The 230686-nt window shown below is 67.4% G+C and carries 212 protein-coding genes, 1 tRNA gene and 1 pseudogene (1 of these 214 cut by a window edge); 118 read left to right on the top strand and 96 right to left on the bottom strand.

What is annotated here, in order from left to right:
- Positions 1 to 641: the beginning of an MFS transporter gene (locus tag GY812_13705; protein MCP4436536.1), read on the bottom strand. Its footprint begins 2398 nt before the window's first position; the window shows 641 of its 3039 coding nt (coding positions 1-641); its start codon is at positions 639 to 641; its stop codon lies beyond the left edge, outside the window.
- The gene (locus GY812_13700) at positions 638 to 2866 is read right to left on the bottom strand and encodes an ABC transporter permease (protein MCP4436535.1); all 2229 of its coding nucleotides are present in this window, start codon (positions 2864 to 2866) and stop codon (positions 638 to 640) included. The genes GY812_13705 and GY812_13700 overlap by 4 nt, the downstream gene beginning before the upstream one ends.
- A gap of 157 nt (positions 2867 to 3023) precedes the next feature.
- Between GY812_13700 and GY812_13695 the strand changes: the two genes are divergently transcribed.
- The 3 genes from GY812_13695 (at position 3024) to GY812_13685 (ending at position 5180) form a co-directional block, all read left to right on the top strand.
- Entirely contained in the window at positions 3024 to 3806 is a 783-nt protein-coding gene (locus tag GY812_13695; GenBank protein ID MCP4436534.1) for an SDR family oxidoreductase, read from the top strand.
- Positions 3807 to 3857: 51 nt separating this feature from the next.
- Positions 3858 to 4532: a DUF1211 domain-containing protein gene (locus GY812_13690; GenBank protein MCP4436533.1), complete on the top strand. Its 675-nt coding sequence runs from the start codon at positions 3858 to 3860 to the stop codon at positions 4530 to 4532.
- Between the two features lie 147 nt (positions 4533 to 4679).
- Complete coding sequence (locus tag GY812_13685) at positions 4680 to 5180, top strand: helix-turn-helix transcriptional regulator (GenBank protein ID MCP4436532.1); 501 nt, start codon at positions 4680 to 4682, stop codon at positions 5178 to 5180.
- Positions 5181 to 5184: 4 nt separating this feature from the next.
- Here GY812_13685 and GY812_13680 read toward each other — a convergent pair whose 3' ends face one another.
- From GY812_13680 to GY812_13665, 4 genes are all read right to left on the bottom strand, one after another.
- Positions 5185 to 5892 carry a class F sortase gene (locus GY812_13680; protein ID MCP4436531.1) on the bottom strand — a complete coding sequence of 236 codons (708 nt, stop codon included), beginning with the start codon at positions 5890 to 5892 and terminating at the stop codon, positions 5185 to 5187.
- A 24-nt stretch (positions 5893 to 5916) separates the two neighbouring features.
- Positions 5917 to 6561, bottom strand: coding sequence for a fasciclin domain-containing protein (locus GY812_13675; GenBank protein ID MCP4436530.1), 645 nt, complete (start codon positions 6559 to 6561; stop codon positions 5917 to 5919).
- Between the two features lie 287 nt (positions 6562 to 6848).
- Positions 6849 to 7703, bottom strand: coding sequence for an ABC transporter permease subunit (locus tag GY812_13670; protein MCP4436529.1), 855 nt, complete (start codon positions 7701 to 7703; stop codon positions 6849 to 6851).
- On the bottom strand, positions 7700 to 8593 hold the full coding sequence (locus GY812_13665; protein MCP4436528.1) for an ABC transporter ATP-binding protein: 894 nt from the start codon (positions 8591 to 8593) through the stop codon (positions 7700 to 7702). Before GY812_13665 ends, GY812_13670 begins: the two co-directional genes overlap by 4 nt.
- Positions 8594 to 9646: 1053 nt before the next feature.
- Here GY812_13665 and GY812_13660 point away from each other — a divergent pair.
- Positions 9647 to 10063, top strand: coding sequence for a Rieske 2Fe-2S domain-containing protein (locus GY812_13660; GenBank protein MCP4436527.1), 417 nt, complete (start codon positions 9647 to 9649; stop codon positions 10061 to 10063).
- A gap of 16 nt (positions 10064 to 10079) precedes the next feature.
- On the opposite strand, the gene GY812_13655 is transcribed toward GY812_13660, so the two are convergent.
- Positions 10080 to 11225 carry a 1,4-beta-xylanase gene (locus GY812_13655; protein MCP4436526.1) on the bottom strand — a complete coding sequence of 382 codons (1146 nt, stop codon included), beginning with the start codon at positions 11223 to 11225 and terminating at the stop codon, positions 10080 to 10082.
- Positions 11226 to 11384: 159 nt separating this feature from the next.
- On the opposite strand from GY812_13655, the gene GY812_13650 reads away from it, so the two are divergent.
- The gene (locus tag GY812_13650) at positions 11385 to 12089 is read left to right on the top strand and encodes a hypothetical protein (GenBank protein ID MCP4436525.1); all 705 of its coding nucleotides are present in this window, start codon (positions 11385 to 11387) and stop codon (positions 12087 to 12089) included.
- A gap of 13 nt (positions 12090 to 12102) precedes the next feature.
- On the opposite strand, the gene GY812_13645 is transcribed toward GY812_13650, so the two are convergent.
- The 3 genes from GY812_13645 to GY812_13635 all read right to left on the bottom strand — a co-directional run bounded on the left by GY812_13645 (position 12103) and on the right by GY812_13635 (position 17265).
- Entirely contained in the window at positions 12103 to 12522 is a 420-nt protein-coding gene (locus tag GY812_13645; GenBank protein MCP4436524.1) for a hypothetical protein, read from the bottom strand.
- Between the two features lie 560 nt (positions 12523 to 13082).
- Positions 13083 to 15263, bottom strand: a complete 2181-nt coding sequence (locus GY812_13640) for a hypothetical protein (protein MCP4436523.1) — start codon at positions 15261 to 15263, stop codon at positions 13083 to 13085.
- A 241-nt stretch (positions 15264 to 15504) separates the two neighbouring features.
- Positions 15505 to 17265 carry an acyl--CoA ligase gene (locus tag GY812_13635; GenBank protein MCP4436522.1) on the bottom strand — a complete coding sequence of 587 codons (1761 nt, stop codon included), beginning with the start codon at positions 17263 to 17265 and terminating at the stop codon, positions 15505 to 15507.
- Here GY812_13635 and GY812_13630 point away from each other — a divergent pair.
- Together GY812_13630 and GY812_13625 are read left to right on the top strand one after the other, a co-directional pair.
- Complete coding sequence (locus tag GY812_13630) at positions 17264 to 18379, top strand: glycosyltransferase (protein ID MCP4436521.1); 1116 nt, start codon at positions 17264 to 17266, stop codon at positions 18377 to 18379. The two genes, GY812_13635 and GY812_13630, sit on opposite strands and share 2 nt — an antisense overlap.
- On the top strand, positions 18376 to 18966 hold the full coding sequence (locus GY812_13625) for a hypothetical protein (protein ID MCP4436520.1): 591 nt from the start codon (positions 18376 to 18378) through the stop codon (positions 18964 to 18966). Before GY812_13630 ends, GY812_13625 begins: the two co-directional genes overlap by 4 nt.
- Before the next feature lie 90 nt (positions 18967 to 19056).
- Here the strand turns inward: GY812_13625 and GY812_13620 are convergent, their stop codons facing one another.
- Positions 19057 to 19737 carry a hypothetical protein gene (locus GY812_13620; GenBank protein MCP4436519.1) on the bottom strand — a complete coding sequence of 227 codons (681 nt, stop codon included), beginning with the start codon at positions 19735 to 19737 and terminating at the stop codon, positions 19057 to 19059.
- 105 nt (positions 19738 to 19842) lie between these two features.
- On the opposite strand from GY812_13620, the gene GY812_13615 reads away from it, so the two are divergent.
- Positions 19843 to 20649: a hypothetical protein gene (locus tag GY812_13615; GenBank protein ID MCP4436518.1), complete on the top strand. Its 807-nt coding sequence runs from the start codon at positions 19843 to 19845 to the stop codon at positions 20647 to 20649.
- A gap of 7 nt (positions 20650 to 20656) precedes the next feature.
- On the opposite strand, the gene GY812_13610 is transcribed toward GY812_13615, so the two are convergent.
- The gene (locus GY812_13610) at positions 20657 to 20899 is read right to left on the bottom strand and encodes a hypothetical protein (GenBank protein MCP4436517.1); all 243 of its coding nucleotides are present in this window, start codon (positions 20897 to 20899) and stop codon (positions 20657 to 20659) included.
- On the bottom strand, positions 20896 to 21702 hold the full coding sequence (locus GY812_13605) for a hypothetical protein (protein MCP4436516.1): 807 nt from the start codon (positions 21700 to 21702) through the stop codon (positions 20896 to 20898). The genes GY812_13610 and GY812_13605 overlap by 4 nt, the downstream gene beginning before the upstream one ends.
- A 309-nt stretch (positions 21703 to 22011) precedes the next feature.
- On the opposite strand from GY812_13605, the gene GY812_13600 reads away from it, so the two are divergent.
- From GY812_13600 to GY812_13590, 3 genes are all read left to right on the top strand, one after another.
- The gene (locus GY812_13600) at positions 22012 to 24612 is read left to right on the top strand and encodes a PKD domain-containing protein (protein MCP4436515.1); all 2601 of its coding nucleotides are present in this window, start codon (positions 22012 to 22014) and stop codon (positions 24610 to 24612) included.
- 114 nt (positions 24613 to 24726) lie between these two features.
- Complete coding sequence (locus GY812_13595) at positions 24727 to 25509, top strand: enoyl-CoA hydratase/isomerase family protein (GenBank protein MCP4436514.1); 783 nt, start codon at positions 24727 to 24729, stop codon at positions 25507 to 25509.
- Between the two features lie 25 nt (positions 25510 to 25534).
- Complete coding sequence (locus tag GY812_13590; GenBank protein MCP4436513.1) at positions 25535 to 26437, top strand: SDR family oxidoreductase; 903 nt, start codon at positions 25535 to 25537, stop codon at positions 26435 to 26437.
- 9 nt (positions 26438 to 26446) lie between these two features.
- On the opposite strand, the gene GY812_13585 is transcribed toward GY812_13590, so the two are convergent.
- Complete coding sequence (locus GY812_13585) at positions 26447 to 27844, bottom strand: PKD domain-containing protein (GenBank protein ID MCP4436512.1); 1398 nt, start codon at positions 27842 to 27844, stop codon at positions 26447 to 26449.
- An 89-nt stretch (positions 27845 to 27933) separates the two neighbouring features.
- Positions 27934 to 28755 carry an MBL fold metallo-hydrolase gene (locus GY812_13580; GenBank protein ID MCP4436511.1) on the bottom strand — a complete coding sequence of 274 codons (822 nt, stop codon included), beginning with the start codon at positions 28753 to 28755 and terminating at the stop codon, positions 27934 to 27936.
- A 297-nt stretch (positions 28756 to 29052) separates the two neighbouring features.
- Here GY812_13580 and GY812_13575 point away from each other — a divergent pair, with 297 nt between their 5' ends.
- From GY812_13575 to GY812_13560, 4 genes are all read left to right on the top strand, one after another.
- The gene (locus GY812_13575; GenBank protein MCP4436510.1) at positions 29053 to 29841 is read left to right on the top strand and encodes a DUF4396 domain-containing protein; all 789 of its coding nucleotides are present in this window, start codon (positions 29053 to 29055) and stop codon (positions 29839 to 29841) included.
- Positions 29842 to 30006: 165 nt separating this feature from the next.
- The gene (locus tag GY812_13570) at positions 30007 to 31200 is read left to right on the top strand and encodes an amidohydrolase (protein ID MCP4436509.1); all 1194 of its coding nucleotides are present in this window, start codon (positions 30007 to 30009) and stop codon (positions 31198 to 31200) included.
- Complete coding sequence (locus GY812_13565; protein MCP4436508.1) at positions 31197 to 32090, top strand: crotonase/enoyl-CoA hydratase family protein; 894 nt, start codon at positions 31197 to 31199, stop codon at positions 32088 to 32090. The genes GY812_13570 and GY812_13565 overlap by 4 nt, the downstream gene beginning before the upstream one ends.
- Before the next feature lie 36 nt (positions 32091 to 32126).
- Complete coding sequence (locus GY812_13560; protein ID MCP4436507.1) at positions 32127 to 32768, top strand: TetR/AcrR family transcriptional regulator; 642 nt, start codon at positions 32127 to 32129, stop codon at positions 32766 to 32768.
- 195 nt (positions 32769 to 32963) lie between these two features.
- Here GY812_13560 and GY812_13555 read toward each other — a convergent pair whose 3' ends face one another.
- Positions 32964 to 34508 (bottom strand): acyl-CoA synthetase, encoded by a 1545-nt coding sequence (locus GY812_13555; protein ID MCP4436506.1) that lies wholly within the window; start codon positions 34506 to 34508, stop codon positions 32964 to 32966.
- The gene (locus GY812_13550; GenBank protein ID MCP4436505.1) at positions 34505 to 35563 is read right to left on the bottom strand and encodes an LLM class F420-dependent oxidoreductase; all 1059 of its coding nucleotides are present in this window, start codon (positions 35561 to 35563) and stop codon (positions 34505 to 34507) included. The genes GY812_13555 and GY812_13550 overlap by 4 nt, the downstream gene beginning before the upstream one ends.
- A gap of 237 nt (positions 35564 to 35800) precedes the next feature.
- Between GY812_13550 and GY812_13545 the strand changes: the two genes are divergently transcribed.
- The 5 genes from GY812_13545 (at position 35801) to GY812_13525 (ending at position 40079) form a co-directional block, all read left to right on the top strand.
- On the top strand, positions 35801 to 36265 hold the full coding sequence (locus tag GY812_13545; protein MCP4436504.1) for a PaaI family thioesterase: 465 nt from the start codon (positions 35801 to 35803) through the stop codon (positions 36263 to 36265).
- 62 nt (positions 36266 to 36327) lie between these two features.
- Positions 36328 to 37584 (top strand): cytochrome P450, encoded by a 1257-nt coding sequence (locus GY812_13540; GenBank protein MCP4436503.1) that lies wholly within the window; start codon positions 36328 to 36330, stop codon positions 37582 to 37584.
- A gap of 10 nt (positions 37585 to 37594) precedes the next feature.
- Positions 37595 to 38434, top strand: a complete 840-nt coding sequence (locus GY812_13535; protein ID MCP4436502.1) for a hypothetical protein — start codon at positions 37595 to 37597, stop codon at positions 38432 to 38434.
- Between the two features lie 11 nt (positions 38435 to 38445).
- Positions 38446 to 38901 carry a pyridoxamine 5'-phosphate oxidase gene (locus GY812_13530; protein MCP4436501.1) on the top strand — a complete coding sequence of 152 codons (456 nt, stop codon included), beginning with the start codon at positions 38446 to 38448 and terminating at the stop codon, positions 38899 to 38901.
- 23 nt (positions 38902 to 38924) lie between these two features.
- Positions 38925 to 40079 (top strand): cytochrome P450, encoded by a 1155-nt coding sequence (locus GY812_13525; protein MCP4436500.1) that lies wholly within the window; start codon positions 38925 to 38927, stop codon positions 40077 to 40079.
- A gap of 40 nt (positions 40080 to 40119) precedes the next feature.
- Here GY812_13525 and GY812_13520 read toward each other — a convergent pair whose 3' ends face one another.
- The 3 genes from GY812_13520 to GY812_13510 are packed head-to-tail and all read right to left on the bottom strand — an operon-like array spanning position 40120 to position 41866.
- The gene (locus GY812_13520) at positions 40120 to 40899 is read right to left on the bottom strand and encodes an SDR family oxidoreductase (GenBank protein ID MCP4436499.1); all 780 of its coding nucleotides are present in this window, start codon (positions 40897 to 40899) and stop codon (positions 40120 to 40122) included.
- Entirely contained in the window at positions 40899 to 41663 is a 765-nt protein-coding gene (locus GY812_13515) for an SDR family oxidoreductase (GenBank protein ID MCP4436498.1), read from the bottom strand. Before GY812_13515 ends, GY812_13520 begins: the two co-directional genes overlap by 1 nt.
- A 26-nt stretch (positions 41664 to 41689) precedes the next feature.
- A complete protein-coding gene (locus tag GY812_13510) occupies positions 41690 to 41866 on the bottom strand; it encodes a hypothetical protein (GenBank protein ID MCP4436497.1) in 177 nt (58 codons plus the stop codon).
- 73 nt (positions 41867 to 41939) lie between these two features.
- On the opposite strand from GY812_13510, the gene GY812_13505 reads away from it, so the two are divergent.
- Positions 41940 to 43160 (top strand): acetyl-CoA C-acyltransferase, encoded by a 1221-nt coding sequence (locus tag GY812_13505; GenBank protein MCP4436496.1) that lies wholly within the window; start codon positions 41940 to 41942, stop codon positions 43158 to 43160.
- Positions 43161 to 43363: 203 nt separating this feature from the next.
- On the opposite strand, the gene GY812_13500 is transcribed toward GY812_13505, so the two are convergent.
- Positions 43364 to 44380, bottom strand: a complete 1017-nt coding sequence (locus GY812_13500) for a YihY/virulence factor BrkB family protein (GenBank protein MCP4436495.1) — start codon at positions 44378 to 44380, stop codon at positions 43364 to 43366.
- Positions 44381 to 44713: 333 nt separating this feature from the next.
- Here GY812_13500 and GY812_13495 point away from each other — a divergent pair, with 333 nt between their 5' ends.
- Positions 44714 to 45952 carry an amidohydrolase family protein gene (locus tag GY812_13495; protein MCP4436494.1) on the top strand — a complete coding sequence of 413 codons (1239 nt, stop codon included), beginning with the start codon at positions 44714 to 44716 and terminating at the stop codon, positions 45950 to 45952.
- Between the two features lie 38 nt (positions 45953 to 45990).
- Here GY812_13495 and GY812_13490 read toward each other — a convergent pair whose 3' ends face one another.
- On the bottom strand, positions 45991 to 46518 hold the full coding sequence (locus tag GY812_13490; GenBank protein MCP4436493.1) for a hypothetical protein: 528 nt from the start codon (positions 46516 to 46518) through the stop codon (positions 45991 to 45993).
- A 55-nt stretch (positions 46519 to 46573) separates the two neighbouring features.
- Here GY812_13490 and GY812_13485 point away from each other — a divergent pair, with 55 nt between their 5' ends.
- Entirely contained in the window at positions 46574 to 46777 is a 204-nt protein-coding gene (locus GY812_13485) for a DUF4242 domain-containing protein (protein MCP4436492.1), read from the top strand.
- A 60-nt stretch (positions 46778 to 46837) separates the two neighbouring features.
- On the opposite strand, the gene GY812_13480 is transcribed toward GY812_13485, so the two are convergent.
- The 4 genes from GY812_13480 to GY812_13465 form a co-directional block, all read right to left on the bottom strand.
- A complete protein-coding gene (locus GY812_13480; protein ID MCP4436491.1) occupies positions 46838 to 47374 on the bottom strand; it encodes a hypothetical protein in 537 nt (178 codons plus the stop codon).
- Positions 47375 to 47409: 35 nt separating this feature from the next.
- Positions 47410 to 47754, bottom strand: coding sequence for a hypothetical protein (locus GY812_13475; GenBank protein ID MCP4436490.1), 345 nt, complete (start codon positions 47752 to 47754; stop codon positions 47410 to 47412).
- A gap of 18 nt (positions 47755 to 47772) precedes the next feature.
- Entirely contained in the window at positions 47773 to 48861 is a 1089-nt protein-coding gene (locus tag GY812_13470) for a hypothetical protein (GenBank protein MCP4436489.1), read from the bottom strand.
- A gap of 88 nt (positions 48862 to 48949) precedes the next feature.
- The gene (locus GY812_13465; GenBank protein MCP4436488.1) at positions 48950 to 49339 is read right to left on the bottom strand and encodes a hypothetical protein; all 390 of its coding nucleotides are present in this window, start codon (positions 49337 to 49339) and stop codon (positions 48950 to 48952) included.
- 248 nt (positions 49340 to 49587) lie between these two features.
- Here GY812_13465 and GY812_13460 point away from each other — a divergent pair, with 248 nt between their 5' ends.
- Positions 49588 to 49959: a hypothetical protein gene (locus tag GY812_13460; protein MCP4436487.1), complete on the top strand. Its 372-nt coding sequence runs from the start codon at positions 49588 to 49590 to the stop codon at positions 49957 to 49959.
- A 69-nt stretch (positions 49960 to 50028) separates the two neighbouring features.
- On the opposite strand, the gene GY812_13455 is transcribed toward GY812_13460, so the two are convergent.
- The 3 genes from GY812_13455 to GY812_13445 all read right to left on the bottom strand — a co-directional run bounded on the left by GY812_13455 (position 50029) and on the right by GY812_13445 (position 52234).
- A complete protein-coding gene (locus tag GY812_13455) occupies positions 50029 to 50577 on the bottom strand; it encodes a nuclear transport factor 2 family protein (protein MCP4436486.1) in 549 nt (182 codons plus the stop codon).
- An 80-nt stretch (positions 50578 to 50657) separates the two neighbouring features.
- Positions 50658 to 50864 (bottom strand): ferredoxin, encoded by a 207-nt coding sequence (locus GY812_13450; GenBank protein ID MCP4436485.1) that lies wholly within the window; start codon positions 50862 to 50864, stop codon positions 50658 to 50660.
- A gap of 5 nt (positions 50865 to 50869) precedes the next feature.
- Positions 50870 to 52234 carry a cytochrome P450 gene (locus GY812_13445; protein MCP4436484.1) on the bottom strand — a complete coding sequence of 455 codons (1365 nt, stop codon included), beginning with the start codon at positions 52232 to 52234 and terminating at the stop codon, positions 50870 to 50872.
- Positions 52235 to 52418: 184 nt separating this feature from the next.
- On the opposite strand from GY812_13445, the gene GY812_13440 reads away from it, so the two are divergent.
- From GY812_13440 to GY812_13430, 3 genes are all read left to right on the top strand, one after another.
- On the top strand, positions 52419 to 52994 hold the full coding sequence (locus GY812_13440; protein ID MCP4436483.1) for a TetR/AcrR family transcriptional regulator: 576 nt from the start codon (positions 52419 to 52421) through the stop codon (positions 52992 to 52994).
- Positions 52991 to 54178, top strand: coding sequence for a family 43 glycosylhydrolase (locus GY812_13435; protein MCP4436482.1), 1188 nt, complete (start codon positions 52991 to 52993; stop codon positions 54176 to 54178). The genes GY812_13440 and GY812_13435 overlap by 4 nt, the downstream gene beginning before the upstream one ends.
- Before the next feature lie 162 nt (positions 54179 to 54340).
- A complete protein-coding gene (locus GY812_13430; GenBank protein MCP4436481.1) occupies positions 54341 to 54886 on the top strand; it encodes a cupin domain-containing protein in 546 nt (181 codons plus the stop codon).
- A gap of 54 nt (positions 54887 to 54940) precedes the next feature.
- Here GY812_13430 and GY812_13425 read toward each other — a convergent pair whose 3' ends face one another.
- Complete coding sequence (locus GY812_13425) at positions 54941 to 55384, bottom strand: transcriptional repressor (protein MCP4436480.1); 444 nt, start codon at positions 55382 to 55384, stop codon at positions 54941 to 54943.
- 47 nt (positions 55385 to 55431) lie between these two features.
- Complete coding sequence (locus GY812_13420) at positions 55432 to 56193, bottom strand: metal ABC transporter ATP-binding protein (protein ID MCP4436479.1); 762 nt, start codon at positions 56191 to 56193, stop codon at positions 55432 to 55434.
- A gap of 62 nt (positions 56194 to 56255) precedes the next feature.
- Here GY812_13420 and GY812_13415 point away from each other — a divergent pair, with 62 nt between their 5' ends.
- The 7 genes from GY812_13415 to GY812_13385 all read left to right on the top strand — a co-directional run bounded on the left by GY812_13415 (position 56256) and on the right by GY812_13385 (position 63077).
- A complete protein-coding gene (locus GY812_13415) occupies positions 56256 to 57389 on the top strand; it encodes a zinc ABC transporter substrate-binding protein (protein MCP4436478.1) in 1134 nt (377 codons plus the stop codon).
- Between the two features lie 39 nt (positions 57390 to 57428).
- The gene (locus GY812_13410; GenBank protein ID MCP4436477.1) at positions 57429 to 58295 is read left to right on the top strand and encodes a metal ABC transporter permease; all 867 of its coding nucleotides are present in this window, start codon (positions 57429 to 57431) and stop codon (positions 58293 to 58295) included.
- Positions 58296 to 58347: 52 nt separating this feature from the next.
- Positions 58348 to 59322 carry a permease gene (locus GY812_13405; GenBank protein ID MCP4436476.1) on the top strand — a complete coding sequence of 325 codons (975 nt, stop codon included), beginning with the start codon at positions 58348 to 58350 and terminating at the stop codon, positions 59320 to 59322.
- Complete coding sequence (locus GY812_13400) at positions 59319 to 60038, top strand: TIGR03943 family protein (protein MCP4436475.1); 720 nt, start codon at positions 59319 to 59321, stop codon at positions 60036 to 60038. The genes GY812_13405 and GY812_13400 overlap by 4 nt, the downstream gene beginning before the upstream one ends.
- A gap of 884 nt (positions 60039 to 60922) precedes the next feature.
- Positions 60923 to 61243, top strand: a complete 321-nt coding sequence (locus GY812_13395; protein MCP4436474.1) for a winged helix-turn-helix transcriptional regulator — start codon at positions 60923 to 60925, stop codon at positions 61241 to 61243.
- Positions 61244 to 61250: 7 nt separating this feature from the next.
- On the top strand, positions 61251 to 61907 hold the full coding sequence (locus GY812_13390) for a cation transporter (protein MCP4436473.1): 657 nt from the start codon (positions 61251 to 61253) through the stop codon (positions 61905 to 61907).
- Positions 61908 to 62222: 315 nt separating this feature from the next.
- The gene (locus tag GY812_13385) at positions 62223 to 63077 is read left to right on the top strand and encodes an alpha/beta hydrolase (protein ID MCP4436472.1); all 855 of its coding nucleotides are present in this window, start codon (positions 62223 to 62225) and stop codon (positions 63075 to 63077) included.
- A 160-nt stretch (positions 63078 to 63237) separates the two neighbouring features.
- On the opposite strand, the gene GY812_13380 is transcribed toward GY812_13385, so the two are convergent.
- Both GY812_13380 and GY812_13375 read right to left on the bottom strand, forming a co-directional pair.
- A complete protein-coding gene (locus GY812_13380) occupies positions 63238 to 64836 on the bottom strand; it encodes a glycoside hydrolase family 5 protein (GenBank protein ID MCP4436471.1) in 1599 nt (532 codons plus the stop codon).
- Positions 64837 to 64979: 143 nt separating this feature from the next.
- Positions 64980 to 67268 (bottom strand): arylsulfatase, encoded by a 2289-nt coding sequence (locus GY812_13375; protein MCP4436470.1) that lies wholly within the window; start codon positions 67266 to 67268, stop codon positions 64980 to 64982.
- 144 nt (positions 67269 to 67412) lie between these two features.
- Here GY812_13375 and GY812_13370 point away from each other — a divergent pair, with 144 nt between their 5' ends.
- On the top strand, positions 67413 to 69137 hold the full coding sequence (locus GY812_13370; GenBank protein MCP4436469.1) for an ABC transporter substrate-binding protein: 1725 nt from the start codon (positions 67413 to 67415) through the stop codon (positions 69135 to 69137).
- A 10-nt stretch (positions 69138 to 69147) separates the two neighbouring features.
- On the opposite strand, the gene GY812_13365 is transcribed toward GY812_13370, so the two are convergent.
- The 3 genes from GY812_13365 to GY812_13355 form a co-directional block, all read right to left on the bottom strand.
- Complete coding sequence (locus GY812_13365; GenBank protein MCP4436468.1) at positions 69148 to 69774, bottom strand: TetR/AcrR family transcriptional regulator; 627 nt, start codon at positions 69772 to 69774, stop codon at positions 69148 to 69150.
- Positions 69775 to 69821: 47 nt separating this feature from the next.
- Positions 69822 to 70763: an alpha/beta fold hydrolase gene (locus GY812_13360; GenBank protein ID MCP4436467.1), complete on the bottom strand. Its 942-nt coding sequence runs from the start codon at positions 70761 to 70763 to the stop codon at positions 69822 to 69824.
- Positions 70764 to 70826: 63 nt separating this feature from the next.
- Entirely contained in the window at positions 70827 to 71645 is an 819-nt protein-coding gene (locus GY812_13355; GenBank protein MCP4436466.1) for an SDR family NAD(P)-dependent oxidoreductase, read from the bottom strand.
- A gap of 343 nt (positions 71646 to 71988) precedes the next feature.
- Here GY812_13355 and GY812_13350 point away from each other — a divergent pair, with 343 nt between their 5' ends.
- Entirely contained in the window at positions 71989 to 72747 is a 759-nt protein-coding gene (locus GY812_13350) for an SDR family oxidoreductase (protein MCP4436465.1), read from the top strand.
- Between the two features lie 20 nt (positions 72748 to 72767).
- Here GY812_13350 and GY812_13345 read toward each other — a convergent pair whose 3' ends face one another.
- From GY812_13345 to GY812_13335, 3 genes are read right to left on the bottom strand one after another with little or no spacing between them, the layout of a single operon-like run.
- Positions 72768 to 73484, bottom strand: coding sequence for a hypothetical protein (locus GY812_13345; protein ID MCP4436464.1), 717 nt, complete (start codon positions 73482 to 73484; stop codon positions 72768 to 72770).
- A 50-nt stretch (positions 73485 to 73534) separates the two neighbouring features.
- Positions 73535 to 76117, bottom strand: coding sequence for a sulfatase-like hydrolase/transferase (locus tag GY812_13340; GenBank protein MCP4436463.1), 2583 nt, complete (start codon positions 76115 to 76117; stop codon positions 73535 to 73537).
- Positions 76114 to 76557, bottom strand: a complete 444-nt coding sequence (locus tag GY812_13335) for an SRPBCC family protein (protein MCP4436462.1) — start codon at positions 76555 to 76557, stop codon at positions 76114 to 76116. Before GY812_13335 ends, GY812_13340 begins: the two co-directional genes overlap by 4 nt.
- A 66-nt stretch (positions 76558 to 76623) precedes the next feature.
- On the opposite strand from GY812_13335, the gene GY812_13330 reads away from it, so the two are divergent.
- Positions 76624 to 77709 carry a DUF2855 family protein gene (locus GY812_13330; protein ID MCP4436461.1) on the top strand — a complete coding sequence of 362 codons (1086 nt, stop codon included), beginning with the start codon at positions 76624 to 76626 and terminating at the stop codon, positions 77707 to 77709.
- A gap of 35 nt (positions 77710 to 77744) precedes the next feature.
- Positions 77745 to 78524 (top strand): maleylpyruvate isomerase family mycothiol-dependent enzyme, encoded by a 780-nt coding sequence (locus GY812_13325; GenBank protein ID MCP4436460.1) that lies wholly within the window; start codon positions 77745 to 77747, stop codon positions 78522 to 78524.
- A gap of 71 nt (positions 78525 to 78595) precedes the next feature.
- On the opposite strand, the gene GY812_13320 is transcribed toward GY812_13325, so the two are convergent.
- Positions 78596 to 79087: a hypothetical protein gene (locus GY812_13320; protein MCP4436459.1), complete on the bottom strand. Its 492-nt coding sequence runs from the start codon at positions 79085 to 79087 to the stop codon at positions 78596 to 78598.
- Positions 79088 to 79215: 128 nt separating this feature from the next.
- On the opposite strand from GY812_13320, the gene GY812_13315 reads away from it, so the two are divergent.
- From GY812_13315 to GY812_13285, 7 genes are all read left to right on the top strand, one after another.
- Positions 79216 to 80271 carry an alpha/beta fold hydrolase gene (locus tag GY812_13315; protein MCP4436458.1) on the top strand — a complete coding sequence of 352 codons (1056 nt, stop codon included), beginning with the start codon at positions 79216 to 79218 and terminating at the stop codon, positions 80269 to 80271.
- A 120-nt stretch (positions 80272 to 80391) separates the two neighbouring features.
- On the top strand, positions 80392 to 80826 hold the full coding sequence (locus GY812_13310) for a nuclear transport factor 2 family protein (protein ID MCP4436457.1): 435 nt from the start codon (positions 80392 to 80394) through the stop codon (positions 80824 to 80826).
- Positions 80827 to 80830: 4 nt separating this feature from the next.
- Positions 80831 to 81622, top strand: coding sequence for an SDR family oxidoreductase (locus tag GY812_13305; protein ID MCP4436456.1), 792 nt, complete (start codon positions 80831 to 80833; stop codon positions 81620 to 81622).
- A gap of 518 nt (positions 81623 to 82140) precedes the next feature.
- Complete coding sequence (locus tag GY812_13300) at positions 82141 to 82668, top strand: hypothetical protein (GenBank protein ID MCP4436455.1); 528 nt, start codon at positions 82141 to 82143, stop codon at positions 82666 to 82668.
- 494 nt (positions 82669 to 83162) lie between these two features.
- Positions 83163 to 84386: an MBL fold metallo-hydrolase gene (locus GY812_13295; GenBank protein ID MCP4436454.1), complete on the top strand. Its 1224-nt coding sequence runs from the start codon at positions 83163 to 83165 to the stop codon at positions 84384 to 84386.
- 295 nt (positions 84387 to 84681) lie between these two features.
- The gene (locus tag GY812_13290) at positions 84682 to 85002 is read left to right on the top strand and encodes a hypothetical protein (protein MCP4436453.1); all 321 of its coding nucleotides are present in this window, start codon (positions 84682 to 84684) and stop codon (positions 85000 to 85002) included.
- A 377-nt stretch (positions 85003 to 85379) separates the two neighbouring features.
- A complete protein-coding gene (locus tag GY812_13285; protein ID MCP4436452.1) occupies positions 85380 to 85556 on the top strand; it encodes a hypothetical protein in 177 nt (58 codons plus the stop codon).
- Positions 85557 to 85631: 75 nt separating this feature from the next.
- Here GY812_13285 and GY812_13280 read toward each other — a convergent pair whose 3' ends face one another.
- Positions 85632 to 86372, bottom strand: coding sequence for a DUF429 domain-containing protein (locus GY812_13280; protein MCP4436451.1), 741 nt, complete (start codon positions 86370 to 86372; stop codon positions 85632 to 85634).
- 503 nt (positions 86373 to 86875) lie between these two features.
- On the opposite strand from GY812_13280, the gene GY812_13275 reads away from it, so the two are divergent.
- The 7 genes from GY812_13275 (at position 86876) to GY812_13245 (ending at position 95273) form a co-directional block, all read left to right on the top strand.
- A tRNA-Arg gene (locus GY812_13275) sits at positions 86876 to 86948 on the top strand.
- A 1-nt stretch (position 86949) separates the two neighbouring features.
- Positions 86950 to 87411, top strand: coding sequence for a nitroreductase family deazaflavin-dependent oxidoreductase (locus GY812_13270; GenBank protein ID MCP4436450.1), 462 nt, complete (start codon positions 86950 to 86952; stop codon positions 87409 to 87411).
- Positions 87412 to 87583: 172 nt separating this feature from the next.
- Positions 87584 to 88837 (top strand): cytochrome P450, encoded by a 1254-nt coding sequence (locus GY812_13265; GenBank protein MCP4436449.1) that lies wholly within the window; start codon positions 87584 to 87586, stop codon positions 88835 to 88837.
- 105 nt (positions 88838 to 88942) lie between these two features.
- Positions 88943 to 91306 carry an arylsulfatase gene (locus GY812_13260; GenBank protein ID MCP4436448.1) on the top strand — a complete coding sequence of 788 codons (2364 nt, stop codon included), beginning with the start codon at positions 88943 to 88945 and terminating at the stop codon, positions 91304 to 91306.
- Between the two features lie 99 nt (positions 91307 to 91405).
- The gene (locus tag GY812_13255) at positions 91406 to 92833 is read left to right on the top strand and encodes a carotenoid oxygenase family protein (GenBank protein ID MCP4436447.1); all 1428 of its coding nucleotides are present in this window, start codon (positions 91406 to 91408) and stop codon (positions 92831 to 92833) included.
- A 96-nt stretch (positions 92834 to 92929) separates the two neighbouring features.
- Positions 92930 to 94573: an NAD(P)H-binding protein gene (locus GY812_13250; protein ID MCP4436446.1), complete on the top strand. Its 1644-nt coding sequence runs from the start codon at positions 92930 to 92932 to the stop codon at positions 94571 to 94573.
- Between the two features lie 28 nt (positions 94574 to 94601).
- Positions 94602 to 95273: a protein-L-isoaspartate(D-aspartate) O-methyltransferase gene (locus tag GY812_13245; protein ID MCP4436445.1), complete on the top strand. Its 672-nt coding sequence runs from the start codon at positions 94602 to 94604 to the stop codon at positions 95271 to 95273.
- A gap of 20 nt (positions 95274 to 95293) precedes the next feature.
- On the opposite strand, the gene GY812_13240 is transcribed toward GY812_13245, so the two are convergent.
- The gene (locus tag GY812_13240; GenBank protein MCP4436444.1) at positions 95294 to 96010 is read right to left on the bottom strand and encodes a hypothetical protein; all 717 of its coding nucleotides are present in this window, start codon (positions 96008 to 96010) and stop codon (positions 95294 to 95296) included.
- A 57-nt stretch (positions 96011 to 96067) separates the two neighbouring features.
- The gene (locus GY812_13235) at positions 96068 to 97813 is read right to left on the bottom strand and encodes an amidohydrolase family protein (GenBank protein MCP4436443.1); all 1746 of its coding nucleotides are present in this window, start codon (positions 97811 to 97813) and stop codon (positions 96068 to 96070) included.
- A 112-nt stretch (positions 97814 to 97925) separates the two neighbouring features.
- Between GY812_13235 and GY812_13230 the strand changes: the two genes are divergently transcribed.
- A complete protein-coding gene (locus GY812_13230; protein MCP4436442.1) occupies positions 97926 to 98099 on the top strand; it encodes a hypothetical protein in 174 nt (57 codons plus the stop codon).
- A 57-nt stretch (positions 98100 to 98156) separates the two neighbouring features.
- Complete coding sequence (locus tag GY812_13225; protein ID MCP4436441.1) at positions 98157 to 98945, top strand: CPBP family intramembrane metalloprotease; 789 nt, start codon at positions 98157 to 98159, stop codon at positions 98943 to 98945.
- Between the two features lie 24 nt (positions 98946 to 98969).
- Here GY812_13225 and GY812_13220 read toward each other — a convergent pair whose 3' ends face one another.
- The 4 genes from GY812_13220 to GY812_13205 all read right to left on the bottom strand — a co-directional run bounded on the left by GY812_13220 (position 98970) and on the right by GY812_13205 (position 104272).
- Positions 98970 to 99998, bottom strand: a complete 1029-nt coding sequence (locus GY812_13220; protein ID MCP4436440.1) for a hypothetical protein — start codon at positions 99996 to 99998, stop codon at positions 98970 to 98972.
- A 202-nt stretch (positions 99999 to 100200) separates the two neighbouring features.
- Entirely contained in the window at positions 100201 to 101880 is a 1680-nt protein-coding gene (locus GY812_13215) for a hypothetical protein (protein MCP4436439.1), read from the bottom strand.
- Positions 101881 to 102043: 163 nt separating this feature from the next.
- Positions 102044 to 103672, bottom strand: a complete 1629-nt coding sequence (locus tag GY812_13210; protein MCP4436438.1) for a fumarate hydratase — start codon at positions 103670 to 103672, stop codon at positions 102044 to 102046.
- Between the two features lie 69 nt (positions 103673 to 103741).
- Positions 103742 to 104272, bottom strand: coding sequence for a DUF3499 family protein (locus GY812_13205; GenBank protein ID MCP4436437.1), 531 nt, complete (start codon positions 104270 to 104272; stop codon positions 103742 to 103744).
- A 130-nt stretch (positions 104273 to 104402) separates the two neighbouring features.
- Between GY812_13205 and GY812_13200 the strand changes: the two genes are divergently transcribed.
- Positions 104403 to 105869 carry a SpoIID/LytB domain-containing protein gene (locus tag GY812_13200; protein ID MCP4436436.1) on the top strand — a complete coding sequence of 489 codons (1467 nt, stop codon included), beginning with the start codon at positions 104403 to 104405 and terminating at the stop codon, positions 105867 to 105869.
- A gap of 30 nt (positions 105870 to 105899) precedes the next feature.
- Here GY812_13200 and GY812_13195 read toward each other — a convergent pair whose 3' ends face one another.
- The gene (locus tag GY812_13195) at positions 105900 to 107102 is read right to left on the bottom strand and encodes a hypothetical protein (GenBank protein MCP4436435.1); all 1203 of its coding nucleotides are present in this window, start codon (positions 107100 to 107102) and stop codon (positions 105900 to 105902) included.
- 109 nt (positions 107103 to 107211) lie between these two features.
- On the opposite strand from GY812_13195, the gene GY812_13190 reads away from it, so the two are divergent.
- The 10 genes from GY812_13190 (at position 107212) to GY812_13145 (ending at position 116787) form a co-directional block, all read left to right on the top strand.
- Positions 107212 to 107823 (top strand): TetR/AcrR family transcriptional regulator, encoded by a 612-nt coding sequence (locus tag GY812_13190; GenBank protein ID MCP4436434.1) that lies wholly within the window; start codon positions 107212 to 107214, stop codon positions 107821 to 107823.
- Between the two features lie 87 nt (positions 107824 to 107910).
- On the top strand, positions 107911 to 108879 hold the full coding sequence (locus GY812_13185) for a nitronate monooxygenase (GenBank protein ID MCP4436433.1): 969 nt from the start codon (positions 107911 to 107913) through the stop codon (positions 108877 to 108879).
- Positions 108879 to 109976: an alcohol dehydrogenase catalytic domain-containing protein gene (locus tag GY812_13180; protein ID MCP4436432.1), complete on the top strand. Its 1098-nt coding sequence runs from the start codon at positions 108879 to 108881 to the stop codon at positions 109974 to 109976. The genes GY812_13185 and GY812_13180 overlap by 1 nt, the downstream gene beginning before the upstream one ends.
- Positions 109973 to 110569 carry a carboxymuconolactone decarboxylase family protein gene (locus GY812_13175; GenBank protein ID MCP4436431.1) on the top strand — a complete coding sequence of 199 codons (597 nt, stop codon included), beginning with the start codon at positions 109973 to 109975 and terminating at the stop codon, positions 110567 to 110569. The genes GY812_13180 and GY812_13175 overlap by 4 nt, the downstream gene beginning before the upstream one ends.
- On the top strand, positions 110562 to 112019 hold the full coding sequence (locus GY812_13170) for an acetyl-CoA acetyltransferase (protein MCP4436430.1): 1458 nt from the start codon (positions 110562 to 110564) through the stop codon (positions 112017 to 112019). The genes GY812_13175 and GY812_13170 overlap by 8 nt, the downstream gene beginning before the upstream one ends.
- The gene (locus GY812_13165; protein MCP4436429.1) at positions 112016 to 112801 is read left to right on the top strand and encodes a phytanoyl-CoA dioxygenase family protein; all 786 of its coding nucleotides are present in this window, start codon (positions 112016 to 112018) and stop codon (positions 112799 to 112801) included. The genes GY812_13170 and GY812_13165 overlap by 4 nt, the downstream gene beginning before the upstream one ends.
- A gap of 13 nt (positions 112802 to 112814) precedes the next feature.
- The gene (locus GY812_13160) at positions 112815 to 113456 is read left to right on the top strand and encodes a hypothetical protein (GenBank protein ID MCP4436428.1); all 642 of its coding nucleotides are present in this window, start codon (positions 112815 to 112817) and stop codon (positions 113454 to 113456) included.
- Complete coding sequence (locus tag GY812_13155) at positions 113453 to 115003, top strand: GMC family oxidoreductase (protein MCP4436427.1); 1551 nt, start codon at positions 113453 to 113455, stop codon at positions 115001 to 115003. Before GY812_13160 ends, GY812_13155 begins: the two co-directional genes overlap by 4 nt.
- Before the next feature lie 145 nt (positions 115004 to 115148).
- Positions 115149 to 116492 (top strand): glycoside hydrolase family 5 protein, encoded by a 1344-nt coding sequence (locus GY812_13150; protein MCP4436426.1) that lies wholly within the window; start codon positions 115149 to 115151, stop codon positions 116490 to 116492.
- A 121-nt stretch (positions 116493 to 116613) separates the two neighbouring features.
- A complete protein-coding gene (locus tag GY812_13145; protein MCP4436425.1) occupies positions 116614 to 116787 on the top strand; it encodes an acyl-CoA/acyl-ACP dehydrogenase in 174 nt (57 codons plus the stop codon).
- A gap of 11 nt (positions 116788 to 116798) precedes the next feature.
- On the opposite strand, the gene GY812_13140 is transcribed toward GY812_13145, so the two are convergent.
- Both GY812_13140 and GY812_13135 read right to left on the bottom strand, forming a co-directional pair.
- Entirely contained in the window at positions 116799 to 118235 is a 1437-nt protein-coding gene (locus tag GY812_13140) for an NAD(P)/FAD-dependent oxidoreductase (GenBank protein ID MCP4436424.1), read from the bottom strand.
- 135 nt (positions 118236 to 118370) lie between these two features.
- On the bottom strand, positions 118371 to 119492 hold the full coding sequence (locus tag GY812_13135) for a nitronate monooxygenase (protein MCP4436423.1): 1122 nt from the start codon (positions 119490 to 119492) through the stop codon (positions 118371 to 118373).
- A 363-nt stretch (positions 119493 to 119855) separates the two neighbouring features.
- Here GY812_13135 and GY812_13130 point away from each other — a divergent pair, with 363 nt between their 5' ends.
- The gene (locus GY812_13130; GenBank protein MCP4436422.1) at positions 119856 to 120542 is read left to right on the top strand and encodes a hypothetical protein; all 687 of its coding nucleotides are present in this window, start codon (positions 119856 to 119858) and stop codon (positions 120540 to 120542) included.
- 12 nt (positions 120543 to 120554) lie between these two features.
- On the opposite strand, the gene GY812_13125 is transcribed toward GY812_13130, so the two are convergent.
- Positions 120555 to 121814 carry a cytochrome P450 gene (locus GY812_13125; protein MCP4436421.1) on the bottom strand — a complete coding sequence of 420 codons (1260 nt, stop codon included), beginning with the start codon at positions 121812 to 121814 and terminating at the stop codon, positions 120555 to 120557.
- A 192-nt stretch (positions 121815 to 122006) separates the two neighbouring features.
- Here GY812_13125 and GY812_13120 point away from each other — a divergent pair, with 192 nt between their 5' ends.
- Both GY812_13120 and GY812_13115 read left to right on the top strand, forming a co-directional pair.
- Positions 122007 to 123323, top strand: a complete 1317-nt coding sequence (locus GY812_13120; GenBank protein MCP4436420.1) for a cytochrome P450 — start codon at positions 122007 to 122009, stop codon at positions 123321 to 123323.
- A gap of 83 nt (positions 123324 to 123406) precedes the next feature.
- Entirely contained in the window at positions 123407 to 123994 is a 588-nt protein-coding gene (locus GY812_13115; protein MCP4436419.1) for a TetR/AcrR family transcriptional regulator, read from the top strand.
- Between the two features lie 25 nt (positions 123995 to 124019).
- Here GY812_13115 and GY812_13110 read toward each other — a convergent pair whose 3' ends face one another.
- Positions 124020 to 124721: a hypothetical protein gene (locus GY812_13110; protein ID MCP4436418.1), complete on the bottom strand. Its 702-nt coding sequence runs from the start codon at positions 124719 to 124721 to the stop codon at positions 124020 to 124022.
- A gap of 15 nt (positions 124722 to 124736) precedes the next feature.
- A complete protein-coding gene (locus GY812_13105) occupies positions 124737 to 125099 on the bottom strand; it encodes an arsenate reductase (protein MCP4436417.1) in 363 nt (120 codons plus the stop codon).
- A 67-nt stretch (positions 125100 to 125166) separates the two neighbouring features.
- Between GY812_13105 and GY812_13100 the strand changes: the two genes are divergently transcribed.
- The 3 genes from GY812_13100 to GY812_13090 all read left to right on the top strand — a co-directional run bounded on the left by GY812_13100 (position 125167) and on the right by GY812_13090 (position 129497).
- Positions 125167 to 126117: a DMT family transporter gene (locus GY812_13100; GenBank protein ID MCP4436416.1), complete on the top strand. Its 951-nt coding sequence runs from the start codon at positions 125167 to 125169 to the stop codon at positions 126115 to 126117.
- 56 nt (positions 126118 to 126173) lie between these two features.
- Entirely contained in the window at positions 126174 to 128558 is a 2385-nt protein-coding gene (locus tag GY812_13095) for a beta-glucosidase (protein ID MCP4436415.1), read from the top strand.
- A 261-nt stretch (positions 128559 to 128819) separates the two neighbouring features.
- Positions 128820 to 129497, top strand: coding sequence for a hypothetical protein (locus tag GY812_13090; protein MCP4436414.1), 678 nt, complete (start codon positions 128820 to 128822; stop codon positions 129495 to 129497).
- 18 nt (positions 129498 to 129515) lie between these two features.
- Here GY812_13090 and GY812_13085 read toward each other — a convergent pair whose 3' ends face one another.
- Positions 129516 to 130376, bottom strand: coding sequence for an amidohydrolase family protein (locus GY812_13085; GenBank protein ID MCP4436413.1), 861 nt, complete (start codon positions 130374 to 130376; stop codon positions 129516 to 129518).
- A gap of 87 nt (positions 130377 to 130463) precedes the next feature.
- Here GY812_13085 and GY812_13080 point away from each other — a divergent pair, with 87 nt between their 5' ends.
- From GY812_13080 to GY812_13070, 3 genes are all read left to right on the top strand, one after another.
- Positions 130464 to 131612, top strand: a complete 1149-nt coding sequence (locus tag GY812_13080; GenBank protein MCP4436412.1) for an FAD-dependent oxidoreductase — start codon at positions 130464 to 130466, stop codon at positions 131610 to 131612.
- A 47-nt stretch (positions 131613 to 131659) separates the two neighbouring features.
- On the top strand, positions 131660 to 132883 hold the full coding sequence (gene dinB / locus GY812_13075; GenBank protein ID MCP4436411.1) for a DNA polymerase IV: 1224 nt from the start codon (positions 131660 to 131662) through the stop codon (positions 132881 to 132883).
- A gap of 101 nt (positions 132884 to 132984) precedes the next feature.
- Complete coding sequence (locus tag GY812_13070) at positions 132985 to 134241, top strand: hypothetical protein (GenBank protein ID MCP4436410.1); 1257 nt, start codon at positions 132985 to 132987, stop codon at positions 134239 to 134241.
- 27 nt (positions 134242 to 134268) lie between these two features.
- On the opposite strand, the gene GY812_13065 is transcribed toward GY812_13070, so the two are convergent.
- Complete coding sequence (locus tag GY812_13065) at positions 134269 to 135639, bottom strand: PhoH family protein (protein ID MCP4436409.1); 1371 nt, start codon at positions 135637 to 135639, stop codon at positions 134269 to 134271.
- 498 nt (positions 135640 to 136137) lie between these two features.
- Between GY812_13065 and GY812_13060 the strand changes: the two genes are divergently transcribed.
- The 3 genes from GY812_13060 to GY812_13050 are packed head-to-tail and all read left to right on the top strand — an operon-like array spanning position 136138 to position 139042.
- Positions 136138 to 136773, top strand: a complete 636-nt coding sequence (locus GY812_13060; GenBank protein ID MCP4436408.1) for a hypothetical protein — start codon at positions 136138 to 136140, stop codon at positions 136771 to 136773.
- Between the two features lie 49 nt (positions 136774 to 136822).
- Positions 136823 to 138004, top strand: a complete 1182-nt coding sequence (locus GY812_13055; protein MCP4436407.1) for an acyl-CoA dehydrogenase — start codon at positions 136823 to 136825, stop codon at positions 138002 to 138004.
- Between the two features lie 9 nt (positions 138005 to 138013).
- Positions 138014 to 139042: an acyl-CoA/acyl-ACP dehydrogenase gene (locus GY812_13050; protein MCP4436406.1), complete on the top strand. Its 1029-nt coding sequence runs from the start codon at positions 138014 to 138016 to the stop codon at positions 139040 to 139042.
- 11 nt (positions 139043 to 139053) lie between these two features.
- Here the strand turns inward: GY812_13050 and GY812_13045 are convergent, their stop codons facing one another.
- Positions 139054 to 139926: a polysaccharide deacetylase family protein gene (locus tag GY812_13045; protein ID MCP4436405.1), complete on the bottom strand. Its 873-nt coding sequence runs from the start codon at positions 139924 to 139926 to the stop codon at positions 139054 to 139056.
- A 264-nt stretch (positions 139927 to 140190) separates the two neighbouring features.
- Between GY812_13045 and GY812_13040 the strand changes: the two genes are divergently transcribed.
- Genes GY812_13040 through GY812_13020 form a run of 5 tightly spaced genes read left to right on the top strand, consistent with a single transcriptional unit; the run spans position 140191 to position 143912 of the window.
- Entirely contained in the window at positions 140191 to 141384 is a 1194-nt protein-coding gene (locus GY812_13040) for an MBL fold metallo-hydrolase (GenBank protein ID MCP4436404.1), read from the top strand.
- Positions 141385 to 141427: 43 nt separating this feature from the next.
- On the top strand, positions 141428 to 142252 hold the full coding sequence (locus GY812_13035; protein ID MCP4436403.1) for an SDR family oxidoreductase: 825 nt from the start codon (positions 141428 to 141430) through the stop codon (positions 142250 to 142252).
- A gap of 41 nt (positions 142253 to 142293) precedes the next feature.
- Positions 142294 to 142728: a PaaI family thioesterase gene (locus tag GY812_13030; protein ID MCP4436402.1), complete on the top strand. Its 435-nt coding sequence runs from the start codon at positions 142294 to 142296 to the stop codon at positions 142726 to 142728.
- Positions 142725 to 143522: an SDR family oxidoreductase gene (locus GY812_13025; GenBank protein MCP4436401.1), complete on the top strand. Its 798-nt coding sequence runs from the start codon at positions 142725 to 142727 to the stop codon at positions 143520 to 143522. The genes GY812_13030 and GY812_13025 overlap by 4 nt, the downstream gene beginning before the upstream one ends.
- 60 nt (positions 143523 to 143582) lie before the next feature.
- Positions 143583 to 143912 carry an HPF/RaiA family ribosome-associated protein gene (locus GY812_13020; protein ID MCP4436400.1) on the top strand — a complete coding sequence of 110 codons (330 nt, stop codon included), beginning with the start codon at positions 143583 to 143585 and terminating at the stop codon, positions 143910 to 143912.
- Positions 143913 to 143925: 13 nt separating this feature from the next.
- Here the strand turns inward: GY812_13020 and GY812_13015 are convergent, their stop codons facing one another.
- Positions 143926 to 144645, bottom strand: coding sequence for an NIPSNAP family containing protein (locus GY812_13015; GenBank protein MCP4436399.1), 720 nt, complete (start codon positions 144643 to 144645; stop codon positions 143926 to 143928).
- Between the two features lie 84 nt (positions 144646 to 144729).
- On the opposite strand from GY812_13015, the gene GY812_13010 reads away from it, so the two are divergent.
- Complete coding sequence (locus tag GY812_13010; GenBank protein MCP4436398.1) at positions 144730 to 145539, top strand: crotonase/enoyl-CoA hydratase family protein; 810 nt, start codon at positions 144730 to 144732, stop codon at positions 145537 to 145539.
- 8 nt (positions 145540 to 145547) lie between these two features.
- Positions 145548 to 146567, top strand: coding sequence for an LLM class F420-dependent oxidoreductase (locus GY812_13005; GenBank protein ID MCP4436397.1), 1020 nt, complete (start codon positions 145548 to 145550; stop codon positions 146565 to 146567).
- Between the two features lie 3 nt (positions 146568 to 146570).
- Here GY812_13005 and GY812_13000 read toward each other — a convergent pair whose 3' ends face one another.
- A complete protein-coding gene (locus GY812_13000; GenBank protein MCP4436396.1) occupies positions 146571 to 148229 on the bottom strand; it encodes an MFS transporter in 1659 nt (552 codons plus the stop codon).
- Between the two features lie 71 nt (positions 148230 to 148300).
- On the bottom strand, positions 148301 to 148765 hold the full coding sequence (locus GY812_12995; protein MCP4436395.1) for a hypothetical protein: 465 nt from the start codon (positions 148763 to 148765) through the stop codon (positions 148301 to 148303).
- Between the two features lie 1242 nt (positions 148766 to 150007).
- Between GY812_12995 and GY812_12990 the strand changes: the two genes are divergently transcribed.
- Complete coding sequence (locus GY812_12990) at positions 150008 to 152020, top strand: hypothetical protein (protein ID MCP4436394.1); 2013 nt, start codon at positions 150008 to 150010, stop codon at positions 152018 to 152020.
- A gap of 210 nt (positions 152021 to 152230) precedes the next feature.
- The gene (locus tag GY812_12985) at positions 152231 to 154663 is read left to right on the top strand and encodes a DNA topoisomerase 4 subunit A (GenBank protein ID MCP4436393.1); all 2433 of its coding nucleotides are present in this window, start codon (positions 152231 to 152233) and stop codon (positions 154661 to 154663) included.
- A 16-nt stretch (positions 154664 to 154679) separates the two neighbouring features.
- Here GY812_12985 and GY812_12980 read toward each other — a convergent pair whose 3' ends face one another.
- A complete protein-coding gene (locus tag GY812_12980) occupies positions 154680 to 155642 on the bottom strand; it encodes a DMT family transporter (protein MCP4436392.1) in 963 nt (320 codons plus the stop codon).
- 107 nt (positions 155643 to 155749) lie between these two features.
- On the opposite strand from GY812_12980, the gene GY812_12975 reads away from it, so the two are divergent.
- The 3 genes from GY812_12975 (at position 155750) to GY812_12965 (ending at position 160551) form a co-directional block, all read left to right on the top strand.
- Entirely contained in the window at positions 155750 to 157915 is a 2166-nt protein-coding gene (locus GY812_12975; GenBank protein ID MCP4436391.1) for a DNA topoisomerase IV subunit B, read from the top strand.
- Positions 157916 to 158053: 138 nt separating this feature from the next.
- The gene (locus GY812_12970) at positions 158054 to 159388 is read left to right on the top strand and encodes an acyltransferase (protein MCP4436390.1); all 1335 of its coding nucleotides are present in this window, start codon (positions 158054 to 158056) and stop codon (positions 159386 to 159388) included.
- Positions 159385 to 160551, top strand: a complete 1167-nt coding sequence (locus tag GY812_12965; GenBank protein ID MCP4436389.1) for an acyltransferase — start codon at positions 159385 to 159387, stop codon at positions 160549 to 160551. The genes GY812_12970 and GY812_12965 overlap by 4 nt, the downstream gene beginning before the upstream one ends.
- Before the next feature lie 167 nt (positions 160552 to 160718).
- Here the strand turns inward: GY812_12965 and GY812_12960 are convergent, their stop codons facing one another.
- Both GY812_12960 and GY812_12955 read right to left on the bottom strand, forming a co-directional pair.
- Complete coding sequence (locus GY812_12960) at positions 160719 to 161054, bottom strand: hypothetical protein (protein MCP4436388.1); 336 nt, start codon at positions 161052 to 161054, stop codon at positions 160719 to 160721.
- Positions 161055 to 161245: 191 nt separating this feature from the next.
- Positions 161246 to 164689 (bottom strand): AAA family ATPase, encoded by a 3444-nt coding sequence (locus GY812_12955; protein ID MCP4436387.1) that lies wholly within the window; start codon positions 164687 to 164689, stop codon positions 161246 to 161248.
- Positions 164690 to 164767: 78 nt separating this feature from the next.
- On the opposite strand from GY812_12955, the gene GY812_12950 reads away from it, so the two are divergent.
- From GY812_12950 to GY812_12935, 4 genes are all read left to right on the top strand, one after another.
- Entirely contained in the window at positions 164768 to 166432 is a 1665-nt protein-coding gene (locus GY812_12950; GenBank protein MCP4436386.1) for a hypothetical protein, read from the top strand.
- Positions 166433 to 166496: 64 nt separating this feature from the next.
- A complete protein-coding gene (locus GY812_12945) occupies positions 166497 to 167378 on the top strand; it encodes a glycosyltransferase family 2 protein (protein ID MCP4436385.1) in 882 nt (293 codons plus the stop codon).
- Between the two features lie 117 nt (positions 167379 to 167495).
- Positions 167496 to 168242, top strand: a complete 747-nt coding sequence (locus GY812_12940; GenBank protein MCP4436384.1) for an ABC transporter ATP-binding protein — start codon at positions 167496 to 167498, stop codon at positions 168240 to 168242.
- 10 nt (positions 168243 to 168252) lie between these two features.
- Entirely contained in the window at positions 168253 to 170919 is a 2667-nt protein-coding gene (locus GY812_12935; GenBank protein ID MCP4436383.1) for an FtsX-like permease family protein, read from the top strand.
- Between the two features lie 372 nt (positions 170920 to 171291).
- Here the strand turns inward: GY812_12935 and GY812_12930 are convergent, their stop codons facing one another.
- From GY812_12930 to GY812_12920, 3 genes are all read right to left on the bottom strand, one after another.
- On the bottom strand, positions 171292 to 171879 hold the full coding sequence (locus GY812_12930) for a hypothetical protein (protein MCP4436382.1): 588 nt from the start codon (positions 171877 to 171879) through the stop codon (positions 171292 to 171294).
- A complete protein-coding gene (locus GY812_12925; GenBank protein ID MCP4436381.1) occupies positions 171864 to 172220 on the bottom strand; it encodes a hypothetical protein in 357 nt (118 codons plus the stop codon). The genes GY812_12930 and GY812_12925 overlap by 16 nt, the downstream gene beginning before the upstream one ends.
- 100 nt (positions 172221 to 172320) lie before the next feature.
- A complete protein-coding gene (locus GY812_12920; GenBank protein MCP4436380.1) occupies positions 172321 to 172704 on the bottom strand; it encodes a steroid delta-isomerase in 384 nt (127 codons plus the stop codon).
- 32 nt (positions 172705 to 172736) lie between these two features.
- On the opposite strand from GY812_12920, the gene GY812_12915 reads away from it, so the two are divergent.
- Positions 172737 to 173756: a hypothetical protein gene (locus GY812_12915; protein ID MCP4436379.1), complete on the top strand. Its 1020-nt coding sequence runs from the start codon at positions 172737 to 172739 to the stop codon at positions 173754 to 173756.
- A gap of 21 nt (positions 173757 to 173777) precedes the next feature.
- Here the strand turns inward: GY812_12915 and GY812_12910 are convergent, their stop codons facing one another.
- From GY812_12910 to GY812_12900, 3 genes are read right to left on the bottom strand one after another with little or no spacing between them, the layout of a single operon-like run.
- The gene (locus GY812_12910) at positions 173778 to 174404 is read right to left on the bottom strand and encodes a TlpA family protein disulfide reductase (GenBank protein MCP4436378.1); all 627 of its coding nucleotides are present in this window, start codon (positions 174402 to 174404) and stop codon (positions 173778 to 173780) included.
- A gap of 28 nt (positions 174405 to 174432) precedes the next feature.
- On the bottom strand, positions 174433 to 175296 hold the full coding sequence (locus GY812_12905) for a mycofactocin-coupled SDR family oxidoreductase (protein MCP4436377.1): 864 nt from the start codon (positions 175294 to 175296) through the stop codon (positions 174433 to 174435).
- A 56-nt stretch (positions 175297 to 175352) separates the two neighbouring features.
- The gene (locus GY812_12900) at positions 175353 to 179921 is read right to left on the bottom strand and encodes a DEAD/DEAH box helicase (protein ID MCP4436376.1); all 4569 of its coding nucleotides are present in this window, start codon (positions 179919 to 179921) and stop codon (positions 175353 to 175355) included.
- A 157-nt stretch (positions 179922 to 180078) separates the two neighbouring features.
- Here GY812_12900 and GY812_12895 point away from each other — a divergent pair, with 157 nt between their 5' ends.
- A complete protein-coding gene (locus GY812_12895; GenBank protein MCP4436375.1) occupies positions 180079 to 180759 on the top strand; it encodes a metal-dependent transcriptional regulator in 681 nt (226 codons plus the stop codon).
- A 12-nt stretch (positions 180760 to 180771) separates the two neighbouring features.
- Here the strand turns inward: GY812_12895 and GY812_12890 are convergent, their stop codons facing one another.
- Positions 180772 to 182862 (bottom strand): AAA family ATPase, encoded by a 2091-nt coding sequence (locus tag GY812_12890; GenBank protein MCP4436374.1) that lies wholly within the window; start codon positions 182860 to 182862, stop codon positions 180772 to 180774.
- 120 nt (positions 182863 to 182982) lie between these two features.
- Here GY812_12890 and GY812_12885 point away from each other — a divergent pair, with 120 nt between their 5' ends.
- Positions 182983 to 183915: a hydroxyacid dehydrogenase gene (locus GY812_12885; GenBank protein MCP4436373.1), complete on the top strand. Its 933-nt coding sequence runs from the start codon at positions 182983 to 182985 to the stop codon at positions 183913 to 183915.
- A gap of 357 nt (positions 183916 to 184272) precedes the next feature.
- Here the strand turns inward: GY812_12885 and GY812_12880 are convergent, their stop codons facing one another.
- Entirely contained in the window at positions 184273 to 184917 is a 645-nt protein-coding gene (locus GY812_12880; protein MCP4436372.1) for a hypothetical protein, read from the bottom strand.
- Positions 184918 to 185240: 323 nt separating this feature from the next.
- Between GY812_12880 and GY812_12875 the strand changes: the two genes are divergently transcribed.
- Positions 185241 to 185381, top strand: a complete 141-nt coding sequence (locus GY812_12875; GenBank protein MCP4436371.1) for a hypothetical protein — start codon at positions 185241 to 185243, stop codon at positions 185379 to 185381.
- Between the two features lie 51 nt (positions 185382 to 185432).
- Here GY812_12875 and GY812_12870 read toward each other — a convergent pair whose 3' ends face one another.
- Together GY812_12870 and GY812_12865 are read right to left on the bottom strand one after the other, a co-directional pair.
- Complete coding sequence (locus GY812_12870) at positions 185433 to 186212, bottom strand: SDR family NAD(P)-dependent oxidoreductase (protein MCP4436370.1); 780 nt, start codon at positions 186210 to 186212, stop codon at positions 185433 to 185435.
- Between the two features lie 23 nt (positions 186213 to 186235).
- The gene (locus GY812_12865; GenBank protein MCP4436369.1) at positions 186236 to 187132 is read right to left on the bottom strand and encodes a DUF1838 domain-containing protein; all 897 of its coding nucleotides are present in this window, start codon (positions 187130 to 187132) and stop codon (positions 186236 to 186238) included.
- 56 nt (positions 187133 to 187188) lie between these two features.
- Here GY812_12865 and GY812_12860 point away from each other — a divergent pair, with 56 nt between their 5' ends.
- A complete protein-coding gene (locus tag GY812_12860) occupies positions 187189 to 187965 on the top strand; it encodes a glucose 1-dehydrogenase (GenBank protein ID MCP4436368.1) in 777 nt (258 codons plus the stop codon).
- Between the two features lie 36 nt (positions 187966 to 188001).
- Positions 188002 to 188817 (top strand): enoyl-CoA hydratase/isomerase family protein, encoded by an 816-nt coding sequence (locus GY812_12855; protein ID MCP4436367.1) that lies wholly within the window; start codon positions 188002 to 188004, stop codon positions 188815 to 188817.
- Positions 188818 to 188860: 43 nt separating this feature from the next.
- Here the strand turns inward: GY812_12855 and GY812_12850 are convergent, their stop codons facing one another.
- Complete coding sequence (locus GY812_12850; GenBank protein MCP4436366.1) at positions 188861 to 189112, bottom strand: hypothetical protein; 252 nt, start codon at positions 189110 to 189112, stop codon at positions 188861 to 188863.
- A 111-nt stretch (positions 189113 to 189223) separates the two neighbouring features.
- On the opposite strand from GY812_12850, the gene hemE reads away from it, so the two are divergent.
- The 3 genes from hemE to hemG are packed head-to-tail and all read left to right on the top strand — an operon-like array spanning position 189224 to position 192503.
- The gene (gene hemE / locus GY812_12845) at positions 189224 to 190276 is read left to right on the top strand and encodes a uroporphyrinogen decarboxylase (GenBank protein ID MCP4436365.1); all 1053 of its coding nucleotides are present in this window, start codon (positions 189224 to 189226) and stop codon (positions 190274 to 190276) included.
- Entirely contained in the window at positions 190273 to 191181 is a 909-nt protein-coding gene (hemH, locus tag GY812_12840) for a ferrochelatase (protein MCP4436364.1), read from the top strand. Before hemE ends, hemH begins: the two co-directional genes overlap by 4 nt.
- Entirely contained in the window at positions 191178 to 192503 is a 1326-nt protein-coding gene (gene hemG, locus GY812_12835; protein ID MCP4436363.1) for a protoporphyrinogen oxidase, read from the top strand. Before hemH ends, hemG begins: the two co-directional genes overlap by 4 nt.
- Before the next feature lie 142 nt (positions 192504 to 192645).
- Here the strand turns inward: hemG and GY812_12830 are convergent, their stop codons facing one another.
- The 3 genes from GY812_12830 to GY812_12820 all read right to left on the bottom strand — a co-directional run bounded on the left by GY812_12830 (position 192646) and on the right by GY812_12820 (position 194371).
- Positions 192646 to 193056 carry a hypothetical protein gene (locus GY812_12830; protein ID MCP4436362.1) on the bottom strand — a complete coding sequence of 137 codons (411 nt, stop codon included), beginning with the start codon at positions 193054 to 193056 and terminating at the stop codon, positions 192646 to 192648.
- The gene (locus GY812_12825) at positions 193056 to 193484 is read right to left on the bottom strand and encodes a copper chaperone PCu(A)C (protein ID MCP4436361.1); all 429 of its coding nucleotides are present in this window, start codon (positions 193482 to 193484) and stop codon (positions 193056 to 193058) included. Before GY812_12825 ends, GY812_12830 begins: the two co-directional genes overlap by 1 nt.
- Before the next feature lie 215 nt (positions 193485 to 193699).
- Entirely contained in the window at positions 193700 to 194371 is a 672-nt protein-coding gene (locus GY812_12820; protein MCP4436360.1) for an SCO family protein, read from the bottom strand.
- 112 nt (positions 194372 to 194483) lie between these two features.
- Here GY812_12820 and lnt point away from each other — a divergent pair, with 112 nt between their 5' ends.
- Entirely contained in the window at positions 194484 to 195965 is a 1482-nt protein-coding gene (gene lnt / locus GY812_12815) for an apolipoprotein N-acyltransferase (protein MCP4436359.1), read from the top strand.
- Here lnt and GY812_12810 read toward each other — a convergent pair.
- Positions 195921 to 196379 carry a D-tyrosyl-tRNA(Tyr) deacylase gene (locus GY812_12810; GenBank protein ID MCP4436358.1) on the bottom strand — a complete coding sequence of 153 codons (459 nt, stop codon included), beginning with the start codon at positions 196377 to 196379 and terminating at the stop codon, positions 195921 to 195923. The two genes, lnt and GY812_12810, sit on opposite strands and share 45 nt — an antisense overlap.
- A 79-nt stretch (positions 196380 to 196458) precedes the next feature.
- On the opposite strand from GY812_12810, the gene GY812_12805 reads away from it, so the two are divergent.
- From GY812_12805 to GY812_12785, 5 genes are all read left to right on the top strand, one after another.
- Entirely contained in the window at positions 196459 to 197748 is a 1290-nt protein-coding gene (locus tag GY812_12805) for a glycosyltransferase family 4 protein (GenBank protein MCP4436357.1), read from the top strand.
- Between the two features lie 17 nt (positions 197749 to 197765).
- A complete protein-coding gene (locus GY812_12800; GenBank protein MCP4436356.1) occupies positions 197766 to 198533 on the top strand; it encodes a class I SAM-dependent methyltransferase in 768 nt (255 codons plus the stop codon).
- Positions 198526 to 199593 (top strand): prenyltransferase, encoded by a 1068-nt coding sequence (locus tag GY812_12795; protein MCP4436355.1) that lies wholly within the window; start codon positions 198526 to 198528, stop codon positions 199591 to 199593. The genes GY812_12800 and GY812_12795 overlap by 8 nt, the downstream gene beginning before the upstream one ends.
- A gap of 3 nt (positions 199594 to 199596) precedes the next feature.
- Positions 199597 to 199980, top strand: coding sequence for a hypothetical protein (locus GY812_12790; GenBank protein ID MCP4436354.1), 384 nt, complete (start codon positions 199597 to 199599; stop codon positions 199978 to 199980).
- A gap of 85 nt (positions 199981 to 200065) precedes the next feature.
- On the top strand, positions 200066 to 202597 hold the full coding sequence (locus GY812_12785) for an AMP-binding protein (protein ID MCP4436353.1): 2532 nt from the start codon (positions 200066 to 200068) through the stop codon (positions 202595 to 202597).
- Here GY812_12785 and GY812_12780 read toward each other — a convergent pair.
- Positions 202510 to 203103 (bottom strand): class I SAM-dependent methyltransferase, encoded by a 594-nt coding sequence (locus GY812_12780; protein MCP4436352.1) that lies wholly within the window; start codon positions 203101 to 203103, stop codon positions 202510 to 202512. The genes GY812_12785 and GY812_12780 overlap by 88 nt on opposite strands.
- Positions 203104 to 203161: 58 nt before the next feature.
- Positions 203162 to 203737, bottom strand: a complete 576-nt coding sequence (locus GY812_12775; protein MCP4436351.1) for a hypothetical protein — start codon at positions 203735 to 203737, stop codon at positions 203162 to 203164.
- On the opposite strand from GY812_12775, the gene GY812_12770 reads away from it, so the two are divergent.
- The 5 genes from GY812_12770 (at position 203736) to GY812_12750 (ending at position 208377) form a co-directional block, all read left to right on the top strand.
- Entirely contained in the window at positions 203736 to 204635 is a 900-nt protein-coding gene (locus GY812_12770) for an acyl-CoA thioesterase II (protein MCP4436350.1), read from the top strand. The genes GY812_12775 and GY812_12770 overlap by 2 nt on opposite strands.
- Positions 204632 to 205906: a PQQ-dependent sugar dehydrogenase gene (locus GY812_12765; protein MCP4436349.1), complete on the top strand. Its 1275-nt coding sequence runs from the start codon at positions 204632 to 204634 to the stop codon at positions 205904 to 205906. The genes GY812_12770 and GY812_12765 overlap by 4 nt, the downstream gene beginning before the upstream one ends.
- Complete coding sequence (locus tag GY812_12760) at positions 205906 to 207300, top strand: diacylglycerol kinase (protein MCP4436348.1); 1395 nt, start codon at positions 205906 to 205908, stop codon at positions 207298 to 207300. The genes GY812_12765 and GY812_12760 overlap by 1 nt, the downstream gene beginning before the upstream one ends.
- Before the next feature lie 76 nt (positions 207301 to 207376).
- Positions 207377 to 207952, top strand: coding sequence for a hypothetical protein (locus GY812_12755; protein ID MCP4436347.1), 576 nt, complete (start codon positions 207377 to 207379; stop codon positions 207950 to 207952).
- Positions 207952 to 208377, top strand: a complete 426-nt coding sequence (locus GY812_12750) for a hypothetical protein (GenBank protein MCP4436346.1) — start codon at positions 207952 to 207954, stop codon at positions 208375 to 208377. Before GY812_12755 ends, GY812_12750 begins: the two co-directional genes overlap by 1 nt.
- A gap of 4 nt (positions 208378 to 208381) precedes the next feature.
- Here the strand turns inward: GY812_12750 and GY812_12745 are convergent, their stop codons facing one another.
- Both GY812_12745 and GY812_12740 read right to left on the bottom strand, forming a co-directional pair.
- Positions 208382 to 209176 (bottom strand): 1-acyl-sn-glycerol-3-phosphate acyltransferase, encoded by a 795-nt coding sequence (locus GY812_12745; protein MCP4436345.1) that lies wholly within the window; start codon positions 209174 to 209176, stop codon positions 208382 to 208384.
- 82 nt (positions 209177 to 209258) lie between these two features.
- Positions 209259 to 209702 carry a GNAT family N-acetyltransferase gene (locus GY812_12740; GenBank protein MCP4436344.1) on the bottom strand — a complete coding sequence of 148 codons (444 nt, stop codon included), beginning with the start codon at positions 209700 to 209702 and terminating at the stop codon, positions 209259 to 209261.
- 58 nt (positions 209703 to 209760) lie between these two features.
- Between GY812_12740 and GY812_12735 the strand changes: the two genes are divergently transcribed.
- Entirely contained in the window at positions 209761 to 210618 is an 858-nt protein-coding gene (locus GY812_12735; protein MCP4436343.1) for a PAC2 family protein, read from the top strand.
- A 6-nt stretch (positions 210619 to 210624) separates the two neighbouring features.
- Here the strand turns inward: GY812_12735 and GY812_12730 are convergent, their stop codons facing one another.
- The 3 genes from GY812_12730 to GY812_12720 all read right to left on the bottom strand — a co-directional run bounded on the left by GY812_12730 (position 210625) and on the right by GY812_12720 (position 214720).
- A complete protein-coding gene (locus GY812_12730) occupies positions 210625 to 212934 on the bottom strand; it encodes a [protein-PII] uridylyltransferase (protein MCP4436342.1) in 2310 nt (769 codons plus the stop codon).
- Positions 212935 to 213077: 143 nt separating this feature from the next.
- Positions 213078 to 213416 carry a P-II family nitrogen regulator gene (locus GY812_12725; protein MCP4436341.1) on the bottom strand — a complete coding sequence of 113 codons (339 nt, stop codon included), beginning with the start codon at positions 213414 to 213416 and terminating at the stop codon, positions 213078 to 213080.
- A gap of 56 nt (positions 213417 to 213472) precedes the next feature.
- Entirely contained in the window at positions 213473 to 214720 is a 1248-nt protein-coding gene (locus GY812_12720) for an ammonium transporter (protein MCP4436340.1), read from the bottom strand.
- Between the two features lie 169 nt (positions 214721 to 214889).
- Between GY812_12720 and GY812_12715 the strand changes: the two genes are divergently transcribed.
- Positions 214890 to 215072, top strand: a complete 183-nt coding sequence (locus GY812_12715; GenBank protein MCP4436339.1) for a hypothetical protein — start codon at positions 214890 to 214892, stop codon at positions 215070 to 215072.
- Positions 215073 to 215083: 11 nt separating this feature from the next.
- Here GY812_12715 and GY812_12710 read toward each other — a convergent pair whose 3' ends face one another.
- Both GY812_12710 and GY812_12705 read right to left on the bottom strand, forming a co-directional pair.
- Complete coding sequence (locus tag GY812_12710) at positions 215084 to 216655, bottom strand: AMP-binding protein (GenBank protein MCP4436338.1); 1572 nt, start codon at positions 216653 to 216655, stop codon at positions 215084 to 215086.
- Positions 216656 to 216672: 17 nt separating this feature from the next.
- On the bottom strand, positions 216673 to 217371 hold the full coding sequence (locus tag GY812_12705) for a chlorite dismutase (GenBank protein ID MCP4436337.1): 699 nt from the start codon (positions 217369 to 217371) through the stop codon (positions 216673 to 216675).
- A 142-nt stretch (positions 217372 to 217513) separates the two neighbouring features.
- Here GY812_12705 and GY812_12700 point away from each other — a divergent pair, with 142 nt between their 5' ends.
- Entirely contained in the window at positions 217514 to 218173 is a 660-nt protein-coding gene (locus tag GY812_12700; GenBank protein MCP4436336.1) for a hypothetical protein, read from the top strand.
- Between the two features lie 71 nt (positions 218174 to 218244).
- Here the strand turns inward: GY812_12700 and arfB are convergent, their stop codons facing one another.
- From arfB to GY812_12675, 5 genes are read right to left on the bottom strand one after another with little or no spacing between them, the layout of a single operon-like run.
- Positions 218245 to 218652 carry an aminoacyl-tRNA hydrolase gene (gene arfB, locus GY812_12695; GenBank protein MCP4436335.1) on the bottom strand — a complete coding sequence of 136 codons (408 nt, stop codon included), beginning with the start codon at positions 218650 to 218652 and terminating at the stop codon, positions 218245 to 218247.
- Positions 218645 to 219295: a class I SAM-dependent methyltransferase gene (locus tag GY812_12690; GenBank protein MCP4436334.1), complete on the bottom strand. Its 651-nt coding sequence runs from the start codon at positions 219293 to 219295 to the stop codon at positions 218645 to 218647. The genes arfB and GY812_12690 overlap by 8 nt, the downstream gene beginning before the upstream one ends.
- Positions 219295 to 221583 (bottom strand): FdhF/YdeP family oxidoreductase, encoded by a 2289-nt coding sequence (locus GY812_12685; GenBank protein ID MCP4436333.1) that lies wholly within the window; start codon positions 221581 to 221583, stop codon positions 219295 to 219297. The genes GY812_12690 and GY812_12685 overlap by 1 nt, the downstream gene beginning before the upstream one ends.
- Positions 221584 to 221591: 8 nt before the next feature.
- Positions 221592 to 222440 carry a sulfurtransferase FdhD gene (locus tag GY812_12680; protein MCP4436332.1) on the bottom strand — a complete coding sequence of 283 codons (849 nt, stop codon included), beginning with the start codon at positions 222438 to 222440 and terminating at the stop codon, positions 221592 to 221594.
- A 34-nt stretch (positions 222441 to 222474) separates the two neighbouring features.
- A complete protein-coding gene (locus tag GY812_12675) occupies positions 222475 to 223305 on the bottom strand; it encodes a sulfite exporter TauE/SafE family protein (protein ID MCP4436331.1) in 831 nt (276 codons plus the stop codon).
- Between the two features lie 178 nt (positions 223306 to 223483).
- On the opposite strand from GY812_12675, the gene GY812_12670 reads away from it, so the two are divergent.
- The gene (locus tag GY812_12670; protein MCP4436330.1) at positions 223484 to 224767 is read left to right on the top strand and encodes an ABC transporter substrate-binding protein; all 1284 of its coding nucleotides are present in this window, start codon (positions 223484 to 223486) and stop codon (positions 224765 to 224767) included.
- Between the two features lie 61 nt (positions 224768 to 224828).
- On the opposite strand, the gene GY812_12665 is transcribed toward GY812_12670, so the two are convergent.
- The 5 genes and pseudogenes from GY812_12665 to GY812_12645 form a co-directional block, all read right to left on the bottom strand.
- Complete coding sequence (locus tag GY812_12665; GenBank protein MCP4436329.1) at positions 224829 to 225626, bottom strand: ABC transporter ATP-binding protein; 798 nt, start codon at positions 225624 to 225626, stop codon at positions 224829 to 224831.
- Complete coding sequence (locus tag GY812_12660) at positions 225619 to 226518, bottom strand: ATP-binding cassette domain-containing protein (protein ID MCP4436328.1); 900 nt, start codon at positions 226516 to 226518, stop codon at positions 225619 to 225621. The genes GY812_12665 and GY812_12660 overlap by 8 nt, the downstream gene beginning before the upstream one ends.
- A gap of 111 nt (positions 226519 to 226629) precedes the next feature.
- A pseudogene (locus GY812_12655) lies at positions 226630 to 226911 on the bottom strand (ATP-binding cassette domain-containing protein).
- Positions 226901 to 227917, bottom strand: a complete 1017-nt coding sequence (locus GY812_12650; GenBank protein ID MCP4436327.1) for a branched-chain amino acid ABC transporter permease — start codon at positions 227915 to 227917, stop codon at positions 226901 to 226903. The pseudogene GY812_12655 and the gene GY812_12650 overlap by 11 nt, the downstream one beginning before the upstream one ends.
- Before the next feature lie 13 nt (positions 227918 to 227930).
- Entirely contained in the window at positions 227931 to 229304 is a 1374-nt protein-coding gene (locus tag GY812_12645) for a branched-chain amino acid ABC transporter permease (protein ID MCP4436326.1), read from the bottom strand.
- 159 nt (positions 229305 to 229463) lie between these two features.
- Here GY812_12645 and GY812_12640 point away from each other — a divergent pair.
- The coding region (locus tag GY812_12640) for an FAD-dependent oxidoreductase (protein ID MCP4436325.1) at positions 229464 to 230686 on the top strand (1223 nt) is incomplete at its 3' end.

Here is a 230686-nt window from a genome sequence, read left to right as displayed (position 1 = left end):
GGCTCCTTGATGAACAGCGCCAGCAGCGCGACCAGCAGGATGATCGGGCCGAACAGGATGAAGGGGGCCCGCCACGAGAAGTAGTAGGCGATGAAGCCGGCCAGCAGCGGTCCGGCGAACTGGCCCACCGAGTTGGCGGCCCGGTGGAAGGCGAACACACGGGCGCGGACATCCGGCGAGAAGTGGTCCGCCAGCAGCGAGTTGTGGGTCGGGTCGATGAACGACTTGCCCAGCCCTGTGGCGCCCATCGTGATGCCGAGGATCCAGATGTTGGGCGAGAAGCCCACAAGGGTCGAGAAGACGGCCATCACCATTCCGCCGAACACGGCGAGGCGCACCCGGTTGTACCGGTCGGCAAGGGTGGCGACCGGTACCTGCAGGCCGAGTGCCACCGCAGCCACGAAGGCGAGCACCGTGAAGATCCCGGTCAGGCCGACGCCGAAGTCATCGGCGATGTCGGGTGCCAGGACACCGAAGGCGGTGCGTGTGAGCTCATCGACGCCGTTGAGGAGGAACAGGATGACGAGCACCATGACCGGGCCGTCGTCGAGCATTGCCCGCGCCGTGTCCACCGGATGGGCGAGTGCTTTGGCAGCCCGCCCCCACCGACCGGGTCCCTGCATCGGGAGTGGCGCGGTCATTGCGGCGCTCCCACTTCATCACCCGGATCGGTCGCCGGACCGGCCTCCGCAGAATCCGTCCCGGCAGGCGCATCGCTGCGCTGCTCGGCAGCCATGTGGGCGGCGGATTCCTCGAACGCCTCCTCGACCTCGGCCTCGGTCTCCGCGACGTCCGCCAGCAGGCTCGGCACGACCATGTCGCGCCTGCGCGCCACCGCACGCAGAAAGGAGTCGCGAAGCGAGAAGAGGGCCCCACCGATTCCGCCCGGCAGCAGCAGCAACACAATCAGTACACCTGCTCCCGACACCAGCAGGCGCCAGTTGCCGGGTAGCCACCAGTCGCCTCCCTTGAGGAACGCGGCCCCGATGACACCACCCACGAGGGAACCGACACCGCCGACGACGACTGCGGAGAAGATGACGAGGTTGTCGAACGGCCGGTAGAGGGTGGTGGTGTAGCCCCGCTGCAGAAGCACCAACAGCGCGCCACCCACAGCTGCCACCGCCCCGGACATGGCGAACGCGACCAGCTTGGTGCGTACCACCGACACGCCGTATGCCGCCACGCCGGCCTCGTTGTCGCGCAATGCCACCAGCACCCTGCCCGTGCGCGACCGACGAACGCCTTCGAGGGCGGCCAGCACGACCACCCCCACGATGATGCACAGGAAGTAGAACGACCGCGCCGAGTCGATTCCGAAGACACCAAACACATCCGGGCGCTGCGACATGCGGCCCTGGGGTACCCATTCGAAGAACGTGGGGTTGAGGAAGTAGCCCACCGCAGCCAGGGCGAAGGCCAGAGTCACAACCGCCAGGTAGAGGCCACGCACGCGCAACGCCGGCAGCCCGACGATCGTGGCCGTCACGGCGCCGGCCAGCGCAGCGATCCCGATTGCGATCGCAGGGTCGAGGCCCCAGTCGACTATCGCCTTGGCGCCGAGCGCTCCACCGACCGCGGCGAACGCAAGCTGGCCGAGTGAGACCTGTCCGGCCCAGCCGACCAGCACCACGAGCGACAGGCCGATGATCGAGAACGCGACCAGTGCTGCGGCCTTGGAGACGTTGGCGGTGCTGCCGAGCAGCCAGGGGGCGGCCACGACCAGGCCGAGCACGACCAGCAGCCCAGCCCAACGCACCAGTCGCACCTCGGGCAGGCGGGCCAGTTCCCGCGGCACCGGGCGTACCTGTTCGGCATTGCGCCACGTGGACGAGGTATCGGCGTCGAGCCGGGTGGACCCGCCGCGTCGCAGCAGCAGCGTGGCCACGATCACGGCGCCCAGCGCCGCAGGCACTGCGAGGCTGCTGAGTGGGATCTCGAACAGGCCGAGCACCGAGGTGGAGCTCTTCCACGACACCGCCTGGATGAGCATGCCGACTGCGATCGACGACACGAGGATCGTCGGCAGGTCGTTGAGCCGGCCCAGGGTCACCGCCGTGAGCGCACCGAGCAACACGGTGAGACCCAGCGCCCCCACGACCGGCAGGCCGAACAGGCCGGCCGAGAGGAACAACGAGATGAACGAAAGCGCCCCGGCCATGGCCCACACGTATGTGTGGATCCGTTTCACCGGGATGCCGAGAAGCAGTGCCCGGTCGGCCGACTCGGCCGAGGCCCGGATCGCTATGCCCACGTTGGTGTAGCGGAGCACTGCTCCCACTGCGATCATGGCGGCCGGGGCCAGCATCCAGGCCATGGTGTACGGCGTGCGGAACGGGAAGCCGTTGAGGGTGACCGTGAAGTCCCACGGGAACACCTCGCGGGGGAAGGGCTCAATGACCGGCTGGCGGTTCCACAGCTCGCTCGGCAGCCACACCGCCGTCACCGCGAGCAGCTGGGCGAGTCCGATGGTGGCGACCGTGGCAACCAGTCGCGGGGCCCGGAAGAACCTCCGCATCACTGCGAGCTCGACCACGGCGCCGACCACCAGCGACAGGAGAATCCCGCCGAACAGCACCAACAGGTAGCTGATGCCCGACAGCATCAGGAGATTCACCGCCAGCGCGGCGGGCACGATGCCCAGGTCTGCCTGTGCGAAGTTGATGATCCGGTTGGCGCGGTGGATCAGCGAGAGACCCATCGCCATCAATGCCACCAGCAGTCCCTGGGTGAGGCCGAGCACGTAGACCTGCGGCTCCTCAAACGGAGGGATCCAGAACACCACCAGCTGGAAGGCCATCACGGCGAGGGCCGGTCCGAGCACCCGCGCGGGAGTGCGCAGCGATGCCGGCATCTTCAGCGTCACGCCGGGTGGCTGCACCCCTGATTACCCCCGTCTGTCGCCACGTCGGGCCCCCGACCCGAGTGGTGGGCCAGAGGGTAGCCGAATGTGAATCGCCCAAATGAGGGATCCCCGGCGGCAACGTGTTGACACGCCCGCTGCAGGCGGATGGCATGTGCCGATGACCGACAGCACAGACAGAGGCACAGACGACGGCACCGATCACGGCGGGCGACGTGTTGCACTCGTCGCCAACACAAGCTTCTACCTGGGGCCTCCGCTGGCCCGCGAGCTGGCGCGGCGAGGGCACGATCTGGTGATCGGCGATCCGGCCGAAGGGTTGGTCGAGGAGTTGGAGGCGGCCGGTTCGCGCGTTGTCGTCGCCGAGCACGTGTGGAATCTCGCTGACCCGGACAAGGCAGGTGAACTCGTCAACGTCGGGCTGGACACCTTCGGTCGTGTGGACTCAGCCGTTGCATTCACCGGTCAGATCATCGGCGGCGCGTTCCTCGACTCGACGGCGGATCAGCTGGCAACGCTGGAACAGGGCCTGATCGACGCTCCCTACCAGTTCCTCAAGGCAGTGCTCCCCCCGATGGTGCAGGCGGGCAGCGGCCAGGTGCTGGTGGTCACCAGCTCATCGGGCGCCCGCGTGACCCCCGGGGCGTCCATCTACTCCGCGCTTCGGGCGGGCGCCACGCACCTGGTCAAGAACGTGGCCCGAGAGATGGCCCCCAACGGCGTGCAGGTCAACTCCCTCGGCACCAACTTCATGGACTTCGATGCTTTCCTGGCCGCCTCGGGCGCGGATGACCCCGAGGTTCGCAAGCGCGTGGAGAGCAAGGTCCCACTCGGCCGACTCGGCACCCTCGAGGAGTGCGCCGCCCTTTGTTGTGCCTATCTGGACGGTACTTGCGGGTTCGTGACCGGCCAGTTCGTGGCCCACGACGGTGGTTGGTCCTGACCGCCGGTCACCTCCAACGCGCACAGCAGCGGCCGTGGGAGACTGACGGCGATGGTCGATGACGGCGGCCCGCAGACACAGGTTCCCGACCGGCGCGCGCGGCACCGCGATCCATCGCGGGTCGCGGCGTTCACCGACGGGGTGTTCGCGATCATCATCACGATCCTCGTGCTCGAGATCTCGGTCCCGGCAGACCTCCCCTCGACCGGTTTGCGCGAGGCCCTCGACGAAGTCGGCCCGACGCTCATCGCATGGGTGATCAGCTTCGGGATCACCGGCACCTACTGGGTGTGGCATCGCGACCTGTTCGCCAAGATCCGTTACGCGGACCGCGGAATCGTGTGGCTCAACCTGTTGTTCCTGCTGCCCACCGCGTTGATCCCCTTCGCCTCCGCACTGCTCGGCGAATACCACGGCGAACCCGTCGCCCTGCACGTCTACGGAGTCGTGCTCATCGCTGCCAGCCTCGCCCGTACCGCGCTGTACGGATACGTGGTGCGCAATCCCGACCTGCTCTGGGAGCCGACTGTCGGCGAGGACCGGCGCGTCGGCTGGTACCTGGCGGCCGCGCCGATCGTGATCTACCTGTTGGCCATGGCGGTCGCCGACTGGTCACCGACACTCAGCCTGCTGCTGTACCTGTGCCTGCCGCTGCTCTACTTCCTGCTGATCACGGTGCTGCGCAGCGACCCCGAGACCAGCGAAGGCGCTGACGACTTCTCGTGAACTCCGCCCCTTGCCGGCGGGTCACAACGGGTGCGCCGGCGGGAATCTTCCGTTCCTTGTGGCAGACTGTCTGTCATCACGACAGACAGTCTGCCACAAGGACATCTTCCGCCAACCGGTGAGCGGCTCCTGGAAGCCTCGGTCCAGGTGGTCCTGAGCGGGCGCGAGCCCACGATGCGGTCGGTTGCGGCCCAGGCGGGCGTGGGTGAGCGCACGATCTACCGCCACTTCCACAGCCGCGAAGGTCTGCTGCGGGCTACTGCAGACAGGATCGGGCCCATGGTTCTGGTGCCCGTGTGTGACTCCGTCGACGAACTCGAGAACTATGCCGGCGACCTGTTCAATCGATTCGAGTCGCACCGCGAACTCACGATCGCCCTCGCACGATCGAACTGGGCTGCCACACTGCCGGCAACCGCACCGCCGGGCACAGCCGCTGGGCCGGGACCCGGCTCCATGTCAACGGCCCTGCGCGATCGCTACCCGACCGCTCCTGTGGGCACACTGCGCAGTGCAGCACTCAACCTCGGCACGGTCCTGTCCCCGGCGGGGTGGGTGCACCAGCGGATCTCCCTGGGCCTCGAACAGCCCGATGTGATCGACAACGCAAGATGGCTCGTCCGCACGGTGATCAAGTCGCTCGAGTGAAGCGTCATGCAGGGACGGCCCGCACAACGATGTTGTCCGTGTAGCTGCGATCGGCGTTTTCGAAGCCGCCGCCACAGGTCACCAGGGTCAGCACGTGATCACCACCGCGGCGGAACAGCTCTGCTGTGCGCAGTTCGGCCTTGGCCGCTTGGTAGCGCTCGGTGACCACGAACGGGCGTGCCGTGCCATCCGTGTCTGTCACGATCACCTCGTCGCCGAGCTGCACGGAACCCAGGTCGCGGAACACACCCGTTTCACCGTTGAAGTCGACATGGGCCGCGATGACGGCGGACCCACGACCGTCGCCCGGTGAGGCGCCGTAGCGATACCAACCCGATTCCCTCACCTGGGGGATCTCCATCTCGCGATCCTCTGTGATGCCGGTCGGCACGACCGGGGCGACCAGACCGATCGAGGGGATCGCCAACCCGACCGGGTCTGCGGCGCTCGCCACCGGTGAACCGGAGGCCTGCACGCTCGGCTCCGAAGGTTCCGGTTCGTCGAAGGCACCGGCGAGCCAGGGCTCGGGAGCGGACGGCTGGATCCCGTCCGCCACGTCCGCCAGCCCGGCGACGCCGGCCGCTGACTGCCACGAGGATCCGACCGCGGGGGCGGTCGCCTGGCCCTGGAGGTCGACCCGTTCTTCGCCTGACACCGGCAGCGCGACGACGATCCCGGCGCCCAACATGAGCGCCGAGACCGTCATCGTCACTGTTGCAGTGCTGCGTCGGATGACTCAGCCCTGGTTGCGTGCCCGGGCGAGCGAGCGACCGGAGATGGCGAGGCCGAACAGGCCAAGTCCGACCAGCATGGCCAGCACGACGGGCGATGCCGGGTTGGTCGGCACGCCGGTGCCGCCTGCGTTGATGACCTCGGGGGTCGCCGGCTCCGTGATGACGGCGTCGATCACGTGGATGATGCCGTTGGTGGCCTTGATGTCCGTGGTCACGACCTTGGCGCCGCCGACGTAGAGGTCATCGCCACGCAGCTCGACCGCCACGGGTCCGCCAAGTGTCTCGACGTTGCCACCGGCTGCTGCGATGGCAGCCGCGGAATCGACGGCTCCGGACACGACGTGCAGGGTCAGGATGTCAGTGAGCGCACCGCTGGGGTCGGCGAGAAGGGTCTCGAGCGTGCCTTCTGGCAGTGCTGCGAACGCTTCGTTGGTGGGGGCGAACACGGTGAAGGGGCCTTCGCCGCTCAGGGTGTCCACCAGACCAGCCTCGCTGACTGCGGTCACGAGCGTCGAGAAGTCCTCGTTGCCCGAAGCGATCTCCACGATGTTCTGTGTGGGCTCTTCTTCCTGCGCCGACGCAACAGCGCTCGTGCCGAGCAGTGCCACCATGAGCGATGCTGTGAGTACTCCGATGAACTTCTTCATGATCTCCTCCGGGGGGTTGGGGGGTTGGGGGGTGCGGGCTGGGGATCGCCCGACTGCCCATCACTTCGCCCGGAGGCCTGCGCGCGGATGCGCGCTCTGCATCAAGTGTTCGCAGCTGGTTCGCGCGGTGAGGCTCGGTATCCGAGGTCGGGGCCCGACCTCGTACGGTGCCTCTGCCAGTTGGTCGGGCGCTTCGTGTGCCGGCACGAACCTGCTGGTCGGGAACATGACGAGTATCTCGACAAGGGAGAACCCGGGCCCGACGCGCAGGCACGGAACCTCGGTGGTCATGAGTTCTGCAGGTCGCGCCGCAGGAACGCGAACCACCCTACGAGCAGGCCGACGACGGCCATGCCGAACGGGAACAGGACATCCCAGCTAAGGCCGTTGATGAGCATCGCGTCGTCGATGTACCAGCGCCACGGCGACACCCAGGTGAGGAAGTCGAGCGATCCGGTCATCTCCGAGAGGGTGTAGAGCACGTAGCCGGCGATTGCGATCGCGGACGACGCACCGAGTGTGATCCCCTTGCGCCCGCTGATCCCGCCTATGAGGAAAGCCAACCCCATCGTGCCGAGTCCCACGGCGAAGGCAGCGAAGGTGCCGGCCGCCACATCCCCAGCCGTTGCTCCGGGCGCGGTTGACGTGGTGCCGTCGAGGGCTGTCGTGGTTACGGAATCAGCGAGATCGAACAACGGGATCGAGGCCACCAAGGACAGAGCCGAGAGCAGCGAGACCACGAGCAGGATCGTGAATGCTGCCGCGAAGCGGCCCGCCACCACTTCGTTGCGCGTGATCGGCCGCGAGAGCAGGTACTCGAGCGCCCCCGATTCCTCGTCGCCCGCGATTGCAGCGCTGCCGAGTGCGATGCCGAGCGCCATCAGCACCCAGGGCACGATGTTTGCGTAGAGCCCGATCCACAGGAACCCGAGCGGGGTGGAAGGGTCGATCCCCGCGGAGAGGCCCAGCAGGGAGCTCATGGCACCGCTGCTGTCTTCCAGGGACTCGCCGGTGGCCGATGACAGGCTGGGATAGAACGCCGCTGTGGCGACGATGATCAGCACCATGCCGAGGGTCCACATGATCGTGGAACGGCGACGGTCGCGCATCCAGCGCACATAGATGCTCAGAGCAGCCTTCATGACCCACCCCCCTTCTTGTCGAACAGGTCGAGGAACACATCGTCGAGGTCCTGGTGCTCCGTCTCTATGCCGGTGGCACCCAATTCCCCTGCCCGGGTGAGCATGTCGGCGACCGGTCCGTCCATGGACAACAGGACAGCGCCACCCTCATCGCGTGCTTCGGCGACGTTGGGCACCCCATCGAACGCGGATGCCGTGACAGCACCGTCGAAGGTGAGCTTGATCCGGCTGGCCGCCTGTCGGGCCACATCGGCCATCTCCAGTTCCTCGGCCATGACGCCATCGCGGATGAGCCCGACACGGTCGGCGACGCGCTCCACCTCGGCCATCACATGGGAGGTGAGCCAGATGGTGGCCCCGCGTGCCTTCCGCTCGGCGAGAAGGTCGCGGAACTCTTCCTGCAGCACCGGGTCGAGCCCACTGGTCGGCTCGTCGAGGATCAGGAGCTCGGGGTCGCCCATGAAGGCCAGCACGAGCCCGACCTTGCGGCGGTTGCCGGTGCTCAACTCCCGGAACGGCCTCGTGGGATCGAGGCCGAAGCGCTCGACGAGTGAGTCGCGCTCGGGATCGTGGGCGCTGCCCGACAACCCACCGAAGAAGTCGAAGGCGTCGTTGCCGTCCATGGTCCTCGGCAGGTTCAGGTCGCCCGGCAGGTACCCGACCCTGGAACGGATCGACGGGTCGGCCCCGGAACCGCCCAGCACCTTCGAGGTGCCCGAGGTGGGGCGCAGGAAGTCGAGCAGCATCCTCGCCGTGGTCGACTTGCCGGAGCCGTTGCGGCCGAGGAAGGCGTAACACTCACCCTCCCTCACGGACAGGTCGAGCGAATTGACGGCCACCAGTTCCCCCCACTTCTTGGTGAGCGCATCTGTCTCGATCGCAGTTGCCATGTGCCTCCTGTCGCGCGCTGACGCAACAACGCGTCGGGTCCGTCCTTTCTAATCGCCACGACGGAGTCGGAGCCCACCGCCCAGCTGACACAGCCGTCAGCGACCGGGCCGGACTGAATAGAGTCAGTGCCGATGAGCACCGATGTCGACAACGACGCCGTCGCGGCGGTGGCAGGGGAGCACGTGCGGACGACCTCCCGTCCGGCCGCCGCGAGGCCGCAGCGCCTGCACACCTGGATGAACCTCATCCCGGTTGCCGAGTATGAGCGGGACCGCCCGCGCGAGATTCTGTTTCTCGACACATTCGTGACCGTGGAGCCGACGGGCGATGCGGTGGCCCCGTACCGGGTGCTGTTCGAGGGTGAGACCGAGATGACCGTCGTGGTACGGATAGGGCTGGTCTTCGTCTGGTACGGCGATGACCTGTCCGCGCCCGATCGGCCGTTCCCGGACCTATTCAGTGACCTCTACCCCACCGAGTACCGCTCGAGCCCGCCCTCGGTGTTCGAGGACACCCACGTGATGGACTTCGTGGAGAACGGCTCGGACAACCTGCACTTCTCCGCGGTGCACCTCTGGGACCACTCGCGCATCTACAACCACGAGGTCAGCGAGACGGAGATCACCCTCGAACAGGAGACCCGGTTCCGCTACGGCAAGTGCTCCACCAAGGCACACATCCGGGCGCTCTCGAAGGTGATCCCCGAACTGGAGCTGATCCAGGACTACGTGTACCACGGCCCCTGCCTCGCCGTCGTCGGCGCTACGGGCAAGGGCTCCCCCGACATGCACTCCCTGGTCAGCCTGACACCGGAGGGCCCGAACCGCACCAGGGTCTACGTCACGATCGCGCTGGCACCCGACACGTTTCCCGACCGCGCCGAGCAGGTCTTCAGCCGGGTGTCGCGGGGCAAGGCGATCGCCGACGTGGCGGCCGGCGTGATGGCCGGCTACATCCAGAACGAGTTCGACATCGACGCCATCATCTGGCGCAACCGCCGCTACACCCGCAGCCCGAACCTGTTGCCCTCCGAGAGCCACCTCGACGCCGTGATGCGCTGGGGAGAGAGCTTCTATCCACCCGGCTTCGACCTGGCCGACCCAACGCAGGCTGTCGATGACGCCCCGGTGCCGCAGCCGCGGTGGCGGGTCCTCGCCCGGGTAACGGACCTCGACGCGGTGGAGGTGCGGGCATTCACCGTTGACGAGTTGCAGATGGCCGCTCACCTCGACGAGCGGGGACGTCCTGTGGTGCTACCCGCCTACTGCCCCCACCAGGGCGCCCACCTCGGGCACGGCGGCACCGTTGAGTCAGGTTGCGTGCGCTGTCCGTTCCACGCCCTTCACTTCGACTCCGACGGCAACTGCATCGGCCGCAACCCGAAGCGGCGCTCAGGCAGCATCGATGCGCTGAAACTTGAACCGGTGAAGACCCGGGTGATCCACGGTTGGGTCGAGGTCCTTGTCTGATCCTGCGCCCGGAAGCTCAGCCTGCTGACCCGGCAATGGCCCGCTTGGTCGAGTCGTAAGCAGCCTTGGGCTCCAACTCGTCGTCGAACAGCAGCGGATCCGTGTTGTCACGGTTCAGGAAGTCGTCGAGCCAGCTCTGGGCGTCGTGCACACCCCAGACCGTGACCTCGCGGCACCCGGCCGCGATGCATTCCGACACCACCTGTTCGTAGTGGCCGGCCTGCGCCTGTGGGTCGGGTCCCGATGGCGGCGTGACCACGTCGAGCTCGGTGATCGCCACCTCGAGGCCGAGATCCCCGAACCTTGACAAGAGGGCCTCGATCGAGCCCGGCGCCGGCAGGTCTCCGAGGAAGTGGCCCTGCAGGCCCACCCCGTCGATCGGCACGCCACGCTGCACCATCGCGGATACGAGCTGGTACAGCGCCTCCGCCTTCTGCGGCGAGTTCTCGACTGCCGCCTCGTTTATGAACAACCTCGTGTCGGGCGCCAACTCGTCGGCGAGGAGGAACGCCTCGTCGATGTAGCCGTCACCCAGCACCTGGCGGAAATGGTTGTCGTAGACCCCGGTTCCGAGCGTCTCGAGCGGCTCGTTGACCACATCCCATCGATCCACCGAATCACCGAAGTGGCCCAGCACCTCTGCGAAGTGCGCACGCATCACCGCCCGCAGCTCTGCCGGGTCGGTGATCTCCTCCACCCAGTCGGGGGTGGCATCGATGAACTGCTGCGCCCATAGAAGGGTGTGGCCCTTGACTTCCATTTCGTTGGCCCGTGCGAAGTCGACGACCTCGTCGGCGCCCGCGAAGTCGAACTCGCCGCGGGCCGGTTGGAGGTCCTGCCACTTCATCTCGCGCTCGGCGGTCAGCGAGTTGAATTCCGCGGCCAGCACATCGGCGTACGCGGGGTCGTCAATCAGGTCCGAGTCGGTGGCGGCACCGACAAGGAAGCCGGCCTGCCTCGCGACATCGGCAAGGGAGCACTCGTCCGGCCTGGCCAGGCAGTCGACGGGGGGTTCCGCGCCTTCTGTGCGCGGTTCAGCGTTCGAAGCCGGTTCTGTTGCCGCCTCCTCGCCGGTACCGGTGCTGCATCCAGCGACGACCGACACCACAGCGACGGCAAACAGCGCGAAGACGGTGAACCGCATGCAACGGCGAACGTTCATGGCAGACAGCGTCACACAGTCACCCACCTCGCGGCACCAATCCATGCAATCGACGGGTGTTGCCGAAGAATCCGGCGAGGAACTGGAAGAACCGCCGTCCGTCGGGATCTGGAAGGTGAACGGCGGCAACGGGCCGCCCGTCCGAAGGAACCACAGGACATGTCCAACTCATCGAACACAACGACACGGAACCCCCGCAGGGCACTGATCGGCCTTGCCCTTGCCCTCGCACTCCCGCTGGCGGGACTCGGCTGCTCGGTGGGCTCGGACCAGCAGGTCGATGCCTCCGCGGCGGGCGACGGCGCACCAGCCGCAGCTCAGGAGGCAGCCGCTGCCGCTCCGGGCGACGAGGTTCCCGACCCTGGCTTGTGTGAACTCCTCCTCGAGGCGTCCTCGGTCGATTTCCACGATCCGGGCGGGAGCATCGACACCCTCAAGAGGCTCGAGGCCTCCGCACCTGATCTGGTGGCCAGGGAGGTGGAGGTGGTCAGACGGGCCTACGAGAAGCTGGCCGCGGACCCTTCGGCGGACTACTCCGAGTCCTTCGGGGCAGACGAGATGAGCGCCGCCATGACGATCGTCGCCTGGGAAAGCGAGATGTGCGAGGACAACGTCGTCGAACTGTCGCTCGATGACCTCGATGCAGCAGAGGAAGCAGCCGGCGATGCCCCATGGGTCGACGCCGTGGCCGCCACCTCCATCATCAACGGCCGGGCATCGATCTCGATGTGGCCCGATGCGACCGCCGAGGATGCGACGGCTGCCTGCCAGACCATCACCAGCCAGGTGCCCGGTGCCGTGGTGGACATCCACGTCGGTGAGCAGAGGGCGGTCCGGTCAGTCGGCCAGGGTTGCGAGGGCTGAGGTTCCATGCGGCTCAGTCGAGCTCGCAGAGCTCCAGTAGCAACTCCTCGAGCGCCCGGGGGTCCTTCACCGTGAAGGTCGCCCCCGGGTGCGTCGCGACCGCAACCGGCAACAGGCCGGGCACAGGTTCACGGAAGCGCACGCACAGCCCGCCGGCAGTCGTGCTGCCGAAGGTCACGCCGGAGTCGGCGAACGAGCCCCTGGCCCCGATCGCCCGATGGGCCTTGTAGGGGCCGGTGCGCTGCACACAAGTGATGTTGTCGAGAGGCGTGTCCAACGTCCAGGGACCGAAGTAGGCCCGCAGGCGTCCATTGCCCACCACCACCCTCGATGTGCTCGGAGCGACGCCGAGGATGCGCAGCAGCGGCTTGAATCGATCCTCGAAGTCAAAGTCGAACACCTGCTCGTCGCTGCTGTCGGGTTCCGGGGCCATGGTCCCTATTCTGCCGATCGCCGCCTCCAGCCGTGCTGCTGCCGCCAGCGAGTACGGCCCCGTCACCGTCTCCCGGACCATTCCCTCCCCGTCGACCACGGCCACGGTCACGGTCGATGTGTCGTCTATGCAGAGCCCTTCGGTCATGCGCCGACGGTCGCCGTAGACCGTGATGGTGCGACGTCGCCCAGCCGAGTCGACTGCTGCCGCCATCCCCCCGTCGATGAAGCCTCGCAGGGGCGCCCAGGTGAGCGAAGCGGTAGGGATCTCGTACCAGGCGAAACCACCGTCGTCGGTTCCGAGGGATTCGCACCACGGCGCCCAGGTGTCGACCATTGCCTGCTGTTCGGCACGGAAGGCGACTACGACCACGTTCCGTTCGCCGCTGAGAGCACCGGGCAGTTGCCGCTCCTTGCCGTTGAGGTCCCTGCCGACAACGCGGGGAAACCGCCGGCCATGCAAAGGGTTCGGGGATTCGGTGCTGAGCGGATTGTCGGTCGCCATGGCCGTGGGTTCGCCAAGGGGCCCTCGCCCGGATGCGCTCGAGCGCAGCAGTGTCGTCAGAGGTACTCGCGCTTGCGCAGCCAGCCCGTGGCGAAGAAGCCCGCCACTGCCGGGAAATAGAAGGTGCAGACCCTGAATGTCACCGCCGCGGCGAACGCGGCATCCTCCTGGAGCCCCAGGATCACCAACAGCGCTGTGAGCGTCGCCTCGGCCACACCGATGCCGCCCGGGATCGGAACCAGTCCGGCCAGCAGGTTCGTGGCGACTGTCACGGCCACCGCTGTCACCAGCGGCAGGGGTGTCCCGATGCCCTCCAGGACCAGCCACAGGGTGATGCCGAGCACCACCCGCGACGCCAGGTTGCTGCCGAGCAACCCAGCTGAGCGGCGGGGGTCCCTGAGTACGTCGCCGAAGAGCCCCCACGCCTCCTTGAGGATCGGCAACACCATCTCCTTGAGCTTCTGGACCCGTGTGAATGCGACCACTGCGCCCAGCGCCAGCAACACCACGGCGGCGAGGATGAGCCCCCAGGGCAGGTCGCCGGTCTCGAGCTGCAACGAGAGGTCCCCGAAGATGAGGGCGAGCACGAGGATCCCGGACTCCACGGTGAACCCGGCGAGTCCGTCGACGGCTCCCTGGGTGGTGGCGATCGTGACCGACAGCCCGTACTTGTGAAGGAACGCGGCGTTCATTGCCACCCGCCCCGCTGCGCTCGGCACCGCAAGGCCAATGAACTTCACCGCCACCTGCAACACCGTGAGCGGCAGCAGCGGCATCGGGTGGCCGACGGCGAACAGCATGCCGGTGGCCTCGGGCAGGAACACGAGCTGGCCGATCACGAACCCGACGACGATCCACTCCCAGTCTGCGGTCCTCAGTACGTCCCACACTGCGGCGAAGTCGATGCCGCCGAGCATCCCCACGAGCGCGTTCGCTGCGATGAACACCAGCACGAGCATCCCGAGCTGACCCCATGTGACCCGACGCAGCTTCACCGGCTCCGGGGGATCGACTCCGAGTGCCTCGACCAGTCCCTCGCGGAGGCTGCTCATCAGCGCCTTCGGGTCGTCCGCCTCGCGTCTGGTCGCCGATGGCAGCGCCGGTGCCTGCATCCACGGCATCGCCTCGACCAGGGCATCGTCTCCCAGCACCCTTCGCGCGGACTCGATTGCCCGCTGCGTGCCGACCCGATTGGCACTCGCATACAGAGCTGCGACCACGTCGTCGGCCCGGCCCGCCACGTCACCGGAGGTTTCGAATGCCGTCGAATCGGCCCAGTTGGTCAGCCGGGCTGAACCGTCGGAGACGAGCACCGCCGAAGCAGACACCGCGCCGTGCACGAGCCCCGCTTCGTGGGCACCGGCCAGAGCGGCCCACATGGCGTCGATGGTGTCGTCACCGGCATTGTCGAGCTCGGCGAGCGACACACCCCGATGATCGAGCACGATCACCGCGAGGTCGTCGCCAGCGAGACCGAAACCGCGCACCGCCGGTACCGGCACGCCCCGGTCCGCCGCCACCATGGTCATCAGGGCCTCGTGTTCCACGTTGCGCACCCGCGACGTGTCGCCGTAGCCGCTCGCCCCCCGGTACCAGAGGGTCCTCCAGAAACGAGCGAGAGCTGCGGCACCCTCGGCGTCGCGGCCGAGCACCTTCACTTCCACCGGCGCCCCATCGAGATGACCGAACACGACGCGTTGGCCCCACGACCGGTCGTTGCGGACCTCGAGCCCGGTGACCCGCAGCCCCAAGCGGTCCAGACCCTCCGAGATGGCCGACAGGTCGGGGAATCCGAGCGGTGATCCGAAGGCCAGCATCACGGCCGAGCCGACAGCGAACCCGAGGGCCACACCACCGAGGGCATCGCTTGTGGACCCCTCGCCGAGCACAACCGCCGCGATCGCCGCCGCGGCGACCGCGGTGTAGCCGAGCCGGCGCAATGGGCGTGTGAAGTGGGGCGCCGACACCACGGCCAACGCAGCGATGACCGCCGCCCGGAGCACCGGGAATCCGTCCTCGCTGCCGCGGTACTGATCCACCAGAGAGGTCCACTCGCCCTCCACGATCCGTGACAGCAGGAGCGTGAGGCCGATCGTCGCTACCGCTGCGACCGCCATGTCGCGCAGCAAGTCGAGGGCGCGCCGGCCGTTGAGGACCACCCCGACAACGAGAACGGCTGCGGTGGCAGTCGCCGCGAACATGCAGATCCCGGCGAACGACGCGATGAGTTCGGGCAACTCCGCCATCGTGTCAGCAATCGATCGTTCGATCGCCCGCGGCCGGCGACTCGCAGTGGCGGTGACCAGCACCGCAAGGAGGGCGACGATGAGTACGAGGGCATCCGAGGCCCGACGCCGACGAGGCGGGCGCTCCTGGGTTACGAAGTATCGGTTGCCCCGCGCGTTCGGGGGTGCCGCTGCGGGCTCGCCATCGTCGATGGCCCGAGCGTAATGAGGCTGCGGGCCCCGGAAGCGGAGGTCAGACCTGGTCGTACGTGTCAGCCAGGTCGCGCAGGTCCTTCTTGGCGATCTTGCCGAGCTCCGCGGTGGGGAACTCATCGAGGAAGTAGACGGCCCTGGGAACCTTGAAGTCGGCCAGGTTGGCCTTGCACGCCTCGATGATCGCCGCGCCCATCTGCTCCTCGGGCTCGCCCATCTCGTTGCGGATCACGAACGCGACCGGGACCATGTCGAGCATCTCATGGCTCTTGGCGACCACAGCGATGTCGTCGATGCCGGCAACGGTGCGGCAGACGTCCTCGACCTCGCGGGCCGACACGTTCTCGCCGCCGACCTTGAGGGCGTCCTTGTCGCGGTCGCAGTAGAAGATGTTGCCGTCGGCTTCCAGGCGGGCGATGTCGCCGGTGCGGCACCAGCCGTCGCCGGTGAACATCTTCTCATTGGCCTCGGGATTGTTGAGGTACTCGAGGAACACCGATATCCCGCGGATTCCGCGGATCCAGATCTCGCCCATCTCTCCGACCTCGGCGGGCTTGCCGGTCTCGTGGTTGACGAGCATCCAGTCATACCCGGGTGCGAACTTGCCCATCGCCATGTCGGGGTACGACTCATAGGGGTTGGAACGGATGCAGTGGCCGACCAGTTCGGTCATGCCATAGGCAGCGATGACCCGCATGCCAAGCATCTCGTCGAGGATCGGCATGATCAGCCCGAACACACCGACGCGCACGGAGTGCTCCGGGATCGGTTCGGCCATCATCGCCTTGATCACGAACGGGATCAGCGAGATGTGCGTGACCGAATGGGCGTGGATGACCTCCCAGAACCGCGACGCCGAGAACTTCGGCTGCAGCACCACGGTGCCGCCGGTGCCGAGAACGGTCCAGATCGCCCAGCCCTGCGTGTTGACGTGGAAGAACGGCAGGTAGCAGAGGTAGGTGTCGTCGGGAGTGAAGTCGATGTTGGAGGGGTTGACCTTGGCGGCCCACAGCACGTTGCCGTGCGTGTGCACGACGGCCTTCGGCTTCGAGGTGGTGCCAGACGTGAACAGGATGCCGACTGGCCGCAGCGGGTCTGCTTCGAGCTCGGGAACGGCGTCGGGGTCGCCGTAGAGGGAATCGAAGCCGTCGTGGCCGTGGTCGAGCTGGTCCGCAGGAGCAGCCTCACCGGAGTTGTCGCCCGTCACGACCACCCAATCGAGTTCGGCGCTCGTGTCGGCCACTACTGATGCGAACTGCGGCTGGGTGATGACGGCCTTGGCTGCGGAGTGCTCGAGGAAGTACTCGAGTTCGGCTGCGACGCTTCGGGTGTTGGTGGTGACCGTTACGCCACCAAGGCGCGCAACGGCGTACCACGCGATGACGGCCTCGGGGCAGTTCTCGGCGTGGATGAGGACTGTGTCGCCGTCTCCGATTCCACGGGCAGCGAGCCCGCCTGCAACCTCCTTGGTTGCCTGCGCGAATTCGGCCCACGTCCAGGTCTTCGCCTCACCCGACTTCGGTTCCCAGATGAGAAAGGGATGCTCGCCGCGGTGCTCGGCACGGTGGTCGAGAAGCCAAGGCACGTCCTGTCCCTTGAACTGGTAGCGGGCAACGGTCTCCGGGTCGAGCGTGATCTCGTCAGGCATTTCATTCCCCCGTTTCGCGGATCCCGAGACGATATCCAGCTTCTGACGGAGCGTCAGATCGCGGCGTTTGCAGGCGCTGCCGCATCCGTCGCAGCCGCAACCGGCGAAGAACAACACGAAGCAACAGCGGCAAGCAGAACCGGAGCGAAACATGTGGAGTGCAGTGCTGGCGCTGGTCGGCTGGTCTGCCGGGTGGTGGCTGTTCGGCTCGCCACGGCTCCTCGGTGTGAGACCCGGTGACGTCCATCCATCCACGGTCTACGAGGTGCCGCCGATCTCGATCGTCATCCCGGCACGCAACGAGTCGGCATCCCTGCCCAACTTGCTGGGCGACCTCTCGAGGGCGCGGCCGATCGGTTCCGAGGTGATCGTCGTCGACGACTGCTCCACCGACGACACCAGGGCGATCGCTCTGGGCTTCGACGGAGTCAGCGTGTTCGACGCAGGCCCCACACCTGACGGATGGCTCGGCAAATCGTGGGCATGCCACATCGGCGCCCACGCCGCCCGGTCCGAAGTGCTCATCTTCCTCGATGCAGATGTCCGCGTGGAGCCCGGTGCCATCGAGGCGGTCATCCGCGAGCTCCAGTCACGGGGTGGACTCGTGTCGGTGGAGCCCTACCACGAGGTCGAACAGCACTGGGAGGACGCATCGGCGCTGTTCGCAACCGTCTCGGTCATGGGCATCGGTGCGGGTCGCAGCGGAGAGCCGATGGGAGCGTTCGGCCCCGTCATGGCCACCACGCGCGCCGACTACGACCTGGTGGGTGGCCACCGGGCCGTGCGGGCCGAGATAGTGGAGGACATCGCCCTCGCCCGGCGCTACTCGGCTGCAGACCGCTCGGTCAGCGTGATGGTCGGGGGACCGGAACTCCGGTTCCGCATGTATCCGGACGGCCCTCGCTCGATGGTCGAGGGTTGGACCAAGAACTTCGCCACCGGTGCGGGCAGCACACCGAAGCCCAGGTTGGCCGCAGCGGTGCTCTGGCTCGCAGCCATGGGCACGACGATCTCGATGCTCGCCGGCTCGATGGGCCAACTCGGCCAGGCCGCCGGCGCCCTCACGTTGTGCGGGTTGTTCGCCTGGCAGGTCGGGTCCATGTTCTCGAGGCTGGGCAACTTCTCGCGTCTGGCCGGCGTGCTCTACCCGCTCTGGCTGGCCGTGTTCTTCGCCGTGTTCTTCCGCTCCCTGTGGGCGACCCGGGTGCGTCGTGCAGTCCAGTGGCGCGGCCGAGAGGTACCGCTCACCCTCGGGAGCAACGCTTGAACATTGCAGAGGCCGCCGCGCCGATCGCGGTCCTGGTCCTCTCTGCCGTCTGGCTCGGCATCGGATTCGTCACCGGTTGGGCGGGTCATCGCCTGCCGCTGGGATTCGTGTCACGAGACACCTGGCTGACCAACCCGCGACAGTTCGAGCATGGTGGCAGGTTCTATGAACGACGCCTGCGGATCCGGAACTGGAAGGACAGCCTTCCGGAGGCCGGCGCCCTCTTCAGAGGCGGCTTCGCGAAGGATCGCCTGGCCGACCGAAGCTCGGAGAACCTCGAACGGTTCGTCGCAGAGACCCGACGTGCTGAGTACGTGCACTGGGCCAACGTGCTCGCCGGACCGGCATTCCTGCTGGTGCTGCCGCTGTGGGGCGGGATCGTGATGACTGTGTTCGCCCTCGTGGTCCACGTGCCCTTCGTGGCGATCCAGCGCTACAACCGCATCCGTCTTCGGAGGACCATCAACTCGCGGCGACGCAACCACGCCAGGCGACGACAGGCCGTCGTGCTGTCAGCCGACTCGCCGCGGAAGACACCGCCGACCTCTCCACGGTCGCGCCGGAGCCCGACACCTCGGCCGACCTGAGCATCGGGGCAATGTCGGATCAACTCGACCAGGCGGCATCGGGGCACGGGCTCTGAGTTCGCCCGCGACCGCCGCAGGCAAGCCAACCGATCAACAGGTGTAGACAGTTCCCTCGAACTCGTAGCTGGCTCCGCTGGTGTCGATTTCGGGAGCGGCGGATGCGTCGGCCGCGACCGTGCTGGTGCCGCCCGTGAAGCTGCCATCGGCCGCTGGTATCTCGAAGCTGCCGTAGAGGGTGCCCTCATCGGAGCTCGAGATTGCGGTGGTGTACACGACGATCCCGTCGCAGACGGTAGGGGGTGCGGGCGGCTCGGGCGTGGTTGCACCCTCACACCCGCCGTCGGCCGTCGGGGCGTTGGACACCGACGAGAACGATCCGTCTGCCAGCCGGATCGAGTTGCCCGGGCACGCCGGGCCGATCGAGTCCAGATCGAGTCCCGAGTACACGACCACGTAGTTGCCGCCCAACTGGTACCAGTTGGCGGTCACCTCGCCGGAAGTGATCGCATCGGTGCCCGGGTAGAGCTGATCGACCGGAGCCTTCACGGTCGTCGACTCGATCATGACCGCGTCAGCGGCCCCGCCCGCAGCGTCTCGGTCCTGGGACTCGTTGTCTTGCGCATCCTCGGATGCGGAGTCCCCCGAATCGGAACCGCTGTCTTCGGTGGAATCGCCGGCGGTTGTCGACGTCGAGTCTGAGTCGTCGTTGGAGCATGCACCGACGAGCAACAGGAAGGCAGCGATCAGGAACGCGAGCTTCGTGGTCCTCATGGGAGTCCCGTTCGGTTGTGTCGCCCATGGACCACAGCCGCGGCACCCGCCCATGCGGCTACCGCCGGCGCCGGCCCGGTGTCGGGAGACGCGTATCCTGCCCGGATGCCCGCCTGGGACGACTACCCGCCAGAGCACCACCTCGGCCGCGACCTCGGTCTCGCATACCGCCTCCCCCGACCCGGCCACATCCGACTGACGGCACCTGTCGGCGACGCTGTGCTGCGCCCTGACGGGACTGTGTACTCCGAGGTCGTCTGCGCAATCGTGGACGAAGCGGTCGGTTTCGTGTCGGTGATGGAAGCACAGCCCGACTGGGGATCAACCGCAGCGTTGTCGTTCGGGTTCACCAACAACGTTGCAGAGCCTTCTGGCGACCTCATGGTCCACGGCCGGGTGGTCAAGGCCGGCAAGCGCCTCATCTTCGTGGAGTGCCGGGTCGAATGCGGCGACGTGCTCGTGGCCCATGCCGAGGGGCAGTTCGCCCGTGTCCCCCGGGCCGGGGCGAACCGCGAGATGGAGATGCCTGGCGTAGATCCGGACGCCGTGTGGCGCATGGGCGGTGACGCCTGCGCGCTCACCCAGCCGTTCCCCGCCAGCCTCGGCCTGGAGTCCGCGGCACCCGGAGACCAGCCAGCCGCTATCGAGCTCGGGTTCGACGGCTATGTGGCCAACAGCGCAGGGATCCTGCATGGCGGTGTCGCCGCAGCGCTCGCCATCTCCCCGGCCGAACTCGCCGCCACTGCACCGGCTGCGAGCGCCAGCGTCCAGTTCCTGTCGCCCGGGCGCAACGGACCGTTCCGCTCGACGGCCTCGCGCTTCGCCGGCCATCGCGACGGCGTGTGGCAGACCGAAGCCTTCGACCTGGCGGACGGTCGGCCCATGCTGCGCGCCGTCGTGACGACCGCCTGAACCGGGGTCAGTCGGCTGAGCCGGCGTTGTCCGGGTCCAGGCCTTCCACGTCGCCCCCGTCGGCAGCAAGGCCCTCGCTGGTGCGGCGTCCGATCACCTCGATGCGGTACTCGCAATCGATGCACTGGCGCATCGCCCGGCGAAGCTTGTCGTTCTGCGCTTCGAGGCGCTCGATCTCCGCCCGAAGCGCACTCACCGACTCGGCATCGGCCCCGGCCCCGCCGACCCGGGCCAGCAGGTCGCGGATCAAGCCTTCGGCTTCCAGCTCATCCGTGCCGTGCAGGACGTGTCCGGCAGGTGTGGCTCGAAGTTGATCGTCAGCGGGCTCTCCTCGCCGTCGAACAGTTCCTCGAACGTGGCCTTGCAGATGAGAAGGCAGCCCTCCTCGGGAAGCTTGTCAGGATTGGGCAGGTCCTCGCGCTTGCCACACGAGTGCCAGCCGCAGTCGGGGATGAACATCGTGACCTGGCCGCCACCCGGGTCATATTCGGTGATCTCGGCCGGACCGGTCAGGAACCCGGCGGGATTGAACATCTCGAAGGCGAGCTTCTGGCGGCGCGATGGCTCGCTGGAGGCGCCCTCGACCACCGCGCTCCCAGCGGATGACTCGGTCATCTTGTTCATCATCTCGAGGAAGTCGGAGGAGTTCTCATGCGCCAGCGAAACCGCGGTGCCGACCACGATCTCCTCGTACTGCTCCTGGGTGAAGTGCTTGCGCAGCTCGAGCAACGCCCACTCGATCTCGCGCACGAAGTTGCCGTAGCGTTTGCGCCACCGTTGGCGGGGGGAGTCGAGCAGCCGGACCTTCTCGCGGCACTCGCGTATCTCGGCCCAGTCACGGTCGATCTGTGCCGGATCCGCGCTCATCCGCAGGATCGGCAGGAACGTGTAGGGCACCATCGGCCCGCCGCGGTCGACGAGCATGCGCTTCGACATCACCATGTCGATCCAAGCCTGCGGACCCCACTCGTACAGGATGCCGCCTTCCTCCTGCTGCGACCTGCCGGCTGCGCCGGCAGCAACTGGTGGCTGGCTCTGCTCCGTGATGGCCATACACGAGACAATACGGCCTCGCGCGTGCTGGAAACCGGGCGATGTCGAATCGCTTGCGCCTCGTGATGGCATTGCCGGTGCGGCTGAACCTGACAGGCTGGGCTCCGGAGCCCGACACGACCGCGCCGGTAACACGCTGACTCGCCTCGGATGCGACGTCGTCAGGCAAGTGAGTGTCGTTCAGCTTCTTGAACGCCCGACGGCCCGTCAGGTATACCTTTTCCCGTGCCCGGGGCGAAGTTGGGCACACAGGCGGGGGAATCGGGCGATGCGTTGTGCGGTGCCCCCTGACTCAGGGAGTTCATTCAGATGCGCACCAAGGCTTCGGCTGTCCTTGTCATGCTCGCCGCGATCACGTTGATCGCCGTCTCATGCACGACCCCCTCGGGAGGTGGAGGCCCGACCAACACTCCTCCCACGGCGGTCATCAGCGCTGCGCCCTTGAGCGGCCAGGCACCGCTCGACGTGTCCTTCTCGGGCCTGCTCAGCTCTGACGCAGGTGGCTCCGTGGTCGCCTATGACTGGGACTTCGGCGACGGCAACAGCTCCAGCGACGCCGAGCCTTCGCACACCTACTCCTCGGCCGGCGACTTCACGGTCACGCTCACGGTGACCGACAACGGCGGGGCGACCGACACTGCGACCGAGTCGGTCAGCGTTCAGATCGACACCTCGGGAGCAACTCTCGTCGATGACGACGGCGGCGCCGACACCGCGACGTGCGGCACCCTGGCCGAGCCCTGTGCCTCGATCTCCCACGCCAACGGCCGCGCAGCCGCAGAAGGCAACACCGAGCTGTGGGTTGCCGAAGGCACCTACGCCTCGTTCAGCGTCTCCGATGGGATCAGCGTGCTCGGCGGCTACGCCGCGGACTTCGGTGGTGCCGGCGGCGCGACGGTCGTGGACGGCGCCTTCGACGGCACAGCCGGCGTGTCCGCAGCAGTCATCGCCCAGGGCATCTCCTCGGCCACCACTGTTTCGGACCTCACCGCAAGCGGTGCCGACGAAACCGGCCAGGCCCGCGAGGCCCTCGGCGTGTACGTCGACGGCGGCGGCAGCGGCCTCACGCTCAACAACCTCACCATCGCGGGCGGCCAGAGCGGCACCCATGCAACCGGCTTGCTGGTCGACGGCGCAACGGTTTCGGTCGAGGACTCGGCGATCACTTCCGGCACCCCCAGCGGTGCCGGCAACAGCGCCCACGGAATCCGCGCTATCAACGGTGCGACCGTCAACGCCACCGGCGGCATGGTCGGTTCTGCTGACGGCATTGCAGGCACCGCTGGTGGCGCCGCACCGGCCGCAGCGCCTGCCGGCTGCACCGGCAGCGGTGGCGCCAACGCAAGCGGTCCCTCCTCTCCGGGCAATGGTGGGGCAGGATGCGGCTCCGGCACCAGCGGTTCCGGCTCCGGCGGCCGTGGTGGTGACTACAGCGGCTCCGGCAACGGTGGTTCGGTCGGCGGCGGCGGGGCCGCCGGCGGCAACGGCGGCTGCGGCAGCCTCTTTGGCTGCGGCACCAACCCGGGCGGCGGATCGGCAGGCTCCAACGGCGCCGCAGGTGTCGGTGGCACAGGTGCCGGCGACACCGTCGGCGGCACGGAGACCTACATCGGCCAGTCCGGCTCGGCCGGCACCAACGGTTCGAGCGGCGCTGGCGGCGGCGGTGGCGGTGGCGGCAAGTCCGCTTCTGCTTCCGGTGGCGGTGGTGGCGCCGGCGGTGGTGGCGGTGCAGGAGGTGCTGCAGCCACGACCGGTGGTAGCGCAGGCGGCGGCTCGTTCGGTGTCTACAGCCACGACTCCTCGATCAACCTGACCGGCGTTTCTGTCTCGGCCGGTGCCGGTGGCGCAGGTGGCGCAGGCCAGGCCGGCGGAGCCGGCGGCAACGGCGGCAACGGCGGCAACGGCGGCAACAAGTCCTGCTGCGAGGCCTCTGGCGGCGGCGGCGGCGGCGCCGGCGGGTCCGGCGGTGGTGGCGGCGGCGCTGGCGGCGGTGCCGCTGGCCCGTCGATCGCAGTTCTCAACACTGGTTCGGGAACGGCTTCGCTCAACGGCGGCACACTCAACGCCTCCGCAGTGGCTGCAGGCGGCGCGGGGGGCGCAGGCGGCGCTTCGGGAGCTGCAGGCTCTGGCGGCGCCGGTGGCGACTGTGCGCTGATCGGTTCATGTGGCCCGGGCGCGGGCGGCGGCTCCGGCACCGGCAACGGCGGCGGTGCAGGTTCGAACGGCGCCGACGGCCTCACGCTGGGCGCCTGGGACAACGGCGCCACGACGGCGCCGAGCGGCTCCACGACCACCACGACGATCCCGGGCACCACCACGACCACCACGACCACGGCTCCGCCGGCACCGGTTCACACCGCGGTCGACAAGCTGTGCCGCACCAGCGCAGTCGGCCAGACGTCCTTTGACGCCAACGCCACCGGTGCCTCGGTGCTCGCACCGGCCACGGTGGCCCAGGGCTCGACGTTCGACATCGAGTTGACGCCGGACCCGATGGCAGTGCCCACCTCAGGCGGGGGCTACCCGATCTCCTACATCGCGAACGTGTACTTCAAGTACACGGTTCCGGCTGGAACGACCTTCGTGAACGCAACCGTTGCCGGCGGCAGCAACATCGGGGCAGGCACTCCGACAGTGTCGGAGAGCGGCGGCGAGATAGTGCTGCTGGTCCCCGGCTCCCTGGCCCCCGGCGTCACCGCGAACTTCCCGACGATCACGGCAACTCTGCAAGCCACCGGCTCTGTGGGCAGCACGATCGAGACCCAGTACGCGGGCACCAGCCACGAAGATGCCTCGCTGATCTTCAGCACCAGGGTCAGCGGTGTGCCACTGCTCGGTTCGATCACCACGACCTCGTACTGCTACGCAAACGTGAGCAACCCGATCCTCAGCACGACTTCGATCGTCTGAGTCGATCGACTGCTTCGAGCACTCGCTTTGTTGATGCTGGATCACGCCTAGCGTGATCCAGCACCAACAAAGCCAATACGGTGGCGAGCCAGCAGACAGTTGGGGAGCCCCGCAATGAGCACGGACAAGGTCACACTCGAGATCGACGGCGGCGTTGCGACGATCACCAACAACAACACCGACAAGCACAACGCGTTCGACGACCAGATGGACGCCCGGCTGTTCGAGATACTCGCGGAGCTGAAGGAAACACCATCGGTGCGGGCCGTCGTGTGGCGCGGCGAGGGAAAGAGCTGGTCATCTGGGCGCGACGTGTCGGTGATCGGCAACAACGCCACCGAGCTCACACACCACGAACTCATGACGCGGGGGCATCGCGGCATCCAGCAGCTATGGGACCTCGAGGCTCCGGTGATCGTCGCCATCCAGGGGTGGGCGATCGGCGGTTCGTTTCAGCGGGCACTGCTGTGCGACGTCCGGATCGCAGCCGAAGGCGCGAAGTTCATGCTCCCCGAAGTCGGCCATGGAGTGATCCCTGACACGGGCGGCATGGGAGTGCTCTACGAGATGTGCGGCCATGGCCTCGTGAGCGACATGGTGCTCACCGGCCGCCGGCTGTCAGCCGAAGAGGCACTCTCGCACGGCATCGTGAGCAGGATCGTCGCTCCGGGCGAGCTCGACGACACCGCCCGCGAGATGGCGGAGAAGATCGCCTCCTCCCCGGCGGTGGCAGTCAAGTTGGCCCGCAGGGTGATCAGCCATCTCAGTCGGCCGCAGGTGCGCAGCTCCATGGAAGACGAACTGATCTACCAGACATTCCTCAACCGCTCGGACGACTTCGCGGAGTTCAAGGCGTCGCGGGCCGAGGAGCGCGAGCCTCACTACCGCGGCTCGTGACCCCCGCACACAGGGAGACAACGCCATGACTGACAGCGACTCACCGAGCGGGCTGCCTGCACCCCCGGCGGTGGGGGCCTCGGCCCTTCCCGCCGGCACCTACGACGGCACCACCGCATTCGTCACCGGCGCCGGCACCGGGCTCGGCAAGGCGATCGCCTCCGAGTTCGCCCGCCTCGGAGCCGACGTGGCGGTGGCCTCTCGCAAGCCGGAGCACCTCGACGCCGGGCGCGAGGCGCTCGAGGCCCTGGGCGCGACGGTCACCACCACCGAGTGCGACATCCGCGATCCCGACAGCATCAGCGCCGCGTTCGACGCCGCAGAGGACGCTCTCGGGCTGCCCGCCGTGTTGATCAACAACGCCGCGGCCAACTTCCCCGTCCCTGCCGAGGACATGTCGCCCAACGCATGGCGCACCGTGGTCGACATCACGCTCAACGGCACCTTCTTCGTGGCCCGGGAGTTCGCGCGCAGGCACATCGAAGCCGGCACCCCGGGTTCGATCGTCAACATCGGTGCGTCCTACGCGTGGACCGGCGGACCCGGGTTCGCCCATTCCGCGGCCGCCAAGGCGGGCGTGAAGAACATGGTGGAGACCCTGGCGGTCGAGTGGGGCCCCTACGGAATCCAGGTCAACGGGCTCGTGCCGGGGCTGTTCCCCCACGAGGACATGACCGATGACATCAAGGGCAACCTCGAGCGCACTCACGAAAAGGATGCGTGCCAGCCGGCGTTGCGTGTCGGCGAACGCCAGGAACTCGGGTGGGCTGCGACGTTCCTCGCCAGCCCCTATGCCAGATTCATCTCCGGTCACACGCTCGTGGTCGACGGTGCCAACTGGCAGCGCCGCACACTGACCAACCCACCGGTCGTGAGTGTGCGCGAACAGATGGGCCTCGGCCCCTTCGATCCCCAGGCGAAGCGCTGAGGCCGCTGCCTATGGGTCGACGGTGATCGCGATGGTGTCGACTGCGGTTGCACTGTTGTCATCGGTGACCGTGAGGGTTGCCGTGTAGTTGCCGGCGGCGGCGTAGGTGTGGGTGGGCGACGCGTCGGTGGAGGTGTTGGTGTCACCGAAGTCCCACGAGTACGAAACGATCGAGCCATCGGAGTCGCTCGACCCGGTGCCTTCGAACGCAATCTCGAGCGGTGCCACCCCGCTGGTCAGGTCCGACGAAGCAACGGAAACCGGATCGACATTGTTGGCAACCTGCACGAGCACCGTCTCGACGTGTTTGGCTCCGTTGTCGTCGGTGACGGTCAGGTTGGCCGGGTAGCTGCCGGTGGCTGCATAGGTGTGGGTCGGTGAGACCCCGGTGCCGGCGTTGCCGTCCCCGAACACCCAGTCGTAGGAGACGATGGTGCCGTCGGAGTCGGTGGAAGCCGAGCCGTCGAAGCTCACCACGAGCCCCGGCTTCGGATGGGCCGTGGCCAGCGCCGGTGCCGACACCGGCGCGACATTGTCGACGACCGAGATGACAACGGTGTCGGTGTCGGTCGCGCCCAGCACGTCGGTGACGGTCAGCGTGGCCGAGTAGGTGCCGGCGGTTGCGTATGTGTGAGCAGCCGGGGTGGCGCCGGTGGCGTTGTCGCCATCACCGAAGTCCCAATACCAACTGGCAATGCCGTCATCCGCATCGGTAGACCCGGAGCCGTCGAAGGTGACCGTCAGCGCGGTCTTCCCCGAGGTCACGTCCGAGCTCGCCGAGGCCACCGGGCCCGCGTTCCCGGTTACCGTCATGGGCACCGAGTCCGAGGCAATGCCGCCGAGGTTGTCGGTGACCTTAACGGTTGCGTCGTAGCTGCCGGCAGCCAGGTATGTGTGGGTGGGGTTGGCGTCGGTCGAGGTGGCGCCGTCTCCGAAGTCCCACTCCGTGGAGACGATGCTCCCGCCGACGTCATTGGATGTCGAAGTGAAGTTGACGGCAAGTGGCGTCGCACCTGAGGTGGCATCCGAGCCTGCTGTGACGGTCGGGTCGGTGTTGACGACGACCTGGACCGTGTCCGTGCCGACACCGTCCTTGTTGTCGGTGACGCTGAGGACCACGTCGTAGATGCCTTCGACGGTGTAGGTGTGGCTCACATCGACCTGGTCCGAGGTCGTGCCCTCACCGAGGTCCCAGTCGTACGCGACTATCTCGCCGCCCGCGTCGGAGCTCAGCAGCCCCGAGAAGTCGACCGTGAGTGGCGCCGGCCCCGAGAGCGGAGCAGCAGAGATCAGCGCCGTCGGCGGCGTGTTGATGTTCTTGGAGCCCGGCTTCGAGCCACAGGCCGCAGCCACCAGTGCCGCAACCGCCACCAAACCCAACAGGGTTCCCCACCTGGTACGCATCATTCGCCCCTCCATCGCCTTGGACGCCGGCGAGCCACGCCGGCATGGGTCCGATTGTAGCTTCGGTCACATTCCCGGCCCAAGGGGTGAATTCACACGGTCACTTGCGTCAGGTCACCGCCGATGACCACCTCGCCATCGAAGTGCTCCGCCGCGATCGCCCGCCACTGCGGGTACTGGTCCTCCGTGGGCGCAGGCACCATGTGCGTGAGCACCAGCTTCTTGACCCCGACGCGTGCCGCGGTGCGAGCGGCATCGTCGACTCCGGAGTGGTAGTCGAGGATGTCCTGGACCATCTGGATGGGTATCGCCTCGACCAGATCGCGACGGATCACGGTCTGCACATACGCGTCGGCCCCTGCGGCCAGTGCGTCGACGCCGTCGCAGGGGATGGTGTCGCCCACCAGGGCTGCCACCGAGCCGTCATGTGTCATCCGGAATCCGATGGTCGGCCGAACGGGCGCATGTTCCGTGGCCGCCGTGGCAACGGAAACTCCGCCGACGTCGAACGTGTCGCCGGCGGCAAGTTCGGTGACGTCGACCCTCGGCCCGTCCGTCAGTTCCTCGTGGTGCGCGATCCGGTAGCCGATGTCGGGCTCGAGGGCGTGGAGCTGGCGCTGCACGAACTGGGCGATTCCCGGCGGTCCATAGACCGCCAGGGTTCCGTTGCCCTGCGTCATCACCCAATGGGTCGTGATCACGTCGTTGAGCGCACACAGGTGGTCGCTGTGCAGGTGGGTCACCAGAACGGCGGTGAGGAATCCGGGCAGTGCTCCGGCTCCAGCCATCCGCATGACCACACCGCGACCGGCGTCGACGAGGATCTGGGCATCGCCCGCCTTGACCAGCGTCGATGGCCCTGCCCGGTTCGCGTCGGGCAGGGGTGAGCCGGTTCCTGTCAGCACTATCTCCATCGGATTCCCTTCATCGGCGACTGCGTGATTGGTAGGTGCGCTCGTCCAGACCGATCCGCAGTTCATCGGGCATGAGTACGACACTCGGGCCCCGCGCTCACGACCACCGGCGGATCGCCGATCCGATCACAAGTCGACACTGTCGCACACGGGGAGTCGACGATGAGTGGCGCCGCGGACTCCGGCCACGCGCACGGTCCGTGATCGGCTCGAGTACGGCGAGGGTGAATACACGACCGCACCCGACCCGAACGCTTGACCGGTCACCACATTGTCGTGGGTATCGTCGATGGCGTGGTGCTCGACGGTGTCATGCTCCTCTGGTTCATCCTCACGGCGCTGTCCGTGCTGTTCGTGGCCATCGACATCCGAAACACCCCCGAGTCGCCGGTGCTCAAGTGGGGATTCATCCTGCTGACCCTCTACACGGGGCCGCTCGGAGCATTCCTCTACGTACTGGGGTGCCGTGAGCCGCTGCCCGGCCTGCACGAGCAATACGTCTCCGCCACCTGGCGTCAGGTGCTCGGCTCCACGATGCACTGTGTCGCCGGAGACGGTGTCGGAATCATCGTCGGCGCCGCCATCGGATCGGCCCTCGCGCTGTCGTGGCTGGCCGACGTGGCCGTGGAGTACCTGCTCGGCTTCGCGTTCGGGTGGGCGATCTTCCAGGCGCTGTTCATGAAGGCGATGGCGGGCACGTACCGCAAGTCGCTCACCTCCACCTTCATTCCCGAGCTGCTCTCCATGAACATCCTGATGGCGGGGATGATCTTCGTGCGCACGGTGCTGCTGCAGCAGATCGCCGCAGCGGACGACCCGGCCAACCCCGAGTTCTGGTGGGTCATGTGCATGGCGCTGATGGCCGGGTTCATCTGCGCATACCCCATGAACTGGTGGCTGGTCACCCACCACCTGAAGCACGGGATGATGACTGTGCGCCACCCGGAGCACGAAGAACCGGAGGTCCCCGCTGCGCCGGCAATGCAGATGGAGCGGCCCTCGGCGACGGCCATCCGGTCCATGGCCGCACTCAGCATCGCCGTGCTGGCGGCCAGCGTGCTGGTCTCCGGACTCGTCATCCGCTGACCGGGTGACTGGCGCCAAGTCGGCTCGGACGGCCATCGTTGGCGCTGCTGCGGTGCGAGCCCCGAACACCCACTCGACGCCTCCACAGTTTTTAGTGTACGCTCAAAACTGATCGTGAAGGCCTGAACGGCGTACAAGCCACGCCGTCGACCATGGGGGAACGGCATGGCCAACTACGAAGGTCCGATCTTCGACGCCGACAACCACTTCTATGAGGCACACGACGCGTTCACACGCCACGTGCCCAAGGAGATGCAGGCGCGCTGTGTGCAGTGGGTCGAGCTCGAGCGCAACGGGCGGCAGTACCAGTTGGTCGGGGGTCGGATGGACCCGGAGGGCACCAACGGCAACCCGACGTTCGACCCGATCTCCAAGCCCGGTGTGCTGCGCGAGTTGTTCCAGGGCAATCCCGACGGGCGTACCGGGATGGAGCTGATCCGCTCGTCGCTCGAACCGCTGCGCCCGGAGTACATGGACCGCGAGGCCCGCCTCGCGGTCATGGACGAGCAGGGCCTCGACGGTGCATGGATCTTCCCCACCCAGGCCGTGTTGATGGAACAGCAGATCCAGCACGACACAGGCGCTGCGCTGGTGATGTTCGACGCGTTCAACAAGTGGGTCTCGGAGGACTGGGGCTTCAACTTCAAGGACCGGATCTTCACGGCGCCCTACATCACACTCGCCGACGTCGACTGGGCTTGCGATCAGCTGGACAAGGCCCTCGAGCAAGATGCCCGCCTCGTGGTCATGCGACCTAGTGCGGTGTTCACGCGGCAGGGTCCGCGCAACCCGGGTGACCCGATGTTCGATCCGTTCTGGGCCCGGGTCAACGAGGCCGGCATCACGGTCGCCATCCACATCGGCTCGACCAAGCACGACAACAACGGCTATGACCGCCGCAGCCACGACATGCTGGCCCTCGGGCCCCGGCCGACCATCGCCAACTTCCACCGCTCGCGCAACATCAACGACTTCCTCGCCAGCCTCGTGTTCGACCTGCTCTTCGAGCGGTTCCCCAACCTGCGGATCGTGTCGGTGGAGAACGGCTCGGAGTTCCTGCCCGGCCTGCTGCGTGCGCTCGGCAAGTCGAAGCACCGCACGCCGAAGCACTACACCGACGACCCGGTGGACTCATTCCGCGAGCACGTGTGGATCAACCCGTTCTGGGAGGACGACATGGTCGAGATCATCGAACTCATGGGCGCCGACCACGTCACCTACGGCTCCGACTGGCCGCACATGGAAGGCATGGAGCACCCGCGGGACATCCTGTCCGAGCTCGACGGGATCTCCGAGGCCGACCAGCGCCTGGTGCTGCACGACAACGCGGCTGCGCTCAACACGCCCCGGCCGGCATGAGCGAGGCGATGGACCCAGCCGACTACTCAGCCATCCGATACGACGTGTCCGACGGCCGGGCACGCGTCACCCTCGCCCTGCCCGACACACACAACGCCATCACCGAAGCGATGCTCGTCGAGCTCGAGGACGCCGCATGGCGCGCCGACGACGACACATCGGTGCACTGCCTGATCCTGCGCGGTGACGGACCATCGTTCTGTGCGGGCTACAACCTCACCGCGCTCGGCCGGAAGCCCGAGGAGGGCCAACGGTCGGGGCGGAGCTTCGACGACGACATCTGGCTGATCGAGCGCAACAACCGCCGCATCCGTGCGCTGTGGGAGATGCACAAGCCGACCATCGCGCAGGTGCACGGCAACTGCCTTGCCGGTGGCACCGACCTGGCCATGGTGTGCGACATGGTGGTGATCGCCGATGACGCGCGGATGGGATTCCCTGCGGCGCGGAGCATGGGTGCGCTGCCGAGCAACCTGTGGCTCTACAACTGCGGCCCACAGTGGGCCAAGCGCCTCCAGCTCACCGGCGACACGGTCTCGGGAAGCGACGCCGCCGAGATCGGCCTCGCACTCAAGTCGGTTCCCGCCGACCTGCTCGAGGACGAGGTCGAGGGGATCGCCGACCGCCTCGCCCTCATCGACCCCGACCTGCTGGCCGCCAACAAGCGGATCACCAACCTCGGCATGGAACTCATGGGGGCACAGGTCCTGCAGCGGCTCGCTGCGGAGAACGACGCCCGCGCACACCGCGCTGATGTGGTGCGAGGCTTCGGTCGCACCGTGCGCGACCTCGGGCTCAAGGAAGTGCTGCGGCGCCGCGACGAACCCTTCGGCGACGGCACCGCGAGCGTGAACGAACCCGATGGTCGGCTGCCCGGGGGTGGCCAGTGAGGCAGCCGCGACGGGTTGCTCCCATGAGGACTCGCGTTGGTTGCTGAATCGACCGGGCTCACCAAGTCCGAACGCACCCGCAAGTCGATCCTCGACGCCGCGGAGGAGCTGTTCTCGGCCAACGGCTACGAGGGAGCGTCACTGGACGCGATCGGCGACCGGGCCGGCATCCAGGGCACGGCGATCCTGTACCACTTCTCCAGCAAGCAGGTCCTCTACGAAGCCACACTCGAGCGCATCTTCAACCCGCTCTTCGCCGAGCTCAACGAGATCCTCACGAGCGACGGTCCTGTAGAGGTCCGCCTCGATGCAGCTGTGGGAGCCATCGTCACCTACGCAGGCGAGCGCCCCAATGCGGCGCGCCTGCTGCTGCGCGAGACGGCGTCGCCGGGCGGCGATGCCCGCGCCATCATCGAGGCCAAGGCCCGCACGGGGGTGATCGCGTCGATCATGGACGTGTTCGCGTCCCAGTCGAAGGTGAAGGGCGTCGACCCGGTGATGGTGGCGAACATCATCGTGGGCGCGGTGTGCTTCTACTTCGTGGGCCCGCCGAGCCTGGCGGGCGACAACTCCTATGACCCGCGGTCCCCGGAGCTCGTCCACGCCTTCTCCGACGTGATGCGCGACCTCACCAGGTCGCTGCTCCGCCTCGACTGGCAGATCGGTCAGACCAGCTGAAAGCGCAGGCATGATCGGATCAGTGGTGCATTTCACCGTTGCGTCGGAGATCCGCCGCCACGGTGTGCCACGCGTCCAGATCGGTGAAGTCGCGCGGCTCGGTGAACAGCCGGTCCGCAGGGACGCTCTCGACCGCCTGGGCAGTCGGGCTCACATCACCTCCGGCGGTGTTGTAGACGAGCCAGCGCAGGGCGCCTACTCCAGGAGGCGCCTCTTCAGCAGCTTGCCGGTCTCCATGCGGGGCAGCTCCTCCATGAACTGGAGCTCGCGCGGGCACTTGTAGTGGGCCAGCTCGTCGCGGCAGAACGTGATCAGCTCCTCGGCCTTGGCATCGGATGCCCCGACGCCATCGCCGAGTTCCACGAACGCCTTCACCCGCTCGCCCATCTCGTCGTCGGGAACTCCGAGCACGGCAACGTCGTGCACGTCGGGATGTGTGCTCAGCACGTTCTCGGCTTCCTGGGGGTAGATGTTGACCCCGCCCGAGATGATCATGTTGGACGCTCGGTCTGTGAGGTACAGAAAGCCGTCCTCGTCGACCCGTCCCACGTCGCCGTAGGTGGCCCAACCACGGTCGTCGTACACGCTGCTGGTCTTGTCGGGATCGTTGTTGTATTCGAAGCGCAGCTGGGTCTCGAACCAGACCTGACCGGTCTCACCGACCGGCAGCTCCTCACCGTCGGGGCCGGTGATGTGCACCGGGCTGAGCGCCGGACGACCCACCGAGCCGGGGTGTTCCAGCCAGTCCTCCGAATTGATGAGTGCCACGCCGAACGCCTCGGAGCCCGCGTAGTACTCCTCGATGATCGGGCCGAGCCAGTCGATCATCTGGTGCTTCACAGGCACCGGGCAGGGCGCCGCGGCATGCAGAACCGTTCTGAGGCTGGAGAGGTCGCGTCCGGTGCGCACGTCGTCGGGCAGGCGCAACATGCGGATGAAGTGGGTGGGCACGAACTGCGCGTGGGTGACGCTGTGTGACTCGACCGCCTCGAGGGCGGCGGCCGCGTCGAAGCGCTCCATCACCACCACCGCGCCACCGAGGCGCTGCACGGCGGTGGAGAACCCGAGTGGGGCCGCGTGGTACATCGGCGCCGGGCTCAGGTACACCGAGGAGTCGTCCGCGCCGTAGAGGGCCTCCATCAGCATCGTGATTGTGTCCGCCACCTCCCCGAAACGGGAGGTGGGCAGCTCGGGCACGATTCCCTTGGGCTTTCCGGTGGTGCCGGAGGAGTAGAGCATGAAGGTGCCTGCGTGCTCCTCGCCGCGGGGCTCGCCAGAGGCGGCGGCGAGGGCCGCGTCGTAGTCCTCGTAGCCGTCGACCGCGCCACCGACCATGAGGCGCTTGGTCACACCGTCACACCAGGGGCCGAGTTCGGCGGCCACCGCTGACAGCTCCGCCGAGGTCACGAAGGCCTTCGCGCCGCAATCCTGGATGATGTAGCCAGCCTCCTCAGCGCCGAGATGCCAGTTGATGGGCGTCATGTAGAGACCGGAGCGCAGCGCCGCCCACACGACCTCGAAGAACTCGGGCTGGTTGCCGAGCATGAGGGCAACGTGATCGCCGCGGGTGAGGCCCGCCTCGTCGAACACGCGGGCCAGCCGCGTGGAGCGGTCGTCCATCTCGGCGTAGGACAGCGTGCGGCCCGACCCGGCCATGATCACCGCAGGGTTGTCGCCGTGGCGCCGGAAGATCTCTTCGGGCTGCTGGGTGCCCCCGGCTTCGGTACCAGCGTCGGTCATGTGGATTCCCTCACTTTGTCGAGACTTCCCGAAATCTCCGCCATCAGCTCCAATGCCTCCGGTTGGCGGCACTGCAGCGTCAGCCCGGTCGCTCCGGAGCGCTCCCACTGCGCGAAGCGCTCCCTGATCCGCGCGGGCGGACCGATCAATGCGCCCTCGTCGCAGTAGTCATCAGGCACGGCTGCAATCGCCTCGTCCTTGCGGCCGGCCAGGTAGAGCTCCTGGATCTCCGCAGCCGCCTCCGGGTAGCCGCGCTTCACCATCATGTCGTTGTGGAAGTTCTTCTCGCGGTGGCCCATGCCACCCACGTACAGCGCAACGCCCGGCTTCATGCGGGCGAGCGTGCCTTCGATGTCGTCGGTGACCGCCACCGACACCATGGGCTGTACCTCGAGGTCCGCCAGCGACTTGCCACCGCCGGCACGGGCGAAGCCCTTGTCCAGCCACGGGCGGTAAGTGTCCATCATCCCGGGCACGAAGTTGAGCGGGAACCACCCATCGGCGATCTCGGCGGTGAGCGCCACGTTGGCCTCGCCGCCGGTTCCGAGCCAGATGGGTATGTCGGGGTTCATGTGCAGGATCGACTTGAGGGGCTTGCCGATACCCATCGCCCCTTCGCCCTCATACGGCAGTGAGATCTCGCGCCCGTCGTGGGTCACCGGCTCCTCGCGGGCCAGCACCTTGCGCATGATCTCCACGTAGTCGCGGATACGCCAGTAGGGACTGCCCCAGGGCTGGCCGTACCAGCCCTCGACAATCTGCGGGCCGCTCACCCCGATGCCGGCGATGAACCGGTCACCGCCGGCGAGCGCGTCGATGGTGGCGGCCTGCATCGCGGCCATGGCGGGCGGCCTGCCGGCGAGTTGCATCACCGAGGTGCCGAGGCGGATGCGGTCTGTGATGGCAGCCAGGTAGGCCAGCGGCGACGTGGCGTCGGAGCCATAGGCCTCGGCGGTCCACAGCGAATCGAATCCGAGGTCTTCAGCGCTCTTGATCAGCTCGAGCGGCAGCCGCATCTCGGCGCCGGAGTACCCGATGGCCAGTCCGAGCTTCATCACACACTCCTCGGCGTGTCGTAAAGGTCCATGGGCTCGGTCCCCCCGCAGCCGCCGTGTGTTCCCCCGCCGACGCGCTGCTGTGCGAACCAGCCCGCTCGGACTGGCCATTCATCACAGGCCCTTGGCCGACGACGGAATTGAGCCTAGACTCAAAAACATGGCTCGACAAGGGGGACTCGACCGCCGGATCACCGCGGCACGCTCGGGCGCGCACGAGTCCACGGGAACGGCGCGATGACCCGCGGCGAGGAGCTCGTAGAGGAGTTCCCGCCCTACGCCGAGGGACGGCGGGTGAAGGTGTTCCCGTTCGTGGAACGCATCGGCCTCGAGGAACTGCTCAGCGTTCGCGGCCGTGCGGTCCTGCGACTGCCACTCGAGCCCAACGTCAACCACGTGGGCGGAATGTACGCGGGTGCGCTGTGCACGCTCGCGGAGGCCCCGGGAGGATCGCTCTTCGTCTCGGCATTCGACCTGAAGCGCTTCTACCCGGTCGTCGGCGAACTGAGCTTGCGCTACCTCGCGCCCGCGACCACGTCGGTCCTGGTCGAGGGCCGGATGACAGAGGACGAGATCGAGCGTGTCGCAGCCGAACTGGAGTCCACCGGCAAGTCGAAGTGGGCCGTCGACCAGGAGTTGGTGGACGAGCAGGGCACCGTGGTCGCCACATCGCATGCCGCCTACTTCGGACTGTCCCGCTGAGGGGACCGCGGCACAACGACAGACCAGAGACACACAACGAGCACGACCACAGGGGGAACCACATGACGATCACCGACGGCCACGAGCTGATCGCGTCGAAGTACTACGCGGAGAACGGGCCGCCGCACGACATCTGGACCCGGCTGCGGGCCGAGTCGCCGGTGCACCGCTGCGAGTCGAAGGACTTCGAGCCCTTCTGGGCTGTCACCAAGCATGCCGACATCTGCGAGATCTCCACCCAACCCGACCTGTTCTGCTCCGAACCCGGAATCGTGGTGCTACCGGAGGTGCAGGAGGCAGAGCTTGCGGCCAGCGCCTTTTCCACCATGCGGGTGATCATCCAGATCGACCCACCGGAGCACCGTGAGGTGCGCAAGGTGGCAAGTCCGGTGTTCACGCCGCGTGCCATCAGGGAGATGGATGAGGTGATCGAGCGCAGCGCCCGCGAGGTGGTGGACGCAATGGTCGGTGACGACGGTGAGGGCGAGTGCGACTTCGCCAACGACGTGGCGGCAGCGCACCCACTGCGGATCCTGTCCACGATGCTCGGCGTGCCCCGTGAGCAGGAGCCCGACATCCTGCGGCTCACCAACCAGCTGTTCGCCAACGAGGATCCCGAACTCCAACGGGAGGGTGACGATCGGGGCCAGGCGATCATGGAGCTCGCCCAGGAGCTTTACCAGTTGTTCGACGGGATCATCCAGGACCGTCGCGGTTGTCCCCGCGACGACCTCGCCAGCATTCTCGCCAACGGCATGGTGGGCGGCGAGCCGATGGGCCCACTGGAGACGGTGGGCTACTTCCTCATCGTTTTCACCGCAGGCCACGACACCACCAAGAACGCGCTGGTGGGCGGCATGCGCGCATTGATCGAGAACCCCGAGGAGATGGAGAAGATCCGCGCACACCCCGAGAACGTCGACAAGGCGGTCGAGGAGATCGTGCGGTGGACCTCGCCGGTCAATTACATGAAGCGCACCGCCACCGCCGACACGGTGATCCGTGGCCAGGAGATCTCCGAGGGCGACAGCGTCGTGATGTTCTACGCGTCGGCCAACCGCGACGAGGAGGTGTTCGACGACCCCTTCGACTTCCGGGTCGACCGCGACCACAGCCGCAACCTCGGCTTCGGCATCGGCGAGCACTTCTGCCTCGGCGCCAACCTTGCCCGGCGTTCGCAGCGGGCCCTGCTACTGGAGCTGGGCAGGCGCCTCGAGTGGGCGGAGCTGGCGGGCGAGCCGGAGCAGATCCAGTCGTCTTTCGTGGTCGGGCTGAAGCACCTGCCGATGCGCTACAAGGTCCGCCCGGCGACGGTCTGAGGCGCGGGCCATGACGGAGCACCAGACGATCCTCTACGAGGTCGACGGCGCGGTCGCGACCGTCACGCTCAACCGTCCCGAGCAGATGAACGCCATCACCTGGCGCATGCTCCGCGAGCTGGAGGATGCCTTCGCCCGCGCCGACGGCGACGACTCCGTGCGCGCCGTCGTGCTCACCGGTGCAGGCAAGGCGTTCTGCGCGGGTGCGGACCTCGAGGGCGGGGCAGACACATTCGGGGGCTCCGGCGGCGGGTCAGGCGGAGACTCGGGCGGCGAACCCTCGGCTGCGCCGCCGGGACTCGAACCGTGGCAGTGCCGCAAGCCGGTGATCGCCGCGATCAATGGTCACGCCATCGGCGGCGGGTTGACGTACCCGCTCATGTGCGACATCCGCATCGTCGCGCAGGAGGCGAAGCTCGGCTTCGTGTTCGTGCGGCGCGGCCTCATCCCCGAACTCGGCTCGCACGCGATCCTCCCGTCGGTGATCGGGCTGTCCAATGCAGCGGACCTGATGTTCTCGGGCCGCACGATCCGCGGAGCCGAGGCCGCCGAGATCGGTCTCGCCTCGAGCGCCCTGCCTGCGCACGAGGTGCTGCCCGCCGCACTCGACAAGGCCCGCGACATAGCGGAGCACGCAGCGCCGGCGGCTGTCGCCTTGTCCAAGGAGCTGCTGTGGAGCAGGCTCGGCGTCGCGGAGATGCAGAAGGCGGAGGAGAAGCGCTTCTTCTGGGCCGCGAAGCAGCCCGATGCCGTCGAAGGCGTGATGTCGTTCGTCGAGAAGCGCCGGCCCGAGTGGAAACTCGGTGCCGGGGATGTGCCCGACTTCGACGATGCGACGGAGGACCGCTGATGGGCGTTGCCATGTCCGACGACGAGGCCTGGGACTTCATCGCGAAGGGCCATACGGGGATCTTCACCACGCTCAAGCGCGACGGATGGCCTGTGGCACTGCCGCTGTGGTTCGCCGTGCACGATCGCCGCATCTACCTGGGCACCCCGAGCCAGTCGGCGAAGCTCAAGCGGATCGCCCACGACGACCGCGGCAGCTTCCTGGTGGAAACAGGTGAGAGGTGGGCCGAACTCGCGGCAGTCCACATCCCGGTGAAGGCCACCGTGCTCGATGCCGAGGACGACTCCGCCGAGGCCGGGGAGGCTGGCCGGCTGTTCGCGGAGAAGTACTCGGGATCGCGCACCTCCGCCAAGTCGATGCCCAAGTCCACCGCGGAGCACTACAGCTCCCAGAGGATCATCCGCCTCGACCCCGCAGGCCCACCCGTCAGCTGGGACAACGCCCGCATCCGGCTCCGCGACACGTAGTCCGCTGTGCGTACGATCTCGGGATGTACGACATCGCCGACCTCGAGTTGCCGCACTCGGAGCGGGACGAGCAGCTGACCGAGCTCCGCGCGACACCTGGGGTTCCCTACGACGATCGCAACGACCTGTGGCTGGTCGCCCGCCATGCAGATGTGTGCACCGCATCCTCGGACCCGACGACGTTCTCGAATGCCGGAGGTGTGACCTACTTCGATGCGGTGCCGCTGTCGTTCGTGACGATGGACCCACCGGAGCATGGCCGGCTTCGACGCATCGTGTCGCGCCAGTTCACGCCGCGGATGGTGAAGGAGCTGCGCGAGCAGACCCGACTCTGGACCGAGGCGGCCCTTGACACCGTGGAAGGGAAGGCCGAATTCGACTTCGTCGAGAGCATTGCAGCACCCGTCACATTGCGGGTGATCGCAGAAATGGTCGGCATGCCCGCACACGACCTTCCCCAGATCAAGACCTGGACCGACCAGATGATGGATGCCAGCGGCCGGCTCGAGGAACCCGGAATGCTCGAACAGGCAACTGGGGCATACGTGGCTTGGGCGGCGTATGTGGACGCACAGATCGAGCTGAGGCTCGAATCGCCCGGCGTTGACCTGCTGTCGAGGCTCGCGCACGCAGACGACGAGAGGCTGGATCGAGAAGAACTCGCCCTGTTCACCACGGCCCTGATGGTGGCAGGCAACGAAACCACCCGGCACACCAGTTCCCGCGGCATCGAGGTGCTGGGCGCACATCCGGAGCAGCGCGCAAGGTTCAGCCAGGACCCGTCGTGCCGGCCCGCAGCAGTCGAGGAAATCCTCCGTTGGGCAACACCGGTACGCGCGTTCATGCGCACGATCGCATCGGACACCGTGCTCTCCGGCACCGAGCTGTCCGTGGGGGACCGCCTCGTATTGCTGTATCCGTCGGCCAACCGCGACGAGGCCGTGTTCGACGAGCCGTTCGCGTTCGACATCGGACGCGACCCCAACCCACACCTGGCCTTCGGCATCGGCACGCACTACTGCATCGGGGCCAACCTCGGCCGCATGGAACTCGACGTGATCCTCGGCGCTGTGCTCGAACGGCACCCCGAGCTGGGTCTGGTGCCGGGCACCGAGCCGGTGCATCGGGCGAGCGGCCTGGTGGCCGGTGTCGCCTCCATGCCCGTGCAGACCGGGTAGTCGGGAGATGTCCCGGAACCCGGTGCCTTGCCGAGACCGCTCAGAACTTGGTGTAGCCGCCGTCGACGACGACTTCGTCACCGGTGTGGAAGGTGAGGTCGCGCCGAGCGAGGTAGGCGGCGACAGGGCCGAACTCGTCCGGGTCCGCCCAGCGACGTACCGGAGTGCGCGAGATCGTGTTGTTGCGGAACTTCTCGTTCTCCTTCCCCATCGCCAGCATGTCGGTATCGGTCCAGCCAGGTAGCAGCGCGTTGACGCGAATGCCGTGGCGGGCAAGCTCGACCGCCAACCCGCGGGTGAGCCCGACGAGTCCCGTCTTGGCGACCGAGTACGACTGGTTCATCGGCGCGCCCTGAAGTGCTGAGGTGGACGACACCGCCACGAGCGCGCCGCCCTCATCGCGCTCGACCATGTGTCGGGCAGCCTCGCGCAGGGTCAGCATCACGCCATCGAGGTTGACCTGCATCGAACGGCGCCAGGTGTCGAGTTCCAGGTCGACAAACGGCACGAATCCCGGCCCCATGCCGGCGTTCGCGAAGCAGGAGTCGACACGACCGAAGCGCTCCACCGTTTGGGCGAAGGCGGCCACGATCCCGTCCTCGGATCCCACATCACACTGCACACCATGCGCCTCGACACCGAGGGCGGTGAGCGATGCCACGGCCTGTTCGTTTCGTTCCGCGCGGCGGCCCCAGATGCACACCGAGGCTCCGGCGCGGGCCAGACCCACCGCCATTCCGAGCCCGATCCCGGAGTTGCCACCCGAGACCAACGCCACTTCTCCGCTCAGCGGCCGCTCGTCATCCGGCTGCTCGCCCATCAGAACGGTCCTCCGTCGACCCCAAGGCGCTGGGCGGTCATGTAGGCGGCCCTGTCACTCACCAGGAACCGGACCGCATCGGCCACCTCCTCGGGGGTGCACACATGTCCGAACGCTGAGCCCTCATCGAGGGATCGGATGTCATCGACCCCCATGGCACCCTTGACCAGGCGGCGCCCCATCTCGGTGTCCACGAGGCCGGGGGCGACAACGTTCACGTGGATGCCGTGCCGTCGTTCCTCCTTGGCCAGCGACCAGGCGAGCGCCTCCAGCGCCGCCTTCGCCATGTTGTAGGGAGCGGCCCTGGGGGCCATCAGGAGGACCGCTGCGGAGCTGATCATCACGATGTCGCCGCGGGGTTGCTGGCGCATGGCCGGCAGGAACAGGTTCGCAAGCGACCAGGCGCCAAACGCATGGGTCTCGAACAGCCTCCCGACCTCGGCGGGATCTGTGCGCACCACGTCGGATCCATGCGAGGCCACTCCTGCGCAGTGCACCAGGATGTCGACCGGGCCGAGCTCGACGGCTGTCGCCTCGGCGGCCTCCGAGTTGTCGTCGTGCGACGAGACATCCGCCGCATGCGCATACGCCTTCCGACCCAGTCCCTCGATCTCGGCCACCGCCTCGGCTGCCGCACCGGCGTCACGCCGGTAGCTGATCGCCACATCCGCGCCGTCGGCCGCGAGGCCCAGGGCTATCGCACGCCCGATGCCGCGGCTCCCACCACTCACGAACGCAACCCGTCCATCCAGACTCACGTGAATCTCCTACTGATCGCTCGTCGCACAGTTCACCCCTCGGAAGCGGCCCGCGCGCAGATCCCTCGGGTCCTCTGCACCAGCTCTTCCACCACCAGCGGTGCGAGGCCCGTGCTCGCATCGTCGCCACCCGTGTTGTCAGCCACCTTCAGGTTCTCGATCGTCGACAGCCCCGTGAACAGGGCCCGGTGGTCGGGCACCAGGGCCACCCCGGCACGTGTACTGGATTTTGAGCCTACGGTCAGAATTGACGGCGGGCAATGGACCTCTAGATTCAGGACCATGACTGATGCATTCGTGATCGACGCCTGCCGCACACCCCGGGGAATCGGCAAGCAGGGTAAGGGCGCGCTCGCCCACCTGCACCCCCAGCACCTGGGAGCCACGGTGCTCGCAGCGCTGGCCGAGCGCAACGACCTCGACACCGCCGACGTCGACGACATCGTGTGGGGCACCAGCGCCCAGGTGCGCGAGCAGAGCGGCGACCTGGGCCGCATGGCCGCACTCGACGCGGGTTGGCACACCAACGCCAGCGGGGTCACCCTCGACCGGTTCTGCGGGTCGGGGATCACCGCCACCAACTTCGCCGCAAACGGCGTGATGGCCGGCATGGAGGACCTGGTGGTTTCCGGTGGCACCGAGATGATGTCGCTGCCCAAGAAGGGAATGTTCCCCATCGGGGCCAACAACGAGCACCTCCAGGATCTGCACCCCCAGCCACATCAGGGTGTGTGTGCCGACACAATCGCCACGATCGAGGGCATACCGCGCGAGGCGCTCGACGCCCATGCCGCCGAGTCCCAGGCACGGGCCGCCGTAGCCATCGAGGAAGGTCGCTTCGAGCGCAGCCTCGTCCCGGTGCTGAACCTGGATGGCACCGTCGCCCTCGACCACGAGGAGTTCCCGCGGCCGGGCACGACTGCGGAGTCGCTTGCGAAGCTGCCACCCAGCTTCGAGGTGGTTGCCGACTACCGCCACGAGGACAACCCCACCTACCGCGAACTCGTGGCCCGCAAGTTCCCCGATGTGGAGATCAACCACGTGCACCACGCCGGCAACTCCTCGGGCGTCGTCGATGGAGCGGCCGCCATCCTCATGGCGAGCGGCGAGTACGCGAAGGCCAACGGCCTCACGCCGCGGGCGCGCGTGGTTGCCACCGCCACCGCGGGCGACGATCCGACACTGATGCTCAACGCACCGGTGCCTGCTGCACGCAAGGTGCTCGAGCGCGCGGGAATGACCATCGACGACATCGACCTGTTCGAGATCAATGAGGCGTTCGCCGTCGTGTCCGAGAAGTTCCAGCGCGACCTCGAGCTCGACCGCAACAAGGTCAACGTCAACGGTGGCGCCATGGCACTCGGCCATCCGATCGGGGCAACCGGCGCCATCCTCATTGGGACGCTGCTCGACGAGCTGGAGCGCCAGGACAGGCAGATCGGCCTCGCCACGATGTGCACAGGTGGCGGCATGGCTCCCGCCATCATCATCGAACGGGTCTGAGCACGGACCAGAGCCCTGGCCTCAGTTCAGCGCACGGCTGGCGAATGGGTCCCGAACCAAGGTGACGAGCCCGGTCACGACCGCTCCGACGACGACGCCGGCTGCCACCGCTCGGGCGATGCGCACGGTGCCCGTCTGCTGGCGGAGCAGGTGCGGACCCACCCACATCGCGCCGCCGGCAGGTAGCGCTGCTGTCGCTACGTTCAGGACGGCCCGTCGGATTCGTCGACGCCGTGGACATTCTCGCCCTCCAGTTCGGCCCATCGCCGGGTGAGACGCTCGAGGCGGGGCATCCTCAGGTTTCGGCGGGGAATCTGCTCCACACCGGCTCGATCCGCGAGCACGGAGTTCAGTTCGGCGCCGAGCAGCAGACCGATGGCCAACAGGTACATCCAGATCATTACGACCAGCACCGAGCCAAGGCTTCCGATCAACACGTTGGAGGACCCACCAAATCGCAGGTAGACGCGCAGACCCACCGACGCCAGAGCCGCTGCGGATAGCGCAAGAGCGGTTCCCGGAAGGTCCCATCTCCAAGGGGTGCGATGGTCAGGAGCAAGGTGGTACAGGGTGGTGATGAGTGCCGCCACCACCCCGACCGCTGCCGGCCATCGCAACCATGTCCACGTCGAGGCAAACGCGTCCGAGGCACCGAATACCTCGGCGACCTGCTCTCCGCCGCCGAGGAGTGGACCCACGACGAACGCCACCAGGGCGAGCGCCACGAGAGGGACGGTGGCCACAGCCAGGCCGAGCGACAGCAGCCGCAGCTCCAGGTAGCTACGCCGTTCGCGGAGGTCATAGACGAGGTCGAGGGCGCGCACCGTCGCCAGGAATCCACGCGACGCCGACCACACCGCCAGCAACAGGCCAACGGTGAACACGCCGGGGCGGGTATCGGCGAAGAGATCCTCGACCGCTTCAACCACCCCGCCCGCGTCTGACGGCAACGCGGTCTCGAGGGCCTGCACGACGTTGTCCCGCACCTCGCCGGCCGCCTCGACGCCAACCAGCGGCTCGAGAAAGCCGATCGCCGCGGCCACGGCGATGGTGAGCGGGAAGACGCTGAGCATCCCGAAGAAGGCGATCTCCGCACCGAGCCCGCCGACCCGGTCGGCACCAGCGCCGCGCAGCACGGTGCCGGTGACCTCGCTGGTAGCGCGAACCCGGCGACGTCTCGAGCGGGATGGATCGACTCCTGACACTGGCTCCTCGTTCACAACTCGACATTCCCGTCCTTCGAGCCGAACGCTACGGCACTCGACGCGGCGAGGCCGACCCTGCACCGCCGACCTCGCTGTCCCTGGTGCAGTGGACTACCGGGGCGGGCCTCCGCCGCATCGACGACCTGGTCGAGTTCACCCGCAGGTTCCATTCGCGGGCGCACGAAGTCGCCGAACCCGTTTCCGTGGTGGCAGTCGGCGCCCTGAGCTGACGCGCGGCCCGGGCGGGCTGGCGGGGATCGCCTGATTGGCGGCACAAGTACAATGTGGATTCAACATGGCGGCCGGCCCAGTGGCAGCCTTGCCGGATAACGACCTACAGGTGGCGCGATGAACCAGTCGACAGAGCAAAAAACTCCGGCCGAAGAGGACCTCCCCCTCATCATCTCGGTCGATGACCATGTGATGGAGCCAAAGGACCTGTGGCAGCAGCAGCTACCGCCGTCCATGCGTGCCGCGGGTCCACGTGTCGTGCAGGAGAAGGTCAAGCTGATCTTCGAGGGCGGCCACTACGGCTTCGAGCGCAACCACCCCGACGGCCATTTGTGTGATGTCTGGCTCTTCGAGGACAGCGTGACCCCGACCGGGTTCCTCCATGGCCCCGCGGGCGTGCCCCGCGAAGAACAACGCAATGTGGCGGCAACCTACGAGGACCTTCGCCCCGGCACCCACAACCAGGCCGACCGGCTCTCCGACATGGACATCAACCACGTCGAGGCGGCCATAAACTACCCCAACATCTTCCCCCGCTTCTGTGGCCAGGGCTTCCTCGAGCGCGACGACAAGGACCTCGCCTTCGAGTGCCTGAGGATCTACAACGACTGGATCATCGACGACTGGGGCGGCGGCGACGGCCGAGGCCGCCTGATCCCGCTCACTCTCGTTCCCCTCTGGGATCCCGCCAAGGCCGCGGAGGAGGTCCGTCGGTGTGCCGACAAGGGCAGCTACGCGATCGCGTTCTCCGAGAACCCCTCCAAGCTCGGCTGCGCCACGATGTACAGCGGCGAGTGGGACGTGCTCTGGCAGGCATGTGAGGAAGCCGACGTGACGGTGTCGATGCACATCGGCTCGTCGTCGTCCATGCCCACCACCTCCGATGACGCACCCCTGGCCACCTCGATGTCGCTCTACGCCCAGAACGCAGAGGGCTCGTTCGTGGACTGGGTGTTCTCCGGCACACTCCAGCGTTTCCCCGATCTGAAGATCGCCTATGCGGAGAGCCAGGTCGGCTGGATGCCGTTCCAGATAGAACGCATGGACTCGGTTTTCCGCGAGGGTCGCGGCGGCGTCGGCGGTTCAGGACCACTGCCGAGCGAGATCGCCAAGGGACGCATCTTCGGATGCATCTTCGACGACCTGGTCGGACTGCGTCAGCGCGACGAGGTCGGGATCGACCAGATCCTCTTCGAGACCGACTACCCGCACTCCGACGGCACCTTCCCCCACTCGCGCAAGGTCGCCCATTCGATGTTCGCGGCCGTCGGCATGAACGCCGAGGAGTGCTACAAGGTCATGCGCGGCAACGCCATCGAGGCCTACGGCCTGCAGCGTTTCGGGATCACCGAGTAGCCGCCACGGAGGGCAGAACGCTCTCCGTGGACCACAGTTCAGTCGTCTTCGGCAGCGCCAGCGCTGAACACCGCGCGCAAGTCCTCGAGGCCGGCCGGGAGTTCGATCGGCGGGTCGGGCAACTGTTCCACACCCCGTTCCGCGAGGATGTGCTGCATCGCCGCGGGCTCGTCGCTCCACGAGCGAGGGTCGCCCATCATCACCTCGTACAGCTCGACGCCCTGGGGCCCCGCCACGAACGGACCGAACGAGGCGCCGAGCGGCAGTTCGATGTGGGTGCCCACACCGCACAGCTCGTCGCCGCAGGTGAACTCACCCGCGAGCACCGTGAGGGTGTGGGGGCTGTAGTGGCCGTGGCGACGCACGATCATCCCCGGGTCCCACCTGGCGAACAACGCCAGGTAGAGCGGCTCGACCGAGAAGGCGACCCAGCGCTCCCACACATGTGATTCGGAGCCGTCGGGGTTGCGCTGGCTGCGGACCGGGATCCATGGCGCGTCGTTGTCGCCGCCCGGGTGGACGATCGTATGGGTAAGGCCATCGATCCTGGGGGTGTCGGTGCTCACGTGTGTGGCTCCTCATCTGTGCCGTCGCGTTGTCCTCCATGCCTACACTCCTGCGGTGCCGATGTTCGTGGACATCCATCCGGGTTTGGGCGATACGACACCCGAGGACGTCGCCGCCGCACACAAGCGGGACCTCGAGGTCCAGGACAAGTACGGCGTGAAGTTCCTCACCTACTGTTTCAACGACCCGGAGGGGAAATCCTTCTGCCTCGTCGAGGCACCGGATGCGTTCGACGGCTCCAGGGTGGCGGGGGACTGACTCCCGGCTGTTGCCGACGAACCACTCGCAGAGGGTCGGGCCCAGTTCGGAGTCCTGCGATCACGCACTGTCGGGGGAGGCCAGCCGTTGGTAGCTCCAGACGATCACGCCGATGACCCAGGCCATCCCGAGGACACCGCCCAGGTAGAGGTTCATGGCTCCACCGGGGGCGATGAAGCCGCTCTCGCCGAAGACCGTGATCGTCTCGACTCCCTGCTCCACGAAGAACACGATCGACAACCAGCCGAGCCACAGCGGAACGGGCCGGGAACCGGAGAAGGCGAGGGGGATCAAGGCAACGGCCATCGCCATGGTCGCTCCGTTGATGATCAGCCCCCAGTACTGCGCGATGTCGAACAGGGTGCGAGCGGTAGCCGGGTCGAGCCCCTCGGGGTGGAGCGCCATGCCGGCCCAGATCCATGCCTGCACCATGCCGGTGACCAACCAGGCGATGATTCCCCCGAAGAAGATGTATCGGTTCGCTGCCGGCAGCAGTCGTGTCACGATGCCGCCGAAGGCCGTGAGGGTGAGTGCCGCGAAGGCTGCGGTCCAGGCATAGACCTGCGCGTTGCGGCCGCTGTCGGTGAACCAGTTCAAATACTCGGGTGAATTAACCAGGCCGCCCAGCCGGGTCAGCCGGTACGCAGGTCGCCGGTGATGCCGGTTCGGTACAACTCGTCGAAGTGGAAAAACTCGGGTTCGCCCTCGACGGCCTCCCGCAGGCTCCGTGCCCACTGGTCAGTCTCTGTGCGCTGGTTGTTGATCTCGGCCTCCTCAGCTGAGGAGACGTCCTCGTCGACCTGGGCGAACTCGGCGAGGATCATGTACTCACCGGGGTTGTCCCGATCGGCCAGGAGGCGGGTGCCTATGTAGCCCATCACCTCGGCTTCGGCCTGTCCGCGATCCCACTCGGCCAGCAGTTCGACGATCCTCTCCGGATCCTGCGTGCGGATCCGGATTGCCTGCGAGAACTTCACCTGCTTGCTCCTTGAGTGTCAGAGAACGTTGGTCTCGCGCATGGACTCGGCGTACTGCTGCTGGATCCTCGACATCCCGGCCGGGTCGAACACCCCCGGTGATCCCGCAGCGATGGCGTCGTCGGACTTGGGTGGGAAGCCCAGCTCTGCACGGACCTCGTCGAGGGGACGCTCGACGAAGTCGTGGTAGTCGATCTCGAGGAGGTCGCTTCCGAGCGTGTCGCAGAGTGCGGCGCCACGTCTGAGCGCGTCTGCGAGGCGAACGTGCATCTCGGTACTGTCGAGGCGCCGTTCCTCGAGGTCGCCGCTGAAGAAGCCGGCATCAGCCACGTAGCCGGTCTCGAACAGCCCTATGAGGGTCGCGAGCCACGCGAAGCCCTTTGGGTCGGGATCCGCGCGCCCGATGAGCGAGAAGGTCTCGATCTCGCCGTTCAGGTTCGTGCCGTAGTCCGCCAGCACGTGCACGAAGTCGTGCTGGGCGAGGTAGGCGGAGGCGCCCCCTTCCGAGCCCGGAATCGCGAAGCCCCTGCCCTCGTACATGTCGAGCACCGAACGACCGAGGCTATCGGCGGGCATCTGGGCGAAGGAGGCCCAACGTGAGGCAAGCTGCTCGTCGACGACTCCGGCGGACAGCTGTCCCGCTAGCTTGACGCTCGCCTTGAGCTGGTCCGTCCGGGCCATCTCCCAGTGAGCTGCGAACCCGCTTCGCTCCAGGTCCAACCACGCCAGCCCGAAGGCCCCCTGTGAGTAGCGGCGCGCAATGCGCACGTACTTGTCCTCGATCCTGAGGGCTTCGGCGTAGCTTGCGACCCTGCGCGCCACGACTGTAGGAATCGGGCGCAGGATGAGTTCGCCGAGCACCATGAGGTGGACGATCCGGTGGCGTTGCTCGGCCCCTGTGTCCTCCAGCGCGTCGGCAAGCTCCGACTCGCTGATCGGCTCCAGGCTGCTGACGTCGGTCGTGTCGCCGAACAGGGATGCGGCCAGAGCCCCGACCAAGCTCGCCTGTGTGGGCTCCAGGCCGTCCTCGGGTGAGATCGCGGTGACGATGCCCCGTATCGAGGCCCGTGTGATGTCGGTGGAGCCAGCCTTCGGGATGCCCTTCATCGTTGGAGCGAATCTAGCGTGAGTGCTCGTTTGGGAACAGCCAAAGGTACCGCCGGCTCTGCCGGACCGCATAGAAGCAACGGGAGCGTCAGCTCCACAGTCCGTACGCTGTGTTAAAGCGCCTGAGCCCGTTCTGGAGTTGGTTGAATGGCTGGAAGAGACAGGATTTCGTCTTGACGACCAGCGAGCCAACGGTCGGAGCAACCAGTTCGCGGCCTTCGTGCATGATGACAAAGCAGTAGTGACTCACGTCTTGTGCGACAAGAGCCAATGGTTCGTTGACGTTGGCATCGTCGGATGGGCCGATGCGTTCGATGCCGACGTATGGCGAGCGTGCATGGACGACGAGCCCATTCCGCTTGATCCGCGCGTCTTGAGTGAGCAGGTTGATTTCCTGATCTCTCGTTGGCCGCACTTCGCTGAGTCGACTTCCGAATTGCAGAGCTGTCTGACCAGCGTGCGTTCTCAGCGTGCTCATCAGCGTCTCGGACTGACGTGAATCGTCATCGTGTCAGGCGCGTTCACGCTCTGACACTGCTGTGTGTTCTCCATGGCGAGATTCTGCTGGATATCGCGGACGAGTACTGCGACGACCGCGAAAGCGGGTAGTCCGACACCTAGCAGACCTCAGCTCGACCTGGCATGGGTTCCGCGAGGCTACGGGCGGCCCCCGTGTGATTGCGTAGAGGTCAACCGGAAGCGCACAACGGATGAGAATGGGGCCCCATGACACGTCACTGGTGGGTCGAGAGCGACGAGGCGTGGACTGCCGACTCAAGCGGGAAGAATTGGCACGGGAAGCTTCTCGGATCTCGCGTGCTCGATGTGGCTGCGCTCCCGGGTAGCGACGACTGCGCCGCTGTTCTTGATTGGATGGATCGGCCGCCTGGGGTCGAGGCGTGGCACCCGTTCGCCAATCTCGTCCGGGCGAGCCCGACCGGCGAGGTGGTGTGGGATGCTGATCCACCCAAGGACGACTTGAAGAGCTGGACCGCCGTGTCAATCCACAACGGCACGGTCGTGGCGAACGCCTGGTCTCATCGCTGCATCCTGGATCCAGACACTGGCCGCATCGTCGGTACCGAGTTCACGAAGTAGCCCTGCCCCCGAACGCCGGCTTGAGGACGCTGAGCCGAGCGACTTCTCGTTCGAGAGCGGGGCCATCGGTCAGCGTTCCCAGAGGGTGACGGGCGCCTTCCCTGCGTCGTAGAACCCATCGCCCTTGAGGGAGCGGGTCATCCGGGCGGTCATGCCTTCGGAGAGGGCGTTGGCGCCCATCATCTCCATGAACAGCGCGGCGGCATTGCCGAAGTCGAACCAGTCGCGCTGCCAGTTCCACATGCCGTCACCCGCGTATCGGAACCAGCTGCCGCCGATGCCGTGGACCTCGTAGTGGGTGCCGTCGTCACGTGTGGCATCGGCCCGCTGGCGCCAGAACCCCACCACCATTGCCTTGGTCTCGTCGATCACGATCTCCTCGTACGGGTAGGTCCACCCGTCGAGACCGGCCATCTCGTTGCCAAGCGCGTACTCGCGGATCTGGTCGCGCCCCACCGCCATGAAGTCGGTGTCGGGGCCATAGTTCCAGCCGTAGGTGGCGTCCTCGGTGTAGAGATCCGCCATTGGCCTCCAGTCGCCGGCGGCCTCCGCGTCCCGGTTGGCCTGTAGCCACCGCTCGACCATTTCCTCGAGTTCGGCTCGTTCGAATCCAGCCATGGTTGTTTCCCCTGTTCGTGGTAGTTGCTCTCGTTGTTGTCCGGTTTGAGCGTCGCGACGCCGATGCGACGTTGCGAAGGTCAGTCCTCGACGATCTTCAGTGCGTGGGTCGGGCAGTACTTCACCGCCAGTTCGACACTGTCGCGGAGTTCGTCGCCGGGTGCCTCGTCGAGCACGACGACCTGGTTGTGCTGGCCTTGGAAGGAGCCGACCTCGAACACCGCGGGGGCCTCGGACTCGCAGACCCCGTGGCCCTGGCAGAGCACCCTGTCGACATCGATGCGGATCCCCATCAGGCACCTGCCCGCTCGCGGCGCCGGTAGCGCACGACGCAGGGCTGTTCGAGCTGCACGACCATCTTGGAGTGGTCGTTGCGGTACGTCTCGGGCGGCTGGGCCATCTCGAAGGTCCAGTCCTGCAGCAGGATCGAGAAGATCGCCTTCAGCTGCATCATGGCGAACGCAGCCCCGACGCAGCGGTGTCGGCCGGCGCCGAACGGGATCCAGTTCCACGGGTTGTCCAGGTCATCATGGCGGGGCTCGATGTAGCGGGCGGGGTCGAAGGCCTCGTTGTCGTCGAACGCGTCGGGCAATCGGTTGGAGACCGCAGGCGAGGCTGCCACGAGCTTGCCCGGCTCGATCGTGATGTCGCCCACATGAACCGGCTGCATCGCGAGCCGCATGAGGATGATCAGCGGTGGGTGCAGCCGCAGCGCCTCCTTGACCGACGACTCAAGCTTCGGGATCTCGCGCAGCGCCTGATAGGTGACGTCGGACTCCTCTGCGTAGAGCTCGTCGAGCTCGACCACGACTCCGTCCATCCAGTCGGGGTTGCGGAGCAGCTCGATGAGGGTCCAGGCGGCAGTGCCCGAGGTGGTGTGGTGGCCGGCGAACATCATCGAGATGAACATGCCGGTGATCTGGTCGGCGCTGAACTGCGGGTTGCCTTCCTCGTCGCGAACCGACAGGAGCACGTCGACGAGATCCATGTCGTCCTTGTCGGGCTTCGGCTCCGACAGGCGCCGGTCCTTGATCAACTCGATCCGCTGCACCAGCGCCACCCTCGCCGCGTCGCGGCGGCGGAAGCTCTCTATGTCCATGTAGGGGTCCACATATGCAAGCGCATCCGTGCCGCGCTCCAGGTCATGGAACAGTTCCGCGTAGGTGGCATCGAGTTCGTCGCGGAACTTCTTGCCGATGAGGCAGGCGGATGAGGTGTAGATGAACAGCTCGGCGAACCAGTCGAGCAGGTCGATCTCTCCCTCGTCGCCCCACTCGGACAGCATTGCCTCGACCTCGGCCTGGATCGTCTCGGCATGGCCCCGCATGAACTTGTCGCGAAGCGACTGGTTGTGCAGCATCCGCGACCGCTCCTCGGGGGAGGCGTCGAAGACCACACCCTCACCGAACACCGGGGTCATGAACGGATAGGCCTCGGCCTGGTTCAGCTCTTCCTCGGTAGCGCGGAAGAACACCTCGTTGGCGTCCGCGCCGGAGACCAGGACGACCTCCTTGTCGGCGATGCGCAGTTCCCCGACGTCGCCGCACTCGTCGCGTGTGCGCTGCATCAGCCCGATCGGATCGGTGCGGAGCTCCTCGAGGTGACCGGTCTCGTCGTCGCCGCCGGAGACCATCGGTGGTCGCGTCACAGTTCCCATAACCCACCCCGGCGCATCGCGCACGGGCCATCCATGCGCCCCCAAGGGCCTCACTGCCGGAACTTTACACATGTAAGAACCCGTGTCAAGATCGACACGCGTGACTGACCGGGACACTGACACCGAGGACACCGAGGACACCGACGCCGGCGATGGACCCGCGACGGCCATCGCAGACGGGGTCATGACGCGCCAGCACATGTCGGCGCGCCAACAGGCGACCGTGCAGTCACTCCTCGACGCCGCCGAGCGTGTCCTTCGCGAACGGGGATACGACGACCTCACACTCCGGCTGGTCGCCAGCGAGGCGGACGTCACCCACACCACCGCCTACACCTACTTCTCCTCCAAGGCCCACCTGGTGGCCGAGGTCTTCTGGCGTCGGCTGCGCCAGATACCTCATCCCGAACACGACCCCCGGGGCTCGCTGCCAGAGCGGGTTGACGCAGCACTGCGAGAGCCCGGACTGGCTCTCAGCGACGAACCCGAACTGGCCCAGGGCGCCCTCGCGGCTCTCCTCTCGAGTGACCCCGATGCCCAACGGGTCCGGGACCGTGTCGGGCTCGACCTCGCAGGTCGGCTCGGCACGGCTTTCGGCGACGAGGTTGACCCCGGGGTCGCCGACACCTTGTTGCTCGCGTTCAGCGGCGCCATGCTGCAGGCCGGCATGGGCTACTTCGAGTTCGATGGCGTCGTCAGCCGAGTTAGTACCGCAGCGGAGCTCGTGGGCGGGCCCTTGAGGACGCCCGCTGCCAGGTGAGCACCGAGGCCGGCTGCCGCTTCGCCAAGCTGTCAACAGCGATGGTCGCCTTGGTGCTGACCGTCCTGGCCGCTCTCGGTTGCTCCGCCAGCGACGAGAGTGCCAGCCCGGGCCAGCGGCGCCAGACGGCGGGGCCGGAGGCGGGGACGGGTGAACTGGAGGGTCAGCCGACGTCGCTGCAGCCGGGGGCCGGACTGCTGCTCGGCACGCCGATTCACGGCGGCGACTTCGCCGACCCCTACGTACTCGCCGCCGGGGACGCCTTCTACGCCTACAGCACCAACACAACGGACGCGAACGTGCCGGTGATGGTCGTGCGCAATTCCCCCACGGCCCGCTATGTGGGCGACGCCTTGCCGCAGCTCCCGCAGTGGAGCGAGCCCGGCTTCGTCTGGGCGCCGGCTGTGCTGGCCCTCGACGACCGATACGTCCTCTACTACTCGACGCGCCTCGCCGGCACCTCCACCCAATGCATCTCGAGCGCTGTGGCCGAGGATCCCGTCGGGCCGTTCGTGGATGACTCGAGCGAGCCGCTGGTCTGCCAGAAGGACCTGGGGGGTTCGATCGACCCGTCGATCCTCACCGACCGTTCCGGTCGGCATTGGCTTCTGTTCAAGAACGATGGCAACTGCTGTGCGGCGCCGACCTCCATCTGGTCACAACAGCTCGGCGCCGACGGCAGGACCCTGATCGGCCAGCCTTCAGAGCTACTGACCGCCGAGCAGGGTTGGGAGGGCGAACTCATCGAGGCCCCCTCGATGGTCGTCACCGACGACGGCTACGTGCTCTTCTACTCCGCGAATGCCTGGGACAGTGAGCGGTACGCAATCGGAGTGGCCCGATGCGACTCGCCTTCGGGTCCCTGCGAACGGATCCAGTCCGACCCCTGGATGGCCTCCACCCTGTTCGCCCACGGACCCGGTGGCCAGGAGTTCTTCGAGGCGCTCGGCGATGTATGGATGGTGTACCACGGCTGGGAGAGCCCCGACGCGGCCGGCCCGGGCGGCATACGGCGGCTCCATGTGGACGTCGTCGACTTCGACGGCGACGTGCCCCAGCGGGTGGGTGCCCGCAACGCCGGACTTCTGCTGGCGGCCGTGGTGACCGCGATTCTCATCGCAGTGCTCGCCATCTGGTACGGCGTGCTGCGTCGGCGTCGGCCTCGCCCCGCGGTTTCGAAGTAGCCCACGAGTTGTCCAGACAGCGACGATCCGGCCAGGGCGGTCTGCTCAGGAGCGACGAACCGGAACTCGCCCGGGCCGCCGCCCGACCCGCACGGCTTCTCTCCGGGCCCCTGCTCCCATCAGCCAGCTAGGGTCCGAGCGTCGAGCGCATGGGAGCGTGACATGGGAATCAGACGAGTCGTCACCGGCCACAACGGCGAGGGGAAGGCCGTGTTCGCGAGCGACGAGGTGGTGGAACCGATCACCAGCGCGATCGTGCCGGGCTATGAGTTCTTCCGCCTCTGGGGCAGCGACGAGCCGTGCCGGTTTCCTGACTCCGGATCGAAGCCGGATGCTTCGCTGTACTTCCCTCCGGTGGGAGGTTTCAGGTTCGGGTTGTTCACGGTGCCACCCGAAGTGGAAGCCGAACTTGGTGATGTCGACTTCGAGGCTGCGCTCGCGGAGATGGAGGAGAAGCTTCCGGGAATGGCCGGCCACATGGAGGCCGAGAACCCCGGCATGCACACGACTGCGACGGTCGACTATGAGTTCGTGGTCTCCGGACGCGCCCTGCTCGAACTGGACGACGGCGCGACCGTCGAGGTGGGACCAGGCGACACGATCGTCCAGAACGGAACCCGTCATCGTTGGCAGAACCCGTTCGACGAGCCTTGCCGTATGGTCGTGGTGCTCCTGGGAGCCCACCACGAGGCCATGCCCGATCCGTAGCGGTTCAGGTATCCGGCTTCGCCGAAGACGTGCTGTCCAGCGGTTGTTGCAGCGCTAAGGGGCGTGGCAGCGTGCGCAGGTACCTATCACGTCGAGTCGGTGGTCCTCCGCCACGAAGCCCTGTTGCTTCGATGCGCGATCGAGGCGCTTCGTCAGGTCGTCCTCGAAGGAAGGAGGCAGGGTGAAGTCCGTCACCTGGCCACAGGCCGTACAGATCAGGTGGTGATGGTGCTCGGTCAGCTCCTGGGAAAGCTCGAAGCGGGCGAAGTCATCGGAGGTGACGATCCGGTTGACTGCCTCGGCCTGCTCGAGAATCGCCATGTTCCTGTAGGCGGAACTCTGGGGCATCGACGGCTCGGTCTCGAGCACCTGGTGGATCGTGACCGGCTGATCTGACCCTGCGAGGATCTCGACCAGCGACCGCCGCTTGGTTGTGTAGCGCTGGCCGGCTCGTCGCAGGCGTGCGGCGACGAGCTCGTGCAGCTCCTCGGAGGACATGGGACGAGAGTACATCCGCCCTGTCAACGAGATGCCGTCCGGGCAGGTCAGTGATCGTGGTCGTGGTGGGGATCGTCGAGGAGCACCGATCCGCCGTCGACCCTGACCAGCCTGTTGCCGTAGGCCTCGCGGAGTACCTCGGTGTCGAGTACCTCCTTCGGCGTGCCGAAGGCGACGAGCTTGGTCGCCACCAGCATCACCAGGTCGCACCGGCGGGCGTCATCGAGGTCATGCGTGGACACGACGACAGTCCTGCGCGCGGCCCGCTCGTCTGCCACGATCGACCAGATCCGGTCCCGTGATGCGATGTCGAGTCCGGTGAGCGGCTCATCCAACAGCAGCAGATCCGATTCCTGGGCGAGCCCCTGGGCAACCAGCACACGTTGGCGTTGACCACCGGACAGCTCGCTGAGCTGCCTGTTGACGAGTAGCCCCAGCTCCAGGCGATCGATGGCGGCTTCCACCAGCTGTCTGTCCGCGGCCTTGAACCTGCCTGCCAAGCCAAGGCGCTGGTAGCGGGCCATCCTCACCGCCTCACCGACGCTCAGCGGCAGTCCCGCCTCGAGATCGGTGCTCTGCAAGACGAGCGCCACCCCACCGGGGGAGTCCAGCGCCGGGACGTGGATCTTCCCCCGCGTCGGCGTCACGAGACGTGCGGACGCGCGCAGGAAGGTTGACTTGCCCGATCCGTTCGGGCCGATGACCGCGGTGACGGTTCCCCGGGGGATCGACACATCCACCGAGTCGAGGGCAGTGACGGGCCCGTAGGCAACCGTCACCCGGTCGGCTTTGATTGCTGGTTCGTTCATTTGCGTATGTGGTTGGCGCTAGGCGACTTGGCGACAGTCTGTCCGGGCTCTAGTCTTAATCCATGATCAAGAGCGATTCTCATTCTAACTCCCAGTTTCGGGTCCGCGTCGGGTTGGTCGCCCTTCTCGGTGTTGCCGCCTTGCTTGGCGCCGCATGCGCCAGTGACGACGAGTCAGCGGACTCCGGCCAGTCCTCTGACGGGATGCCGACCGTCCTGGTGACCACCAGCATCCTCGGCGACGTCGTCTCCAACCTCCTCGGCGACGCTGCCACGGTCGAGACGCTCATGCCGATGGGGGCGGACCCCCACGAGTTCCAGGCATCGGCACAACAGGTCGAAGCGATGGTCTCGGCCGACGTCCTCGTCACCAACGGTGCAGGCTTCGAAGAGGGCCTCGAACAGAACATCGAGGCGGCCGAGGGCGACGGCACCCCCGTATGCGTCGCCATCGATTCGGTGGACACGATCGAGTACGCCGACAGCGGCCACTCCGACGACAAGAGCCACTCCGACGACGAGGGCCACTCCGACGACGACGGCCACTCCGACGACGACGGCCACTCCGACGACGACGGCCACTCCGACGACGACGGCCACTCCGACGACGACGGCCACTCCGACGACGACGGCCACTCCGACGACGAGGATCACTCCCACGACCACTCCGGAGATGACCCCCACTTCTTCACCGACCCGGCCCGCATGGCCGCGGCGGCCGAGGGCATCGCCGATTGCATCATCGACGCGGTCCCGGCGCTGGACACCGAAGAGGTACAGACCTCGGTTGACGCCTACGTCGCCGAGCTGGAAGCGCTGGACGCCGAAGTGGAGGAAGTCCTGGCCGGGATCCCCGAAGAGCGCAAGGTCCTCGTCACCAACCACGAGGTGTTCGGCTACTTCGCCGACCGCTACGGGTTCGAGGTGGCCGGCGCAGTGATTCCCTCGCTGTCGACCCAGTCCGAGGCAAGCGCCGCCGACCTGGCAGAACTGGCCGAGCTGCTCGAGACCGAAGGCGTTCCCGCAGTGTTCGCCGACACCTCCTCACCCAATCAGCTCGCAGAGGCGCTCGCCTCCGAAGCCGGCGGGGTGCAGGTAGTGGAGCTGTTCAGCGAGTCCCTCGGTCCAGATGGTGGCGAGACCTACGTCGTCATGGTGCGCTCCAACGCCGAACGAATTGCAGAAGCGCTGGCGTAACGATCCCATGCCGCGCGGCTGATCGGCGAGGATGGCTCAATGGATTGGTTCACCGAGGCCTTCGAGCCACAGTTCATGCAGAGGGCGCTGCTCGCCGGAATCCTGGCCTCCGTAGCGTGCTCCGTGGCGGGCACCTGGGTTGTGGTGCGCGGCCTGGCCTTCCTGGGTGACGCCCTGGCCCACGGGGTGATCCCGGGCCTGGCACTGGCCGTGCTGTGGGGATTCAACCCCGTGGTCGGGGCGCTGGCGGCTGCTCTCGTGATGACCCTGGCAGTCACGGTGGTGAGCAGTCGAACGAACCTGCGGGAGGACACGGGCATCGGCCTGCTGTTCGTGGGCATGCTTGCCCTCGGAGTGATCATCGTGTCCAAGTCGACGTCATTCGCGACGAGTGTCACCAACCTGCTCTTCGGTGAGGTGCTCGGCGTGACGGCGAGCGACTTGCGTGTTCAGGCCGTGGCAGCAGGTGCGGTGGTGACGGCCGGCATCGTCCTGTACAGGCCGATGCTGGCCCTGGCCTTCAACCAGGACAAGGCCGCGACGCTCCGCATGCGTCCGGTGGCCGCCCATGCCGCGCTGATGGTCATGCTGGCGGTGGCGATCGTCGCTTCCTTCCAGGCGATCGGAACCCTGCTGGTGTTCGGGCTGCTCATCGGGCCCCCGGCCACAGCGATGCTGCTCGTGCGACGTGTGTCGGCGGTGATGGTCGCGTCGGTCGTGATCGGCGCGATCTGCGTGACCCTCGGCCTGGCCATCAGCTTCCACCACGGGACAGCCGGCGGAGCCACGATCGCCGGGTTGTCGGTGCTGGCGTTCTTCTTGGTGTTCACGGTGAAGGAACTGTCTGCAGCCATTCGCAGGATGGGCAGCAGTTCCTTTCCACAGACTCCTGAGGAACCGGCTTGAGCTCGCCCGTGAGCCGTGTGCGAATCCCGTTCCGAGCAACCAGTCGGAGCTGATGACCTCCGCTCGTGAACTGAACCGACGCGAGTGGGCTCCGGCCGAGTACGTGCTGTGGGCATGCCTGGGGCTCATCGCAGTGCGGGGCCTGCTGACCGACTATGTCGACGGTCCAGCAGTACAGACCTGGTTCACGATCTTCATCTCGATCAGCCTCCAGGCGATGCCCTTCCTGGTCATGGGCGTGGTGCTCAGTGGCTTCGTGGCCGCCTACGTCCGTCCAGGAGCAATCGCCAGGCTGCTGCCATCGGACACGCGGGCTGCAGTTCCTGTGGCCGGCCTCTCAGGACTGGCCCTTCCAGGCTGCGAGTGCGGTTCGGTGCCGGTGGCCGGCCGGCTGGTGGCGCACGGTGTCGCGCCCCCGGCGGCGCTCACCTTCCTGCTTGCGGCACCGGCCATCAACCCGATCGTTCTGATCTCCACGGCCGTGGCGTTTCCCGGGATGCCCGAAATGGTCGTGGCACGCTTCCTTGCATCCCTCCTCGCCGCGATCATGGTAGGCCTGATCTGGGTTCGCATTGGTCGTGACCAATGGGTCGAGCGGGCGTTGCGCCAGAAGCTGCCCGAAGGCACTCGATGGGAGGTGTTCACCTCGACCGCCTCGCACGACCTGCTCCACGCGGGCGGCTACCTGGTCGTGGGGGCCCTGGCTGCCGCGACCCTGCAGGTGGTTGTGCCCAGTTCCGTACTCGACGCGATCGGAGGGGCGGGCGTCGCCTCGATCATCGTCATGGCACTTCTGGCCTTCTTCCTGTCGATCTGCAGCGAGGCAGACGCGTTCGTGGCTGCTGGCCTCACACAGTTCTCGCTCACCTCTCGGCTCGTGTTTCTCGTCGTCGGACCGATGGTTGACATGAAGCTGGTCGCGATGCAGACCGGCGTGTTCGGTGCGGCCATGTCGCGGAGGTTCGCGCCGCTCACCTTCGTTGTTGCCATCGGCTCCGGGGTCGTCGTGGGAAGCCTGCTGCTGTGAGGGCTCTGGACCGGGGCATCCTGGTGCTGTTCCCGGCTGTGCTCCTGATCCGGCTGGGCGCCACCGACGACCACCTGCTGTACGTCAAGGGTTCGATGGGCCGCTGGCTGGTGCTGAGCGGCTCGGTCCTGCTGGTCCTGGCGTTCTCGCAGTTGCGTATCGCAATCAGGCAGCGAGGCAACCGAGCTGAACCCACAGCCGACACCGAGTCCCACTCGCACCGGGAGAACTGGATCTCCTACCTGCTGGTTCTACCCGCCCTCGCCGTGTTCGTGGTCCCGCTTGCTCCACTCGGCTCGTACGCGGTCGCGGGCCAATCGTCGCGGCAGCTGCCCGAGCCTGTCGACACCACCTACCCGCCTCCCCCGGAGCCGACCAACGGTGCGATCGACCTGACCCTCTCGGAGTTCACCTACCGCGTGAACTACGACGACGACCGACAGCTCGAGGGCGAACCGGTGCGGCTCACGGGGTTCGTCGCCGATCCGACAGGCGAGGACTTCCTGCTGACCAGGTTCGCCCTCTCGTGCTGCGCGGCGGACGGGCTACCGGTTCAGGTGAGGGTGCAGGGGGTGGCACCTCCCGAGGACTCCTGGGTCACGGTCGTCGGGACCTGGGTACCCGCTGCCGAGGACCCGGAGGCGGACGTTCCCATGCCGGAGATGCTGGCGGAGTCCGTCACCCCGATCGACCAGCCGCGCGAACCGTACGAGTGAGACCACGAATGGACCCTCTGCGTGGCGATCCTGCGGGCCAACAGGCCGTGGCGGGGTGCCACCGTCCTTGCGATCACGAAGATGGTGGCCAGGACAAGGACGATGTTGGCGCCCACGGGGAGGTCGTAGCACCACGACAGGTATATGCCGGCGACAGCCCCAGCGAAGGTTGCCTCCAGCTTCATCGCTTCTCGGTCCTGGGCCTCATGCAGCATCTCTCGCTCGCGAACGTCGACGAACTGATCGATCACTTCGTCTGGGGTCGTCGGACCTTTGGGTTCGGTGTTGACCTCTTGGAAATGAGCGGGCTCGGAGCCAACCCATCGCAGCGGAGCGGTCACCTTCCTCCAGAGCCTCGCCGATGACCGCCAGCGCCATGGCGTCCATCTCGCGAACCCGATATTGCAGCTCCTGGGCTCGGCTCTGTCGCTGCTGCTTCAACTCGGCGATGAATGCCGGGTGCTTATTGCGCCATCGATTGACGGTCTCGCAGGCGACGCCTGCAGCCTCGGCGGCTTCCTGTTGAGTGCCATCGAGGCCTTCACCCAGCGCCTCGCCCCTCGCGGCGTCGGTCGGCCCTGGCGGTAGCCGCCGAGCCCAGGCGTTTCCTCCGCTGCACGAACTCGGTCGCTCGACTGTGCTGGCTCCGCGTTGGCCGCTTGGGGGAAGCTGGCTCGGCCAGTCGAAGGCCCAGTCGACCGTCTCAACCCGAGACGAACCGATCCTGTTTCGATCATCGCCCGCATCCTCGCCGGCTACGGTCCGGGCACTTCTGGCCGGGTTCAGCACCCTGGTCCCGAGGTTCGCAAACGTTGACGTGATCGTTAATTCACGATTGGCTGTACTATGCCGGAGTGGATACTGCTTCCCCTACGACCGCCTCGATCGAGGACTCCCACGAGCTGGACACGCTCGAGCGCGTCGGGACCGCCCTGGCCGACACCACCCGTCGGCAGATCCTGCTGCAGCTGACAACCGGCCCCACCTATCCAGCAGAGCTCGCGGACCGTCTGGGCGTCGGACGGACCAACATCTCGAACCACCTCACCTGCCTACGCGGATGTGGGCTCGTGACCGCCACACGCGAGGGCCGACAGGTCCGCTACGACCTCGCCTCCCCCGAGCTCGCCCAGGCCCTGCTCGAGCTAGCCGGACTGGCGCTCACCGTCGACCACGCCCACGAGGACCTCGATGGCCGGGCCTGAGAGACGCATGATCGAGCTATCTCCGCCGACGACCGGCGTGATCCGCGACGTGCGCCAACGCGCCGTCCGCCAGGCCTGGGTGCTCAACATCGCGACGATCGGCTGGAACACCATCGAGGGCGCTGTTGCGCTCGCGGCGGGGATCGTCGCAGGGTCGGTGAGCCTCGTCGGGTTCGGAATGGACTCGGCCATCGAGGTCTCCGCAGCGCTCATCCTGACCTGGCGGCTCCGCCAGGAACGGCGTGGCGTGTGCACCCAGCCCGCCGACGCCCGCGCCACCAAGGCGATCGCGCTGAGCTTCGCCGCGCTCGCGACCTACGTTGCCGTGGACGCCACGACCGACCTTCTGAACGGCACCAAGCCCGAGGCAAGCACCATCGGCCTCGCGCTGGCCGCGGTGTCGCTGCTCGTCATGCCGCTGCTGGCCCGGGCGAAGGCCCGCCTCGCACCGCTGCTGGGGTCGGCCGCCGCCAAGGCGGACGCCGCACAGACCAACCTCTGTGCGCTGCTCTCGGCTGTCGTGCTCATCGGCATCGGAGCCAACTGGGCACTCGGCTGGTGGTGGGCGGACCCGCTGGCCGGACTCGCCATCGCCGCATTCGCTGCAGTCGAAGCGGTCCGGACGTGGCGCGCCGAATCACTCGCCGACACCTGCTGCGCCTGAGGCGGCCTCAGTTGCGGAGTCAGTGCTCGTCGTAGTGGTCGCCGTGCGCCGCGTGACGGTGGCCGTCGTGCAGGTAGTCCACGTGGTCACCGTGCTGGACGGCGACATGGCCGCAGGTCGACTCGCTAGGGCTGGTCCACAGGCAGAGGTGCTGGTCCTCGAAAAGTACTGCGGCCAGGGTGGAGAGAGCATCGATGATCTCCGCAGCCTGTGTGAGTCTCTGCGGGACCTGGGCGACGGTCGCTTCGTAGCCTGCCATCATGCCTGACTGCGCCACTTGCATGACGTGGCCCTGGGCCATGTAGGACTATCTCCATGGAACAGATCGGGATCGATGCGCGCGGGATGAGGTTCACGGCCTTGGCGGCCGGGCCAGAGAGCGGTCCGCTGGTACTGCTGTTGCACGGGCTGCCCCGTAACAGCTGGGAATGGCATCACCAGATCCCACCGATGGCCGAGATGGGCTTCCGTGTGGTGGCCCACGACCTTCGGGGATTCTGTGAGGGCGCCCGCCCGGCGGGCGTGGAGGCGTACCACCTCGACGAATACATCGCTGACACACTCGCAATTGCAGATGCCCTGGCGGGTCCCGGCGCCCGGTTCCACCTGATGGGCACCAGCATCGGGTCGAGCATCGCCTGGGGCCTCGCGGCGAAACACCCGCATCGGGTCCGGTCATTGGTGGGCATCAACATTCCCCATCCGGGCGCGATCAAGGAGGCGATGGCTGCGTCGACGAGCAACGCGGAGGACCAGGGCGATCGATTCTCGTACTTCCGCGAGGCAGCCAGGGAGGGAAACGAACGTGCGATGTTCGACAGGATGCTCCAGGTGCAGGCAGTGCCCCCCGAGGAGAGCGAGCCCTACCGTCGTGCCCTCGATAGCGACGAGGCGCTGCGGGCCGTCTACAACTGGTACCGGGCCATTCCTTTGTGGGCCGGTGAGGACCTCGACCCCGTCGAGGTGCCGACGACCTTCATCTGGCCACCCGGCTCTGAGAACGTCTCGAGATCATCGGTGGACGCCAACGCCAACTGGGTGACCGGACCGTACTGGCTCGAGATCGTCGAGGATGCCCACCAGCCGATCCTGCAGGCCGAACCCGAGAGGCTCACCGAACTCGTGGTCACCCACCTGAGAGATCGGACGCAAAGGACCCCAGAGCCCTGACATTCGACATCCCTCGCGTGCGGGTGGCGTGCCGATAGATGGGTGAAGAAGCCGAGTAGCCAGAATGAGAACGGCGGGTCCGATGAGGCCATCCGGCGCCATACCCGTCGCCGAGGTCTGATCCAGCCCACGCCGGAATCGCATGACAGGACAACTCCCGTCATTCCGCCGGGGCGATTTCGAGTCTCCAGTCGGGTGCAACGGTGGTGGCGATGACGATGCGCCCACCGTCCACGCCATGTTCGGTCAACGATTCCAGTCCAGCGGTCGAGACGGCGTGGGTGTCTGAGCCCGTAGGTGTCCATACGACGACCTCGACGCCGACCGGCGCGCCGGCGGCCTCCACTGTCAACTCGCCGGTGTCGGGATCGCTTACCAGGTCTGTGATGCGCCCGGGAGTGGCCCGCGGGTAGGCGCGTCCGAGCACCGACAGGAAAGCCTCGTTGGGGCCGAGATCGACGTCGGTGGGACAGCCGACGACGTTGAGGTGCACCACCTCACCCTCGACCGGTTCACCCCACGTCACGTGGTGGGGGTCGCCACAGACCTGGCGCCACTGCCACCAGGCCCCGCCCAGCGCGTGGGTGTCCTCGGCGGCGGCGTACCGGTGCACCTTGGCGAGGGTCTCGTCACTTGTGTCCCAGAACCCGTACTCGCCGATCCAGGTCGCTACGCCGAGGCCCTCGGACACGCCCAGGAAGAGGTCGAAGGTCTCCTCGATGGTGAGTCCGAGCGTGTCGATCGACTCGGCGTAGTTGTGGGGTGCGGCCACGATGCCGATGGTCTCGACTCCAGCCGCCGCAGGGTCGGGGATGATGGGGCCGAGAGTCGGGTCACCAGCCGGTACGGCCGGTTCGACGAAGATGAGGTGTGCGAAGGGGGCGCCGTCCTCCGCCGAGCGGATCGCGTCGATCGTCTCCGCCAGCAACCCCTCGTAGAGCGGCTGCAGTGCGGCGGCGGGACGGGACACTTCGGGTTCGTTGATCAGGTCGTAGCCCGCAACCTCTGCCCGGCCGGCGAAGCGCTCGGCGATGGCGGCCCAGGAGGCCACGAATCGCTGACGGATGCCGTCGGTGTCGTCGTAGAAGTGGTTCCACGCAGCAATCACCGCCGGCGCGGAGTTGCGGTCACCGGTCACGCAGGTGGAGAGATCGTCGGTGATGGTCGCCCACTCCGGAGCACCGTCCCAGCCCTTGCCGGGCCGAGCGGTGGGATCACCGCCGCATTCTGCGGCGTCCTCGGTGGCGATGAATGCCGAGTAGGCATCCTGGTGCATGTCGATGACTGTGTAGATGCCCTGATCGCCCGCAGCCGTCACGTACGCGTCGACGTCGTCGAGGTAGGCCTGGTCGATCCGGCCACGCTCGGGCTCGACACGTGACCAGTTGATGATCAGCCGAACCACCGAGAAGCCCCGCCGAGCCATCTCCTCCCAATCTGCATCCGTGGCGGGCGCAGTCGGCGGGTGGTCGGGGTCGCCCTGCCAGTACTCGCCGAGCGAGTTGAGGTTCGCGCCCCGCAACAGCACTTCACGACCGAGGTCGTCGACGATGCGCCGGTCGTCAGAGGTCCCCAACGGGCGTAGGTCGACGATCTGCGCCGTGGTCGAGTCGCCTCGACCGTCGAGTTCCTTGGTGGGAGTAGCGACACCCGACGCCGCCGGGTCGGTCGCTGCACCCTCGTCGCTGGTGCACGCCAACGCCATGAACGCGACGAGAGCGACCGGCACCAAGACCCCCAGGAGACAGCGATTCCACATCGGTCGCAACCTAGCCAGCGGAACGGCGACAGTCAGCCGCCTGGCTGCTCGCGCAGAGCGGTCGGCGCTCTGCGGACTGTGGAGCGGCCGACGCCTTCCGGCGATGCCGCGTCGCAGAGCCGGTCGCGATGAGGATCTCGGCGCTATTGCCTGGAGATCTCGGCGTCGTAGCGGGCCCGCGCGTTGGCCTCGCGCTCGCGCTCCGAACGCGTCCTGTCGACATCCACGGTGAGCTCGTGCAGGGTTCCCCTGAAGGGAAAGCGCCCGGTGTACTCGGTGCTGACCGCCGAGTTGGTGCCCCTGCCCACGTCCGCGCCCACAGAGGACATCATTCTCATGATCCAGGGGATCTCGGAGTAGCCGTGCCGCTCGTCGCCGATGCGCAGCTCCACGGACCCGGTGCGGCGGCCGGTGCGGTCGAAGCGAACCGTGAGCTCGGTTGCGTCCGTTGGCAGGTCGATGTCGGACACGACGAGGGTGTGGTCACCGAAGGCGTTGTAGTCGAAGCAGAGCCGGTCGTCCTTGACGAAGAACGCGTACCCCGAGTTCTGGGTGCCGGTGGTGAACAGCACGCCGTCATCACCGGGGTCCCGTGACACGGTGGCGGTCATGGTCCAGGACCGGCCCGCAACCGCGGGAGCGACCTCGGCAGGCAGGTGTGAGATCGGTGGCAGGTAGCGGTAGCGGTGGCTTTGGTGTGGGGTGTGTGGGCGGTGGGGTGTGCTGAACAGCTCGAGTGTGCGCAGGTCGAATGGGAGTCCGCCATGGCGCTCCATCTCCTCCCACCACAACTCGATCAGGTGGGCGACCTTGTCGCGATGCTCCGACGCGAGGTCGTTGCACTCCGAGAAGTCATCCGGCAGGTAGTACAGCTCCCAGACGTCGGCGTCGGCGTCGGCCGGCGCGTTGAACAGGTCGCGACGCGTGACTGCCTTCCAGCCGTCCTCGACGATCCCGCGGTGCCCCATCATCTCGAAGTACTGCAGGTTGCGTGTGGTCGGCGCCGAGGCGTCCTCGAGCGCGTACGACATCGGCGTGCCTGCGATCGGGATCTGCTCATGACCGTCGTAGGTGTCGCGTGGGGTTATGCCGAGCGCCTCGTACACGGTCGGCGCGATGTCGATCACATGGTGGAACTGGTGGCGCAGCTCCCCCTCCGCCTCGATCCCCGCGGGCCAGTGGACGATCAGCGGTGAGCGCACCCCACCGCCATGGGTGTTCTGCTTGTACCACTTGTTGGGACAGTTGCCGGCCTGGGCCCAACCCCACGGATAGTTGGTGTGCGAGTCAGGCCCACCGATGTCCTCGAGGCCGTGCATCATGTCGTCCGCCGCGTCGAAGCGCATGTTGAAGAACATCATCTCGTGCAGCTGGCCATTGGGCCCGCCCTCCTGTGACGCCCCGTTGTCGGAGGTCAGCAGGATGAGTGTGTCGTCGAGCTCACCGAGCGCTTCGAGCTCGTCGAGCAGGCGGCCGAGCTGGGCATCGGTGTGGTCGAGGAAGGCCGCGAACGCCTCTTGGAAGCGGGCGAACAGCGTGCGCTCGTTCTCCGAGAGGTCCGCCCATGCGTTCACGCCGGGATTGCGAGGCGCGAGCTGGGTGCCCTCGGGGATGATGCCCATCTCGCGCTGGCGCTCGAACCAACGCTCCCGGAACGAGTCCCACCCCTCGTCGAACGCCCCCCGGTACTTGGCCAGGTACTCCTCGGGAGCCTGGTGGGGTGCGTGCATCGCACCGAGGGACACGTAGCCGAAGAAGGGTCGGTCCGGCCGCACCGACTTGGAGTCCCGGATGAATCCGATCGCCCGGTCCATCAGGTCCTCGGTCAGGTGGTAGCCCTCCTCCGCCGTGGCAGGTGGGTCGACGTGGTGCTGGTCGTAGGTGAGCTCGGGATGGAACTGGTCGGTCTCACCCTGCAGGAACCCATAGAACCGGTCGAAGCCCCGCTGGGTTGGCCACTGGTCGAACGGGCCCGCAGCCGAGGCATCCTCCATGTTCACCAAGTGCCACTTGCCCACCGCCCACGTGCCATACCCCTCGGCGCGCAACACCTCCGCCATCGTCGCCGCGTTGTGGGTCACCTCGCCGGTCTGGGACGGGAAGCCCGACTGCATGTTGCCCACCGCGCGCATGCCCACCGTATGGTGGTTCCGGCCCGTCAGCAACGAGGCACGCGTCGGCGAGCACAACGGCGTGACGTGGAAGTTCGTGAACCGCACACCCCCGGCTGCGAGCCGGTCCGCGTTTGGCGTGTTCAGCGTGGAGCCGAAGCAGTTGAAGTGGCTGAAGCCGAGGTCGTCGTAGAGGACCACCAACACGTTCGGCGCCCCGTCACCCGGGTGGTCGACCGGTTTGAAGAATGGATCGGACTCCTCCAGCGTCCGTCCGGTCCGCCCCTCGAACCACTCGCGACCGGCGATCCTGGTAGCCATCCTCGCAACCCTCTCGTGTCTGGGGGGACCGTCCCCGTGTGCGGAACCTGACCCTGCAACCCTCGCCGCAACCGACCCTCGCCGCAACCGAACAACTACTGCTAGTATAGATGGCATATTGTCGTCGAGGGGGCCGGCCCGAGCATGCGGGACGATGCCGCCGACGACAAGGGGGTGAACGAGGTGTCCGACAGGAACACAGGCTCCAGCGCCGGCAGCACTCCGCGTTCGCGTGCGAGACCGCTCGTTGTGCCCCTGCTCGCATCACTCGTGATGCTTGCCACGGCATGCGGGAACGGAGACGAACCGGCGGCCTCGGGAGCCGACGAGACCACTGATCCGGGCGACCCGCAGTACGGAGGTTCGGCGACCTACGGCCTCGAGGCCGAGACATCGGGCGGCTGGTGCCTGCCCGAGGCCCAGCTGGCCATCTCGGGGCTCCAGGTAGCCAAGTCCATCTACGACACACTCACTGCGCCCAACGCTGATGGAGAGTTCGTACCCTTCCTCGCCGAGTCGATCGAGCCCAACGGAGACTTCACGCAGTGGACCATCACCCTTCCCGAGGGGGTCGTCTTCCATGACGGATCACCACTCACCCCTCAGGTGGTGAAGAACAACCTGGACGCCTTCACGGGCGCCTACCCAACCAGGACGCCACTGCTGACGCGCTTCGTTCTCGAGCCCATCGAGAGCGTCGAGGTGGTGGACGACTCGACCGTTCAGGTCACGACGAGCATCCCGTGGCCAGCACTTCCGGCGGCGCTGTACTCCGGCGGGCAGGCCGGAGTGATGGCTCAGGCCCAGCTGGACGATACCGAGACATGTGATCGGAACCTGATCGGTACCGGCCCGTTCATGTTGGAGGAGTGGGTCCCCAACGACCAGCTGACAGCAGTCCGCAACCCGGACTACTGGAGATCCGACGAGGACGGCAACCAGCTGCCCTTCCTCGACCGAGTCGTGTTCAGGCCCATTGTTGACGCATCCGCCCGGTCCAATGCCGTCGCAGCGGGCGACGTAGACCTCGCCCACTCCGCAGCCGCAACGGTGGGTGAGCTCTGGGAAGCTGACGCGGAGTCCGGAACCATCGCTCTGGTCCGCTCCGAGGAGTGCCCGGAGGTGAGGTATTCCCTACTGAACACGTCGAAGCCCCCGTTCGACAACCGTGACGCGCGTCTCGCTGCAGCTCACGCAATCGACCGGGATCGATTCAACGAGGTGCGCTACAACGGAAGTGTCGAGATGGCTTCGGGGCCGTTCGGACCAGGCAGCATCGGCCACCTCGATGACACCGGCTACCCGGACTTCGACCTCGAGCAGTCGGCACGCCATGCCGCGGCCTACGAGGAAGCGACGGGTGAGCAACTCAGCTTCACCTACGTCTACGGAGCCGACTCCGAGAACTCACAGGATGTCCAGCTCCTGCAGTCGATGTGGGACGAGGCCGACATCGATGTGCAGGTCCAGGGCGTCGAGCAGGCGGCCTTGATAAGCACGGTCATTGGCGGCGACTTCGACGCCGTGCTGTGGCGTCGCCACGGCGGCTGCGAGCCGGACACCAACTACGTCCAGTGGCAGACGGACTCCCGCTTGAACCTCGCCCGCATCCGGGACCCCGAGATCAGCGCCCTGCTCGACACCGGGCGCACATCCGGTGACCCGCAGGAGCGCCGGGCCGCCTACCAGCAGATCAACGAACGGTTCGGAAGCGAGGCGTACGGACTGTGGCAGGAATGGGTCACATGGAATGTTGCCACCGGCCCCGAGGTCCGTGGGGTGCTGGGGCCGAGGATGCCGGACGGGTCAGAACCGTCGGAGGAGCTCTCCGGGGGGCATCCGCTCAGCGGGGTGTGGATCTCGAGCTGAACCTCCGACCCTACGTGTGAAGGATGGCGCCGAGGCCTGTGACCAGCGTGCGTTCGGTCTCGACGGCAGTCATCCGGCGGTCCCGCCGGAGCAAGTCGATGGTGTCCAACTGTGTCAGCACATCACCCGCCGAAGCCACCGCCTCACGGTCCTGCCCCCGAAGCTCGGCCAGTTCAGGCTTGAACTGCTTGTCGAACTGCTCGCGCATGCGGCGACGATTCATGGCAAGGTCATCGCGCACCCGCTGGTGTCGGCCGGCATTGTGAACTGACGCGCGGTACACCGCTCCCACAACCTCGTAGCCACGGATCCTCATCTTCACGAACTCAGCGATCCGATGTTCGAGAGGACCCTGACCGATGGCCGACAGGTGGAACAGGCCTCCGGTGGTTTCCTGATGACGCTTGATGGCGGAGTCCACCAACTCGCCCGGATCTGCGAAGTACCGGTACAAGGATCTCAGCGAAAGACCCGATCGCCTGGACGCCTGCTCGATGGTGGGGAACATCGAGTCCTCCCCGAACATCTCGAGCACGACGTCCAGCACCGCATTCCGGTTGCGCTCCCGGCGGGCGACCCGGCCGTCCGCCGGCTCATCGGATTCGTCCGGTTCCTCGGTGTCGGCCAGATCAACCATCCCGCCTCACAGTACCGGCCGCCCGAGGAGGCCCGATGATGCCGACATCACCGCTCATGAAGGCCTGACAACCACGCCATCAGTGCCTCGGTGTACTGCTCCGGCAGGTCCTCCTGCAGGAAGTGGCCGCCGCCGGCAAGGATCTCATGCGGCTGACCCTGGGCACCCGGGATCCGCTCCAAAATCGGCTTCCAGCCGTCAGGAGCGACCACGTCCAAGCCACCGAAGATCGTGACAACCGGCTTCTCGAAACGCTCCAGCGAGCGCCAGGCCTCGTAGTTGTCGGCGTACATCGGGTTGTCCGGTCGGGTCGGGAGCAACTGCGTGAAGGCCCGACTGCCGACAGTCAGTGAGTCGTCCGGGTAGGGGGCGCGGTACGCCTCGACCAGGGCCTGCGAAGGCTCAGTGGCCATGACCATCGGCAACAGCGACCATGGTTCCCATCTCGGTGCGCTGGCTGCGAAGGCCTGGAAGTCCGCAAAGGGGCCTGCGGCCTCGATCTTCTCGGGAAGTGGCTCAGCCATGTCGCGCCAGGGCAGCCCCGTGTTGGTAATGGCCATCGCCGCCACCCGATCGGGATTCTCCGCAGCGATGCGCATGCCGATGATCCCGCCCCAGTCGTGCAGTACGAAAGTCGGTGCAGCAAGTTGCAGCTGATCGAACAGCAGCGCACGGATCCACTCGACATGGCGGGCGACGGTGTAGTCGGACATGTCCGAGGGCTTGTCGGAGAGCCCCATTCCGACCAGGTCAGGTGCGATGGACCGAAAGCCGGCCGCGGATGCCGCCTTGATCTGTTCGCGCCACACATAGGACCACGAAGGGTTCCCATGCAGGAAGACGACCGGGTGGCCTTCTTGGCTTCCCTCGTCGACGACGTGGATCCGGATCTCCTGGCCGTCTCCTGATGGAACGGTCGCGTAGCGGCGGTGGAAGTCATAGCCGGGAAGGCCATCTGCCACCTCGTCGGGAGTCTGGAGAATCTGCATTGGGCTCCGATCAGGGTTCGGGCTCTTCGGTCCTTGTCCATGGGAGTGGCCGGTTCCGCGCGCTCAACCCATTCGGAACCGGGGATTCGTTGCGGATTCCATGTCACGGTTGCGCAGGCGGTAGCGGGTCTCGGTGACCGGATGGGTGATGATCCAGAAGTTGTTCTGACGTATTGCGTACACGGCCTTGCCGGCCACATCTGAGGGTGCCATCGCCTTGCTGCCCATGAACTCCTCGATCTTCTCCAGGGGCACTGGGCGCGGGCGGGGCAGGCCCAGTTCTGCCGGTGCGTTGCGTGTCGATTCGAAGATCTGCGTGTCGACGAGTTCAGGACACAGCACCGACACACCCACACCGGTGCCATCGAGCTCCATCGCCAACGATTCTGACAATCCCACCACCGCGTATTTCGACGCGTGGTAGGAGCCGAGCATCGGGGTGCTGCACAGGCCGGCCTCGGAGGACGTGTTGACGATGTGACCCTCACCCTGTTCGACCATCAGCGGGCCGAACTCGCTGCAGCCGTAGGCCGCGCCGAGGACGTTCACACCGATGACCCACTGCCACTGCTCGGCCGATGTGTCGAGGTTCCTGGCACCGAGCGCGACCCCGGCGTTGTTGCACAGCACATGCACCGCACCGTGGTCGGAGACCGCTCTCTCGCGCAGGGCGCGGACCTGGGCGGGATCGGAGACATCACACTCGAACGCCGACACCCGAGCTCCGTCGGCCGCGAGGCGGTCGGCCTCGCTCTCGAGCTTGTCGGCCTCGATGTCCGCCATGACAACCGACATCCCCTCTGCGAGGAAGCGCTCGGTCAGGGCCAGTCCGATGCCCGACGCGGCGCCCGTCACCACTGCGTTTCTTCCGTTGAGTTCCACTTCGTCCTCCGCCTCCCCCGACTGGGACGTCGTGGCAGGTTGTGCTGCCGGGAGCAGTGGCCTACCCCCAGCCGCACGTACACACTAGTTGGTGCGCATTCTACTGGCAATTGTTCGCAGCGCTGATAGGGTCACCCCGTGTACCCGGCAATGACACCTGATGCCCCCGGGCTCTCGGTGGTCCCACGGTGCCTGAGAGCTCCCTGCACAACCGGACCGGTCCCCTCTGCGGGCAGAGCAGTTCTCAACGGGATACCCGTGGAAGTAGCCCTCGTGCGGCCCGTGAGGCGCGACCGGCATCCGGTCCCCACCGGACCGGCCAGACAGGCAAGGAGATGAAGCCATGAGTGAACCGAGCGGAACTGACGAGAGGCGGGTTGCGCTCGTCGCCAACACGAGCACATATGTCGGTCCGCCGATTGCCCGCGAACTTGCGCGACGGGGCCATGACCTCGTGATCGGCGATCCGGTAGACGGGTTGGTCGACGACCTGAAAGCCATGGGCGCAGGGGTCGAGGTCGTCGACAACGCCTGGGACCTCAGCAAGGCGGAAACCGCCGAACGGCTCGTCGCCTCGGCGCTGGACCGCTTCGGCCGGCTCGACGCCGCAACCGCGTTCACCGGACAGATCATCGGTGGGATGTTCCTGGACTCGACCTCCGAGGAGCTGGCCAAGCTCGAACGCGGCCTGATCGACGCTCCCTACAACTTCCTGAAGGCGGTTCTCCCCCCGATGATCGACCGGCAGGCCGGACAGGTACTGGTGATCACCAGCTCCTCCGGGGCACGCACGATCGTCGGCGCCCCCCTCTACTCGGCACTACGCGCTGGAGCTACCCACCTGACCAAGAACGTGGCCCGGGAGATGGCACCCAAGGGCGTCCAGGTGAACGCCCTTGGCACCAACTTCATGGACTTCCCGGCCTTCCTCGAGGCCACGGGTGCCACCGATCCAGAGGTTCGTTCGCAGGTCGAGTCGCACGTCCCGATGGGCCGACTGGGCACCGTCGAGGAGTGCGCCGCTCTGTGCTGTGCCTACCTGGACGGTACCTGCGGTTTCGTGACAGGCCAGTTCGTGGCCCACGACGGCGGCTGGTCCTAGAGCCCGAAGGGTGCGAAAACTCAGAACAGGACGCGCGTCGGGTCGCTCAGGGAACGCGCAACGTCATCGATGACCGGGTCCGCGATCAGCGCGTAGCGCGTGTCGTCGGTGACGTACGCGCGGGTCGCCAGTGCGTCGGCTACCTGAGGCGATATCAGGTCGAATCGGGCCTCGGCGAACCTACGGCCGTCGCCGATCACCCGATCCTCGACCCAGAGCCGGCCGATCCGGGTGGACTCCACTTCGGCGGCGAGGTCCTCGGTCGAGGCGTCACCGACCACCTGTAGCAGCAGGAGCTGACCGTCCCGAGCCCCGGAGACCTGCGGCGGTACCGGTGCGTCGTCCACCGGGAAACTGGCCAACACGACGGTGAAGTCCATCCCGGCTTCCTTGTGTTGTTCGTCCTTCTGGAAGTCGGAGTTCGAGCTCATCTCGACCATCGCCATGCGGTCGCGGTACTGGGCTATGGCGATGCGGTCCCACTTCCAGCCGTCGCCCACGAGGTGATGCAGCACCGGCGCCAAGAGCACGATCCGCGACCCGACGGCGGCCAGGTGTTCGTGCGGGGCGTACCGGTTGTCCGCCTCGATCCCGCTCAGCGTGGACTCGCGCCCGTCCGAGTACTCCGCCTGCTCGCGGTATTTCATGAGGTTGAGCGCCCACATGGGGCCCCCCGGCTCGTCCCGCTGGAACCATGTGGCGATGTAGTCCTCGTTCAGCTGTCCATACTTCGGCATGCAGTCACACTCCATCCTGGTGGTTCAACTGGCGATCGAAGTGAGAGGTCTCAGTGGCCCATTTCGTCCGAGAGGCGCAGCATCTCGCGCGCCACCATCGGTGCGGCGTTCTGGTTCTGGCCTGTCACCAAGTTCCCGTCCACCACCCAGTGGTTCGCGAAGGGGTCTCGGAAGCGGGTCTGGCTCTCGAAGTCGGCACCGAGACTTCGCAGCTCGGTTTCTGGGTGTTGCGGCGTGCTGTCGATCCCGAGCTCGTGCACCTGCTTGTCGGTAACAGCGGTCACGTGACGACCGGCCACCAGTGGCGAGCCGTCGGCAGCCGTGGCCTTCACGAGTCCGAGCGGGCCGTGGCAGACACCGCCGATGACCCGCCCGAGATCGTTGGCAGCCGTGATCTGGCGACCCAACTCCTCGGAGAAGCCGAGGTCGAAGGCGGCTCCCCAGCCGCCGGCGAGGTACACGATGTCGTAATCGGCCATGTCGAGCTCGCCGACCGCCAGGGACTCGGTGACCTTCAGCCTGAAGTCATCATCCGCGAGGAATCGGTCGCATGCCTCGGTTCGCATGACCGCCCGCAGCGACGTCGGGTCCACGGGAATCACACCACCGGCGGGGCTGGCGACGTCGACGGTCATCCCGGCGTCGAGGAAGGCGTAGTACGGCACCGTGAGCTCGCTGGCATAGACCCCGGTTGGCTTTCCGACGTCGAGGACGGCGTGGTTGGTGGCGATCACCAACGCCCTCCGGCCCGTTGCGTCGACATCGACTTGCTCGGTGTCATCCGGGTGCATGCCGACGCGCTGCAGGACCTTGCGAACCGCGAGCGCGGGCAGGGGTGGCTTCTTCACGGGTGGACCTCCGGTGGGAGTTCGGGCGGCGTAGGGCCATGGCTGGTTGCGATCGGGAACGACGCCTCTGCGCTCGACCCCGAGCCTGTCCGAGAGGAGTTCGAAGACAGCTCGCGCATCCGGGTCGTCGGACCGGTTGCACATCTCGTTGGGATCGTCGTCCAGGTCGTACAGCTCCCACTGGTCGGGCAGGGGCGTCGAGCGGTACAGCTCGCCACCCTGACCCGTTCCCGCAAGGTGCCGTATGCCCGGCTCAGTCCAGGTGGCCGGGTCATCGAAGCTGCGCACGATCTTCCAGAGGTGACCGGCGCCCTGGTCGGCATCGGCTGTGTCGACCCTGCTCACGATGCTCTCGAAGTTCGCCGCTACGTGTGCCGGCACCTGGATCCGCAACGGAGGCGGCTGTGAGTCGACCAGACCGATCCGCCTGGCCAGCCCGCTGGCCCCCGAGTCACCCTCTGGCATGTTGTCCCGTGTCATCGCGTACACCGTGCGCGAGGTGTCGGGCTCGGCACCGTCGACCACGGGCATGAGGTCGCGACCCGGCAGCTCGTGCAACTCGCTGAACGCGTCCGCCATCTCCTGTGCGACCTCGGCGCGGTCGATCCCCGCTGCGGCGAGCAGGGTGGGCAGCAGGTCGACGTGGGAGGTCGGCGCGTCGTCGACGGCCCGCGAGGTCGTAGCCTCCCGGCCGACCCGGGCGATTACGAACGGAACGCGTGTGGCCTCGTCGTAGAGGTTGAACCACTTCTGGTGCAGTCCTCCGTGTGCGCCCAACAACTCGCCGTGGTCGGAGCTGCGCACGATCACGGCCTCGCCGGATCCGCCGTCGGTTATCGCGCGTCGGACCCGGTCGAGTGGGCCGTCGGAACAGAGGTGCAGTCGGTAGTACAGGTTGCGGTATTCCTGGGCATGCCCGCGGTACGACCGCTCAACCGCCGGCGCCGGTCCGTAGGTCGTGGGATACGCGGCTCGGTACGCGATCTGTGCCGCCGGCTTGGTGGCCAGGTCCTCGTCGTAGCTGGGCGACGGGGGAATATCCGGGGGGTTGTCGGGATCGGATGCGAACGGGTTGCCGGGTCCGAGCCGACCGAGCCAGCCGGGCGTGTAGACGATGTCGTGGGGGTTGACGAAGCTGACGACGAGCAGGAAGGGGCGCAATGCATCCACTTCACCGGCACGCCGGCGTGCGTAGCGGTCCTCCAGCCAGGCCACTGCGCGGTCCGCGTATATCGGGTCGCACACCAGTCCGGATTGCGAGGGCTTGCCGCCGTGAGGCTCGGGTCCGACCCAACCGGAGAACCCGAACTCGTCGAGCCTGTCCGCATCCAGGTATGCCTGCACCGCTGCGGGGTCGACCACGCCGTGGTCGTCGTGGGTCGCGAGCCCATCGCCGGTTGCCGGGTCTGTCAGGTCGGCATGGGTCATGTGCCACTTGCCGACGTAGTGGGTGTCGTAGCCGCCGGCTCGGAACCAGTGTCCGAGTGTCGGCACCTCGCCCGGTCGCAGCCAGCGCATCCTCGAGTCGTCCTGCATCTTTCCCAGGCCGTTGGTCTGGGTGACGCCGTGGACGTCGGGATACTGGCCGGTGAACAGCGTGGGGCGGCTGGGCACGCATGCGAGAGAGCCCGTGTAGTGCCGGCGGAACGACACGCCATTGTCCTCGAACCACTGGGCGCCTACCAGCTTCTGGCGCCGCCAGTCCGCGACGGGGGCCGACTCGTACGGTGGCGCGGCCCGCTCCTGGTCCGTCAGGAGTACGACGACGTCTGGACGGCTCGTCACGACGGGACCTGCTCCAGCTGTGCCTTCAGACCGGCGAGCATCTGCCGCGAAGCCCGCGCCATCACGCGACTCGCCACTCGGGCGACCACCTTCTGTGGCGGTCGGGCGCCGGCGTCGACATGGCTCGTGAGGGTGACCCTGGTCGAACCGTTGTGGCCCTCGAGCTCCCAGCTGTTCGTGACCGACCTCAGAACGGGAGGTAGCCCTTCGACGCGGTACGCGAGTCGGTGGCCCGGATCCCAGTCGACGACCCTCTCGAGGAGCCCATTGCGGCCGACCTGAACCCGCCGCACCGCACCAACACCGTTCTCCTGCTCGGTCGTGAGACACGAGTGGGCCACGTTCGGCGCCCAACGACTGATGGCACCGAAGTCCGCCAGGACCTCCCACACCACGTCCGACGGACGTGCCACCTCGGACCGCTCAACGATCTCGACCACACCATCACCCTAACTTATGCGTGCATCACTGGCATATTCGGACCCAACAACGGTACTGTCGCCGCCATGATGTTCGAAGTCAGCCGTCAGGATCTCCGCCAGACCCGAGCAATCCGCACCCCGCAGGCCGATCTCGCAGATGGGCAGATCCGGCTCTCGGTAGAGCGGTTCGCGCTCACGAGCAACAACATCACCTATGCCGTGGCCGGTGACATGCTCGATTACTGGGGGTTCTTCCCCGCAGAGGCCCCATGGGGTCGCATCCCAGCCATTGGACTTGCGACGGTGACAGAGTCCTCCAACGCCGACATCCACGTCGGTGGCCGCTACTTCGGCTTCTACCCCATGGGCACGGAACTCGTCATCGATGCCAGCCCGCGGGGCGAGCACGGCTTCCGCGACGCCGGCCCCCATCGCGCCAGACACGCTGCCATCTACACCGACTTCCGCAACATCGAGGAAGACCCCGACTTCGACCTCGAGCGCGTGGACGAGTACCTGCTGCTCTACGGCATGTTCATGACTTCGTTCCTCGTCGACGACCAGCTGGGCGACCGCACCTTCGAGGGCGCCACCTCCACGATCGTCACCAGCGCCTCCTCCAAGACGTCCATCGCCCTGGCGACATGCCTTGCGGGCCGAGCCGACATCTCGGCAATCGGTCTCACCTCAGCCCGCAACCGGGCGTTCGTCGAGGGCCTCGGTCTCTACGACCAGGTCGCCACCTACGACGAGGTCGACGAACTCGACGCCTCGGAGCGCACCGGCATGGTCGACATGGCCGGCAGCTCGGAGATCAGGGCTGCTGTTCACACCCACTTCGGCGATGCGTTGGCCTTCTCGATCAATGTCGGCGCCACACACTGGGAAGAGATGCCTGCCGGCGAACACGACATACCGGGCCCCAAACCGGAGTTCTTCTTCGCCCCCGGGCAGGCGGCGAAGCGGGTCGAGGACTGGGGACCAGCAGAGCTGCAGGCTCGCATCAACCATGCCTATCGCCGCATGGTCGATCAAAGTACGCAGTGGCTCAGGATCGAGCACCGCCAGGGATCGGAAGGGATCGAGGACACCTACCGCGACCTCCTCGAGGGTCGAGCCGAGCCATCGTCAGGGTTCGTCTGCTCGATGCACACCGGACACCTCTCCTGAAACGACGAATCCGGACACCCGATCGGAGCGCCTTAATGGTCGACATGGATGACACCGCGCTGACAGATTGGATCGTGGAGTCGGCAGGCCGACTCGCGGAGGTCGCCGCCATCGTCGGATCACGCGAGCCGGTGCCGACCTGTCCCCCGTGGACGATGCGCCAGCTCGTCGCCCACGTCATATCGGGACTGTCGGGTTGGTACACCCACAACCTCACCCACGGCGACCGGCCGATCGACTTCGAGTCATCGTGGAACTCGCAGCCGCCGCTCCCCAGGGGCAACGCCGAGCGGCTCGGCTACCTGATGCGGGTCGCGGAGGACTTCTCCGAGTTCGTGGCCAGCCGCGACCTCGACGCGCCCTGTTACGTGTTCCAGCACCGCCGGACCGCCCGGGGCTGGGTTCTGCGTGCGGCGACCGAGACAGCCGTTCACGTCTGGGACGCCGAGGAGGTGTTGGGTGAAGTCACGATGCTCCCTGCGGATCGGGCAGCCACCTCCATCGACGAGACCCTCCGCTACATGTGGCCCGGCGCGCTTCTCGTCACCAAGCAAGATCCGCGTGGCGAAGGTCTTCCGGAAATGCCCGTCGGGATTCGCGCCGTCGACCTCGATCGCGCATGGCGGGTGGGCAGAGGAGCGGACGACCTCGTCGTCGAACTCATCGATCCCGGCGAGGCGCTCCCGGCCGACTCGGTCACCGGCGAGGCCAACGACATCGTTCGCTGGCTGTTCGGCCGCATCCCCACGACCTCACTCGCCGTCACCGGTGACCAGGGCGTGATCGAGGCCTGGAACCTCAGCGCCGCCACTTGAGAGCCTGCCGGGCCACCGCCGTGCCCTGGCACCCGCCGGCGAGCGATCACGTCGAGGGCAGCGGTCGAGGCCTACTGCGGCACCTCGTCGACCGGGCCCAGATAGCGGGACCGGGTCTCGGTGCCGGCATAGACCCAGACGAGCCGGCCGTCCTCGACTGTACGGGTGACCTCCACGGGAAGGCCCACCGGCCGCAGGAAGTGCACCCCGTCCTCATAGGTCGCAACCACCGTGATGGGAGTGGTGAAGTCGAACTCCGCAACGTCGTTCACTCCGTTCTCCTCGGTTCCGTCGGCTCGCCCGTCGTGCACGACACCGCCTGCGGTCACGACGAAGCGGTCGCCGCACTGCTCGATCCGTTGGCGCAAACCCATCATCGGGTGGTCCGGCGAAAGGGCGCCGTCGGCGACGACCTCGGTCACCTCCCACCAGCCCCGCAGGTCGGGCGCCCCCTTGACGATCCCCTCGCCACATCCACCCAGAATCGGATCCGGCACTTCGTCGTACCCACCGCTCGGGGTGTGGGCGACCGGGATCTCGTCAGCTGCCTTCCATCCGCTCATGATTGTCTCCTTCTCATAATTGCCTCCTCGTGGGCCGACCGGCACGGCCCGCAACAATTGCTAGTTTAATGCGCAATAACCCGGTCGTGTTCGCCCGGACGACGTTCCAACAACCCGAGAAGGCTCCGATGCCCGATGAAGCCAAGCTGCCACCCGATGTGACCGGCACCGAGGACGAGATCCACTGGACCCCCTCGGGGCGCCCCTTCACGCGTACCGACGATGAAGCGTTCAGCGATCTGCCCGGCTACCCGTGGGAACCGAACTACGCCGAGGTGGACGGCATGCGCATGCACTACGTCGACGCCGGAGATCCCGGAGGCGAGACCGTCCTTCTCCTCCACGGCCAGCCCGATTGGTCGTATCTGTACCGCCGGATGATCCCCGTACTCGCCGACGCCGGCCTGCGGGTCGTCGCACCCGACCTCATCGGCTTCGGCCGCTCCGACAAGCCGGTGCAACTCGACGACTACCGCTACCTCCAACACGTCGCCTGGGTCGAAGAGTTCCTCGACGCAACCGGGCTGACCGACATCACCGTGGTGGTTCAGGACTGGGGATCGTTGATCGGGTTGCGGTGCGTGGGCAACAACCCGGACCGGTTCGCCCGAGTGGTAGTCGCCAACGGCAACCTCCCGGTGCTTCCGGAGGGTTTCGCCCCTTTCACGGTGCCCGACTCGCTGGAACCCCAGGATCTCGAGTACCCGTTCGTCGTCGGCGGCGGGGGCGAACGCCAAGGCATGGCTGTCTTTGGCGAGTGGATCAACTACGCCATGGTCGGCAAAGACTTCATGCCATCAGTCGGGATGCGAGCCGCCATAAATCGTGACGACATCACCGACGCCGAGATCATGGCCTATGACGCCCCGTTTCCCACCCGCCTCCACATGGCTGGTCCTCGGATGTTCCCGTCGCTCATCAACACTGTCGGCGAAGCGCCGACCAACGAAGCGGCCCGGGCCGCACTCGACGCCTTCGACCGACCCGTGCTCGGGATGTTCGGACTGCTCGACCCGATCTTCGGCGACGAGGCCTCTCGCGACGCCACGAGGGTCCAGATCGCCGGCGCAGAGGGCCAGCCCCACCGCGACTACCCGGACGCCGGACACTTCATCCAGGAAGACGCCGGCCCCGAACTCGCCCGGGCAATCGCCGACTGGATCCACGACACCCCGATCGATTGACATGTGACACGCCGGGGTCGAAGGCGCCAACAGCGACTTGGCCATCCGGTCCCGAACGGAGGATGGGTGGACCACGGCGGGCGGACCACGGCGGGAATGAGGGTCCCGTACGCTGCCCGGATGAACGATGAGGCCCTGGTGCGAGCCGAGTGCGAAGCCCTTGTGTTCCGATACTGCGTTTTGGTGGATTCGGGCGATGCCGCCGAAGTGGTCGACCTGTTCACAGACGATGCCATCTGGTCTGCGCCTGGCATCGAACTGCGAGGGCGGGATCAGTTGCAGCGCGGCTTCGAGGCACGCCAGCGCCGAACCGACCGGGTATCGCGGCACGTGTGCACGACCTTCGACCTGTCCCACACCGAGACCGACCGCGCCGAGGGCACGGTGTACCTGACCCTGTATCGCCACGACCTCAGCGACGGTGAGCAGCGCCCCGCTCCCCTGAACGGCCCGGCTGTGGTCGGCGCCTACCACGACGTGTTCGAACGAGGACCCGACGGTTGGCGTATCGCCCAGCGGCGCCTCGTGGTCGACTTCGTCGCCAAGGAGAGCTGAGCCGATGGACCTGACCGAGCGCCTGGCTGGACGGCGCGTTCTCGTCACCGGTGGTGGCACGGGGATCGGAAGGGCCACCTGTGTGCGCCTGGCCGAGGAAGGAGCGGCCGTCGCGGTCACCGATGTCCGACCCGAAGAGGCGGCCGAGACGGTTCGGCTCGTGGAGGCCGCCGGAGGCTCCGCCACCGCCTACGAGCTCGACGTCACCGACGAATCCGCCACCCAGCGCGTACTCGCCGAGGCATCGGAAATGATGGGTGGCCTGGACGGGTTGTTCGCCAACGCGGGCATCACCACCGGCGGACGGATCCAGGAGCTGACGCTCGACGACTGGCATCGGGTGATCGCAGTGAACCTCACCGGCCCGTTCCTGTCGATCAAGCACGCGCTCCCGTACCTGATCGAAAGCGGAGGTGGCGCCATCGTTGCGACCGGCTCGGTCTCCTCGGTCGTGAATGGGCTCGGGGGCGGCGCCGTCTCCTACAAGGCGTCCAAGGGTGGTGTGTTGCAGATCATCCGAGTGGTCGCCACAGAGCACGCCGACGACGGCGTTCGAGCGAACTGCGTCTGCCCCGGCTTCGTCGCCACGAAGATCGTCGACCACGCGATCGAAACCGCCGACGCGACCACCACCCCCCGGTCCGAGCACCGACCTTCCTCCCGGGTGCGCCCGCCGATTAGCCGCGCCGGCGATCCGTCGGAGATCGCGTCAGTCGTGGCGTTTCTGCTCAGCGAGGATGCCAGCTTCATGACCGGCTCCGCCGTCATGGCCGACGGCGGGTACACCTCTATCTGAGGCCGATGCCTAGGAGGTGAGTGCGGCGAGGACTCCGAACCTCATGTGACCGAAGCGTTCGAGGTTGTCACCAGGTCCAGGTAGTCACGCAAGCCGAAGGCTCACCTGCGTTGCGTGGTGTAGTTGCCTTCGGACACTGACTCGACCGCTTGCACCAGGGGTCCGGCTGTGTGAGCATTTGTTAGTTATGGGGGAACGACAACGAATCAGTGCACCGCTGCACATCGGTTTGGCGGGCATTGCCCGCAGCAGCCAGACAGCGCTGACTGAGCGGCTCGACCTCGGCAAACCAAGGCTCCCAGATAGTTACGGAGACTCCAGTGGCTAGGTGGGACTCGGAGACTCACGTTCCAGCAGCGGACCCGCGAGCGTTGGCAGCGCTGGGCCTCTGGCGCCAAACCGGCGATGCGAAGCCATGGGCTGAATGGCTTCGAACGATTCGCAACGAGTTGGACGACGAGACCGGCTCTTCACTCGAGTACGTCCGTACGACATGGCCTCCGCTGCGGTTCTCAGCAATGACCCTCGATGAGATGGAGGAGCTTGCCAATGCATCCCGGCCGATCTTGGCTGAGCTGCTCGGCCAGAGCAAGTCCTACGACCCTTGGCCCGTGTCGACATCTTGGTGGATGAACCAAATCCAACAGGGCCAGTACGACGCCTCCTCCTACGTAGCCCAAGAGGCGACGATCGGCTCCGACATCGAACGACCCAACGGTGCTCGGATCATCTCCGCCGCGCTGGGCTTGTTGCAGGGTGTCCACGACCTGAACGAGGTCTACTACGACAACCATGAGGTGTTGATGGACGACGCCAGCATGGAGGGCGTCAGGCTGATCCGCGAGATGCTTCTCCGGCTCGCTGATCTGGCCTCAGACGATGCTGCAATCGGCGCCCACCTACTGGTCAACAGCGGTGAACCGGTGAAGATACGCGAGCACCTCATCGCCGAGAACGAGCGGCTCCGCTCAAGGGTCGGCGAACTGGCCGACCGGGTCGAGGCGGCTGAGATCGAGTTGATGAAACTCGACACCCCCGATCCCTAGCCGCAGCGGTCGAGTCCCGTGTGGGACTGGTGTGCGTGGCACCTTCGGGCTTGGGACTACCCCGCAGACCTACGCCAGCGAGGCGGTCCGGCAGTTGACCACTGGTTGGTGGCGCAGGGCCGTGCTGGCAGTGCCACCACCTGTAGCCGGCGGGGACGGTGATGCCAATCTCTCCGGCGCAGCGGGCGCTGCAGGTGTTGACCATCGCCTCGGAAGATCGCATCGGTGAAGATGACCTCGAGTAGATCGGCCGAGTCGATCGACTCCAGCGCCGCAGCCGAATACTTCACCACTTGCATGACGGGGCTCTCTGAACCGAGTAGGAACTTCTCCATGGAGAAGATCGAGATCGATGCGGGCGGGATGCGGTTCGCGGCCCCCGCGGCCGGGAGGGAGGGACCCCGGCACCGTCGAACGTCTCCGCGAACACGCCGGGGAGGCGACCCGCACACGAACCAACTGGAATTGACCCGACGATTCGAGGGAGTGCGCTGATGGTGCTGTCCGCGACCGAGGACCCGAGGACCCTGGCACCTGGGATTCACCTCCTTCCGACTCAGGGCAACAGTCTCGGCATCGAGACCGCCGAGGGGGTGGTGGTGATTGACGCCGGTCCGGGCGGGGACGTCACCGAGCGGATGATCGAGGTGCTGCGCTCCTACACAGAGGTACCGGTGCGAGCGGTCGTCTACTCGCACGGCCACCTCGGCTACAACACCGCCGTTCCGCGATGGATGGACCACGCCACCGAACGCGGGGATCACCTCCCGGAGCTCGTCGCGCACCGCCGGGTGATCGACCGTTACGACCGCTACCGCGAAACCCGCGAGCTCCAGAAGCTCCTCGCCGGCATCCAGTTCGGTGTGCCCCCAGCAGCCCTCGATCCCCTCATCGACCTCACCGACCCCACCACCACCTTCGACGACGAGCTCACGATCGATGACGCGGACCGACCGATCGTCCTGCGCGCGGCGCCGTCGGAGACCGATGACGCCCTCATGCTGTGGCTCCCTGAACAGGGCATCCTCTATGGCGGGGCGGCGACCCCGGGCGCGTCGATACCCAACATTGGCACGCCCCTGCGCACCCAGCGGTTCACCATTCGCTGGGCCGAGACCCTCGAGGAGATGCACGCCCTTGGTGCCGACATCCTGGTCCAGGAGTTCGGACCGGTGGTGAGCGGCGCCGGCAAGGTCGCCCGGCAGCTGTCGGCGATGGCCGAGGCCCTGCGATGGGTGCGGGTCGAGGTTGTCGACCGCATGAATCGGGGTATGACCGATGTGGAGATCATCGGCGAGCTCGACTACCCGACCGAGCTGTTCGACCACCCGTACATGGCCGAGGTCTACGGCGCCCGCGACTACATCGTTCGCGACCTATACCGGGAGGAGAATGGATGGTGGGCCTCCCGCAACCCCACCGACCTGCACCCACCCCACCCCGACCGAGCGGCGTCAGCGATCCTGGATGCCGTCGACGCCGACCAGGTCATCGCCCACGCGGTCTCCGTCGCCGACAACGGCGACCTCCCCACCGCCTTGGCCGTCATCGACCTCGTCGCGTTGGCTCCCGGAGACGACCCCTCCATCGCCACGGCCCGGGCCCACAAGGCCGACTGGTGCCGCCAACTCGCCGACGACTGCAACATCTTCGTCTCGGCCTCGCTCTACCGGTCAGCGGCCAAACTGCTCGACGAGGGACGTACCCGCTGGTCCTAGTCAGGGGACGTCGGCTCTCGAGCGCGCAATCAAGGGCATATGCCGGGGTTGGCTGTTTCGAACTCACCCAACTTGGTCAAGGGCGGATCGAACGAGACACCCCACCGGGAATCACCCGTCTGGTCGGTTTCGATCTGCCAAGTCGACCGGCCCCGCCCCCGCAAGGCCACCTCAGAGGCGAGTACGGCGCACCTTCGCGTTCCTCACGATGGGTACTTCAACGGCGCATGGTTCCCTAGAGAGCGACCACGCGTCCACATAGGCTCAGAACCACGCTGGCACTGTGGAGGCTCACATGACTTGGTCTGACCCCGTCACCCGATTCGACGGAACGACGATCAGCTACACCTACGACAACGGCTGGGAGTTCCGCAACACCTTCGAAGGCAACGTTCGCGTCACCATGACCCCTCGACGCGGCGAGTTGCGCGAACCGGTGCAGATCCGGGAGCTTCGCCCCGAGGTTTTCCTCGTCTCGTGGATCGACGGGGAAATGGGACTTCTCGCGCAGATCATCGATCTCGAGAACGGGACGATCCTCGCCGCAATCCCGTCCGAGGACGAGCCCAACAGCAGTGAGATCATCAGCGCCACGATCTCGAGCTTCGACGGATGAAAGCCGTCAGACACACTCCTCGTCCGGGACGTGCCGAGGTCGCCCGGGCGACGTTGGACGGCACCACCAAGCCGTCGCAGTCGCCGAACACTTCGACAGGCGCATCACGCGGCTCCGGGCCATGTAGGACTACCTCCATGAAAGAGACATAGCCAGGCTCGTCACCGTGTCTGATCCCAACGAGTCACCCTTCGGCAGGTTCGATGCCGGACTCGGGATGTTCGTCACCACCATCGGATGCCCAGCTGTGGTCATGGGCGCCGAGACAGCGACACGCAACCCCTAGATGCAGCGGACACGCACCGCGCCCACGGCTGGACAATGCCACCGCTAGATGGGCGTCGTTCGTGGCTCCGTCCGCGGTCGCGTTGACCTTGATGTGGCTGACGGGCGGAATCCTCCCCATCGGTCGCTGGTCAGAGGACGACTGGAACCTGTTCGAATCCGATACCGACACCGAGGAGCTGTTCGAGACACCGCTCGACGAACTGAACACCGACCCCGCCGACGGCGAGTGCGACTTCGACCGGTTCCTACAGGACCCCGACTGCTAGGCATCCGCGGGGCCGCCCGCCACACACGAGCGATCCGGCCTCATCATGACCTGTTCAGTGTCAAGCGATGAGCAGCTAACTGGTCACTTCGCCAAGCGTTGCGGTCGGGGTGTGGATCCATCCCTCGCGCCGCGCGCGAGCGCGGTGCTCCGAGCTCGGCCTGAGCGTCTGGTTACGGCGGGCTGCTCTGGCTATGCACGCGCACACGAGCGAGTCGAAGTCGTCGTCAGTCCAAGCTCCCGATTCTGCGAGAATGGTTGTGCCCAAGACGCTGGTGGACTCAGCGAACTCCCCGATCAGACCTTCCAGGACGGGTCGGTTCGCTGGCCCCTTGTAGCCGCTGGATTGCAGACCCCAGGCCTTCAGAGCACTCGCGGGATAGGTCTCTACCACCGCGCCCGCAACCCCGGATCGGTCGACCTGCACGCCACGTGCGACCAGCAGGTTCTGCAGTCGGGCACCACGCATAGCTGCAACACCGATGCGATCCGTGGAGACGCTGAGGGGACGAGCACCCTTCGCGATCTCGGACAGGTCCGTCAAACGGAACCTGAGAGCCTCGCGATCCTTTGGTGGATCAACCTCAACCGGTGGCCAACCGTTGCGGTCGCGGTGAGCGGTGATGGCGTCGATGAACCCGTCGGGCCACCCGAGCGGAACATCGAAGCCGGCGACGTCTGCTTGCTCCACAGCGTCGATGATCTGCTCATCGGTGACGGGCCGCTCGTGGACCACGATCTCCAGACCTGCCCAGTCGATCGCACACATGCCGGTCTTCGAAGGATCCGCAGACAGATCGACACCGACGGTGAGCACATGACAACCATTCCATAGCGGTCAACGTGTTGGCCGTCGCAGCAGATCCTGCGCGGTCCCTGTGACCAACCCGGGACGGGAACTTGGGAACCGTCAAGACTTCTTGGGTGCTGTGAGCGACCCTTACGGGTCGATCCGCTTCGCGGAATTCGGGATCCACATCTCGGTTACACCCCACGTTCGCGCACTACCTGTGCCACTAGAGATGTTGAATCACACGTTCGACGACCCGCTCGGGATCCTCGTGTTCCGTTGGAGAGCAACTAGTTGGATAGGTACTCGCCGTCCTCCTGAGCCTCGTTGTCTGATTCGCAGCAGATCAGAGTGGAATCCTGTCGGGTCAAGTGCAGCCTTCTTCCGTCAAGAGGCGGTGGTGGAGACAGGTCTGCAGAATTCGAGATGCTTGGAGGTCAGCGCAGAGGTCAAACCGACCAACCCTCGGCGATCATCCACGCGTGCGACTGCTAGCGGCGCTTGGGATTGCAGCTACTCTCGCCGCTTGAGCCCCCGTAGCTCAGGGGATAGAGCGTCGGTTTCCTAAACCGTGCGTCGCAGGTTCGAATCCTGCCGGGGGCGCATGGTGATGCTGAACGACCTGTTCACCCCAGCCAACCGGCTGGTGGTCTGGTTGCTCCGCTCACCAATTGGTGGACCGGCCACACGCGGACTCATGGTGCTCGAGTACGAAGGCCGATCCAGCGGGCGCAGGTACACCATCCCGGTGGGCCACCAGCGCGACGGTGACTCGACGATCGTGTTGCTCTCCAAGCCAGAAGCCAAGAACTGGTGGAAGAACTTCCGCGAACCATGGCCGGCACGACTCACCTTCCACAAGGAACAGGTCGATGTGTGCGGCGTGCTGGTGACGCCCGATGACCCTGAGTTCTTCGAGCGGGTAGACGCCACGCTGCAACGACTGCCGTGGATGGGAAGCCAGCTCGGCGGGTTCAAGTACAGCCGCAGGGCCGGGCTGACCGAAGCCCAGCGCGCCGTGGTGGCCGAACATGCCGCCGTTGTCCGGGTCGACCCCGTTTCCTGACCTCGCAAGACCGCGAGACGATCGAGCCAGTCGCGCACCTCCCGCAGCGCATCGTCGGCTTCGGGCAACAGCGGCGCCAGCGCCTCGTGCCGGTAATCGCTCGCTGTATCTCGTCGGTCACCACCGGAGCCTCACACGCCGATCGCGGCCCGCCCACCAAAGGAGGAATACGGTGGCCGGGCAGACGCCGACGACCCTGGAGGGCAAGGGCATGAGGCTTGCGGACTTCGCACCCGAAACCGCCGACTTCTACCAGCGCGACCCTGACACCGCGTTCGCCCGCCTTCGGGCAGACGATCCGGTGCACTGGTACGAAGACGGGCAGTTCTGGTGCATAACCCGCCACGAGGACATCCGCGCGGTGTCCCGGGCGCCCCGACTCTTCTCGTCAGCCCGCGGCCTGTTGATGTTCCAGATTCCTGTGGCGCGCGAGGGCATGGAACTGCACACCGCCGGTATCGAGAGCGCGAACACGATCCTCGAGATGGATCCGCCCGAGCACATCCGGCACCGCCGGCTCGTCACCAGCGCCTTCAAGCCCAGTTACGTTCAGCACCTGCAGACCCGGATCCGCGAGATCGCACGCTCAACGCTCGACGCCTGCGACCCAACCGGCGAGGTCGACTTCGTCGAGCAGGTGGCGGTGCCGCTTCCGATGCTCGTGATCGCCGAGATGATCGGTGTCCCCGGTGATGACGTGGCGATGTTCCGCCAGTGGTCCGACTCGATCATCGAGGTCGGCGGAGGTGGCGGAGACGAGCAATCTGCCGAACACCTCGCCGAGCTCTGGGCATACCTGGGCGTGCGGGTCGAGGAACATCGGTCCAGTCCACGCGACGACATCATCACGCTGCTGCTCGATGCCGAGATCGACGGTGAGCGGCTCAGTGAGGACGACCTGCTCATGTTCCTGATGACGTTGCTGGTCGCCGGCAACGAGACCACACGCAATCTGATCGCCGGCGGAGCACGGGCACTGGCGGAGCATCCCGACCAGCGCGTATGGCTCGCCGAGGACCTGTCGCGAATCCCGGTGGCCGTCGAGGAGATGCTGCGCTGGGTATCACCGGTGCGCAGCTTCGTGCGGTGCGCCACCGCCGACACGACGGTCGGCGGCACGGCGATCTCCGAAGGTGACTACCTCGTGCTGTTCTACGGGTCGGCCAACCGCGACGAGGTGGTCTTCGGCGACAGTGCCGACCGTTTCGACGCGTCGCGGGCCGACGCCAACCGGCACCTCGCGTTCGGCATCGGCGAACACCACTGCCTGGGCGCCGCGCTCGCCCGGATGGAGGCGCAGGTGATGTTCGAGGAGCTGCTCGAACGCTTCCCGACCTGGGAACGGGCAGGCGAGGTCGAGCCACTGGAATCGTGCCTGATGAATGGCCTCACACGCATGCCGGTGCGGCTCCAAACGTCTCGGTGAGCGGTGCGGCCGGGGGTTCGCGGTCCACTGGGCGGACAGCTCTGATAAGCATCCCTGAACCACCCGCAGCCACGCGGGAATGACGAGGCGCCGAGGAGTCCCCAGATGAGTGAAGTCGACCAGAGTCGGGTCGTGTTGCCGATCCCCGATCGCCCGTACGCAGGTGACATCACGTTCGACGCCAAGGATCCCGAGTCGACCTTTCCTCCGATCGAGCCGCTCCGTCCCCCGGCGGGCGCGCCCAACGTGATCATCGCCCTGATAGACGATTGCGGCTTCGGGGCATCCTCGGCCTTCGGTGGTCCGGTCAACACGCCAACCGCCGAGCGGCTCGCCCAGCAGGGCCTGAAGTACAGCCGCTTCCACACGACCGCACTGTGCTCCCCCACCCGTCAGGCGCTGCTTACAGGCCGCAACCATCACGCCGTGGGCATGGGCGGCATCACCGAGATGGCCACCTCTGCTCCTGGCTACAACTCGATCCGCCCGAACTCCGCGGCACCGCTCGCCGAGACACTGAAGCTCAACGGATACTCGACCGCCCAGTTCGGCAAGTGCCATGAGGTGCCGGTGTGGGAGACCAGCCCGATGGGTCCGTTCCGTCAGTGGCCCACCGGTAGTGGCTTCGAGCACTTCTACGGCTTCATCGGCGGCGAGACCAACCAGTACTACCCCGCCATCTACGAGGACACGGTGCCCGTGGAGCAGGACCGCTCCCCCGAGGAGGGCTACCACTTCACCGAGGACATGACCGACCATGCGATCGAGTGGGTCCGCCAGCAGAAGGCCCTCATGGCCGACAAGCCCTTCTTCATGTACTGGGCGCCCGGAGCCACCCACGCCCCGCACCATGTGCCCGAGGAGTGGTCTGCGAAGTATCGCGGCGCATTCGACGACGGCTGGGACGCAACCCGCGAGCGCACCTTCGCCCGCCAGAAGGAACTGGGAGTCATTCCTCCCGACGCCGAGCTGACCGAGCGCCACGAGCAGATACCCGGCTGGGACGAGACGCCGGATGACCTCAAGCCCGTACTCGCACGCCAGATGGAGGTGTACGCCGGATTCCTGGAGCACACCGACCACCACCTCGGCCGCCTCGTCGACGCCGTCGACGACCTCGGCGTGCTCGACAACACGATCGTGTACTACATCATCGGCGACAACGGAGCATCCGCCGAGGGCACACCCAACGGCACCTACAACGAGCTGCTGTCGCTCAACGGTGTGATCGGTGTGGAGACCGCCGAGTTCATGGCCGAGCGCATCGACGCGTTCGGCACCCCGGAGGCGTTCAACCACTACGCCGTCGGCTGGGCACACGCCATGGACACGCCCTACCAGTGGACCAAGCAGGTGGCCTCCCACTGGGGCGGCACCCGCAACGGCACGGTGGTGCACTGGCCTGCCGGCATGGAGTCACGCGGTGAGGTGCGCAACCAGTTCCACCACGTAATCGACGTCGCTCCCACCGTGCTGGCCGCGGCCGGGCTTCCCGAGCCCCAGGAGGTGAACGGTGTCGCGCAGATGCCCCTGCATGGCGTCGACATGGCGTACTCGTTCGACGAGGCAGGGGCCGACGACACCCGGCGCACGCAGTACTTCGAGATGTTCGTCAACCGCGGGATCTACCACGAGGGATGGACCGCCGTGACCCGCCACAGCACACCGTGGCTGCTGGCCGAGGAAACACCACCGATATCCCAGGACACCTGGGAGCTGTACGCACCCGACGACTGGACCCAGGCCCACGACATCGCGGCGGACAACCCCGACAAGCTGGCAGAACTGCAGCGCTTGTTCATGATCGAGGGCACGCGGTACGGCGTGTTCCCACTCGATGACCGACGCGTCGAGCGGTTCAACAGCGACCTGGCCGGCCGCCCGCTGCTGATCGAGGGCAACTCGCAGCTGCTGTTCCGTGGCATGAAGCGCCTGTCCGAGTCGAGCGTTGTCAATGTCAAGAACAAGTCGCACGCAGTGACCGCACAGGTTGTCGTGCCAGACGGTGGCGCCGAGGGTGTGCTGATCGCCCAGGGCGGCCAGTACGCGGGCTGGTCGCTGTACGTGCACGAGGGCAAGCCTGCGTACTGCCACAACATGCTGGGCCTGGACCAGTACAAGACGTACGCGGATCACACACTCGAGCCAGGCGAGCACCAGGTACGCATGGAGTTCGACTACGACGGCGGTGGGCTCGGCAAGGGCGGCGATGTGCGCCTGTACGTCGACGGTGACCAGGTCGGCACAGGCAGGGTCGAGGCGACCGTGCCCAACGTGTACTCCGCGGATGAGACGACCGACCTCGGCGAGGACACCGGCACCGCTGTGAGCGACGACTACGCGCCCGGCGACAGCAGCTTCAACGGCATCGTGCGGTGGGTGCAGATCGACCTCGGAGACGACGCCGACGACGCGGATCACCTCATCACGCCCGAAGAGCGCCTCAAGATTGCCATGGCCCGCCAGTAGGTGCGGTCTGCGGCCGGCCTCGCCGGGACATCACCAAGTGAACGCTGTTAATCTGAGGCGCTCGCGCACACGCGCGAGCCGAACTGCCGTGGGGGCGCCATGACCCGTGTATCCGAGCTGACCAGCCACGTGACCAACGACGTCGGCAACCACTACCTGACCGGTGGGTGGGAACCGGTGAGTGCCGAGATCGACGAGCCAGCCCTCACCGTGAAGGGTGAGCTGCCGGCAGGTCTGCGCGGGAGCTTCATCCGCAACGGCCCCAACCCGATGTTCGAGCCGATCAGCGAGTACCACATGTTCGACGGCGACGGGATGCTCCACGAGGTCGCCTTCGACAACGGCAAGGCCTCCTACCGCAACCGCTGGATCCAGACCGCAGGCCTCGGCGTGGAGATGCGAGAGGGCCACGGCATCTATCCCGGACTCGGCGACATCGCGAACTGGCCCGACCAATCGGTCACCGGCGACGCCGGCCCGGTGAAGAACCCGGCCAATACGCACATCATCCGCCACGCCGGGCGCTACTTCGCCCTGTGGGAGGGTGGCCTGCCCACCGAGGTGACCGCGGACCTCGAGACCATCGGCAACTTCGACTACGACGGCCAGGTCGACGGCGTGATGCCTGCGATGTCGGCGCATCCCCGCCTCGACCCGCGCACGGGCGAGATGTTCTCGTTCCGCTACTCGCCCTTCCCGCCCTTCATCCAGTACTTCGTGATCGACGCCACCGGCAACCTCGTGCACAAGGTCGACATCGACCTGCCGGCACCCGTGATGATGCACGACTTCCTCATCACCGAGCAGTACGCGGTGTTCCTCGACTCCCCGATCGTGATGAACATCGGGGGCGACGACGGTGGGCCGGTTGCCAAGTGGATGCCGGAGAACGGTGCCCGCTTCGGTGTGATGCCCCGCATGGGGACCGCCGAGGACCTCAAGTGGTACGACATCGACGTCTGCCACGTGCAGCACTTCTGGAACGCGTGGGACGACGGCGACCGCATCGAGTTGCGCGGTGCGCGGTGGACCGCAGTCGACTTCGGCTACGAGAGCGACGGCTCCTCCGTCGAGGTCGATCCGGCCCTGCCCGCGAAGTTCTGGATCGACCGGTCCTCGGACAAGGCCGGCTGGGAGCACTTCGACGACCTTGGTGGCGAGATGTGCCGGTTCAACGACGACTTCAACGGCGTCTACAACCGCTACGACTACATGGCCGCCCACAGCCTTCCCGAGGCACATCTCGGCGGATTCGACTCGGTCGCCCGCTACGACGCCGAGACCGGTGAGCGCCAGGTCTGGGACTTCGGCGGCGAGCGGTACGTGGGCGAGCCGGTGTTCGCGCCGGATCCGGCGTCGTCCGACGAGGCCGATGGTTGGCTGCTCGCGCTCGCCTATGACCGCGGCGCGGCTGTCGGCGAACTGCACGTGTTCGAGGCCAGCCGCATCGATGACGGACCCATGGCCGTGGTGGGCATGCCGCAGTTCGTCGGGTCGGGCTTCCACGCCAACTGGTTCCCCGCCTAGCACCACCAGCACCATCCGGTCGAGGCGATCCGAATGAACAGCGCCGACTACGGTCGGTCCGCTGCGCACATCCAGCGACAACAGGGGATACGCGAAATGAAGGTACTCATCATCGGCTGTGGGCTCGTCGGCAAGGAGCTCGCCCGCCAGCTCCGTGACGGGGGCCACCATGTCACCGGCACCACGACCACGCCCGGCAAGGTCGAGGCGCTCAAGGAGTTCTGCGACGACGTTGCGGTGCTCACCGGTGGCGACGCTGAGGCAGTTGCCGCGGCTGCTGAAGGAGCCGATGCGATCGTGATCGCAGCCGGCCCCTCGGCCCAGCAGGCCATGACCGTCGAGCAGCGCCAGCGCACCTACCGCCAGGTCCTCGTCGACACGGCCGAGTCTGTAGCCGCCGTGCCCGGCAAACCGTACCTGGTGATGCTGTCGTCGCTGTCGGTGTACGGCGACGCCGCCAATCACCTAGACCTGATCGACGAGGGCTCGCCCCTCACCGAGTCCGACGACCCGAGCCCGGCGATGTTCCAGCTGGCCGAGCGCACCTACCGCAGCGAAGCCGAGGACCGCACCGCCATCTTCCGGTGTGCCGACATCACCGGCGGCGACGACCCGCCGATCATGGACAAGATCCGCATGGCCCACCAGGTGCTCGGCGGGTCCGTGCCATTCCACGACGAGGCGTTGTTCTACCGGGTGCACATGCTGGACGTGGTGGGCGCTGTGCGCTTCGCGCTCGAGAACCGCATCGTCGGCACCTTCAACCTCACCCACCCCGAGGTCGCGCCTCCGATGCAGCCCTTCTTCGACAAGCTCTGCGAGTTGGACGGCCTGCCACCCCTCGAATACCGCAACGAGCTGAAGGCCCCGACCAAGCCGGTGTCGGTGGACGCGCTCCTCGCAACTGGATTCACCCTCGAGCACACCGAAGTCGAGTCTCTGCCCGAGGAAGGACAGGCCCCTCCGCCGCCGGAGACCCCGCCGCTCGACCACACCGGCCGCGAGATCGTGCACGGCCTGCTCGGTCGCATCATCTCTGACCTCGGACTCACTGAGGAGACCGGCGACGACGGCGACGCCCTCCTGCCGCTCGAGGCGATCGGCGGTCCGCTCGACGGTGAGCGCATCGGCGAGTTCCGCGTGTTCACCCGCAACGACGGCCTCCGGGTGGTGCAGAGCGCGATGTCGGTGGAGCTGTTCGGCATGGACACCCACCAGGTGTATGCCTTCACACCTGCCGACAGTGCCATTCCGCACTTCTTCGTCGACACGGCCATCAGTCCCAACACCGACGGCACCTTCCATTTCGGCCTCGACCTCGCTCCGCGCCTCGACCTCGGCGCCAGCCTCGACTATACCGAGGCGGTCTACGGCCCGCTCACCGACATCCGCTCGGAGGCGCTCGGCCAGCCGGGTGTGATGCCCGTACCGTCACTCGGCCCGCTCCAGTGGTCGATCCGTTCACCCTGGATGGCCGCCGCGATCGTGCAGCCCGACGACCTGCGCAAGCTCGCAACTGTCGCCGACGCCTACCTCGACCAGTGGCTCCGGCTCATGGCCAACGGCCTTCCCGCGGCAGCCGGGGCAGACGCCGCGTGGCAGGACCCGGGCGAACGCGACCGCCGCAACCGCGCCGCCATGTTCTCCCCACGCACCAACCCCGTGTGGATGCTTCTCGACCGCCTCGTGGGCGCCGAGGCCGCACAGGCAATGCGTGACCTGCTGACCGCCCAGTCCTGAACGGCACAGAACTGGTAGACCGGGCAGCATGGTCGATGAGGCCGACTCCCAGGCCGACGCCTTGCGGACCCGCCGCGAGCGGATGGTCAGGCGAACACTGCTCGACCGTGGTGTGCGCGATCCGAGGGTGATCGATGCGATGCGCACAGTTCCCCGTGAGCTGTTCGTGGCTGACTGGCAGGGCGACTCCGCGTATGCCGACCATCCACTTCCGATTGGCCGCGGCCAGACGATCTCCCAGCCATACGTGGTTGCCTTGATGGCCGAGGCCGCCGGCATCACGGACACGTCCCGGGTGCTCGAGGTTGGAACCGGATCTGGCTATGGCGCCGCGGTGCTCGGGGCCATCGCCGAACAGGTCGTGTCGCTCGAGCGCCACTCGAGCCTGGCCGAGCAAGCAGCTGGCGCCATTGCCGCCGCCGGCTTCGACAACGTGGAGGTCGTGCACCACGACGGCACCGAGGGGTGGCCGGACGAAGCGCCGTACGACGCCATCGTCGTGACTGCAGCTGCGACCGAGGTCCCCGAGGCGCTGCTGTCCCAGCTCGCTGACGGGGCGCGCCTCGTGATCCCGGTTGGGAGGCAGGGTCGGTCGCAGCACCTGCTCAGAATCACGCGCCGAGACGGAACATTCGACGAAGAGGACCTGGGGCTCGTCGCCTTTGTGCCGCTGGTTCCGGGGCCCACACCCGACGACTGAAGCCGCGCCCTGGCTGGGGTTCAGATCGGCTCGTCGTCGTACCAGTCGCGGTCATCGCGCACCGGCGAGCGGAACACGACGACTATGCCCAGCACCGCGCCGACAGCAGCGGCGGCGGCGCCGAGAGCGAACAGCCAGCGCTGCCAACCGGGCGCATCGGTGGCGCAGCGCAGGGATCCCCGCGCATCGCGCTCGAAATCCCCGATCGTGACGGGCTCGTCACCGGTGGTCACGAAGCCGGGGTCGAGCTCCTGCGGGTCGAACCTGACGAGTGTGGATGCGCAGCCAAAGGAGGCCTCAATCACCCACAGACCTGCCGTGGGCTCGGCGTCGAGTTCGGTGAGCGTCTCGAACCCGTCGGGCTCCTCACCGAAAGGCACGACCGTTGGCAGTGCATCCGGGTCGGTTCTCTGCACGACCCAGGTGCCGGGGATCACCGGATCCTCCCGCGAGGTCTCCTCCGAGCCGGTGATCTCGAAGAGCCGCAGCGAGCCGAGTTCGCCGGCGGCATCTTCGGGAACCACTACCGCCAAGCCCGTGCCTTCGGGTCGCCCGACCGCCACCTCGGGCGTGACGTCTGCGCAGCTGACCAGGCCACAAACCCCGTCCCGCAGCAGGCCGGGCAACACCATCGCGAGAACTCCTCCGATCACCAGCGCGATGGCGGCCTTCGTGAGGGCGCGTGGCCGCGAGGGAGGATCCTGTGCCTGGGGGGTGTCTTCCTCCGTGTCAGTCATCCGGAGTCGATGCTAGAGCGCGCAACAGCGCTTGCCGACACACGCACCCTGACAGGGTCAAGGTGTCTGCCGGGTGCCGCGGATCAGGCCACCGGGCAGGTTGCCGGTTGGCTCGCCGTCGATGACGGTCGGTTCACCGGATTTCACGGTGTAGCGGTATCCCTCGGCTGTCTGCATCAATCGGCGGCCGCCTGCGGGCAGGTCATGCACGATCGTCGGTGGATGGCAGGCCAGCGCATCGAGGTCGATCAGGTTGAGGTCGGCCAGGTAGCCGGGCGCCACCACACCGCGGTCCAGCCAGCCGATGTGAGCCGCGGTGCGCTGGGTCTGGTGGTGCACGATCTGCTCGATCGGCATCGCGTCACCGTCGCGCCTGTCGCGTGCCCATACCGTCAGCGCGGAGGTCGGCATCGATGCATCAGAGATCGCGCCGCAGTGAGCCCCGGCGTCGGACAGCCCGAACAGGGAATTGGGCGACGTAATCATGTCGGCGATGTCGTCGAAGTTGCCGTTGGCGAAATTGAACAGCGGCAGGTAGACGAGTTGGTTGCCGTCGGACCCGAGCAGCGTGTCGTAGAGCAGCGAGGCCGGGTCCACGCCCGCGCGGTTCGCCTGGGCTCCCAGTGACCGCTCCGTATTCATCTCGTAGTCGACCGGATCAGCCAACTGGAACATCACCTCGAACCCGCCGACGATCTGGGACACGATTCCCGGCTCCAGCCCGTCGAGGAGTTGGGCATGCTCGGCCAGGATCCGTCGCTTGCGCTCCGGATCCCGCATCGCGGCGATGCGCTCCGGAAGGTCGAGCAACGCGATCTCTCCATAGGAGGCGCAGAAGAGGAACGGATTGGCCGTGGCCGTCAGGCCGATCAACACCCCGATCGGACGGGGAGCGACCTGGGCCTTCACATCGTGGCCGGCGGCGACCATCGAGTCGACCCAGTCCATCTGCTCACGCCAGCGATCGGGCGCGTGGTACGCCTGCTGCATCGTGAAGCTCAGCGGCCTGCCGCTGGTCTCCACGAACCGTGCGAGCAGGTCCACCTCATGGCGGAAGAACTCATCGTCGTTGGTCTGGTACAGGTCACTGATCAGCTGCACGACACCCGTGCCGGCCTCGCGCATCGCCACAGCAACGGCGAGCAACTCGGCGTCGGAGGCCGTGAGCGTGGGGATGAAGTCGCCCAGGCTCGTGCGGTGCACTTCGGTGCGGCTGGTGGCGAATCCGATGGCTCCAGCTAAGAGCGCCTCGCGCACCATCGATGCCATCTCGGACAGCTCGCCCTCGGTTGGGGCCACGGTGTGGTCGGCCCCTCGCTCCCCCATCACATACGTGCGCAACGCCGCGTGGGGCACGTGTGCGCCGACGTCGAGGGTGAAGGACCGGGCATCGAGAGCATCGAGGTACTCCGGAAATGTCTCCCAGTTCCACGGGAGGCCCTCGGCCAGGGCGGTGCCCGGGATGTCTTCCACACCCTCGAGCAGCGAGATCAGCCAGTCATGCTTGTCGGGTGCGGCAGGAGCGAACCCGACCCCGCAGTTGCCGATCGCGATCGTCGTCACGCCGTGCAGGCAGGACGGCGCCACCGTGGAGTCCCAGGTGACCTGACCGTCGTAGTGGGTGTGGATGTCAACGAAGCCGGGGGTGAGCACGAGCCCATCGGCCTCTATCACCCGGGCACCGTTGGCAGCCACGTCACCGACTTCGATGATGCGGTCACCCTCGACCGCCACGTCCGCGTGCCTCGGCACTGCTCCAGTGCCGTCGACCACGAGCGCGTTCTTGACCACCAGGTCAGCCATTTGGTCCCCCTTGTAGTGACTCCGCACATTGTCGCAGCGATCTGTACCGCCGCCCACTCAACTGCTCGCCGCACTTGCCGATCATTCACCAAGGACCAGTGCAGGGGGCACCATGGCAGATCGAAGGAACACCTGGCCGGCGAAGTCCGCCAGGAAGCGGCGGGCCATGCGACGCTCCAAGAAGGTCTGCGACCAGGTCGACGCGTTCACCGAAGCACGCAAGGCTCTCGGCCGCGCGTGTGCAGCCGCCGCTGGCACCGACCTGCAGGGCGGTTCCGCGACCTGAGTTGGCTACGAGAGCCGTGAACCCAGGGCGCCGTGTCGCAACTACGGTCTTGCCCGGATGAACCCTCCCGAGCAACCACCCGCGGATCCCCCGGACCACGCCGACGAGCCCGCCGAATGGGCCGTGTTGAGGCGTCGGTCCGTGGTTCCCCTGCTCGTGGTCATCGCAGTGCTCACGTTCTCCAACGTGATGGCCAACCGGGTACTGCCGGACTGGGCTTATGTGCCCTGGAACCTGAGCATCGCGGCAATCGTGGTCGCCATCGCGGTGAAGACCGACGGCCAGAGGGCCCGCACGATGGGCCTGGCCCGCAAGGCCCTGCCTGCGGGCCTGAGAGTGGGCGCTGTCTTCTCTCTCGGCCTCATTGCCATCTATGCGGTCGGGCTGACGATTCCCTGGACACGCCCCCTATTCCTCGACGAGCGTGCCGACATCCCTTTCATCGACATGTTCTACAAGGTCGCGATCGAGGTGCCGTTCGGTACGGTGCTGCTCGAAGAGGTGAGTTTCCGTGGCGTGTTGCCGGCGATGTTCGCCAGCCGCATCCGCCAGGGGCCGAGGTCGAGGGTCACAGCAGATGCCTGTGCTGCCGGCCTCTTCGGGCTCTGGCACATCCTGCCGTCCTGGAATGTCAACGACGTCAACCCCCTGTTCAGGGACATCCTGCCCGACGCCGTCGGGCAGGCCGCAGGGATCGTGGGCGGCGTCCTGCTCACCGCGATCGCGGGGATGGGCCTGTCATGGATGCGAAACCGATCCGATTCGGTGCTGGCACCGGCGATGCTGCACTCGACGAGCAACGGCGTGGGTTCAGCGCTCGCCTGGGTGGCGCTGAAGGTGTTCTGACCCTGTCTGCCGGTGGAGCGCTTCTCAGCCCTCAGCCATGAACCGCCACGCCTCGACGTAGCTGTTGCCAGGCGTGCACAGGTCGACCGAGGTCGAGTTGTGACCGGGGACGGAGTCGAACAGGCACGTTGGCTGCAGGTCGGTGATAAGCCGGTCGGTGAGGAACGGCACAACCGTCGCGGAGACCTCCGGGCCGCTGATGCCGAGGGCATCAGCCACCGCACGGATCCTCTCGGCGCCGTAGTCGTCCTCATGCATGAGCGTCGTGATCGACTCTGCGGGTACGTCGAAGTCACCTTCGGTGGTCCAGGGAGCAGCGGTCGCTGCGCCCCCTCCGTCGAGGTAGGCGTCGTAGGTGCCGGACAGCAGGCCTGCAGCCTCCAGGGCGTGGAACTTGGCCAGGTAGAGCGCCACTCCTGCGCCCTGGGAGTGCCCGAGCACGGAGACCTTCGACCAGTCGAGCTCGCAGGTCCCGTAGTTGGCATTGGTCACGTCGCAGGAGCCACCGGTCTGCTGCTGGAACTGGCCGAAGCCCGATGCCGGCACGACTGTGGCCATACGGTCGACGAGCTTGAGCAACCGGTTGACCACCGAGTCCGCGCTGGTGACGTTGGCGGTCGCGTGGTCGCGGGCAACTCCGTCCGGATCGGGGACGCCTGCACCGAAGGTGACCTCGTGGCGGAACGCACGGTGGCAATCGGGATCGGTCAGGGCGTCGACATCAGGGCATGCGTACAGGGTGCCGAGCGACGCCGAGTAGCGAAGCAGGATCACGTGGTACCCATCGGAGCGCAGGGCCCCCGCTATCTCGTAGTGAGCAGCCGGTGTGGATCCGGTGCCGTGCAGCATGACGGCGAGCTCGCCCCGTTCGGTGCCGACCGGCTGGTAGATCCGGTTGGTGGCCAGCGGGTCGGGCGTGGTGGCCGCGTCGGCCAGTACCGGATCGACCGACCACGACGAAGTGCTGTTGCCGGAGCTGGTCGGGGTGGTGCACGCGCCCGCAAATAGGGCGATGACCGCGACAGCCCCCGCCAGACGAACAAACGATTTCACAGCAATCTCCCCAAACTCAGCCTGCCGGAAGTGTACGCACAGTGACCAATGACACGCCAGAAGGGAATCTGCCTCACCCTCTCCGCATTGCAGTCACAGCACCCGGCACGAAATGGCTCGAACCATCGCGAAAGGGGTGGGTGGCGGCGCCTGCGGCGACCGCTCACCCACCCCTTTCAGTTGGAATTGCGAGGCGTCGGCCTCAGACACCCAGCCAAGGGTTGTTGACGTATTCCGTCTCGCCGGCGTTGACCCACACCTTGTCGGGGGTCGCTCCGACGAACGTCGCCCACTGGCTGTTGTCGGTGATGCTCACCGACCCCGGCGCCACGTCGACCTTCCGGAAGAACTCGCTGTTGTAGTAGTTGTTGTCAGCGATGCCATTGGCCCAGTAGGTGATGTCGTGGGTGTTGACCCATTCGGTCGCGGCCACGACGGCGTTGCCCGGCCCGGGCACCGGAGCGGCGAACGACGACGTGAACTCGCTGCCCGGATCACCAACGGTGGTGCTGATGGTTCCACCAGCCTCGGTGTGGGTGAGCGTGCTGGGTGCGACGTTTCCGACCAGCGGGTCCAGCGAAGCGTGGTCGGTACGGGTGTCAATCAGGATCTTGCGGGTGGCGGTGCCGTCGTCGACGTAGGTCGACCATTCGGCGCGCAGGCCCGAGTTGATGCTCGACACCTCGTACACATTGAGCGTGAGCCAGTAGTCGGCTGCGGCGTCGGCCTTGTCCACCTTGACCGGAGCCGGCGACATGCCGGCGGGCAGGTTGAGCACGGCCTCGAACGCAGCCAGGTTGGCGCCGGGGATCTTCCAGTGCCAGTAGGTGGACGATGGACCTTCCTCGACCTGGGTTCGTACGACCGGCTGTGCGTTGCCGGTGAGCACGTTGACCGCCTGGGTGTTCATGAAGCCGCTGTACAGGTTGGTCTTGAAGGCCAGCAGCGAGAGGCGCTCGCCCTCCTCGACCAGTCCGTTGGGCTCGGTCACGTTCCACCAGGGACCGATGGCGAACTCGAGTGGGTTGAGGTACACGAGCACGTGCTCGGGGTCGGCTTCCAGGTAGGGAACGAACTCCGAGTCGTTCTGGATGGTGACGTCGTTGAGGTCGACGCTGAGCATTGCCGCGTCGTGGACGTTGCCGTTGTACATGACACGGTCATAGACGCCGTTCATCCAGTAGATGAGGTCGTTGGCACCGGTCCACTCCAGCGTCGGCGTGCCGAACACCCGGTCGATCTCATCGGGCAACTGGATGGTGGAGTTGAACTGGTTGTCGTTGGTGAGCACCGGTATGTCGTTCTCGATCACGGTCTTGTTGAGGGCGGTCGTGATCAGGTTGCTGCCATCGATGCTGTGACTGAACGGCTCGGGTTGAGCCAAGGGGCCGATCGGGTCGATGGAGCCTTCCGCAGCTCGTGCGCGGATGATCATGAACCGGGGCACACCGGAGCCGTCATCGACGTAGGTGTTCCACTCGGCGCGCAGCCCGGTGGTGATGCCGGTGACGCGGTAGATGTTGAGGCTCATCCAGTAGTTGGCCTGGGCGTCGCTCTCGAGCATCTTCACCTTGGCGAGCGAGAACCCCGGGGGTAGGCCGATGAAGGCCTCGAATGCCGCTGCCTGGGCGTCCGGCACGACGTAGTTGTAGAAGACCGACGGTGGGGTGTCGGCCACCACGAACTCGACGGTCGCCTGACCCGTGCCGGCGGCCGTGGCCGCTGCTTCGGCCTGGGCGTAGGCGCCGTAGGCGGAGCGCTTGAGGCTTCCCAGGTCTTCACCGCCACCAGGAACGGTGCAGGCAGCAGCCACGGCGAACAGCGCGACCGCCACCGCCAGGATGCGTCGTCGTCGCCCCGACCACGGCATGCGGTTGGTCACAGATGTCTTCTCGCCCATTCGGAATTGGCCCCCAGTGGCCGCCCGGATCCGTGAACCCGGTGACCGTCGTCACAGCATGAACGGCGTTAACTCTACACGCAGGCCCCGGCTGCGGTGCAAGAGCGAGCACTGCGGGTGGCAGACACCGGCGGGAGCCGTCCGTTCAGAGCAGGTCGGCAAAGAAGTCGTTGCCCTTGTCATCGGTGATGATGAACGCGGGAAAGTCCTCCACCTCGATCTTCCACACCGCTTCCATGCCCAGCTCGGGGAACTCGAGGATCTCCACGTGCTTGATCGAGTCACGGGCCAGGATCGCCGCCGGGCCGCCGATCGAGCCGAGGTAGAACCCGCCGTATTGCTTGCAGGCATTGCGCACCTGCGCGGACCGGTTGCCCTTGGCAAGGGTCACGAAGCTGCCCCCGTGCTCCATGAACTCTGCAACGTAGGAGTCCATCCGCCCCGCTGTCGTCGGCCCGAAACTCCCCGAGGCCATTCCCTCGGGAGTCTTCGCCGGACCTGCGTAGTAGATCGGATGGTCCTTCACGTACTGGGGAAGGCCCTCGCCCCGCTCGATGCGCTCCTTGAGCTTGGCGTGGGCGATGTCGCGGGCCACGACCACCGTGCCCGACAACGACAGCCGCGTCCGGATGGGATAGCGGCCCAACTCGGCACGGATCTCGTCCATCGGACGGTTCAGGTCGATCTGCACGACCTCGCCTGACAAGGCATCCTCTGACACCTCGGGCATGTGATTCGCAGGATCGGTCTCGAGCTGCTCGAGGAACACCCCGTCGGAAGTGATCCTGCCGAGCGCCTGGCGGTCGGCCGAACAGCTGACGCCGATGCCGACCGGGCAGGAGGCACCGTGGCGGGGCAGGCGAATCACCCGCACATCGTGCACGAAGTACTTGCCGCCGAACTGTGCGCCGATGCCGGACTTCGCCGCGAGCTGGAACACCTCCGCCTCGAGCTCGGTGTCGCGGATGGCGTGGCCGAGCTCGCTGCCCCGGGTGGGCAGGCCATCGAGGTAGCGGGTGCTCGCCAGCTTGACCGTCTTGAGGTTCATCTCGGCGCTGGTGCCACCGATCACGATCGCGAGGTGGTACGGCGGGCATGCGGAGGTGCCGAGGGTCTTGATCTTCTCGCCGATGAACGAAAGCAGCGACTCGGGATTGAGCAGTGCCTTGGTCTCCTGGAACAGGAACGTCTTGTTGGCGCTTCCGCCGCCCTTGGTGATGAAAAGGAAGTCGTACTGGTCGCCGTCGACACCCATGAGGTCGATCTGCGCCGGCAGGTTGGTGCCGGTGTTGACCTCTTCATAGGTGGTGATGGGCGCGACCTGTGAGTAGCGCAGGTTGGTGTCGGTATAGGTGCGGAACACACCGCGGGCGATCGCCTCCTCGTCACCACCCGGCTCACCGTCGTGGTGGGTCCAGACCTGTTGGCCCTTCTTGCCCATCACGATCGCTGTGCCGGTGTCCTGGCATGACGGCAGGACCATTCCAGCGGACACGTTGGCGTTCGCGAGCAGTGTCGTCGCCACGAACCGGTCGTTGTCGGTGGCCTCGGGATCATCGAGGATCTTCGCCAGTTGATCGAGATGACCCGGGCGGAACAGATGCGAGATGTCGCGGATCGCCTCGGCGGTGAGCATGGTCAGCGCCCGGGTATCGACCCGCAGCACCTTGTTGCCGCGGTACTCGTCGGTCTCGACGAAGTCCTTGGTGACCAGGCGATAGGGGGTGTCCGACGCCTCTTGGGGGAACATCGGAGTGTGCTGGAACTCGGCCATGCGCCAACAGTACGTCCGGCTCCGCCGGAGGCATAAAGGCGCAGGCGTTGCCGCCCGCCACCCGGCTGGCTACTCCTCTGGCTCCTCGGCGTGTTCCGGAGAACCGGTTGTGAGCACCGAGTGCTGTGGTCCGGTCCACTCGAAGGCCCGGTCGAGCAGCTTGCCCTTGGGCTTGGATCGTTTGGTCGGCGACGCTGCGGCGGGTGCCTGCGTTGGGGGTTCGGGCTCGGGCGCCGTCGCCGGGCCGGGTTCGGTCTCCAGCTCCAGTTGCACGGTCGCAGCAGTCCCGACCAACGGCTCTGCTTTCGGCTCCGGATCGGGGTCGGACTCCCGCTCGGGCTCGGGTCTCGACTCGGCCTCGACGTGCGCGGCCTGCTCGGCCTCGCCAGCCCCGCTGGCCGCGACCGCGACCAGTCGGCGATCGGTGATCGTCCAGCCGAGCGGTGCGGTGAGGGTGGTGGCGTGAACGCTGCACACGTGCTGTGCCGGCTCACCGTCGTTGCGCGGACTGTCGAGCCACACGGCGGTGGCCTCGGTGTCGTAGGTAAGGCACGCGGCGACCGGGCGGTCACAACCTGGGCGCATGCACTGGCGGGTCATGGATCGCAGGCTAGCGGTGACAGCAGGCACATAGTCGAAGGCGCACACCGAGCCCCGCCAACGTGGGACAAAAGCGCGGCGCACTGGACGCCTCCAACTTGATGTCGCGGAGCCTTAAGCTCGCGAGCTCATGAGCCGATCGGAGAGCATGGTCACCGCGCGCAATACGACCGCCCGCGCCATCGGCGCCGGAGCGGTCCTCACCTTGTTGCTGTTCCTGGCAGGGCCCTCGACACCCGCTGGTGCGGAGCAATCCTGGCGGCTGGACGGTGGCGGCTACGGCCACGGCGTCGGGATGAGCCAGTACGGGGCATGCGGCATGGCCGCGGGCGGCTCGGACTACACCCAGATCCTCGCCCACTACTACCAGGGTGCGGCGGTCTCCACCGTGGCCGAGTCGACGGACCTGAGGGTACTGCTGCGCAAGTCCTCGACGTTCACACTCACCACCGGCGGCACCACGTCGATCAACGGCACATGGACGCTGCCCGCCAACAGCACGCTCACCGTGTCGTACTCAGCGGGGGCGCTCCTGCTCGGCTCGCCGATCAACCAGACGGTCCCCTACATGGTCGCGGACATGGCCGGCACGCCGCTGAAGGTCTCACCACCCGGAAACCGCTTCAACCGTGGAAGGCTCTTCATCGGCCCCACCGCGGGAACCCTCCAGGCGATCATCATCGAGCTGAGCACGAACGCCTTCCTGCGCGGGCTCGGTGAGATGCCCAGTTCCTGGCCCTCCGAGGCCCTCAAGGCTCAGGCCGTCGCGGGCCGCACCATCGCCCAGACCAAGGCGACCCGCTCGGGCCGTTGGTCGGCCGACTACGACCTCAACGCCCTCCTCGACGGCTACTACATCGGCCACGACAAGGAGTACGGAGCGATGGGATCGGCCTGGGTGTCCGCGGTGGATGCCACGAACGGCAGGGTCCTGACCTACGGGGGCACCCTGGCCCTTGCGGTCTACTCGAGTTCCTCGGGCGGCTTCACAGCCAACAGCGAGGACGTCTGGTACTCCGCTCTGCCCTACCTGAGGGCGAGATCCGATCCCGCAGATTCGGGATGCAACAACAAGAACCACCGCTGGAGCAAGAGCTTCTCCGCCACCGTCCTCGGCCAGAAGCTGGGCATGGGACCGGTCACTGCGATCAGCATGGGCCCCGCCGACGGCTCGGGAAGACTCGACAAGGTCTCGGTGACCTTCACCGACTCTGGCGGCAACCAGCGCTCCTACACCGGCGCCCAGCTGCGCTCGAAGCTCGGCCTGCGCTCGACCAGGTTCAGAATCGCCGGGGCATCCGGGGGGTCGTCGCAGAACACCGCCCCACCCACCGGTTCGCTGACCGACATCCGCCTTCACGACGGGCGGAACCTGCTGGTAGCGGGAACGGCATCCGACCCCGATGGTGCGCCCAGGGTGCTCGTGGCGACACTGAACGGCGACAAGGTCGACATGTGGGTGACCCAGTCGGTCAATGGCTACTACCTGGACACCCACCCGGTTGCGCCCGGCAAGCACACGACCTGTGTGGCCGCGCTCGACACGCCGACCGAGGACCCGGTTCTGCTCGGCTGCCGCGAGAACGTCGTCAAGTAGGGCGGGCTCCGGATACCCCGTCGGTGCCGGTCAGCCCTCGCCCACGGTCGCACACGACTCGGGTGCTGTGACCGGGTTGCACCTGGCCACCACGCCACCGGGCAGGGCCACGACGAACCCGGTCACCGGGTCTGCCACGTAGTAGTCGGTCGACAGGTAATGCCCCCCGCTAACCAGCGCGCTGTCGCGCAGCGTGACGTCGTTGCCGACGGCGTGGATTCCCGGCTCATCGGTGCGGGTGCGGATCAGGTAGCCGTCGCGGGCCGCATCGTCGAGCGCCGGCTGGTTTTCCAGCGAGTTGTCGATGCGCAGGAACGCCGCGTCGGGCCGCCCCGGCTCACTCGAGGTGAAGAACAACCTCCCTTCGAGGCTGGGAGCGTCAGCGGCGTAGAGCTCACGCGACTCGCCGGTGTCCACCAGAGACAGGAGCACCTTGCCGCGGCTGTCACCGATGCTGGGCCACCCGTTGTCGAGCACGGCCTGCTCAAGTGTGGCCGAATCCCCTCGCACGTCGTCAGGCGTGATGATGTCGCTGCGGTCGAACACCGAGAGCACTTCGGCCTCGAGGTCCTCGAACAACTCGGCTGTCATCTCCTCGGGGCGCGAGAACTCCACGCCCAGCGTGTCGACGTCGATCCCCAGGTCGCTGCCGCCGGCACGCAGGTCGTCGCCCTTTGTCTCGACCATGACCATCAGGGGCAGGTGGTCCGGGTTGGCACTCGACCACTGCTCGATCTGTCCGAGGCACTCGACGAATGTGATGCAAGTGGTGTTGGTGTCGATGTCCGCGATGTGGGCCACCTTGAATCCCGGCTCGCTCATTGCTTCGACGTCGGGGGGATCCAGCCCGAGGAGCTGGTATGCGCCGGGATTGGCGAACCGGCCGCCTTCGGGGTCCGCGAACACGTCGAGCTCGAACTGGCGGATGCCGTAGTCCTCCAGCTGCTCCGGAATTGGCCGGTGCTCATAGGAGATCGTCTCCCAGATCGCCGGCACGAGCCCGTTGAGCGCTGATGCAACTTCGTCCACAGCGGGCAGGTGGTAGCTGTTGTGCGACCCGAGCATCTGGATCTCGTTGATCGCCAGATCGTCGCCGGGCAGGTAGTCACTCGCCGGCGCATCACCGGAGCCCGCGTCGTTGGAGTCGGCATCACCGTTGGTGCTGCAGGCCGAGCCGACCAGCACCGCTGCGAACATGACTGCAACGCACCGGAGCCACCATGATCTGTTCATCCCCCCACGCTGGCATACACCACGCACTGGTGCCGAGCTGCAGGTGATTGACCGACCGGGCGTGATGGCCGATGATGCCGACTGATCCGTCAATCAGATTCGGGGACCAATGGCCGCCAAGAAGCGCAAGCGTGCCGGCAGCGACGAGGACAAGGCACTCCGCCGCGAGGAGATCCTGGCCGCAGCCAAGCGCGCGTTCGCGGAGAACGGGTTCCACAACACGAAGATCTCCGACGTTGCCGAAGAAGCGGGCTTTTCCTACGGCACGGTCTACTGGTACTTCGACTCCAAGGACGCCCTCTACGACGCCCTGCTCGAGTGGGTCGAGATGTCGCTGCGCTCGGCGATCCTCGATTCGCTCGCTGCCGATCCGTCACCCGACGTGGAAAAGGCGATCCGGCGGGCGATCGCAGGAACTTTCGAGTTCTTCGACGCCGACCCGCAGGCTGTCCGCCTCATGTTCCGTGTCCGCGGATCTGGCCCCGGCGGAGACCCGGCCGGAGGTCTCTACGGGCGATTTGCGGGCGACATCGAGGCGTTGGTGGTCGACGCGCAGTCCGACGATCTGATCGGCTCCGGCAACCCGGCAACCATCGCCTTCGCCATCGCGGCGCTGATCGGACAGTTCGCTGTGCGCCGACTCACCGAGGACGACTCGATGTCGGCAGACCAGCTGGCGGGATTCGTCGTGTCGCTGGTACTCGACGGTGTTCGCAACTGACAGAGCCGCTGCCAGGCCCCGGCTCCAGCGACCCCACACGCACCCTTACTGATTGACGAATCAGTTTGTAAGTCATAGTGTCACTCCATGCAGACACGACTGACCGACATCCTCGAGATCGAACACCCCGTGATGCTCGCCGGAATGGGTGGGGTCTCCTACCACCGGCTCGTCACCGCAGTCTCCGAAGCGGGCGGGTTCGGGTGCATAGGTGCCGGCGCTATGAGTCACGACGAAATGGTCGGCGAGATCGACAAGGTCCGCGATGAGACCGCCAAGCCCTTCGGAGTCGACCTGCTGACCGCCATGCCCGGCGACCTCGAAGCACAGGTGCAGTCGATCATCGACGGTGGCGCCAAGGTATTCGTGGCCGCCCTCGGCGTACCGGCCGAGGTCATCTCGATGTGCCATGAATCGGAGCTGCTCGTGGCCAACATGTGCGGCAAGGTCTCACACGCGGTGCGCGCGGTCGAAGCCGGTTGCGACATCGTGATCGCCCAGGGCACCGAGGCAGGCGGACACACCGGCAAGGTCGCCACCATGCCGCTGGTGCCCCAGATCGTCGACGCAGTTGGTGACCGGGTTCCGGTCGCAGCAGCAGGCGGCATCTTCGACGGCCGCGGCCTCGCCGCAGCGCTCGCCCTCGGCGCCGACGGAGTGTGGATGGGCACACGCTTCATCGCGACCCATGAGGCGCACGCGGTCACCGGCTTCAAGGACCGCATCATCGGCGCCCGCGAGGACCAGACCACGATCAGCCGCGCCTACTCGGGCAAGACCATGCGCGTAATCCGGGGCGAATACACCGATGCGTGGGAAAAGGACCGGGCCTCGGAACTCAAGCCTTTCCCCGACCAGATGGTCACGTCGATCATGGAAAGGGCCCTGCACATGGGCGGCGGGGAGGACACCGCGGATGTCGACCCGGAGCGCGAGTGCTACCCGGCCGGCCAGGTCGTCGGCGCGATCGACGACCTCATGTCCGCCGGCGACCTGGTGCGCAGCGTCGTGTCCGAAGCCGAAGCAGTCCTGGCGAAGAACAGCGCCCTCGCCTGATGCCGGAACTCGCCCGCGCCCTGGTGCTCGAGGCACCCCGACGACTGGAAGCGGTCGAGTTCCACCTGCCCGCAACCGGCGCCGACACGGGGGTGTTGCGGGTTGAGGCGTGCGGCCTCTGCGGCACCGACCACGAGCAATGGTCGGGCAAGCTGCACGGAGGCAGGCCTTTCATCCCCGGCCACGAGTCGGTAGGCATCATCGAACAGCTCGGGGCCGCGGCCGCGCAGAAGTGGGGCGTGTCGATCGGCGACCGGGTCGCGGTCGAGGTGTTCCAACGGTGCGGCGAGTGCCCCGCCTGCCTCGCCGGGAACTACCGTCTCTGCGCCAACCACGGCATCGGCGACATGTACGGGTTCGTCGACGTGAAGCGCGAGCCACACCTGTGGGGCGGCTACGCGAGCCACCAGTACCTGGCACCAGACACCCTGCTGCTGCCGGTTCCCGACTCACTCGACCCGGTGGTGGCGACGTTGTTCAACCCGATCGGTGCCGGCATCCGCTGGGGGGTGACCGTTCCGGCACTCGCAGCCGGCGAGAACGTGGCAATACTCGGCCCCGGGATCCGCGGGCTGTCCGCGGCTGCGGCCGCCCGGGAGGCAGGAGCCGGGTTCATCATGGTGACCGGTTCCGGCGAGCGGGACGCAGACCGGCTCGCCGCCGCGACGGACTTCGGAGCTGACCTGGTGGTCGACGTCGCCAGGCAGGACCCGGCCGAGGCGTTTCGCGACTCCACCGGTGGCGGCGCCGACGTGGTCGTCGACGTGACGGCGAACGCACCGACCGCGTTCGCCCAGGCAATCCGCACGGCGGCGGTCGGCGGACGAGTGGTCGTTGCGGGAACCCGTGGTTTCGACGCCGAGGCCCCGGGATTCCATCCCGACGAGATGGTCTACAAGGAATTGAGGGTGATGGGTGCCCTCGGCGTCGACGCCACCGCATACACAGCCGCACTCGAACTACTCGCCTCCCACAAGTACCCGTTCGCCGACCTGCCCCGCCGGGTGGTCGGCCTCGACGGTGCCCACGACCTGCTGGCCGCCATGGCCGGCGAGTCGGAGGAGACCCCGCCCATACACGGAGTGGTGAAGCCATGAGCGACGAGCCGCGCATACCGATGCTCGGAATCGACGAGTCCGTCGCGGCCGGCGCCGACGTCGGCTTGGAGGATGCCACCGCACGGCTGAGCGTGTTCCGGCTGCTGATGAACCAGCCCGATGTCGCCAAGTGGCTCCGCGACCTGATCATGGGGTTGCTGTGGAGGTCCTCGTTCGATGCCCGGCTGCGCGAGCTGATCATCATGCGGCTCGGCTGGTCCACCGGCTCGGTCTACGAATGGACCCAGCACTGGGGCATCGCCACCGACTGGCTGGAGGTCGACCCCGAAGATGTGCTCGCTGTTCGCGACTGGCGGGCCAGTGACCGCTTCGGACCCACCGAGCGTGCGGTGCTTGCGGCGGTCGATGACGTGGTGGAGCACGGCCATGTGAGCGAATCCGTGTTCGAGGAGTGCCGCGCGCACATCAGCTCCGACCCTGCGGTGCTCGTCGAGTTCGTGTCGACCATCGGCACGTGGCGGATGGTCTCCACGTTGCTGAAGTCCTTCGACGTGCCCCTCGACGAGGGGCTGATGCCCTGGCCACCCGACGGCACCGAACCCGACGACTGGAAGGTGGGAACCGATGACTGACGAAACGAGGGTTCCGGTACTGATCGGCGCAGGCCAGTCGATCGAGCGTGACGCAACCGTGTCTGCGCTCGACCTCGCCGAGCGCGCTGCGGGTGCCGCCCTTGACGACGCCGGCGGGATCGAGGGCGCAATCGACCGCGTGAGCGTGGTCAACATGCTCTCGCGGGTAGGCCCCGCACCGGCCACCGACCTCGCGGCCAGGCTCGGTATCGCCGGGGCCACGTGCGAAGCCACGGTCGTCGGTGGCAACACACCGCAGGCCCTGGTCAACAGGGCCGCGGTCGACATCTCGGCCGGCCGGATCAGCGGCACGCTCATCGCAGGTGCCGAAGCGATGCGTTCCGCCCGCACCGGTGAGAAGGTACCGAGCGGCGGCAAGGCCGACGAAGCAGATCCAGTGCTGGGCCAGGACCGACTCGGTGTCGGTGAGTCCGAGATGTCAGTCGGGCTGCTCGTGCCCGCGCACATCTACGCCATGGTCGACTCGGCGGTCGCCCACCGCGAGGGCCGCACCGGCGCCGAGCACCGCAAGGCGCTCGGCGACCTGATGGCGCCGTTCACCGAGGTCGCGGCGAAGCACCCCTGGGCGTGGTTCCCCGAGCCACTCAACGCCGCGTCGATCGCCGAAGTCACCGAGGCCAACAGGGTGGTTGCCGAGCCCTACACGAAGAAGATGTGCGCGTTCCTGAACGTGGATCAGGGCGCCGCGGTCATCGTCAGCTCGCTGGCAGCCGCCCGCGCAGCAGGACTCGCCGACCAGGCGGTGTTCGTGGCCGCGGGCGCCGACGCAGTCGACGTGTGGGAACCCACCGCACGACCCGACATCGCCGCCTCGCCTGCAATCGCCGCAGCCGCCGGTGGCGTCATGGACGCCGCAGGCCTGGCCATCGACGAGATCGAGTTGCTCGACCTCTACTCCTGCTTTCCCGCCGCTGTGCAACTGGCGGCCGAGGCCATCGGCATCCACCCCGCCACGACCGACCGGCAACTGACCCTCACGGGGGGACTCCCCTACTTCGGAGGCCCGGGCAACAACTACTCCACGCACGCCATCGCAACCGCTGCGGGCCTGTTGCGCGAAGGCGCATCCAACGCCCTCATCGGTGCGCTCGGCTGGTACGTGACCAAGCACAGCTACGGGCTGTACACCTCCGCGCCACCGGCGAGCGGCTATGCCGCGGTCGACCTGGCCGGCGAGCAGAAGGCCATCGATGAAAGCGCCCGCACCATCGTCGGTCCGGGCGAGGACATCGACACCCCCGGGATCGTGGTCGCCGCCACGCAGGGCACCGACCGCGACGGCAACACAACCTCCGCCCCCGTCATCGCCGACCTGCCCGACGGCAGGCGAGCAGTCGCAGCGGCGGCCGATCCGGCGTCGGCCCCGGTCGACATCGTCGGAAGAGCCGTGCACCTGCGCGGTCAGACCTGGAGCGAGGTGAACCGATGACCGCACCAGCGCTGCCGTCCCCGCACCTGGAGCGGTTCGAGCGCGACGGGTACACCGTGCTCGAAGGGTTCTTCAGCCGCGACGAATGCGACCGAATCGTCGCCGAGATCGAACAGACCAACTTCCGCCTCGACCTCGGCGCGAAGGACGACGGCCAACTCGAGTACCGCCCGATGATGCACCTCCTGTCACCCGGGTTGCAGGCGGTGGCCTGCGACGAGCGCTGGGCACCGGTGGTGCTACCACTGGTCGGCGACGACGCGGGCGCACGTCTCTACTGGGAGCAGGCCGTCTTCAAGCCCCCGCACGCGCACACCGAGCTGCCATGGCACCAGGACAACGGCTACACGCCGCTCGTCCCCGAGGCGTACCTCACCTGCTGGGTGGCCTTCGACGACGCGGATGAGTCAAACGGATGCATCCATGTGATCCCCGGCTCACACCGCAACGGCACCCGATCACACGTGAACGACCCCGGCGGCTCACCCTTCCGGGTCGGCAACGTGGAGTCCGACGAAGGCGCCGTGGCTGTGCCCGTGTCAGCCGGTGACGTGCTGCTGTTCTCCTCGCTCGTGATGCACCGCAGCGGCCCCAACATGACCGACGGGGCGAGGCGGGCGTGGATCATCCAGTACTGCGGAGCCGATGCGCTCTCAGCTCTGAGCGGCAAGGCTCTGGACGATCGCCTGCTGTTGGCCCAAAATGGCGTATGGCTGGCTGAACCGCGGCGGGATCGCGAGTTCGACTTGGTGGGGGTGCTGGCGAACTATGACCAGGGTTGATCGACGACGGTTCATGCAGGCCGTCGTGGTGCTGGGGAGCACCGGAGCAGTGACGGCAACAGCGGTGTCCTGCGCGCCCCACCCGACGATGCGCTCAGCGGAACACACCCTGCGGGGCCTGTGGGACGCTGCGGTGCCGGGCACGCACAACGGGGTGGTCCAGGACTTGCTGGCCGACGGTTCACCGTCACCCGGAGCGAACCAGGCCGGTGTCTACGAGTGGCTCTCCGATTTCTCGGGCAGCCTGCCCCCACCTGCCGACTTCCTCACCGATGGATTCATGCGCGCGTGGGCCGCTGATCTCGACCTCTGGGCCGACTGGTTCCACCTACCGGTGGACGGGGGCCCCAGCTTCGGCGACCTGCCCCTGGGGCCGACCTTCGACGAACGCGGTCGCCAGTACAAGCTGCTTCTCATGACCACCCTCTTCGAGGGAATCATCGACCTGAAGTACTTCGGCGGCGTGATGATCGCCAAGATGGCGTTCTACGGCGACTTCTGGGCCGAGAGGACCGGCGCCGACCGCGTTAGCGGGCCCCTCATCGGATTCCCGGGTCCGGTCGACTCCGTTGACGAGTTCACCTACAACCAGGCGTTCGGCACACCGGATCCCAGAATGCAGACAGCGCCCAACGGACTGGTGGTAACCCCGTGAGCAGCAACGAGTTCGACGTCTGCGTCATCGGCTCGGCGTTCGGCGGCGGGCCCGCCGCCCTGCGCGCCGCCGAGGCAGGCGCCTCGGTGGTGGTACTCGAACAGGGCAAGCGGTGGGACGGACGAGGCGACAGCCACGAGTTCCGCCAGGTGCAGGGTGACTTCGGCTACTACATGGACCTCTTCGACCTGTATGCGGGGGTCAACCCGACCACCCTGGCCGCATCGGTGGTCATCGGCGGCAAGGGACTCGGCGGCGGTTCGCTCGTCTACTCGATGGTGTCGCTGCGGGCCCCGAGCTTCGTCTTCGACGACCCGGCGTGGCCCGGTGCCGTCGACCGAGCCGCGCTCGACCCCTTCTACGAGCGGGCCGAGGCCCAACTGGGCATCACCCAGGTGCAGTGGACCGGCAACCGACCCGACGACGACTGGAAGCTGGCCTCACGGCGCGACGCGATGTTCGCGGAGGTGTGCCGGGCCTCGGCAATGAGCTGCGACCCCGTTCCGGTCGCTGTCAACGAGTCCTGTGAGAACCTCGGCTGGTGCACCACAGGCTGCACCAAGGGCGCCAAGACCTCCGTCGACGTCCGCTACATGCAGCCGGCCGAGGACCTGGGCGCCGAGATGCGCCTCGGAACCAAGGTGGCCTCGATCCAGCCGGCGGACCCGGGCGGGCAGCGGCGCTGGAAGGTCACCACCCTCGACATGACAAGCGGGGACCCCACAGTCGTATTGGCAGATGACGTATTCGTCGGCGCCGGTGCAGTCGGCTCTGCCGCGTTGTTGCAGGCGTCGGCACACCTCCTGCCCGGTGGCATCTCGGCGCAGACCGGGCTCAACCTGAGCCGCGGCGGCGACATGATGATCCCTCTGGTCGTCCCCGAGGACTTCGGCTTCGACGACATGGACATGATGCCCGGCAAGATCATCGGCTCGGCCTCCTTCGAGCACCTCTTCACCCCTCCGCCCGGGATGGGCGACGACTGGGCGCCGTTCATCATCGAGCCGATGATGATCCTTCCGGTCATCTCGTCGCTGATAGTGGCCGACCCCGACGGGCAGATCGGCGAGGGCGACATGCGCACTTTCGGACTCGGCCAGAAGCACTTGATGCAGAAGTGGGGCACCAGGCTGATCCATCTGGGAATCATGGGAGTCGACGGAATGGACGGCCGGGTGAGTGCCGACCGCAACGGCAAGGTCGACGTTCACTTCGACCTCTCGCCGCAGACCCGCAAGCTGTTCTCCTCGGGCAAGGCCGCCGCCGACCACATGGCGGCCTCGATCGGTGGGCAGCGGCTTCCCTCGTGGGACGAGATTCGCAACGACGGACTCACCATCCACCCGCAGGGCACATGCCGCATGGCCGACAGTGCGGACATCGGCGTGGTGGATGACCGGTGCAGGGTATTCAGGAGCGACGGTGGGGTCCATGAGGGCCTGCACGTCGTCGATGCCTCCACCTACAGCAGCCCCATTGCCGTCAACACGTCGCTCACCGCCGCTGCCATCTCGGAACGCGCCATGTCGATCTGGTCGGCGGGATGAGATGCGGCCAGCGGCCGCTCTCCTGCGCTGGCTGACCAACGCACTGTTCGCGGCCGCGTTGGCCTGCGCGGCCTGCGCGCCCGTAGACCAGGCCGAGCAGGCGCCGTTGCCGCCGTCGTCACAAACGGTCCCGACGGATGGCGCCGTGACGGTGGATGCCGACGGGGCCTTCCGCGACGCACACGGCCGATTCGTGCTGCTCCACGGCGTCAACCTCGTCGACAAGCGCCCTCCCTACCTGCCGTCACCCGATGAGTTCGGGCCCGCCGATGCCTCGCTGATCCGTGACCTGGGCTTCAACATCGTCCGCCTCGGGTTCATCTGGGCAGGACTCGAGCCCGAGCGGGGCATCATCGACGCGACGTACGTCGCAAGGCTGGTGGAACTGGTCGACCTGCTCGGCGACCACGGCATCCTGGTGCTGCTCGACAGCCACCAGGATGTGATGAACGAGCGCTGGGGCGGTGAGGGGTTTCCCGACTGGGCAGTCGACGACGGCGGCATCCCGATCGCGACCGGGCTGGGTGACTGGAGCTTCAACGTGGCCCAGCCATCGCTCTGGCACGCGTGGGACGCCTTCTGGGCCAACGAGCACGGGCTGGTCGACAGGTATGTGGCCGCGTGGCAGTCAGTTGTCGCGGCAGTGGCCGATCGCCCCAACGTGCTCGGCTATGACCTGCTCAACGAACCATGGCCGGGATCCGACTTCCTCAGCGAGGGAGTGGACCACCAGCGGATGCAGCCGGTCTACGAACGCCTCGCAGTCGCCATCCGGGAGATCGACACCGATGGGGTCGTGTTCTGGGAACCCGATCTGGCAACGCACCTCGGCCGCGGTTCGCGCATCGGTCCTCTGGGCGACACCAACGTGGCCGAGAGCTTCCACGTGTACTGCCCCTTGACGCTCTACGGCGTGTTCCGGGTCGACGGGCTCCACTCGCCCGAACTGTGTGGAGCATGGTCCTCACACCGCTTGGACCTCGCGGCACGCGACCGTGCGCGCGTCGGTGGCGGATGGCTGATGACCGAGTTCGGTGCCACCGCCCTCGTTGCAGATGCCGCGCTGCACGCGGAGCTGGCCGACCAGCACCTGGTCGGATGGACCTGGTGGAACTGGAAGCGCCTCGACGACCCAACCGGCGAGCCCGACGAGGCGCTCGTGCCCCACGACACAGGAACGCTGAGCCTGCGCTCGACCGCGTTGGCTCTGGAGAGGATCTACCCGCGTACCGTGGCCGGCACTCCCGTGTCGCTGCACAGCGACCCCATGGCCCCGACCGGTGCGACCTCGTTCGAGCTTCACTTCACTGCGGACCCGGCGGTGTCGGCGCCCACAGAGATCTGGATCCCTGCCCGCCTGGACCCGGGCGACGACGGCATCGTCGTCGAAGGCGGGTCATTCACACGCAGCCCCGACGGCCGTCGACTGCTCGTGGAACCGCTTGATCCGGTGCCGACCGAACTATCGGTTCAGATCGAAGCGACCTGACAGCGGGTGGCCTGCGGCCCTCAGACCCGGCCCGCGAGCTGGCCCGGCGGGTTCTCCTGCACCGGCCGCTTCGAGTTGGCGCAGCCGCCTGTCGCGCAAGACGGTTGCGGCGGAGTCATTCATGGCGACCGTGAAGCTCGCCGTGGAGTCGAGTGGTGGTTTCGGCTACACCCGCTCCGCCGGGCTCGAGAAGCTGTTCCGTGATCTGCAGACCTGCATGTTCCACCCGCTGCCGAGGGCGAAACAGCTTCGCTTCACCGCCCGCGTCGCCCAGGGCCTGGAACCGGCCGGCTGACCGACAGAGGGTCAGCGCAACTCGTAAGCACTCATATCCGGGGTCTGCATGATGTCGCGGAAGTGCTGGAACGGCCATGGCCACGCTGCCGGCACGCCTCGGTCATCCAGGTACCAGCTGTTGCAGCCGGTCACCCAGATCGTGTCCTGCGCGGCCTCGACTCGCTCCGCCTCGAACGCATCGGTGGCCTCGCGGGTGGCGCAGACCTCCTTCGCACCGCCCTCGGTGAGGCACTCGATCAGCTGCTCGATGTAGGCGAACTGGTACTCCGACACCTCGATCAGCGAGAAGTTGCCAACGGGGCCGTTGGGCCCGTTGAGCATGAACAGGTTGGGGAACTCCGGGATCGAGATCGACATGTAGGCGAGCGGCCGGTCGGCCCATACCTCGTCGAGCTTCACGCCGTTGCGCCCGGTCACCACCATCGGACGCATGAAGGCGTCGACATGGAACCCGGTGGCCAGCACCAGCACGTCGAGCTCGTGAAGCTCGCCGTCTTCGGTGCGGATGCCCTCTGGTTCGGCCCGTTCGATGCCGGACGTCACGAGGTCGACATTCGGCTTCTGGATGGCGCCGTAGAACGTGGGCGACACCACGAGCCTCTTGCAGCCCGCGCGGTAGTCGGGCCGCAGGCGTTCGCGCAGCTCATCGTCGTGGACGTTGTCCTCGAGGTTCTCCAGGCACATCGCCGCTATCAGCTTGATGTGTGCTGAGTCTGCGTCGATGACCGCGTTGGCGAAGTTGCCGAACATGTCGGACAACTCCTCGTGAAGCTTGTGCATCGATTCCGGGTCGTCGCGGAATGCCTGTTTCTCCTCCTCGCCGTACTCGGGATTCTCCAGCGACAGGATCCACTGCGCGGTGCGCTGGTACATGTCGAGGTGCGCGACCTCGTCGACGAGTGCGCTCACGATCTGCACGGCAGTCGACCCGGTGCCGATCACGCCCACCCTCTTGCCGGTCAGGTCGACGTCGTGATCCCACCTCGCTGAATGGAACCGGTCGCCGGCGAAGGTGTCGAGGCCCTCGATGTCGGGGTAGCGCGGGTGGTGCAGCACCCCGGTGGCGGCGATCACCACATCCACGGTGTCGGTGTGCCCCGATGCCGTCTCGATGTGCCAACGGCCGTCGTCGTACTCGGCGCGGACAACCTCGTCGCCGTAGCGGATCATGCGTTCGATGTCGTGGTCGCCCGCCACCTTCTCGAAGTACCCGCGGATCTCCTCGCCGGGTGAGTAGTGGTGGCTCCATTCCGGGTTGGGGGCGAAGCTGTAGCTGTACAGGTGCGAGGGCACGTCGCATGCGAGACCCGGGTAGGTGTTGTCGTTCCAGGTGCCACCCAGCCGCTCGCGCTTCTCATAGACCGTCACTTCATCGAAGCCGGCCTCGGTGAGCTTTATCGCGCTCAGGATTCCCGCCATCCCTGCGCCGATTACCGCGAACCTCATGGGCGAACGCTATCGACTGGGCGGCGGGCCGTCCACTACTGATTGATGGATCAGTTTATAGTGCAGCAAGCCCTGATCAGGCGGCCCAACACCGGACGGGGCCGCTCGAACGGGCCCGACCCGAACAGGCTCCAATCAGACGGCGCGGGCGTTGAGCTGCTCCAGGCGCTCCACGCACTCCAGGTACTCCTCGGCCATCTCGATGACGACGTCGCCCGCGCGGCGCACCTTGTTCATCGAACCCACGATCTGGCCTACCGGGTTGAAGTTCACGTCCACGGCCTGCTCGGGGTACTTGTGGCCGCGGGCTACAGCCTCACCGGTGACCATGAATTGCAGCGGCATGCCGAGCGGGTCGGGCGTGTCCTCGTCGGCCCAGGCCTCCGTCCAGTCGTTCTTGAGCATGCGGCACGGCTTGCCGGTGAAGCTGCGGCTGCGAACCGTGTCGCGCGAAGTGGCGTCGAGGTAGCTGTCCATCTGCTTCGGAGGCACGTCGGCCTCCTCGACGGTGAGCCAGAGCGAGCCGGTCCACACACCCTGTGCGCCGAGCGCCATGGCGGCTGCCATCTGGCGACCGGAGCCGATGCCGCCCGCGGCCAGCACGGGGGTCGGCGCGACTGCGTCGATGACCTCGGGCCAGAGCACGACAGACCCGACGTCGCCGGTGTGGCCTCCGCCTTCGCCACCCTGGGCGATGATGATGTCGACCCCGGCGTTCTTGTGCCGGCCGGCCTGCGAAGCGGATCCGCACAGCGCGGCCACCAGGCGACCGGCGTCGTGGATCTCCTTGATGATCTCGGGCGGCGGGGTGCCGAGGGCGTTGGCGATCAGCTTGACCTTGTCGTGGCGCAGCGCTTCCTGCACGAGCGGCGTGGCGGTGGCCTCTGTCCAGCCGATGAGCGCCGGGGCCACTTCGTCGTCGGGCATGTCGGGCACGCCGTGGTCCGACAGGATCTTCTTGGCGAACGCCCGGTGCTCCTCGGGGATCATCTCCTGGAGGTCCTGCTCCAGCTTCACCGGATCGAGTTCGCCCATACCCTCGTACTTGCCCGGGATGACAACGTCGACCCCGTATGGCTTGTGGCAGTGCTCATCGAGCCACTCGAGCTCGGTGGCGAGCTGCTCGGGGCTGAAGCCCACGGCCCCGAGCACGCCGAGCCCCCCGGCGTTGGACACAGCTGCGACGACGTCGCGGCAGTGGGTGAAGGCGAAGATCGGGAACTCGATTCCCAGCTGGTCACAGATCTCGGTACGCATGGCGCGCACCGTATCCGAAAACTGGAACGCGTTTCACTTCGACGCGGGCTGCCCCATGTGCTGAGTGCCTCATCCTCCTTTCCCGAGGAGAGCTGCGTCGCATCGACGCAAGGTCACTCGGGAAAGGAGGATGAGTGGCTGGGCGACGCGGCATTCCCACCGGCGAAGTGGTCGCGCACCCGCGGAGAAAGGCGTGCAGGCTTCGGCTCGGCTCCCGGCTCTCGGACTGTCTCCGCGGTGTCTGCCACCGCACCCCCCATGGGCTCTGCTCCCGGCCGTCACCCTATGCGAGCGCCACTGGCACAACGTGCCCCTAGGATCTCGGCACCCAGCCGGGATACGCCGGCGCTGAATGGAGCAACCGTGAACGGAGTGGGCATGTACCGCGACACGAGGGAGCGCACCGTCGCCCTCGGTCGCAGCCTCAGCGAGGAGCAGGGCCGCATCGTCGTGCCCGCCACCCCGCAGTGGTCCGTGAAGGACAACTTCTCGCACCTGGCGGGGGCGGCAGCCGACATCACCTCGGGCAACCTGGAAGGCGTTGCCACCGATCCCTGGACCGCGGCACAGGTGGATGCGCGCCGCGACATGACCCTCGCCGAGATCGTGGATGAGTTCGAGTCGCACGGGCCGGCCATGGACTCCCTCATCGAATCGGTCGGCGACGCCATGGATCCGCGGCTCTTCATCGACGAGTGGACCCATGAGCAGGACATTCGCGGCGCCGTCGGGATCCCCGGTGGGGTCGACTCCGAGGTCGTGCCCTGGGCGAGTCCGCTCGTGGTCGGCGGATGGGTCGCATCGGTGGCCAAGCGCGACATGCCCGCGCTGCGGGTCGTGTGTGACGGTGAGGAGTTCGCACCCGATGGGGCGGAAGCGCCGGTCGCCCTCACGATCGACGGATACACCGCTCTGCGCGTGGCGGTCGGCCGCCGCTCACACGAGCAGATGCGGGCCCTGGAGTGGTCGGGCACCGAAGACCCGGCGCCCTACTTCGAGCGGATGGTCGCGTTCACGATCGCGGACCGTGACGTGATCGACGCCCTCTGACCGTCCAGGCGCTCAGCCGCCCGCCGAAGCCCCCACCGGGTGCTTGCGGGCGCCGGTGGAGAATTCGACCGGCAGTGTCTTGATGCCGGTCACGAAGTTGGACCGAAGGATCTTGGGCTCCGCTGTCTTGGCGAGGTCGGGAATCCGTGAGAGCACTTCGCGGAAGATGATCCGCAGCTCGACACGAGCCAGGTTGGCGCCCAGACAGAAATGGGCGCCGCCACCGCCGAAGGCGACGTGTTCGTTGTCGGCCCGTTCGATGTCGAAGGTGAACGGGTCATCGAACGCCTCCTCGTCCCGGTTGGCTGACACGTGCCAGATGAGCACCTTGTCGCCCTTGGCGATCTTCTGGCCGCGCACCTCGGTGTCGGCCGCGGCGGTGCGGCGGAAGTGCAGCACCGGGGTGGACCAGCGGAGGATCTCGTCGGTGGCGCGCAGCATGTAGTCGTCGTCATCCAGGTTGGCCTGGAGCCTGGCCATCTGCTCGGGGTGGTCGAACAAGGCGTTCATGCCGATCGCGGTTGCTGTTCGGGTCGTCTCGTTGCCCGCGACCGACAGCAACATCATGAACATGTCGAACTCGAGCTCCGTCAGCGCCTCACCGTCGATGTCGGCGTTCAGGAGCTTGGTGACGATGTCGTCTCGCGGGGACTCGCGGCGCTCCGCAGCGAGGGCGTTGGAGTATGCGTAGAGCGCCATTGCGGCCTCATGCGGTGCCTCCTCGTCCTCCGCGAAGTCGGGGTCCTGGGAGCCGATCATCGTGTTGGACCACTCGAAGATCAGGTGCCGGTCTTCCTGGGGCACCCCCATCAGCTCCGCGATCGCCTGCAGGGGGAGCTCGGCAGCCAGGTCGGCGACGAAGTCGCAGTTGCCGTTCTCGATGACGTCGTCGACGATCAGCTCCGCGCGGTACCGGAGATGGTCCTCGAGCAGGCCGATCATGCGCGGGGTGAAGCCCTTGTTGACTATGCGGCGGTAGCGGGTGTGCCTGGGCGGGTCGGTGTCGACCAGCATCTGGCCGCGGGTGTCGAACGCCGTCCCCACCTCGTCGACGTCGATCCGCTGGGTGCCGCCGATCTCCGAGGAGAAGGTATCGACGTCGCGGTTGACCTCCTGGAGGTCATGGAGCTTGGTGATGCTCCAGAAACCCGTGCCATCGGGTTCGTCGTGCCAGTGCACGGGAGCCTCTTCACGCAGGACCCTGAACATCTCGTGATGCTCGCCGCGTACGAAGCGGTCGAGGTCGAGCAGGTCGATCTCGTCGAGTTTCATGCTTCCCCCTGCGGCGGGCGATGCCGCGCCCGCCTTGCTGTTGACCAACTGGATGGACGCCCACGGTAGCGCGACTCCCACTGAACGAACGTTCAGTCAGACCTTGAACGAACGTTCAGTCAGGTCTTACAGTTGTGCAACTCGATACCCAAGCCAATCAACCGACTCATCATCCGACGGGGGCATGAAGAGATGACCAACAACGGGACCAACAACGGAGTCGACTTCGCGGAGGTCGACTTCACCGACGCCAAGGCCTACGACGATCCCTACGAGATGTACGCCTGGCTGCGCAGCCTCGACCACCTGCACTACGACGAGGCCAACGACCTCTACATCGCCCCGCGCTACGAGGACGTGTTCCACATCTCGCGCAACCACGAGCTGTACTGCTCCGGCGAAGGCGTACGACCCAAGATCGCCGGCGAGATGTCACTCATCACTCTTGACGGCGACGAGCACCTCCGCCAGCGCCGCCTCATCAACCAGGGCTTCACGCCCCGCCAGGTACGGGCGCTCATTCCGCACGTCCGTGACCTGACCAACCAGACGATCGACGCCATCGCCGACAAGGGTGAGATCGACTTCGTCGAGGACTTCGCGATCCACGTTCCCCTGATCATCATCTGCGAGATGATGGGCCTCGACCCCGAACAGCGCCTCAAGATGTACCGCTGGAGCGACGCCATGATGGACGGCGACGGCCACGTGGAGGCCGACGACCCGGTGCTCCAGGCAGCCGCTCAGTCATTCGGTGAGTACGCCGAGATGTGCATAGAACTCATCGCCGAGCGCAGGGCCATGGCCGAGTCGGGTGAGAAGAAGGACGACCTGATCACCACCCTCACCCAGGCCTTCGACGAAGGCGCCCTCGAGCGGGAGCCCCACGAACTCGCCATCCAGGGTGTGGATGAAGAGGAATACGCAAAGATGCAGGAGGCCAAGGGCTCACTGGACGACGAGGACCTCATCTCATTCCTCGTGATCCTGCTCGTGGCCGGCAACGAGACCACCCGCAACGCGATCTCCGGTGGCATGCTCGCCCTGTCGCGGTTCCCGGAGCAGAAGAAGCTGCTGCTCGACAACCTCGACAACGACGAGTTCATGGACGTGGCGGTCGACGAGATCATCCGCTTCGTCAGCCCGGTGCTCACCTTCATCCGCACCGTCACCGAGGACCACACCTACCGCGGCACCGACCTCAAGAAGGGCGACCGCGTGTTGATGATCTATTCGTCGGCCAACCGCGACCCCGAGGCCATCTCCCATCCTGACGAGCTCGACCTGACCCGCCAGTCAGACCACCTGGCGTTCGGCATAGGCAAGCACTACTGCCTAGGCGCCAACCTGGCCCGCATGGAGGTCAAGACAGTCTTCCAGGAGCTGCTGAAGCGACTGCCCGACATCGAGGTGCCGGAGGGCATCGACGTGCCCCGCGGCGACTCGTCACTCGTGCTGGCACTACAGGAGATGCCCGCCGAGTTCACCAAGTGCCCGGTGGCGCACTGACCGGACGTTCCTAGGCCTGCCCCTTCGCCCATCGAACCGGCGTCGGGGCGGCTCACCTAGGGTCCGTCGGGAAGCGACACACGATGGCCACCACAGACACGAGACCCAACCAGCGGGACCACATCCTCGATGTGGCGTTGAAGCTGATGTCGGAGCGCGGGGCAGATGGCATGTCGATGCGCCAGCTCGCCTCCGAATGTGGCGTGCAGGTCGCGGCGATCTACCACTACTTCGACTCCAAGCACGCACTGCTCGCGGCCGTGGTCGAGGAACGTCGCTACGGCTCCCGGCTGTCGGATCCGATCGAGCAGCTCGACCGCGACGCCCCGCCCGAGGACCGACTCCGGGCCCTGTTCGGCGTGGTCTGGGACGGTGCGCTCGAAGAGGAGGAGATCTGGAGTCTCCTCATCGGCGAGGGAATCCGCCGCGAGGAAGCGGTTATGCAGGTCGGTCGTGACCTGCTCACACTGGTGCGCTCGGCTTCGGAGGACTGGGTCACCGAACTCGTGCCAGAGGCCCAGCCACCCGCCGCCGTTGCCGAACTACTCGTCGGCCAGCTGATCACCGGATTCCTGCTGCGGGTGTTCTCGGCGGACGGCGACGATGCTGCCACGGCGAAGCGCATCGGTGACGAGCGCGCCGACACGCTCGTGGCCGCTGTCTTCGGCTGAGCCTGCACGCCGGCGCGACGAACCCTCAGGGTGCCTTGGCGCCCAGTGGCCGGAGCGCCGCGAGCGACCAGGCGAGGCTGTGGCCGATGAACAGCGCGAACAGCACCGTGCCGAGCCCGAATGTCCCGCCGAGGGCCACACCGGCTACGAGCACGGTGACTTCGATCCCGAGCCGCACCCACGAGATCGGCCAGTCGAACCGTTGGCCGAGGCCGGTCATCCAGCCGTCACGCGGACCGGGACCGAGTTGGGCGGACAGATACAGCGCCCCACCTACACCGACCATCAGCACGCCGAGGACCGCCTGCGCGAGCTGCGCCGGGAACCGGTCAGGCGTGGGCACGACTGCCGCCATCACGTCTATCGCAATGCCGATCACCACGATGTTCGCGACCGTGCCGAGCCCCGGGCGTTCAGTCAGCGGAATCCATGCCAGGAGCACGGCAGCTCCGATGAGGATCGTGAGCACGCCGACGCTCAGGCCTGTGCGCTCGCCGAGGCCCTCCGCCAGCACCGTCCAGGGCGTGTTGCCGATCCCGGCCCGCAGAAGCAGGGCATCACCGGTTCCGAACACCCACAGGCCGACGAGTAGCACCGCGACAGTCCTGGCGCGCACCTCCCAGCGCGACGAGGCGCTCCACGAGAAGTGGGGCACGTGCCGGCTCGGCCGGAAGCGGTCGGGCAGCCTGATTCGGGAGGCAACACTCGTGCCTGCGGGTCGGACCATGGGGGCCCGATGGTGTCAGCCGGCCAGGAACGGGTCCACCCGGTCCTTCGGGCGCCCGATGATTGCCTTGCCGCCCTTGACCAGCACCGGCCGCTGGAGCAGTTCGGGGTGTTCGCCGAGCACGTCGGCGACCTGCTCGGGGGTCTGCACGTCTGCGTCGCCGAGTTCGTAGGACTTGAACTTCGCGTCGCGGCGCACGAGGTCGGTGGCGGGATCCTCCAACGCGTCGAGCAGCTCCACGATCTCGGAGCGCTCCGGGCGCTGCGACTTGAGCATGTACTTGCGTACGTCGAAGTCGACGCCCGCCTCCTCGGCCCGCGCCACGGCGAACTTGGAAGTCGAACAATTCGGGTTGTGCCAGATGGTGACGTCAGCCATGCACGGACGGTAGCCCCGCCGCGAATGCCCGCGCGCCGCGGCTGGCGGTCACCGATAGCGTGGCCCGATGGCCAGTGCCGACGAGGGAACCACCGGAGCGGGTCCAACGGCTCCAACGGCACCCGCCCCTCACCACCCCACCGCAGCCGGGTCGGCTGCGGCTTTCGGAGCCGTTGCGCTCTGGGGATTCGGAAACGTGCTGATCGCGTGGATCCCGATGAACGGCCTGGCGCTCGGCGTGTACCGCCTCGGCCTCGGTGCCGCGGTCTACACGGCCTGGCTGTACTTCCGCGGTGGACGCCTCAGCGTCGACCGTTTTCGGTGGGGCTGGTTCGGGGGCGTGGCCTTCGGGCTGGACATCGCCACCTTCTTCCTGGCGGTGCAGAACACCTCCGTTTCGATTGCGGTGACGCTGAGCGCGCTGCAACCGGTGGTGATCGCCGGCGTTGCCGCTGCCGCGTTCGGCGAGAGAATCCGGGCCCGGCACATCATCGGGACCGTGGTTGCGGTGCCCGCAGTCGCCCTGGTGGCCTTCGGTGCCGAGGACTCCGGCGTCACCAGCACCTTCGGAAACGTGATGGCCGTGGCGGCGCTGTTCGCCTGGTCGGCGTACTTCATCGGCTCGAAGAAGGCCCGCGAGAAGATGCCGACGATGGACTACATGGCGGTGATGAACATCGTGGCCTTCGTGACCATCACTGTCATCGCAGTCCCGTCGGGGGTGCTGTGGAGCAGTGACGCACAGATGAACTGGCGCAACGCGGCGCTGGTCGTGTGCGTGCTGGCCGTGCCGGGCACCGGACACATCGTCATGAACTGGGCGCACGGCCACACGACCCTCATGCTCACTTCGCTGGCCACGCTCACCATGCCGGTGATCTCGACACTCGGCGCCTGGGTGTTTCTGGACCAGAGCGTCACATGGACACAGCTGGTCGGCATCGCCATCGTGTTGGCGGCGCTCACCTACGTCGTCATCGGCGACAGCCGCGAGATGCCCCGGGTGACCGCCGACTGATCGACTGGGCCGGACCCCGACGACGCGACACCCGAGCATCGGCCATGCTGAGGCACATGGCCCCACGCGATGGTGAGATCCCCGTACCAGAAGGCAGCACGAAGAGGGTGGAGACGCTCATCGCCGAGATGACCCTCCCGGAGAAACTGGCGCAACTCGGTTGCGTCTGGTCGACCCAGCTCGTGGAGGGCGGCGGAGAGGCAGCGGACTTCTCGGCGCGGGCCGCGGCGGGCTTGATGGCCGACGGCACCGGACAGGTCACACGCATCGCAGCTTCCACGGGGCTTCAGCCTGGCGGACTCGCACGGTTCGCCAACCAGATCCAGCACTGGCTGGTGCACAACACCCGCCTCGGCATTCCGGCGGTAATCCACGAGGAGGCCGTCGCCGGGTTCTGTGCCCGCGACGCGATCCAGTTCCCGCAGGCGATCGGACTCGGGGCCACCTTCGACATGGACCTCCTCGAGCGCATCGGTGACCACATCCGCGCCGAGATGCTGTCGGTCGGGGCCCGCCACGCCTTGTCGCCGGTGCTCGACGTGGCACGCGACCCCCGCTGGGGACGGGTGGAGGAGACCTATGGCGAAGACCCCGTGCTCTGCGGGTCGCTTGGCTCCGCATATGTGCGAGGCCTTCAGAACACCGGCCCCGAAGGCCTCGGAGCGGGTGTCGTGGCCACAGGCAAGCACTTCCTCGGCTACGCGGCGAGCGACGGCGGGCTCAACCACGGTCCGGTCAACGTTGGGTCACGTGAACTGCGCGAAGTGCACGCCGAACCGTTCGCCGCGGCGATCCGCGACGGCGGACTCCAGTCGGTCATGAACTCCTACGCGTCGGTCGACGGCCTGCCTCCCGCCGGCAGCCGCGCCCTGCTCACCGAGCTGTTGCGCGACGAGCTCGGCTTCGAAGGCACGGTCGTGGCCGACTACTTCGCAGTCGACCTGCTGCGCACCTACCACCGGGTCGCCCCGACGAAGGGAGTGGCAGCGGCGAAGGCGCTGCTCGCCGGCATGGACCAGGAACTCCCGGCGCTTGACTGCTTCTCCCCGGCCAACCTCGGACCGCTGGTGGAGGCCGGCGTGGTGCCGCTGGATGCCGTCGATCGAGCAGTGCGTCGGGTGCTTCGCCACAAGGAGGAGCTCGGCCTGTTCGAGGAACCGTTCGTCGACGAGGAGGTCGCCGGCGCCTGTTTCGGCACGGACTTGGGCCGGGGCCTGGCCCTGCGCGCTGCGCTGGAGTCGATCGTGCTGCTCGACAACCGCGACGACCTGTTGCCCATCGATGCAGCGTCGACCGGTTCGGTGGCCGTGCTCGGCCCGGCCGCTGACGATCCCCGCCTGATGGAGGGCGACTACCACTACCCCGCACACCTCGAGATCATCTACGGCGAGGACGCCGCCGGAGTGGACCTGTTGCCGGCTTCGGGCGGCGCGTTCGCACCGGGGCCGTACATGCCCGACATCGTGACTCCCCTGGCCGGGCTGCGCGAGGGGTTCGGCGATTCGGTCGATGTGCGACACGCCAGGGGGTGTGGGGTGTCGGCCATCGACGACGACGATGCGATGCTCGATGAGGCCGTCGCCCTCGCCGAGGCATGCGAGGTCGCAGTGGTATGCCTCGGCGGACGCTCCGGGTTGACCCCCTCTGCAACAGTCGGCGAGGCACGCGATGCGGCCGACCTGGCCCTCACCGGACGCCAGATCGAGTTGCTCGAGCGGGTGGCTGCGACCGGGACTCCGACGGTGGCGGTGATCTGTTCCGGCCGGGTACACACGCTGGGCGAGGTGGAGCAGCTGAGTGGGGCGACCGTTCTCGCATGGCTGCCGGGCATCGAGTCCGGCACGGCGCTCGCCCGGATCCTGCTGGGCGAGACCGCTCCGTCGGGCCGGCTGCCGATCAGCCTTCCGCACTCGGTGGGCCAGGTACCGGTGCACCACGCGCCCCGTGCCGGTGGCGGGCGCAGCCAGTTCTGGGGTGACTACACGGACACTCCCTGTGCACCGTTGCACCCGTTCGGGTTCGGGCTCTCAACAACCACGTTCGAGTACTCCGGGCTGCACCTGACCGCAGGTTCCACGACGGAGACCACGATGCTCGCGGTCACCGTCACCAACACCGGCGAGCGGACCGGCACCGAGGTGGTGCAGCTGTACGCCCGCGACGAGGTCGCCTCGGTTGCCCGGCCCGAACGCCAGCTGGTCGGCTTCACACGGGTCCCGCTGCAGGCCGGCCAGTCGCGCACGGTCACATTCGCGCTGCACCCATCCCGGCTGGCGTTCTTCGACGAGGACTTCCGCTTCGTCTGTGAGCCGGGCGCATTCGACCTCGAGGTCGGCGGATGGGCGGGGGAGCCCGCACTGACTGCGACGGTCGACCTCGGCGGCGAAGTACATCAGTACCGCCAGCGCGACGTGGTCGCGACCGCGGCCTCGCTCACCTGACTGGGGCAGCCGAGGCACACACTGCTGTACCGGCCTGCAGTCACGCGCCGCGCATGTGGCAGCTGCCCGACTGGGGAATGGTCGAACAGTCCTACGGCGCTCGCTGGTGCATCGAGTTCTAAGGCACCCATTCCAGCGTGCCGATCTGGATGGACCACCGGGACGGCCCGCCGCGCGCACGGGTAGGGCATTGGAAGGACCACCGCAATGGACCCAGACGAGCCTGTTCACCCGTCAGACCCAGCCGACCGGCCGGAACCGGTGGAGCATCCAAAGACCAGGAGCACCGTTGCAGTGCTCGTCGCGCTCGTCGTTGTCGGCGTCGGCGTCATCGGTGCCTACAACCTCACCGCCCCGCAGCCGAAGCACCTGGGCGAGCAAGTCGCCCTGGACGTCGCGATCTCCAACGACAGGCCGGCTGGACAACCCACGGTGGCCGGGTCGCCGGTCGATGGGGACTGGCTGACCTACACCGACGTGAGCGGGGCTTGGCGGGTCGACGTCCCGGCCGAAGTGCTGCCGTCCGTGAGCGTCAACGAGTCCGTGTGGCCAGGGGAGCCTCCGGTCGAGGTCGTGGTTGAGGAGGCCGCAACCCTGCGGGACTCCTACACGATCACGCGCATCCCGATTCCGGCTGGTTCAGCCGTCGACCTCGTGGCCGGCGCTCTCGCAGCGGCCGACGAGCTACCACTGCGGCTCATGGCCATGACCGACGAGGAACTCTCCTCCGCCGTTCCGTTCGTCGAGGAGCACGCCGTCGGCTCGGTCCAGACCGTGCGTTTCTCCAACTCGGTGGGCAAGGAAGGCGAACAGGTGATGATCGAAGGCCTCGTCTTCGTGCAAGGAGACGAGTTCGTGCAGCTGGCGTCGCTGGTCACGGGCGAGGACCGCCTCGCAGATGCGCTGCGGTTCGTCGAATCGTTCCGGTCGGTCGACTGAGACGCCCGGCCGGCCAGTTCAGCCGAGCCCGAGCACGCGCTCGGCGTTGTGGCGCAGGAACTTCGGCCACACGTCGTCGTTGAAACCCACACCGGGCAGCTCGTCGAAGATTCGCTCGAGGGTGAGCCCCATCGGGAAGTAGCCCCCGTAGATGACCTTGTCGGATCCCCGGGTGTTGGCGTAGTCCACGATCGCCTTGGGGTAGTACTTCGGCGCGAACGCCGACGTGGAGTAGTAGAGGTTGGGCCACTTGAGCATGAGCTTCACGGCCAGCTCCTCCCACGGCTCCGCACCGTGGCGCATGACGATCTTCAGCTCGGGGAAGAACCAGCAGACCTCGTCGAGCAGTTCGACCTTCTGGGCGGCCATCGGCACCCGCGGACCGGGTACACCCGCGCAGATGAAGACGGGGATGTCGAGCTCCACACACTTTGCGTAGACCGGATACCAGCGCTTGTCGTTGATCGGCACCGCCGGGTTGCAGCCCGACGGAAACAGCGCCAGCGCCGCGAGGCCCGTGCCAGAGTGCCACTTGTCGATCTGGCGCAGGGCCTCCGTGCCGTCGTTGGCATCCACGCTCATGGATGGAAGGAAACGGTCGGGATGCTCCGCCAGTGCGCGGCGCTGGTCGTCCGAGCCGGCGCCGATCAGGCCTCGCTCGATGCCGTAGTGGTCCATCAGGGCCAGGGTGTGAGCCACCGGGTCATCGGTCGCCGCCTTCGGCACGTCCTTGAACATGTACTGCGCCGGGAACTCGAACTCCTCAGTGCTCTCGCGGTCGCGCAGGTTGGGGGCAAGGAACTCGTAAGTCGATGCAACGTCGGTGAAGGGCAGGTCGATCATCGTGTCGATGATCCCGACTGGAGGTAGCTCAGCCATCGGGACAAGCTAGGCGAGTTCCCTGCACCGCCACGAACGCCCAACTCGACGGATCGGCCGCGCACAAGGCGCAGTATCGTCGTCACGATGACGAAGGTCTTGATTGTCGGGGGAGGAGTCCTCGGAACCATGCATGCGGTCGAGGCCATCAACCGCGGCTTCGACGTGGAGCACTTCGAGGCAGCACCGGAGCCCCGCGAATCCACTCCCCGGAGCTTCGGTGGCCTTAACTTCTCGTGGGCCTGCGGAGGCCTCGACCTCAGGCTCTCAGTGCAGTCGGCCGCCATGTGGCGCCAACTCGCCGACTCGGTGGACGATGGCATCCTGCGCCCGACCGGGTCGTTGACCGTCTCAACTGAAGACAACCAACGGTCAGTGCTCGAGAGCCTCATGCAGCGCCCGGATGCCGACGAGAGGGGTTGGACGATCCTCGACCCCGGCGACCAGATACTCGTCAGCGCCGGAGTGAACGGCGATTTCAGCGGAGCCCTGCACTCCAGTCTCGACGCGGTGCTGGAGCCGCGCAGTGCCCTTTCCCACATCCACGACCACTTGTCCACCAAGCCCGGCTACCGACTGTTCGCAGGCAAGGCGGTCCGAGACTTCGGCAGCGACTCGGTGACCGACTCGGCCGGACGGGTCCATCGCGGCGACATCGTCGTGCTCTGCCCCGGCAGCCACTCCGAACTCGTGTCATCCACCACCAGTGCACCCAACTCGCTTCGACCGGTGCGCCTGCAGGTCACCCAGACACAACCGATGTCGCCTGGCCTGACGATTCCACTGGCGGACATGTCGGGCATGCTGCGCCAAGGCCTGGTCGCTGATGGCGAAGTCCCGAACCCGCTCGCGATGCCGTCGGCCGACCCGGTCGAGCTCCGCCTGAAGGTTGTGCCCCGAATCAGCGGCGCCCTCGCCGTGGGTGAGGCACGCCACCGAGACGAGCCGTTTGATTTCGACCTGCCCGAGCGGCCGATCCGCACGCTCACCGAGCGGCTGGAGCGAATCCTCGGCGTAACCATCCCGCCCGTTAGCCGGCACTGGACCGGCGACGTCCGCGAGTGCGTCGACGGCCGGCTCTGGTACCGCGAGGACCTCGACGACTCCGTCGTGCTCGTAACCGGCGCCGGCCAACGGGGAATCACGCTTTCCCCGATGATCGCGAAGGACACCTTCGACTGGCTGGTCGAGGGATCCGAGACGGGCGGCGCCAGACCCGACGCAACCGGGGCCTGAGCCAGAGGCCGTTGCAGACTCCGGCGATCTGGGGGAACATCAGTTCGATGATCGAGTCTGCCGTGCCTGAGCCAGACGACCAGCGGGTGCTACACGCAGACCTCGACGCGTTCTACGCCTCGGTCGAACAGCGCGACAATCCGTTGTTGCGCGAGAAGCCGGTGATCGTGGGTGAGGGCGTGGTCCTGGCCGCCTCCTACGAGGCGCGCTCCGACGGCGTGCGCACGGCGATGTCGGGCCGGGAAGCCCGCCGGCTCTGCCCACGGGCAATCGTGGTACCACCGCGCATGTCGGCGTACTCCGAGGCCAGCGCAGAGGTGTTCGCCGTGTTCCGCGACACGACTCCACAAGTCGAGGGCATCTCGATCGATGAGGCATTCCTAGACGTTGCGGGTCTGCGGCGTACGGCCGGCTCACCTGTCGACATCGCCGACACGCTTCGTTGGCGCGTCCGCGACGAGGTCGGACTGCCCCTGAGCGTGGGCGTCGCCTCCACCAAGTTCCTTGCAAAGGTCGCGAGTGCGCGGGCCAAGCCCGACGGGCTCCTGGCCATCCCCACCGGCGCGGAGCTCGAGTTCCTGCACCCACTGCCCGTGCGGGCGATCTGGGGAGTCGGACGCGTAACGGAGCAGAAGCTGGCCGACCGCGGCGTGCACACCGTCGGCCAGCTCGCTGGGATCGACCCCGCCCTCGTGTCGAGCTGGCTGGGAGGCGCGGCCGGGTCCCACCTGCACGACCTCGCCAACAACCGTGATCCTCGCCCTGTCGAGAAGCGGAAGCGAAGGTCTTCGGTCGGTGCCCAGCGCGCCCTCGGTCGCCGACCGTTCCTGCGCTCCGAGGCGGAGGTCGTGCTGCTCGAACTGGTCGACCGCGTCAGCCGACGACTACGGGCGGGCGATCGTCTGGCGCGCACCATCATGTTGTCGTGGCGAGGGCATGACATGTCGGTGCACTCGCTCAGCAGCACACTGGAGCACCCAACCGACTCGACCGCCGCCATGACCGCCGAGGGCAAGCGCCTGCTCGGCTCGGCCTGGGATGAGATCGAGACGCTGGGCCTCGGCCTGCTCGGGTTCACCGCCGCGAACCTCACGGCCGCGGACGCGGTGCAGCTCGGCTTTGACTTCACCGGACGCGACCGCAGCGAGCTCGACAGCACTATCGACGAGGTGAGAGAGCGGTTCGGGACCACCTCACTGACCCGTGGCTCCCTCATCGACGACGACCCGATCGAGATGCCGGTGCTTCCCGACGATCCCGCCGGCGACTGACTCGCGGCCCGTCGGCGTCCCCCGGCGGACCCCGGGGCCGGGGTTAGTCTGAAGCGACCGACGACGGCGAGGGGCCGTCGAGCGGACCACCCCCAGGACCCGTGGCCCGACCAAACCCGCTCCGTTCATTGCGGCCCCTCGATTGGGGCCGACGCCTGATCGACCTGCTCGGGCCGACCAGCGATGCTGCGCGCCAGAGCCTCGTGGCACTCGGGTTCAACTCGGTGACCAGCCTCGTGGCGGGCGCCTTCCTCGGCTCACTGGTGGCGACGTTCGAGGACCTGCCCGGCCTGCTGTTGATGGTGCCCGCGGCAATCGGACTGAGGGGCAACATCTTCAGCACCTTCGGCAACCGGATCTCCACCGCTGTGCACACCGGCACGTTCACCACGGCAATCCGCCGCGACACCGTGCTCGGCCAGAACGTGCTCGCGACGATGTCGCTCACCGTCGTCATGTCGCTGGTGCTGGCGTTGGTGGCCCGGGTCGTCGCTCTGGCGTTCGGGGTCCAGAACTCGATCGGCGTGCTCGAGCTGTCCCTGATCAGCCTCGTGGGTGGCGTGCTCGCCTCGGTGATCGTGCTCGGCGCATCGGTGCTGCTTGCGCTCACGTCGGTGCGGCGCGACTGGGATCTCGACAACCTCGTGGCCCCCAGCGTCTCCACCCTTGGCGATGTGATCACCATCCCCTGCCTGTACGTCGCATCGCTGTTGGTGCGCGACGGTGCCTGGGTGCAATGGCTCTCGGGGGCGCTCATCGCAGTTGCGCTAGTGGTGCTGGTGCTCAGCCTGAGATCGAAACTGTCGATCTTTCGCCGCGTGGTGGTGGAGTCGATCCCGGTGCTGACCGTGGCACTGGCCCTGTCGACCCTCGCCGGCGTCGCGGTCGAGAAGCGACTGTCGATCTTCGCCGTGTTGCCGGCGCTGCTGATCCTGCAGCCCAGCTTCGTGAGCAGCGCCGGCTCGCTCGGAGGAATCCTGAGCAGCCGGATCAGCACGGGCCTGCACCTGGGTCTGGTGAAACCCACCCTTGTGCCCGGTCGGCCCGTACTCGAGGACGCCGGGCTCGTGTTGAGCCTCGCGGTGCCCATCTATGTGCTCAACGCCATGGGCGCGCAGCTCGTCGCCACGATCCTCGGCCAGGAGAGTCCGGGGTTGGGCTGGATGCTGGCCACCGCCCTGGTCGCCGGGCTGGTGACGGTCGTGTTCGTGGTCGCCCTCGCCTACTACGGCACGATGGCGGCATGGCGGGTGGACCTCGACCCGGACTCGGTCGGAATTCCGGTGGTTACGGCGTCGGTGGACTTCGTAGGGGTCGTCTGCCTGGTCGCCGTGGTGGTGCTGTTCGGACTCGTGTGAGCAACCCGGCTGAGCCGGCCGGCAACCTCAGTCGAAGTCCAGCGCCTGGCTGACCACTGCAGCAATGGCGCTCCGCTCGGAGCGCGACAGGGTTACGTGGCCGAATATCGGGTTGCCGCGCAGCAGCGACACCACCGACACGATCCCGTCGCGCCGACCGACGCGGAGGTTGTCGCGCTGGGCCACGTCGTGGGTCAGCACAACCCGCGAACCCTGGCCGATCCGCGACAGGGCGGTGAGCAACACCATCCGCTCGAGGTTCTGCGCCTCATCGACGACCACGAAGGAGTCGGTGAGTGTACGGCCGCGGATGTGGGTCAGTGGCAGAACCTCGAGCAACCCGCGCTCGAGCACCTCCTCGATGACCTCGGGCCCGGAGATCGCCTCGAGGGCGTCAACGACCGCGGCTCCCCAGGGGTTCATCTTCTCCGTCTCCGTGCCCGGCAGGTAGCCGAGCTCCTGGCCGCCGACCGCGTACAACGGCCTGAACACGACGACCCGGCGGTGGGTGCGCTGTTCGAGTACGGCTTCGAGTCCGGCGGCCAGCGCCAACACCGACTTGCCGGTGCCCGCAGGGCCACCCAGGGAGACGATCCCGACCGCAGGGTCGGAGAGCAGGTCGAGAGCCACCCGCTGTTCCGCGCTGCGACCGCGGAGCTCGAACAGCGAGCGATCCCCGTCGACCAGGTGCAAGAACCCGTCGGATCTACGACGCGCGAGCGCGGATCCCTCGGGGCTGCGGAGCTTCAACCCCGTGTTGACCGGCACGTCGATGCCTTCCGGCATCTCCACCGCCCGCTTCGAGTACAGGGCGTCAACCACCGATGCGGCCACCTGGGCCTCGACGACCCCCGGCCAGCCGTCGGCGTCGCTCAACTCGTTGCGGTACTCGTCGGCGTCGAGGTCGACAACACCGGCCTTGAGTCGCAGCGGTAGGTCCTTCGACACGAGCACGGTGTCGAGCCCCTTGTCGGCGAGGTTGCGGGCCACCGCGAGGATCCGGTTGTCGTTGGAGTCGGCCGCGAACGCACCCGGTAGCGAACTCATGTCGATGTTGTTGAGCTCGACGCGGATGGTGCCGCCCACCTCGTTGACCGGGATCGGCGACGTGAGCGTGCCGTGCTCGACCCGCAACGATTCCAACCGCCGCAGCGCCTCGCGCGCGGCGAAGCCGAGCTCGGGGTGGGCACGTTTGTCCTCCAGCTCGGTGAGCACGACGAGCGGTACAACCACTTCGTGCTCCTCGAATTTCGCAAGGGCCGCCGGATCAGCCAGCAGCACCGATGTGTCCAGGACAAAGGTGCGCGTATCGATGGCTCTGAAGGTACCGGTGATCAAGCGGCGGGTGGTGCATGCCGCGAGTACCCTGCTCCGACGGGGAGACTGCCCCCGGTACATCGGAGGAAATCAATGACCGACGAGCCTGACAACACTGGCCAGCAGCCGCCTGCCCAGGCGGATCCGGCCGCGCCGCCACCGCCCGCTCCCCCGGCCGCCGATCCGTTCGCGGCCCCCGGCCAGCCTCCGGCCCAGCAGCCGCCCGCACAACAGCCCCCGGCCCAGCAGCCGCCCGCACAACAGCCACCCCAACAACCCGCTCCCGGTCACCCACAACAGCCGCCCGCACAACAGCCCCCGGCCCAACAGCCCCCGGCCCAACAGCCACCCGCACAACAGCCACCCCAACAACCCGCTCCCGGCCACCCACAACAGCCACCGGCCCAACAGCCACCCGCACAACAGCCCCCGGCCCAGCAGCCACCCCAACAACCCGCTCCCGGCCACCCACAACAGCCCCCGGCCCAACAGCCCCCGGCCCAACAGCCACCCCAACAACCCGCCCCCGGCCACCCACAACAGCCCCCGGCCCAACAGCCCGGGCAGGGCGGCCAGTTCGTGGTTCCCGACCCCGCCGGGCCTCCAGGAGGGGAAAACACCACGTTCGTGCCGCCCGCGGCACCACCTGGTGCGCAGCCGCCTCCGGGTAGCCAACAGCAATGGGCTTCACCGCCCAGCCAGGCGCCCGGCCAACCCGGCCAGGCTCCGGGTCAGCCCGGGCAGGGAGTCTGGGGTCCCGGCGCAGCAGGTGCCGCTGGCGCCGGCGCTGCCGCCGGTGTCGGTGCAGCCGCCTCACCACAGACCTGGACCTCGCAGACCCTCGCCCAGGAGGAAACGAAGAAGAAGCGCTCGCCGGTGCCGATCGTGATCGCAGTGATCATCGCGGTCCTCGCGGCTGTGGGTGCGTTCTTCGGCGTCAGTGCGCTGCTCGGTGGCAGCGACACCGAAGGCACGATCGACGAGTGCTCGATCGCCTCCGACGGCAAGCTCACCGCATCAGGGACGGTCAAGAGCTCCTCTGAAGTGGACACGAAGGTCTCGGTGCGCTTCGACGACGCCAACACGGGCACCGAAGTCGACCGCACCGACGTCGACGTCACAGGCGCCGCCGACGAGTCGATCCCCTGGACTGCAGAGGGTCAGGCCGGTGACGAAGTCACCAAGGTCACCTGCGTTCTGGGTCCGCTCGACTGAGCCGGGTGCACAGTTTCTGACGGGTCGTCAGAAACGATAGGTTGAGCGCATGAACCTCGACCTCACACCAGAGGAGCAGGCATTCCGCGAGGAAGCCCGCACCTGGCTGCGCGAGAACCTGCCGAAACAAGAGCGCCCACCCGAGGGTGCGGAGATGCGCGCATTCGACCTGGCCTGGCAGAGGACGCTGTTCGACGGCGGCTGGGCCGGGATCAACTGGCCGACCGAGTTCGGAGGACGCGGGCTCTCCGACATCCAGCAGATGATCTGGTACGAGGAGTTCGCATCGGCGGACCCGCCCTTCACGCTCAACAACAGCTGCACGTTCGTGGGCAACAACCACGGCGGCCCGACACTGATGGCGAAGGGCAACGACGCCCAGAAAGCAGAGCACCTGCCCCGCATCCTGCGCGGCGAAGTGGTCTGGTGCCAGGGATTCTCCGAACCCGGTGCAGGATCCGACCTCGCCGGCCTCAACACGAAAGCGGTCATCGACGGCGACGAGCTCGTGGTCACCGGCCAGAAGACCTGGACCTCCTACGCCCACGTTGCGGACCTCCAGGAGCTGCTCGTGCGCACCGACCCCGACGCCCCCAAGCACAAGGGCATCTCCTGGGTCATCTGCGACATGGACTCGCCCGGAATCGAGATTCGCGAGATCGAGACGATGAGCCACGTCACCGACTTCTGTGAGGTCTTCTACGACGAAGTGCGGATTCCGCTGGCCAACGTCGTCGGCGAGATCAACGACGGATGGCGGGTGGCGATGTCCACCCTCAGCTTCGAGCGCGGCACCGCCTTCATGGCCGACCAGGTCGAACTGGCCGCCACCGTCGAGGACCTGATCGGCGAGGCCCGCTCGCGCACCGGCGCCGGAGGGCGGCCGATGATCGACGACGACGAGATCGCCCGTCGCCTCGCGACAGCACGCGCCGAGGTGGCCGCGCTGAGGGCCATGACGATCGCCGGCATCTCCCGGACTGCCCGAACCGGCATGCCCGGTCCCGAGGGCTCGATGATCCGGCTGTTCCACGGCGAGCTGCACAAGCGGGTGTACGCACTCGCACTCGAGATCATCGACTCGGAGGCACTCCGACTCACCCCGGTTGACGGGGAGGGAGTGTGGACCGGCCCGTACCTGCAGTCCTTCGCCTACACCATCGGTGGCGGCACGACCGACATCCAGCGCAACATCGTGGGCGAGCGGGTGCTCGGCCTGCCCAGGCAGTAGGAGAAGAACATGGACCTGCTACCCACAGACGAACAGTCCGAGATCGTCGCCACTGTGCGCTCCCAGCTCGAGTCCGACTTCTCACTCAACGATCTGGCCGCACGCGACGGCGAGGCGTCGATCATCGACCCCGGGCTCTGGGCCCGATGCGCTGAACTCGGCTGGTTCGCCCTGGGCCTCGCGGAGTCCGACGGCGGGATCGGCTATGGCCTCGTCGAGGAAGCGCTGCTGTTCGGGGAACTGGGCGCCCACTGCACACCCGGCCCGTTCCTTGCGACCGTGCTGGCTGCACACGTGGCGGCTGCGTCGGGCAGCGCCGAGCTGGTGGAGAAGGTGATCTCCGGCGAGGTGAGGGTGGCTCTCGTCGAACCCGACGGCGGCGGCCAGGGTTCCCCTTCGCTCACGCCCGGTGCCGTGCATGGCACATTCCGGGCCACCGACTACGGCGATGCCCAACTCGGCCTGGCGCTGTCGGGCGACCAGGCAGCAGTCGTGAGTCTCGAAGATGCAGCGGCCAACCCGGTTGCCTCGCTCGACCCGCTGGTCCCGCTCGCCACCGTGGAGCTGGACACTGCACCGCTCGCATTCAGTGACGACCCTGCCACAGGCCTGCGTGCGACGATCCTCACCGCGGCCCTGCTCGCCGGAATCGCGAAGGCCACCGCCGAGCAGTCGACCGAGTACGCCAAGGACCGCGAGCAGTTCGGCCGACCCGTTGGATCATTCCAGGCGGTCAAGCACCGCTGTGCCGACATGGCCGTGCGCGCGGATGCCGCTGAACAGCTCACGCACCTGGCAGCGCTTGCTGTGGCCGGCGGTCACGACGACGACCAGTTCCAGGCCGAGGCCGCCCGCGTTGTGGCAGCGGACGCGGCCATCGCCAACGCCGAGGTCAACGTACAGAACCACGGTGGCATCGGGTTCACCTGGGAGCACACGGCACACCGCTATGTCACTCGAGCCCGGATGTGGAATTCGAGCGCCGGTGACCGTCGCTCACACCTGTCGGCGTTCCTGGCCGAGCAAGCCCCGGCCTGATCGGGCCCCGCTCAAGGCCTGGTTGCGGCGGCCAGGCCTGACAGCGTCGCGAACTCCCAGCCGTCGCTGACCAACCGGCCGAGCAGCTCATCGAGTGCGCCTGCGTCGGTGGTGCGCCGCCGGCGGCGCTCTGATGGCTCTGAGGAGGTGGTCTCCTCGGCGGACTCGGCGACGCCGTCGTGGAACAACACGATGTCGCCGGGTTGCATGCGGTCACACAGGTCATCCACTGCGGGGCGGTCCTCGGGCTCCTCGACGCCGAACCGCTGGGTCCACAACGCCACGTCCATTTTCGAGCGCGCAGCGGCGGAGACCGATGCCCCGGTCACCTGCCCCCGCGGCGGCCTGAACCAGCTGGAGCTGGTGCCGGTGATGCGCTCGAGGGCCGCCTGGGTCTCCGTGAGCTCCCGGTCGGTGCGCTCTGCGTCCATGTCGGCGAACCGGTCGTGGGTCCAGCTGTGGTTTCCGACCTCGTGGCCTTCGGCGACCATGCGACGAACCAGCGCCGGTTGTTCCGCCGCCAACCGGCCGAGCACGAAGAACGTGGCAACCGCCCCGTGACGGCCCAGCGCGTCGAGAACCCCGGGCGTGAGCAGCGGGTCGGGACCATCGTCGAAGGTGAGGGCCACCACTCGCTCGTCCGTCTCGAAGCACCACCGCACCTCGCTGGCCACGGGCCGGTGCTTGCGGTGGGCCCACCGACCGATCTCGTCGCGGTCACGCGCTCCGGGCCACACGAGTCCGGGCCACGTACCGAGCGCTCCTCGCATCGCGGCAGCACCTCCGAGGGCGGCAGCACCCGCACCAGCACCGAGTCGGAACAACGAACGGCGCGACGACTCGGCCACGTCGGGCTGTGCTTCGCCTGGCTCGTGTCCTGTCATGGTGCTGCCACTCGTGGATCGGTCGGGCCGAAAAGGTTGCCCTACGGTGCGTCGGAGTACAAGGCGAGTCGGGTGCGGACAGGTCCCGCGCCCGGATCGGATCCGCGCCCTGCCACCACCGTCGTAGTCTCCGCAGGTCGGCAACCGCCGCTCGACATCTGGCGGCTCCCAGGAAAGAGGAAAACTGTGACCCGTGACCTGCTGGACATCTCGGAGGGACTGCTCGACGGCCGTCTGTCGATAGAGGACCACTACCCGGTATCGATGAACACCGGCAGCGAGGTGGTCGAGCTCCGCGACGGCCTCGCATTCGTGGAGTCGTTCGCGAACGTGACCGCCATCGAGGACGGCGGCGAGCTGGCGCTCATCGATGCCGGCAGCGTGATTCACGCCAACCAGGTGCACGGAGTGATCCGGTCATGGACCGGGTCACCGTTGCGCACGGCGGTCTACACGCACGGACACGTGGACCACTGCTTCGGAGTGCCGGTGTTCGAGGCCGAGGAAGGTGCCCCCGAAGTGGAGGTCGTGGCGCACGAGGCGGTCAGCGCCCGCTTCGACCGCTACGTGATGACCAACGGCTACAACGGGATCATCAACATGCGTCAGTTCCGACTGGGAGCGCCGCTGTTCCCGATGGAGTACCGCTACCCGGACCGCACCTACCGCGACGAGCTCACGATCACGGTCGGCGACACCACCGTCGAACTGCACCACGACAAGGGCGAGACCGACGACCACACCTGGGCCTGGATGCCAGAAAGCCGCACCCTCTGCACGGGTGACCTGTTCATCTGGGTGGCCCCCAACTGCGGCAACCCCCAGAAAGCGCAGCGCTACCCGCTGGAGTGGGCAGCCGCGCTGCGCAAGATGGCGGCGCTCCAACCCGAGATGCTGCTACCCGGCCACGGGCTCCCGATCGTAGGCGAGGACAACGTTGCCATGGTGCTCGGCGACACCGCCGAACTGCTCGAGTCGGTGGCCGGCCAGAGCATCGAGATGATGAACGCGGGCGCCCGCCTCGACGACATCGTGCACGACGTCACCCCGCCCGACGGGCTGCTCGACCGGCCGTGGCTGGCACCGGTGTACGACGACCCGGAGTTCATCATCCACAACGTGTGGCGCCTCTACGGCGGCTGGTACGACGGCAATCCGGCCCACCTCAAGCCCGCACCGGATGCGTTGCTCGCAGCCGAACTCGCCGACCTGGCGGGCGGCACGGACAAACTAGCCAGGCGGGCATCCGAGCTCGCAGCCCGGGGCGAGCTGCGCCTGGCCGGCCACCTCGCAGAGCTGGCCACACAGGCCGACCCGGAGTCACGCCAAGCTCACGGCGTGCGCGCCGAAGTCAACCGAGCACGGGTGCAGGCCGAGTCATCGCTGATGGCAAAAGGCATCTTCGGCTGGGCTGAACACGAGTCGGCCGAGATCTCCTCCGGGGACCGGCAGGGCTGAGACGCCCGGCACGGGCGGCGAGTCCCGCCTAGGGTCGCCGGCCATGAGCCTTCCGACTCCCTCACCGAGCGGCACAGTGGTGGTCACCGGCGCGTCATCGGGCATCGGCGCCGAGATCGCCCGGGTGTTCGCGCACCGCGGCCACGGCCTCGTGCTCGTGGCGCGGCGTGCAGAACGCCTCTTCGAGTTGGCCGCGGAACTGGCCGACACCGGCGTTCGCATCGAGGCCCTGCCGACCGACCTGACCGACCGCGACGCCCGAGCAGGGTTGCCCGATGCGATCGACGCACTGGGTCTCGGGGTCGACGTGCTGGTGAACAACGCCGGGCTATCCACCAGCGGACCGGTGCACGAGAGCGACCCGGACGCCGAGACACGGATGATCGAGCTCGACGTGACAGCGGTAGCCGAGCTGTGCTCGCGCTTGCTGCCCGGCATGGTCGAGCGCGGCCGCGGCGGTGTGCTCAACGTCGCCTCCACCGCAGGATTCCAGCCGCTGCCGGGCCAGGCCGGCTACGCCGCGTGCAAGGCGTTCGTGCTGTCCTACACACGGTCGCTCTGCGGCGAACTGCGCGGCACCGGCGTGTCGGCCACGGCACTTTGCCCGGGCCCGGTGCGCACGGAGTTCGCCGAGGTGGCGGGCTTCGACGAGGACGACACCAACAGCTCTGTTCCCGAGTTCGTCTGGGAGACCGCCGAGGATGTCGCTCGCGCAGGGGTCGACGCATTCGCCGCGGGCCGGCAGGTCGTGATCCCCGGCACGGCCAACAAGTTCACCGCAGCGGCTGCAACCCTCACCCCGAAGCCGTTGCTGGTGCCGGCGCTCGCCCGCATGCACCCCGCACTCAAGCGCACGGAGAAGCGGTGAGCGGCAGTCGGCCATCCAGCGAGGTGCCCGACGGGCTCGCCATGAGCGAGGCCGGGATCATCGAGTTCATGACCGAAGGGTTCGGCCGGCCCTTCGAGTGGCCCATCGAGCTCGTCGACGCATCGGGCCTTCGGCTGGTGAAGCCCCCACAGGAGGGAGAGCTGCGACCCGGCGGAACCATCTCCGGTCCGGCGGTCATGGCCCTGGCTGATGCGGCGGCATACATGGTGCTCGTGTCGCGCATCGGACCCCAGTCGCTGGCGGTGACAACCAACCTCAACTGCGACTTCCTGCGCCGCCCCAAGCCCGGCGAGATGGTGGCCGATGCCACGATCCTCAAGCTCGGACGCACCCTGGCAGTCATCGACGTGCTGATGTACTCCCGCGAGGACGGCGAGCTGACCGAGCCGGTCGCCCGCGCGGGGGTCACGTACTCCATGGCCCTGCTACAACCACGACCGGAGGACCCCAAGTGAGCATTCTCGACAACTTCCGCGTCGACGGCACCGTCGCCCTGGTCACAGGTGCGAGCCGGGGCATCGGACGAGCGACCGCCCTGGCGCTGGCGGACGCCGGCGCCGACCTCGTGGTGGCCTCGCGCACCCGCGCCGACATCGATTCGGTGGCCGCCGAGATCGAGTCGCGGGGCCGGCAGGCCGTACCGGTCGCGCTCGACGTGATGGAACTCGAACGCCTCGGCGAGTTGGTCGACGCAGCCACCGAGCAGCTCGGCCGGCTCGACATCGTGGTGAACAACGCCGGCGGCTCGTTTCCGAAACCGCTGCTCGACACCTCGGCACGCAGCTTCGAAAAGGCGTTCAGCTTCAACGTCACCACCGCCTTCGAACTCACCAAGGCCGCCGTGCCCGCCATGTTGGAGACCGGCGGCGGGTCCGTGACCAACATCTCCTCGGCTGCCGGCCGCATGGCCGACCGCGGCTTCGCGGCCTACGGCACCGCCAAGGGAGCGCTGTCGCACCTCACACGCATCATGGCCAAGGACCTGTCGCCCCACATCCGAGTCAACGGCATCGCCGTGGGCTCGGTGGCCACCGACGCCCTCGACACCGTGCTCAACGACGAGCTGCGAACCCAGATGGAGGCCGGCACGCCCCCCAAGCGCCTCGCCGTGCCCGCTGCCATCGCCGCCGCCGTGCTCTACCTCAGCTCCCCCGCCGGTTCCTACCTGACCGGCAAGCTCCTGGAGGTCGATGGCGGGATCGACCATCCCACCCTCGGGCTCGGACTGCCCGACTACGAGCCCACCTGAGCACCGGTGGCGGCCAGCGTCGTTTTCTCGGCAACCACCCGGCGCTGGTAAACCAATACCATGACGACCACGCCCTCCGATACCGACGCGTCAGTCGAGAAGTGCCTCATCCTCGGGCACGGCTTCCACGAGGACGAGCGCTCCAAGGTGTGCGAGATCCTCCACAAGATCGACCACCGCCTCCACGGAATCCCTGCCGAGAACGCCAAACTCGAGATCGGCGTGAAGGACCGTGACGGCAAGGACCAGAAGGTCACCCTCGAAGCCGGTGTGGGCAAGGCCCACCTCGTGGCCACCGCCGAGGACGAGGATGTCTGGGCGGCTGTTGCACATGTGCGCGAGGAGTTCCTGCGCCTCTACAACGACTGGGCGGACAAGCGGAAGCGCTGAGCCCGCCAGGCGGCTAGCCGATCTCGGAGATCGGTCGCCGGTCCCCCGTTTCGGGTTGGCGACCGAGCCGCAGCGGCGAGAGTTCCGCGTCGACCAGGAGTGTCCGCTCCAGCCCCACCACCTCGGCGTGCTGTTGCCCGTTGAGCGCCACGCGCTCCTCGACCGACGCCCACGTTTCCCAGTCCGGCACCGCCCACATCGCGATCACCTCGTCGTCGGCCCGCATGGCCGTGCGCCAGAGCCCCACCAGTTCCAGCCGTGAACCCGTGGCGTACTGCGAGCCACCATCGGCAACCGCGTCAGCCACCAGCCGGGCGCGGCCGGTCGTCACCGTGAAGCGTTCGTGCGCGTAGGCGACCGCCGAGGTTCCGCCTCGCGCCTGCCAGTGCTCGATGCCCGGGTTCGCCTCGTGTTCCTCAAGGATCCGGTCGAAGCCGCCCTTGCGGAACTCGGCTGCGGCCTGCCACCACTCCTCGAGCATCGGATCGCGGTGTGACGTACCGGCGAACTCGATCGCGAAGTTGTGTGCGAGTTCGTCCCAACCGTCGTACTCCCAGATGTTCACCACCCGGGGCCATGCGCCGGTAGACCCGACAAGAGTGAACACCCCGAAGCAGCGCTGGCGCCGCAGAGGGCCACCTTCGGGAACCCAATTGGCAGTCATGTGGTGCTGGTAGTGCGCCCGGCGGGTGCCTTCGACCTCGACGACCTCGTGGATGTACACCCGTGGCATCCACAGGACGCTACCGCACGACTAGAACGCGTTCTCGTTTGCCACCTAGGGTGCTGGAACCGAGAAACGACCCGAGGGGGACCAATGGCGGACAAGGCAGTGCTGACCGAGCGGGACGGACACCTGCTGATCGTCACCCTCAACCGACCCGAGCGCCAGAACGCCATCAACGGCGAGATGCTCGTGCGTTTCCTCGACGCCTGCATCGAGGCCGACGAGAACCCCGACATCCGGGCGCTCGTGATGACCGGCGCCGGCGGCAACTTCTGCTCCGGCGCCGACCTCAAGGAGATGGCCGGGGGCCACCAGGCCGACACCGACTCGGAGATCGACGTGCAGGGCCGCCTGGCGGAAGACCCCGACCTGCCGTGGAAGGCACTCCTTCGATCGTGGCGCCCACACGTGCCGATCATCGCTGCGGTCGAGGGCACGGCCATCGCCGGTGGTACCGAACTCCTCGGCGCCACCGAGATCCGCGTGGCCGGCCAATCGGCCAAGTTCGGCATCTCCGAAGTGCGCTGGTCGCTCTACCCGATGGGTGGCTCGGCGGTCCGCATCCCACGCCAGATCCCACACACGATCGCATGTGAGCTGCTGCTCACCGGCGACCACATCAGTGCCGAGCGGGCCCTGGAGCTGGGACTGATCGGCCACGTCACCGAAGACGGCGGCGCACTCGACAAGGCAATCGAGATCGGCCAGCGGATCTGCGAGAACGGCCCCCTCGCAGTGGCGGCTGTGCTGCGCACCCTGCGCGAGACCAACGGCATGCGCGAGACCGAAGCGCTCGAGCACGAGTTCACTTACGGTTGGGACGTCTTCGGATCCGAGGACGCCAAGGAGGGCCCCAAGGCCTTCAAGGAGAAGCGGACCCCCAACTTCCAGGGCAAGTAGGAGACGTCATGTCGGATCTCAAGGTCGGGATGATCTGGGGTTACTGGGGGCAGTTGCCGCCCGCGAACCTCGTGGAGAACACCAAGGCGGCGGAGGACTGCGGCTTCGACTCGGTGTGGACCGCCGAGGCGTGGGGCAGCGACGTGTTCTCGCCGCTCGCGTTCCTGGCCGCGCACACCGAACGCATCAAACTCGGCACCTCGGTCGTGCAGCTATCGGCGCGCACACCCACCGCCACCGCGATGCACGCTCTCACTCTCGACCACCTGAGCAAGGGACGATTGGTCCTCGGCATGGGCGTGTCGGGCCCCCAGGTGGTCGAGGGCTGGTATGGCCAGCCGTACCGCAAGCCGCTCGCACGCACCCGCGAGTACGTGGAGATCGTGCGCAGGGTGATCGCCCGCGAGGAACCACTCGAGTTCGACGGCGAGTTCTACCAGCACCCCTACACCGGGCCGGGCTCGACCGGGTTGGGCAAGCCGCTCAAGTCGATCACGCACCCGATCCGCCGCGACATCCCGATCTTCCTCGGTGCCGAGGGCCCGAAGAACGTCACGATGACCGCCGAGATCGCGGACGGGTGGATCCCGCTCTACTACTCGCCGTTCCGCCAGGAGGTCTACGCCGACCAGCTCGCCGGCGCGAAGGACGACTTCGAGGTCGTGGCGATGGCCAACATCACCGTCACCGACGACATCGAGGCGGCGCTCGGCCCGGTCAAGGCCGCGCTCGCGTTCTACATCGGCGGCATGGGAGCCAAGGGGCAGAACTTCCACACCGAGCTCATGGGCCGGATGGGCTTCGAAGAAGAGGCGCAGCGCATCCAGGACCTCTTCTTCGAGGGCCGCCGCGACGAGGCCGTCGACGCGGTCCCGAGCGAGTTCGCCGACGAGATCTCACTGGTTGGTCCGAAGGAGCGGATCCGCGAGCGCCTCGAGGTGTGGCGCGACAGCCCGGTCACCACCGTGACCTGCTATCCCAACAACCCCGAAGAGCTCCGGACCATCGCCGACCTGATCCTGGGCTGAGCTTCAGACCGTCGCCTCTTCGTCCTCGGGATCCGGTTCGCCGCGGGCGCGGCGCTTCTCGGCCTCCGACGCCGGAAGACCGAAGCTGACGAGCAGACCGAGGAACACGAAGCCGGCTGCCACGAGCGAGGTGTCGCGGGCGGCCGACGTGTAGGCGTCGCGGGCGTCCTTCGCCTCGGGAGCGAGCTTCGGCACTTCGTCGAGCTGCACGATCGCCTGCCCGGCAGTGGAACGGACCATCTGGGTGATCTGGTCCCGCTGGGCGTCGGTCAGGTCCTTCTCCTGCTCGAGAGCGTCCTGCAGGTGGGTGCTCAGTGCGCTGAAGAGGATCGCACCGAGGCATGCCGCGCCAAGGGCCGAGCCGACCTGGCGGAACGTAGACGTCATCGCGGAGGCCTGACCGGACCGCGCCGGAGGCACATCCTCCAACACCACGTTGGTGAGCTGCGCCGTGGCGAAGCCGACCCCGAGGCCGTAGAACACCAGTGGCACCGCCAGCCACCATGGGCTTCGCGACACCGACAACGTCCAGCCAATCCCCAGGATCGACACGACTTCGAGCCCCATTCCGATCCGCACCACGTTTGTGGCTCCGACAGCGGCCGAGAGATGCCTTGCCGCGCCGCCGGCAGTGAGCGTGCCAAGCGCCAGCGTCGCCAGGATCGCCCCGGTGACCAGCGAGTCGTAGCCGTGCACCGACTGAATCCACAGCGGCAGCACGAACAGGATGCCGAACTCGCCGAGGCTCACCACGAGCGCAACGACATTGCCGAAGCCGTACCGGCGGATCCTGAACAGGTCCAGGTCTATGAGTGTGGGATCGCCGCCCTTGCTGCGCATCCGTTCCCAGAGCACGAGTCCGGCAAGCATCAGTGCACCCGCGGCCAGGGCCACCGGCACCGGGGAGATGGAGTCGAACTTCAGCGGCCCCAGGTCGAAGTCCGAGATGGAACTCCACCATCCGTAGTCCTGGCCCTCGATCAGGCCCCACACGATGAGCCCGAGCCCGGTAGCCGACAGAACAATGCCGAGCGGGTCGTAGCCGCGCACCTCGGGGCCCCTGGTCTCGGGAACGAGCTTCCAGACCGCGATACCGGCGATGAGTCCGATGGGGATGTTGATGAGAAACGCCCAGCGCCAGGAGAACTCCTCGGCGAGGAAGCCACCGAGGAGTGGGCCGAGCGCTGCCGCGCCCCCGAACACCGCACCCCAGAAACCGAATGCCATGGCCCGGCGCTTGCCGGTGAACAGCACGTTGATCACCGCGATCGACGACGGCAGCATCATCGAAGCACCGACGGCCTGCACGGCACGGGAGCCGATGAGCATCGCGGGTGACTGGGCGAGCGCGCTGCCCAGCGACGCGGCCATGAACACGGCGATACCGATCAGGAACAGCCGGCGTCGACCGAACCGGTCCGCGAGCAGGCCGACGGTGATCAGCAGCGACGCGAACACCAGTGAGTAGATCGAGTTGACCCACTGGGCACCGGTCTGGGTCAGCCCGAGGTCATTGACCATGTCGGGCAGCAGCACGTTGACCACGCTGCCGTCGATGATGATGATGCTGAGCCCCACCAGGAGCGCGCCGAGCGCCCACCAGGGCTTGGCCACTGCGGGCGCGTCGGACCCTGAGGACAATTCGTCGACAGTCGCTGCCATGTGCTCAGGCTAACTGCACGTTCGCGCCAACCGACGGCAGCGTCTCAGCGTGCGCGAGTTGTGCGCAGCGGTCAGACCGGTGTGGAGACCCCTGCGCCGTTGGAGACCGACGGTGCGACCAGCGGCCACGGGTTGTTGCGCTCTGCGGCGAGCGCCACGTCGAACAACAGCGAGTCGGCATGGGGTGGTGCGAGCACCTGGAGCCCGACCGGCAGCCCGTCCACGGTGCCGGAGGGAATGGACACCGCGGGGTTGCCGTAGAGGTTGGAGATGATCGTGAGCCCACCCATGGTGACCACGTCGGGCGCCGTCTCGGTGACGAAGTCGAGGATCTTGTTGCCGAAGCGCGGGGCGAAGGCGTTGGCAACGCGCACGGCGCCGAGACCGGCGCGGGCCACGCGGTCGCCCAAGGGGCTCTCGGCAAGCACGTCGAGTGCGGTGCGGTTGGGGCTGCTGTTGGTCTTGTCGGCGGCGAAGGCCGGACCGGGATTGGTGGCGCACATGATGAAGTCCACCTCGGAGAAGGCCCTGGCCATGCTCTGGTAAGCCTTGACACGCCGCTCCTCGGCGACTCCGGCGACATGGATGTTGTAGAAGGTCTCGGCAAGCATCAGGCCGATCTCGAGTTCGTAGGTGAGCTCCTTGCGGCGACGCGGCCACATCGGCCCCAGTTCGGGAACGAGCGTGGACAGGTTGCCCATCGCCCACTGCGCTGCCAGGTTCGGCAGCTCCAGGCTGACATCGACGATCTCCATGCCGGTCGCAACGACGAGCTCCTCGGCCGCGGCGCGCGTGTGCTCCTCGACTCCGGCGTCGAGGCTCACGCCGGCGATGGAGGGCAGGATCGCAACCTTGCGGCCGCGAAGGTCATGGGAGCCGAGGTCGGCCTCCCACGTGCCCGCCGAAGGCAGCGAGGTGGGGTCGGTCCTGTCGAGGCCGCACACGACGTCGTAGTACCGGGCGGCGTCACGCACCGAGCGCGCCATGTTTCCGAGCACGACCGTGCCCGGCCGTGAGTACGCCGCCGGGCCGCGGCTGGTACGGCCATAGGTGCCCTTGAACCCGATCAGGCCGGTGTAACCACCGGGGATGCGCAGCGAGCCGCCACCGTCGCCTCCCGATGCGAGCGACACGAGTCCGCCCGCCACCGCAGATGCGCTACCGGAGGAAGATCCGCCACAGGTACGGTCGCGGCCCCACGGGTTGTGGGTGACTCCGTTGAGCCTCGTCACGCTCACGTTGAGGCCGCCGAACTCGCTGGCGGTCGTGAGCCCGACGGGCACCGCGCCTCCGTCGTTGATGGCCCGACCGGGAATCGTGTGCGTGTGTGATGCGATGCGGTCTGCGAACAGCAAAGAGGCACCGGTATCGGGCCAGCCCTCGATCTGGTCGAGTTCCTTCACACCGAACGGCACCCCACCGAACGGTTTCGACACGTCAGCCGCAGCAGCCCCCGCGCGTGCCCTGTCCTCGTCGACGAACGAGAAGCAGTTGAGGTCGGACGCCTCGATGGCACCCAGGGTTGCCTCGAGCTCCTCCTTCGGTGAGCGCTCTCCCGAGCGGAAGGCGTCAACAAGCGAGCAAGCATCTCCGAGCCACGGCGTGTCTGTCATTCCGCAATGCTTGCACCACCGGAGGCGAGCTGTCGAACAACGTTCAGGGTTCGGGGTCAGGGGCACAATTCTCGGTCTGGCGTCCGAACTGCCACCGAGGCGGGAATACTGGTGCGGTCACATGCATCTGCCCTGCTCCCACAACCGAAATCGACGGAGGCCGAAGTGACGGAACTGAAAGACCTGGCCACCCGAGCGGTGTCCGACATCGGAAAGGCCGAGACCACCGCTTCCGGTGTCGAGGAATTCGCCGCCGACACCAAGGACCTCACCCCCCGCGACCTCATGGCCCGCGCCGCCACCGAACTGGCAGACGCGATCAACCCACTCGCGAGCAGCCCGTCTGCACCACTCGAGACCCAGTCGCTCATCGACGCGTTCGGCGCTTCGCTCATGCCTCGCGCCACGATGCACCAGGGCATGGCCGCGGGTCTCGCAGTCCTCGCGGCGGGAGCGGTGAGCGCACCGCTTCACTGGGCTGCGCGACAGATCGCACCTGCGGATTCGCCACTCGCCTGGAGGCTCCTGGCCCGCGGCGGCATTGCTGCGGGCGGCTGGACGCTCGCCAACCTCAACGAGACCGACGACGAACACACGATCGTGTCCAGCTTGCGCTCGGCCGGTGAACTGGCGGTCGCCGGCGCAGTCGGCGGAATGGTGTTCGAGGCGGCCGAGGAGGCACGTACCCGCTTCCCTGCCAAGAGCCCCTGGCGACCAGTCGCCATCGGCGGCGCCGGCGCCGGCTACGCCCTGTACCGGTCCGCGAAGTCGCTCAAGCAACGCACGGCGCTGATCAAGCGCTGGACCGACGACGACAAGCCGGCCAGCCTGCCGGGCGCCATCGCCATAGGCGTCACCGTGTCCACGATCGGGCACCTGATCGGCAAGGGCTACCGAGCCTCGGCCAAGGGCACCGCTGACTTCTTCGGCCCTGACGTGCCGCACCAACTCATCGGCCGTGCGGTCAACGCCGCCTTCTGGGGCGGTGGCGCCGTCGCGCTCTACAACGCGGGCGTCGCGCGCATCGCGCGGTCCAACGAGAAGATCGAGCCGGCGTACGACAAGGCACCCGAATCCGACTTCGTGTCCGGCGGCCCCAACTCCGAGTCGCCGTTCGACGAACTCGGACTGCAAGGGCGCCGCTTCGTGACCGACGTGGTCACGCCGGACCTGATCGAGCAGACTCTCGGCGAGGAAGCAGTGGCGCATCCGATCCGGGCATACGTAGGGGTCAATTCCGAGCCCGTCTACCCGGCCGGCCGCTCCGAGATGATGTGTGACGAGATGGAACGCCTCGGCGCGTTCGACCGCTCCCACCTGGTCCTCTTCTCGCCCACCGGCACGGGCTGGGTCGACCTTGCGGTCGTGTCGGCCGCCGAGCTGTTCACCCGCGGCGACGTGGCGACCGCGTGCGTGCAGTACGGGCGTTCCCCGAGCTTCCTGGCCGTTCAGACCGTCGCGCTCGGCCGCTCCCAGTTCCGCCTTCTGCTGTGGAGCGTGAAGCAGCGACTTGCGGAGCGCCCACCGGACAAGAGGCCGAAGGTGCTCGTGTTCGGCGAGAGCCTCGGCGCCTGGTCGAGCTCCGACGTCGTGATGCGCCAGGGCATCGAGGGTTTCGACCACTACGGGATCGACAATGCCCTGTGGTTCGGACTGCCCGGCCTCGCCAAGTGGTCCCGCACCGGCATGCGTGAAGGTCGTGGCCCCAACGTGCCCGAGGGCAGCGTTGGCGTGTTCGACCGCCCCGAGCAGTTCGCCGCCGTGAGCGAAGAGGACCGCGAGGCAATGCGAGCTGTGATCCTTGACCACGAGAACGACCCGATCGCGCTCATGTCACCCCGCCTCGCGGTGAAGCGACCACCCTGGCTGCGCAACGAGACCCGCGGCCGCAACGTGCCCGAGGAGATGGACTGGCTGCCGGTGCTCACCCTCGTGCAGGTGATCGTGGACGCCATGAACGCGATGCGGACCGTGCCCGGCGAATTCAAGTCGTTTGGCCACGACTACCGCGGCGACACCGCAGCCTTCGTGCACGGCGCGTGGGGCCTGCCCGAGGTGACCCCCGAGCAGTTCGACGCGGTGGAACGGGCCCTCGTGAAGCTCGAGGTCGACCGCGGCGAACGACTCAAGGCCGCCAAGGAGGCCGGCGTCGGTGACGCGAGCACCGAGGTGCAGTAGCCCCGACGCCCACCTGCGAAGCAGGTGCAATGTGCTAGTCGGTGACGCGAGCACCGAGGTCCAGTAGCCCCGACGCCCACCTGCGAAGCAGGTGCAATGTGCCAGCCGGTGACGCGAGCACCGAGGTACAGCAGCCCCGGAGGGGTCGCGTGGGGTGTCGCGGGGATGGGGAAGAATGGGCCGTGGAGCCGTTCGCAACCAGGAGATGCCGTGCCGCGCCAGGACTCGCTGTTCACCGACTACGCCCGAGAGGTCGTCGACGTACCCGTATCCGATGAGCTGGGCGAGTCATTCCTCGCCTACTCCCTGTCGGTCATCACTTCGCGTGCCATCCCCGATGTGCGAGATGGCCTGAAGCCCGTCCAGCGCCGGATCCTGCACGCCATGGCGTCCATGGGCCTGCGCCCGGACCGGCCCCACCGCAAGAGCGCTGGTGTCGTCGGCGAGACGATGGGCAAGTACCACCCCCATGGCGACGGCGCGATCTATGACGCCCTCACCCGCATGGGTCAGGGCTTCGGGCGCAACATCACCCTCGTCGACCCCCACGGGAACTTCGGCAGCCTGGATGACCCGCCCGCCGCGTACCGCTACACGGAGTGCCGGCTCAGCCAGGCCGCCATGGAGATGCTGGGCGAGATCGACGAGGACACCGTCGAGTTCCGCCCCACGTTCGACGGTGAGCGTTCGGAGCCGGAGTACTTGCCGGCGAGGCTGCCCAACCTGCTTGTCAACGGGTCCATGGGCATCGCCGTGGGCATGGCCACCAACATGGCTCCGCACAACCTGCGCGAAGTTGCCGCTGCGGTGAAGCTCGTTATGAAGAAGAGGCGCCCGAAGCCCACGGTTGCGGAGCTGATGAAGGTCCTCCCCGGACCTGACTTCCCTTCGGGGGGCATCGTCGTCGACGACGGGCTGGCCGACGCGTATGGCACCGGTCGCGGGTCGATCCGGATCCGCGCCCGTGCAGAGGTCGTGAAGCTCACCCGAGCGCGCGACGGCATCGTGGTCACCGAGCTGCCCTACCTGGTCGGCCCCGAGAAGGTCGTGTCTCGCATCCAGGAGCTGATGCGCGACAACAAGCTGCCCCACGTCACCGACGTCAAGAACACGTCCGACCGGCGCACCGGCTTGCGCCTCGAGATCGAGCTGAAGCCCGGGGCCAACGCCTCGGCGGTGCTCACCGAGCTGTACCGGCTGACCCCGATGGAGGACTCCTTCGGCATCAACAACGTGGTGCTCGTCGACGGCGTACCCACGACCGTCGGATTGTGGGAGCTGTGTGAGCACTACCTGCAGCACCGGCTCGAGGTGGTCAGGCGTCGCACCGAGTTCCGCCTCGAGAAGGCCGAGCGGAGGCTCCACCTGGTCGCGGGCCTGCTGGTGGCACTCGATTCGATCGACCTGGTCGTCTCGATCATCCGCGGCTCACAGGACTCAGCCGAGGCGCGCGACAACCTCATGGATCAGCTCAACCTCACCGAGGTGCAGGCGGTGCACATCCTCGACATGCAACTGAGGCGCCTCACGGCACTCGCCCGCATCGAGCTCGAGGCCGAGGCCGGGGAGTTGCGCGACCTGATCGACGGCTACCGCAAGATCCTCGCCTCGGAACGCCGCCGCAAGACGATCGTGATCGACGAGCTGGAGGAGATGGCAGAGCAGTTCGGCCACGACCGCCGAAGCACGGTGGTCTCACCCGACGACCTCAAGGACGTGACCCTGGCCGAGGTGGCCGAGGAGGAGCGTGCGAGCCGCACCGAGGAACCATGCACGGTTGCGCTGTCCGCGAGCGGCATGCTCGGACGCGAGCCCGTCACCGGACCGAAGAAGGCCACGTTCGGGCGCCACGACGTGCTGGTGCAGCGGGTCGCGACCACCACACACTCCGTCATCAGTCTGGTGACCACCAAGGCGCGGGTGTTCGCCGTGCATGTCGACGACCTCGAAGAGGTCACCGGCCGCAAGCGGGGCACATCCGTGGGCGACCTGGCCGCGCTCGACAAGGGAGAGGAGGTGCTGGCGGTGGTTCCCCCACCCACCGCGGAGCAGCCGGCGCCACTGCTGATGGTGTCTTCGGGGGGCCAGATGAAGCGCATCGACGTCGCGGAGCTGTGCGGCACACCGGCCGGCAAACCGGCCATGAAGCTGAAGCCCGGCAACAGCGTGGTGGCGGTGTTCCCGGCACCGGACGGCGCCGAGCTCGTGGCCGTGGCATCGAATGCGCAGGCGATGCGCTGTGCCACCGATACGGTCCCGGTGCAGGGGCGCGGGGCCGGCGGAGTGGGCGGCATGAAGCTGGCCTCCGGCGCATCGGTGGTCGGGGCGGGGCTCGCCTCGCAGGACGCAATCGTGCTCACGGTCACCGACGGCCAGACCGCGAAGGTCACCGATGCCTCGGAGATCCCGCTGAAGGGGCGCAACACAGCCGGGTTGCGCGTCACGAAGTTCCGCAAGGAGAAGCGCGTCGAGTGGGCGTGGGTAGGAGACGAAGCAGGCGTGTTGGTGGTTGTCGGCCAGCAGGACGCGCCGTCGCGGCCGGATCCCTCGCCCGAGCCGCTCACGATCGAGCACACCGGTCGTGACCTGGTCTCCAAGGCCACGAAGCGCAGGATGCTCTCGATCGGGTTTGGTCGCTGGTGACCTCGACGACCGGGCGCTACTCGCCTGGCACCACGGCGATCTCGGCTGGATCTGCTGCGGCGCGGCCGGTCTGGCGGACGAACACCGCCAATGCAACGAGCACAACGGCCATGCCCACGACCTGCAATGGCTCGAGGCTCTGGTCGTAGACCGCGACCGCTCCCAGCGATGAGAGCACCGTGACGCCGAGCGCGATGGTGGACGTGGTGCTGACTTCCAGGTGCTTCTGTGACCACGACATCAGCAGGTGTCCGGACCCCGGCACCAGCGTCATGGCCATCGCTGCACCCAGAGCGGCGAGCGTCGGAGCCTGCAGACCCGGACCGCTGATCAACGCGCCGCAAAGGGCGACTACCGCCGCGGTCGGCAGGGCGGAGGCCTGGTACTCGAGCGCACCCAGGGTCTCGCGGGCACTCTTGGTGCCCACGAAGTAGGCGCAGCCCACGAGCGTGCCGGCAAATGCCAACAGGTCACCGGTGAGCGACCACTCGCCGGAGTTGTCCGAGGATCCGAGAACCACGATGACGGTGCCGCTGACCGCCACGAGGATCAGCAGGATGCGCGCGGCGGTGACCTTCTCACCGAGGCGGCGCATCGAGTACGGCAACAGGAGTACGGGCTGCAGGGCAGCGATGACCGTGGCGGAAGCGACCGTGGTGTGCTTGAGAGCGCTGAAGAACAGCGTCGCCGACAACCCAAACGCGACCCCTCCGACCGCGGCTGCCCGAAACGCAGCCACGCTGTAGCGACCGCCGCGCAGCACGAAGATCGCTCCGTAGACCGCCGCGCCGAACAGCGTGCGCCAGAAGGCCAGCTGGGGACCGGGCAGGCCCGCACTGACAGCGATCAGGTTGCCGATCGACCACAGCCCAGTAGCCGCCAACGCCGCCCCCACCGGTGCCAGCGCGTGGTCAGCCAGTGGGCTCCCCGCCCCGCCCGGGGCAGCCATGGGGCGGGTGCCCTGCGGGTCGGATCGCACCCTCAGACGCTACTTACGAACACCGTCCGATGCCCCAGCGGTTTCGAGGGAATCCCCGACCGGCGGTAACCGACGATGTCGGTGCCGCGTGCTTGACTGGGCACACGATGGCTGCGAGCAAGTCCCCCACCAAGAAGCCCACCAAGAAGCCCACCAAGAAGCGCACGAAGAAGACGGCGTCCGCGAAGAAGGCTCCCGCTGCGAAGGCCCCGGCGAAGAAGCCTGGCAGGGCCAAGGGCGACACCAATGCAGGTGACTCCTACGACGAGAAGTCGATCCAGCTCCTCGAGGGGCTCGACGCGGTACGCAAGCGTCCGGGCATGTACATCGGTGGCACCGGTTCCGCAGGGCTGCACCACCTCGTGTGGGAGTTGATCGACAACTCCGTCGATGAGGCTGCCGCGGGCCACGCCAACCTGGTCGAGGTGACACTTCACCGCGACGGCTCGGTCGAGGTGGCCGACAACGGCCGGGGCATTCCGACCGGCAAGAAGGACGGCAAGCGCACCGCGCTCGAGATCGTGTTCACCGAGTTGCACGCAGGCGGCAAGTTCGGAGGCGGGGCCTACTCCTCCTCCGGCGGACTGCACGGCGTCGGCGCCTCGGTCGTGAACGCGCTCGCATCGAAGCTGGTGGCGGAGGTCGACCGCGATGGCCACACCTACAGGTTGGCCTTTGTCGACCGTGTTCCCGGCAAGATCGCGGCCAACGGCAAGTTCACGGCCGGCTCCACGCTCGAGAAGGTCAAGAAGATCCCGGCGCGGCGCACCGGCACCCGCGTGAGGTTCTGGCCCGATTTCGACGTGTTCGACCCCGGCCTGGCCATCGACCCGGAGGAGGTGCGCCAGCACGCGGCCCTTGTGTGCTTCCTCGTGCCCGGGCTCAAGGTGCGCATCGTCGACAAGCGTCCGGGCGGGAAGTCGGAGGAGTTCGTGGCGAAGGGCGGGCTCGCTGACCTCGTGGCGATGCATCCCGGCACGCCGGTCACCGAAGTCATCACGATCCACGGAACCGGCACGTTCGAAGAGAAGGTGCCGGTGGATGGCAAGATGACCCTGGTGGAGCGCGAGGTAACCGTCGACGTGGCCCTCCGCTGGACCAACAGCTTCGACAGCCGCATAGACAGTTTCGTGAACACGATTCCCACCTCCGAGGGTGGCACCCACGTGGCGGGCTTCGACCGCGCCCTCACCAAGGTGTGCAACGAGCTGATCGTGCCCAACAACCGCAAGCTCGCGAAGCTCGCCAAGACCAACAAGGACCGCGCCGAGAAGGCTGATGTGCAGGAAGGCCTGGTGGCGGCGATCAAGGTCACGTTCCCGGAACCACAATTCAAGGGCCAGACCAAACAGGAGTTGGGCACCCCGCCGATCGGTTCGATCGTCTACGACGTGGTGCGCAACAACTTCGCCAACTGGCTCGAGGGCGGCGGCCGCAAGACCCACATCAACGCTCTGCGCGACAAGGTCACCTCCGCGATCGTCAATCGGGTCTCCACCAAGGCGGCGCTCGAGGCGCGCCGAAAGGCGGCCAACCTCACCTCGGCGGGGCGCCCCGACAAGCTCGCCGACTGCCGCAAGCATGGACTCGACTCGGAGTTGCTCATCGTCGAGGGCGACTCGGCGGCCGGGCCGGCCAAGGCCGGGCGCAACGCCGAAACCATGGCGGTGCTGCCGCTGCGGGGCAAGGTCGTCAATGCCTCGAAGTCCACGATGAAGCAGGTCATCGACAACGCCGAGGCGCAGGCGCTGTTCGCCGCGATCGGAGCCGGTTCAGGGCGGGACTTCAACCTCGACGATGCCCGCTACGGGCGGATCATCGTCCTGTGCGACGCGGACGTGGATGGCTCACACATCCGTTGCCTGCTGCTGACGCTCTTCTACCACTACATGCGACCGCTGCTCGAGCAAGGCCGGGTGTTCGCGGCCCAGCCACCGCTGTACACGGTGAAGGTGGGCGATGACACGATCCACGCCTTCTCCGACGATGAGAAGGACGAGATCACCAGCCGGCTCGCCAAGGGCGGCCGCAAGGCCGAGAACCTGCAGTGGGTGCGGTTCAAGGGCCTCGGCGAGATGGACGTGGAAGAACTCGCAGTCACATGCCTCGACCCCGAGACCCGTATCCTGAAGCGGATCACCATGGATGATGCGTCCGAAGCAGCCTCGGCAGCCGATCTGTTCGAGACGCTCATGGGCAGCGACGTCGCCCGCCGACGCCAGTACCTGCTTGCCAACAGCGAACTGGTCGACCGCGAGTCCCTGGACGTCTGACCCTCACGGGGTTTTCACCCAATCTGTGAGGGTGGACAGCGCGACTGGGCCATCAGTACCGTTGTGACTTGTGTCGTGGCTGAGGGGAGAGGCCACGGGGCAAGGCAGGCGAGGGGCGATTGGGCTCAGGCGAGGGCAATGGCGACGGTTTCGACCACCCGTAACAACCGGTTGATCCGCATTGATGCCCCCGCGCTCGGGCACATCCCCGCCTTTGACGGCCTACGCGGGGTATTCGTGCTGCTCGTGGTCTTCTACCACGCGCAGCTCACGCCGTTCCTGGGCGGCATGCCACTGGTCATCGACTGGTTCTTCGTCTCCAGCGGCTTCCTCATCACGAGCCTGATGCTCGATGAGCGCAACAAGCACGGTGCGGTCAGCCTGCGGAACTTCTACACCAGACGGGTGCTGCGGCTGTTCCCCGCCATGTACGCAATGCTGGCTGTGTTCACGATCATGGCGGTGATCGCAACCGTGGCGGTGAAGGACTCCTCGGAGTTCTCCAACTGGTGGGTCGACGTCGTCTCCGGCGCGTTCTACGTGTTCAACTTCGTGGCGGCCGCCGATCCACAGGCTGTCTCGGGGGCCATCGGGCACATCTGGAGCCTCACAGTGGAGGAGCAGTTCTACTTCATCTGGCCCCTCGTGCTGCTGTTCGTGCTGCGCAAGGCCAACCGTCGCACCGACATGCGCCTGATCGTCGGGTCAGTGCTCTTCATCGCCCTGTTCATCTTCCTGCGCTCCCACTTCCAGTACATCGTGAGCGACGCCGACCCGACGCACCCCACGTTCATCGACCAGGACGATCCGACCTGGCAGGGGTTCCTGTACCGCTTCGCATCCATGCGCCCCGACATGATCGTGTACGGCTGCCTCATCGCTTTCGTAGCCCGGGCCATCCCGAGGCCGGTACCCCACGCCGTCCGTCGCTTCCTCGCCGTGATCGGGCCGATCAGCTGGGTATGGTTCGCGGCGGTGCTCTTCGGAGCCAACACCGGCCTCTGGGGCTTCGAGCTGTGGGGCGGTCCGGCCTACCAGGTGGCCCTGCTGCTGCTCGGTCCCGGAGTGCTCGACACCTACTTCCGCCCTAAGACCTTCTACAGCCGCGCTGCCAAGTGGAAGCCGATCAGCTGGCTGGGCCTGCGCGCCTACGGCGTGTACCTGTGGCACGTGCTGCCGCTGCTGGTGTTCCTGCCTGCGATCAACAACGCGAACGGCCTGGAGAAGCTGGTGCTCGCGTCGCTCGCCTCGTTCTTCGGCGTACTCGCCGGGCTGGGGTCCTTCCGATTCATCGAGCGGCGCTTCCTCGCCATGAAGGGTCGCTTCCAGGGACCCGCGACGCCCGCCGTTCCCGATGCTGCAGCGAAGGTGGTCGCCGACGCCGACGCCGGGTTGTTGGACCTGGCCGCCCAGGATCCCGACAGCCCCTCCGCCGACCCACCTGCGATCAACGAGAAGCCGGGAGTGGGATGAGGACGGCTTCGCCCACCGAGCTGATCAAGGTCGACGCGCCGCCACTGGGGTACGAGCCGGCGCTCGACGGCATCCGCGCCCTCGCTGTGCTGATCGTCATGGGCTACCACTACGGCGGCAACCAGTGGCTCCACGGTGGCGTGATCACCGTGGACTGGTTCTTCGTGCTGTCGGGCTTCCTGATCACCAACCTGTTGCTCGACGAGCGCAACCGCGACGACGCCATCTCGCTTCGCGGCTTCTACCACCGGCGAATCCTGCGGCTGTTCCCCGCCATGTACGTGTTCCTCGGGATCATGCTGTTGCTGTCGCCGATCGCGTACAACGAGGGCTACACCGACGTGTTCGTCGAGATCGGCGCGGCCGCTCTCTACTCGTACCAGCTCTTCCTCGGCTTCTTCGGGTTCGGAGACGGCGAGCGGCTGCTGTTGCACATCTGGACGCTGTCGGTCGAGGAGTGGTTCTACTTCTTCTGGCCCATCGCCCTCATCTGGGGAGTGTCGAAGGCAAGGTCCCAGCGCACCCTCCTGATCGTCAGCGGCGTGTTCATCGCGTTCTGGATGGGTGTGCGGCTCTCGGCCGGCATCGCCGGAGTCGACTTCCACCGCGACTTCACCGACGCCGACCCCTACCCCTATTGGGCAAAGGTGCTGTGGCGGTTCTCGGTGATGCGTTTCGACGTGCTCGTGATGGGCTGCCTGCTGGCAATCGTGCGTCGGGGCATGTTCCCCATCACCCCGCAGCGCAAGCGCCAGATCAGCATTGCCGGAGCCGTGGGCGGTGCCCTCGTGATCCTGTTCCTGTTGGGCTCGGGCCGCATCCCAGGTTTCGAGCCGTTCGGAAGCATCGGATACAACCTCGCCCTGTTCGGCGTTTGCGGTGCAGCGCTCTGGCTGCACTTCAATCCGGCCACCCACATCGGACGATTCATGTCGATCCCATTCCTCGTCTACGTGGGCAAGCGCTCCTACGGCCTGTACCTGTGGCACATGCTGCCGGTGGCGTTGGTGCCGTCGATCGGCACCGGCAAGGTGGGCTGGGCGATAACGGCCGTGTTCCTGTACGCAATCACGTTCGGTCTCGCCGAGCTCTCCTGGCGGTTGGTCGAGGCGCCGTTCCTGAAGCGCAAGCACCGCAAGTACGCCAACGTCTCCGGTCGCTGAGTACAGCTCACCGATCCGGGCCCGAACGCGACGGAGGAGGACCCGGGGGGCGGGTCCTCCTCCGTTGTGGCCTCACCCACCGAGGGGGGGTAGTGGATGGGCCTGCCGCTGCCGACCGGTCCGCAGGGGATTACGGCGCTGGGGTCGGGCGGCTATTTGGGGGAACTTCAGGCAGCAGCCTTCGTTTTCTTGGCGGCAGCCTTCTTCACCGGGACCTTGCGGTCGAGCAGGGTGTCGGTGAGCGGGGCTGCGGCACGTGCGGCGCCGAGGGCGACGCCCTTGTTGGTCGTCACGAGCTTCGAGGCGAACTTGGCCTGGTTGTCGATGACTTCCTTGGGGGTAGGGATCTCCTCGGCGAAGGGAACGGCTGGGACGTCGACGCGCTCGGTCACGGCCTTGGTGACCTTGCCGACGGTGTCGCTCACCGGGGCCTTGAGGGAGTCGATCCATTCGAGGATCTGTTCCTGGATCTCGGATACTCGGTCCATCACCTGTGTGCTCATGGTCTCTTCTCCTTGCCGACGGGGGGTGTCGGTGTCGTGGGTTGGTCCCTGATGGCCTCGTTGTCGATGGCCTTCAGTAACTCTGGTGCTAACAATAGCAAGCGCACTCGCGGGCGTCAACCATCCTGCTAGCTGTAGTTAGCAGCCGTCTGAGAGACCGCTTCTGAACGCTGGTCGCCCGATTGCGTCGCTCAGATGCCCGAGACCGCGGGTGCGTTGGCAGCGATCTGGTCGAACACCTCACGCCACTGCGTTGCCTCGAGGCCCAAGGCGGCAAGCGAGCGCTCGGCCCCGCCCAGCGATGTCCGCGACGTCTCCCCTCCGCGGTCACCGCGAACGGCATCGGCGAGGTCGACCAGCGCCACCATGACCCGGTCCTCGGTCTGGCGCAGGGAGTCACGTGCCCTGGCGATCGACAGCGCCCCAGCGCTTCCGCGATCGAGCAGCGCCCGCACGACGTCGGCGAATGCCATGTCGTTGTAGGTGGCGTGCTCCATCGAGTCCAGCTTCTCCACCAGGTCGAGCGCATCCTGGGCACGCCCGAGGGCGGCGGAAGCCAGTGCGGTGGCCACCAGATCCCCCGGTGATACAGCCGCTGCCTGGCCCAGGGCTGCCTTCGCCTGTTCGTGCCGGCCGGACTGGAGGTACCACAGCGCCGACTCCGCAGAGTTCTCCCACCCGGCCGGCAGCTCGTCGCCCAGGACCATTCCCGGCAGGCCGACCTGCACTTCGGTGAGCAGCGCGACGGTCTCGGCCATGTCCATCGATGTCTGCATGCTCGTGTCCAAGGCCCGCCTCAGAGCCGCGAATCCCGACTCGAGGTGGCCACTCATGACCCGTGCACGACCCAACAGGGCGAGGGCCTGCTCCATCCCGACCACATCCGTGCGGCTGTCGAGGGACTCGAGAGCACGTTCCGCACTGGTAGCTGCAGCCCGGGGATGACCCGTCCAGAGCTCTACCCCACCGAGCACCAGATGCATCATCCCCATGCCGAAACGGTCGCCGCGGCGTTCCGACTCGATCAGGACCCGCTGCGCCAGTTCGCCGGCGCGCTCGAAGTCCCCGCTGGAAAAGCGCAGGAAGGCGTCCAAGCCGTTGGTCCACTGCAGCCCGCCGCGGTCGCCGGCCTCGGTGAGAGCGGCGGACGATGCCTCGATGTAGCTGGCGGCTCGCTCCAGCCTGCCATCGCCGAACGCGATCCAGGCCAGGCTCTGGAACGCCCAACCCTCGCCCCGGCGATCCTTCACGGAGCGGAAGGCCTCGAGCGCGCCGAGTATCGGGGCCTCCGCTGCGCGGTGGTCGCCACGCAGCAGCATCGACAGGCCCTGTTGGCGCAACGCCTCACCGCGGCCGGCGGTGTCGCCGAGGCTGTCGTAGACCTCCAGTGCCTCGGCCAGGCTCTCGTCGGTGCGCTCCCAGTCCCCCGCCCGCATGTAGGCCGCCGCCAGACGCTGCAGGGCCTCGGCCCGCAGCGCCGGAGAACCGATGCCATCTGCGATCACCAGGGCTTCGCGTGCATCGACCTCGGCCGGATCGGGGTCCCATTGCTCGGCATTGGCAGTCGAACGCCCGATGAGTGCGTGGAAGCGAGCCTCGGGATCGTCGTGGCAGAACTCAAGGACGCGCCCGTGCAGCCTTGCGGCCAGCGGCCAGGCCCCACTCGCCTCTGCGCGACGGGCAGCCTCGTTCATCCAGTGGATCGTCCTGGCTTCCAGCCGCTCGTGGACGTCGTCGTCGCCAAGGTCGGCTGCGAGCGCAGCGGCCTCGCTGAAGTGCCGGGCCACGACCTCAACGGTTGCATCGTCGGCCGACGTCGCTGAGACGGCATCGTCGAGGTAGCGGGCGATGCCGGCATGGCCGTGCAGCCGCGCCAACTTGGTGAGCCTCGAGTACGTGACCTCGCGGATCAGGTCGGAGCGGAACTCCCACCGCTTCCCCTCGACCACCAGCACATCCTTGTCGGCGAGGCTCGACACCTGCGCGGCCACCGACCGGATACCCCGGGCAGCCTCAGCGATCCGATCGAGCACGATCACCGCACCCGACGTACCCCAGATCGCGGCATCGCCCAACACGTCCTGCTCCTCCGGTGTCAGGGCATCGATCCGGGCGGCCACCAGGCCACGCAGCGTCTCGGGCAACGGAGACTTGCGATCGTCCGCGTCGAGCTCGTCGCCACCCTGGACCAGGGTCACAAGCTCCTCGAGGTAGAAGGGGTTGCCGCCGCTGCGGTCAAGGAGGAGGTCAGCCGACTGCTCGTCGAGCCCTCCCTCGGTCAGGTGCTCCAGAAGCGACGCCACCGATGCCCGGTCGAGTGGGTCGATGTTCAGCATCACGCTGTTGAAGCGGCCAGTGGTGGGAGCCCACCGGCTCTGCAACGACCTGCGGGCGGTGGCAACGAGCACCAGGGGCTGGCGCGCCATGCGGGTCAGGATCTCGTCGATGACTTCGTACACCGCCTCGTCGGCCCAGTGGAGATCAGCGATGCGGATCAGCAGCGGCCCTCGTTGCAGCCGGGCCTCGAGGAACGCAAGCATCGCCCGCGCCCCCTCGGCGCGAGCGGCGGTGCCGTCGAGGCCACGCAACGCGCCTTCGTGACCCATGATGTGCAGCAGCCCTTCGACCACGGCGTCGGCCTCGGCAGCATCATCGGGGATAGCAGCACGGACCGACTCCGAAGTGACCGCCAGCGCATGGTCGAGTGAGTCGCCGGCCTCGAGCCCCAGGGCGGCACGCAGCACCTCGGCGATCGGCCACCACGGGTTGACCTCGCCATAGGGAAGGCATCTGCCCTCGAACACCGCCACACCGTCCTCGGCAGCGAGCGTGTCGGCGACCTCCTGCGCGAGGCGGGTCTTGCCCACCCCGGCTTCGCCGACGAGCACGATCACCTCGGCTCGCTCGTGGCGGATCGAGCCCCGCGCCGCGTTCAGGAGCATCTTGAGCTCGGTGTCGCGGCCGACCAGGGGCGACTGGACCAGGCCGCGGCGCGGACCGGGGGGTCGCAGGGTGCCGGTGGCGACCCAGACCCGTTCGGTCTGCTCGCGCCCACGCGCGGTCAGCCGGCCCCCGTCGTCGTAGGCCACCGCGTCCTCGGTTGCCACGTGGGTGGCGTCTCCGACCACGACCTGCCCGGGAGAGGCTGCCGTCTGCAACCTCGAGGCGAGGTTCACCACGTCACCCATCGCCGTGTAGTCCCCGCCTGCGCGCAGCGCTCCCACGAGTACCTCGCCGGTGTTGACCCCTACCCGCATGCGGATGTCTATGCCCGCCTCGGCCCCGTATGAGTTGAGGGTCTCCTGCATGCGCAACGCCGCGCGCACCGCCCGCTCCGCATCATCTTCGTGCGCGACCGGGGCACCGAACAGGGCAACGATGGCGTCGCCCACGATCTTGTCGACCTTGCCACCGAAACTCGTCACGTCGCGCACGAGGCGCTCGAAGGCTCCGTCGACCACCCGCTTCACCGCTTCGGGATCGCGGTGCTCCGAGAGTGTCGTGAATCCCACGAGGTCCGCGAACAGCACCGTCACAACGCGCCGTTCCTCTACGCCACCGGTGAGCGGTTGGCCGCAGTTGGAGCAGAAACGGGCCCGATCCTCATTGGGCTCGGAGCAGGACGGACAGTTCACGGCACCAATACTACGAGCGACGCCGACACACCCGGACTCGACTTGTGCAGCCCGAGAGTGACGGCTGACACTGTCAGGGTGGCGGACAGCGAGCAGATCGACCCTGATGCCAGTGCCCGTGCGTCACTGCTGAGCGGATCGCGACCTACGGACCCACCAACGGCACCTCGCGCCGGGCGCGACGAGGCGGCCGAGTCGGCCCGCTGGGTCAAGTGGATCGCGCTCGGCTCCTTCCTCCTGGTGCTGCTGGCCAACGCGAGTGGCATCGCCTCGGGGGACGACGGCGTCGGCTACCGCGCCATCGCCGACTCGATCCTCGCCGGAGACGGCCTCGGGTACTTCCTCGAGGACCCCCTCACCATCTGGCCGCCGCTGTGGCCCGCACTCATGGCCCTCGTGGCCCGGGTCACGCCGCTCGGCACGATCGGCGCGGCAATACTGCTCAACGCCATCACGGCCGCAGTCGCGGTCCCGGTCGGATACCGCCTGTTGAGGCGAGTCGTGCCACAGGACCGACTGGTCCTGCTCGGCACGGCCGTGATCGGCCTCGGAGGCTCGACCATCGGGTTCGGTCACCTCCTGATGACCGACCTCGCCTTTGCCGTGGTCGTGATGGCATGGCTGCTGAGCCTCATGAACTTCCACGACAGCGGAGCGCGCAAGTGGCTGTTCGCCGCAGCAGGCCTGATCTGGCTCGGCTTCATGCTGAGGTATGTGTCGGTATACCTGATCGGGCTCGGCGGGCTGTGGTTGCTTTTCGACATACGGCGCCGATTCGGCGCCCGCCTCATGTCGGGGATCACGTACGGCCTCGCGGCGATCGTCCTGCCTGTCATCTGGATGTTCCGCAACAGGGCCATCGACGGCACGTTCACCGGCGAGCGCATGCCATCCGCACGCGGCCCGATCGACAACGGTTTCGACATCCTCGGGGCCATGGGTCGTTGGGTGCTGCCGGGAGTGGCCGACGGGGCGAAGTACTTCTGGGCGGCGGTCGGCGGAGTCGTGCTGCTGATAGCGGTGTGGCTCGGTTGGCGCGTGCTGACCGCCGGCGGACGAAGCAGCCAGTTCGACACGCCTGCGCGTCGGTTCCTGACGTGGATCGGCCGCCCCAGCGGACTGCTGGCCGTGCAGGCATTCGGCTACCTCACCTACATGCTCTACGTGCGCTCCACGACGGCGCTCAACCAGCTCGAGTTGCGCCTGCTGAACCCTGCCTACTTCTCCCTGATAGCGCTGGCCCTGCTGCTCATCTCCCAACTCGGCCGCATCGACGGCGAGGCCGGGCGCAAGTGGGCGGCGCGCGGCTCTGCCGTGGCGCACATCTGGGCGGTCGCCAACGTGGCGGTGGGCCTGTATGCCGCGGTCACCTTCGCCGCAGGCGACGCGTTCTTCCTCGGCAACTACGAGTCGGACCGTTTCGTGCAAGTCCGGGCCAACCCGGCCCTCGAAGCGCTGCCCGAGGATTGCGACGTGTACTCCAACCTGCCCAACGCGCTGTATCCGGCAGTCGGGCCGCAGTGGAGCCCCCGCGAGACCGGGCTGGAGTCCAACGAGAAGGTCGACGACCTGCCCGAGCTGATCGATTCGCTGGAGACCCGAGCTGCGTGCCTTGTTTGGGTCGACGAGCAGCCCGAGTACGGCCACCTGTGGTCCCTGGACGAGCTCGGCGATGCGCTAGAGCTCCAACTGCTCGACCAGAACGACAACGTCGCGGTCTACCGGATGGAACTCCGCGCCTGAGACAGAACGCTCCTACGACCGTGGCATCCGCGCCACGCTGCGTAGGGGGATTCACAATGGAAGCGTGAGTCCGCGTTTCAGTATCCTGCTGCCCGTCAGGGACCGAGCCGACGATGTGGGCCGCGCGACCGTCTCGGTGCTGGCGCAGACGTTCTCCGACCTGGAGGTCGTCGTCGCCGACGGCGGCTCCACGGATCGCACCATCGACGCGGTTCGCACGGTGGCAGACAGGCGTGTGCGCATCGTGTCGACCGCTGATGACCACGACTTCGGCGCCGGACTGTCCGCCTGCCGGGGCGAGTGGGTCAGCGTGATCGATGCCGGCACGACGGCCCGGCCGCAGTGGCTGGCGCGCTGCGCCATGCTCGCGGACCGCACCGGCGCCGACGTCGTCTTCTGCGGTGGGGCCCAGCACCACGGCGATGGCACCCTCTCGGAAGTGCTGCCCGCTCCTCGCAACTCCAGGCCCGGAGCATTCGTGGCCCGGGCGGACCAGCTCCGCGAAGTCGAGGCCGACGCTCCGATAGACCTGACCCACTGGGTCGAGTCGACCACCTTCACCTCATCTGAGCACCCGTCCGGCGGCCCGCTCCCAACGGACCCGGAAGGCAGCCCGGCACGCAGTGCGCGCACGCCGGAGGCTCTGGTGGACTGGTTCGACCGACCCCGCGATCCCGCGCCGGCCGACGACGGCCAGCGCCTGCGCTGGGCGCTGGACGCCGTGGACATGCTCAGCGACTCGCCAATCCCCGACGTGGACCTGCTCGCCCGCTACGCCACCATCGGCGGGGTGGCGGCTGCGCGATTGCGCCGACACCCGGAGGCGAAGGCGCTGCTCGGGCTTGCCCGGCAGCTGAGACGCGGGGAACTGAGGCCGTTCGCGCGTTGGGCCGTCGCATCCGTGCCCGCCCTCTCGGATCGCGTGTGGGATCCCGAACGCAACTGAGCAACCTGTTGCAGGGGTCACTTCCGGCGAACGCGCTGAGTGCCTGACCCCGGTTCACCATTAGGGTCTGGATGACCGCGTCCCCGATTCCGGAGCAGAACCTTGTCCCAAGAGGGATTGACCCAATCCGCCGCACCAACAGCCATCGCCGCGGGCGCCACCGACGCCCGCAAGGACTACGGCGAGGGTGAGGCGGTGGTGCATGCTCTTGATGGAGTCACCGCCACATTCGAGCGCTCGCGCTTCACGGCGATCATGGGGCCGTCGGGGTCCGGCAAGTCGACGCTGATGCACTGCCTGGCCGGGCTCGACCGATTGACCGAGGGCCGCGTGTTCATCGGCGAGACCTACCTCGACACCCTGAGCGACTCGGACCTGACCGAACTGCGACGCGACACGGTTGGTTTCGTGTTCCAGGCCTTCAACCTGATCCCGACCCTGTCGGCCGAGGAGAACATCACGCTGCCGATGGACCTGGCAGGGCGCAAGCCCGACCAACAGTGGCTCGACACGGTCGTGTCGACCGTGAGGCTGGGCGACCGGCTGTCACACCGCCCGAGCGAGTTGTCCGGCGGCCAACAACAGCGCGTCGCGGTGGCACGTGCCCTGGCTGGACGCCCGGAGATCATCTTCGCCGACGAGCCCACCGGCAACCTCGACTCCCGCTCCGGCTCCGAGATACTGCACTTCATGCGCTCGGCGGTCGACGAGTTGGGCCAGACCATCGTGATGGTCACCCACGACCCGGTAGCCGCCGCATGGGCCGACCGCGTGGTGTTCCTCGCTGACGGCAAGATCGTCGACGAGATGATCCAACCCACGGCCGAGGGTGTCCTGGACTACATGAAGCACCTCGGCGCCTGAGGGCCCTGCGATGCTACGCGTAGCGTTCAAGGAGCTGATGGCGCGCAAGCGCAGGCTCGTCACCACCGGCCTGGCCGTCATCCTCGGCATCGCGTTCCTCACCGGCACGCAGATCCTCGCCGGAGTACTCAACGAATCGATCGACTCGCTGATCTCAGACGTATATAAGGGCTACGACGCCGTCGTTCGTTCGCCTGATGTGCAGGAGTTCCCCCTTGGCGAACTCCGCCCACCCGTGGACGAGTCGGTCGTCGAGGAAGCCCGATCCGCTGACGGTGTGCGCGCCGCGTACGGCATTGTCGAGGCATCGACAGTGGCGCTGGTCGGACCCGACGGCAAGGTGATCAACTCCGGATTCGGGCCGCCAACCCTCGTGTTCAATTGGATCGACGACCCGATCCGACCCGGCGTGCTCGTCGACGGCGAGGGTCCCACGCAACCGGACCAGCTGGCGATGGACTTCAGGACCGCCGAGGACAACGGCTGGTCCATCGGCGACACCGTCGAGGTCGTGGGCCAGGACACCCAAGCCGAGTTCGAGCTCGTGGGCATCCTCGGCCTGGGTGAGGAAGGCGACCAGTTCTCGGGGGCCAAGCCGCTCTACTTCACCGAAGAGGTCGCGCAGCAGCTGTCAGGTGCGCCGGGACAGTACAGCTACGTGGCTGCGGGTGCCGCCGAAGGCGTCTCACAACAGGAACTCGCCGAGTCGCTGGCCGACGCGGCGCCGGACACGCAGGTGCTGACCGGCGAGGAGTGGACCGAGGAAAACTCCGAACAGGTCGCCCAGTTCGTGGGCATCCTCACCACGGTCGTGTCGGTGTTCGGAGTGATTGCGCTCGTGGTGGCGGCGTTCATCATCTACAACACGTTCTCGATAATCGTGGCCCAGCGCACGCGTGAAACCGCCCTGCTGCGGGCCATCGGGGCGAAGCGTCGGCAGGTGGTCGTCGCCACGCTGGTGGAGGCGGTGATCATCGGCCTGTTTGCGTCAGCGATCGGACTCATCGGTGGCTCACTGCTGGCGACGGCGATCAAGGCGCTGACGGGCACCTTCGTGAGCGTCGAGAGCGGCCTCGCCTTCCCGACAGGGTCGACGCTCGTTCTGGCCTTCGTCGTGGGCATCGGCGTCACATCCGTTTCAGCGGTTATTCCGGCCATCCGCGCGTCACGTATCAGCCCCATGGCAGCGCTCGCCGAGGTCGGCATAGACCGCAGCGGGGTATCCACACCGCGAAAGGTCTGGGGAAGCCTGCTGTTGTTCGGTGGCATCGTGCTGGCGGCCCTCGGCCTGACTGACTCAGTTGACAGCCCGCTCTACCTCGTGGGCGCAGGCCTGCTGTTCATACTCGTGTCGGTGGCCGTGATCCTCGGCCCGCTGCTCGCGCGTCCGGCGAGCATGGCGCTTGCCTGGCCGCTGACCCGCAGCGGCAGCGTGACCGGGCGCCTCGCCGCGGAGAACGCCGCGCGCAACCCGCGGCGCACAGCGGTGACAGCGGCCGCCCTCACCGTCGGCGTGACCCTGGTCGTGGTTATCGCAGTGCTCGCCAACACGGTCAAGGCCAGCGTCACCGAGGAGATCGAGTCAGCTCTCGGCGACGTCGACTTCATCGCGAGCGCAGGCAACTTCTCCAACCTCGGCGTACCTCCCGGGTTGGTCGACGGCGCCAACTCGATCGACGGGGTCGAGGAGACCTCACCGGTCCGGTTCAGCGCCGTGGTCCTGCTCGACGAAGAGGCAAAGCGCAAGGCGGCCGAGGACGCCACGACAACCACAGTGCCCACAGAGGACTCGACTCGGGGCGAGTTCGGGGTCAGCGACGAGGTGCCCGACGGCGAGAGTGTGTTCGCCAACGGATACGAGCCCTCGAACTTCTTCGACCTGATCGACATGGGCGACATCGAGGGTGATCCCACCGCATCACCCGGCTCCGCCCTCGTGGCACGTGCAGAGGTGGCCGAGGAGCGCGGCTGGGAGGTGGGCGACACCATCCCGATGTACTTCGCTTCCACGGGCGTGCAGGACATCACCCTCGTTGCGACCTACAGCGACGGGCTGGGACCCGACGACAACTACTACCTCTCCAACGAGACCATCCAGGCGAATCCGTTGCCCAATCTCGACGTGATCTTCGCGGTCTACGTATCCACCGAAGACGACGACGAAGTACGCGCCACGGTGAAGGCAGACCTCGAGGAGATGGTGGACAGCCGCCCAGACGTGGTGATCCAGGACGTCGAGGAGTTCATCGAGTCGCAGACCGCCCCGATCGACCTGTTCGTCACCGTGCTCTACGGACTGCTGGCGCTGGCCGTGATCATCGCCCTGATCGGGGTCGCCAACACGCTCTCGTTGTCGGTGCTGGAGCGCACCCGCGAGTTCGGCCTGTTGCGCGCCGTCGGCATGTCGAGGCGCCAGCTCGGATGGACCGTCCGCACCGAGGCGGCGATCATCGCCGTGTTCGGAACCTTGCTCGGCATGGTGATCGGAATCCTGTTTGCCGTCGCCCTCGCGTTCGCGATCTCCGCTGACGACCCCGGACTGCTCACCCTCAAGCTGCCGTGGCTGCAACTGGTCGTGATAACGGTCGCGGCCGCACTGCTCGGGGTCCTGTCAGCGATCCTCCCGGCTCGCCGGGCAAGGCGACTCGAGATGCTCGACGCAATCTCCTCCGAATAGTGCCTGGACGCCTCAGGACCGGAGGGCCTGGACAGCCTCGATGGAGTCGGCCTGCTCCGGTGCACTGTCGGCGCGGCATTGGCGCACCCTCGCGAACCGCAGCGCCACGGCACCCGGGTCGCGGGTGGAGCGCTGCACTACATGCCGCGCGATCTCGACGCTGGGAAGGCCAGGGGCGAGCTGCAACTAGTCGGTGATCTGCTGGTTCACCTGCGAGTGGTCCGCTGACGTCGTGGACGGGACCGTGCCGACACCCATCTTCTGACCGGCGGCAGCCGTGGCGCAGTCGCCGCCCTTGTCGCAGATCCACAGCACGTTCTTGAGGCTCGAGTCGTTCTCGTCGTTCTGCGAGTAGCAGTCGTAGCCGTCAGTTCAGTAGTACGACCATTCGTTCGAACCGGTCACCGGGTTGTTCCACGTGTAACCGAACTCGCCGCCACCGTCAGCCTGGTACAGGGCCTCACCGTTGCACGGGTGGATGATCAGCAAGGCCCTCGAGTACATGTTCGCTGTCGTGCCGGCGGCGATCGTGTCAGGCCAGTGCGGAAACACGCCAGTGTCGACGCTGGACACGACTTTGAAGTCGTCCCTGGTGTTGTTGTGAACCGTCAGGTAGCACTTCTCGATCTCGGTGAGGCTGTCGATGAACAAACTCACCGGCGCCAATTCCTCACCCGTCGGCAGCGTTGCGGCGTAGCCGAACCCGCTGAGTCGGTCATGGTCACCCCCGAGGGCCTCGGAGCCGTAGGCGGCCGTGGCAGCACCCGCGTCGTAGCTGGCGGAGGTGAGCTCCACCACCGCAACCTGGTCATTCCCGTCAGCTCCGGGCCACACGACCGCGGCGTTCGGGGCGCCCTTGTCGCTGCGCGTCGCGCCGTTGACCGTCGAGTCGACGTTGCAGCTTCGCACCCGGACTCGACGCGGCGTGTGAAGTTGCAGAGCGGCTACATCATCGAGCACACGTCGAGGATCTGGAAGCGACCCTGCTTGGATCGACCGATCGGCTTCTGACCGGTGATCATCAGCATGGGAAACCCACCCAACTGCGCGTAGGCAGCCGCCGTGACGAGGTTGGTCGCACCCGGTCCCAGCGTCGACATGCACACACCCACCCGTCTGGTGAGCCGTCCGTGCGTGGCAGCCATGAAGCCGGCCGCTTGCTCGTGGCGGGTGAGCACCAACTCGATCGAAGAAGTCCGCATGGCCTCGACGACGTGGATGTTCTCCTCGCCGGGGATGCCGAAGATTCGCTCTACTCCGGCCCGCTCGAGTGACAACACGAGTGCTTCGGCTCCGTTCATCGGCCTGCCCTTCTGCCGGGAACCGGCGGTGCTGACGGCTAAGACAGGCCTACGAGTCGCCTCGGCCGATCCAAACGGTGCACGCGCCAGAGCCGCCCTGTCAGTCGACCGGGGTGATCGCTGCCGGGTCCCAGTAGGCCTTCATGTCGCCGATCAGGCCGTCGTCTCGGAAGGTCATCACGTCGATGATGTCGACTGCCACCTTCATCTCCCCGATCGTGGAAACGGCACGCATCGGGAAGGCCACGAACCTGTCGACTGCGCGAACCGGTCCGGTGAGCTGGAGGTCGAGTGAGTCGGCCAACTGGTGGGTACCGGTGAAGAACGCCCTGATGGAGTCGGTGCCGACGTGGGCCGGCTCGTGGATCGGGTCGGCCACGACGGCGTCGGGCGCGAACAGGGCGACTATCGCCTCCACGTCGCCGGCAGTGTGGGCGGCGGTGTAGGCCTCGACCGCCGCGATCATCTCTTGGGTGGTTGGCACGCCGCCGACCTTACCTGGGGCATGATCTCGACATGGCGTCGCTTCGCACCGAGATCACCGAGATCGTCACGGGTCTCGGCACGCTCGGCGACGACGACCCGCAGGCGGCGCTAGCGGGTGCCAAGGCGCCACCCGAGCTCCGCAACGTCGACGACGGCACCTGGGACCGGCTGCGCGGCGCCTTCGCTGACCGCAACCACGAAGGTGAGTTCCTGGCCGCATTCAACAACGGCCGGGCACTGTTGCGCGCCACCGACGGCCTGCGGGACCGCCATCCGGTGGCGATCGAATGGAAGGGCAGTCACCGCGACCCCGCCGACCACGCAGTGCCCGCTGACCTGCGGATCGACCACGTGTACCTGGTGAGCTGCAAGTACGCATCCAAGGTGCTTCACAACGCGTCTCCCTCGGCCTTGTTCGACCGTTGCCTCACAGGTGCCGCGGGCCAGCGCAGCGGCGACTGGTTCGCCGAGGTCGCACCCGCCGAACACCAGGCGCACTACCAGGCGGTACGCCGGCTGGTTGAGGGCGGAGAGCAGCTCCCCGAGAGGGTCGGCGATCTCGACACGGTGCAGCGCCGACAGCTCGCGCAGGCCCGCGAGGTGACCTCGCCCGACACAGCGATCGCCTACGCCGAACTCGCCGAGGTGGTCTCCAGAGTGTCCGCGCAACGGTGGAACTCCGCACTCGGCACCGACCGCGAGAGGCGTTCCATGCTCTGGAGGCTGCTGCGGCTCTCGGCGACGCCCTACTTCGTGCTCGGCACCGGCCGGGGCGAATCACTGCGGTTGCGCGTGGCGACCCCGTGGGACTGGAACCAGGCGTGGCAGCTCGACGACTTCGAGATCGGCCCGCAGGCGGCCGGACAACCGCAGGTCACCTGGTCGGCTGCCATGTCGGCACGCGACGACTCCGGGCAAGGCGGCAGCGTGGAGGTGGTCGGTCACGTCGAGATCCGGTGGAGCCATGGCCGCCTCGGCGGCTCACCCGAGGCGAAGGTCTACCTGGACACGCCGCACCGCCAGGTGCCGGGATACATACCCCTCGTCTAGCCGGCGGGGCACGGCGCTGGGTCAGACCTGCGCGAGCGCGTCCTCGATCTGGCGCACCGATGCACCACCCGGCCAACGCTCCACTTCCTCACCGTCCACCAACAGGATCATGTACGGCTGCGCGGCAACTGCGTTGTCGACCCACGACTGGCCGGTCGGATCCCATAGCAGCGGGAAGTTGGACACGCCGGTGTCCGACAGGAATCCCTCGGCCTGCTCCAGGTCGTTTCGCGCGCCTATGCCGACCAGCTTGACCCGGTCCGAGTTCGAGGCCATGAACTCGTTGAGCTCAGGGGCCTCGCCACGGCACGTAGGGCAGTACGGAGCCCAGAACCATGCGAGCACCGGCTTGCCGTCGGAGCTGGCAAGCGCCGCGTCGAGCGGCACCGACTCTCCTGTGGCGACGTCGGTCATGACCACTCCCGCATCGGCGGGCACGCCGGAGTCGGCCTCGGCGTCCGGCGTGGCATCGGAGCCGCCGTCGGCGTCGTCGCCCCCACCCGGGGCCACCGCCGGCTCGTCGTCACGCGAGGACTCGACCTGGTCCGAGGCGGTGTCGCCCTCCGAGGTGCAGCCGGCCGCCACGAAAGCCGTGGCGCCGAGCGCCACCAGCAGGACACGAATACGGGTCGGACGCTTTCGGGGCATGGGCCCAAAGTACCCGCGTACTCCCGGACTACTTCAGCAGGGCACCCGCATCGATCGGCATCGTGACTCCTGTGACGTAGCGGGCTTCGTCGGAACACAACCACAGCATCGCGTTGGTGATGTCCTGAGCCTCGATCCAAGGGATGTCCATCGGTTGCTGGGGCCTGAGGAACTCGGCTGCGTCGTCGACACCCGGGTCCTCCAGGTCCATCCGCACCAGCTTGGGGAACACCTCGTTGACGATCATGGGCGTCGCGACCGAGGTGGGATGGATCGAGTTGACCCGGATCTGGTTGGGGGCGAGTTCGAGCGCCAGCGACCGCATCAGTCCCACCACGCCGTGCTTCGCCGCGTTGTACGCAGGGGCGCCGTAGAAGCCCTTCAGCCCGGCGGTCGACGACGTCATCACGACCGCACCGCCCTCGTTCTGCTCGATCATGGTGCGCACCCCTGCCTTGACCGTGTGGAAGACGCCGGTGAGGTTCACGTCGACGGTCTCCCTCCACGAGTCGGGGTCGACGTACTGCACCGGCATCGGCGCGTAGGTGCCGGCGTTGGCGAGGATCACGTCCAAGCGGCCAAAGAGCTCAATGCCCCGCTTGACCGCCTCGCGCAGCGGCCGGTACTCGCGCACGTCGGCCCGCTCGGGATGCATCGCGCCGCCGGCCTCCTCGACCAGGCGTACGGTCTCGGCGAGATCCTCCTCTGTCGCCAGTGGATACGGCGCGTGCTCCAGGTCGGCGCACATGTCGATCCCGATGATGTGGGCTCCCTCACGGGCGAAGCCGACCGCATGGCTGCGCCCCTGACCGCGGGCCGCCCCGGTCACCAGCACCACCTTGCCCTCGTATCGCCTGTTGCGGTCGAACGCATCACCGTCTGTTGCAGACACGCCTCACTCCTTGGTCCCGTCGAGCTGGACACCTGTCCAGTTCGTGTGCGGCGACCCTAGCCCAGGGTCAGTCCCTTGTAACCCTCGGCGAACCCCGCCGCGCGCAGGGGGCCGCAATGGGGAGAGGCAGCGACCCGATCGTCGTCGACCTTCTCCACCTGCAGCCGGCGCACCCGACCCGACGCTACGAGACCGGCGAGCGCGGGAGCCCAGCGATCGTTGCCCTCCGCGGCGGGGAACGTGAGCAACCTGCGACCACCGCGCTCCACGTAGGCACACGCTTCACCGCCCACGATCACCACGTAGGCACCGGCCGACCGCGACGGCTGGCCGGCGCTGCGCGGCCAGGGAATCGCCGCACCGAACGGCTGCGCGGGGTCGGTTGCGGCGAGCACCCACGTGTCGGGCTCGTCGGGGGTGTCGGGCTCCGGTTCCCACGGCAGGCGGGCGGTGTCGGTGTCTGCCGCCTCGAAGCTCCTGTTGCCCTCGGCCCTCAGTCGGTCGACTGCGCCCGGGGACGCGAACTGCGCTGCGCCCAACCCCTCCACGAAGTAGCCGCGGCGCACCTGGCCTCGTTCCTCGAGGACCTTGAGGACCGGATAGACGCCGGCGAAACCACCTTCGATGCCCTCGGCCAGCGCCATCTCCCGCGTCAGCACTCCATAGCGCTCGAGCAGCTGCAGGGCCCGCGCCATGGTCGATTCGGTGGGTGTCGGCGAGCGGGCGAACAGCGGAGCCGTGCTGGACCAGCGGCCGGCGGCACTCGGCGGACCGGTGCGACTAACCGCGCGAAGGTCCGGGCGTCGACGCGACCGCGCACCCGACCCCTTGCGGCGCAAGCCACCGGCCAGTCGCGCACGCAGCGGCGAGAGTGTGTCGTTGGTGACCTCGCCGGACCACACCAGGTCCCACAGCGCTTCGAGCACCGTCTCGTCGTCAGATGGGATGCGTTCGCGGCGCACGGCCTCGACGAGGTCAGCCCAGAACGAAGCGCCCACCTCCGCGAGGTGGGAACGAAGGACCTCGTGGTGGGGGTCGGCCGGCAGGTCACCATCCGGGGCATTGACCAGTGATGCGAACTGGTCACGGAAGCCCAGTCGGATGCGGCCGTCGTTGGCCCCCAACCCACCGGCTCCACACCACACGACCTCACCGGTGGAGCACAACAGGTCGAGATCCGCGGCCCGGTAGTCCGCCACCCGGGTACGCAACACGTCCTCCTCGACGGTCGACGCGACGAGTGACGCCCCCTGCAGGACGCCAACCGCCTCGGCCACGGCGTCGGCCCCGCGATGGGTGCTGCCGACACCCTGCCAACGGGTGACGAAGCGGGCGAGGGTGGCCGCTCCGACGGGCTCCACCTCCTTGCGCAGCGACGCCAGTGAACGCCGGCGTAGCTGGCGCAACACCTCGGCATCGCAGTGCTCGCGCTCCACGCCACCGGGGGTGAACTCACCGGCGACGACCCGGTGGTCGTCCTCGAGCGCAGTGAGAGCACCCTGGACCACCTCGCGTGACACACCGAAGCGGCGGGCCACCGAATCGGTGGTGAACGGGCCATGGGTACGTGCGTGGCGCGCCACCAGCTCGCGCAACGGGTGGTCGACCGACTCGGTGAACGCCGCCGGCAGGCCAATCGGAACAGCCGCGCCCAGGGCGTCACGAAGACGGCCGGCGTCTTCGGCTGCCGCGAACCGTTCCTCACCTGCGACAGCCACGGGCATCGCACGTCGCGAACCGACAAGGTCATCCAACCAGTTCTGGGTGTCAGCAGGGTGAGCACTTCGGGCCCCCAGCTCCACCACCGACATGGGGCCGAGCACCCGGAGCAGGTCGTGCAGCTCATCGGCATCACGCGCTCCACGCCCGTCGACGAGCCGCTGGAGCTCGAGCTCCACCGTGGCGACAACATCGGCGTCCAGCAGGGAACGCAGCTCCTCGGCGCCGAGCAACTCGCGCAACAGGTCGCGGTCCAGCGCCAGGGCCGCCGCACGCCGCTCCGCGAGTGGCGCATCCCCCTCGTACATGTAGACGGCGATCCAGCCGAACAGCAACGAGCGGGCGAACGGCGACGGCGACTGTGTCTCCACCGAGACCACCCTCGTCGCCCGGCTTCGCACGTCGGCCAGCACCGACTTGAGTGCGGCGAGGTCATAGACGTCGCTGCACATCTCGCGGGTGGTCTCGAGCAATACCGGGAAGCTCGGGTACCTGGACGCCACCGACAGCAGGTCGGCGGCCCGCTGGCGCTGCTGCCACAAGGGCGTTCGCTGGTCGGGTCGCCGGCGTGGCAGGAGCAGCGACCGCGCTGCACATTCGCGGAATCGTGCGGCGAACGCGGAGCTGGCCGGCAGAGCCGTGACCACTTCGGACTCGATCTCGTCGGGGTCACCGAAGAGCAGCTCGGTCGGCACCTCATCGGCCGTGTCGGGCAGGCGCACGACGATACCGTCGTCGCTCCAGATCACCTCGACGCCGAGGGTGTCGCCTCCGAAGTGCTCCTCGAGTCGTGCGCGCAGGGCCATCGCCCACGGCGCATGCACCCGCGAGCCGTAGGGCGAGTGGATGCAGAGCCGCCAGTCGCCGATCTCGTCGCGGAACCGCTCCACGAGGAGCGTGCGGTCGTCGGGTACGACGCCGGTGGCCTCGGACTGCTCCTCGAGGTATGCCAGCAGGTTCTGTGCGGCAAGGTCGTCGAGGTCATGGTGCTCGAGCAACTCGGCGAACGCCGAGTCCGGGTCCTTGGAGCGGAGCTCCCGCACGAACGAGCCCATCGCCGCGCCCAGCTCGGCGTCGCGGCCGGGCCCGTCGCCGTGCCAGAACGGCATCTTTCCCGGTCGGCCCGGTGCCGGTGTGACAACGACGCGCTCGAAGGTGATCTCCTGGATCTGCCACGTGGTCGCGCCGAGCAGGAAGGTCTCGCCCACGCGGGACTCGTAGACCATCTCCTCGTCGAGCTCGCCCACCCGCGTGCCGTCGGGAAGGAAGACCCCGAACAGCCCCCGGTCGGGAATCGTGCCGGCGTTGGTGACCGCCAGGCGCTGTGCCGAGGATCTGCCGCGCACGATGCCGTCCACCCGGTTCCATACGATCCGCGGCCGCAACTCGGCGAACTCCTCGGACGGGTACCGCCCGGCGAGCAGGTCGAGCACCGCATCGAACACACCGCGGGTGAGCGTGTTGTAGTTGGCCGCCTGGCGGACCAGGTCGAACAACTCGTCGTCGGGCCACTCATCGAGAGCCACCGTGGCCACGACCTGCTGGGCGAGAACGTCGAGCGGGTTGCGCGGCACCGCGGTACGTTCGATCAGGCCTTCGTGCATCCGTCGGGTCACGACGGCGGCCTCCAGGAGGTCGGCACGATGCTTGGGAAAGATGCGGCCGCGGCTCGGGACGCCCACCTGGTGGCCGGCGCGGCCGATGCGCTGCAGACCGGATGCGACCGAACCCGGCGAGGAAACCTGCACCACCAGGTCCACCGCGCCCATGTCGATACCCAGCTCCAGACTCGAAGTGGCCACCAGCCCGCGCAATGAGCCCGACTTGAGTTCGTCCTCGACCTGCAGGCGCCTCTCTCGCGACAGGGAACCGTGGTGGGCCTTGACGAGCTCCATCGACTCGTCGGCCACCGATGTGCCGGCCGCCTCACCTGCGGTGTGCTCCGGCTCCCCTTCATGCGCGAGTTCGTTGAGTCGGCTCGAGAGGCGCTCGGCCATCCTGCGGGCATTGACGAACACCAGCGTGGAGTTGTGGGCCTCGATCAACTCCAGCAGCCGGGGATGTATCGAAGGCCAGATCGACGGCGTGGAGTCCCCGTCAGTGGAGCCGGTCGCCGGAGCGGTCATGTCGGGCACGGGCACGACGACTTGCAGGTCGAGCTCCTTGCTCACTCCCGCATCAACGACGGTGACCGGGCGGGGCTGCACACCCTCACCGGACACCTCGGCACCGCCTAGGAAGCCCGCAACCACCTCCAGTGGCCGCTGGGTGGCCGACAGCCCCACCCGCTGCACCGCAGCCGCCTCGACAGCCATGCCACGTTCGCGACGCGACGCTGACACCAGCCGCTCGAGTCGTTCGAGGCTCACGGCGATGTGAGCGCCGCGCTTGGTGGGAGCCAATGCGTGGATCTCGTCGATGATCACGGTGCCTACGTCGACGAGCGTTTCGCGGGCCGCCGAGGTGAGCATCAGGAATAGCGACTCCGGCGTGGTGATGAGGATGTCGGGTGGATGGCGAACGAGTGAGCGTCGCTCGCTGGCCGAGGTGTCGCCCGTGCGCACGCCGACGGTGGGCGGAACCCAGGTGGCGCCCGCTCGCTCTGCCGCCAGCTGTATCCCGCGCAGCGGCGAGCGAAGGTTCTTCTCCACGTCCACCGCAAGGGCGCGCAGCGGCGACACGTAGAGCACCTGCGTGCCAGCGGGACCGGCAGCGGCTTCGCCGGCCTGACCGAGGCGGTCGAGTGCCCAGAGGAACGCCGCGAGGGTCTTGCCCGAGCCCGTGGGTGCGCACAGAAGCGTGTGCTCCCCGCGGGCGATCGCGGGCCAGGCTCCGGCCTGCGCGGAGGTCGGCTCCGGAAACGACGATCCGAACCACTCGCGAACCGGCTCGGAGAACCCGTGCATCGCCGCGCCGGATTGTCCACCCGTGTGGGGCTGCTGGTGATCGGGGGGATCGGCCTCAGGTGGCACTGGCCGAGCGTACAGAAGCGCTGCGACAGCCGGGCCTGCGACCAGCTACGGCGCGGAAGACACTGCGTGAAGTGTGCCTTACAATGAGCGTATGGCCCCGCCCGCAGACTCCCCGCCCGCCACCCGTGAGTTCCACCCGGCGTTCGAGGAGTACTGCGAGGCGATCTGGGAACTTCGCGAGGACGACATCAAGGTGATCCAGGCCCGCATCGCCGAGCGGCTCGAAGTCAGCCGACCCGCAGTGTCGGAGATGATCCGCAGGATGGAAAGGGAAGGCCTGATCGACGTCGACGGCTCGATAGTGCTCACCGACAACGGCAGGGCGCTGGCCGAACGAGTCGTGCGACGCCACCGCCTCGCCGAGAGGTTCCTGACCGACATCCTCGAACTGCCCTGGGCCGACGCCCACCTGGAGGCCGGCAAGTGGGAGCACGTGATCTCCGAACCGGTCGAGGCGGCGATGACCCGCGTGCTGGGCGAGCCGACCACCTGCCCGCACGGCAACCCGATTCCGGGAGCGAGCTACGAGCCGCCGGACACGACCCCGCTGTCGGACCTGGCCGTAGGGTCCGGATTCACGATCAACCGGATCCCCGAGGAGCTCGAGTTCACGCCCGGACTGCTCGAGTTCCTGGAGTCCAACGAGTTGGTCCCCGGCAGCACGGGCGTGCTCACCGCCATGTCACCCGACGGCACCGCGACGGTCGAGGTCGAGGGCCGCACCATCGGGATCGGTACGTTCGCCACCGAGCGGATACTCGTCGCAGCCTGAGGGTCCCCGCCGTCAGCGCAGGATCTGCGGCAACTCGCCCGTGTGCAGGATGCTGAGCCGCTTGGTCGACCGGGTCACCGCCACATAGAGCGACTGGGGACCGCGGGCTTCCTCGTGCAGGATGAGCTCCGGCTCCACCACGATCACGGAGTCGAGCTCGAGGCCCTTGACCAGCGACGGCGTGACGATCGTGACCTGCCTGGCAAGGCCCTGACGAGTAGCCCGACCGTGTTCGATCCCGGCTGTGTCCAGCACCTCGTCGATCCGCTCGGCCATGGACAGCGGCACCACGACAGCAACATTGCCGGTCTCGACCGCCTTCAGTTCCGAGCGGACCAGATCGGCCAGCTCGAGGTGGAGATCACCGGCCGGGACTCCCACGATCCGGGGTGGCTCGCCACTGTGGCGGATCGAAGTCGGCGGTTCCAGCTGGGGCGCAGCCACCCGGAGCACCCGCGCGGCCAGGTCCATGATCGGCCCGGGCACTCGGTAGCCGATCGTCAGCTCCTCGAAACGGGGCTCGCGGCGCGACGGCAGGTGGTCGAGCACCGACTCCCAGTCATCGTGCGCCCACGCTCCGGTGGACTGCGCGATGTCGCCCACGATCGTCATCGACCCGTTGAGGGACCGGCGATCGAGCACCCGCAGCTGCATGGGTGAGAGGTCCTGCGCCTCGTCGATCACGATGTGCCCGTAGGTGCGCACGGCATCGGCTTCCTTGTGCCTGGGCCGCGGCCCGAGCTTCTCGAGGGCCTCGTCCAGAAGTGGCACGTCGTGGTGCGTGAACACGACATCGACAGGGTCGCCGAGGCGCTCCCGGGCGAGCAGCGCCGCCTCGTCGTCGTCGAGGAAGCGTCTCGTGGCCGAGCGACGCAGTCCCGGGGAGCCAAAGCAGTCGTTGAGCAACTCGGTGGGCGTCAACAACGGCCACATGCGTTCGAGCGCCGCGCGCACCTCGGGCTCGCGGCGAATCCGGCCACGCACGGTCTCGGCTGGGTCGTCGTTGCGGTGGCTCTCGGCAAGTCGCTCGAAGAACAGCTGCTCGACGAACTTTCGACCAGCGTTGTGGGTGCGGAACCGACGACGGGCCTGGGTGACTATCTCAGCGGAGTCCTCCACCGACAGGGTCAGGTGCTGCACGCCGTAGGGAATCCGCAACGGTTCGGGCAGCGCGCGCTGGCGATCGCGCACGGCGGCGCGCACCACGTCGATCATGCGCAGGTCACCCTTGACCCGTGCGGTCTGCTCGTCGTCGTAGCCGGTGACTCTCACGTGGGGCACCAGGTTGGACAGCTGGGCGATCTCCACGCCCGCCTCGCCGAGCGATGGCAGCACCTGCTCGATGTAGCTGAGGAACACCCGGTTGGGCCCCACCACCAGCACTCCCTGGCCTTCGAGCGGGAAGCGATGGGTGTAGAGCAGGTATGCGGCGCGGTGCAGTGCCACGACAGTCTTGCCGGTGCCCGGTCCGCCCTGCACCACCACAACGCCCGGGAGCTCGGAGCGGATGATGGCGTCCTGCTCGGCCTGGATCGTGCCGACGATGTCGGAGAGCTTCCCCGAGCGTGACTCCTCCAGCGCCGAAATGAGCGCACCGTGACCCTGCACCAGACCCTGATCGAGAGCGTCTGCTGCGGTGCCGAACAGCTCGTCGTCGATCCCGAGCAACGTGCTTCCACGAGTCGAGAAGTGCCGCCGCCGCTTCAGTCCCATCGGGTCCACACCGGTGGCCCGATAGAAGGTCTCCGCCATCGGCGCCCGCCAGTCGACTACCACCGGATCCCGATTGGCGTCGGAAACAGCGGTGCGCCCGATGTAGTAGGTCTCCTCGGGCCGGGCTCCGACACCGTTCTCGTCGCCTTCGAGGGCTTCGCTGTCGAGGCGGCCGAACACCAGCGACATGTCACCGAGGTCGAGCTGGTGCAGCCTGGAGTCCACCCGGTCCCACATGACGTCACGCTCGAAACGGTTCTGGAACGTGCCGCCCTTGCCGCCCTCCACGGAGTTGCGCATCGCCTCGACCTCGGCACGGGTCGCCTCGAGGCACTCGTGCGCGTGCTCTATGTAGGCCTGCTCCGACTCCAGCTCCGGGTGGTTCGCCACACAACCTCCTGTGGGTCCAGGCCGCTGGGGCCGCATGAACCCGAAAATGGGTAGTCGTCCATTGTACTCGCGGTCTGCACGGGGCCAATCCGGGGGTGGTGGGCCTGCGAAGATGCCCGGATGGAGCGAAGCCCCCGAATCGCAGTCGGCCCCGAGGGAGTCCCTGAGTGGATGTCCGATGCGGTGGCGGCCGGTGGCGGCGATGTGGTTCCCCTCGCAGAGGCCGACGCACTGCTGTGGGGGGCACCCAACGACCCCGGCGGGCTGCGACGAGTCCTCGACGACGCCGGCACGCGCCTCGAGTGGGTGCAGCTGCCGTGGGCCGGCATCGAACCGTACGTCTCCGCGTTGGACCTGGATCGGCTGTGGACCTGCGGCAAGGGCGTGTACGCCGAGCCGGTGGCCGAGATGGCACTCACGCTCGGACTCGCCGCGATGAGGGCAGTCGACCGCTACGCCCGTGCGACCACATGGCTTGAGCACGGCCACATGGGCGTCAACCTGCGCCGCGCGAAAGTGACCATCCTCGGCGGCGGCGGCATCACCGAAGCACTGCTGAGGCTCCTGGCGCCGTTCGAGGCCGAGGTGACGGTGGTGCGCAACCGACCGACGGTGATGGAAGGTGCGGATCGGGTGCTGGGCTCCTCAACCACCGAGATCGATGACGCGATCGCCGGCGCCGACATGGTGGTCCTGGCCCTGGCGCTGACTCCCGAAACGACGGGCGTGATCGACGCCCGACGGCTGGCCCTGCTGCACCGCCGCTCGGTGGTGGTCAACGTGGCGCGCGGCGCCCACATCGTCACCGATGACCTCGTGGCGGCATTGCAGCAGGACCGCATCATGGGGGCCGGGTTGGACGTGACCGACCCCGAACCGCTGCCCGACGGCCACCCGCTGTGGGACATGCACAACTGCATCATCACGCCGCACGTGGGCAACACCCCCGAGATGGCGCGGCCGTTGCTGGCCGAGCGCATCACCACCAACGTCGTGCGGTGGATCGCCGGCGAGGAACTGATCGGCCCAGTCGACGCCACCCTCGGCTACTGAGCCGACCCGGCCCGGCGTCTGCGTATTGAGCAAGTGGGGGGTGCCACCTGGGGTCCGGGCATCACTCCGACATCACCTGCGCACGCGGTACGGGTGCACGAAAGAAACGAAGTAAGTCTGTTGAGCCGCGCGTTCGAGCGCCGTTGATGGACTCTGAGGACTCATGGACGCCGGAGAAGCAGTAGCGATGACGGGAGCGGCAGGCGACGCAGTGCGGAACGTGAGCTACCACGCCCGCCTGACTGAAGACCTCAGTCCGCGCCAGCCAGTTCCGCCGGCGGTGAGATCGAGGCCGTGGTGGTGGACGTCAGCGGCGAGGAGTTCGTGAACCACGACTGAGCACCTCAGCGAGTGCGACTACCCAAAGTTCATCGGACTGCCGATCAAGAGCACTATCCCGATCGCCAACATCACCATCGCCGAGACCGTCAGGATTCGCCGCATGCGCAGGTCATCGAACCTGCCCGCAATCCCGGCCGCCGCGAGAACAGCAGCGAACACCACACCCAGTCCGCCGAACCTCGCTGCTCGGGCCGAGGCAGCTCGACTGAGCGCGCGCTGCTCTTGTGACTCCTCATCCAGCTGTTTGGCCTCGTTGCGTTCGACCATCACAACGTAGTTGGGGTCATCGAAATCTGGCGCGACAGGAAGACCCGCTTCGTCCACAGGGGCGTCATCCAGGTAGGCCTGTACGGGGGGCCGGAAGAGCCCGAAGATCACCTCGGCCGTCTCGTCGTCCTGCGCCGCGAGGGCAAGACGCCATTCCAGGTAGAGGATCTCGTCGCGCTCCTGGATCCGGTCGGCTTCGGCTGCCAGTTCGAGCGCCTGCTCACTGAGCGCCGCCGCCTCATCGGAGCGCGAGAATCTCTCCCTGACCCACTGCGCGCTCTGGAAACCGGTCCAAGCGAACGCCAACGTCGCAACGGCGGCCACGACGGCGAGCATCGTGTCGCTACGACGCGTGGCGATCCGATCCGACCGAGACTCGTCATCTGTGGGCACCAGGGTCAACCTAGCTCCGCCCCCGAGCGATTAGATGTCGGAGTCATCTGCTTGGCGCTGCACGACCAGCGCGCCAGCCCGGCTGCGTCAAGCCGTGGTGTTAACTCGCTGATGTCCGAGCGCCAGCAGCATGAGGAGAGGTTCCCTGACAGGTCGGGCGGCACCGGAGTGGTGTGGTTTCGTGGCGACCTCCGGCTGGATGACAACCCCGCCTGACTGAAGACCTCAGTCCGCGCCAGCTCGCAGAGACGCTCAGCAACGTCGCTGTGCTCGTGGACGTGGTGCCGCACTTCGCGGACCGTGCAGTCGACCGTGCGAACGCTATGACCGACAGTGACGGGACCATCCCGCACGCGGCCGCCACTCAGGTCCTCGCAGAGCAGCTGCGGGAACTAGCGAGCGAGCTCGGTCAGCTCCTCCACGAGTGCGCGTTCGAGATCGGCCACATCAAACCTCTCGACTGAGCACCCTCACCCCAAAAAGGTGGGTCGAAAGTTGTGGCGTCTCCTGGACGGTCAGAACTCCACGGGCACGCCGTCGCGGAAGTAGCCGCCGGTGGGAGTGCCCACGGGCAGGGTGGCGCCCCACACAACGCTCATGGCGCCGTCGGACACCGGTCGGGCACCCATGTTCTCGCTGCCGGGTTGGGTGGCGACGAAGCCCGGGCTGATCGCGGTGACGAGGACCGAACTGTCCTCGAGCGCCGACGCAAGCTTGCGGGTGTAGGCATTCTGTGCGGCCTTGGCGACCGCATAGCCCGCAAGGTTGTCCTGCTGGGTCGGCAACCCCATCGGGCCGGCATGCGAGCCGGCTTCAGAGGTGACGTTCACGATGCGGGCGTTCGGCGCAGCGCGGAGAAGGTCGAGCAGTGCATTCACGCAGCGCATGGCCCCGAAACAATTGGCATCCACGATTCCGGCGATCATCTCGACATCACTGCCGAGCACCGCGTGGCCGAAGTCGAAGTTGCCACCCGCGTTGTTGACGAGCACATCGAGGTGGTCGACCTCGGCGGCAATGGCGACTGCAGCGGCATCCACCGATGCCTGGTCCGTCACATCCAGCTGCACGGCACGGACGTCGTGGCCCTCGCGGCGCAGCTCCTCCGCCGCAGCATCACCGTTGGTCGACTCTCGTGAGCCGAGGAACACGGTGGTGCCGAGTGCGCCGAGCTGTCGTGCGATCTCGAGGCCGAGGCCCCGGTTGGCACCGGTCACCAGCGCGGTCGTCGGGATCACGGCATCATCCGCGATCTCCGCGGGCTCGGTCTTCGTTTCCGGTCCACTGTCACTCATGTCGGGTCCCCCGTGTTAAGTGGTCATCGAATCTCTTCGGGCGGCACGTCGCGGGCATAGGCCTCCCACGTGCTGATCGGCCCTCCATCGTCCCAGTCCGTCGGCGGTTGCAGGAACTCGGGATGGTGCTTCTCGGTGTGTGCCAGGACCGGCGCAGGGACGTCCTCGAGTCCACGGACGACCTTGCGCGAGAACATGCGGCCGAACAGCACACCGTCAACGCCGCTGCCACCCATCCGCATCCAGGGCCACCAGGGGCTCAGCCGCGAGAACCCTGCGGTGAAGTGCGCGGAGTCGACGCCGCTGTCCTGCAGTTGGGCGAGCGACGTGACGAAGCAGAAGTGCTCGGAGGGATTGATGAACTCGCCGGTGGACGCCATCGGCCACAGAGCCGGGGTGACCGGGTTGGTGTAGCGGTGCGTGTAGTCCCACTCGAGCAGCACCTGGTCGCCGTAGACCTGCCACGGCAACACGAACGGAACGCCGCCGGATGCACCAGGGGCGACGTCGGCTCGCTCTGCTCCCGCGTGCATGTCGGTGGGCTCATCGCCCGCCTCACCGAACTCGAAGCGCGGCATCTCCAGGCCCAGTTCGCCGCGCACACGATCGTTGAGGAAATCGAACACCTCGACCGTCTCGCCGGTGAACGGATTGTCCCAGCTCGACATCGGCTCGCCGGTGGCAAGGTCGGTGAAGTACCCGGTCTCCTTGCCACGCAGGCGAGCGTGGCCGCTGGAAAGGATCTTCGCCTGCATCACCCCGGTTCCCCCATAGCCGAACAGGGGCATCAGCTTCCGGTCGCCGATCGAGGCGAACATGGTGCCGTGGAAGCAGCCATACGCAGGTTCGTCACCAACCGACGCCCACATCTTGACGAACGCATGGACGTTGTCCGCCGGATCCTCGAAGTCGATCGCCACGGCGGCGATCCTACGTGTGGCTGGGGCGTCTAGGGTCCGGCGGCATGCAACAGGACATGCGCCACGCCCGCGACGAGCTCCTTGGGAACTTCGACCTCAGCGGACGGACGGCCATAGTCACCGGCGGCAGTCGGGGGATCGGGCGGGCCATCGCCGGCGGTTTCGCCTCACTGGGTGCACGGGTGGTGATCGCCAGCCGCAAGGCAGATGCGTGCGATGCGGCCGCCAACGAGATCCGCGACGCCGGGGGTGACTCGCTGCCGGTCGCAACACACATGGGCGACCCGCAAGGGCTTGCCAAGCTGGTTGCCCGTACGGTCGATGAGTTCGGCGGGGTCGACATCGTCGTCAACAACGCGGCCAATGCCCTGGCGCAGCCAATCGGCTCGATCACGCCCGATGCCATGGCCAAGTCCTGGGAGGCCAACTTCCGCGGCCCCGTGCTTCTGGTGCAGGAGGCGCTCCCACAACTGCGTCGATCCGACCACGCCGCGATCGTCAACGTGACCACGGCCGGCGTGTACACGCAGGGCGGGTTCGTGTCGCTCTACGTCGCGGCCAAGTCTGCGATGACTGCCATGACGCGCTCGATGGCATCCGAGCTGGCCGGCGATGGCATCCGGGCCAACGCACTGGCGCCCGGCACGGTGGGCACCGACATGGTGTTCAACACCCCCGAGGAGTTTCAGGCCGCAGCGGTCGACTCGCAGCTGATCAAGCGGCTCGCGGAACCGGCTGAGATGGTTCCAGCGGCCGCGTTTCTGGCGAGCGACGCGTCGAGTTTCATGACTGGCCACACGCTCGTCGTCGACGGCGGAATGACCGTCAACTGAGTCGTACCGGCATCGGTGCGACGTGAGGAGGATTCGATGGGCAACGATGACCTGGTGCTGACAGAGGTGCGCGACGACTCGGTCGGCGTGGTCACCCTCAACCGACCCGACAGGCTCAACGCGCTGTCGATGGACATGACCACGGCCATCACCGAAGCGTTCGGCGAGATGGGTGCCGAGCGCGACGTGTCAGTGGTGGTCCTGCGTGGCAACGGGAAGGGTTTCTGCGCCGGGGCCGATGTGAAGGGCGACGGCAGCCCGCCGCCCGACAGCGAGGGGCGTGGCCAGGTCGGAACCAACTACCGGGCACAGGAGCACCTGGCCCGGATGATCCAGGTCGTGCACGAGTGCCCGAAGCCGGTGATCACAGCTGCGCACGGAGCGTCGGTTGGCGGCGGGCTGGCTCTGGCCCTCGCCGCCGACATGCGCGTCGCCACACCCGAGACCCGTTTCGGCGCAGTGTTCCACAACCTCGGGCTGTCGGCAGCAGACGTGGGCGTGAGCTGGTTCCTGCCACGGGTCGTGGGACCCACCCGTGCGGCTGAGCTGATGATGTCGGGTCGGATCTTCACCGGCGAAGAGGCCGACGGTTTCGGGATGCTCAACCGACTCGTGCCCGCTGATGAACTGCTCGATGCGGCGCTGGAGCTGGCCGCACTGGTCACCCGCAACAGTGAGTACGGGATCTGGATGTCGAAGAAGGGCATGTGGCTGGCGATGGACGCACCCTCGCTGCGTCACGCCATGGAGATGGAGAACCGCACACAGGTACTGGGCCTGTTCACCGGCAACCTCGGCGCCGGGGTGGAAGCCGCCATGACGAAGACGGACCCCGACTGGAAACCGATGTAGCTGCCGCTCGGCTGGGCGGATCGGCCGGTGCGCGGTGGGGGGATCAGCGGCCGGGTTCCTCGCCGAGTTCACCGAGTGCGTTGGCGAGGGCGAGGCGGAGGCGCCGGGCACGATCGGCATCCAGGTGGACCGACAGACCGGTGCCGGCTGCGCCGACCTCTTCGACCACGAGAGCCACCCGCGGCGTGGCGTCTTCGTAGTCGTCCACGATCGTGACCGCCCAATTGGCTGGTACCTCGTCCTCCTCCGGGCCCGGGGGCACAGGTACCTGGTCGTCATCGATCATCCGTCGCATGTGTGGACGCTACCGCTGCCGTCATCGAGCAGCGGTGGACGACCGGGGTCGGGGCCTCGCGCGCCGCACCCGAGTACCGCCTCGATCATGTGCGGCGCGAGACTTGTGGCAATGGCGAACCTCCCCTCCCACGAGGACTCCAACTTCATCCGCGCTGCGCGGAGCCAGCCCGTGGAGCACACACCGGTGTGGTTCATGCGCCAGGCGGGTAGGTCACTCCCGGAGTACCGCGAAGTCCGCGGGGAGGGCACGATCATCAACGCGATCGCTGACGTGGACCGCGCCACGGAGATCACCTTGCAGCCGGTGCGCCGCTACGGAGTCGACGCAGCGATCCTCTACTCCGACATCATGACCCCCGTTCATGCCATCGGTTTCGGCGTCGACATCGAGCCCGGCGTCGGGCCCGTGGTGGAACAGCCATTCCGCTCGGCGGCCGACCTCGAGCGACTACGGCCACTGGATGCCGGCGCCGACACTCCCTACGTGCTCGAAACCGTGCGCAATCTCGTGGCGGAACTGCCGGTGCCGCTCATTGCGTTCGCCGGCGCCCCGTTCACGGTTGCCAGCTACCTGCTCGAAGGCCGACCCACCCGCACCTGGACCGTCACCAAGACGCTCATGCATACCGACGAGGCGCTCTGGAACCAGCTGATGGACCGCCTCGCCGACCTTGCGATCGCGTCGCTGCGCTCACAGGTGGCCGAGGGCGCATCGGCACTCCAGCTGTTCGACTCGTGGGCCGGGGCGCTCAACCCCTCCGACTACGAGCGCTTCGTTCTGCCACACAGCACAAGAGTGCTCTCAGCAGTGGCCGACCTGGGCGTCCCCCGGATCCACTTCGGGGTGAACACAGCAGAGCTGCTCGGCCTGATGGCGTCGGCCGGCGCAGAGATGGTGGGTGTCGACTGGCGCACACCCCTCGACGCGGCCCGCGACCGTGTGCCGGAAGGAACCGCGCTGCAAGGCAACCTGGATCCGGCGCTGGTGGTCGCAGGCTGGGAGGCGGTCCGTCCGGCTGCAGACGATGTGATGCGGCTCGGAGCCGACCGGCGCGGTGGTCACGTCTTCAACCTCGGCCATGGCGTGCTGCCCGAGACCGACCCAACGGTGCTGGAGGCTCTCGTGGAGCACATCCACACGAGCTCTGGGAGCGACAGGTGACCCACGGGCTCGTCGTGATGGCCTACGGCACGCCGTCGGGCCCGGAACAGGTCGAGGAGTACTACACCCACATCCGTCGGGGTAAGCCTCCCGAACCCCGACAGCTGGCCGAGCTGACCGCCCGCTACGAGGCAATCGGAGGGATCTCTCCGATGGCGCAGCGCACCCGGGCACAGCTCGACGCCATCGAGTCGGAGCTCTCGGCCGCCGACCCGGGCAACTGGCTGGTCCGGCTCGGACAGAAGCATGCGTACCCGTTCATCGAGGACGCCGTCGCCGAGCTCAGGGCATCCGCAGTGGACCGCATCGTCGGACTCGTCCTGGCCCCCCACTACTCGGCGTTCAGCGTGGGCCAGTACAACGCCCGCGCCGAAGCCGCCGCGCACACCACACCCTTTCGCGGAATCCAGTCGTGGCATGACCTGCCCGAGTTCGTGAGCTTCCAGGCCCGTGCATTGCGCGAGTCGCTGGCCGCAATGCCGGGCAGCACGCACGTGGTGTTCACCGCCCATTCGCTTCCCGAGAGGGTGCTGGTCGATGACCCGTACCCTGACCAGCTGCACGAGTCGGCCCAGGCGATCGCAGCCGCGGCCGGCGTCTCGCGATGGGCAGGCTGGGGGCTCGGGTGGCAGTCGGCGGGCCGAACGCCCGAGCCGTGGCGGGGCCCCGACATCCTCGGGATCATCGACGACCTCGCACAGACGGGCCGCAGCGACGGGCTCGTGGTGGTGCCCCAGGGGTTCACCTCCGATCATCTCGAAGTGCTCTACGACCTCGACATCGAAGCGGCCCGAGCCGCCGAGCGGGCCGGCCTCCCGTTCGGCCGCACCGCGGTACCCAACGACGACCCCGCTGTGATGGGCGCATTGGCGCGCCTCGTGCTGGCAACTGGAGAGCAGCCATGAGTCGAACGGTCACGATCGTGGGTGGTGGGATCACCGGCCTGGCCGCGGCATGGGAGGCACTCAACCGCGGCGACTCCGTACGCGTACTCGAGGCGTCCGACCATTTCGGCGGTCTGATCCGTACCTCACCGGTGGAGCTGCCCGGAGGCGACGCGCTCGTGATCGACGAGGCCGCCGACGCGTTCCTCGCCCGCGTGCCCGAAGCGGTCGACCTCTGCCGCGAGCTCGGTCTGGAGGACCAGTTCACGCAACCGGCCGCGGGACGGGCCATGGTCCACACGCCCGGCGGGCTGAAGTGGTTCCCTGCCGGGTCCGTCCTCGGGGTACCACTCGACCTGGACGACCTCCAGGAGTCAGGCCTGCTCAGCGACGCTGGCATGGCGGCTGTTCGCGCCGAGTCGGGTCGCGAGGATTCTGCGCTCACCGAGGACGCCTCGGTGGGTGGCTTCCTGCGGGCCCGATTCGGCAACGAGCTCGTGGACCGGGTGGTCGGGCCGCTGGTCGGAGGCATCAGCGCGGGCGACGTGGACCGCATGTCGCTTCGGGCCACCACCCCCCAGATCGCGGATGCCGCAGCGGTCGGCGGCTGCCTCACCGACGAGCTCCGCCGGCGTGCATCGTCGGCGCCGGCGGGCCCGGTGTTCCATGGCCTGCGCGGTGGCACCGGCACCCTCATCGACGCGCTGGTGGAACAGCTCGGCGATCGCGGCGCCGTGCTCGAAACGAACACCTCTGTGGAGTCCCTGGAGGCGCTCGACGCCGACCGCCTGGTGCTGACCACACCCGCTGCCACGTCGGCACGGATGCTTGCCGGCACCTCGGCCACGTCGGTGGAGCTCCTGGGTTCGATCGAGACGGTCTCGGTCGTGCTCGTAACGCTCGTCTACGACCGCCTGGACCTGCCCGACGGGGCGAGCGGTTACCTGGTTCCCCGCGACTCCGGGCAGTTCCTGGCGGCGGTGTCGTGGGGGTCGACCAAGTGGGCTCACTGGGACGACGGTCGCCACAGCGTCTTGCGCGCCTCGGCCGGGCACCGCGACGACCAGCGCGTGTGCGAGATGACCGACGAGGAGATCGTGGCCGGGATGCTCGCCGACATCGCCACGACGTCGGGCCTCGACACAGCGCCGGTAGCCACCCGGGTGTCGCGCTGGAACGATGGCTTCCACCAATACGACGTGGGCCATCTCGACCTGGTGGACCGGATCGATGAGGCACTTGGCCACGACACGGACGGACGGATCAGGGTGGCCGGCTCGGCCTATCGCGGAGTGGGCATCCCGGCCTGCATCCGCCAGGGGCGCGCAGCCGTCGTCGACTGAGCGGGCTCAGCCGGTGGCCCCGCAAAGCAACTCGGGCAGCACCCCCGGGCAGCGTGCAAGACGATCCGACGGGCGCAACCACTACTGCGCAGGCGCCCAGGATCTTGCGCATCGTTGCCGCCATGGGGCGGGCCCCAGCGGGTCAGGCTCCGGTGACGTTGATGGTGAAGACGCCGCTCGGATGCACGTCGCACTCTCCGGTGAGCGTGCCAGGGGTGGTGAACTCCATCGCCACGGTCCGCTCGGCCGGTACCCAGAAGATGCCGACCGCGGCGCCGCGTACGTCTTCGTTGACGATGCGGATCCGCTCGCCGACCTTCACGTCGAGCTCTCCGGGGACGATCTCTATCTCCTCGCCGCCGTCGAGTCGACGGCCGGTGCCGAAGGGGATCACGTAGTCGTAATCGTAGTCGTCGGCATCGGAGTCAACGACCTGGAGCTCGGGTACGGCCCCCGATGACGTCGACGTACCCTCGGCCGACTCCGCCGAGCACGCGCCCAGTACGAGCGCAGCCAGAACCAGCAGCGTGAGCCGGCGGAGTCGGCGGGGCATCAGGAGTCCCTCACCTCTGCGTCGATCGTCTCCTCGGCACCGCTGCTGAAGAGCAGGGTCACCTCGACCGTGTCACCGGCGGTGAGGTCAGCGGCGAGGTCGAGCAACATGATGTGGTAGCCACCGGGCTCGAGGGCAACCGAGCCATCGGCCGGTACGGGGACCTCCTCGACCTCCTGCATGGTCATCATCCCGGAGCCGCCACCCATGTCGTCCTCGGACATGCCCTCGTCGGTCATGCTGTCGTCGGTCATGCTGTCGTCAGACATGCCCTCGTCAGCGCTCATGTCGCCTTCGTCGCCGGCCATGCTGTCGTCGGTCATGCCGTCGTCGGCGGTGGTCTCGTGGACCTGCGCCTCGGCTGCCACGTCACTGGACACGGACGCACCGACGAGGTCGTCAGCCTGGCTGCCGCCCTGGAGCACCATGTACACCGCGGTGTTGCCTCCGGCCGCGCCCGACCGGGCCCAAGCGTCGCTGATGGCCACTTCGGCGCCGGCAGCTGCCTCGGTATCCGATGAGGATTCGTCGTCGCTGCTGCATGCGGCGGCGGGGGCTGCCACGAGCAGGGTCAGCGCTGCGGCGGTTGCGAATCGACGTGTCTTGCGGCGGTTGTTCATCACAGTTCCATTCTCTCAGTTGTTCAGCCTTGTGGTTGCTCGGCCAGCAGTGACCGCACATCTCGTTCGAGGGACTCCCATGTGGTGCCGAACGGCCATGCCATGACCACCTGGCCCTGGTCGTCGACGGCATAGAGCTCCCCGGTGTGGGAAACCTCGATGTCGCCCGCCTCGTTGGTCGTCACCTCGTAGTTGGCACCGAAGGAGTCGGCTGCGGAGCGCAGGGCTGCGTCGTCATCCGTGCGCAGCGAGAGGCCGTCGGGCACGAAGTTGGTGACATAGGAATCGAGCACATCGGCTGTGTCTCGAGCGGGGTCGACCGTCACCACGGACACATCGATCAGCTCGGCTTCGTCCTCCGGAAGTCCGCCAAGCACCCGCCTCACGTCCGACATCGTTGTCGGGCACACGTCGGGGCAGAAGGTGTAGCCGAAGTACACGAGCTCGAGACCACCTGCCACAGCAGACATCGTGTGCTGGCCACTGCCGTCCGCAAGCGGCAGGCTGACATCACCGACGAACGGAGGTGGATCGACCACGTAGCCCGAGTACGTGTCGACCCCGTCGGTGGAAGAGGAGGTCGACGCAGCCGAGTCCGACCCTCCGCAGGCAGCGAACAACAGGCCGGCTGAGGCGAACAGGGCCGTGGCGAACCCGTAGGTGCGCGACCGGGGGTGAGTGGTGGACCGTCGCATCTGCAACAACGCTGCTGCACCCGGACCAGCAAGGTCAAAAGACCCACAGACGCCACTCAGGTCCGGGCCCCGCGTTTAGGTCCACGGTGTGACGGATGCGACAATCCGGGCCATGTCCGACCGGATCCGCACAGGCGTAATCGCGCTCGCGGCCGGCCTGTTGGTCTGCTTCTCGATGCCTCCCTGGGGAATCTGGCCGCTGGCGCCCGCCGGGATCGCCCTGTGGTTGCACCTGCTCGATGGTGCGCCGCTCGGACGCCGGGTCGGTATCGGCTGGATCGTTGGCATCGGCTGGTTCGGGCCGTCGACGTTGTGGATGTACGGCCTCACGGCTGCCGGCTACCCGTTCGGGGTCGTGTTCGGCTGGGGTCCGATGGTGGCCTTCACCTCGGCCGTGGTCCCCCCGGACCGACGCCGCTTCCTGGTGTTGCCCGCGGCGATCGTGGGCTACGAGTGGTTCCACTCCCACGCACCCTTTGGTGGGGCGCCGCTGTCGATGCTCGGCATGTCCCAGGTCGGCACCCCGCTGCTCGGCATCGCCCGCCTCGGCGGGGTGCTGCTGGTCGGGGCCGCCGTGTCGGCACTGGGAGTAGCCCTGTATCTGGCGGCCAAGGGCCGCTGGCGGGCACCCGTCGCTGCGGTGTGCGCCGTGATCGCCTTGGCGATCGTGGGCTCGCTCTGGCCGCTCGGCGACCCGGTCGGCACCGTGACGATTGCTGCGGTGCAGGGCGGCGGGCCCCAGGGAACCCGCTTCGCCTCGGGCCAGGAGCCGCAGGTGTTCAACCGCCACGTCGAGGCGACGCGCACAATCTCCGATGACGCACCGGTGGACCTCGTGGTGTGGCCGGAGAACGCGATCAACGTCGACGGCAACTTCGCGGACCATCCCTGGCGTGAGGTGATCGCAGCCGAAGCTGCCCGCATAGGTGTCCCGATCGTGGTCGGAGTGGTGGACGATGGTCCGACCGACGACAGCTTCCACAACTACTTGCTCGTGGTCGAGCCCGATGGCGAGTTGAGCGACCGATTCGACAAGGAACGTCGGGTGCCCTTCGGCGAGTACACCCCTGTTCGGTGGCTGTTCGAGCCCGTGGCAGCGGGCGCGTTGCCACCGCGCGACCAGATCCCGGGCGAAGGCGTGGCTGTGATCGACACACCGGGTGGCCCGATGGCGGTGGTGGTGAGCTGGGAGGTGTTCTTCTCCCGTCGGGTCCGTGAGGGCGTGCGTGCCGGTGGCGAGGTGGTGCTCAACCCGACCAACGGCTCGAGCTACACACTCACCCAGGTGCAGACCCAGCAGGTCGCGGCATCGCAACTGCGCGCCGTCGAGAGCGGCCGCTGGGTCGTGCAGACGTCACCCACCGGCTTCTCGGCGTTCATCGATCCCGACGGGCGCGTGTACCAGCGCACTGGTGTGTCTGAACAGGCCGTCCTCGAGCGCACCATCGACCGCTACGACTCCACCATGCCGGCCCAGGCGCTCGGTGCGATGCCGGCGTTGCTGCTCGCCGCTGCCGCCGTCGCCGTGGCGCAGCTACGGCTGCGGGACTCAGAGCTCGACGAGGAGCGTGACCGGGCCGTCGTTGACGACTGAGACCTCCATGTCGGTGCGGAATCTTCCGGTCTGGGGGTCCGCTCCGAGGTGCGCCAGTTCTGCAACGAGCAGGTCGATGAGTGGCTCGGCGTGTTCGGGGCGCGCGGCCGCCACGAACGACGGCCGACGGCCCTTTCGCACGTCGCCGTAGAGCGTGAACTGGCTAACGACCAGGATTCCCCCCTCCTCGCCCGCCGCCTCCCGGTCCGCCAGCGACCGGTTCATCGCCCCGTCGTCATCGGAGAACACCCGCAGGTTCCAGAGCTTGTCGGCCATCTTCTTCGCCGTGGCCTCGTCGTCGTCGTGGGTCACGCCCACGAGCACCGCCAGCCCTTGACCGATTGCCCCGACCTGCTGCTCGGCTTCGCGATCGACCACGGCGGCCGAAGTAACTCGCTGCACGAGGGCCCTCATGGACACAGTCTGACCGGCTGGCAGCTTCATCACCCAACGTGGTGGCGCGTTTGACCTACACCACGTACCGCGGCGACCCTTGTTGGTCATGCCCGGCCCCGACGACCCGCTGCGTATTGCATACCTCACCTACCGCGGGAAGCCCCACGTGGGTGGCCAGGGGGTCTACACCCGGCATCTGACCAAGGCGTTGGCTGATCTCGGCCACCACGTCGAGGTGCTTTCCGGCCAGCCGTACCCGGTGCTCGACCCACGCGTGCCGCTGGTGGAACTGCCGAGCCTCGACATCTACAACGACCACTTCCCGATGCGCATGCCCGGCATCTGGGAGCTCAAGGACCGCTGGGACTGGCTCGAGGTGACCTCCTTCTCCACGGGCACCTTCCCAGAGCCGCTCGCCTTCTCGATGCGTGCATGGGACCACCTTCGCAAGCGGGTCAACGAGTTCGACCTCGTGCAGGACAACCAGTGCCTCGGCTACGGCCTCCTCGCCATGGAGCGATCGGGACTGCCGGTGCTCGGCACCATCCACCATCCGATCACCGTCGACCGCCGCCTCGAGATGGAGCACGCCGAAACGCCGTGGAAGCGCATGGGAAAGGCGCGTTGGTACGCCTTCACCAAGATGCAGACCCGGGTTGCGACCCGTCTGCGTCGCGTAATCACCGTGTCGAAGAACAGCTACGAGGACATCGTGCGCGACCACCTCGTGTCGCCCGAACGCCTGCACGTGGTACCGGTGGGCGTCGACCCCGACCTGTTCACGCCGATGCCCGACGTGGAGCGCCGCCCCAACCAGATCATCTCGACCGCCTCGTCTGATGTGGCGATGAAGGGCCAGCGTTACCTGCTTGAGGCTCTCGCCCAGATCCGCGCCGACCGGCCCGAGGCCGACCTCCGCCTGGTGATGGTCGGCAAGCTCAAGGAGGACTCGGCAGCCAAACGCACCATCGACGAACTCGGACTCAACGACGTCGTGGAGTTCGTTTCCGGGGTGAGCGACGAGCGCATCGTGGAGCTCTACAACGAGTCGGCGTGCGCCGTGGTGCCTTCTCTCTACGAGGGCTTCTCACTCCCGGCCATCGAAGCGATGAGCACCGGGTGTCCGCTCGTGGCCACGACCGGGGGCGCCCTGCCCGAGGTGGCCGGTGCTGACGGCGAGACCTGTTACGCCGTGAAGCCCGGTGACGGCGCCGACCTCGCCCGGGGGATCATGGCTGTGCTGGATGACCCCCACGCAGCCGAGATCATCGGCAAGGCCGGCCGCGAGCGTGTGATCCACCGCTGGAGCTGGCGCCACACCGCAGAACAGACCGTCGACCACTACCGCGCCACGCTCGAGGCCACCCCGCCTCAGGCCCGGCGCTGACGGGCCGGGAGAACCGAATGCTGACTGTCGACTACGACCGACTTGGATTGGCTGAAGGCGACCTGGTGCTCGACATGGGCGCCGGCGCCGGTCGCCACTCCTTTGAGTGCTTCCGCCGTGGGGCCCGGGTGGTGGCACTCGACTACGGCTTCGACGAGCTGCCACCGGTGCGCGACCTCATGTGGGCCATGAAGGAAGCCGGCGAGGCGCCCCGCGAGGGGCTCGCCGCATGCATCAACGGCGACGCGCTGCGCCTGCCGTTCGCCGATGACACGTTTGACCACGTGATCTGCTCCGAGGTGTTCGAGCACATCCCGTCCGACACCGACGCGATGTCCGAGCTGCAGCGAGTCCTCAAGCCCGGAGGCACACTCGCCGCCACGGTGCCGGCCTGGCTGCCCGAGAAGATCTGCTGGGCGCTGTCAGCGGAGTACCACGCACCGCTGTCACCCGGTGGGCACGTGCGCATCTACACCGAGGAGCACCTGAAGGCACGCCTCGAGGAGGCCGGGCTGGAGCCCACCGAGTCGCACCGGGTACACGCACTGCACTCGCCCTACTGGTGGCTTCGCTGCCTGGTGGGTCCCACCAACGACGACCACCCGTTGGTCAAGGCGTACCACGAGCTGCTGGTCTGGGACATGGTGGACCAGCCGGCTGTTACCCAGGCTGCCGAGAAGCTGTTGAGTCCGGTGATCGGCAAGAGTGTGGTCGTCTACGCCACCGCTTCAGGCTCGGCCGCCCGTAGCGAAGCAGCTGAGGACAAGGCGGATGTGCATGCCTGAGAGCCCCAACTTCCTGGCGGACGTGGACGACTTCGTGTCCGCACCACAACTCCAGGCGACTGTCGATGCGATCGCCGAGTGGCAGCTCGAGTCGGGCATGGTGCCCTGGTTCCCCGGCGGCCACGCTGACCCGTGGAACCACACCGAAGCGCTCATGGCGCTGATGCTGGGTGGGCGTCGCGGCGAGGCCGAGGCCGGCTTCGAGTGGCTCCAGAAGTCCCAGCGGGACGACGGTTCGTGGCACCAGTACTACCTGGCGGACCGCGTGGAGCAGGACAAGCTCGATGCCAACTGCGTGGCCTACGTGGCCGGCGGTGTCTGGTTCCACTGGCTGCTCTACCGCGACCGGGGTGCGCTCGAGTCGATGTGGCCGATGGTCGAAGCGGCAGTCGAGTTCGTGCGAGGACTGCAGACCCACCGCGGAGAGGTGATCTGGGCTCGCCATGCAGACGGCACGCCGTGGACCTTCGCACTGCTTACAGGCTCTTCGTCGATCGGCCACAGCCTCCGCTGCGCGATCGCGATCGCGGAGGAGCTCGGCCACGAGCGCCCCACCTGGCGGCGCTCGGCCGCGCGGCTGGTGCGCACGGTTCGCGACGAGCCCGACGCCTTCGCACCCAAACACCGCTGGGCGATGGACTGGTACTACCCGGTGCTCACCGGTGCCGTGCTGGGCGAAGCGGGCCGTGAGCGGCTAGCGCACCGCCGCGAGGCGTTCGTGATCGATGGATGGGGAATCCGCTGCGTCTCGGACCGGCCGTGGATCACCGCCGCCGAGACGTGCGAGTGTGCGATGGCGCACCTGGCCGTTGGCGAGGACGAGTGGGCCCGGCGACTGTTCGGATGGTCTCAGCAGCTTCGGTCCGAGGAGGACCGCTACTGGACCGGCATCGTGGTGCCCGAGGAAGTGCACTTCCCCGGAGGCGAGCAGTCCACGTACACATCGTCGGCCATCGTGATGGCAGCCGATGCGCTCAACGGCTCGTCGCCTGCGTCAGGACTGTTCACCCGCCACGAGGAGCTTCCTGCCGTGGTGGACGCCGACGCGCTGGAAGGCTGAGCCGTGCTGCGCAGTGCGGCTGCGATTCTCGCTGTCGGCTTCGTGCTGGTCACGTTCGGGTCGACTGCTTCGGCGCACGGGAACCAGTCCGACGATGCCCCGGTCACGACCTCCACGCTGCCCGAGTCGAATGCTGACATCGGCCGGATCATTCCGTTGCCCAATTCGGGCCAGGAGCCACAGGATCCCGGCGACCCGGGCGGGTGGCAGCAAGTGGCGCTGTTCTTCCTGGTGTGTGCGGTGATCCTCGCGATGGCGGGTTGGGTGATCTGGCGTGGTCGGGTCAACCGGGCCAGGCGCCGCGAGGCCGGGTTGGACCGGGTGGAGGTGGCCCGCCGTGCCGGTGGTGACGTACGCAAGCCCCGACCCCCGGGCATTGTCGACTGAAACTGTCGACTGAAGCTGTCGACTGAAGCTGTCGGCCGTCGAACCGACATTGCACCGTGTTAAGCGTGCTTAATAGCATGGGGGCATGTGCCCCACCCCGGCTGCGTCCCTCGCGGCTCCCCACGGTGCCATCACGCCGCTCGGGGACCCGTCGTCACCGGCGCTGATCGACGCGTCGGGCACGCTCTCGCACGGGGAGCTGGCGGACGCCGTCGCGGAGACGGCCGAAGCCCTCGCAGCACCCCGCACCCTCGCGGTGGTGAAGGCGGCTCGCGACCGTGCCTCGGTGACGGCTTACCTGGGGGCGATGGCCGCCGGCCATGTCGTGCTGCTGACCGACCCCGACGGACCTTCCGACGAGGTCACGGATCGATTCGTACCCGGGCTCAGCTTCGACGGCGCCACCTGGGAACACCGCGATCTCGCGGCGCCTGACCTGCACCCGGACCTGGCACTGTTGCTGAGCACCTCTGGGACCACGGGATCGCCGAAGCTGGTCCGCCTCTCGCACGACAACCTGCGCAGCAACGCCGAGGCCATCGCGCAGTACCTCGGGATCACTGCTGCGGACCGAGCGCTCGCCACGTTGCCGCTGCACTACTGCTACGGCCTGTCGGTGCTCAATTCGCACCTCGTGGCCGGTGCTGCGGTCGTGCTGACCGACAACAGTGTGGTGGACCCGTGCACATGGAAGCTGGCCGGGCGTGCAGGCGTAACGAGCTTCGCCGGCGTTCCCCACACGTTCAGCCTGCTGGAGCGTGGCTCGCTCGACCGATTGCCTCACACGCTGCGCCTCGTGACCCAGGCCGGTGGACGCTTGCCTGCTCCCGACGTGAGGCGTTGGGCCGCCATGGGTGAGGAGCGCGGCTTCGACTTCATCGTCATGTACGGCCAGACAGAGGCCACTGCCCGAATGGCGTGGCTCCGCCCCGAACTCGCGTCGAGCAGGCCCGATGCCATCGGCGAGCCGATCCCGGGTGGTTCGTTCCGCCTCGATGGCGACGAGCTCGTCTACAGCGGCCCCAACGTGATGCTCGGCTATGCAGCCAGCCGCCACGACCTGTCGCTCGGGCGAACCATCGACGAACTGCACACCGGTGACCTGGCGCGCCGGGCCCCCGACGGCCTCTGGGAGATCACCGGCCGACGGAGTCGGTTCGCGAAGCCGTTCGGGCTGCGCGTGGACCTGGAGCGACTCGAACAGACGCTGACCGATGACGGGATCACGGCCTGCTGCATGGCCCTCGAGCGCGACGGAGCGGAACTACTGGGCTGCCTCGTTCAGGGCGATCACCCCGAACACGCGACCACCCTGCTCGCCGCCCACACCGGCCTGCCTCCCGGGGCGATCCGCAGTGTGGGCACCGACGCGATCCCTCGTACGTCCTCGGGCAAGGTCGACAGCGTCAGGGTCGAGGAGCTGCTCGATGATGCGGGCGGGCCGGCTGGCGAGGACTCGCGCCGCGACTCGGTGAGCGAGATCTTCGAGGTCGCATTCCCCGGCGCCGCCGTGGGGGCCGGTGACACGTTCGTGGACCTCGGCGGCGACTCGCTCTCGTACGTAGAGGTGTCGATGGAGCTCGAGACGGCGCTCGGCCGGCTGCCCGCCGACTGGCACCTTCTCACCGTCGAGGAACTGGAGGCCGCTGCGGGCCCTCCCCGCCGTCTCGCGCGGGTCGAGATCGGCGGGGTGCTGCGGACCCTCGGAATCCTGATGGTGGTCGGCCGGCATGTGGAGCTGACTGTGCTCGGGGGCGGAGCGCACGTCCTCATGGCCCTGAGCGGCCACAACTTCAGCCGCTTCCCGCTCACCGCGTCGCTGCGCGACGGGAGGTTCGGGCGGATCTTCTCCGCAATGCTGCGCGTGGCGGTACCAACCGCGCTGTGGCTCGCAGCCGTGGTCATCGTCACCGGTGGCTACAGCTGGGCCAACGTCGGCTTCCTCAACGCAGTCTTCGGGCCGGACTCGTGGGGCGACACCTGGCGCTACTGGTACCTCGAAGCGCTGGTGCAGATCCTGGCGGTGATGGCCCTGGTCTTCTGCATCCCTGCGATGCGCCGGGCGGCTTCCCGCTTCCCGTTCGCCCTGCCGCTCGGGTTGTCAATCGCGGCGCTGACCGTGCGGTTCGGCATCATCGAGTACGGCCACGAGTACCGCCAGGTCAACCTCGCCACCGGCGTTGCCTGGCTGTTCCTGCTCGGCTGGGCGGCGCACCGTGCCGGGACCGTCCCCCGCCGCCTGCTGGTGACCGCGATCGTGGCGGTTGCACTGCCGGGATGGTTCGGCGAACCGATGCGCGAGGTGACAGTGGCTGTTGCGATGCTGGCGATCATCTGGCTGCGCGAGGTACCCGTCCCGCGACAACTGGCGCCCACCATCGGCACCATCGGTGGCGCTTCAATGTGGATCTACCTGACCCACTGGCAGGTGTACCCGCCGCTCGAGGGCAGTGTCGCCCCCCTGGGCCTGCTGCTCCTCTCGATCCTCACTGGCGTGCTCGCGCAGAAGGTGTGGGACCGGTTGGTGGCCTACTCGGCGCGTCTTGCCCGCAGGATCCGCAGGGATCCGACGGCTGACACTTCCTCGAAGCGACCCGACTCGATCGCCGGAAGGTAGATCTCCTCATAGGGAGGCCGTCCACCGTCGGCCGGGTCCGGGAACACGTCGTGGATCGCCAGCAACCCGCCCTCGGCAACCATCGGGTTCCAGCACCTGTAGTCGGCGCGGGCCGGCTCCACACCATGGCCCCCGTCGATGAAGACCATCGCGGCGGGTGTCGACCACCATCGCGAGACCGTGGGCGAGTCACCGACGATGGCCACGACCACGTCCTCGACCCCGGCCGTGAACATGTTGCGCCGGAATGTGGGCAGCGTGTCCATCACCCCGAGCTCGGGGTCCACGAGGTCGGGCTCGTGCCACTCCCAGCCGGGCTGGTTCTCCTCTGAGCCGCGGTGGTGGTCGACGGTAACGACCACATTGCCTGCCTCCCGGGCGGCCGCGGCCAGAAAGAGGGTCGAGCGACCGCAGTAGGTGCCCACCTCGACCACGGGCGCGTCCGGCACGGCGGCGACGGCGTCCAGGGCGGCATCGTGAAGTGCGATCCCCTCGTCGAGAGGCATGAACCCGCGGGCAGCCTCGGCATGCGCGAGCAGTTTCTCGTCCACGCAGACCCCCGAGTCAGACCGGCAGGTCGCCGTGCATCATGTCCAGGTCGTCATCGCTCGGCTCGTCGCCGTGGTGGGTGACCTTGAACAACCAGCGGTCGAGGATGAAGAAGCGGGCGAGCCAGACGATGCCGAAACCGGTCAGCTGGGCGAAGAACACCGCCACCTTCTCCCAGACGCCGTGGCCCTCGATGGCCCAGTCGACGAACAGGGTGAGCAGCGTGGCCAGCCCGACGCCGAGCATCGCCGCCACCCAGAACACCACCACCTGGGTGTGGAGGTTGTCCTTGGAGGTGTTGCGCCAGACCCAGTGCTTGTTGGCGAAGAAGTTGGGCACCGTGAGCACCGCAGCAGAAGCCAGTGACGCCGCCACCCAGTTGATGTCTGTCGTGCCGTCGGCCAGGGTCGTGGTGAACAGCAGCGCGCCGAACAGCTGGATGAGGATCTGGCCCAACGGCACGAACACCAGGGACACCCCGGCGTAGCGGAGTTGCTTGCGGCCCTCTTCGGAGCGAGCGTGGTCCCGCAGCGCTGCGGGGGTGACCTTCACAGCACTTGATGCTACAGGAGCACCCGGGGCGCTCCCCATTGGTGAAACCACCCGGCAGAATGGGGCCGTGGACCAGTCAGCAGTGGACAATTTGGTGGACCTGTTGGATCTCGAGCGCATCGAGGCCAACATCTTCCGCGGCAACAGCCCCGATGAGGACCGTCAGCGGGTCTACGGCGGCCAGGTGGCAGGCCAGGCCTTGGTGGCCGCCGCACGCACCGTGGAGGACGACAAGCACGTGCATTCCCTGCACGCCTACTTCCTGCGGGGCGGCGACCCGAGCGTGCCGATCGTCTACGAGGTGGCCCGCATCCGCGATGGGCGCAGCTACGGCACCCGACGGGTGCAGGCCATCCAGCACGGCCGGCCGATCTTTCACCTGTCGGCCAACTTCGGGCTCTACGAGAAGGGCTTCGAGCACCAGTTCACCGCTCCCGAGGGACTGCCCGAGCCTGAGGACCTGGCCGACTTCCGCACCCGGATGGCGCCCTACAAGGACCTGATCGGCGACTGGTACGACCGCCCGCGGGCGATCGACAGCCGCTACTGCGGTCCGGGGCCGTGGGAGCGCAGCGAGGCACTGCCGCCGGTGCAGAACGTTTGGCTGAAGGCCAACGGGATCCTCCCGGATGACCCGGTGCTGCACATCTGCGTGCTCACCTACGCGTCGGACATGACCCTTCTCGACACCACGCTGCAGCCCCACGGCGCCTCGTTTGCCGCGGGCAGCGTGTTCATGGCGTCTCTAGATCATGCGATGTGGTTCCATCGACCGTTCCGCAGCGACGACTGGCTGCTGTACGCACAGGACACTCCGAGCGCGTCACACGGGCGCGGACTCGGGCGTGGGCTGGTCTATGACCGTGAGGGTCTGCTCGTGGCGTCGGTGATGCAGGAGGGCGTGATCAGGCCGATGCGTGAAGGTGGAGACGAATGATGCGGCGGGGCACGACACACACGACCGCCGTGCTGCTGGCCTCGGTAGCCCTTCTGGCCGGCGCTTGCGGCGGCGACTCCGACGGATCCGGGGGCACTGCGGATGCCGGCCAGAGCGGAGCGCGGCCCACATCGACGCCTTCGACGACCACGTCCGGCGACAGCTCGGAGGAGAGCGCACCCCCAACAGGGCCTCCACGGCTCGGCGAGGTCGATGTGTCGCTCGACCCGCTGGGCGTGAGCCTCGACTCCCCCACCGACGTGCATGCGTCGGGGGGCACGCTGCTCGTCACCGAGCGCAACGGCAGGGTCGTCGAACTCGTGCCCGACGCAACAGGTGACTACGAGGTGGCCGGCACCGTCGTGGACCTGCGCGACGAGGTCGGCTCCACCGAGGCCGAGCGAGGCCTGCTGGGGCTGACCACCGACCGCGACGAGACGCATCTGTACGTCAACCACACGCGCACCGACGACGGCGCAACGGTCGTGGCCGAGTACACGCTCTCGGGCGCACCGGGGTCGCGGCGCGCCGACGCCCGCAGGGAGCTGCTGGTCATCGACCAGCCGTTCCCCAACCACAACGCCGGTGACCTGGAGTGGGGACCCGATGACATGCTCTGGGTTCCAACGGGTGACGGAGGTTCGCGCAATGATCCCGAAGGACGCGCCCAGCGGCTGTCGGACCCGCTCGGAAAGCTGCTGCGCCTGGACCCGTCACTCGCAGGCTCTGGGGATGAACTCGCCCCCGCCGACAACCCCTACGTCGAAGACCCCGATGCCAACGCGTTGGTTTGGGCCCGCGGACTTCGCAACCCGTGGCGCATCAGCTTCGACCCGGCGACCGGTGACCTGTGGATCGCGGACGTCGGCCAGGACCGCGTAGAGGAGATCTCCGTGCTGCGCGCCGACGATGGCACGGGCCGCGGCGCAGACCTGGGATGGGACCGCTTCGAGGGCAACGAGCTCTTCGACGACCCGGGCCCGACCGACGGCTGGCCCGACGACGACGCCATCCTCGTCGGGCCACTTCACACATACCCGCACGACGGGCGGTGCTCCATCAGCGGCGGGTACCTGTACCGGGGCTCCATCGCGGGGCTCGACGGTGCCTACCTGTTCTCCGACTTCTGCGATGGTCAGTTGTGGGCGCTGGCCTCCGACGGGACTGCAGTCGATCTCGGGGTGGCCGCCGAGTCGGTCGTCTCGGTCAACCCGGACGAGGCGGGCGAGGCGATCGTGGTCAGCGCTGGCGGGCTGTACCGGCTCAGCTGATGGGCATCCGGGACTCGCGCCCCGCAAGGGTGGCCCGCCGCCACCAGCGGGCCATGGCTGTGGCGGCCCTGGTCCTCGGCGCCGCGACGGCCCTGGCCGTCGTGCTGATCCTGGTCGACAACATCGGCCATGTTGTCGTGGCATTGGCCGGTCTGGCTCTCGTCGGCGTTGGCTCCTGGTACGCGGCCACCTCGCTGTGGCCGCGCCGCTGGCTGGCGCTGCTGGCTGTCGGCTTCGGGGGGTTCGTGGTCGTGTGGGCGCTGGGCTCCGCAGTCGAAGCCGACGTCGCCATCTGGCGGATTCTCGGCGTCGCGTTCGGCATCGCGGCGACGACGGTCTGTGCACGCACAGCCGTGAGCTCGGGCTCGCGGACGGTCTTCGTCAGGCGGCAGCCGCCGCAGAGACCAGTCCTGGTGTGCAACCCGGTGTCGGGGGGCGGGAAGGTCCAGCGCTACGGCCTGGTCGAGAAGGCCGAGTCCCTGGGAGTGCAGGCGGTCGTGCTCGGACAGGGCGACGATCTGGAACGTATTGCCCGTGACGCCGTAGCCGGTGGCGCCGACTGTCTCGGGATGGCGGGGGGTGACGGCAGCCAGGCCGTCGTCGCGTCGGTTGCGGTGGAAGCAGGGCTGCCGTTCGTATGCGTCGCCGCCGGCACGCGCAACCACTTCGCGCTCGACCTGGGGCTGGACCGCGACCATCCGGCCAGCACTCTCGATGCGTTCACCACGGGCCTGAGCCGTTCGGTGGACTACGCGACCGTTGAGTCAGGCGGCGACATCCACTTCTTCGTGAACAACGTGTCTCTCGGTGTGTACGCCACGGTTGTGCAGGAGGACAGCTACCGCGACGCAAAGGCGAGCACCGCGTTCGACCTCCTACCCGAGCTCCTCGGCAGCCGCACCGATCCGTTCGACCTCTCCTTCGTGGGCCTCGACGGCACCCCGGTCAACGGGGCGTTCCTCCTGCTCGTGTCCAACAACCCCTATGTCTACGGCCCCAACGCCGATCTGGGACAGCGTCGAGCGCTCGACACGGGGCACCTCGGCGTGTTCGCGCTGAGCAACACGACCGGCGCCGACGCGGCCGCGCTGGCCGCACTGTCGGCGCTGGGCGTGCAGCGACGCAGCCCGCACTGGCACGAGTTCGCCACCACCGGTTTCGAAGTCGACTCCCGTTGCGGGACGGCGTTCGCCGGAATGGACGGTGAGGCCGCGGAACTCGCCACCCCCCTGCGGTTCAGGATCCACCCGGGCGGCCTCACGCTGATGGTGCCTTCCGACAACCCGGAGTCGGTCCGCAGGCGCCACGCTCGCGACGTCGGCCTCGATGACCTGCTGGCCGTCGCTGGTGGCGCAGGCCCCGCCGGTCGCCAGCACCTGCCCGAAGTGCGCTGAACGGCCGGCCGTCCACCCACCGGGACCCGTGCGGACCTAGAGTTCGGGTGAGTCGCCGAGAGACCGGAGGACGCACATGACGGCCGTCACCGAAGACGATCTAGTTGCCGAAGAAGTTCGCCAGTTCAGCAACAACTGGTGGCTCTGGCTGATCACCGGAATCCTCTGGATCGTCATCTCGTTCATCGTCCTGTCGTTCGATCCGACGTCGGCCGCCACGATCGCATTCATGTTCGGCTTCGTGCTGTTGTTCGCAGGAGTGGCCGAGTTCGTGGCGATCGGTGTCGCCGAGGGATGGAAGTGGCTGCACGGGGTCATGGGTGTGCTGTTCGTGATCGCCGGCATCCTTGCGCTGATCGAACCGTTCCAGACCTTCGGAATCCTCGCCCTGCTGATCGGCTGGTTCCTGTTGTTGAAGGGCGTCTTCGACATCACGCTGAGCATCGCCGGACGTGACCAGATCCCCCTGTGGGGTGTCCAGTTGGCCGTGGGAATCATCGAGATCCTGCTCGGCCTGTGGGCAATCGGCTATCCGGGCCGGTCCGCCTGGCTGCTCATCCTGTGGGTGGGCATCGGCGCCCTGGTCCGGGGGATCTCCGACATCATCACGGCGTTCAGAGTCCGTTCCCTGCCTACAGGAGGGTCCCAATGATGAGCCACCGCACCCGCCGCGCTCTCGCCGCAGTGGCAGTCGCCGTACTCGTGCCCGCGCTCGCCGCCACGGCCTGCTCACGCAAGTACACCTCGGAGCGAGATGGCAAGGCGCTCGGCCAGGCCATCTGTGACCTCTGGGAAGCAGACGACCGCGACGAGGCCCGCGAAGCGAGCGACAACATCGCCGAGGAGCTGGACAACCTCGAGAACGAGTACGCCTTCTACACCTCCGAGGATCGGGAGTACGTGAAGGACAACCTCTCGGACTTCTTCAACAACGCATCCGAGGGTGACATCACCGCGATGCAGCAGGACCTGGCCGACCTCGACCAGAGCGCCCAGAACATCGCCGAGAACGCGGGCGACGTGACCCAGGCCGCATGGGACGGCCTACGTCAGGGCCTGAGTTCCTGCATCGGCTGAGCAATCAGGCCGCAGCGGCCCGCAGTTGGTCGCGCTCGGCGAGGATCAGGCCCTGCACCTGGTCGCGCAGGGCGTCGACGTCGTCGAGGGTGAGTCCCTCGGTCGGTACCGGGTCGAGCACCTTGACCTGCGCATCGGCGTGTCCGAACCGCCAGTCATGCTTGCGCAGGGCGCGCCGGGTGCCCTGCACGACGAGTGGCAGCACCGGTAGCTGTGTCTCGATTGCCAGCCGGAACGCACCGTCCTTGAAAGGCCGCATGTCGTCGCTCTCCGAGCGGGTGCCCTCTGGGAAGATCATCACCGAAACCCGCCGGTCGAGTGCCTTCTTGCACAGCTGCATGGCCTTGCCCGCGCTGCCGCGGTCACCACGCTCGAGGGGGATGTCGGCGGAGAGGTACATCAGCCATCCTGCGACCGGGATCTTGAACATCTCCTTCTTCGACAGCCACTTCATCTCCCAGGGGACGTGGCTGATCAACAGGATGTCTACGAAGGACTCGTGGTTGGACACCACGACGTAGGGGTTGCGGGGATTGTCCGGCAGGTTGCCAGTGACCCTGAAGTGCCAGAGCGGATTCAGCTTCTCGACGACCACCGGCATCTTGCGGTACAGGTAGCCGACATACCAGCGGGCCCGGTCGAACGGCAGCGTCACCAGCCAGGTGATGCACATGAGGGGGATCCAGATCGCGACGCAGGCGCCGAACACGAACCACGACCACACAGACACCAGGGTGGTTCCCAGCCCGGCCCGGTCCTCTGGCTCTCGGTCGGTTTCCTGGGTGCCGGTCTCGCTCATGATCTGCAGGCTATGTCGCAGCCGCCGCTACCGCGCAGCTGCGAGCTTCACGACTGGTGCCGCCCGGTACTGCTCTGACGGCTCAGGCGCCGGCGAACCGGTACACGTTGGTGTCGCGCTGCTCGAAACCGAGCCGCTTGTAGAGGCGGTTGGCCGCCTCGCGGCTGGGACGCGATGTTAGGTCCACGGTCTTCGCTCCCAGATCTGCGGCAAGGTCGATGGCATGGCGGTTGAGGGCGTCGCCGACACCCTTGCCGCGGGCCGCGCCGTCCACCACAACGTCTTCGATCCAGGCCCGGATACCCGTGGGGATGGGGAACACGACGAGGGTCAGGGACCCCAGGATGCCTGTGTCGTCGCGGGCGACCAGGAGGTGACAGGCGGGCGATCCGGTGATGGTTGCGAGCACATCGGGACCGGGGGCCGGTGCGGACGACGACAACTGGGGCACCAGCCGCTGCATTGCCTCGACGAGTTCGTCGGTGACCTCGTTCAGCTCCTCGACCGTGCATTGCGTTTCGCTCATGCGCACCACCCTAGGGGTCGGGGCACAACTGGCCCGAGGTGCCGATACCGTGAATCCCGTGGGGCAACTCAAGTGGCACAACCGTCCGGGATCGAAGGTCACCGGATCCACCCACACCGTGATGGTGGCGGCCTTCTCCGGCTGGAACGATGCCGCCGATGCCGCCAGCGGGGCGGTCGACCACCTTTGGGACACATGGCACGCGCTGACCATCGCCTCGGTCGAACCCGATGAGTACGTCGACTTCACCGTCACCCGTCCGGGGGTGGAGGTGTCCGCCGGCGTACCGGGCGACCTCCGTTGGCCCGTGACCGAGCTCGGCTGGTGCACGCCCTCGCCTTCCCTGTCGGTGGTGCTGGTACGTGGACCCGAGCCGCAGTTCCGCTGGCGCCAGTACTGCACCGAGTTGGTCGAGGCCGCAGACGAGATCGGTTGTTCGGCGGTGGTGGTGCTCGGTGCGATGTTGTCCGAAGTGCCCCACACGCGCCCCGTGCCGGTGTTCACCGCATCCCATGACCGCCAGGTGCTCGACATGATGGCCCTGCCGGCTTCGGACTACGAAGGCCCGACCGGAATCCCGAGCGCGCTGCAGGAATGCGCCCGCGCCGGCGGGCTCGAGACTGTAGGCCTCTGGGCCGCCCTGCCCGGCTACGCAGCCGGTGTGCCCTCGCCGGCGGGTGCCCTCGCCCTGGTGGAGCAGACCAGCACCGTCGTCGGTGCGGCTGTCGACGTGTCCGCACTGGCCGACTCGGCCGCAGAGTACGCGGAGCAACTCGACGTACTGGTGGCCGAGGATGACGACACCGCTGCCTACCTGGGTCGCCTCGAGGAGGCGTACGACGTCGAAGGTGCCGCCCTGGGCTCCGCCGACGAGCTGGTAACCGAGGTGGAGGACTTCCTGCGCGACCAGGGGTGACCGGGCTCAGCCAGGTCCCTCGAGGGCGTGCAACAGCGCCCGGGAGATCTCGTGCTGCAGATCCGGGTCCTCAATGCGTCCGCCGCCGTGAAGGGTCACGTAGAACGAGTCGACGACGTCGTGGCCCAGCGTGTCGATACGGGCGCCGCTCACGTCGATGTCGAACTCGGCCAGCGAGCGGGCCAGCCGGTACAGCAGGCCGATGCTGTCCGGTCCCACGACCTCGACGACGGTACGGCCCTCGCCACCGCTGGCGCCGTTGTCGAAGCGCACTGCGGGCTCGAACTGGTGCATGCCAACATGGCGTGCGCGGTTGTGCGAGCGCGCCCGGTCATCTATGCGGGCCTCGAGTGCGAGGCGACGCTCGACGGCCTTGACCACGTCCACGGTTACCCGGTCCCACGGCACCACACCCCCGGGTGCAGCCCGCACCACGAACTCATCGAGGGCGCGCTCACCCTCGGAAAGGATGTTGGCCTCGACCACGTCGAGCCCGTGCAGTGTGAGCGCACCGGCAACCCGGGAGAACACGCCCGGCTGGTCCTCGCACGACACCGTGATCCGGTTGCCGTCGGTTGCCACGCCCACACCATCGACCGCCAGCAGGTCGCGCTGGGCCTCGGTCGGGAACACACCCGGGTGGACATTGTCGACCGCACCCTCGAGCAGTTCGATGGCGCGGCTGGCGAGCCGGTCCACGAGCTCCGCCTTCCATGGGGACCAGGCGCTCGACCCCGTCGCAAGCGAGTCGGCCTCGGTCAGCGCACGCAGGAGCGCCACTCGCTGGGTGGTACCCGCCTCCTGTGCCACGAAGTCGACGGTCTGCGGATTCGAGATGTCCCGGCGGGTGGCGACGTCGGGCAGCAACAGGTGATGGCGCACCAGCGCCTGCACCGTGGCCACGTCGTCCGTGTCGAAACCCATGCGGGCCGCGATTCCGGCTGCCATCTCGGCGCCGCTCTCGGAGTGGTCGCCCAGTTCCGGGTAGCCCTTGCCGATGTCGTGCAGGAGGGCACCGATCACCAGCAGGTCGGGCCTCTCCACGAGATGGGACAGCGCGGCGGCCTCCGCAGCGGTCTCGAGCAGGTGCCGATCGACGGTGAAGCGGTGGTACGCGTTTCGCTGGGGCCTGCTCACCGTGGGTTCCCACTCCGGCAACAGGCGGGTCCACAGACCGCGGTCCTCGATGATCTCGATCACTTCGACCGCCTGCGGGCCGACCTCCAGCAGCCGGCAGAAGGCGTCTCGGGCCTCGGCGGGCCAGGGCGACGGTGGCTGGGGCGCGGCCTCGAGCGCGTCGAGGGTGGACGCCGCGATGCGCAGGCGGTTCTCGGCTGCCATGCGTGCCACGGCGAGAACCGTGAACGGGTCCGTCACGGTTCCAACACCGTCGGCCAACGCAACTCGGCCGTCGCGCACGACCAGGCCGTCGGAAGCCTTGGCCCGATCACGCCTGAATCGGCCGAACAGCCGGGCGTCGAGCCCGACCTTGGTGTCGTGCCAGGCGTCATCGGACGCGATGGCTATGGCCCGACCGGCTCCGGCGACACGGGCCATGAGAACGTCGGGGTCGCCATCGCCGAGAATCGTCGCGAGCGGCGCCTGCTCCTGGAGCACCAACTTGTCACCCGGCTTGCCCTGGTGGCGGTGCAACTCGACACGCACCTCGAGCAACACGTCGTGGTAGCCCATGAGCAAGTCCGACAAGCGCGGGTCGAACGGAGCCCCGGCTGCCGACGCCCAGGCGAGCGCATGCACGTCACGCAGGCCGCCGCGTCCTTCCTTGAGGTCGGGCTCGAGGCTGAATGCGACCTCCCCGGCGCTACGGTGCCGCTCGTCGGTCACCACCGCCAGCTCTTCGAGCCACTTGCGGCCTCGCTTGCGCCAGTTGGCCCGCGACTTCTCCGACAACTCGGAGCTCAGGTCGGGGTCACCTGCCAGGTGCCTTGCAGACAGAAGTGAGGTGGCCGTCTCGAGGTCCTCCGACGCGAGCGAGAGCGTGTCGCGGACGCTGCGCACCGAATGGCCGAGTTTCAGCCCCGCGTCCCAGACCGGGTACCAGAGCTTCTCGGCGACACCGGACGGCTCCGAGCGCGAGCCGAACACCAACAGCAGGTCGAGGTCGGACTGCGGTGCCATCTCGCCACGGCCCTGGCCACCGAGGGCAATTAGCGCCAGGCCGCTCTCGCCGGATGCCGCCTCGTCGAACAGCTCTGCGAGCCAGTCGTCGACTCTGTCGGTCCATGCCTCGACGAACGCACGGCCCCGCAGCGAGGTGTCTTCCAGCAGGTCTGTGCGCTTCAGCGCTGGAGGCATCTATGTGCTCCGTTGATCGTTGCGGCCCGTTTGGCCCATTGTTGTGCACATCGGGGAAACCCGTAGTCCCCCCGGCCGGGTCGGGCCTGGCCCGGCCGGGGGAACGCCCCGTGGGTCGGGGATCGTTGACCCAGAATCCGTCCTCAGACGGCCTCTGCGCCGCGCTCTCCGGTGCGGATGCGCACGATCTCGTCGATCGTGGACACCCAGACCTTGCCGTCGCCGATCTTGTCGGTCTTGGCGGCCGAAACGATGGTGTCGACGACGTCGGAGACGTCGCCGTCGTCCACCACTGCCTCGAGGCGTACCTTCGGCAGGAAGTCCACCTGGTACTCCGTGCCTCGGTAGGTCTCGGTGTGGCCGCCCTGGCGGCCGAAGCCGCGTACCTCGGTGACGGTAAGGCCGACGACTCCCATGTTCTTGAGTGCGGCCTTCACATCATCGAGCTTGAACGGCTTGATGATCGCGGTGACTAGCTTCATTGCCTTCTCCTGTGCTTGTCGTATTGGTTGGGTCGAGTGATGGGTTGGTCTGCGGCTCAGCGAGCCATCGTGGACTCGCCGAGGTTGTATCCGGTCTCCGCGTGCTGGGAGATGTCGAGGCCTGCTTCCTCGTCCTCCTCGTCGACGCGCACGCCGATGGTGATGTCGAGGACCTTCATGATGAGGTAGGTCACCACGAACGAGAACACGATCGTGACGATGTTGGCGATTGCCTGCTCACCGAGCAGACCTGCGCCGCCGCCCTCGAAGATGCCCGCCTCGAACTCGCCGAGAGCGCCGGGCCTTGCGAAGAACCCGATCAGCAGGGAGCCCACGAGGCCGCCGACGAAGTGCACGCCGACTACGTCGAGGCTGTCGTCGTAGCCCGCCTTGAACTTCAGACTTACTGCGAAGGCGCAGATCACGCCGGCCGCAAGGCCGATCCAGATCGAGGACATGTCACCCACGAAACCGGCCGCAGGGGTGATGGCCACCAGGCCCGCAACGATGCCGGAGGCGATGCCCAGGTTGGTGAAGTGGCCATCCTTGATGCGCTCCACGACAGCCCATGCGAATCCACCGGCAGCAGCTGCGAGGAACGTGTTGGCGAACGCCTGGATGGCGACGCCGTCCTCGAGGCCGCCTGCGCCGGCGTTGAAGCCGAACCAACCGAACCAGAGGATGCCGGTGCCGATCATGACCAGTGGCATCGAGTGCGGCGGGTGGCCTTCCTTGGGCCATCCCTTGCGCTTGCCGAGCACCAGGACCGCCGCGAGGGCTGCGATGCCCGCATTCACATGGATGGCTGTGCCACCTGCGAAGTCGAGTGAACCGCGGTCGGCCAGCCAACCGGTGATGTTGCCGTCACCGTCGAGGCCGCCATAGATCCAGAAGGTGACCGGGACGTACACGAGCAAGCTCCAGAGCGGCACGAACCATGCCCAGGCGGAGAACTTCATGCGGTCGGCCACGGCACCCGATATCAGCGCCGGGGTAATGGTGGCGAAAGCTCCGAGGTAGATGATCCAGATGAGCGTCTCGCCCTGGTCCTCGCCGATCCCGCTTCCGCTCAGAAAGGCGAAGTCGAAGTTGCCGATTATCGAACCTTCCCCGCCGAAGGCGAGCGAGTATCCGAGGATCACCCACACGAGCGGAATCACCGCCAGGCACCAGAAGTTCATCATCAGCATGTTGAGTACGTTGCGACTCCGGTCCATGCCTCCGTAGAAGAAGGCGAGTCCCGGTGTCATGAAAATCACCAGAGCTGCACAAACCAGCAGCCAGGCAACACTTGCTCCGTCCATTTCATTGGCCCTTTCGTCGCGGGATGCCGCAGTGACCCACACCACGGCAGTTGGGTTACCTGCAGGACGCTAGGAACGGAGTGTTTCGGCAGTGTTTCCTGCGATGAGCCTTTTGGTTACGCAATCAGGCATGCGCCGGTGCCGTAAGCGGGCTGTCTAGCGTTGGGACATGGCCGTGCGCCCAGACTGCCGTCACTACTCGAGCCGCACCGTTTCAGCCGACGAACTGGTGCAGCGCTGCAGGGTCGACTCTGCGGAGAAGGCTCCGTTCGCCTGCCCTGAGGGCTGCCTGTTCTTCGAGCCCCGCTCGATCACCGACGCCGGATGGGACCGTCGCCCCGACGACGGCTAGCCGGACGCCCGTCAGATCGAGCGGCCGGAGTCATCCCAGTGGGGATCGCGCAGCTCGCGCTTGAGCAGCTTGCCCGTCATCGTGCGGGGCAGCTCGTCGTGGAACTCGATCAGCTTGGGTGACTTGTAGCCGGCGAGGTGCTCGCGGCAGTACGAAATGAGCTCGCTGCGCAGCTCGTCGGTGCCTTCCGTGCCAGGCGCCAGCTCCAACGCTGCCGCAACGTTCTCGCCCATCTCGTCGTGGGGCACACCGAACACGGCGACGTCCGACACCGCCGGATGGTCGTGCAGCACGTGTTCGATCTCGGCTGGGTAGATGTTCACCCCACCGGAGATGATCATGTCGATCTTGCGGTCGGACAGGAACAGGTAGCCGTCGTCGTCGATGTAGCCCACGTCGCCGAGCGTTCCGAAGCCCTCGCGATGCGCCGCTGCGGTCTTCTCGTCGTCGTCGTGGTAGCTGAAGTCGGTCCCCATCTCGTTGCGGAACCAGATCTGGCCCGGCGTTCCGGGCGCGCACTCGTTGCCGTCGTCATCCAGCACCTGAATGGTGATGTTGTCGACGGGCTTGCCGAGGCTTCCCGGCTTCTCGAGCCATTCCTCGCCGGTGATGAGCGAGAGGAAGCCGCCCTCCGTACCGCCGTAGTACTCCGACACGACCGGGCCCCACCAGTCGAGCATGTCGCGCTTCACGTGGTCGGGGCACGGCGCCGCACCATGGAAGACCGTGGTGAGCGACGACCCGTCGAAGCCGGCGCGCGACTCCTCGGAAAGCTGGAGCATGCGGATCATCTGGGTGGGCACGAGGTGGATGTTGGTGACCCCGTGCTCGTCTATCAGGTCGAGGGTCTCCTGGGCGTCGAAGCGGTGGCGCATCACGATGGTGGATCCGGACAGCAGTGGGAAGACCGAGAACACCCACTGCGCAGAGTGGTATGCCGGGCCGATGAGCAGGCTCGTTCCATCCGCGGGCAGGCCGAGCATGCCGGTGAAGCTCTGCGAGATGAGCTCGAGAACCTCAGAGGGAATCCCCGTGGTGGCGAGAGTGGACTTCACACCCTTGGGGAACCCGGTCGTGCCAGACGTGTAGAACATCGGGCCGCCCATCGAAGTGTCCTGCGGGGCTTCGCCCGAAGCAGCCGCGAGCAGCTCCTCATAGGAGATGAAGCCCTCGGGCAGGTCGGCTCCGGGCGGGGTGCCCAGCACCACCCAGGCACGCACGTCTCCCGTGCGCTCATCAGCTCGGGCCTCGATCGCGACGTCGAGGAACCGGTCGTCGACCAGCACGACCTTGGCCCCGGCGTTGCCCGACACATAGGCGAGCTCTTCGGCCACCCAATGCCAGTTGACGGGCACGACGATCCACCCACCGTTGGCCGCTGCGACGAAGACCTCGAAAAACTCGCGGCGGTTGCCCGACATGAGCGCCACGGTGTCGTGCGTCTCCAGCCCGAGGCCCCGCAGGGCCTCGACGGCCCGGTTGACCCGGTCGTCGAGCTCGGCCCACGAAGTCGAGCCGTGTTCGTCAACGAGGGCGGGTGCGTCGCCCTTGTTGTCTGCGATCTTGCTGATCAGTTCTGCCATCGTGCCTGCTCCCCGTGTCAGCCCTGCTCGGTGACGCCGATTCGTTCGAGTACTACGGCCGGATCGGCAACCATACCGACGTAGAACGGTCCGAAAATGCCGAAGCGGGCGGACGCCTCGTCGAATCGCATGGTGTACACGACGTCCTTGATGTCGTCAGGGTTCACGCAGAACAGGGTGACTCCCCATTCGTAGTCGTCAAGGCCGGTCGAGCCGGTCACCACCTGCAGCACCCGTCCGGAGAACTTCCGCCCCGACGCGCCGTGCTCGTACATCAGCTCCTTGCGGCGGTCGTACTCCTCGGCGAACCAGTTGTCGGTGCCCTCGCGCTTCTTGGACATCGGGTAGAAGCAGAATGCCGGCTTGCCCTCAGGAGGCAGTTCGGGGTGCAAGCGGGCCTGCTTCATCTCCTCGGGCACGCCCGCTGCGTACTCGCTCAGCTCGGTGAGCGACACGTAGGAGTCGACGACCTCCATGCCTGCATCGGTGAGGTCGCTCTGCAGCGCCCGCAGGTTCCACTGGTCCTCCGACAGCGCCATGACCCCCAGGTCGGCCTTGTGGCCGAGCATCGCCGCGGTGACCACCTGGTCTCCGCGTTCGCTCGCCGCCTCGAGGGCTGCGAGCACCGCCGCTGCGTCGACCAGGGGACCGGGCTTGCAGAACAGGTGAAGGACGGCGAGGCCGATCGAGGGCTGGGAACTGGCGGGCTTGGACATCGCCACACTCTAGGAAAACAGGCCCTGCCGGCCCGCAGCGGGAGGAATCCGGAGGATTGCCACAGTTTTCTGTCAGATCCGCCAGAGGAGTTCTCTTGCACCCCGAAGGCGACAACGGGTCGCCCGAGACCTGGAGACAGCAATGAACACACACACCGCGCACAACGAGAACACGACAACCTCCTTCTTCGGCCGCAACGGCCGACGCCTGGCCGCTGCAGCGCTGATCGCCGTAGCCGGCTCCGTCGGCACCGGTGCAGTCGCCTCGGCCGAGTCACACGTCCCGAGCCCTTCCTGGGAGACGGTCGCTGACCCGGAGCCGATCACGCCGGCGCACACGCTGCCGCAGCTCGAGAATCCCTTCCCCATCGCGGACGTCCCCGACGTGCCCGGTCACGGCACCCCGCAGCTCACCGTCCCGGGCGTGGACCTGCCGGACCTGCCCGGCAGGCCGACCATCGACACGATCCCCGGTGCACCGGACTTCCCCGACTTCCCCGAGATCCCCACCGACCCGGTCGACCCCGATGAATACCCCGGTGACGAGCCCGGCGACACCCCCACCGAGACCACCGTTGCGGAGACCACCGCACCCGAGAACTCAGTCCCGGAGACCACGGTGCCGGGGTTCCCCGATGTGGAGGTCGAGGGTGAACAGGACGAGCGGACGGTCGGCGAAGAACTCGCCTACACCGGCAGCGACTCGAACCTGCCGCTCGTCGGCGGAGGCCTCCTGCTCGCCGGTGGCCTGGTGGCCGCACTGTCCTACCTGTCCCGCCGATCGGGCCTCAGCCAGGGCTGAGCAGACCTTCCCCCACTGCCGGTGGCGTCGGACTCCCAGATCAGGGAGTCCGACGTCCGCGCGCGACGGGTTCAGTAGTCGGGACGCCGGCGCTGCTGCTTGATCTCCGAGCGCCGCTTCTTGTCCTTGATGCGACGCTCCTTCGATCCCCTCGAAGGCCTGGTGGCGCGCCGCGAGCGCTCGGGAGTGAGCGCATTGCGCAGTCGGCCGGCCAGTCGCTCACGGGCTATGTCGCGGTTGCGGTGCTGGGACCTCTCGTCGTCGACGACGACGCGGACGTCTTCACCGAGACGGTCGAGGATCATCGACCGCTGGTGGTCGCTCAACACGGCCGAGGCCGCAACGTCGAAGCGGAGCTCCACGCGGGTGTTGGAGCGGTTCGCATGTTGGCCGCCCGGACCGCCCGAGGGCATGAACCGCTCCGTGAGTTCGGCGCCCGGTATCACCAGGGCACCGCGCACCGGGAGGTCGTCAGGCACCGTCGTCCCCTCCGCGAACGGCGGTGCCGAGGATGTGCGGGGCCACCGGATTGGGCAGGCGGGGCGGTCCCAGGTGGATGCGGCGCAGCGCCTCGATCCGCCAACCCGCCCGCTCGATCTCGCCGGCTGTGTCGCGCGAGGTGTGGCAGCCACCGAACAGGTGTGGCCAGATGGCGTCCACCCGCCGCTGCCACCGTGCCGGCCGTTGGGCTTCCGCCCGAACGTGCTCGTAGAACCGCAGGCCTCCCCCAGGGCGCACCACGCGGTGCATCTCGCGCAGCGCAACCGACTGGTCGGAGAACGAGCACAGCACCAACGACGCCACAGCCGCATCGGCCCAGCCGTCGACGAGCGGTAGGTCCTCAGCGACGCCGTCCACCACGGTGACCGAGAGGTCGACCTGCTCGGCCGCCTGCATCGCCAGGCCGCGCAGGTATGGCTCGGGTTCCACCGCGACCACCTCGGTCACGGTGTCGGGGTAGTGCGCGAAGTTGGCACCGCTTCCGGCACCCACCTCGATCACCCGGCCCTGCAGTGCCGCCAGCATCTCGACGCGGTGCTCGGTCTGCCCGGAGCGGTCATCCAGCTCGACGAGGCGGGCAAAGACCCTCGCAAACACCGGGTGGCTCACCTTCGGTGGCATCAGGCCTGCTCCTCCGGGATCGCCTCAACGGTCACGAGGGCCTGGAAGTCGGGAATGCCCGCGTCGGGGTCGCGATGGTCTGCGCCGGGCTCGAGTAGTGAGTTGCCCTCGGGCCAGTGGACCTGCGCACTGCCCTGCGGGAGCCGCGCCGTGCGCACGCGAGCCGCCATCTCGCCGTGCGGTGAGCGCAGCAAGACCGTTTGTGAATCGGCGAGACCAAAGGCCTCGACGTCGGCGGCGTCCATGTAGACAGCGTCGCGGCCCGCTCCCGTGAGGGGGTCGACCTCGGCCCAGAGGATCGAGTTGAACTGCTTGCCCCTCCGGGTCGTGACCCGCAGCATGCCCTCGGGCACCGACGTATCTGGCACCGCGGGCACCGTGAACCGGCCCCGGCCGGTGGCCGTGGGGAACCTTCCGTCGCCGCACAGGTGGCGACCACCCCACTGGATCGCATCGCCGGTGACCTCGAGGTGCTGGATACCGTCGTAGCTCGGCACGACCCTGGCGATCTCGGCTCGCAGGTCGCGGTTGGACCGCCAGTCGAACGCGCCTTTCAGTTCGGGGCGGGCCCGCCGGGCCACGTCGGCGAAGAGCCGCCATTCCGAGCGTGCCTCACCCACGCGTCGCGGGATCTCGGGGGAGAACGCCACCCGCCGCTCCGTGGTGGTCGAGGTGCCGCCGCCTTCCTGCTCGTAGCGGGTGGTGACCGGCAACAACAGCACGTCTTCTCCGTCGACCAGCATCTGGGAAGTGAGGTGCACGTCGGAATGCACCCGCAGGGGAACCGACTCCAGCGCCGTGCGAACCCCCGGAGGGTCGGGAAGCACGTCGAGGAAGTTGCCTCCGGCGGACCACAGCACGTCGAGCGAGCCCGCCGAGGCGGCATCGACCATCGCCGGTGCGGTCAGGCCGGGCGTGTCCGGCACCCCGAACCCCCAAAGGGCGGACAGCTGTGCGGCACCATCGGCGTCGACCGCCACCCCGCCGGGCAGGGCGGTCGCGTAGGCGCCCATCTCGGCTCCGCCCTGCACGCCCGAGTGCCCGCGGATTGGCATCACGCCGGCTCCGTTACGTCCGATGTTTCCCTTGGCCAGCGCGAGGTTGATGATCGACCGCACGCCGTGCACCCCGAAGGTGTGCTGGGTGATCCCCATCGACCAGATGAGCACGGACGCGTCCGCTGCTGCGTAGAGGTCCACGAACGCCTCGAGGGTGGGGAGGTCGACGCCGGCCAGGTCGAGTAGCCGCTGCATCGGCTCGGACCCCAGAGCGGCTCGAAGCGCCGCGACCCCCTCTGTGTGGTCCTCGATGAACCGTTCGTCGAACCCGCCGCGTTCGTCGAGCAGCTTGAGCGCTGCGGTGGCGAGCGCGATATCGCCACCGACCTTCACCGGCACGTGCAGGTCACAGATCCGCGTGCCGAACACAGCGGACTCCGGCACCGAAGGCACCCAGTAGCGCTCGAGGCCGGGCTCCAGGTACGGGTTGACCACCACCACCTTCGCGCCGCGCTCCTTGGCGCGGTGCAGGTACTTGGTGAACACCGGCTGGTTGTTGGCCGGGTTGGTTCCCCAGAGCACGATCAGGTCGCTCTCGATCACGTCGCGCAGCGAACAGGTCGAGGCCGACACGCCGATCGTGTCCTTCATGCCGACCGTCGACGGCGCGTGACATACCCGCGCAGCCGAGTCGATGTTGGGGGTACCCATCGCCCGGGCGGCCTTGCCCGCGACGTAGTACGTCTCGTTGGTGAGGCCCTTGGACGTGAGGTAGATCCCGACCCGCCCGGCATCAGCGCCACGGATCGCGCTCGCCAGGGTGTCGAGGGCCTCGGACCAGGTGATCCGCGTGAAGCCCGCCTCCCCACGTCGACGTCTCATCGGATGTGCGAGTCTGCCGAGCTTGCGAAGCTCAGCGGAGCTGCGCTCGCGCAGTGGGGCGACGTCCGAAACCAGTCGGTCGTCGAGCGGCCCCATGGTGTTGAGCTCCAGCAACTCGAGTCGCGTGGTGCACAGGTGCACCCCGTCGAGGGTCCAGTCGTGCAGGCCCGCGACTCCGAGGGCGCATCCGTCACATACTCCCCTGGACAGCACCTTCCAGGCATAGGGAGCGTTGGGCATTTGCTCGCGGGCGATACGGAGCATGTCGCGGTAGTGGCGCGGCTTCTGCTCTGCGCGGCCATTGGGTGACCATCCCGCCCACAGTTCCGGATGCAGGCCCAGCTTGCGCAGCCCGGAAGCGACAGCACCTCCCAGGATCGGTTCGCCGTTCGACGTCGTGCGGGCCATGGCGGGGCTCACGGCAGTGCTCCCAGTAGTTCCTCACCCGCATACACGGTGACCCGGCCCTCCCGGGCGAAGCCACAGAGCACGATCCGGGCCCGCTCGGCGGTATCCACCGCGAGGGAACTGACCGCACCAACAGCGACCACTGCGCTGAAGCCGGCGGCCCAGGCCTTCTGGAGGATCTCGAAGCTTGCACGGCCCGAGACCCACAGCACGGCCGCAAGGCCTGGATCGCCGGGAACCGCCGGGCCGGCGGGCCGGCGGGTTTCGCCCAGAAGCAACGAGCCGACCACCTTGTCGACGGCGTTGTGGCGGCCGATGTCCTCTCGGAGCACGATCGGGTCGCCGTGAAGGTCGATAGCCGCCGCCGCATGGGACCCACCGGTCACCCCGAACAGCTCCTGGCTCCTCGGCGCGCCGGAGCCGGCCGCAACCAGCAACCTGCTGGTGAGCCCCGGCGTGGGCGGCAGCGGTTGGAGGTCTTCGGTGAGGGCGTCGATGTGCTCGCAGCCGCAGACACCGCACGACGACGATGTGATGCCCAGGCGCCCTTGCGGCCGGGTCGTGCGCGCATCGGACGGGGACCGCTGCACCGTGACCACGTTGAAACCGGTGTCGGTGGCGCTCCCGGTGGCGCAGTACCGCACCTTGCCGGGAGCTTCGGAGATGAAACCCTCGGCCCAGCAGAAGCCCACCGCCAGCTCGAAGTCATGGCCCGGCGTTCGCATCGTGGTGGCCACGAGGTCACCGTCGAGGCGGATCTCCAGTGGCTCCTCGACCAGGACCTCCTCGGGCATCCGGCCACCCGAGTCGTCGCTGTGTGCCCTCGCGAGCAGGCGACGGGTACGGCCTCGTGTCATTCCCGCGATGCTACGGGCTGTCGGGTCGCGGCAGTCAGCTGCCCGAGATCAGCCCCCTGGCCTCGGTGGCTCCGTAGACGATGGCGAGCACCACGATCAGCAAGCCGAACAGGATGCGGATCGTGCGGTCACTGGCCGCGACCGTGAGTTTCGCTCCAACCTGCGCCCCCGGCACCACCCCCGCCATAAGGGGCAGCGCAAGCGCCCAGTTCACGTGGCCGAGGGCGACGTGCGTCACGAGGGCTGGCACTTGGAACATCGCCACCGCCACGAGGCTGGAGGCCACCGCCCGGCGCATCGGCACCCGCAGTGGCCCGGTCAGCATCGGCACCAGCACAATCCCTCCGCCCACGCCCAGCAGCCCGGCCACGAACCCCGCGACCGCTCCCAGCATTGCCACGCCGACCATCGGGTACGCGCGACCGTCGTCGAGGTCGCGGCGCGTGTCCATGGCCGCCGCCGATCCGCCGCGCACCTTCATCACCACGCTGATCCCGGCCCAGAGCATCAGCGCGGCGGTCAGCACCATCAGCAGCCGCCCCGGCACCACGTCGGAGGTGAGTGCACCCGCCACGGCCATGAACGCACCGGTCAGTCCGAGCCCCAGCGCCAGGCGCCACTCGACCATCTGCTCGCGGGCATAGCGGTACGCCCCGCTGATCGCTCCGGGCACGATAGCCGGCACGGTGGAACCGACCGCTTCGATGGGTGTCGCTCCGAGCAACCTCACCACCGGAGTGGTGACCACGGCTCCGCCGATGCCGAGGAGGGCGGAAAGAACGCCGGCGCCGAACCCGGCCAGCACGGCGCCGGCCACGACCACCCAGGTGGGGAGGTTCACGGCGAGCACGGAGCCAGTGAGCACCGGGCCATTCTCGTCGACCGAATGCCCGGCTTCGGCAACCACGGAGAGCGGGCGTGGCGTCTCACGCTGAGTGAAGTTCCGCTTGCCGGATGGCAAACGTCACTAAGGTTCCGACGCACCGGATCGCAAGGGCGTATGTCCCAACCGGTTCGGGTTTGGATCAACGAAAGGGTTGGATATGAACAGGAAGCGATGGTGGCTTGCCCTCCTCGGCATCTTGGCCAGTTTCACACTGGTCGCCGGGGCGTGCAGTAGCGACGACAGCGACGACGAGGACTCGTCGGGCGGGGACTCATCGGGCGACAGCTCGGGTGGCTCCGACGACGTGCTCAAGATCGGCACGCTGCTGCCGGAGACAGGCGACCTCGCCTTCCTCGGCCCGCCGGAATTCGCCGGTGCCGAGTTGGCAGTCCAGGAGATCAACGACGCCGGTGGCGTCTGTGGCAAGGACGTGGAGCTGACCCAGGGTGACTCGGGCGACACCACGACCGACATCGCCAACCAGACCGTCGACAAGCACCTCGCCGACGGCGTGGATGCGATTGTCGGGGCGGCAAGCTCGGGTGTGTCGTTCACCGTGATCGACAAGATCACCGGTGCAGGCGTGATCCACTTCTCGCCGGCCAACACCAGCCCGGACTTCACTGACTACGACGACAACGGCCTGTACTTCCGTACGGCTCCCTCCGACGTACTCCAGGGCCGCGTGCTCTCGGACCTCATCGTTGAAGAGGGCTACACCGCGCCGTTCATCTTCGCCCGTCAGGATCCCTACGGTGAAGGCCTGCTCAAGTTCACCAAGGAGCCCCTCGAAGCGGCCGGCGCCACGGTGACCGACGTGGTCTATGACCCGAACGCCACCGACTTCTCCGCTGAGGTCGACCAGGCTGTCACAGCCGCTCCCGACGTGATCGTGCTCATCGGCTTCGCCGAGTCGGAGCAGATCATCAAGGAGATGATCGCCAAGGGAATCGGCCCGGATGCCGTTCCGCTGCTGCTGGTTGACGGCAACATCGGCAACGCACTCGGTGAGAACTTCCCCGACGGCGAGCTGGCCGGCGTGCGCGGCACCCTGCCTTCTGCAGAGCTGACATCTGACTTCAAGGACCGCCTCCTCGAGGTGGACCCGGAACTCACCGACTTCAGCTATGGCCCCGAGACCTACGACGCCGTGATCATCACTGCGTTGGCGGCCGAGGAAGCCGGTTGCGGCGACCCGAAGGACACGGCGTCCAAGATCAACGGAGTCACCAAGGACGGCACGGCGTGCACGACCTTCGCTGACTGCAAGAAGCTGATCGAGGACGGCGAGGACATCGACTACGACGGCGCCGGTGGCCCGTACGCATTCATCGACGCAGGTGAGCCTTCAGAGGCGAGCTTCGCGATCCTGCAGTACGGCCCGGACAGCCAGACCGATGACTCGCTGACCGAGTACAAGTTCGCAAAGCTCTCGGGCTGACCGAACACTTCGAGGGAGGCCCGGCCGAAAGGCCGGGCCTCTTTCGCGTACAGGCCGCAGTTCAGTCGGCGGTTGCCAGGGTGCCGAGGTAGAGCTCGATCACCTTGGGGTCGCGCAGCAACTCTGCGCCCTTGCCCGTGTAGGCGGTGTGGCCCTGGTCGAGGACGTAACCCCGGTTGCAGATCTCGAGGCAACGCTTCGCGTTCTGTTCCACCATGATGATCGTCACCCCGGTCTGGTTGATCTCGCGGCAACGGACGAAGACCTGGTCCTGCAGCGCCGGCGACAGCCCGGCCGAGGGCTCGTCGAGCAGCAACACGCTCGGCTCGGTCATCAGAGCCCTCGCCATGGCGAGCATCTGGCGCTCACCGCCTGACAGGGAACCAGCTCGCTGCTTGATCCGCTCGCCCAGCCGGGGGAACAGGTCGATGATGAATTCCTTGCGCTCACCGAACCGGCTCGGTTGGCTGAACGCACCCATCTCGAGGTTCTCCTCCACCGAGAGGCGGGGGAACACGTTGTTGTTCTGCGGGACGTATGCCAGGCCACGCTGCACGAGCTGGTGGGCCTTGAGCGAAGTGATGTCCTCACCGCGGAGGTTGACGCCGCCGCTCGTCACCTTCACCAGCCCGAACAGCGCCTTGAGCATCGTTGACTTGCCGGCACCGTTGGGACCGATGATCCCTACGAGTTCGCCCTCGGCGACCGCCAGGTCGGCTCCGTTGAGGATGTTCACACCCGGCAGGTAGCCGGCGACGACGTCGTTGATCTCGACGATCGGATCCTCGATCACCACCGCCTCGCTGGATGCAGCGGACTCCCCGGATTCCGGTGCGGTGGTTTCGTCTTCGTCACTCACCGGACTCCTCCTCGATCCGCTGCAGCTCGGCGGCCTCGGCCTCGAGTTCCTCGGTGGCCTCGGCCTCGAGCGCGGTTTCGTCGATCTCCTCGAGAGACACGTCGTGGTGGGCACCCAGGTAGGCGTCGATCACGTCCTGGTTCTGGCCCACGACGGTCGGGGGTCCCTCGGCAATGATCTTGCCCTCGGCCATGACGACAACCCAGTCGCTTATCTCGCGCACCACGTCCATGTCGTGCTCCACGAACACCACGGTCATGCCGTCGTCGCGAAGTGACGTGATGTGGCCCAGCAGTGACTGGGTGAGTGCCGGGTTCACGCCGGCCATCGGCTCATCGAGCATCACGACCTCGGGGTCGGTCATCAGGGCGCGGGCCATTTCGAGAAGCTTGCGCTGGCCGCCCGAGAGAGTGCCGGCGAATTCGTCGCGCATCCGGGTGAGCAGGAACCTCTCGAGCAGTGCGTCCGCTCGTTCGGTGATCGCCTGTTCCTCGCTGCGCCACAGCTGGAACAACCCTGCCAGGAACTTCTCACCCCGCTGGTTGGGCGCACCCAGGCGCATGTTCTCAATCACTGACAGCTTGGAGAGCGCCTTGGTGAGCTGGAAGGTTCGTACCATGCCGAGGTTGGCCACCTCGTGCGGAGGCAACGGACCGGTCGCCCAACGCCAGAGACCGAGGGCGACGCCCATGCCGATCAACCAGCCGGCACCCATGTCGACGGTGACCCAACCCTCTCCGACATCCAGCAGCAGCCCGAACGCACCGCCGAGCAGGGCGCCCAGGACACAGCCAAGAGAGACCGTGAACACGGCCTCCAGGCCGTCCTTGCGCCTCATGGCGAGCGCGAAGGTCACCACGGCCGCAACAAGACCAACGAACAGGTAGACCATGGCGTCGTTGGCACGAGCCAGGATCCACCCTGCCGACAGCCACATGGCCAGGGCTCCGAATGCTCCGAGGGCGAAGCGCACGCCCTGGCCCAACTCGGCCACCGCCACCCGTCGGTCGAGTTCGCGGCCCTTGTACAGACGAGTGCCTTCGTCGGCGGTGTCGAAGCCCGTGAGCAGGTTGAAGAACGTCGTCTTGCCCGCACCGTTGGGACCGATCAGCGCCGTGATCACACCGCGCTGGATCTCGAGGTGCTCGACGTCGACTGCGACGAGGCCACCGAAGTGGCGGGCCACCTTGTCAGCGACGATGACCGGGTCGGGCTTGGCCACGCCGGGCACGGGCTCCACGCCCTCGAAGGCAGCGGCAGAGGAGGTGGTGTCTTCAGCTGTCATCGAGCGCCATCTCCTTCCGGTCGCCGAACAGGCCCTGTGGCCTGAAGATCATCAACAACAAGAGGCCCACCCCCACCAGCATGAACCGGACCTGGCCGACCTGCACGCCTTCCATGATGGTGTTGAAGTCAAAGAGGCCGAACACCGAATAGTTGCCGGCGGCCATCGGGCGCAGGATGTTCTCGGTGAGGCTCAGCAGGGACCAGAAGATCATGGCGCCCACGATCGGACCCCAGACCCGCCCGATGCCGCCGATGATCAGTGCCGCCCATATGAAGAAGGTCTGTGGTGGCTGGAAGTTGTCGGGCTGCACGGTGGCCGTGCCAATTGCGAACATCATGCCGGCGAGCCCGCCGAGAACACCGCCGAACACGAGCGACTGGATCTTGTACCAGTAGGCCGACTTGCCGAGTGCGCGGGCGGCATCTTCGTCTTCGCGGATGGCCTTGAGGATGCGACCCCAGGGCGAGCGCATCAGCAGGTAGACCGCCAGTGCCGCAAGCGCCACCAGCCCCCACGTGACGAGGGTGACGAACAGGAGCCTGCCGTTGCTGAAGAAGATGGGCCCGATCCGGTATTCCGAGGAAGGGTCGAACGGCGAAAGTTCGTAGAACTGGCTGGAGAAGCCGTTGATCCCGTTCGATCCGCCGGAGAAGTCGCGCAACGCCACCGAGCGGGCGACGAGCCGGATGATCTCGGACGCGGCGATGGTGACGATCGCCAGGTAATCGGCCCGCAGCCGCAGCGCGGGCAGCCCGAGCAGCAGTGCCAGCAACACGGACATGAGCACACCCACGCCCATGCCCACCCAGATCGACCAGCCGTAGTAGGTGACCGATACGCCAACTCCGTAGGCCGCGATCGAGGCGAAGCCGATCTGGCCGAAGTTGAGCAGGCCGGTGTAGCCGAAGTGAACATTCAGTCCGATCGCAGCGAGCGCGAACCATGCGGCATTGAGGGCCACCGCCGCAGTGAGGGCGTTGCTGAGAATGTCCGACCAGCTCATCGTTGCTGCCCCCTCATCCGATTCTCTCGCTTCTGCCCATGATCCCCTGCGGCCTGATCACGAGCACCAGGATCAGCACGACCAACGCACCGACGTTCTTCAGCTCCGCCGGAATCACCATGGTCGAGACCATCACGAAGACGCCAATGAACAGAGAACCGACGGCGGCGCCGAACGCCGTGCCGAGCCCGCCGAGGGTCACCCCGGCGAAGATCAGCAGCAGGAGCTTGAAGCCCATGTCCCAGGCGACCGACTCCGAAAGGCCGAACAGTGCGCCCGAGAGCGCTGCGATGGAGCCGCCGAGGATCCAGACCTGCACGATCACCCGCTCGACATTGATGCCGGAGCTCGAGGCCAGGTCGCGGTTGTCGGATACGGCCCGCATGGCTCGGCCCGTGCGGGTGCGCTGCAGCAGAAGTCCAACGGCACCGAGGATGACGATGCAGATGCCGATCGTCCAGAGGTCCTTGGGTGTGGCGCTGACCGGGCCGATGTCGACACCCTGCTGGACCGAGTACTGCAGGTAGCTGCGACGGTCGCCACGGAAGAGGTAGAGGAACAGGTAGCGCAGGAAGATCGACAGGCCGATCGTGACCACGAGCTGGGCGACCAGGCTGGTGCCGCGGCGCCGCAGCGGCCTGAATATCACAGTGTCGAACAGGGCTCCGGCCAGACCACCGGCAACCGCAGCCAGCAGGAACGCGGGGATCACGTGCAGTCCGACGGTGACGTTGAAGAAGAAGGCGGCCAGCGCGCCGAAGGTGACCATCTCGGCGTGGGCGAAGTTGGTGAGCCCCGTGGTGCCGAAGATCAGCGACAGGCCGATCGCCATCAGGCCCAGCAACAGGCCGAAGCGAACGCCCTCCACGAGGAGCTGGAGGAACCGCTCGGTGTCGCTGCGGGATCCGTCCGAACCGGAGTCACCCGTCGGGGTCGTGGGGTCGCCGTCGGGACCGGTCGTGGCGGCGCCCTCGGCTCCCGATTCCAGCGGGAAGAGCGCACCCACGCGGACCCTGCCGTCGCTCAGCTCCACGGTGCGCTCGGCAGCTGCAGGGTCGGCAATGGTGACACCTGCGGGCAGCGTCTCGAGGTCTATGCGGACCAGGTAGCTGGTGGGCTCCGCGACGCCGACCTCCCACTTGCCGTCCTCACCGCTGGTGGCCGAGCCGAGCACGTCGCCGGCTTCATCGAGGACCTCGACCACCACGCCCTCGACACCCGTGCGGGCACCGTCCTGCACCACGTTGAGCGTGCCGAAGACCGCGAATGGCGCCTCCTCACCCTCGCCGCCGCCGGTGGGGTCGTCTCCGGCAGCTGGGTTTTCCTGCGCACCGCTGGCGGCCGGCCATGCGATCGCGGCCAGGCACAGGAGCACGAACACGAGCATGCGGAACGCGGACGCGCGCTGCTGGTGCCGGCGACCCGGATACGACATGGGCATCCATGGGAATCTAACGGTTCCACACCGCTCCTGTGACAACTGTTACTGATGGCCGGACTGCGACCCCCCGCTAACGTGCCGCACTGACGCCCACAGGAGGGCTGCATGGGGAGAATCGTGATAGCCGGGGCGGGCGTCGCCGGCCTCGGCACGGCGTTGTACGCCGGGCGGGCCGGGCACGAGGTGGTGATCGTGGAGCGCGACGACACGCCCCTGCCACCCACCCCGGCCGAGGCCTTCTCGTGGGACCGCCGCGGCGCGCCGCAGGTGCGGCACTCCCATGCATTCCTGGCCCGCCTGCACAACCAGCTGCGCGATGACCACCCCGACGTGCTTGCGGCATTGCTCGATGCCGGCGCCACGGAAATGGACTTCATCGCGATGCTCCCCGACGGAATGGACCGCACGCCCATGTTGGGCGACGAGGACCTCGTGGCCCTGGCGTGCCGGCGCACGACGTTCGAGTGGGTGCTGCGCCATGCGGTGCTGGACACGGGTGCCGCGACCCTGCACCACGGCGCGTCCGTCGACTCACTGTTGGTCGCCTCCCGGGACGACCGGCCCAGGGTGACCGGCGTGCGCCTGTCCGACGGCGAGAACCTGCACGCCGACACAGTGGTACTGGCCGGCGGACGTCGCATGGACGTGCCCGCGCTGTACGGCGCGTGCGGGGTGGAGCTGGAGGAGAAGACCGAGGACACGGGGATCGTGTACCTCTCCCGGTTCTACCGACTCCTCGACGCGCACGACTATCCGCCGCAGCTCGGCCCGATCGGTGGCGACCTCGGCTACCTGAAGTTCGGGGTGTTTCCGGGCGATGACCGCACGTTCTCGATCACCCTGGCCACCAACACGGGCGACAAGGAGCTGCGCCGGCTCCTGATGGACCCGGATGCCTTCTCGGCCGCAGCGTCGTGCCTACCGCCCACCGCCGCACATGTCGATGGCAGGGCGGAGCCGATCACCGGGGTCGAGGTGATGGGCGGCCTCATCAACCGCCGGCGCGGTTTCCTGGTCGACGGCCACCCCTTGATCACGGGTGTGCACGCCGTCGGCGATGCCCACACGGCCACCAACCCGCTGTACGGGCGCGGTTGCAGCCTCGCCATGGTGCAGGCGGCGTTGCTCTGTGACGCTCTGGCGGAGCCGGATCCGCTCGCCAGCTCGGTCGCCTACGAACAGGCGTGCGTCCGCGAGATCCTGCCCTGGCACGCAGCGGCGGTCGCACAGGACCGCATGAACAAGGCCAACTCGGGCGGCAATAGCACTGCTGACGAGGGACCAAGCGATGACAGGGCGGTGGATGACAGGGCGGTGGATGACAGGGC

This window comes from Actinomycetes bacterium (assembly GCA_024222295.1).
Taxonomy (GTDB): domain Bacteria; phylum Actinomycetota; class Acidimicrobiia; order Acidimicrobiales; family Microtrichaceae; genus JAAEPF01.
The sequence above is the reverse complement of the archived record's forward strand: the minus strand, read 5'-3'. Positions and strand labels throughout refer to the sequence as shown.

Coding starts and splice junctions, on each gene's coding strand:
- GY812_13310 (MCP4436457.1), top strand. CDS start 80,392: ATGAACGATGAGGCCCTGGTGCGAGCCGAGTGCGAAGCCCTTGTGTTC.
- GY812_13615 (MCP4436518.1), top strand. CDS start 19,843: ATGCCCGCCTGGGACGACTACCCGCCAGAGCACCACCTCGGCCGCGAC.
- GY812_13370 (MCP4436469.1), top strand. CDS start 67,413: ATGCGGGACGATGCCGCCGACGACAAGGGGGTGAACGAGGTGTCCGAC.
- GY812_12740 (MCP4436344.1), bottom strand. CDS start 209,702: ATGAGCGAAACGCAATGCACGGTCGAGGAGCTGAACGAGGTCACCGAC.
- GY812_13065 (MCP4436409.1), bottom strand. CDS start 135,639: ATGTACCGGGGGCAGTCTCCCCGTCGGAGCAGGGTACTCGCGGCATGC.
- GY812_13365 (MCP4436468.1), bottom strand. CDS start 69,774: ATGGTTGATCTGGCCGACACCGAGGAACCGGACGAATCCGATGAGCCG.
- GY812_12680 (MCP4436332.1), bottom strand. CDS start 222,440: ATGACACGAGGCCGTACCCGTCGCCTGCTCGCGAGGGCACACAGCGAC.
- GY812_13430 (MCP4436481.1), top strand. CDS start 54,341: ATGGGAATCAGACGAGTCGTCACCGGCCACAACGGCGAGGGGAAGGCC.
- GY812_12765 (MCP4436349.1), top strand. CDS start 204,632: ATGATGCGGCGGGGCACGACACACACGACCGCCGTGCTGCTGGCCTCG.
- GY812_12715 (MCP4436339.1), top strand. CDS start 214,890: ATGGCCGTGCGCCCAGACTGCCGTCACTACTCGAGCCGCACCGTTTCA.
- GY812_13000 (MCP4436396.1), bottom strand. CDS start 148,229: ATGGCAGCGACTGTCGACGAATTGTCCTCAGGGTCCGACGCGCCCGCA.
- GY812_13605 (MCP4436516.1), bottom strand. CDS start 21,702: ATGGCCATCACGGAGCAGAGCCAGCCACCAGTTGCTGCCGGCGCAGCC.
- GY812_12900 (MCP4436376.1), bottom strand. CDS start 179,921: ATGCACGGGTTCTCCGAGCCGGTTCGCGAGTGGTTCGGATCGTCGTTT.
- GY812_12775 (MCP4436351.1), bottom strand. CDS start 203,737: ATGGGGAGCGCCCCGGGTGCTCCTGTAGCATCAAGTGCTGTGAAGGTC.
- GY812_12690 (MCP4436334.1), bottom strand. CDS start 219,295: ATGCCACCGAAGGTGAGCCACCCGGTGTTTGCGAGGGTCTTTGCCCGC.
- GY812_12725 (MCP4436341.1), bottom strand. CDS start 213,416: ATGAAGCTAGTCACCGCGATCATCAAGCCGTTCAAGCTCGATGATGTG.
- GY812_13555 (MCP4436506.1), bottom strand. CDS start 34,508: ATGACCGACGCTGGTACCGAAGCCGGGGGCACCCAGCAGCCCGAAGAG.
- GY812_12820 (MCP4436360.1), bottom strand. CDS start 194,371: ATGCGACGGTCCACCACTCACCCCCGGTCGCGCACCTACGGGTTCGCC.
- GY812_13035 (MCP4436403.1), top strand. CDS start 141,428: ATGAGCCTTCCGACTCCCTCACCGAGCGGCACAGTGGTGGTCACCGGC.
- GY812_12885 (MCP4436373.1), top strand. CDS start 182,983: ATGGAGCGAAGCCCCCGAATCGCAGTCGGCCCCGAGGGAGTCCCTGAG.
- GY812_13540 (MCP4436503.1), top strand. CDS start 36,328: ATGACGATCACCGACGGCCACGAGCTGATCGCGTCGAAGTACTACGCG.
- GY812_12870 (MCP4436370.1), bottom strand. CDS start 186,212: ATGAGTGACAGTGGACCGGAAACGAAGACCGAGCCCGCGGAGATCGCG.
- GY812_13210 (MCP4436438.1), bottom strand. CDS start 103,672: ATGGCCGAGTTCCAGCACACTCCGATGTTCCCCCAAGAGGCGTCGGAC.
- GY812_12660 (MCP4436328.1), bottom strand. CDS start 226,518: ATGGTCTACCTGTTCGTTGGTCTTGTTGCGGCCGTGGTGACCTTCGCG.
- GY812_13225 (MCP4436441.1), top strand. CDS start 98,157: ATGAACCCTCCCGAGCAACCACCCGCGGATCCCCCGGACCACGCCGAC.
- GY812_12875 (MCP4436371.1), top strand. CDS start 185,241: ATGACCGACAGTGACGGGACCATCCCGCACGCGGCCGCCACTCAGGTC.
- GY812_13185 (MCP4436433.1), top strand. CDS start 107,911: ATGCAGACACGACTGACCGACATCCTCGAGATCGAACACCCCGTGATG.
- GY812_13570 (MCP4436509.1), top strand. CDS start 30,007: ATGGCCAACTACGAAGGTCCGATCTTCGACGCCGACAACCACTTCTAT.
- hemE (MCP4436365.1), top strand. CDS start 189,224: ATGGCGAACCTCCCCTCCCACGAGGACTCCAACTTCATCCGCGCTGCG.
- GY812_13655 (MCP4436526.1), bottom strand. CDS start 11,225: ATGAACGTTCGCCGTTGCATGCGGTTCACCGTCTTCGCGCTGTTTGCC.
- GY812_12705 (MCP4436337.1), bottom strand. CDS start 217,371: ATGTCCAAGCCCGCCAGTTCCCAGCCCTCGATCGGCCTCGCCGTCCTT.
- GY812_13695 (MCP4436534.1), top strand. CDS start 3,024: ATGACCGACAGCACAGACAGAGGCACAGACGACGGCACCGATCACGGC.
- GY812_13330 (MCP4436461.1), top strand. CDS start 76,624: ATGATGTTCGAAGTCAGCCGTCAGGATCTCCGCCAGACCCGAGCAATC.
- GY812_13085 (MCP4436413.1), bottom strand. CDS start 130,376: ATGGCTGAGCTACCTCCAGTCGGGATCATCGACACGATGATCGACCTG.
- GY812_12995 (MCP4436395.1), bottom strand. CDS start 148,765: ATGGCCAGGGCCTTCTCCGAGGTGGACTTCATCATGTGCGCCACCAAT.
- GY812_13465 (MCP4436488.1), bottom strand. CDS start 49,339: ATGAGCACGCTGAGAACGCACGCTGGTCAGACAGCTCTGCAATTCGGA.
- GY812_13495 (MCP4436494.1), top strand. CDS start 44,714: ATGAACCAGTCGACAGAGCAAAAAACTCCGGCCGAAGAGGACCTCCCC.
- GY812_13050 (MCP4436406.1), top strand. CDS start 138,014: ATGGACCTGCTACCCACAGACGAACAGTCCGAGATCGTCGCCACTGTG.
- GY812_12700 (MCP4436336.1), top strand. CDS start 217,514: ATGAACACACACACCGCGCACAACGAGAACACGACAACCTCCTTCTTC.
- GY812_12910 (MCP4436378.1), bottom strand. CDS start 174,404: ATGCCCCGAAAGCGTCCGACCCGTATTCGTGTCCTGCTGGTGGCGCTC.
- GY812_13165 (MCP4436429.1), top strand. CDS start 112,016: ATGACCGCACCAGCGCTGCCGTCCCCGCACCTGGAGCGGTTCGAGCGC.
- GY812_13550 (MCP4436505.1), bottom strand. CDS start 35,563: ATGAAGCTCGGACTGGCCATCGGGTACTCCGGCGCCGAGATGCGGCTG.
- GY812_12925 (MCP4436381.1), bottom strand. CDS start 172,220: ATGAACGGAGCCGAAGCACTCGTGTTGTCACTCGAGCGGGCCGGAGTA.
- GY812_13115 (MCP4436419.1), top strand. CDS start 123,407: ATGGCCACCACAGACACGAGACCCAACCAGCGGGACCACATCCTCGAT.
- GY812_13410 (MCP4436477.1), top strand. CDS start 57,429: ATGGATTGGTTCACCGAGGCCTTCGAGCCACAGTTCATGCAGAGGGCG.
- GY812_13385 (MCP4436472.1), top strand. CDS start 62,223: ATGGAACAGATCGGGATCGATGCGCGCGGGATGAGGTTCACGGCCTTG.
- GY812_13020 (MCP4436400.1), top strand. CDS start 143,583: ATGACGACCACGCCCTCCGATACCGACGCGTCAGTCGAGAAGTGCCTC.
- GY812_13140 (MCP4436424.1), bottom strand. CDS start 118,235: ATGAGGTTCGCGGTAATCGGCGCAGGGATGGCGGGAATCCTGAGCGCG.
- GY812_13120 (MCP4436420.1), top strand. CDS start 122,007: ATGACCAACAACGGGACCAACAACGGAGTCGACTTCGCGGAGGTCGAC.
- GY812_13205 (MCP4436437.1), bottom strand. CDS start 104,272: ATGACCCGCCAGTGCATGCGCCCAGGTTGTGACCGCCCGGTCGCCGCG.
- GY812_12730 (MCP4436342.1), bottom strand. CDS start 212,934: ATGCCTCCAGCGCTGAAGCGCACAGACCTGCTGGAAGACACCTCGCTG.
- GY812_13325 (MCP4436460.1), top strand. CDS start 77,745: ATGGTCGACATGGATGACACCGCGCTGACAGATTGGATCGTGGAGTCG.
- GY812_13045 (MCP4436405.1), bottom strand. CDS start 139,926: ATGACAGGACACGAGCCAGGCGAAGCACAGCCCGACGTGGCCGAGTCG.
- GY812_13630 (MCP4436521.1), top strand. CDS start 17,264: ATGTGGAGTGCAGTGCTGGCGCTGGTCGGCTGGTCTGCCGGGTGGTGG.
- GY812_13290 (MCP4436453.1), top strand. CDS start 84,682: ATGACTTGGTCTGACCCCGTCACCCGATTCGACGGAACGACGATCAGC.
- GY812_12650 (MCP4436327.1), bottom strand. CDS start 227,917: ATGAGCTGGTCGGACATTCTCAGCAACGCCCTCACTGCGGCGGTGGCC.
- GY812_13190 (MCP4436434.1), top strand. CDS start 107,212: ATGGCCGCCAAGAAGCGCAAGCGTGCCGGCAGCGACGAGGACAAGGCA.
- GY812_12785 (MCP4436353.1), top strand. CDS start 200,066: ATGTGCCCCACCCCGGCTGCGTCCCTCGCGGCTCCCCACGGTGCCATC.
- GY812_13520 (MCP4436499.1), bottom strand. CDS start 40,899: ATGGGCGAGCAGCCGGATGACGAGCGGCCGCTGAGCGGAGAAGTGGCG.
- GY812_12645 (MCP4436326.1), bottom strand. CDS start 229,304: ATGCTCGTGTTCGTGCTCCTGTGCCTGGCCGCGATCGCATGGCCGGCC.
- GY812_13240 (MCP4436444.1), bottom strand. CDS start 96,010: ATGACTGACACGGAGGAAGACACCCCCCAGGCACAGGATCCTCCCTCG.
- GY812_12825 (MCP4436361.1), bottom strand. CDS start 193,484: ATGGTGCTCCAGGGCGGCAGCCAGGCTGACGACCTCGTCGGTGCGTCC.
- GY812_13380 (MCP4436471.1), bottom strand. CDS start 64,836: ATGTGGAATCGCTGTCTCCTGGGGGTCTTGGTGCCGGTCGCTCTCGTC.
- GY812_13285 (MCP4436452.1), top strand. CDS start 85,380: ATGTGGCTGACGGGCGGAATCCTCCCCATCGGTCGCTGGTCAGAGGAC.
- GY812_12915 (MCP4436379.1), top strand. CDS start 172,737: ATGGCGTCGCTTCGCACCGAGATCACCGAGATCGTCACGGGTCTCGGC.
- GY812_12760 (MCP4436348.1), top strand. CDS start 205,906: ATGGGCATCCGGGACTCGCGCCCCGCAAGGGTGGCCCGCCGCCACCAG.
- GY812_13545 (MCP4436504.1), top strand. CDS start 35,801: ATGACCCGCGGCGAGGAGCTCGTAGAGGAGTTCCCGCCCTACGCCGAG.
- GY812_13145 (MCP4436425.1), top strand. CDS start 116,614: ATGGCGACCGTGAAGCTCGCCGTGGAGTCGAGTGGTGGTTTCGGCTAC.
- GY812_13170 (MCP4436430.1), top strand. CDS start 110,562: ATGACTGACGAAACGAGGGTTCCGGTACTGATCGGCGCAGGCCAGTCG.
- GY812_13195 (MCP4436435.1), bottom strand. CDS start 107,102: ATGAACAGATCATGGTGGCTCCGGTGCGTTGCAGTCATGTTCGCAGCG.
- GY812_13645 (MCP4436524.1), bottom strand. CDS start 12,522: ATGGCCCCGGAACCCGACAGCAGCGACGAGCAGGTGTTCGACTTTGAC.
- GY812_12750 (MCP4436346.1), top strand. CDS start 207,952: ATGAGCCACCGCACCCGCCGCGCTCTCGCCGCAGTGGCAGTCGCCGTA.
- GY812_12685 (MCP4436333.1), bottom strand. CDS start 221,583: ATGGCCCGCACGACGTCGAACGGCGAACCGATCCTGGGAGGTGCTGTC.
- GY812_13690 (MCP4436533.1), top strand. CDS start 3,858: ATGGTCGATGACGGCGGCCCGCAGACACAGGTTCCCGACCGGCGCGCG.
- GY812_13230 (MCP4436442.1), top strand. CDS start 97,926: ATGGCAGATCGAAGGAACACCTGGCCGGCGAAGTCCGCCAGGAAGCGG.
- GY812_13675 (MCP4436530.1), bottom strand. CDS start 6,561: ATGAAGAAGTTCATCGGAGTACTCACAGCATCGCTCATGGTGGCACTG.
- GY812_13505 (MCP4436496.1), top strand. CDS start 41,940: ATGACTGATGCATTCGTGATCGACGCCTGCCGCACACCCCGGGGAATC.
- GY812_13055 (MCP4436407.1), top strand. CDS start 136,823: ATGAACCTCGACCTCACACCAGAGGAGCAGGCATTCCGCGAGGAAGCC.
- GY812_13635 (MCP4436522.1), bottom strand. CDS start 17,265: ATGTTTCGCTCCGGTTCTGCTTGCCGCTGTTGCTTCGTGTTGTTCTTC.
- GY812_12800 (MCP4436356.1), top strand. CDS start 197,766: ATGCTGACTGTCGACTACGACCGACTTGGATTGGCTGAAGGCGACCTG.
- GY812_13455 (MCP4436486.1), bottom strand. CDS start 50,577: ATGGCTGGATTCGAACGAGCCGAACTCGAGGAAATGGTCGAGCGGTGG.
- GY812_13005 (MCP4436397.1), top strand. CDS start 145,548: ATGTCGGATCTCAAGGTCGGGATGATCTGGGGTTACTGGGGGCAGTTG.
- GY812_13620 (MCP4436519.1), bottom strand. CDS start 19,737: ATGAGGACCACGAAGCTCGCGTTCCTGATCGCTGCCTTCCTGTTGCTC.
- GY812_13360 (MCP4436467.1), bottom strand. CDS start 70,763: ATGCAGATTCTCCAGACTCCCGACGAGGTGGCAGATGGCCTTCCCGGC.
- GY812_13030 (MCP4436402.1), top strand. CDS start 142,294: ATGAGCGAGGCCGGGATCATCGAGTTCATGACCGAAGGGTTCGGCCGG.
- GY812_13095 (MCP4436415.1), top strand. CDS start 126,174: ATGGCCCCACGCGATGGTGAGATCCCCGTACCAGAAGGCAGCACGAAG.
- GY812_13300 (MCP4436455.1), top strand. CDS start 82,141: ATGACCCTCGATGAGATGGAGGAGCTTGCCAATGCATCCCGGCCGATC.
- GY812_13250 (MCP4436446.1), top strand. CDS start 92,930: ATGAAGGTACTCATCATCGGCTGTGGGCTCGTCGGCAAGGAGCTCGCC.
- hemG (MCP4436363.1), top strand. CDS start 191,178: ATGAGTCGAACGGTCACGATCGTGGGTGGTGGGATCACCGGCCTGGCC.
- GY812_13530 (MCP4436501.1), top strand. CDS start 38,446: ATGTCCGACGACGAGGCCTGGGACTTCATCGCGAAGGGCCATACGGGG.
- GY812_13425 (MCP4436480.1), bottom strand. CDS start 55,384: ATGTCCTCCGAGGAGCTGCACGAGCTCGTCGCCGCACGCCTGCGACGA.
- GY812_13245 (MCP4436445.1), top strand. CDS start 94,602: ATGGTCGATGAGGCCGACTCCCAGGCCGACGCCTTGCGGACCCGCCGC.
- GY812_12935 (MCP4436383.1), top strand. CDS start 168,253: ATGCTACGCGTAGCGTTCAAGGAGCTGATGGCGCGCAAGCGCAGGCTC.
- GY812_12855 (MCP4436367.1), top strand. CDS start 188,002: ATGGGCAACGATGACCTGGTGCTGACAGAGGTGCGCGACGACTCGGTC.
- GY812_13270 (MCP4436450.1), top strand. CDS start 86,950: ATGGTGATGCTGAACGACCTGTTCACCCCAGCCAACCGGCTGGTGGTC.
- GY812_13440 (MCP4436483.1), top strand. CDS start 52,419: ATGACGCGCCAGCACATGTCGGCGCGCCAACAGGCGACCGTGCAGTCA.
- dinB (MCP4436411.1), top strand. CDS start 131,660: ATGATCGAGTCTGCCGTGCCTGAGCCAGACGACCAGCGGGTGCTACAC.
- GY812_13470 (MCP4436489.1), bottom strand. CDS start 48,861: ATGAAGGGCATCCCGAAGGCTGGCTCCACCGACATCACACGGGCCTCG.
- GY812_13670 (MCP4436529.1), bottom strand. CDS start 7,703: ATGAAGGCTGCTCTGAGCATCTATGTGCGCTGGATGCGCGACCGTCGC.
- GY812_13585 (MCP4436512.1), bottom strand. CDS start 27,844: ATGATGCGTACCAGGTGGGGAACCCTGTTGGGTTTGGTGGCGGTTGCG.
- GY812_13135 (MCP4436423.1), bottom strand. CDS start 119,492: ATGCGTACCGAGATCTGTGACCAGCTGGGAATCGAGTTCCCGATCTTC.
- lnt (MCP4436359.1), top strand. CDS start 194,484: ATGTCCGACCGGATCCGCACAGGCGTAATCGCGCTCGCGGCCGGCCTG.
- GY812_12970 (MCP4436390.1), top strand. CDS start 158,054: ATGGCGACGGTTTCGACCACCCGTAACAACCGGTTGATCCGCATTGAT.
- GY812_13200 (MCP4436436.1), top strand. CDS start 104,403: ATGAGCCGATCGGAGAGCATGGTCACCGCGCGCAATACGACCGCCCGC.
- GY812_13660 (MCP4436527.1), top strand. CDS start 9,647: ATGCGCTGGGGAGAGAGCTTCTATCCACCCGGCTTCGACCTGGCCGAC.
- GY812_12755 (MCP4436347.1), top strand. CDS start 207,377: ATGACGGCCGTCACCGAAGACGATCTAGTTGCCGAAGAAGTTCGCCAG.
- GY812_12860 (MCP4436368.1), top strand. CDS start 187,189: ATGCGCCACGCCCGCGACGAGCTCCTTGGGAACTTCGACCTCAGCGGA.
- GY812_13565 (MCP4436508.1), top strand. CDS start 31,197: ATGAGCGAGGCGATGGACCCAGCCGACTACTCAGCCATCCGATACGAC.
- GY812_13040 (MCP4436404.1), top strand. CDS start 140,191: ATGAACACCGGCAGCGAGGTGGTCGAGCTCCGCGACGGCCTCGCATTC.
- GY812_13350 (MCP4436465.1), top strand. CDS start 71,989: ATGAGTGAACCGAGCGGAACTGACGAGAGGCGGGTTGCGCTCGTCGCC.
- GY812_13315 (MCP4436458.1), top strand. CDS start 79,216: ATGCCCGATGAAGCCAAGCTGCCACCCGATGTGACCGGCACCGAGGAC.
- GY812_13015 (MCP4436399.1), bottom strand. CDS start 144,645: ATGCCACGGGTGTACATCCACGAGGTCGTCGAGGTCGAAGGCACCCGC.
- GY812_12795 (MCP4436355.1), top strand. CDS start 198,526: ATGCCTGAGAGCCCCAACTTCCTGGCGGACGTGGACGACTTCGTGTCC.
- GY812_12720 (MCP4436340.1), bottom strand. CDS start 214,720: ATGGACGGAGCAAGTGTTGCCTGGCTGCTGGTTTGTGCAGCTCTGGTG.
- GY812_13665 (MCP4436528.1), bottom strand. CDS start 8,593: ATGGCAACTGCGATCGAGACAGATGCGCTCACCAAGAAGTGGGGGGAA.
- GY812_13390 (MCP4436473.1), top strand. CDS start 61,251: ATGATCGAGCTATCTCCGCCGACGACCGGCGTGATCCGCGACGTGCGC.
- GY812_13345 (MCP4436464.1), bottom strand. CDS start 73,484: ATGCCGAAGTATGGACAGCTGAACGAGGACTACATCGCCACATGGTTC.
- GY812_13320 (MCP4436459.1), bottom strand. CDS start 79,087: ATGAGCGGATGGAAGGCAGCTGACGAGATCCCGGTCGCCCACACCCCG.
- GY812_13650 (MCP4436525.1), top strand. CDS start 11,385: ATGTCCAACTCATCGAACACAACGACACGGAACCCCCGCAGGGCACTG.
- GY812_13580 (MCP4436511.1), bottom strand. CDS start 28,755: ATGGAGATAGTGCTGACAGGAACCGGCTCACCCCTGCCCGACGCGAAC.
- GY812_13525 (MCP4436500.1), top strand. CDS start 38,925: ATGTACGACATCGCCGACCTCGAGTTGCCGCACTCGGAGCGGGACGAG.
- GY812_13160 (MCP4436428.1), top strand. CDS start 112,815: ATGCAGGCCGTCGTGGTGCTGGGGAGCACCGGAGCAGTGACGGCAACA.
- GY812_13100 (MCP4436416.1), top strand. CDS start 125,167: ATGGCCAGTGCCGACGAGGGAACCACCGGAGCGGGTCCAACGGCTCCA.
- GY812_13105 (MCP4436417.1), bottom strand. CDS start 125,099: ATGGCTGACGTCACCATCTGGCACAACCCGAATTGTTCGACTTCCAAG.
- GY812_13535 (MCP4436502.1), top strand. CDS start 37,595: ATGACGGAGCACCAGACGATCCTCTACGAGGTCGACGGCGCGGTCGCG.
- GY812_13600 (MCP4436515.1), top strand. CDS start 22,012: ATGCGCACCAAGGCTTCGGCTGTCCTTGTCATGCTCGCCGCGATCACG.
- GY812_12710 (MCP4436338.1), bottom strand. CDS start 216,655: ATGGCAGAACTGATCAGCAAGATCGCAGACAACAAGGGCGACGCACCC.
- GY812_13125 (MCP4436421.1), bottom strand. CDS start 121,814: ATGAAACTCGACGAGATCGACCTGCTCGACCTCGACCGCTTCGTACGC.
- GY812_12895 (MCP4436375.1), top strand. CDS start 180,079: ATGGCCCCGCCCGCAGACTCCCCGCCCGCCACCCGTGAGTTCCACCCG.
- GY812_13305 (MCP4436456.1), top strand. CDS start 80,831: ATGGACCTGACCGAGCGCCTGGCTGGACGGCGCGTTCTCGTCACCGGT.
- GY812_13595 (MCP4436514.1), top strand. CDS start 24,727: ATGAGCACGGACAAGGTCACACTCGAGATCGACGGCGGCGTTGCGACG.
- GY812_13255 (MCP4436447.1), top strand. CDS start 91,406: ATGACCCGTGTATCCGAGCTGACCAGCCACGTGACCAACGACGTCGGC.
- GY812_12745 (MCP4436345.1), bottom strand. CDS start 209,176: ATGAGCGAGACCGGCACCCAGGAAACCGACCGAGAGCCAGAGGACCGG.
- GY812_13405 (MCP4436476.1), top strand. CDS start 58,348: ATGACCTCCGCTCGTGAACTGAACCGACGCGAGTGGGCTCCGGCCGAG.
- GY812_13080 (MCP4436412.1), top strand. CDS start 130,464: ATGACGAAGGTCTTGATTGTCGGGGGAGGAGTCCTCGGAACCATGCAT.
- GY812_13235 (MCP4436443.1), bottom strand. CDS start 97,813: ATGGCTGACCTGGTGGTCAAGAACGCGCTCGTGGTCGACGGCACTGGA.
- GY812_13375 (MCP4436470.1), bottom strand. CDS start 67,268: ATGGCTACCAGGATCGCCGGTCGCGAGTGGTTCGAGGGGCGGACCGGA.
- GY812_13590 (MCP4436513.1), top strand. CDS start 25,535: ATGACTGACAGCGACTCACCGAGCGGGCTGCCTGCACCCCCGGCGGTG.
- GY812_13175 (MCP4436431.1), top strand. CDS start 109,973: ATGAGCGACGAGCCGCGCATACCGATGCTCGGAATCGACGAGTCCGTC.
- GY812_13445 (MCP4436484.1), bottom strand. CDS start 52,234: ATGGGAACTGTGACGCGACCACCGATGGTCTCCGGCGGCGACGACGAG.
- GY812_12960 (MCP4436388.1), bottom strand. CDS start 161,054: ATGAGCACACAGGTGATGGACCGAGTATCCGAGATCCAGGAACAGATC.
- GY812_13460 (MCP4436487.1), top strand. CDS start 49,588: ATGACACGTCACTGGTGGGTCGAGAGCGACGAGGCGTGGACTGCCGAC.
- GY812_12975 (MCP4436391.1), top strand. CDS start 155,750: ATGGCTGCGAGCAAGTCCCCCACCAAGAAGCCCACCAAGAAGCCCACC.
- GY812_13295 (MCP4436454.1), top strand. CDS start 83,163: ATGGTGCTGTCCGCGACCGAGGACCCGAGGACCCTGGCACCTGGGATT.
- GY812_12670 (MCP4436330.1), top strand. CDS start 223,484: ATGAACAGGAAGCGATGGTGGCTTGCCCTCCTCGGCATCTTGGCCAGT.
- GY812_13420 (MCP4436479.1), bottom strand. CDS start 56,193: ATGAACGAACCAGCAATCAAAGCCGACCGGGTGACGGTTGCCTACGGG.
- GY812_13260 (MCP4436448.1), top strand. CDS start 88,943: ATGAGTGAAGTCGACCAGAGTCGGGTCGTGTTGCCGATCCCCGATCGC.
- GY812_13010 (MCP4436398.1), top strand. CDS start 144,730: ATGGCGGACAAGGCAGTGCTGACCGAGCGGGACGGACACCTGCTGATC.
- GY812_12780 (MCP4436352.1), bottom strand. CDS start 203,103: ATGCCTCTCGACGAGGGGATCGCACTTCACGATGCCGCCCTGGACGCC.
- GY812_12850 (MCP4436366.1), bottom strand. CDS start 189,112: ATGCGACGGATGATCGATGACGACCAGGTACCTGTGCCCCCGGGCCCG.
- GY812_12830 (MCP4436362.1), bottom strand. CDS start 193,056: ATGCCCCGCCGACTCCGCCGGCTCACGCTGCTGGTTCTGGCTGCGCTC.
- GY812_13180 (MCP4436432.1), top strand. CDS start 108,879: ATGCCGGAACTCGCCCGCGCCCTGGTGCTCGAGGCACCCCGACGACTG.
- GY812_12965 (MCP4436389.1), top strand. CDS start 159,385: ATGAGGACGGCTTCGCCCACCGAGCTGATCAAGGTCGACGCGCCGCCA.
- GY812_13110 (MCP4436418.1), bottom strand. CDS start 124,721: ATGGTCCGACCCGCAGGCACGAGTGTTGCCTCCCGAATCAGGCTGCCC.
- GY812_12810 (MCP4436358.1), bottom strand. CDS start 196,379: ATGAGGGCCCTCGTGCAGCGAGTTACTTCGGCCGCCGTGGTCGATCGC.
- GY812_13415 (MCP4436478.1), top strand. CDS start 56,256: ATGATCAAGAGCGATTCTCATTCTAACTCCCAGTTTCGGGTCCGCGTC.